The 209,263-nt window shown below is 72.6% G+C and carries 153 protein-coding genes, 1 pseudogene and 1 riboswitch; of the genes and pseudogenes, 99 read left to right on the top strand and 55 right to left on the bottom strand.

Annotation, left to right across the window (positions count from 1 at the left end; translation table 11 throughout):
• The first annotated feature begins 103 nt into the window (after positions 1-103).
• The 13 genes from AC0680_RS08500 to nusB all read left to right on the top strand — a co-directional run bounded on the left by AC0680_RS08500 (position 104) and on the right by nusB (position 12,977).
• On the top strand, positions 104-448 hold the full coding sequence (locus AC0680_RS08500) for a DUF6167 family protein (protein ID WP_384429054.1): 345 nt from the start codon (positions 104-106) through the stop codon (positions 446-448).
• Positions 448-3,117, top strand: a complete 2,670-nt coding sequence (gene alaS, locus AC0680_RS08495; RefSeq protein ID WP_478626036.1) for an alanine--tRNA ligase — start codon at positions 448-450, stop codon at positions 3,115-3,117. The genes AC0680_RS08500 and alaS overlap by 1 nt, the downstream gene beginning before the upstream one ends.
• Positions 3,118-3,131: 14 nt before the next feature.
• On the top strand, positions 3,132-3,596 hold the full coding sequence (gene ruvX, locus AC0680_RS08490; RefSeq protein WP_478626231.1) for a Holliday junction resolvase RuvX: 465 nt from the start codon (positions 3,132-3,134) through the stop codon (positions 3,594-3,596).
• A gap of 128 nt (positions 3,597-3,724) precedes the next feature.
• Positions 3,725-5,365: an endolytic transglycosylase MltG gene (mltG, locus tag AC0680_RS08485; protein WP_478626034.1), complete on the top strand. Its 1,641-nt coding sequence runs from the start codon at positions 3,725-3,727 to the stop codon at positions 5,363-5,365.
• A complete protein-coding gene (locus tag AC0680_RS08480; RefSeq protein ID WP_478626032.1) occupies positions 5,362-6,189 on the top strand; it encodes a shikimate dehydrogenase in 828 nt (275 codons plus the stop codon). The genes mltG and AC0680_RS08480 overlap by 4 nt, the downstream gene beginning before the upstream one ends.
• A 127-nt stretch (positions 6,190-6,316) precedes the next feature.
• Positions 6,317-7,501: a chorismate synthase gene (gene aroC, locus AC0680_RS08475; RefSeq protein WP_478626030.1), complete on the top strand. Its 1,185-nt coding sequence runs from the start codon at positions 6,317-6,319 to the stop codon at positions 7,499-7,501.
• Positions 7,498-8,055: a shikimate kinase gene (locus AC0680_RS08470; RefSeq protein ID WP_478626028.1), complete on the top strand. Its 558-nt coding sequence runs from the start codon at positions 7,498-7,500 to the stop codon at positions 8,053-8,055. Before aroC ends, AC0680_RS08470 begins: the two co-directional genes overlap by 4 nt.
• Positions 8,052-9,143 carry a 3-dehydroquinate synthase gene (gene aroB, locus AC0680_RS08465; protein ID WP_478626026.1) on the top strand — a complete coding sequence of 364 codons (1,092 nt, stop codon included), beginning with the start codon at positions 8,052-8,054 and terminating at the stop codon, positions 9,141-9,143. The genes AC0680_RS08470 and aroB overlap by 4 nt, the downstream gene beginning before the upstream one ends.
• A complete protein-coding gene (aroQ, locus tag AC0680_RS08460; RefSeq protein ID WP_478626024.1) occupies positions 9,140-9,589 on the top strand; it encodes a type II 3-dehydroquinate dehydratase in 450 nt (149 codons plus the stop codon). The genes aroB and aroQ overlap by 4 nt, the downstream gene beginning before the upstream one ends.
• 283 nt (positions 9,590-9,872) lie before the next feature.
• Positions 9,873-10,733, top strand: a complete 861-nt coding sequence (locus AC0680_RS08455; RefSeq protein WP_478626022.1) for a Pro-rich N-terminal domain-containing protein — start codon at positions 9,873-9,875, stop codon at positions 10,731-10,733.
• A 67-nt stretch (positions 10,734-10,800) separates the two neighbouring features.
• Positions 10,801-11,907 (top strand): aminopeptidase P family protein, encoded by a 1,107-nt coding sequence (locus AC0680_RS08450; RefSeq protein WP_478626020.1) that lies wholly within the window; start codon positions 10,801-10,803, stop codon positions 11,905-11,907.
• Positions 11,908-11,973: 66 nt separating this feature from the next.
• Positions 11,974-12,540: an elongation factor P gene (gene efp, locus AC0680_RS08445; protein ID WP_393487940.1), complete on the top strand. Its 567-nt coding sequence runs from the start codon at positions 11,974-11,976 to the stop codon at positions 12,538-12,540.
• A gap of 2 nt (positions 12,541-12,542) precedes the next feature.
• A complete protein-coding gene (nusB, locus tag AC0680_RS08440; protein WP_478626018.1) occupies positions 12,543-12,977 on the top strand; it encodes a transcription antitermination factor NusB in 435 nt (144 codons plus the stop codon).
• Positions 12,978-13,261: 284 nt separating this feature from the next.
• On the opposite strand, the gene bldD is transcribed toward nusB, so the two are convergent.
• Complete coding sequence (gene bldD / locus AC0680_RS08435; protein WP_384429091.1) at positions 13,262-13,762, bottom strand: transcriptional regulator BldD; 501 nt, start codon at positions 13,760-13,762, stop codon at positions 13,262-13,264.
• 220 nt (positions 13,763-13,982) lie between these two features.
• Here bldD and pyrR point away from each other — a divergent pair, with 220 nt between their 5' ends.
• The 14 genes from pyrR (at position 13,983) to AC0680_RS08365 (ending at position 30,662) form a co-directional block, all read left to right on the top strand.
• Positions 13,983-14,573 (top strand): bifunctional pyr operon transcriptional regulator/uracil phosphoribosyltransferase PyrR, encoded by a 591-nt coding sequence (gene pyrR / locus AC0680_RS08430; RefSeq protein WP_384429094.1) that lies wholly within the window; start codon positions 13,983-13,985, stop codon positions 14,571-14,573.
• Between the two features lie 93 nt (positions 14,574-14,666).
• Entirely contained in the window at positions 14,667-15,644 is a 978-nt protein-coding gene (locus AC0680_RS08425) for an aspartate carbamoyltransferase catalytic subunit (protein WP_468976874.1), read from the top strand.
• A gap of 5 nt (positions 15,645-15,649) precedes the next feature.
• Positions 15,650-16,936, top strand: coding sequence for a dihydroorotase (locus AC0680_RS08420; protein ID WP_478626014.1), 1,287 nt, complete (start codon positions 15,650-15,652; stop codon positions 16,934-16,936).
• The gene (locus AC0680_RS08415) at positions 16,933-17,511 is read left to right on the top strand and encodes a PH-like domain-containing protein (protein WP_478626012.1); all 579 of its coding nucleotides are present in this window, start codon (positions 16,933-16,935) and stop codon (positions 17,509-17,511) included. The genes AC0680_RS08420 and AC0680_RS08415 overlap by 4 nt, the downstream gene beginning before the upstream one ends.
• Positions 17,508-18,650, top strand: coding sequence for a glutamine-hydrolyzing carbamoyl-phosphate synthase small subunit (gene carA / locus AC0680_RS08410; protein WP_478626010.1), 1,143 nt, complete (start codon positions 17,508-17,510; stop codon positions 18,648-18,650). The genes AC0680_RS08415 and carA overlap by 4 nt, the downstream gene beginning before the upstream one ends.
• Positions 18,643-21,954: a carbamoyl-phosphate synthase large subunit gene (carB, locus tag AC0680_RS08405; RefSeq protein WP_478626008.1), complete on the top strand. Its 3,312-nt coding sequence runs from the start codon at positions 18,643-18,645 to the stop codon at positions 21,952-21,954. The genes carA and carB overlap by 8 nt, the downstream gene beginning before the upstream one ends.
• An 84-nt stretch (positions 21,955-22,038) precedes the next feature.
• The gene (locus AC0680_RS08400) at positions 22,039-23,148 is read left to right on the top strand and encodes a quinone-dependent dihydroorotate dehydrogenase (RefSeq protein WP_478626229.1); all 1,110 of its coding nucleotides are present in this window, start codon (positions 22,039-22,041) and stop codon (positions 23,146-23,148) included.
• Positions 23,145-23,981: an orotidine-5'-phosphate decarboxylase gene (gene pyrF, locus AC0680_RS08395; RefSeq protein WP_478626006.1), complete on the top strand. Its 837-nt coding sequence runs from the start codon at positions 23,145-23,147 to the stop codon at positions 23,979-23,981. The genes AC0680_RS08400 and pyrF overlap by 4 nt, the downstream gene beginning before the upstream one ends.
• Positions 23,982-24,196: 215 nt before the next feature.
• On the top strand, positions 24,197-24,520 hold the full coding sequence (locus AC0680_RS08390) for an integration host factor (RefSeq protein ID WP_006607450.1): 324 nt from the start codon (positions 24,197-24,199) through the stop codon (positions 24,518-24,520).
• Between the two features lie 38 nt (positions 24,521-24,558).
• A complete protein-coding gene (gene gmk, locus AC0680_RS08385; protein ID WP_478626005.1) occupies positions 24,559-25,179 on the top strand; it encodes a guanylate kinase in 621 nt (206 codons plus the stop codon).
• A 105-nt stretch (positions 25,180-25,284) separates the two neighbouring features.
• Positions 25,285-25,557: a DNA-directed RNA polymerase subunit omega gene (rpoZ, locus tag AC0680_RS08380; protein ID WP_005319902.1), complete on the top strand. Its 273-nt coding sequence runs from the start codon at positions 25,285-25,287 to the stop codon at positions 25,555-25,557.
• Between the two features lie 133 nt (positions 25,558-25,690).
• A complete protein-coding gene (gene coaBC, locus AC0680_RS08375) occupies positions 25,691-26,917 on the top strand; it encodes a bifunctional phosphopantothenoylcysteine decarboxylase/phosphopantothenate--cysteine ligase CoaBC (RefSeq protein ID WP_478626003.1) in 1,227 nt (408 codons plus the stop codon).
• A 275-nt stretch (positions 26,918-27,192) separates the two neighbouring features.
• Positions 27,193-28,401 (top strand): methionine adenosyltransferase, encoded by a 1,209-nt coding sequence (gene metK / locus AC0680_RS08370; RefSeq protein ID WP_384485054.1) that lies wholly within the window; start codon positions 27,193-27,195, stop codon positions 28,399-28,401.
• Positions 28,402-28,523: 122 nt separating this feature from the next.
• Positions 28,524-30,662, top strand: a complete 2,139-nt coding sequence (locus AC0680_RS08365) for a primosomal protein N' (RefSeq protein ID WP_478626001.1) — start codon at positions 28,524-28,526, stop codon at positions 30,660-30,662.
• 247 nt (positions 30,663-30,909) lie between these two features.
• On the opposite strand, the gene AC0680_RS08360 is transcribed toward AC0680_RS08365, so the two are convergent.
• Complete coding sequence (locus tag AC0680_RS08360) at positions 30,910-31,464, bottom strand: hypothetical protein (RefSeq protein WP_478626000.1); 555 nt, start codon at positions 31,462-31,464, stop codon at positions 30,910-30,912.
• A 250-nt stretch (positions 31,465-31,714) separates the two neighbouring features.
• Here AC0680_RS08360 and fmt point away from each other — a divergent pair, with 250 nt between their 5' ends.
• From fmt to AC0680_RS08315, 9 genes are all read left to right on the top strand, one after another.
• Entirely contained in the window at positions 31,715-32,659 is a 945-nt protein-coding gene (fmt, locus tag AC0680_RS08355) for a methionyl-tRNA formyltransferase (RefSeq protein WP_478625998.1), read from the top strand.
• 568 nt (positions 32,660-33,227) lie between these two features.
• Positions 33,228-34,661: an RsmB/NOP family class I SAM-dependent RNA methyltransferase gene (locus AC0680_RS08350; protein WP_478625996.1), complete on the top strand. Its 1,434-nt coding sequence runs from the start codon at positions 33,228-33,230 to the stop codon at positions 34,659-34,661.
• A 131-nt stretch (positions 34,662-34,792) separates the two neighbouring features.
• Complete coding sequence (rpe, locus tag AC0680_RS08345) at positions 34,793-35,476, top strand: ribulose-phosphate 3-epimerase (RefSeq protein WP_407285839.1); 684 nt, start codon at positions 34,793-34,795, stop codon at positions 35,474-35,476.
• Between the two features lie 216 nt (positions 35,477-35,692).
• Positions 35,693-36,709, top strand: a complete 1,017-nt coding sequence (locus tag AC0680_RS08340) for a sugar-binding transcriptional regulator (protein WP_384443093.1) — start codon at positions 35,693-35,695, stop codon at positions 36,707-36,709.
• Positions 36,710-36,820: 111 nt separating this feature from the next.
• Positions 36,821-37,288: a guanyl-specific ribonuclease gene (locus tag AC0680_RS08335; protein ID WP_478626228.1), complete on the top strand. Its 468-nt coding sequence runs from the start codon at positions 36,821-36,823 to the stop codon at positions 37,286-37,288.
• 19 nt (positions 37,289-37,307) lie between these two features.
• On the top strand, positions 37,308-37,751 hold the full coding sequence (locus tag AC0680_RS08330) for a barstar family protein (RefSeq protein ID WP_478625994.1): 444 nt from the start codon (positions 37,308-37,310) through the stop codon (positions 37,749-37,751).
• Between the two features lie 119 nt (positions 37,752-37,870).
• Entirely contained in the window at positions 37,871-39,334 is a 1,464-nt protein-coding gene (locus AC0680_RS08325) for a GuaB1 family IMP dehydrogenase-related protein (protein ID WP_478625993.1), read from the top strand.
• A gap of 403 nt (positions 39,335-39,737) precedes the next feature.
• Positions 39,738-41,210 carry an amino acid permease gene (locus tag AC0680_RS08320; RefSeq protein ID WP_478625991.1) on the top strand — a complete coding sequence of 491 codons (1,473 nt, stop codon included), beginning with the start codon at positions 39,738-39,740 and terminating at the stop codon, positions 41,208-41,210.
• Between the two features lie 10 nt (positions 41,211-41,220).
• The gene (locus AC0680_RS08315; RefSeq protein ID WP_393487901.1) at positions 41,221-41,676 is read left to right on the top strand and encodes an Lrp/AsnC family transcriptional regulator; all 456 of its coding nucleotides are present in this window, start codon (positions 41,221-41,223) and stop codon (positions 41,674-41,676) included.
• 95 nt (positions 41,677-41,771) lie between these two features.
• Here AC0680_RS08315 and AC0680_RS08310 read toward each other — a convergent pair whose 3' ends face one another.
• The gene (locus AC0680_RS08310; protein ID WP_478625989.1) at positions 41,772-42,353 is read right to left on the bottom strand and encodes an SMI1/KNR4 family protein; all 582 of its coding nucleotides are present in this window, start codon (positions 42,351-42,353) and stop codon (positions 41,772-41,774) included.
• Positions 42,354-42,537: 184 nt separating this feature from the next.
• On the opposite strand from AC0680_RS08310, the gene AC0680_RS08305 reads away from it, so the two are divergent.
• The 3 genes from AC0680_RS08305 to AC0680_RS08295 all read left to right on the top strand — a co-directional run bounded on the left by AC0680_RS08305 (position 42,538) and on the right by AC0680_RS08295 (position 46,347).
• Positions 42,538-43,476, top strand: coding sequence for a LysR family transcriptional regulator (locus AC0680_RS08305; protein WP_478625988.1), 939 nt, complete (start codon positions 42,538-42,540; stop codon positions 43,474-43,476).
• 208 nt (positions 43,477-43,684) lie between these two features.
• The gene (locus tag AC0680_RS08300; RefSeq protein WP_478625987.1) at positions 43,685-44,500 is read left to right on the top strand and encodes a carbon-nitrogen hydrolase family protein; all 816 of its coding nucleotides are present in this window, start codon (positions 43,685-43,687) and stop codon (positions 44,498-44,500) included.
• Between the two features lie 146 nt (positions 44,501-44,646).
• Positions 44,647-46,347 carry a flavin monoamine oxidase family protein gene (locus tag AC0680_RS08295; protein WP_478625985.1) on the top strand — a complete coding sequence of 567 codons (1,701 nt, stop codon included), beginning with the start codon at positions 44,647-44,649 and terminating at the stop codon, positions 46,345-46,347.
• 59 nt (positions 46,348-46,406) lie between these two features.
• Here AC0680_RS08295 and AC0680_RS08290 read toward each other — a convergent pair whose 3' ends face one another.
• Positions 46,407-47,336 (bottom strand): LLM class F420-dependent oxidoreductase, encoded by a 930-nt coding sequence (locus AC0680_RS08290; protein WP_478625984.1) that lies wholly within the window; start codon positions 47,334-47,336, stop codon positions 46,407-46,409.
• A gap of 153 nt (positions 47,337-47,489) precedes the next feature.
• Entirely contained in the window at positions 47,490-48,209 is a 720-nt protein-coding gene (locus AC0680_RS08285) for a DUF5995 family protein (protein ID WP_478625982.1), read from the bottom strand.
• Positions 48,210-48,503: 294 nt separating this feature from the next.
• Here AC0680_RS08285 and AC0680_RS08280 point away from each other — a divergent pair, with 294 nt between their 5' ends.
• Entirely contained in the window at positions 48,504-49,892 is a 1,389-nt protein-coding gene (locus AC0680_RS08280; RefSeq protein ID WP_478625980.1) for a uracil-xanthine permease family protein, read from the top strand.
• A gap of 86 nt (positions 49,893-49,978) precedes the next feature.
• A complete protein-coding gene (locus AC0680_RS08275) occupies positions 49,979-50,464 on the top strand; it encodes an acyl-CoA thioesterase (RefSeq protein ID WP_478625978.1) in 486 nt (161 codons plus the stop codon).
• Between the two features lie 43 nt (positions 50,465-50,507).
• Here AC0680_RS08275 and AC0680_RS08270 read toward each other — a convergent pair whose 3' ends face one another.
• The gene (locus tag AC0680_RS08270; RefSeq protein WP_478625977.1) at positions 50,508-51,734 is read right to left on the bottom strand and encodes an MFS transporter; all 1,227 of its coding nucleotides are present in this window, start codon (positions 51,732-51,734) and stop codon (positions 50,508-50,510) included.
• Between the two features lie 65 nt (positions 51,735-51,799).
• Here AC0680_RS08270 and AC0680_RS08265 point away from each other — a divergent pair, with 65 nt between their 5' ends.
• Positions 51,800-53,074, top strand: coding sequence for an ROK family transcriptional regulator (locus AC0680_RS08265; RefSeq protein ID WP_478625975.1), 1,275 nt, complete (start codon positions 51,800-51,802; stop codon positions 53,072-53,074).
• A gap of 17 nt (positions 53,075-53,091) precedes the next feature.
• On the opposite strand, the gene AC0680_RS08260 is transcribed toward AC0680_RS08265, so the two are convergent.
• On the bottom strand, positions 53,092-53,856 hold the full coding sequence (locus AC0680_RS08260; protein ID WP_478625973.1) for an SDR family oxidoreductase: 765 nt from the start codon (positions 53,854-53,856) through the stop codon (positions 53,092-53,094).
• A 195-nt stretch (positions 53,857-54,051) separates the two neighbouring features.
• Positions 54,052-54,182: riboswitch (FMN riboswitch) on the top strand.
• Between the two features lie 152 nt (positions 54,183-54,334).
• Here AC0680_RS08260 and ribD point away from each other — a divergent pair.
• The 11 genes from ribD to AC0680_RS08205 all read left to right on the top strand — a co-directional run bounded on the left by ribD (position 54,335) and on the right by AC0680_RS08205 (position 63,194).
• Positions 54,335-55,462 (top strand): bifunctional diaminohydroxyphosphoribosylaminopyrimidine deaminase/5-amino-6-(5-phosphoribosylamino)uracil reductase RibD, encoded by a 1,128-nt coding sequence (ribD, locus tag AC0680_RS08255; RefSeq protein WP_478625971.1) that lies wholly within the window; start codon positions 54,335-54,337, stop codon positions 55,460-55,462.
• A 1-nt stretch (position 55,463) separates the two neighbouring features.
• Positions 55,464-56,108, top strand: coding sequence for a riboflavin synthase (locus AC0680_RS08250; RefSeq protein WP_478625970.1), 645 nt, complete (start codon positions 55,464-55,466; stop codon positions 56,106-56,108).
• Positions 56,105-56,758, top strand: a complete 654-nt coding sequence (locus AC0680_RS08245) for a nicotinamide mononucleotide transporter family protein (protein ID WP_478625969.1) — start codon at positions 56,105-56,107, stop codon at positions 56,756-56,758. Before AC0680_RS08250 ends, AC0680_RS08245 begins: the two co-directional genes overlap by 4 nt.
• Positions 56,755-56,886, top strand: coding sequence for a hypothetical protein (locus tag AC0680_RS08240; RefSeq protein WP_478625967.1), 132 nt, complete (start codon positions 56,755-56,757; stop codon positions 56,884-56,886). The genes AC0680_RS08245 and AC0680_RS08240 overlap by 4 nt, the downstream gene beginning before the upstream one ends.
• Positions 56,883-58,214 (top strand): bifunctional 3,4-dihydroxy-2-butanone-4-phosphate synthase/GTP cyclohydrolase II, encoded by a 1,332-nt coding sequence (locus AC0680_RS08235; protein ID WP_478625965.1) that lies wholly within the window; start codon positions 56,883-56,885, stop codon positions 58,212-58,214. The genes AC0680_RS08240 and AC0680_RS08235 overlap by 4 nt, the downstream gene beginning before the upstream one ends.
• 78 nt (positions 58,215-58,292) lie before the next feature.
• Positions 58,293-58,778 (top strand): 6,7-dimethyl-8-ribityllumazine synthase, encoded by a 486-nt coding sequence (gene ribH / locus AC0680_RS08230; RefSeq protein ID WP_468976943.1) that lies wholly within the window; start codon positions 58,293-58,295, stop codon positions 58,776-58,778.
• Between the two features lie 34 nt (positions 58,779-58,812).
• Complete coding sequence (locus AC0680_RS08225; protein ID WP_248867486.1) at positions 58,813-59,085, top strand: phosphoribosyl-ATP diphosphatase; 273 nt, start codon at positions 58,813-58,815, stop codon at positions 59,083-59,085.
• Between the two features lie 54 nt (positions 59,086-59,139).
• Complete coding sequence (gene hisG, locus AC0680_RS08220; RefSeq protein WP_384485028.1) at positions 59,140-59,988, top strand: ATP phosphoribosyltransferase; 849 nt, start codon at positions 59,140-59,142, stop codon at positions 59,986-59,988.
• Positions 59,989-60,045: 57 nt separating this feature from the next.
• On the top strand, positions 60,046-60,510 hold the full coding sequence (locus tag AC0680_RS08215; protein WP_478625963.1) for a PH domain-containing protein: 465 nt from the start codon (positions 60,046-60,048) through the stop codon (positions 60,508-60,510).
• 174 nt (positions 60,511-60,684) lie between these two features.
• A complete protein-coding gene (locus AC0680_RS08210) occupies positions 60,685-62,052 on the top strand; it encodes a hemolysin family protein (RefSeq protein ID WP_478625961.1) in 1,368 nt (455 codons plus the stop codon).
• The gene (locus tag AC0680_RS08205) at positions 62,049-63,194 is read left to right on the top strand and encodes a hemolysin family protein (RefSeq protein ID WP_478625959.1); all 1,146 of its coding nucleotides are present in this window, start codon (positions 62,049-62,051) and stop codon (positions 63,192-63,194) included. The genes AC0680_RS08210 and AC0680_RS08205 overlap by 4 nt, the downstream gene beginning before the upstream one ends.
• 52 nt (positions 63,195-63,246) lie before the next feature.
• Here the strand turns inward: AC0680_RS08205 and AC0680_RS08200 are convergent, their stop codons facing one another.
• Both AC0680_RS08200 and AC0680_RS08195 read right to left on the bottom strand, forming a co-directional pair.
• Positions 63,247-65,133 (bottom strand): AAA family ATPase, encoded by a 1,887-nt coding sequence (locus tag AC0680_RS08200; protein WP_478625958.1) that lies wholly within the window; start codon positions 65,131-65,133, stop codon positions 63,247-63,249.
• Between the two features lie 476 nt (positions 65,134-65,609).
• Entirely contained in the window at positions 65,610-66,194 is a 585-nt protein-coding gene (locus tag AC0680_RS08195; protein ID WP_478625956.1) for a uridine kinase family protein, read from the bottom strand.
• A gap of 249 nt (positions 66,195-66,443) precedes the next feature.
• Between AC0680_RS08195 and AC0680_RS08190 the strand changes: the two genes are divergently transcribed.
• The 4 genes from AC0680_RS08190 to AC0680_RS08175 all read left to right on the top strand — a co-directional run bounded on the left by AC0680_RS08190 (position 66,444) and on the right by AC0680_RS08175 (position 72,153).
• Complete coding sequence (locus AC0680_RS08190; RefSeq protein ID WP_478625954.1) at positions 66,444-67,847, top strand: peptidase C39 family protein; 1,404 nt, start codon at positions 66,444-66,446, stop codon at positions 67,845-67,847.
• A 270-nt stretch (positions 67,848-68,117) separates the two neighbouring features.
• On the top strand, positions 68,118-70,274 hold the full coding sequence (locus tag AC0680_RS08185; protein ID WP_478625952.1) for an ATP-binding protein: 2,157 nt from the start codon (positions 68,118-68,120) through the stop codon (positions 70,272-70,274).
• Between the two features lie 174 nt (positions 70,275-70,448).
• The gene (locus AC0680_RS08180) at positions 70,449-71,768 is read left to right on the top strand and encodes an SUKH-4 family immunity protein (protein ID WP_478625950.1); all 1,320 of its coding nucleotides are present in this window, start codon (positions 70,449-70,451) and stop codon (positions 71,766-71,768) included.
• A 31-nt stretch (positions 71,769-71,799) separates the two neighbouring features.
• Positions 71,800-72,153: a hypothetical protein gene (locus tag AC0680_RS08175; RefSeq protein WP_478625948.1), complete on the top strand. Its 354-nt coding sequence runs from the start codon at positions 71,800-71,802 to the stop codon at positions 72,151-72,153.
• A 59-nt stretch (positions 72,154-72,212) separates the two neighbouring features.
• Here the strand turns inward: AC0680_RS08175 and AC0680_RS08170 are convergent, their stop codons facing one another.
• The 18 genes from AC0680_RS08170 to AC0680_RS08085 all read right to left on the bottom strand — a co-directional run bounded on the left by AC0680_RS08170 (position 72,213) and on the right by AC0680_RS08085 (position 96,985).
• Positions 72,213-74,438 carry an SUKH-4 family immunity protein gene (locus AC0680_RS08170; protein WP_478625946.1) on the bottom strand — a complete coding sequence of 742 codons (2,226 nt, stop codon included), beginning with the start codon at positions 74,436-74,438 and terminating at the stop codon, positions 72,213-72,215.
• A gap of 58 nt (positions 74,439-74,496) precedes the next feature.
• Entirely contained in the window at positions 74,497-74,769 is a 273-nt protein-coding gene (locus tag AC0680_RS08165) for a DUF6406 domain-containing protein (RefSeq protein WP_478625945.1), read from the bottom strand.
• On the bottom strand, positions 74,766-82,430 hold the full coding sequence (locus AC0680_RS08160; protein WP_478626226.1) for a toxin glutamine deamidase domain-containing protein: 7,665 nt from the start codon (positions 82,428-82,430) through the stop codon (positions 74,766-74,768). The genes AC0680_RS08165 and AC0680_RS08160 overlap by 4 nt, the downstream gene beginning before the upstream one ends.
• A 288-nt stretch (positions 82,431-82,718) precedes the next feature.
• Positions 82,719-83,030, bottom strand: a complete 312-nt coding sequence (locus AC0680_RS08155) for a hypothetical protein (RefSeq protein ID WP_478625943.1) — start codon at positions 83,028-83,030, stop codon at positions 82,719-82,721.
• Positions 83,031-83,126: 96 nt separating this feature from the next.
• Positions 83,127-83,597 carry a hypothetical protein gene (locus tag AC0680_RS08150; RefSeq protein ID WP_478625941.1) on the bottom strand — a complete coding sequence of 157 codons (471 nt, stop codon included), beginning with the start codon at positions 83,595-83,597 and terminating at the stop codon, positions 83,127-83,129.
• 583 nt (positions 83,598-84,180) lie between these two features.
• A complete protein-coding gene (locus AC0680_RS08145; RefSeq protein WP_478625940.1) occupies positions 84,181-84,477 on the bottom strand; it encodes a putative quinol monooxygenase in 297 nt (98 codons plus the stop codon).
• A 29-nt stretch (positions 84,478-84,506) separates the two neighbouring features.
• The gene (locus AC0680_RS08140) at positions 84,507-85,445 is read right to left on the bottom strand and encodes an NAD-dependent epimerase/dehydratase family protein (RefSeq protein WP_478625938.1); all 939 of its coding nucleotides are present in this window, start codon (positions 85,443-85,445) and stop codon (positions 84,507-84,509) included.
• Positions 85,438-86,685 carry an MFS transporter gene (locus tag AC0680_RS08135; protein ID WP_478625937.1) on the bottom strand — a complete coding sequence of 416 codons (1,248 nt, stop codon included), beginning with the start codon at positions 86,683-86,685 and terminating at the stop codon, positions 85,438-85,440. Before AC0680_RS08135 ends, AC0680_RS08140 begins: the two co-directional genes overlap by 8 nt.
• Positions 86,682-87,977: an amidohydrolase family protein gene (locus AC0680_RS08130; RefSeq protein ID WP_478625935.1), complete on the bottom strand. Its 1,296-nt coding sequence runs from the start codon at positions 87,975-87,977 to the stop codon at positions 86,682-86,684. The genes AC0680_RS08135 and AC0680_RS08130 overlap by 4 nt, the downstream gene beginning before the upstream one ends.
• Positions 87,974-89,236, bottom strand: a complete 1,263-nt coding sequence (locus AC0680_RS08125) for an ATP-grasp domain-containing protein (protein ID WP_478625934.1) — start codon at positions 89,234-89,236, stop codon at positions 87,974-87,976. Before AC0680_RS08125 ends, AC0680_RS08130 begins: the two co-directional genes overlap by 4 nt.
• A 56-nt stretch (positions 89,237-89,292) precedes the next feature.
• Entirely contained in the window at positions 89,293-90,240 is a 948-nt protein-coding gene (locus AC0680_RS08120; RefSeq protein WP_478625932.1) for a transketolase family protein, read from the bottom strand.
• Positions 90,237-91,055: a thiamine pyrophosphate-dependent enzyme gene (locus AC0680_RS08115; RefSeq protein WP_478625930.1), complete on the bottom strand. Its 819-nt coding sequence runs from the start codon at positions 91,053-91,055 to the stop codon at positions 90,237-90,239. Before AC0680_RS08115 ends, AC0680_RS08120 begins: the two co-directional genes overlap by 4 nt.
• Positions 91,052-92,908: a M20/M25/M40 family metallo-hydrolase gene (locus tag AC0680_RS08110; RefSeq protein WP_478625928.1), complete on the bottom strand. Its 1,857-nt coding sequence runs from the start codon at positions 92,906-92,908 to the stop codon at positions 91,052-91,054. The genes AC0680_RS08115 and AC0680_RS08110 overlap by 4 nt, the downstream gene beginning before the upstream one ends.
• On the bottom strand, positions 92,905-93,972 hold the full coding sequence (argC, locus tag AC0680_RS08105) for an N-acetyl-gamma-glutamyl-phosphate reductase (RefSeq protein WP_478625927.1): 1,068 nt from the start codon (positions 93,970-93,972) through the stop codon (positions 92,905-92,907). Before argC ends, AC0680_RS08110 begins: the two co-directional genes overlap by 4 nt.
• On the bottom strand, positions 93,965-95,284 hold the full coding sequence (locus AC0680_RS08100) for a DegT/DnrJ/EryC1/StrS aminotransferase family protein (RefSeq protein WP_478625926.1): 1,320 nt from the start codon (positions 95,282-95,284) through the stop codon (positions 93,965-93,967). The genes argC and AC0680_RS08100 overlap by 8 nt, the downstream gene beginning before the upstream one ends.
• Positions 95,281-95,910 carry a DegT/DnrJ/EryC1/StrS family aminotransferase gene (locus AC0680_RS08095; RefSeq protein WP_478625925.1) on the bottom strand — a complete coding sequence of 210 codons (630 nt, stop codon included), beginning with the start codon at positions 95,908-95,910 and terminating at the stop codon, positions 95,281-95,283. Before AC0680_RS08095 ends, AC0680_RS08100 begins: the two co-directional genes overlap by 4 nt.
• 14 nt (positions 95,911-95,924) lie before the next feature.
• Positions 95,925-96,794 carry a RimK family alpha-L-glutamate ligase gene (locus tag AC0680_RS08090; protein WP_478625924.1) on the bottom strand — a complete coding sequence of 290 codons (870 nt, stop codon included), beginning with the start codon at positions 96,792-96,794 and terminating at the stop codon, positions 95,925-95,927.
• A complete protein-coding gene (locus tag AC0680_RS08085) occupies positions 96,791-96,985 on the bottom strand; it encodes a lysine biosynthesis protein LysW (RefSeq protein WP_478625923.1) in 195 nt (64 codons plus the stop codon). Before AC0680_RS08085 ends, AC0680_RS08090 begins: the two co-directional genes overlap by 4 nt.
• A 254-nt stretch (positions 96,986-97,239) precedes the next feature.
• Between AC0680_RS08085 and AC0680_RS08080 the strand changes: the two genes are divergently transcribed.
• Positions 97,240-100,323 (top strand): AfsR/SARP family transcriptional regulator, encoded by a 3,084-nt coding sequence (locus AC0680_RS08080; protein ID WP_478625922.1) that lies wholly within the window; start codon positions 97,240-97,242, stop codon positions 100,321-100,323.
• Positions 100,324-100,348: 25 nt separating this feature from the next.
• On the opposite strand, the gene AC0680_RS08075 is transcribed toward AC0680_RS08080, so the two are convergent.
• From AC0680_RS08075 to AC0680_RS08065, 3 genes are all read right to left on the bottom strand, one after another.
• A complete protein-coding gene (locus tag AC0680_RS08075) occupies positions 100,349-100,501 on the bottom strand; it encodes a hypothetical protein (protein ID WP_478625920.1) in 153 nt (50 codons plus the stop codon).
• Between the two features lie 117 nt (positions 100,502-100,618).
• The gene (locus tag AC0680_RS08070; protein WP_478625919.1) at positions 100,619-101,557 is read right to left on the bottom strand and encodes a hypothetical protein; all 939 of its coding nucleotides are present in this window, start codon (positions 101,555-101,557) and stop codon (positions 100,619-100,621) included.
• Positions 101,558-101,677: 120 nt separating this feature from the next.
• A complete protein-coding gene (locus tag AC0680_RS08065; protein WP_478625918.1) occupies positions 101,678-102,658 on the bottom strand; it encodes a helix-turn-helix transcriptional regulator in 981 nt (326 codons plus the stop codon).
• Between the two features lie 130 nt (positions 102,659-102,788).
• Here AC0680_RS08065 and AC0680_RS08060 point away from each other — a divergent pair, with 130 nt between their 5' ends.
• Positions 102,789-103,529 carry an NIPSNAP family protein gene (locus AC0680_RS08060; protein WP_478625916.1) on the top strand — a complete coding sequence of 247 codons (741 nt, stop codon included), beginning with the start codon at positions 102,789-102,791 and terminating at the stop codon, positions 103,527-103,529.
• On the opposite strand, the gene AC0680_RS08055 is transcribed toward AC0680_RS08060, so the two are convergent.
• Complete coding sequence (locus tag AC0680_RS08055) at positions 103,416-104,423, bottom strand: helix-turn-helix transcriptional regulator (RefSeq protein WP_478625915.1); 1,008 nt, start codon at positions 104,421-104,423, stop codon at positions 103,416-103,418. The two genes, AC0680_RS08060 and AC0680_RS08055, sit on opposite strands and share 114 nt — an antisense overlap.
• Before the next feature lie 103 nt (positions 104,424-104,526).
• Here AC0680_RS08055 and AC0680_RS08050 point away from each other — a divergent pair, with 103 nt between their 5' ends.
• Both AC0680_RS08050 and AC0680_RS08045 read left to right on the top strand, forming a co-directional pair.
• Positions 104,527-106,029 (top strand): MFS transporter, encoded by a 1,503-nt coding sequence (locus tag AC0680_RS08050; protein WP_478625914.1) that lies wholly within the window; start codon positions 104,527-104,529, stop codon positions 106,027-106,029.
• Between the two features lie 123 nt (positions 106,030-106,152).
• A pseudogene (locus AC0680_RS08045) lies at positions 106,153-106,361 on the top strand (IS5/IS1182 family transposase); the annotation flags it as partial.
• Between the two features lie 34 nt (positions 106,362-106,395).
• Here the strand turns inward: AC0680_RS08045 and AC0680_RS08040 are convergent.
• The 8 genes from AC0680_RS08040 to AC0680_RS08005 form a co-directional block, all read right to left on the bottom strand.
• On the bottom strand, positions 106,396-106,779 hold the full coding sequence (locus tag AC0680_RS08040) for a hypothetical protein (protein WP_478625912.1): 384 nt from the start codon (positions 106,777-106,779) through the stop codon (positions 106,396-106,398).
• Between the two features lie 108 nt (positions 106,780-106,887).
• Positions 106,888-108,321 carry an aminobutyraldehyde dehydrogenase gene (locus AC0680_RS08035; protein WP_478625911.1) on the bottom strand — a complete coding sequence of 478 codons (1,434 nt, stop codon included), beginning with the start codon at positions 108,319-108,321 and terminating at the stop codon, positions 106,888-106,890.
• The gene (locus tag AC0680_RS08030; RefSeq protein ID WP_478625909.1) at positions 108,314-109,627 is read right to left on the bottom strand and encodes a flavin monoamine oxidase family protein; all 1,314 of its coding nucleotides are present in this window, start codon (positions 109,625-109,627) and stop codon (positions 108,314-108,316) included. Before AC0680_RS08030 ends, AC0680_RS08035 begins: the two co-directional genes overlap by 8 nt.
• Before the next feature lie 50 nt (positions 109,628-109,677).
• Positions 109,678-110,787 (bottom strand): ABC transporter ATP-binding protein, encoded by a 1,110-nt coding sequence (locus AC0680_RS08025; protein ID WP_478625907.1) that lies wholly within the window; start codon positions 110,785-110,787, stop codon positions 109,678-109,680.
• 3 nt (positions 110,788-110,790) lie between these two features.
• Positions 110,791-111,633 (bottom strand): ABC transporter permease, encoded by an 843-nt coding sequence (locus tag AC0680_RS08020; RefSeq protein ID WP_478625905.1) that lies wholly within the window; start codon positions 111,631-111,633, stop codon positions 110,791-110,793.
• Positions 111,630-112,430, bottom strand: coding sequence for an ABC transporter permease (locus AC0680_RS08015; protein ID WP_478625903.1), 801 nt, complete (start codon positions 112,428-112,430; stop codon positions 111,630-111,632). The genes AC0680_RS08020 and AC0680_RS08015 overlap by 4 nt, the downstream gene beginning before the upstream one ends.
• 103 nt (positions 112,431-112,533) lie before the next feature.
• On the bottom strand, positions 112,534-113,667 hold the full coding sequence (locus AC0680_RS08010) for a polyamine ABC transporter substrate-binding protein (protein WP_478625902.1): 1,134 nt from the start codon (positions 113,665-113,667) through the stop codon (positions 112,534-112,536).
• 146 nt (positions 113,668-113,813) lie between these two features.
• Entirely contained in the window at positions 113,814-114,965 is a 1,152-nt protein-coding gene (locus AC0680_RS08005; RefSeq protein ID WP_478625900.1) for an aromatic ring-hydroxylating oxygenase subunit alpha, read from the bottom strand.
• A gap of 364 nt (positions 114,966-115,329) precedes the next feature.
• Here AC0680_RS08005 and AC0680_RS08000 point away from each other — a divergent pair, with 364 nt between their 5' ends.
• The 9 genes from AC0680_RS08000 to AC0680_RS07960 all read left to right on the top strand — a co-directional run bounded on the left by AC0680_RS08000 (position 115,330) and on the right by AC0680_RS07960 (position 124,183).
• Positions 115,330-115,740 (top strand): hypothetical protein, encoded by a 411-nt coding sequence (locus AC0680_RS08000; protein WP_478625898.1) that lies wholly within the window; start codon positions 115,330-115,332, stop codon positions 115,738-115,740.
• Positions 115,737-117,026: an NADH-ubiquinone oxidoreductase-F iron-sulfur binding region domain-containing protein gene (locus AC0680_RS07995; protein WP_478625896.1), complete on the top strand. Its 1,290-nt coding sequence runs from the start codon at positions 115,737-115,739 to the stop codon at positions 117,024-117,026. The genes AC0680_RS08000 and AC0680_RS07995 overlap by 4 nt, the downstream gene beginning before the upstream one ends.
• Complete coding sequence (locus AC0680_RS07990) at positions 117,023-117,214, top strand: ferredoxin (RefSeq protein ID WP_478625894.1); 192 nt, start codon at positions 117,023-117,025, stop codon at positions 117,212-117,214. The genes AC0680_RS07995 and AC0680_RS07990 overlap by 4 nt, the downstream gene beginning before the upstream one ends.
• A 2-nt stretch (positions 117,215-117,216) precedes the next feature.
• Positions 117,217-119,304, top strand: a complete 2,088-nt coding sequence (locus tag AC0680_RS07985; RefSeq protein ID WP_478625893.1) for an acetate--CoA ligase family protein — start codon at positions 117,217-117,219, stop codon at positions 119,302-119,304.
• 40 nt (positions 119,305-119,344) lie between these two features.
• Positions 119,345-120,517, top strand: a complete 1,173-nt coding sequence (locus AC0680_RS07980; protein WP_478625892.1) for an acyl-CoA dehydrogenase family protein — start codon at positions 119,345-119,347, stop codon at positions 120,515-120,517.
• Between the two features lie 55 nt (positions 120,518-120,572).
• Positions 120,573-121,745: an acyl-CoA dehydrogenase family protein gene (locus AC0680_RS07975; RefSeq protein ID WP_478625891.1), complete on the top strand. Its 1,173-nt coding sequence runs from the start codon at positions 120,573-120,575 to the stop codon at positions 121,743-121,745.
• Between the two features lie 260 nt (positions 121,746-122,005).
• Positions 122,006-122,857, top strand: coding sequence for a 3-hydroxybutyryl-CoA dehydrogenase (locus AC0680_RS07970; protein ID WP_478626225.1), 852 nt, complete (start codon positions 122,006-122,008; stop codon positions 122,855-122,857).
• 93 nt (positions 122,858-122,950) lie between these two features.
• On the top strand, positions 122,951-123,562 hold the full coding sequence (locus AC0680_RS07965; RefSeq protein ID WP_478625890.1) for a TetR/AcrR family transcriptional regulator: 612 nt from the start codon (positions 122,951-122,953) through the stop codon (positions 123,560-123,562).
• 147 nt (positions 123,563-123,709) lie between these two features.
• Entirely contained in the window at positions 123,710-124,183 is a 474-nt protein-coding gene (locus AC0680_RS07960) for a carboxymuconolactone decarboxylase family protein (protein ID WP_478625888.1), read from the top strand.
• Positions 124,184-124,291: 108 nt separating this feature from the next.
• Here the strand turns inward: AC0680_RS07960 and AC0680_RS07955 are convergent, their stop codons facing one another.
• On the bottom strand, positions 124,292-125,791 hold the full coding sequence (locus tag AC0680_RS07955) for a hypothetical protein (RefSeq protein ID WP_478625887.1): 1,500 nt from the start codon (positions 125,789-125,791) through the stop codon (positions 124,292-124,294).
• A 114-nt stretch (positions 125,792-125,905) separates the two neighbouring features.
• Complete coding sequence (locus AC0680_RS07950; RefSeq protein ID WP_478625886.1) at positions 125,906-129,463, bottom strand: BTAD domain-containing putative transcriptional regulator; 3,558 nt, start codon at positions 129,461-129,463, stop codon at positions 125,906-125,908.
• A gap of 465 nt (positions 129,464-129,928) precedes the next feature.
• Here AC0680_RS07950 and fabD (AC0680_RS07945) point away from each other — a divergent pair, with 465 nt between their 5' ends.
• From fabD (AC0680_RS07945) to AC0680_RS07880, 14 genes are all read left to right on the top strand, one after another.
• Complete coding sequence (gene fabD, locus AC0680_RS07945; RefSeq protein ID WP_478625884.1) at positions 129,929-131,482, top strand: ACP S-malonyltransferase; 1,554 nt, start codon at positions 129,929-129,931, stop codon at positions 131,480-131,482.
• 83 nt (positions 131,483-131,565) lie between these two features.
• The gene (locus AC0680_RS07940; protein WP_478625883.1) at positions 131,566-131,817 is read left to right on the top strand and encodes an acyl carrier protein; all 252 of its coding nucleotides are present in this window, start codon (positions 131,566-131,568) and stop codon (positions 131,815-131,817) included.
• Between the two features lie 4 nt (positions 131,818-131,821).
• Positions 131,822-133,795 (top strand): asparagine synthase (glutamine-hydrolyzing), encoded by a 1,974-nt coding sequence (asnB, locus tag AC0680_RS07935; protein WP_478625881.1) that lies wholly within the window; start codon positions 131,822-131,824, stop codon positions 133,793-133,795.
• A 16-nt stretch (positions 133,796-133,811) separates the two neighbouring features.
• Entirely contained in the window at positions 133,812-143,405 is a 9,594-nt protein-coding gene (locus tag AC0680_RS07930; protein WP_478625880.1) for an SDR family NAD(P)-dependent oxidoreductase, read from the top strand.
• A 69-nt stretch (positions 143,406-143,474) separates the two neighbouring features.
• Positions 143,475-167,681 (top strand): SDR family NAD(P)-dependent oxidoreductase, encoded by a 24,207-nt coding sequence (locus tag AC0680_RS07925; protein ID WP_478625879.1) that lies wholly within the window; start codon positions 143,475-143,477, stop codon positions 167,679-167,681.
• Positions 167,678-173,629, top strand: a complete 5,952-nt coding sequence (locus tag AC0680_RS07920) for an SDR family NAD(P)-dependent oxidoreductase (RefSeq protein ID WP_478625878.1) — start codon at positions 167,678-167,680, stop codon at positions 173,627-173,629. Before AC0680_RS07925 ends, AC0680_RS07920 begins: the two co-directional genes overlap by 4 nt.
• A 1-nt stretch (position 173,630) precedes the next feature.
• A complete protein-coding gene (gene fabD / locus AC0680_RS07915) occupies positions 173,631-175,943 on the top strand; it encodes an ACP S-malonyltransferase (RefSeq protein WP_478625877.1) in 2,313 nt (770 codons plus the stop codon).
• Positions 175,944-175,974: 31 nt separating this feature from the next.
• Positions 175,975-176,991 (top strand): NADP-dependent oxidoreductase, encoded by a 1,017-nt coding sequence (locus AC0680_RS07910; protein ID WP_478625875.1) that lies wholly within the window; start codon positions 175,975-175,977, stop codon positions 176,989-176,991.
• A 301-nt stretch (positions 176,992-177,292) separates the two neighbouring features.
• Positions 177,293-178,138, top strand: a complete 846-nt coding sequence (locus tag AC0680_RS07905) for an SAM-dependent methyltransferase (protein WP_478625874.1) — start codon at positions 177,293-177,295, stop codon at positions 178,136-178,138.
• 112 nt (positions 178,139-178,250) lie between these two features.
• On the top strand, positions 178,251-179,462 hold the full coding sequence (locus AC0680_RS07900) for a cytochrome P450 (protein WP_478625873.1): 1,212 nt from the start codon (positions 178,251-178,253) through the stop codon (positions 179,460-179,462).
• A 176-nt stretch (positions 179,463-179,638) separates the two neighbouring features.
• Entirely contained in the window at positions 179,639-180,010 is a 372-nt protein-coding gene (locus AC0680_RS07895; protein WP_478625871.1) for a hypothetical protein, read from the top strand.
• Positions 180,011-180,146: 136 nt separating this feature from the next.
• A complete protein-coding gene (locus AC0680_RS07890; RefSeq protein WP_478625870.1) occupies positions 180,147-180,701 on the top strand; it encodes an EF-hand domain-containing protein in 555 nt (184 codons plus the stop codon).
• 130 nt (positions 180,702-180,831) lie between these two features.
• Positions 180,832-181,557, top strand: coding sequence for a nucleotidyltransferase domain-containing protein (locus AC0680_RS07885; RefSeq protein WP_478625869.1), 726 nt, complete (start codon positions 180,832-180,834; stop codon positions 181,555-181,557).
• 191 nt (positions 181,558-181,748) lie between these two features.
• A complete protein-coding gene (locus AC0680_RS07880) occupies positions 181,749-182,042 on the top strand; it encodes a hypothetical protein (RefSeq protein ID WP_384428364.1) in 294 nt (97 codons plus the stop codon).
• A 227-nt stretch (positions 182,043-182,269) separates the two neighbouring features.
• Here AC0680_RS07880 and AC0680_RS07875 read toward each other — a convergent pair whose 3' ends face one another.
• The gene (locus AC0680_RS07875; protein WP_478625867.1) at positions 182,270-183,346 is read right to left on the bottom strand and encodes a S1 family peptidase; all 1,077 of its coding nucleotides are present in this window, start codon (positions 183,344-183,346) and stop codon (positions 182,270-182,272) included.
• Positions 183,347-183,737: 391 nt separating this feature from the next.
• Between AC0680_RS07875 and AC0680_RS07870 the strand changes: the two genes are divergently transcribed.
• The 3 genes from AC0680_RS07870 (at position 183,738) to AC0680_RS07860 (ending at position 185,825) form a co-directional block, all read left to right on the top strand.
• On the top strand, positions 183,738-184,856 hold the full coding sequence (locus AC0680_RS07870; protein ID WP_478625866.1) for an amidinotransferase: 1,119 nt from the start codon (positions 183,738-183,740) through the stop codon (positions 184,854-184,856).
• 140 nt (positions 184,857-184,996) lie between these two features.
• The gene (locus AC0680_RS07865; RefSeq protein WP_478625865.1) at positions 184,997-185,221 is read left to right on the top strand and encodes a hypothetical protein; all 225 of its coding nucleotides are present in this window, start codon (positions 184,997-184,999) and stop codon (positions 185,219-185,221) included.
• Positions 185,222-185,264: 43 nt separating this feature from the next.
• Positions 185,265-185,825, top strand: coding sequence for a hypothetical protein (locus AC0680_RS07860; RefSeq protein WP_478625863.1), 561 nt, complete (start codon positions 185,265-185,267; stop codon positions 185,823-185,825).
• A 65-nt stretch (positions 185,826-185,890) separates the two neighbouring features.
• On the opposite strand, the gene AC0680_RS07855 is transcribed toward AC0680_RS07860, so the two are convergent.
• On the bottom strand, positions 185,891-186,670 hold the full coding sequence (locus tag AC0680_RS07855; protein WP_478625862.1) for an SDR family NAD(P)-dependent oxidoreductase: 780 nt from the start codon (positions 186,668-186,670) through the stop codon (positions 185,891-185,893).
• A gap of 315 nt (positions 186,671-186,985) precedes the next feature.
• Here AC0680_RS07855 and AC0680_RS07850 point away from each other — a divergent pair, with 315 nt between their 5' ends.
• Together AC0680_RS07850 and AC0680_RS07845 are read left to right on the top strand one after the other, a co-directional pair.
• Positions 186,986-189,205, top strand: coding sequence for an NADP-dependent isocitrate dehydrogenase (locus AC0680_RS07850; protein ID WP_478625861.1), 2,220 nt, complete (start codon positions 186,986-186,988; stop codon positions 189,203-189,205).
• A gap of 140 nt (positions 189,206-189,345) precedes the next feature.
• Positions 189,346-189,888, top strand: coding sequence for an HAD domain-containing protein (locus AC0680_RS07845; RefSeq protein WP_478625860.1), 543 nt, complete (start codon positions 189,346-189,348; stop codon positions 189,886-189,888).
• A gap of 15 nt (positions 189,889-189,903) precedes the next feature.
• Here AC0680_RS07845 and AC0680_RS07840 read toward each other — a convergent pair whose 3' ends face one another.
• The 5 genes from AC0680_RS07840 to AC0680_RS07820 all read right to left on the bottom strand — a co-directional run bounded on the left by AC0680_RS07840 (position 189,904) and on the right by AC0680_RS07820 (position 193,471).
• Complete coding sequence (locus AC0680_RS07840) at positions 189,904-190,602, bottom strand: HAD family hydrolase (protein WP_478625859.1); 699 nt, start codon at positions 190,600-190,602, stop codon at positions 189,904-189,906.
• Positions 190,603-190,607: 5 nt separating this feature from the next.
• Positions 190,608-191,273 carry a phosphatase PAP2 family protein gene (locus tag AC0680_RS07835; protein ID WP_478625858.1) on the bottom strand — a complete coding sequence of 222 codons (666 nt, stop codon included), beginning with the start codon at positions 191,271-191,273 and terminating at the stop codon, positions 190,608-190,610.
• Positions 191,274-191,282: 9 nt separating this feature from the next.
• Positions 191,283-192,218, bottom strand: coding sequence for a M56 family metallopeptidase (locus tag AC0680_RS07830; RefSeq protein ID WP_478625857.1), 936 nt, complete (start codon positions 192,216-192,218; stop codon positions 191,283-191,285).
• A 137-nt stretch (positions 192,219-192,355) separates the two neighbouring features.
• Complete coding sequence (locus tag AC0680_RS07825; protein WP_478625856.1) at positions 192,356-192,940, bottom strand: DUF5134 domain-containing protein; 585 nt, start codon at positions 192,938-192,940, stop codon at positions 192,356-192,358.
• Between the two features lie 144 nt (positions 192,941-193,084).
• Positions 193,085-193,471 carry a VOC family protein gene (locus AC0680_RS07820; protein WP_478625854.1) on the bottom strand — a complete coding sequence of 129 codons (387 nt, stop codon included), beginning with the start codon at positions 193,469-193,471 and terminating at the stop codon, positions 193,085-193,087.
• 151 nt (positions 193,472-193,622) lie between these two features.
• On the opposite strand from AC0680_RS07820, the gene AC0680_RS07815 reads away from it, so the two are divergent.
• Positions 193,623-194,156, top strand: coding sequence for a GNAT family N-acetyltransferase (locus AC0680_RS07815; RefSeq protein WP_478625853.1), 534 nt, complete (start codon positions 193,623-193,625; stop codon positions 194,154-194,156).
• Positions 194,157-194,184: 28 nt separating this feature from the next.
• On the opposite strand, the gene AC0680_RS07810 is transcribed toward AC0680_RS07815, so the two are convergent.
• The 4 genes from AC0680_RS07810 to AC0680_RS07795 all read right to left on the bottom strand — a co-directional run bounded on the left by AC0680_RS07810 (position 194,185) and on the right by AC0680_RS07795 (position 197,601).
• Positions 194,185-195,024 carry an amino acid ABC transporter ATP-binding protein gene (locus tag AC0680_RS07810; RefSeq protein ID WP_478625852.1) on the bottom strand — a complete coding sequence of 280 codons (840 nt, stop codon included), beginning with the start codon at positions 195,022-195,024 and terminating at the stop codon, positions 194,185-194,187.
• Positions 195,021-195,926, bottom strand: coding sequence for an amino acid ABC transporter permease (locus AC0680_RS07805; protein ID WP_478625851.1), 906 nt, complete (start codon positions 195,924-195,926; stop codon positions 195,021-195,023). Before AC0680_RS07805 ends, AC0680_RS07810 begins: the two co-directional genes overlap by 4 nt.
• On the bottom strand, positions 195,923-196,804 hold the full coding sequence (locus AC0680_RS07800) for an ABC transporter substrate-binding protein (protein WP_478625849.1): 882 nt from the start codon (positions 196,802-196,804) through the stop codon (positions 195,923-195,925). Before AC0680_RS07800 ends, AC0680_RS07805 begins: the two co-directional genes overlap by 4 nt.
• Before the next feature lie 113 nt (positions 196,805-196,917).
• Positions 196,918-197,601: a glycerophosphodiester phosphodiesterase gene (locus tag AC0680_RS07795; RefSeq protein ID WP_478625848.1), complete on the bottom strand. Its 684-nt coding sequence runs from the start codon at positions 197,599-197,601 to the stop codon at positions 196,918-196,920.
• A 465-nt stretch (positions 197,602-198,066) separates the two neighbouring features.
• Between AC0680_RS07795 and AC0680_RS07790 the strand changes: the two genes are divergently transcribed.
• From AC0680_RS07790 to AC0680_RS07775, 4 genes are all read left to right on the top strand, one after another.
• On the top strand, positions 198,067-199,464 hold the full coding sequence (locus tag AC0680_RS07790) for a DUF6421 family protein (protein WP_478625847.1): 1,398 nt from the start codon (positions 198,067-198,069) through the stop codon (positions 199,462-199,464).
• A 59-nt stretch (positions 199,465-199,523) separates the two neighbouring features.
• Positions 199,524-200,285: an SDR family NAD(P)-dependent oxidoreductase gene (locus tag AC0680_RS07785; RefSeq protein WP_478626223.1), complete on the top strand. Its 762-nt coding sequence runs from the start codon at positions 199,524-199,526 to the stop codon at positions 200,283-200,285.
• A complete protein-coding gene (locus AC0680_RS07780) occupies positions 200,282-201,352 on the top strand; it encodes a threonine aldolase family protein (RefSeq protein ID WP_478625846.1) in 1,071 nt (356 codons plus the stop codon). Before AC0680_RS07785 ends, AC0680_RS07780 begins: the two co-directional genes overlap by 4 nt.
• A 224-nt stretch (positions 201,353-201,576) precedes the next feature.
• Entirely contained in the window at positions 201,577-202,281 is a 705-nt protein-coding gene (locus AC0680_RS07775) for a B3/B4 domain-containing protein (protein WP_478625844.1), read from the top strand.
• A 75-nt stretch (positions 202,282-202,356) separates the two neighbouring features.
• On the opposite strand, the gene AC0680_RS07770 is transcribed toward AC0680_RS07775, so the two are convergent.
• Together AC0680_RS07770 and AC0680_RS07765 are read right to left on the bottom strand one after the other, a co-directional pair.
• On the bottom strand, positions 202,357-203,064 hold the full coding sequence (locus AC0680_RS07770; protein ID WP_384428406.1) for a lysophospholipid acyltransferase family protein: 708 nt from the start codon (positions 203,062-203,064) through the stop codon (positions 202,357-202,359).
• Positions 203,065-203,230: 166 nt separating this feature from the next.
• Positions 203,231-203,647: a DUF4395 domain-containing protein gene (locus AC0680_RS07765; protein ID WP_478625842.1), complete on the bottom strand. Its 417-nt coding sequence runs from the start codon at positions 203,645-203,647 to the stop codon at positions 203,231-203,233.
• A 75-nt stretch (positions 203,648-203,722) separates the two neighbouring features.
• Here AC0680_RS07765 and AC0680_RS07760 point away from each other — a divergent pair, with 75 nt between their 5' ends.
• The 4 genes from AC0680_RS07760 (at position 203,723) to AC0680_RS07745 (ending at position 206,894) form a co-directional block, all read left to right on the top strand.
• On the top strand, positions 203,723-204,151 hold the full coding sequence (locus AC0680_RS07760) for a TlpA family protein disulfide reductase (protein WP_478625841.1): 429 nt from the start codon (positions 203,723-203,725) through the stop codon (positions 204,149-204,151).
• Between the two features lie 225 nt (positions 204,152-204,376).
• Complete coding sequence (locus AC0680_RS07755; protein ID WP_478626221.1) at positions 204,377-204,883, top strand: flavin reductase family protein; 507 nt, start codon at positions 204,377-204,379, stop codon at positions 204,881-204,883.
• A 212-nt stretch (positions 204,884-205,095) separates the two neighbouring features.
• Positions 205,096-205,881, top strand: a complete 786-nt coding sequence (locus tag AC0680_RS07750; protein ID WP_384428412.1) for an electron transfer flavoprotein subunit beta/FixA family protein — start codon at positions 205,096-205,098, stop codon at positions 205,879-205,881.
• A 50-nt stretch (positions 205,882-205,931) separates the two neighbouring features.
• On the top strand, positions 205,932-206,894 hold the full coding sequence (locus AC0680_RS07745) for an electron transfer flavoprotein subunit alpha/FixB family protein (protein WP_384492287.1): 963 nt from the start codon (positions 205,932-205,934) through the stop codon (positions 206,892-206,894).
• A 95-nt stretch (positions 206,895-206,989) separates the two neighbouring features.
• Here AC0680_RS07745 and AC0680_RS07740 read toward each other — a convergent pair whose 3' ends face one another.
• Complete coding sequence (locus tag AC0680_RS07740) at positions 206,990-207,508, bottom strand: DinB family protein (protein ID WP_478625838.1); 519 nt, start codon at positions 207,506-207,508, stop codon at positions 206,990-206,992.
• Between the two features lie 202 nt (positions 207,509-207,710).
• Between AC0680_RS07740 and AC0680_RS07735 the strand changes: the two genes are divergently transcribed.
• Complete coding sequence (locus tag AC0680_RS07735; RefSeq protein WP_478625837.1) at positions 207,711-208,982, top strand: DUF6986 family protein; 1,272 nt, start codon at positions 207,711-207,713, stop codon at positions 208,980-208,982.
• The last annotated feature ends 281 nt before the right edge of the window (positions 208,983-209,263 follow it).

Genomic DNA, 209,263 nt, shown 5'->3' with positions numbered 1-209,263 from the left:
ACGCCACTCCCCCCCCCCCCCCCCCCCCCCCCCCCCCCCCCCCCCCCCCCCCCCCCCCCCCCCCCGCCCCCCGCAACCGTCGCTCCAAGGACTGATCACAGCGATGTTCCGCCGCGCATTCTGGTTCACCACCGGCGCCGCCGCCGGGGTGTGGGCCACGAACAAGGTCCACCAAAAGCTGCGCAAGCTGCAGCCCGACAGCCTTGCCGCCCAGGCGGCGGAGAAGGCCGTCGAGACCGGAAACCGGTTGCGCCAATTTGCATTGGACGTACGGACCGGAATGGCGGACCGTGAAGAGCAGTTGCACGACGCCCTCGGCCTGAGCGAGCCGGCCGAGGTGCGCGAGCTGCCCGCACCGCGCCGCGCGGTGCTCGAACCGCACCACAGAACCACCAAAGCAACCGGACCGAACGGTCTGACCGGACCGACTGGAAAAGAGGACCACTGATGGAGTCGGCTGAAATCCGCCGCCGCTGGCTGCGCTTCTTCGAGGAGCGCGGGCACACCGTCGTGCCGTCGGCGTCGCTCATCGCGGACGACCCGACGCTGCTGCTCGTCAACGCGGGCATGGTCCCCTTCAAGCCGTACTTCCTCGGCGAGGTCAAGCCGCCCGCCCCGCGCGCCACCAGCGTCCAGAAGTGCGTCCGCACGCCGGACATCGAAGAGGTCGGCAAGACCACCCGGCACGGCACGTTCTTCCAGATGTGCGGCAACTTCTCCTTCGGCGACTACTTCAAGGAAGGCGCCATCAAGTACGCCTGGGAGCTGCTGACCAGCTCGCAGGCCGACGGCGGCTACGGCCTCGACCCCGAGCGCCTGTGGATCACCGTCTACCTCGACGACGACGAGGCCGAGCGCATCTGGCACGAGGTCGTCGGCGTGCCCAAGGAGCGCATCCAGCGGCTGGGCAAGAAGGAGAACTACTGGTCCATGGGCGTCCCGGGCCCCTGCGGCCCGTGCTCCGAGATCAACTACGACCGCGGTCCCGAGTTCGGCGTCGAGGGCGGCCCGGCCGTCAACGACGAGCGGTACGTGGAGATCTGGAACCTGGTCTTCATGCAGTACGAGCGCGGCGCGGGCACCGGCAAGGAGGACTTCGAGATCCTCGGCGAGCTGCCCAGCAAGAACATCGACACCGGTCTCGGCCTCGAGCGCCTGGCGATGATCCTGCAGGACGTCCCCAACATGTACGAGACGGACACCCTGCGCGTCGTCATCGACAAGGCCACCGAGCTCACCGGCGTCCGCTACGGCCACTCGCACGACTCCGACGTCTCGCTGCGCGTGGTCGCCGACCACCTGCGCACGTCCACGATGCTCATCGGCGACGGCGTCACGCCCGGCAACGAGGGCCGCGGCTACGTCCTGCGCCGCATCATGCGCCGCGCCATCCGCAACATGCGCCTGCTGGGCGCCAAGGACCTGGTCGTCGGCGAGCTGCTGGACGTCGTCATCACGACCATGGGCCAGCAGTACCCGGAGCTGATCGAGGACCGCCGCCGCATCGAGACGGTCGCCCTCGCCGAGGAGGCCGCCTTCGTCAAGACGCTCAAGGCCGGCACCAACATCCTCGACACCGCCGTCACGGACACCAAGGCCGCCGGCGGCACGGTCCTCGCCGGCGACAAGGCCTTCCTGCTCCACGACACCTGGGGCTTCCCGATCGACCTCACCCTCGAGATGGCCGCCGAGCAGGGCCTCTCGGTGGACGAGGACGGCTTCCGCCGCCTGATGAAGGAGCAGCGGGAGCGCGCCAAGGCCGACGCCCAGGCCAAGAAGCACGGCCACGCCGACCTGTCCGCCTACCGTGAGGTCGCCGACAAGTCCGGCTCCACGGAGTTCACCGGCTACAGCGCCACCGAGGGCGAGTCCACCGTCGTCGGCCTGCTGGTCAACGGTGCCCCGGCCCCCGCCGCCCACGAAGGCGACGAGGTCGAGGTCGTCCTGGACCGCACCCCGTTCTACGCCGAGGGCGGCGGTCAGCTCGCCGACACCGGCCGGATCAAGCTGGACTCCGGCGCCGTCGTCGAGGTCCGCGACGTCCAGCAGCCGGTGCCCGGCGTCACCGTCCACAAGGGCGCCGTCCAGGTCGGCGAGGTGGTGCTCGGCGCGTCCGCGTACGCCGCCATCGACGTCACCCGCCGCCGCGCCATCGCCCGCGCCCACAGCGCCACCCACCTCACCCACCAGGCGCTGCGCGACGCCCTGGGCCCGACGGCCGCCCAGGCCGGCTCGGAGAACTCCCCGGGCCGCTTCCGCTTCGACTTCGGCTCGCCCACCGCGGTGCCCGGCTCGGTCCTCACGGACGTCGAGCAGAAGATCAACGACGTACTGGCCCGTGAGCTCGACGTGCACGCCGAGGTCATGAGCATGGAGGACGCCAAGAAGCAGGGCGCCATCGCCGAGTTCGGCGAGAAGTACGGCGACCGGGTCCGCGTGGTCACCATCGGCGACTTCTCCAAGGAGCTGTGCGGCGGCACGCACGTCCACAACACCGCCCAGCTGGGTCTGGTGAAGCTGCTGGGCGAGTCCTCCATCGGCTCCGGCGTACGCCGCGTCGAGGCCCTGGTCGGCGTGGACGCCTACCGGTTCCTGGCCCGTGAGCACACCGTCGTCTCCCAGCTCACCGAGCTGGTCAAGGGACGCCCGGAGGAGCTGCCGGAGAAGATCTCCGGTGTCCTGGCCAAGCTCAAGGACGCCGAGAAGGAGATCGAGAAGTTCCGCGCCGAGAAGGTGCTGCAGGCCGCCGCGGGGCTGGCCGAGGGCGCCAAGGACGTCCGCGGGGTGGCGCTGGCCGCCGCCCAGGTCCCGGACGGCACCTCCGCCGACGACCTGCGCAAGCTCGTGCTGGACGTCCGCGGCCGGATCCAGGGCGACCGCGCCGTCGTCGTGGCGCTGTTCACGGTCGCCAACGGCCGTCCGGTGACCGTCGTCGCCACCAACGAGGCCGCCCGTGAGCGCGGCATCAAGGCCGGTGACCTGGTCCGTACGGCCGCCAAGACGCTCGGTGGCGGTGGCGGCGGCAAGCCGGACGTCGCCCAGGGCGGCGGCCAGAACGCCGCCGCGGTGCCCGAGGCCATCGAGGCCGTCGAGCGCCTCGTGGCCGAGGCGGCCTGACGCGCGTGAGTGAGATGCGACGCGGCCGGCGCCTCGCAGTGGATGTCGGGGACGCCCGCATCGGGGTCGCCTCGTGCGACCCCGACGGGGTCCTCGCCACTCCCGTCGAGACCGTGCCGGGACGGGACGTCCCCTCGGCGCACCGTCGGCTCAAGGCGATCGTCGAGGAGTACGAGCCGCTCGAAGTCGTGGTCGGCCTGCCCCGCTCCCTCAGTGGGGGAGAGGGGCCAGCCGCGGCCAAGGTCCGGGCCTTCGCCCAGGAGCTGGCGAGGAACATCGCACCCGTAGGGGTCCGGCTGGTCGACGAGCGGATGTCGACGGTCACCGCGACCCAGGGCCTGCGGGCCTCCGGAGTGCGCAGCAAGAAGGGCCGCTCGGTGGTCGACCAGGCGGCCGCGGTGGTCATCCTGCAGAGCGCGCTGGAGACCGAGCGGGTCTCCGGGGAGCCTCCGGGCGAGAGCGTCGAAGTGGTCATCTGATCGCGATACGGTAACGTGCCGCGCGATGTGGCGGTGGTTCGAACAGCCGCACGTGCAAGTAGAGGCGGATCGATACAGCAAGCGCGCTGCCGGACCGGAGCGCACCGCCTCTCGGCTCTAGGGGATCGATGACCGAGTATGGCCGGGGCTACGGCTCCGAACCGTGGCATCCCGAGGACCCGCTCTACGGAGACCAGGGTTCCTACGGAGGCCAGGCGCAGCAGCCTCAGTGGGGCGGGCAGCAGCCCGCCCCGCAGCAGTACACGGGCCCCCAGCAGCAGCACCCACAACAGCCCTACGACGGGGGCTGGGACGGCTCCCAGACGGGGCAACTGCCGTACGACCCCTACGGGCAGCACCCGCCGGCCGACCCGTACGCCGGTGCCGGCCAGAGCCCCTACGGCCACCAGGACGCCTACCAGCAGCATCCGCAGCAGGCGCCGGCACACCACCAGCAGCACTACCCCCCTCAGCAGTACGACCAGCCGGCGGCGGCCCCCTACGAGGACGCCGCCGCCGACGACTGGCGGGCGGAGCCGGAGCCGCCGCGCGAACCGGAGCCCGAGCACCCGTTCTTCGCCGACGGCGCGGACGGCCCGTACGGGGACGACCGCGACGACCGGGACGACTACGACGACGAGCCGCGCGAGGGGCGCTCCGGCCGTGAGCGCCGCGGCAAGAAGAACAAGAAGAACAAACGCCGCAGCGGCACCGCCTGCCTGGTCGTCACCCTGGTCTTCGCCGGCGCGGTGGGCGCCGTCGGCTACTTCGGCTACGACTTCTTCATGAGCCACTTCGGCCCGGCCCCGGACTACGAGGGCGAGGGCTCGGGCGAGATCCAGGTCGACATCCCGGACGGTTCGCCGATCTCGGAGATGGGGCAGATCCTCACGAAGAACGGCGTGGTCAAGAGCGCGGCCGCCTTCAGCGAGGCGGCCGGTAACAAGACTCTGCAGCCGGGCACGTACACCCTCCGCAAGCAGATGTCGGCCGCCTCGGCCGTCGAGCTGATGCTGGACCCCAAGAGCCGCAACGGCCTCACGATCCGCGAGGGGCTGCGGGCGGGCGAGGTCTACAAACTCATCGACAAGAAGCTCAAACTCAAGGCGGGCACGACCAAGGACGTCGCCAAGAGCGAGGTCAAGAACCTTGGCCTGCCCTCGTGGGCCAACGACTCGGCCAAGATAAAGGACCCGCTCGAGGGCTTCCTCTACCCGTCCACCTACAGCGTGGGGGAGAACGCGAAGCCGTCGGCGGTCCTGAAGCAGATGGTGGCGCGGGCCAATCAGGTCTACGAGAGGCTGGACCTCGCGGGCAGCGCGCGCAAGCTCCAGCTGGACTCGCCGATGCAGCTGCTCACGGTCGCCAGCCTCACGCAGGCCGAGGGCAAGTACAAGCACGACTTCCTCAAGGTCGCGCGCGTCGTCTACAACCGCCTCGAGCCGGACAACACCGAGACCTACGGTCTGCTCGACTTCGACTCGACGGTGAACTACGCGAGGTCCCAGAGCACCCTGGACACCGGTTCCGTCGACAACCTGCGGAACTTCAACGACCCGTACAACACCTACAAGTTCAAGGGTCTGCCGCCGGGGCCGATCGGCAACCCGGGCGAGGTCGCGCTCAAGTCCGCCATCAGCCCGGCCAAGGGCAACTGGTACTACTTCGTCTCGATCAACCCCGAAAAGACGCTGTTCGCCGAGACGAACGAAGAGCACGAGCGAAACCGCCGCATCTACGAAAAGGAACGCGAGAAAGCCAAGCAATGAGCCCCACACGTCGTGCTGCGGTACTCGGCTCCCCGATCGCCCACTCCCTCTCCCCGGTGCTGCACCGTGCCGCCTACGCGGAACTGGGCCTGGCGGACTGGACGTACGACCGTTTCGAGGTCGACGAGGCGGCACTGCCCGGATTCGTCGGGACACTCGGCCCCGAATGGGCGGGGCTCTCCCTGACCATGCCGCTCAAGCGCGCGGTGATCCCGCTGCTCGACGAGATCACCGCCACCGCGGCCTCCGTCGAGGCGGTGAACACCGTCGTGTGCACGCCCGACGGGCGCCGCCTGGGCGACAACACCGACATCCCGGGCATGCTCGCCGCGCTGCGCGAGCGCGGGGTGCGGCAGGTCGAGCGGGCCGCCGTCCTGGGCGCCGGAGCCACCGCCTCCTCGGCGCTCGCCGCGCTGTCCCGGATCTGCACCGGCGAGGTCACCGCGTACGTGCGCAGCGACGCCCGCGCCGAGGAGATGCGCGGCTGGGGCGAGCGGCTAGGTGTCACGGTCCGGACCGCCCCGTGGGCGGAGGCGGCCGAGGCCTTCGCGGCCCCGCTGACCATCGCCACCACCCCGGCGGGCACCACCGACGCGCTCGCCGCGGCCGTCCCCGACCGGCCCGGCACGCTCTTCGACGTCCTCTACGAGCCCTGGCCGACGGCCCTGGCCACCGCCTGGGCCGACCGCGGTGGTGCGGTGGTCGGCGGGCTCGACCTGCTGGTCCACCAGGCCGTGCTCCAGGTGGAGCAGATGACCGGCCGCTCTCCGGCGCCGCTGGCCGCGATGCGCCAGGCGGGTGAGGCGGCCCTGGCCGCCCGCTGATCCGCCGGCCGGCTCCCGGCACCTGCGGCGCCCGGTCCGTTCTCTGGACTGGGCGCCGCCCCTCGCGCGCGACGTGGGAGGATCAGGGGAAGACCGTACGCGGACGAGCAGTACATGAGGAGCACCGTTGAGCAGGTTGCGCTGGCTGACGGCGGGGGAGTCGCACGGCCCCGCACTCGTGGCGACGCTGGAGGGCCTTCCGGCCGGGGTCCCGATCACCACGGAGTTGGTGGCGGACGCGCTGGCGCGGCGCCGGCTGGGCTACGGCCGCGGTGCCCGGATGAAGTTCGAGCAGGACGAGATCACGTTCCTGGGCGGGGTGCGGCACGGCCTGTCGCTGGGCTCGCCGGTGGCCGTCATGGTCGGCAACACCGAGTGGCCCAAGTGGGAGCAGGTGATGGCGGCCGATCCGGTGGACGCGGACGAGCTGGCGGCGCTGGCGCGCAACGCCCCGCTGACCCGCCCCCGCCCCGGACACGCCGACCTCGCCGGCATGCAGAAGTACGGCTTCGACGAGGCCCGCCCGATCCTGGAGCGCGCCTCGGCCCGCGAGACCGCCGCCCGGGTGGCGCTCGGCGCGGTGGCCCGCTCGTTCCTGAAGGAGACGGCCGGGATCGAGATCGTCTCGCACGTGGTCGAGCTGGCCGCGGCCAAGGCCCCGTACGGTGTGTACCCCAAGCCCTCCGACGTGGCGAAGCTGGACGCGGACCCGGTGCGCTGCCTGGACGCGGACGCGTCGAAGGCGATGGTCGCGGAGATCGACCAGGCGCACAAGGACGGCGACACCCTGGGCGGTGTGGTCGAGGTGCTGGCGTACGGCGTGCCGGTGGGCCTCGGCTCGCACGTCCACTGGGACCGGCGACTGGACGCCCGGCTGGCCGCCGCCCTGATGGGCATTCAGGCGATCAAGGGCGTCGAGGTCGGCGACGGCTTCGACCTGGCGCGGGTGCCGGGCTCGAAGGCGCACGACGAGATCGTGGCCACCGAGGGCGGGATCAAGCGCAGCACGGGCCGCTCCGGTGGCACCGAGGGCGGTCTGACGACCGGCGAGCTGCTGCGGGTGCGCGCCGCGATGAAGCCGATCGCCACCGTCCCGCGCGCCCTGGCCACCGTGGACGTCTCCACCGGTGAGGCGGCCAAGGCGCACCACCAGCGCTCGGACGTCTGCGCCGTCCCGGCCGCGGGCATCGTCGCCGAGGCCATGGTCGCCCTCGTCCTGGCCGACGCCGTCGTGGAGAAGTTCGGCGGCGACAGCGTGGCCGAGACCCGCCGCAACGTGCGCGGCTTCCTCGACAACCTGGCGATCAAATGACGTCCCCGGTCGTCGTGCTGGTCGGCCCGCCCGGTGCCGGTAAGTCCACGGTGGGCGCGCTGCTCGCCGAGCGGCTGGGCGTCGGCTATCGGGACACCGACGCCGACGTCGTCGCCACCGCCGGCCGGCCGATCGCCGAGATCTTCTTCGACGAGGGCGAACCGCGCTTCCGTGAGCTGGAGCGCGAGGCGGTACGCGTCGCGCTCGACGAGCACCCGGGCGTGCTCTCGCTCGGCGGCGGCGCGATCCTGGACGAGGGCACCCGCAAGCTGCTGACCGGCCTGCCGGTGATCTTCCTCGACGTCCAACTCGCCGACGCCGTCAAGCGGGTGGGCCTGGACGCCCCCCGCCCGCTGCTGGCGGTCAACCCGCGCAAGCAGTGGCGTGAGCTGATGGAGCGGCGCCGCCCGCTGTACACCGAGGTCGCGCGCGCCGTGATCGGCACGGAGGAGCGCACCCCCGGCCAGGTCGCCGAGGCGATCCTGGACGCATTGGAGCTACGGCCGGCCGCGGGAGACGCCCCGCCGGCGGGCCACAGGGAGGAACAGGCATGACGGAGCAGGCCACCCGTATCCAGGTCGGCGGTACGGCGGGCACCGACCCGTACGAGGTGCTCGTCGGGCGGCAGCTGCTCGGCGAGCTCCCGGGCCTGATCGGCGACGGCGTCAAGCGCGTCGCGGTACTGCACCCGGAGGCGCTGGCCGCCACCGGCGAGGCGCTGCGCGAGGACCTGGCCTCCCAGGGCTACGAGGCGATCGCCATCCAGCTGCCGAACGCCGAGGAGTCCAAGACCGCCGAGGTCGCGGCGTACTGCTGGAAGGCGCTCGGGCAGTCCGGCTTCACCCGCAGCGATGTGATCGTCGGCGTCGGCGGCGGCGCCACCACCGACCTGGCCGGTTTCGTCGCCGCGACCTGGCTGCGCGGGGTGCGCTGGATCGCCGTCCCCACCACCGTCCTGGGCATGGTCGACGCCGCGGTAGGCGGCAAGACCGGCATCAACACCGCCGAGGGCAAGAACCTCGTCGGGGCCTTCCACCCGCCGGCCGGTGTCCTGTGCGACCTCGCCGCGCTCGACTCGCTGCCGGTGCACGACTACGTCTCCGGCCTGGCCGAGGTCATCAAGGCCGGTTTCATCGCCGACCCGGCGATCCTCGATCTGATCGAGTCCGACCCCGAGGCCGCCAAGCGCCCGGACGGTGCGCACACCGCCGAGCTGATCGAGCGCGCCATCCGGGTCAAGGCCGAGGTGGTCTCCGCCGACCTCAAGGAGTCGGGCCTGCGCGAGATCCTCAACTACGGCCACACCCTGGCCCACGCCATCGAGAAGAATGAGCGCTACAACTGGCGGCACGGCGCCGCGGTCTCCGTCGGCATGGTCTTCGCCGCCGAACTCGGCCGGATCGCCGGCCGCCTGGACGACGCCACCGCCGACCGGCACCGCACCGTCCTCGCCTCCGTCGGACTGCCGCTGACCTACCGCGGTGACCAGTGGCCCAAGCTGCTGGAGACGATGAAGGTCGACAAGAAGTCCCGCGGTGACCGGCTGCGCTTCATCGTCCTGGACGGCCTCGCCAAGCCGACCGTTTTGGAAGGCCCGGACCCGGCCATGCTGCTCGCCGCGCACGCGGAGATCGCGGCATGACCGGCAAGGTGCGGCGGGTACTCGTCCTCAACGGCCCCAACCTCGGCCGCCTGGGCTCCCGTGAGCCCGACGTCTACGGCGCCACCTCCTACGCCGGACTCGTCGAGGAGTGCACCCGGCTCGGCAAGGAGCTGGGTTTCGAGGCCGAGGTCCGGGAGACCAACGACGAGGGCGAGATGATCCGCTGGCTGCACGAGGCCGCCGACGGATCGATTCCGGTCGTCATCAACCCCGGCGCCTTCACGCACTACTCGTACGGGATGCGGGACGCGGCCGCCCAGCGCACCGCCCCGCTCATCGAGGTGCACATCTCGAACCCGTACGCGCGCGAGGAGTTCCGCCACAATTCGGTCATCGCGGCCGTCGCCAGCGGTACGGTCGCCGGCTTCGGCATCGGCTCCTACCGCCTCGCGCTCCGTGCGCTGGCCGAGGAACTCGGCAACTGACGTACCACCAAGGGCACTTCGGCCCCGCCCCCGGCCGTTCACTTGGCGCGCGCCGGGGGTAGGAGCCTTCCCGGCCGCGGCCGGGAGGGTACCGTTCGCAGCGGTACCACCCCTGCCGGCGGCCGTGGGCACGACGGCCCCTGGGGCCGGTGGAACCGCCGCACCGCACCGGGCACCGGCCCGGCCGCCCGGGGCCCCCTCGGTCACCGCCGAGGGCACCCCACCCGGCGTCAGCCGGGGGAGCACCGCACCACGTCGACCGCACGAGACGGAGAGCCACCGGATGCAGTACGCAGTGGGGGCTCCGCTGCCGCCCCACGGGCAGGCATCAGGACCCGGGGCCGCCATGCACTGGACGCCCGACCCCGGACGGCCCGCACCACCCACCGCACCGCCGGCCCCCGCGGCCCCGCCCCCGCCCGCCCAGCAGCCCGCCCCGCAGCAGGGCTGGCACGGGCCCGCGCCCCAGCAGGCCCCGCCCACCGGCCACAGCACCACCGACCTCACGGGCCATGTCCCGCTGCCTCCGGGCGCCCCGGTGCCGCTGCCCAGCCCGCCCACCGACGCCGCCGCGCCGGACGCCAGCCAGGCAGCCGTCGCGGTGCTGCTCATCGGCCCGGCCGGAGCCGGCAAGACCAGCGTCGCGCGCCACTGGGCCGACACCCGCCGGGTGCCGACCGCGCACATCAGCCTCGACGACGTCCGCGAATGGGTCCGCTCGGGCTTCGCCGACCCGCAGTCCGGCTGGAACGACCACTCCGAGGCGCAGTACCGGCTCGCCCGCCGCACATGCGGCTTCGCGGCCCGCAACTTCCTCGCCAACGGCATCTCCTGCATCCTCGACGACGCCGTCTTCCCCGACCGGCCGGTCGTCGGCCTCGGAGGCTGGAAGCGGCACGTGGGCCCCGGGCTGCTGCCGATCGTGCTGCTGCCCGGCCTGGAGATAGTCCTGGAGCGCAACGCCCGGCGCTCCGGCAACCGCCGTCTGTCCGACGAGGAGGTCGCCAGGATCCACGGCCGGATGGCCGGCTGGTACGGCTCCGGGCTGCCGATCATCGACAACTCCCAGCACGATGTCGCCACGACGGCCCGCATGCTGGGCGACGTCGTCGCCCGCTCCATCGCCAGCCCGCCGAGCTGGTGAGCGGGCGGCTCCCCCGGGCGGCCGCGCTCGACCGGCCGCCTCGGGGGAGTCGCCGTACGCTCGTGATATGTCCGAGTTGTACGCGGCCCGACGCACGCGGCTGCGCGACCGCTGCGTCGCAACCGGAAGTGCCGCCGCACTGATCTCGCGCCCCGCGAACGTCCGCTACCTCACCGGCTGCGCGCCGCCCGGCGCCGCCCTGCTGCTGGGCCCGGGCGATGATGTGCTGCTGTGCGGCAGACCGCTCAGCGGCGACCCGTCCGAGGGGCGTCCGGTCGACGACGTGCGGGTGTCGGTGCTGCCCACCCGCGACGGCGACCCGGTCGTGGCCGGCGCCGATCTGGCGGCGACGGCCGGCGCGGACACCCTGGCCGTCGAGGAGCACCACCTCACCGTCTCCCGGCACCGGGCGCTCTCCCAGGTCGCGCCCCGGCTGCGGCTGACCGACATGGCGTGCGCGGTCGAGGCCCAGCGGCTGGTCAAGGACGACGATGAGATCGCCTGTCTGCGGATCGCCGCCGAGATCGCCGACCAGGCGCTGGGCGAGCTGCTCGAATCGATCCTGGTCGGCCGCACCGAACGGCATCTCGCGCTCGAGCTGGAGCGCCGCCTGGTCGACCACGGCGCGGACGGCCCGGCCTTCGCCACATCCGTGGCGACCGGCCCGAACTCCGGCCGCGCCCGGCATCTGCCCACCGACCGGCGCGTCGAGGAGGGTGACTTCCTCAGCGTCGGCCTGGGCGCGAACTACCGCGGCTACCGCTGCGAGATCGGCCGGACCTTCGTCATCGGCACCTCGCCCTCGGACTGGCAGATCGAGCTGTACGATCTCGTTTTCGCAGCCCAGCGGGCCGGACGCGAGGCACTCGCGCCGGGGGTGGAGTGCCGCGAGGTGGACCGGGTGACCCGGCACGTACTGGACGCCGCGGGCTACGCCGAGCGGCTCGGGCCGTGGACCGGGCACGGCGTGGGACTCGAAATCGACGAGGACCCTCAGTTGTCCCCGGCCGCCATGGGTAAACTGGACGCTTGCGTGCCGGTCACCGTCGAGCCGGGGGTTCACATCCCGGGCCGTGGGGGTGTCCGGATCGACGACACACTCGTCGTCCGCCCCGAGGCGGACGGCGGGCCCGAGCTACTCACGATCACGACCAAGGAGCTGCTCGCACTGTGAGCCGCAGCGGCTCACTGGGTGCTGCTCCCGGGTCCCACCACCCGCAGTCCAGGAGATTCCGCAACCGTGGCATCCACGAACGACCTCAAGAACGGCATGGTGCTCAAGCTCGAAGGCGGCCAGCTCTGGTCCGTCGTCGAGTTCCAGCACGTCAAGCCCGGCAAGGGCCCGGCCTTCGTCCGCACCAAGCTCAAGAACGTGCTGTCCGGCAAGGTGGTGGACAAGACCTTCAACGCCGGCGTGAAGGTCGAGACGGCCACCGTCGACAAGCGCGGGATGCAGTTCTCGTACATGGACGGCGACTACTTCGTCTTCATGGACATGGACACCTACGACCAGATCCACGTCGACCGCAAGGCCGTCGGCGACGCCGCGAACTTCCTCCTGGAGGGCTTCGAGGCCGTTGTCGCGCAGCACGAGGGCGAGGTGCTCTACGTCGAGCTGCCGGCCGCCGTCGAGCTGGTCATCAAGGAGACCGAGCCGGGCGTCCAGGGCGACCGCTCCACCGGCGGCACCAAGCCCGCCACGCTGGAGACCGGCTACGAGATCCAGGTCCCGCTCTTCATCACGACCGGTGAGAAGATCAAGGTCGACACCCGCTCGGGCGACTACCTCGGCCGGGTGAACAGCTAACCGTGGCTGCCCGCAGCAAGGCCCGCAAGCGCGCCTTCCAGATCCTCTTCGAGGCCGATCAGCGCGGCGCCGACGTGCAGTCCGTGCTCGCGGACTGGATGCGTCACGCCCGGACCGACCCCCGGCAGCCGCCGGTCAACGAATACACCCTGCAGTTGGTCGAGGGGTACGCGGACCACGTCGCCCGAATCGACGAGCTGATCTCCACCTACGCGGTCGACTGGGACCTGGACCGGATGCCGGCGGCCGACCGCTCGATCCTCCGGCTCGGTGCCTTCGAGCTGCTCTGGGTGGACGACACGCCGGACGCGGTGGCGATCGACGAAGCCGTGCAGCTCGCCAAGGAGTTCTCCACGGACGACTCCCCGGCCTTCGTCAACGGCCTCCTCGGCCGGCTCAAGGAGCTGAAGCCGAGCCTGCGGCGCGAGGCGCAGTAGGCGGTCGGCAGAGCGTGTGAACGGGCCCGGAGCGGGGGATACCGCTCCGGGCCCGTCGCATGCCCGCAGAAGCGCCCTGTGGCGTCCTCCGTGCCGTGCCGAGCGCCGCCGTGCCTCCGCAGCGCCGGGCGCCCCGCGTCCGCCCCGCCCCGCCCAGAGGGCGTATCGCGCCTGCCGCCGGGCGCCGGTCGCCGGCCCGCGCGATCCCGGCTATGGGCCGGCAGACGAAAACCGCCGCCCCGGAAGTCCGGGGCGGCGGTACGTTTCTTCAGAGGCGCGCGAGGTCAGATCTCCTCGTGCGTCACGGCGCGGCGGGCGTCGGAATCCAGCACGCCCCAGCTGATCAGCTGCTCGGTCAGCACCGAGGGCGACTGGTCGTAGATGACGGCCAGGGTGCGCAGGTCGTCCTGGCGGATCGAGAGCACCTTGCCGTTGTAGTCGCCGCGCTGGCTCTGGATCGTGGCGGCGTAGCGCTGCAGCGGGCCGGCCTTCTCCTGCGGGACATGGGCGAGGCGCTCAAGGTCGAGCACCAGCTTCGGCGGCGGCTCGGCCGCGCCACCCGGTGTCGTGCCCGGCAGGAGTTCCTGGACCGGGACGCCGTAGAAGTCCGCCAGCTCGGCGAGGCGCTGCACGGTCACGGCACGGTCGCCGCGCTCGTACGAACCCACTACCACGGCCTTCCAGCGGCCCTGGGACTTCTCCTCGACACCGTGGAGGGAGAGGCCCTGCTGGGTGCGGATGGCGCGGAGCTTGGCCCCGAGCTGTTTGGCGTATTCGCTGGACATAAGGCTCCCCAGACGGCTGTATCGACATGCGGCTCCGCCGCGCGGTGGTAACTCACTGTGAGGTTACGCAGCGTAATCTGACTTCGTCAAGCGGAATGGGTCAGACCATCACCCGTCAGGGGTGCGGGCGGGTCCTGGAGGGGCTCCTGCTAACCTGACTGCGTTATTCCGACGTCCTTTAAGGTCCGTCCCGTGAGGCGGAGAAGGAGGTCCGTTTCGTATGGACGCAAACAGTTCCGACGCGGGGGCCCGGCTCCCGGCGCGGCCGGTGCTCGAAGGCCCGGACATCACGCGCATGCTCACCCGCATCGCCCACGAGATCGTCGAGCGCGCCAAGGGCGCGGACGACGTGGTGCTGCTGGGAATCCCCACCCGTGGTGTCTTCCTCGCCCGGCGGCTGGCCGCCAAGCTGGCGGAGATCACCGGCCGCACGATCCCGGTGGGCTCGCTCGACATCACGATGTACCGCGACGACCTGCGCCTGGGCCCCGCCCGCACGCTCGCCCGCACGGACATCCCCGGTGACGGCATCGAGGGGCGGCTCGTCCTGCTCGTCGACGACGTCCTGTTCTCCGGCCGCACGATCCGCGCCGCGCTCGACGCCCTGGGCGACATCGGCCGCCCGCGCGCCGTCCAGCTCGCGGTCCTCGTCGACCGCGGTCACCGCGAACTGCCGATCCGCGCCGACTACGTGGGCAAGAACCTCCCCACGTCGCTGCGGGAGACGGTCAAGGTCCAGCTCACCGAGGAGGACGGCCGGGACGCCGTGCTGCTCGGCGTCAAGGAAACCGCCCCGGCCGGCGAGCGATAGCCCACCGCGTACGGACCCGGTGACCCCGGGCCCGCAGGCATGCCCGCTCAACGGACATTCCCGTACACCTCCTTCACTCACGGAGAAAACCGGATGAAGCGTCACCTCATCTCGGCCGCCGACCTCACGCGCGACGATGCCGTACTGATCCTCGACACCGCCGAGGAGATGGCCCGGGTCGCCGACCGGCCGATCAAGAAGCTTCCCACCCTGCGCGGACGCACGGTCTGCAACCTCTTCTTCGAGGACTCCACCCGGACCCGGATCTCCTTCGAGGCCGCCGAGAAGCGGCTCTCCGCGGACGTCATCAACTTCGCCGCCAAGGGGTCCAGCGTCTCCAAGGGCGAGTCCCTCAAGGACACCGCCCAGACCCTGGAGGCGATGGGCGTCGACGCCGTCGTCATACGGCACAGCGCCTCCGGCGCCCCCTACCGGCTCGCCACCTCCGGTTGGATCGACGCTCCCGTCATCAACGCCGGCGACGGCACCCACCAGCACCCCACCCAGGCCCTGCTCGACGCCTTCACCATGCGGCGCCGGCTCATCGGCCCGGACGCCGGGCTCGGCCAGGACCTGAGCGGGCGGCGCATCACCCTCGTCGGCGACGTGCTGCACAGCCGCGTCGCGCGCTCGAACGTCGACCTCCTGCACACCCTCGGCGCCGAGGTCACCCTCGTCGCCCCGCCCACCCTGGTGCCGGTCGGCGTCGAGACCTGGCCGTGCGAGGTGTCCTACGACCTCGACCGCGTGCTGCCGAAGTCCGACGCCGTGATGATGCTGCGGGTGCAGCGCGAGCGGATGAACGCCGCCTTCTTCCCGACCGAGCGCGAGTACTCGCGCCGCTACGGCCTGGACGGCGACCGGATGGCGCGGATGCCCGAGCACGCCATCGTGATGCACCCCGGCCCGATGGTCCGCGGCATGGAGATCACCGCCGAGGTCGCCGACTCCGACCGCTGCACGGTCGTCGAGCAGGTGGCCAACGGCGTCTCCATCCGCATGGCCGTCCTGTACCTGCTGCTAGGCGGCAACGAGCCCGCCGTCACCCACACCCGTACCGAGGAGAAGTAAGACCCATGAGCAAGATCCTTATCCGTGGTGCGAAGGTGCTCGGCGGCGAGGCCCAGGACGTCCTGATCGACGGCGAGACCATCGAGGCCGTCGGCACCGGGCTGTCCGCCGAGGGCGCCGACGTCGTCGAGGCCGAGGGCAAGGTCCTCCTGCCGGGCCTCGTCGACCTGCACACCCACCTGCGCGAGCCGGGCCGTGAGGACTCCGAGACCGTTCTGACCGGGACCCGGGCGGCCGCCTCCGGCGGCTACACCGCCGTGTTCGCCATGGCCAACACCTTCCCCGTCGCCGACACCGCCGGCGTCGTCGAGCAGGTCTACCGGCTCGGCCAGGAGCACGGCTACTGCGATGTGCAGCCCATCGGCGCCGTCACCGTCGGCCTGGAGGGCAGCAAGCTCGCCGAGCTGGGCGCCATGCACGAGTCCGCCGCCGGGGTCACCGTCTTCTCCGACGACGGCAAGTGCGTGCACGACGCCGTGATCATGCGCCGGGCCCTGGAGTACGTGAAGGCCTTCGGCGGCGTCGTCGCCCAGCACGCCCAGGAGCCGCGGCTCACCGAGGGCGCCCAGATGAACGAGGGCATCGTCTCGGCGGAGCTGGGACTCGGCGGCTGGCCCGCGGTGGCCGAAGAATCGATCATCGCCCGGGATGTCCTGCTCGCCGAGCACGTCGGCTCCCGTGTGCACATCTGCCACCTGTCGACCGCCGGGTCCGTCGAGATCGTCCGCTGGGCCAAGTCCCGCGGGATCGACGTGACCGCCGAGGTCACACCGCACCACCTGCTCCTCACCGACGAGATGGTGCGCACGTACAACCCCGTCTACAAGGTCAACCCGCCGCTGCGCACCGAGCGCGACGTGATGGCCCTGCGCGAGGCCCTCGCCGACGGCACGATCGACATCGTCGCCACCGACCACGCCCCGCACCCGCACGAGGACAAGGACTGCGAGTGGGCCGCGGCCGCCATGGGCATGGTGGGCCTGGAGACCGCGCTGTCGGTCGTGCAGCAGACGATGGTCGAGACCGGCCTGCTGACCTGGGCGGACGTCGCGGACCGGATGTCCCACGCACCGGCGCGGATCGGGCAGGCCGAGGGCCACGGCCGCCCCATCTCGGCTGGTGAGCCGGCCAACCTCACCCTGGTCGATTCCGCTTACCGTGGAGAGGTGGACCCCGCGGGCTTCGCCTCGCGCAGCCGCAACACCCCCTACGAGGGCCGTGAGCTGCCGGGACGTATCACCCACACCTTCCTGCGGGGCCGCGCAACGGTCGTCGACGGGAAGCTGGCGTGACTCCTCCACTCATCCGACTGGCCCAAGCGCAGCAGTCCGCGCCGGTCACCGACTGGGCCGCACGGATCGGCTGGGTCATCGGCCTGCTGGTCTTCGTGGTCTTCGTCTACTGGCTGATGCGACAGGGCTGGAAGTGGCGCGGCACGCTCCAGGGCGACCTGCCCGAGCTGCCCGGCACCCCCGACGAGCCCGGAGAACCGCGCCTGACGCTCAGCGGCCGCTACCACGCGTCCACCACGGCCGGGCAGTGGCTCGACCGGATCGTCGCGCGCGGCCTGGGCACCCGTAGCCGCGTCGAGCTGACCCTGACCGACCAGGGCCTGGACGTCGTACGGCCGGGTGCCGCGGACTTCTTCGTCCCGGCCGCCGCGCTGCGCGGCGCCCGCCTCGACAAGGGCATCGCCGGCAAGGTCCTCACCGAGGGCGGACTGCTGATCGTCACCTGGCAGCACGGCGACCGGCTGATCGACTCCGGTTTCCGCTCCGACCGGGCGGGCGAGCACCCCGCCTGGGTCGAGGCCATCAACGCACTGAGCACCACCACCGAGCACACCGAAACGGAAGGCGCACGATGACGACCTCCACCAGGGGGACCGCCAAGATCCCCGCCGTACTCGTCCTGGAGGACGGCCGCACCTTCCGCGGCCGTGCCTACGGGGCCGTGGGGGAGACCTTCGGCGAAGCGGTGTTCTCCACCGGCATGACCGGCTATCAGGAGACGCTGACCGACCCCTCGTACCACCGCCAGGTCGTCGTCATGACCGCCCCGCACATCGGCAACACCGGTGTGAACGACGAGGACCCCGAGTCGCAGCGGATCTGGGTCTCCGGCTACGTCGTCCGCGACCCCGCCCGCATCCCGTCCAACTGGCGCTCGGTGCGCTCCCTGGACGACGAGCTGGTCGCCCAGGGCGTCGTCGGCATCAGCGGCATCGACACCCGCGCGCTCACCCGCCATCTGCGCGAGCGCGGTGCGATGCGGGTCGGCATCTTCTCCGGCGAGGCGCTGCCCGACGCGGGCGTCATGCTGGCCAAGGTGCGCCAGGCCCCCGAGATGCAGGGCGCCGACCTGTCCACGCAGGTCGCCACCAAGGAGGCGTACGTCGTCCCGGCGATCGGGACGAAGAAGTTCACCGTCGCCGCCATCGACCTGGGCATCAAGGGCATGACCCCGCACCGCATGGCCGAGCGCGGCATCGAGGTGCACGTCCTGCCCGCCACCGCCACCGTCGAGGACGTCTACGCGGTCGCACCGGACGGCGTGTTCTTCTCCAACGGCCCCGGCGACCCGGCGACCGCCGACCACCCCGTCTCCGTCATGCGCGGAGTGCTGGAGCGCAGGACGCCGCTGTTCGGCATCTGCTTCGGCAACCAGATCCTCGGCCGCGCGCTGGGGTTCGGCACCTACAAGCTCAAGTACGGGCACCGCGGCATCAACCAGCCGGTGCAGGACCGTACGACCGGCAAGGTCGAGGTCACCGCGCACAACCACGGATTCGCCGTCGACGCCCCGCTCGACAAGGTTTCCGACACCCCCTTCGGCCGCGCCGAGGTCTCCCACGTCTGTCTCAATGACAACGTGGTGGAGGGCCTCCAGCTGCTCGACCAGCCGGCCTTCAGTGTCCAGTACCACCCCGAAGCCGCCGCGGGTCCGCACGACGCCGCGTACCTCTTCGACCGCTTCGTATCCCTGATGGAGGGCCAGCGTGCCTAAGCGCACCGATATCCAGTCCGTCCTGGTCATCGGCTCCGGCCCGATCGTCATCGGCCAGGCCGCCGAGTTCGACTACTCCGGTACCCAGGCCTGCCGGGTCCTCAAGTCCGAGGGCCTGCGCGTCATCCTGGTGAACTCCAACCCGGCGACGATCATGACCGACCCGGAGATCGCCGACGCGACCTACGTCGAGCCGATCACCCCGGACTTCGTCGAGAAGATCATCGCCAAGGAGCGCCCCGACGCGCTCCTGCCCACCCTCGGCGGCCAGACCGCGCTGAACACGGCCATCTCGCTGCACGAGGCCGGCACCCTCGACAAGTACGGCGTCGAGCTGATCGGCGCCAACGTCGAGGCGATCAACAAGGGCGAGGACCGCGACCTGTTCAAGGAGGTCGTCGAGGCCGTCAACGTCAAGATCGGCCACGGCGAGTCCGCCCGCTCGGTCATCTGCCACTCCATGGACGACGTCCTTCAGGGCGTCGACGAACTCGGCGGCTACCCGGTCGTCGTCCGCCCCTCCTTCACCATGGGCGGCGCCGGCTCCGGCTTCGCCCACGACGAGGAGGAGCTGCGCCGGATCGCCGGGCAGGGCCTGACGCTCTCTCCCACCACCGAGGTGCTCCTGGAGGAGTCCATCCTCGGCTGGAAGGAGTACGAGCTGGAGCTGATGCGCGACAAGAACGACAACGTCGTGGTCGTCTGCTCCATCGAGAACTTCGACCCGATGGGCGTGCACACCGGCGACTCGATCACCGTCGCGCCGGCGATGACGCTCACCGACCGCGAGTACCAGATCCTGCGGGACATCGGCATCGCGGTCATCCGCGAGGTCGGTGTGGACACCGGCGGCTGCAACATCCAGTTCGCGGTCAACCCCGAGGACGGCCGGGTCATCGTCATCGAGATGAACCCGCGCGTCTCGCGCTCCTCGGCGCTGGCCTCCAAGGCCACCGGCTTCCCGATCGCGAAGATCGCCGCCCGGCTCGCCGTCGGCTACACCCTCGACGAGATCCCCAACGACATCACCGAGAAGACCCCGGCGTCCTTCGAGCCGACGCTCGACTACGTCGTCGTCAAGGTGCCGCGCTTCGCCTTCGAGAAGTTCCCGGCCGCCGACGCCACGCTGACCACGACCATGAAGTCGGTCGGCGAGGCGATGGCGATCGGCCGCAACTTCCCCGAGGCGCTGCAGAAGGCGCTGCGCTCCCTGGAGAAGAAGGGCAGCCAGTTCGACTTCGTGTCCGCCCCGGGCGCGAAGGCGGAGCTGCTGGAGCTCGCCCAGGTCCCGACCGACGGCCGGATCAACACCGTCATGGCCGCGATCCGGGCCGGCGCCACCCCGCAGGAGGTCTTCGACGCCACGAAGATCGACCCCTGGTTCGTCGACCAGCTCTTCCTGGTCAAGGAGATCGCCGACGAGATCGCCGGCGCCGACAAGCTCGAACCCGAGATCCTTGCGGACGCAAAGCGCCACGGCTTCTCCGACGCCCAGATCGCGGACATCCGCGGGCTGCGCGAGGACGTCGTGCGCGAGGTCCGCCACGCCCTCGGCGTCCGCCCCGTCTACAAGACCGTCGACACCTGCGCCGCCGAGTTCGCCGCGAAGACCCCCTACTTCTACTCGTCCTACGACGAGGAGACCGAGGTCGCCCCGCGCGAGAAGCCGGCCGTGATCATCCTCGGCTCCGGCCCCAACCGCATCGGCCAGGGCATCGAGTTCGACTACTCCTGCGTCCACGCCTCCTTCGCGCTCAGCGACGCCGGCTACGAGACCGTGATGGTCAACTGCAACCCGGAGACCGTCTCCACCGACTACGACACCTCCGACCGCCTGTACTTCGAGCCGCTGACGCTCGAGGACGTCCTGGAGATCGTGCACGCCGAGACCCAGGCCGGCCCGGTCGCCGGCGTCGTCGTCCAGCTCGGCGGGCAGACCCCGCTGGGCCTGGCACAGGCGCTCAAGGACAACGGCGTGCCGATCGTCGGCACCTCGCCCGAGGCGATCGACCTCGCCGAGGAGCGCGGCGCCTTCGGCCGGGTGCTGACCGAGGCCGGTCTGCCCGCGCCCAAGTACGGCACCGCCTTCTCCTTCGACGAGGCCAAGCAGATCGCCGCCGAGATCGGCTACCCGGTCATGGTCCGCCCGTCCTACGTGCTGGGCGGCCGCGGCATGGAGATCGTCTACGACGAGCCGTCGCTCGGCGAGTACCTGGAGCGGCACGCGGGGCTGATCTCCGAGCACCCGGTCCTCATCGACCGGTTCCTCGACGACGCCATAGAGATCGACGTGGACGCGCTCTACGACGGCCACGAGCTCTACCTCGGCGGCGTCATGGAGCACATCGAGGAGGCCGGCATCCACTCCGGCGACTCCGCCTGCGCGCTGCCCCCGATCACCCTCGGCGGCTTCGACATCAAGCGGCTGCGGGCGTCGACGGAGGCGATCGCCAAGGGCGTGGGCGTCCGCGGCCTGATCAACATCCAGTTCGCGATGGCCGGCGACATCCTGTACGTCCTGGAGGCCAACCCGCGCGCCTCGCGCACCGTGCCCTTCACCTCGAAGGCCACCGCGGTACCGCTGGCCAAGGCCGCCGCCCGCATCTCGCTCGGCGCCACCATCGCCGAACTGCGGGCCGAGGGCATGCTGCCCAAGAACGGCGACGGCGGCACCCTGCCGCTGGACGCGCCGATCTCGGTCAAGGAAGCCGTCATGCCCTGGTCGCGGTTCCGCGACGCCTCGGGCCGCGGCGTGGACACCGTCCTCGGCCCCGAGATGCGCTCCACCGGCGAGGTCATGGGCATCGACTCGGTCTTCGGCACGGCGTACGCCAAGTCCCAGGCCGGCGCCTACGGTGCGCTGCCCACCAAGGGCCGGGCCTTCGTGTCCGTCGCCAACCGCGACAAGCGCTCGATGATCTTCCCGGCCCGTGAGCTGGTCGCGCACGGCTTCGAGCTGCTCGCCACCTCCGGCACCGCCGAGGTGCTGCGCCGCAACGGCATCAACGCCACCGTGGTGCGCAAGCAGTCCGAGGGCGAGGGCCCCGACGGCGAGAAGACCATCGTCCAGCTGATCCACGACGGCCAGGTCGACCTGATCGTCAACACCCCCTACGGCACCGGCGGCCGGCTCGACGGCTACGACATCCGTACCGCCTCCGTCGCCCGCGGCGTCCCCTGCCTGACCACGGTCCAGGCGCTGGCCGCCGCCGTCCAGGGCATCGAAGCGATGGCCCGCGGCGATGTGGGCGTGCGTTCCCTCCAGGAACACGCCGAACATCTCATCGCGGCCCGCGAGGAGTAGGGCCCACGAGGGGGACACCGAAGCGGTGTCCCCCTCGTCATGAGCCCCCCGACCGACCCTCACCGCGAAAAGGCCCGCCGAACGATGTACCGCCTCTTCTTCCGACTGATCTTCCAGCGCATGGACCCCGAGAAGGCCCACTACCTGGCCTTCCGCTGGATCCGCTGCGCCGCGCGCACCCCCGTGCTGCGCACCTTCCTCGCCGCCGCCCTGGCGCCCCGCTACAAGGAGCTGCGCACCGAGGCGCTGGGCCGCCGGATGCACGGCCCCTTCGGCCTGGCCGCCGGCTTCGACAAGAACGCCGTCGCCGTCGACGGGATGGCCATGCTCGGCTTCGACCACGTCGAGATCGGCACCGTCACCGCCCAGCCGCAGCCCGGAAACCCCAAGAAGCGCCTCTTCCGGCTCGTGCCGGACCGCGCGCTGATCAACCGCATGGGCTTCAACAACGACGGCTCCGCCTCCGTCGCGGCGCGCCTGGCGGCCCGCAACCCGGTCTTCGCGACCACCCTCGGCGTCAACATCGGCAAGACCAAGATCGTCCCGGAGTCCGAGGCGATCGGCGACTACGTCACCTCCACCGAGCGCCTCGCCCCGCACGCCGACTACCTGGTCGTCAACGTCTCCTCCCCGAACACCCCGGGCCTGCGCAACCTCCAGGCCGTCGAGCACCTGCGCCCGCTGCTGACCGCCGTACGCGAGGCCGCCGACCGCACGGTCACCGACCGCCGGGTCCCGCTGCTGGTCAAGATCGCCCCGGACCTCGCCGACGCGGACGTCGACGCGGTCGCCGACCTCGCCGTCGAGCTGGGCCTGGACGGGATCATCGCCACCAACACCACCATCGCCCGCGAGGGCCTCGGACTGACCTCCGACCCGAAGGTGATCGCCGAGACCGGCGGCCTGTCCGGCGCGCCCGTCAAGGAGCGCTCCCTGGAGGTGCTGCGCCGCCTCTACGCCCGGGTCGGCGACCGGGTCACCCTCATCGGCGTCGGCGGCATCGAGACCGCCGAGGACGCCTGGCAGCGCATCCTGGCCGGCGCCACGCTGATCCAGGGCTACAGCGCCTTCATCTACCAGGGCCCGTTCTGGTGCCGCGCGATCCACAAGGGACTCGCCGCGCGGCTGCGCAACAGCCCCTACGCCACCCTCGCCGACGCGGTCGGCGCCGAGCACAAGAAGGTGACCGGATGACCCTGGATCCCTTTGGGACGCGCCTGCGCCGCGCCATGGACGAGCGCGGCCCGCTGTGCGTCGGCATCGACCCGCACGCCTCACTGCTGGCCGACTGGGGCCTGAACGACGATGTCGCGGGCCTGGCCCGCTTCACCCGCACCGTCGTCGAGGCGCTCGGCGAGCAGGTCGCGGTCTTCAAACCGCAGGCGGCGTTCTTCGAGCGCTTCGGCTCGCGCGGCCTCGCCGTCCTGGAGACCGCCGTCGTCGAGGCGCGCGAGCGCGGCGCCCTGGTCCTGATGGACGCCAAGCGCGGCGACATCGGCTCGACCATGGCGGCGTACGCCGAGACCTTCCTGCGCCCGGACTCGCCGCTGTTCTCGGACGCCCTGACGGTCTCCCCGTACCTCGGCTACGGCTCGCTGAAGCCGGCCGTCGACCTGGCGCGGGAGAACGGCTGCGGGCTCTTCGTCCTCGCCCTCACCTCCAACCCGGAGGGCGCGGAGGTCCAGCGGGCGGTGCGCGAGGACGGCCGCACCATCGCCGCGACCGTGCTCGGCCACCTCGCCGCCGAGAACGCCGGCGCCGAGCCGATGGGCTCCTTCGGCGCGGTGGTCGGCGCCACGCTCGGCGATCTCTCCTCGTTCGATCTGGCGATCAACGGCCCGCTGCTGGCTCCGGGCATCGGCGCCCAGGGCGCCACCCCCGCCGACCTCCCGACCGTCTTCGGCGACGCGGTGCGCCACGTCGTCCCGAGCGTCAGCCGGGGGGTCCTGCGGCACGGCCCGGACGCCGCGGCACTGCGCGCGGCGGCGGACCGATTCGCCGGCGAAGTGCGCAGCGCGCTCGATTAGGGAGCTTCCAGCGGGGACTTTGGTCCCGAATTGTCCTGGTCAGCAGAGTCTGACCAGGACTTTTCGTCTGTTCTCGCTGACTCTGACGCGATCGGCCGCTAGTCTCCGACGAGAGCAGTGCACGTAAGCGCGTTGCTCGTTGCTCCGCAGTTGTGGGGCGACTAGGTTCCACACCGGTCCGTATCCGACAGTTCGACATCCGAGGTGACGTAGGCGTGGCTCTTCCGCCCCTTACCCCTGAACAGCGCGCAGCCGCGCTCGAGAAGGCCGCCGCGGCTCGCCGGGAGCGCGCCGAGGTCAAGAATCGGCTCAAGCACTCCGGTGCATCCCTCCATGAGGTCATCAAGCAGGGCCAGGAGAACGACGTCATCGGCAAGATGAAGGTCTCCGCCCTGCTGGAGTCCCTGCCGGGCGTCGGCAAGGTCCGCGCCAAGCAGATCATGGAGCGACTCGGGATCTCCGAGAGCCGCCGTGTCCGGGGTCTTGGCTCCAACCAGATCGCGTCGCTGGAGCGCGAGTTCGGCAGCACCGCTTCCTGAATTTTCCGGCATCACCGGGAAGCTGGAATAATCGCTGCATGAGTTCTGCAGTCTCCGGGGGGACGACCCCCGCGCCCCCGGCCAGACAACCGCGACTGACCGTGCTCTCCGGCCCCTCCGGGGTCGGCAAGAGCACGGTCGTCGCGCATATGCGCAAGGTCCACCCCGAGGTCTGGCTCTCGGTCTCGGCCACCACCCGCAAGCCGCGACCCGGGGAGCGGCACGGTGTCCAGTACTTCTTCGTCGACGACGAGGAATTCGACAAGCTGGTCGCCAACGGCGAACTGCTCGAATGGGCCGAGTTCGCGGGCAACCGCTACGGCACCCCGCGCAAGGCGGTGCTGGACCGCCTGGAGGCCGGCGAGCCGGTCCTGCTGGAGATCGATCTGCAGGGCGCCCGCCAGGTCCGTGAGTCCATGGCGGAGGCCCACCTGGTCTTCCTGGCCCCGCCGAGCTGGGACGAGCTGGTTCGCCGGCTCACCGGCCGGGGCACCGAGGCGCCCGAGGTCATCGAGCGCCGGCTGGAGGTCGCCAGGGTCGAGCTGGCCGCGGAGAAGGAGTTCGACGCGACGCTCGTCAACACCTCCGTCGAGGACGTGAGCCGTGAGCTGCTAGCCTTGATGCTGCATCGATCCGAGGAGCCCAACGCCGGCGGCTGACGCCGCGGAGCTGCACCGGCCCCCGGACCGGCCGAGATTTTGCGCCGTGCCGTATGGCACAAGGCGCGTGACACCCAGGCTTCATCCCCTTTCGGAAGGTAGAGAGTGTCCTCTTCCATCACCGCACCCGAGGGCATCATCAACCCGCCCATTGATGAGCTTCTCGAGGCCACCGACTCGAAGTACAGCCTCGTGATCTACGCCGCCAAGCGCGCGCGCCAGATCAACGCGTACTACTCCCAGCTCGGCGAGGGCCTGCTCGAGTACGTCGGCCCGCTGGTCGACACGCACGTCCACGAGAAGCCCCTCTCGATCGCGCTCCGCGAGATCAACGCGGGTCTGCTGACCTCCGAGGCCATCGAGGGCCCCGCTCAGTAAGCAGCAGTACTTCACCAAGGGCCCGGCAAGGGGGCACCGCCCGGCGACTGGCCGGGGGAGCGACCGCCGGGCCCTTGGTGTGTCATAGGGGCGTACAGACCTACGGACCTTCAGCTCGGGGAGCGGCGAAGCGATGGACAAGCGGGAGCGGGAGCGGCCCAGGGTCGTCCTGGGTGTCAGCGGCGGCATCGCCGCGTACAAGGCGTGTGAGCTGCTGCGGCGGCTCGCCGAGTCCGGGCACGACGTACGGGTGGTGCCCACCGCCTCGGCGCTGCACTTCGTCGGTGAGGCCACCTGGTCGGCGCTGTCCGGCAACCCGGCCACCACCGAGGTCTGGGAGTCCGTCCACGAGGTCCCGCACGTCCGCATCGGCCAGGCCGCCGACCTCGTCGTGGTCGCCCCCGCCACCGCCGACATGCTGGCCAAGGCCGCCCACGGCCTCGCCGACGACCTGCTGACCAACACCCTGCTCACCGCGCGCTGCCCGGTGGTCTTCGCCCCGGCGATGCACACCGAGATGTGGGAGAACCCCGCCACGCAGGAGAACGTCGCCACACTGCGCCGGCGCGGCGCGATCGTCGTCGAACCCGCCGTCGGCCGGCTGACCGGCGTCGACACGGGCAAGGGCCGCTTCCCCGACCCGGTCGAGATCTTCGAACTCTGTCGCCGGGTCCTGGCCCGCGGCGCACAGGGCGCCTCGGTCCAGGACCTGGCCGGCCGCCATGTGGTCGTCACCGCCGGCGGCACCCGTGAACCGCTGGACCCCGTCCGCTACCTGGGCAACCGCTCCTCCGGCAAGCAGGGCTACGCGCTCGCCGCGACCGCGGCCGCCCGCGGCGCCCGGGTCACGCTGGTCGCGGGAAACACCGAGCTGCCCGACCCCGCCGGGGTGGACGTGCTGCCCATAGGCACCGCCCGCCAGCTCCGGGAGGCCGTCCTGAAGGCCGCGGCGGATGCCGACGCGGTCGTGATGGCCGCGGCCGTCGCCGATTTCCGTCCCGCCGTCTACGCCACCGGCAAGATCAAGAAGGTCGAGGGGCAGGAGCCGGAACCAGTCACCCTGGTCCGGAATCCGGACATCCTTGCCGAGCTCTCCGCCGACCGCGCCCGCCCCGGGCAGATCGTCGTGGGCTTCGCCGCGGAGACCGACGACGTGCTGGCCAACGGTCGTGCCAAGCTCGCCCGCAAGGGCTGTGACCTGCTGGTCGTCAATGAGGTCGGCGAGCACAAGGCCTTCGGCTCGGCCGAGAACGAGGCGGTGATCCTGGCTGCCGACGGCACCGAGACCCCGGTCCCGTACGGACCCAAGGAAGCCCTGGCAGACACCGTCTGGGACCTGGTGGCCCCGCGCCTTCCCTAGTCCCGGGCCTGCTCCCGCCCGTACGGCCGAATCTCGCCCATCGGTCACCTCAACGGCCTCACGAAAACCGGCGTGTTCCCTTGACCCGACCCATACTCAAGGTGATCGTCCTACCGTGAGGCGTGGTGTTGCAGGTCACGAGGGGTCCATAAATCGAGACCGCGTGCCCGAACGCCACATACGACCGATAAACTGGCGAGTGGATCGGGCCGAGCGCAGCTCTCGGCCCTTCCGCCAATGATCAGCCAGCAGCCGCTGCAACCCCAGGGAGCGATGTGTCCCGCCGCCTGTTCACCTCGGAGTCCGTGACCGAGGGCCACCCCGACAAGATCGCTGACCAGATCAGCGACACCATCCTCGACGCGCTCCTCAAGGAGGACCCGACCTCCCGGGTCGCCGTCGAGACGCTGATCACCACCGGCCTGGTCCATGTGGCCGGCGAGGTGACGACCAAGGCGTACGCCGACATCCCCAACCTCGTCCGCAACAAGATCCTGGACATCGGCTACGACTCGTCCAAGAAGGGCTTCGACGGCGCCTCCTGCGGCGTCTCGGTCTCCATCGGCGCGCAGTCCCCGGACATCGCCCAGGGTGTCGACACCGCGTACGAGAACCGCGTCGAGGGCGATGACGACGAGCTGGACCGGCAGGGCGCGGGCGACCAGGGCCTGATGTTCGGCTACGCCTGCGACGAGACGCCCGAGCTGATGCCGCTCCCGATCAACCTGGCGCACCGGCTCTCCCGCCGCCTGTCCGAGGTGCGCAAGAACGGGACCATCCCCTACCTGCGCCCCGACGGCAAGACCCAGGTGACCATCGAGTACGACGGCAACAAGGCCGTCCGCCTCGACACCGTCGTGGTCTCCTCGCAGCACGCCAGCGACATCGACCTCGACTCGCTGCTCGCACCCGACATCCGCGAGTTCGTCGTCGAGCACGTCCTCAACCAGCTCGTCGAGGACGGCATCAAGCTGGACACCGACGGTTACCGCCTCCTGGTCAACCCGACCGGTCGCTTCGAGATCGGCGGCCCGATGGGTGACGCGGGCCTGACCGGCCGCAAGATCATCATCGACACCTACGGCGGTATGGCCCGCCACGGCGGCGGTGCCTTCTCCGGCAAGGACCCGTCCAAGGTCGACCGCTCGGCCGCCTACGCCATGCGCTGGGTCGCCAAGAACGTCGTCGCCGCCGGCCTCGCGGCCCGCTGCGAGGTCCAGGTCGCCTACGCCATCGGCAAGGCCGAGCCGGTCGGTCTCTTCGTCGAGACCTTCGGCACCGCCACCGTGGACACCGACAAGATCGAGCAGGCCATCGCCGAGGTCTTCGACCTCCGCCCGGCCGCGATCATCCGGGACCTCGACCTGCTGCGCCCGATCTACTCCCAGACCGCCGCCTACGGCCACTTCGGCCGTGAGCTGGAGGACTTCACCTGGGAGCGCACGGACCGCGTGGAGGCCCTGCAGAAGGCCGCCGGGCTGTAAGCAAGCCCCTTCGCCGACGCAGCCCACGGCCCCGGACCGCCCAGCGGTCCGGGGCCGTGGGCTGTCCGCCGGGCGCTGCTCGCCTCCGCTCTCTGTCAGTGCCGTCTGCTAAGACTGAAGCTGTGAGCAGGCAGAACGGGCGAGCGGAGGAGGGGGCGTCGGAAGTGGGGGAGCAGCTGGCGCTGATCCGGGAGGCCGTGCGGGAGACCAAGGCCGAGCGGGCCAAGCCGCGGACCTGGCGGGGGGCCGAGCTGGCCGCGGAGCTGCCGGTGGCGCGCGTGCTGGTCGACAAGGGGCTGGTGCACCTCGACCGGTACTTCGACTATGCCGTGCCGGCGGCGATGGACGCCGAGGCGCAGCCCGGCGTGCGGGTGCGGGTGCGGTTCGGGGCGGGCGAGAAGGGCGGCCGCCGGGAGGGCGGCAAGCTCGTCAGCGGGTTCATCGTGGAGCGGGTGGCGCACAGCGAGTATCGGGGGGTGCTCGCGCCGATCGCCCAGGTGCTGTCGGCGGAGCGGGTGCTGAGCCCCCGGTTGCTGGCACTGTGCCGCGCCGTGGCGGACCGGTATGCGGGGACGCTGGCCGATGTGGTGCAGCTGGCGGTGCCGCCCCGACGGGCGCGCGCGGAGGCCAAGCCGTCGCCCGCGCCGCTGCCGCCCAACGCACCGCCCGATCCGGGGAGTTGGGGGCGGTATGCGGCGGGGCCCGGGTTCCTGGCGGCGCTCGCGCGGGGGGATGCGCCGCGTGCGGTGTGGACGGCGCTGCCGGGGGCGACCTGGCCTCAGGAGCTGGCGCGGGCGGCGGCCGCGGCACTGGCCGGCGGGCGCGGGGCCCTGGTGGTGGTGCCCGACGGGCGGGCCGCGGCGCGGGTGGACGCGGCCCTCGGCGAGCTGATCGGGGCGGGGCGGCATGTGCTGCTGACCGCCGATGCGGGGCCCGAGGAGCGGTATCGGCGCTGGCTCGCGGTCAGCCGGGGCTCGGTGCGTGCCGTCGTCGGGACCCGGGCGGCGATGTTCGCGCCGGTCGCCGATCTGGGGCTGGTGGCGCTGTGGGACGACGGGGACGCCAGCCACAGCGATCCGCATGCGCCGCAGCCGCATGCGCGCGAGGTGCTCGTCCAGCGGTCGGTGAGCGAGCGGGCCGGCTTCCTGCTGGGCGGACTGAGCTGCACGGTCGAGGCGGCACAGCTGGTCGGGACCGGCTGGGCGCGGCCGCTGGCGGCGGAGCGCGAGCAGGTGCGGACCGCCGCGCCGCTGGTGCGTACGGTCGGGGACGGCGACGAGGCGCGCGATGCCGCGGCGCGGGCGGCCCGGCTGCCGACGATGGCGTGGCAGGTGGTGCGGGAGGGGCTCAAGCGCGGCCCGGTGCTGGTGCAGGTGCCGCGCCGCGGATATGCGCCCCGGCTGGCGTGCGAGCGCTGTCGTACCCCGGCGCGGTGCCGGGCCTGCGCCGGCCCACTGGAGGCACAGGCGGCGGGGGAGCTGGGCTGCGCCTGGTGCGGACGCCCGGAGCCGGACTGGCACTGCGCCGAGTGCGGCGGCGCCCGGCTGCGGGCCCAGATCGTGGGGGCGCGGCGGACGGCGGAGGAGCTGGGCCGGGCCTTCCCGGCGGTCCCGGTGCGGACGTCCGGGCGCGACCATGTGCTGGCCTCGGTCCCCGAAGTGCCCGCGCTCGTGGTGAGCACTCCGGGCGCGGAGCCGGTGGCCGAGGGCGGCGGCTACGCGGCCGCGCTGCTGCTGGACGGCTGGGCGCTGCTCGGGCGACCGGATCTGAGGGCCGGGGAGGAGGCGCTGCGCCGCTGGCTGGGCGCCGCGGCGCTGGTCCGTGGCCAGGCCGAGGGCGGCACGGTCGCGGTGATCGCGGAGCCCACGCTGCGGCCCGTGCAGGCGCTGGTGCGCTGGGATCCGGTCGGCCATGCGGTCCGCGAGCTGAGCGAGCGGGCCGAGCTGGGGTTCCCCCCGGTGTCCCGGATGGCCTCGGTGGCCGGTCGTCCCGAGGACGTCGTCGAGCTGCTGAGAGCCGCCGAACTCCCCGAGGGCGCCGAGGTGTTGGGGCCGGTCCCGTTGCCGGTTCTGGACCCCGGGCGGCCGCGCCGGCCGGGCGACCCGCCCGCCGGTGAGGAGTGGCAGCGCGCGCTCGTACGGGTCCGTCCCGGCCAGGGGACGGCGCTCGCCGCGGCGCTCAAGGCGGCCCGGGCGGCGCGGCTGGTCAAACGGGAGGGAGAGGCGGTACGAGTACGGATCGACCCGCCGGACCTGGGATGAACAGCGACGGCCGGGGGCCGTGACCGTCGGCTCCGCTCCTCACGGCTGCCACGGTCCGCCCGCTCCACACCGGCGCCGCTCTGCCGCCGCGGCACCGTGGACGAAGGACCGCGGATGGCTCATGGCCCTCGCACCGTGGACACGGAGCCGCGGACATGGCGCCGCCCCGGGGCCGTGGCCGGCGCTCGATCCCGGGGCGTTGGCGAGCGTGCGAAGGGCCGCGCCCGGTGTGGCCGGTGAAACGGAGTCAGCCGTTGCGGGGGCCGGGGAAGGCGCCCGGCCGGGTCGCCTCGTCGCGGGCGGCGGGCCCGGAGGGCTGTGCGGGCAGGGAGCGGGAGCCGGGCACGGTCGGTGCGCTCGGGAGTCCGGTGGCCATGGTCACCGCGCGGGCCGGGGAGGACTCGGGCGAACGCACCGCCGGTTCGCCGCCGCTGTCGGCCGCGGGCTGGGCGGCGGCCCTGCGGGCTCCGTAACGGCGGTGCACGGCTTGCTTGGTGACGCCGAGCGCCGAGCCCACCGCGTCCCACGAGAAGCCCAGCGAACGGTCGAAGTCGACCGCGGCCGTGACGAGTGTCTCGACACTGTCCCGCAACTCCTGGGCGAGGCGGACGGTCGGCGCGGGCGCGCGTCCGTAGACGACGAAGCCGGCGGAGGGTCCGGTACGCCGCGGCCGGTAGACGTTGCCGAGCTGAGCGGTCAGCGTGCGCAGTGCGTCCACCTGCCGGCGGACCCGCTCGATGTCCCGCACCAGGAGATGCAGGCTGGCGCGCGCCTGGGCGTCGTGGGTTGCGTGGTCGGCCATGAGCAAGCCTCTCGAACCGGCGTGGAAAAGGAAGGGTTAATGCGATCGGGCCGCCAAGGCGGCCCGGTCGTGGGTCAATGCTGTTTGACCAACGCGACAGCAGCGGCTCTGGTCACGGTATGGGGGCGTACGAGCTTCCGTGCGAGGCGCGGGAAATGTCGTACGCCCCCTGGATCCACCGCTGTGAAGCGGACCAAGCCCCATAGACTGGTGCGTCGTTCCGCTGCGTGTGAGAGGTAGATCGCCACCTATGAGGCTTGTCTTCGCCGGTACCCCCGAGGTCGCCGTACCCGCCCTCGATGCCCTGATCGCCTCGGACCGGCACGACGTCGTGGCCGTCGTGACCAGGCCCGACGCGCCCGCCGGCCGCGGACGGAGGCTGGTGGCCAGCCCCGTCGCGGAGCGCGCGCAGGAGGCCGGCATCGAGGTCCTCAAGCCCCTCAAGCCGCGCGACGAGGACTTCCTGGCCCGGCTGCGGGAGATCGCGCCGGACTGCTGCCCGGTGGTCGCCTACGGTGCGCTGCTGCCGAAGGTCGCACTCGACATCCCCGCCCAGGGGTGGGTCAATCTGCACTTCTCGCTGCTGCCCGCGTGGCGGGGCGCGGCACCCGTCCAGCACGCGGTGCTCGCGGGCGACGAGGTGACCGGCGCCTCGACCTTCCTGATCGAGCAGGGGCTGGACTCCGGCCCGGTCTACGGGGTGCTGACCGAGGAGGTCCGTCCGACGGACACCAGCGGCGATCTGCTCACCCGGCTGGCGTTCGCCGGTGCCGGACTGCTCGTCGCGACGATGGACGGCATCGAGGACGGCACGCTCCAGGCCGTACCGCAGCCGTCCGAGGGCATCACGCTCGCGCCGAAGATCGAGGTCGAGGACGCCAGGGTGGACTGGACGACGCCGGCGCTCCGCGTCGACCGGGTGATCCGCGGCTGTGCGCCCGCGCCGGGGGCCTGGACGGTCTTCCGCGGCGAGCGCCTCAAGCTGATGTCGGCCGCCTCCGCCGCCGGGCACGCCGAACTCGGCCTCGCGCCCGGCGAACTGGCCGTCACGAAGAAGGCCGTGTACGTCGGCACCGGCAGCCACCCCGTCGAACTGGTCTGGGTCCAGCCGCAGGGCAAGAAGCCGATGAAGGCGGCGGACTGGGCGCGCGGCGTACGCATCGAGAAGGGCGAGCGAGTGGGGGACATGCCCTAAGAGGCTGCCGGGGCGGGGGCCTTAGGGGGCGGGCGAACAGATCCCGTAGGGGGTGCGGGCGCCCCTTGCGAGCCACAACGTGGTGGGGGCGGAGGGTATTCCAGCGGGTGGGGCCGGGAGATGCTGTTCCAAGCGGCGGGTCCGGGAGATGCCGCTCCGAGTGGTGGGGCCGGGAGATGCTCCCAGCGGTGGGGCCGGGCGGAGTCTCCGGCGGTGTCCGGGCGTGGCCTCCAGCGGTGGGTCCGGGAGGAGCTGCTCCGAGCGGTGGGGACGGGAGACGCCGCACCGAGGGGGGCCGGGAGATGCTCCCAGCGATGGGTCCGGGCGGGGTCTCCAGCGGTGGGTCCGGGCGGCGCCCCCCCCGGGCCACGGTCGGTCGTCGCCTCCAGGCCACCGCCGCTCGTCGCCCCCCAGGCCACCGTCGGTCGTCCCTGCGGGCCACCGCCGGTCGTTCTCCTAGGCGCCGCCGCCGGTCGTCCCTGGGGGCTGCTGCCGGGCGGGCCGCGTAGGCTGGGACGGGCCCCTTATGTGGGCGGAACCCCTATCCCGTATCCGGAGCACCTTTTCTGTGAGTGAGCAGCCCCGCCGTCGCCCCAGCAAGCCCTATCGCCGCCCGAAGAAGGACCCGGTCAGGATCCTCGCGTTCGAGGCGTTGCGGGCCGTCGACGAGCGGGACGCGTACGCCAACCTCGTCATGCCGCCGCTGCTGCGCAAGGCCCGTGAGAGCGGTGGTTTCGACAGCCGGGACGCGGCGCTGGCGACCGAGCTGGTCTACGGGTCGCTGCGGCGCCAGGGGACGTACGACGCGATCATCGCGCAGTGCGTGGACCGGCCGCTGCGGGAGGTGGACCCGCCGGTCCTGGACGTGCTGACGCTCGGCGCGCATCAGCTGCTCGGCACCCGGATCCCCACCCACGCCGCGGTCAGCGCCACCGTCGAGCTGGCGCGGGTGGTGCTCGGCGACGGGCGGGCGAAGTTCGTCAACGCGGTGCTGCGCAAGGTCGCCGCCCATGATCTGGACGGCTGGCTGGAGCGGGTCGCCCCGGAGTACGACGAGGACCCCGAGGACCACCTCGGCGTCGTGCACGCCCACCCCCGCTGGATCGTCTCGGCGCTGTGGGACGCCCTCGGCGGCGGCCGCGCCGGTATCGAGGACCTGCTGGAGGCGGACAACGAGCGTCCCGAGGTGACGCTGGTGGCGCGGCCGGGCCGGGCCACCACCGAGGAGCTGACGGCGGCCGCCGGCGAGGAGGGCGCACTGCCCGGGCGCTGGTCGCCGTACGCGGTCCGGCTCGCGGAGGGCGGTGAGCCCGGCGCGCTGGACGCGGTACGCGAGGGACGCGCCGGTGTGCAGGACGAGGGCAGCCAGCTGGTCGCCCTGGCGCTGGCCAACGCGCCGGTCGAGGGGGCCGACCGCGCCTGGCTCGACGGCTGCGCGGGCCCCGGCGGCAAGGCGGCGCTGCTGGCCGCCCTCGCCGCGGAGCGCGGTGCGGCCCTGCTGGCGTCGGAGAAGCAGCCGCACCGTGCGCGGCTGGTGGCCCGTGCGCTGGAGGGCAACCCCGGCCCGTACACGGTGATCGCCGCCGACGGCACCCGCCCGGCCTGGCGGCCCGGCGCCTTCGACCGGGTCCTGATGGACGTGCCGTGCACCGGCCTGGGGGCGCTGCGTCGGCGGCCGGAGGCCCGCTGGCGGCGCCGCCCGGAGGACCTGGACGGCTTCGCCCCGCTGCAGCGCGAGCTGCTGCGGCAGGCGCTCGCGGCGGTGCGGGTCGGCGGCGTCGTCGGCTATGCGACGTGTTCGCCGCACCCGGCCGAGACCCGGGCCGTGGTGGACGACGTCATCAAGGGCCGCGGCGGGGCGCCGGTACAGGTGGAGTGGGTCGACGCACGGCCGCTGATGCCGGGCGTACCGGCGCTCGGCGACGGCCCCGACGTGCAGCTGTGGCCCCACCTGCACGGCACCGACGCGATGTATCTGGCGCTGCTGCGCCGGACGGGCTGAGCAAGCGCGGCGGGCCGAGGAAGAGGCAGGGGAAGGGCTGAGGAGCGGTCGGGTGGCGGCCTGGTGGGCGAGGCGGCCGCCCGGGCGGTCCCGGCTCCGGCCCCGCCCGGCCGGGACGCCATACTGGTCCCATGGCCTTGATCAACCCCAGCATCCTGTCCGCAGACTTCGCCCGGCTCGCCGAGGAGGCGAAGGCCGTCGAGGGCGCCGACTGGCTGCACGTCGACGTCATGGACAACCACTTCGTCCCGAACCTCACCCTCGGCGTGCCGGTCGTCGAGTCGCTGAGCAAGGCGACGGACACCCCGCTCGATCTGCATCTGATGATCGAGGACCCGGACCGCTGGGCGCCGCAGTACATCGAGGCCGGGGCCGGGTCGGTGACCTTCCACGCGGAGGCGGCCGCCGCGCCGGTGCGGCTGGCGCGGGAGATCCGGGCCAAGGGCGCGCGGGCGTCGATGGCGCTCAAGCCGGCCACGCCCATCGAGCCGTACGAGGATCTGCTCCCCGAGCTGGACATGCTGCTGATCATGACCGTGGAGCCTGGCTTCGGCGGTCAGGCGTTCCTGGACATCATGCTGCCGAAGATCCGCCGCACCCGTGAGCTGATCTCCCGGCACGGGCTCCAGCTGTGGCTCCAGGTGGACGGCGGGGTCTCCGCCTCGACGATCGAGCGCTGCGCGGAGGCCGGGGCCGATGTGTTCGTGGCCGGTTCGGCGGTCTACGGCGCGGACGATCCGGCCAAGGCGGTGCGGGACCTGCGGGAGAAGGCCGAGGCGGCGACCGCGGCGGCGGGCTGGGGCTGCGCGCACTGAATTCGGGACGCGGGGCCGGCGGCCCGGCCGGTGCGCCACGGAGATGCCCTCGTGGCCCGGCCGCGCCGCCAGTTGTCCGTTGCGCAATCGAGCGTTCACGACGGTCGAGGCGCCGATGGTCCCCGTTGGCCTCGGGTTTCTGAAAGGATGAGCAAAGACTCGATCAGATGCGCAAAAGGGGAGAATTTCGTGGTAGCCAGCCGCCCACAGTCCGGAATGGGCCCTGCCGAGCTGGTGCAGGCTGCGGCCATGGCCCGCCGTTTCTATCTTGAGGGAAAGTCGAAGATCCAGATCGCGGAGGAGTTCGGCGTCAGCCGCTTCAAGGTCGCGCGGGTGCTGGAGACGGCACTGGAGCGCGATCTCGTACGGATCGAGATCCGGGTGCCCTCCGAACTGGACGCCGAACGCTCCGACGCCCTGCGGGCCCGCTACGGCCTGCGGCACGCGGTGGTCGTCGAGTCGCCCGCGGACGCTCCCCCCGCCTTCGGCGGCCAGACCCCGCCCGACGACGCCGCCGACCCCGAGAACCTCGGTGAGGTCGCCGCCGACCTGCTCGGCGAGCTCGTCAACGAGGGCGATGTGCTCGGGCTCGCCTGGGGCCGTTCGACCATTCACATGGCGGCCGCGCTGCACCGGCTCCCGCCGTGCACCGTCGTGCAGTTGACCGGGGTCTACGACGCGGGCACCGCCGACCGGGGCTCGGTCGAGGCGGTGCGCCGCGCGGCCGACGTCTCCGGGGGCGAGGCGCACCCGATCTACGCGCCGATGCTGCTGCCCGACTCGGCGACCGCCGAGGCGCTGCGCCGCCAGACCGGCATCGCCCGGGCCTTCGAGTACTTCGACAAGGTCACCGTCGCCTGCGTCTCCATCGGCTCCTGGGAGCCGGGCGTCTCGACCGTCTACGACATGCTGAGCGAGCAGGAGCGGGAGCACTACGCCTCGCTGGGCGCGGCCGCCGAGATGTCCGCGCACCTCTTCGACGCCGAGGGCCGCCGGATCGGCCGGGACCTGGGCGAGCGGTGCATCACGGTCGAGGCGGACCGGCTGCGCCGTATCCCGGAGGTCGTCGCCATCGCGGGCGGCCGGCGCAAGGCCGCGGCGATCGGCGCGGTGCTGCGCTCGGGGCTGGTGACGAGCCTGGTCACCGACACCGCCGCCGCCGATCACCTGCTGCTGGAGACCGGCCCCGGGCCGCGACCGGCGCTGGACCGGGCGGACCCCGACGGGCGGTGATGCCCGCCGGGTGGCCGCGGAGCCCGGCCACCCCCGGTGCGCTCGCCGCCGGCCACCCCTGACGCGCCCATCGGCGAGCGGCTCGCGCACGCCTGTGACAGCATCGGCGCCATGGAGATCCACTCCGCCCCGCGCCGAGCCGCCGCCGTCCTCGGCGCGCTGCTCGCCGGCCTGCTCCTCGTCCTCACCGGATGCGCCACCGGCGGTGGCGACAACGGGAGTTCACCCGGATCGCCGCGGGCCGCGGCCACCGTCGCCACCCCCGCGCCGGGCGCCTCCGCCGTACCCGACTGGGCGCGCGGCATGCCGGTCGTCCCGGTCGGCGCCCTGCCCTCCCAGGCGCGGGACACCCTGGCGCTCATCGACGCCGGCGGGCCCTTCCCCTACCGGCAGGACGGGACCGTCTTCGGCAACCGCGAGGGCCTGCTGCCCCGTCAGAAGCGCGGCTACTACCACGAGTACACGGTCCCCACGCCCGCCTCTCCGGACCGCGGCGCCCGCCGCCTGGTCACCGGCCGGGGCCACGAGACGTACTACACCGACGACCACTACCGAAGCTTCAAGGCGGTGCTGCGATGACCGGCAAGGCGGTACGGCGATGACGGGCACGGTGCCGCGGCCGCTCAAGGCGGTGCTCGACGGCAGTACGCCCCCCGGGGTGCTGACCTGGCCCGCCGAGCGCCCGGTGGCCGACGCCCTGGCGGCCGCCCGGGACGCCGGCTGGACCGGGGCGTCGCTGGAGCTGGACGGGGCCCGGGACAAGGCCGCCTTCATGGAGCGGTGCGCCGGTGCGCTGCGGCTGCCGGCCTGGTTCGGCCACAACTGGGACGCGCTCGCCGACTGCCTCACCGACCTGTCGTGGTGCCCGGCCGACCGCGGCCGGCTGCTGGTCGTCACCGACTGGCAGGGCTACGCGGCCGCCGCGCCCGACGACTGGAGCATCGTGGAGTCCGTGCTCGCGGACGCGGTGGGCTACTGGCGTGACACGGACACCGGACTGGCCGTGATCATGGCCCGTGGGCGGGGCCGTCAGGGGGCGTAGCGGCCTGACCAGGGGCGGCCCGGGAGGAAGCCGCGGGCGGCGTTGGGGGATCGCACACACGGCCCGGCGGCAGCTCGGACAATCGTATGAGCCCTGGTCAGGGCCCGTATCCTGGCCATATGCGATTCCTGAATCCGAAGAACGGCGCGCTCGAAGAGAGTTCTTCGGTGCCCTACGACCTGACCTACGACGATGTGTTCATGGTGCCCGGCCGCTCCGCCGTGGGCTCCCGCCAGGGTGTCGACCTGTCCTCGCCCGACGGCAGCGGTACCACCATTCCGCTCGTGGTCGCCAACATGACGGCGATCGCCGGCCGCCGGATGGCCGAGACCGTCGCCCGCCGCGGTGGCCTGGTCGTCATCCCGCAGGACATCCCGCTCGACGTCGTCACCGACGTGGTCACCTGGGTCAAGCGCCGCCATCTGGTGCTGGACACCCCGATCGTGCTCTCCCCGGTCGCGACCGTCGCCGACGCGCTGGCGCTGCTGCCCAAGCGGGCGCACGGCGCGGGCATCGTCGTCGAGGGCGGCCGTCCGGTCGGTGTCGTCACCGAGCACGACCTGGCCGGCGTGGACCGCTTCACCCAGGTCGCCGAGGTCATGTCCAAGGACCTGCTGGTCCTGGACGCCGACATCGACCCGCGCGAGGCCTTCAACCGCCTCGACGCCGCCAACCGCAAGCTCGCGCCCGCGGTCGACGCGGACGGCAGGCTGGTCGGCATCCTGACCCGCAAGGGCGCCCTGCGCGCCACCCTGTACACCCCCGCCACGGACGCCGACGGCAAGCTGCGGATCGCCGCCGCCGTCGGCATCAACGGCGATGTGGCCGGCAAGGCCAAGGCGCTGCTGGACGCCGGCGTGGACACGCTCGTCGTGGACACCGCGCACGGCCACCAGGAGACGATGATCAGCGCGATCAAGGCCGTCCGGGCGCTGGATCCGCAGGTCCCGATCGTGGCGGGCAACATCGTCGCCGCCGAGGGCGTCCGCGACCTGATCGAGGCCGGCGCGGACATCATCAAGGTCGGCGTCGGACCGGGCGCGATGTGCACCACCCGCATGATGACCGGTGTCGGCCGGCCGCAGTTCTCCGCGGTGCTGGAGTGCGCCGCCGAGGCCAGGAAGTACGGCAAGCACGTCTGGGCCGACGGCGGTGTGCGCCACCCCCGCGACGTCGCCATGGCGCTGGCCGCGGGCGCGTCCAACGTCATGATCGGCTCCTGGTTCGCCGGCACGCTCGAGTCGCCCGGCGACCTCCAGCACACCGCCGACGGCCGCCCGTACAAGGAGAGCTTCGGCATGGCCTCCGCGCGTGCGGTGCAGCGGCGGACGAGCGAGGAGTCGGCCTACGACCGGGCCCGCAAGGGGCTCTTCGAGGAGGGCATCTCGCACTCCCGGATGTTCATCGACCAGGCCCGCCCCGGCGTCGAGGACCTGATCGACTCGATCATCGCGGGCGTCCGCAGCTCCTGCACCTACGCGGGCGCGGCCTCCCTGGCCGAGTTCGCCGAGAAGGCCGTGGTCGGCGTGCAGAGCGCCGCCGGCTACGCCGAGGGCAAGCCGCTCCACGACAGCTGGAGCTGATCCGCCACGGGGCCGCTCAGCGGCTCCGCCGGCACGGCTCACCGGCCCCGCACCCCATGGGTGCGGGGCCGCTCGCGTATCCGGGCCCCGCCGGATGCGTGTCCCCGCCACGGATGTCCACCCCTTGGACACCCCGTCGGCGGGCCCGGCGTTCGGACCCTGGCGCGCAACGAACGACCGCCCGCCGCGCCCGTGCGCAACGATCGTCCGCGGTTGCGCAAGGAACCCGCATTACGGCAGGTCAACAGCGGCCCGTAAGGTCATGCGCTGTACGTGGAGTGGCGGAGACCGTCTGCTCGGCGGTCTCCTGCTGCAGGTGGCTCAGGCATGCCTGCAATCTGGCCGCTGCCGGTCGCCGCCCTCCGAACCCGCCTTGACCGGCAGCGATGAAGGAGCCACCCGAGTGTTGGAGCACGGCGCAGCCCCACCCGCAGGGGACCGCGACACCCAGCCACCCGCCCCCGGAGGCCTCGGCACCCGGCTGATGCGGCGCAAACCGGTCGAGCGGCTGGTCGCCGAGGGCGGCAAGGGGGAGGGCGGTTCGCTCCGCCGCTCCATGGGCGTATGGCAGCTGACCATGATCAGCATCGGCGCCACGCTCGGCACCGGGATCTTCGTGGTCCTCGGCGAGGCCGTGCCGGACGCCGGGCCCGCGGTCGTCATCTCCTTCATCATCGCCGGCATCACCGCGCTGTTCTCGGCGCTGTCGTACGCGGAGCTGGCCGGCACCATCCCGGTCTCCGGATCGTCCTACTCCTACGCCTACGCCACCCTCGGCGAGCTGGTCGCCTGGGTCTGCGGCTGGTGTCTGGTCCTGGAGTACGGCGTCTCGGTCGCGGCCGTCGCGGTGGGCTGGGGCGAGTACCTGAACGAGCTGCTCAACGGCGTCTTCGGCTTCACCATCCCGGACGCGCTGTCCGCGCCGCCCGGCGACGGCGGCATCTTCAACCTGCCGGCGCTGCTGGTGGTGCTGCTGGCGATGGCGTTCCTGCTGGGCGGGGCCAAGGAGAGCGCCCGGGCCAACACCGTCATGGTGCTCGTCAAGATCGTCGCGCTGCTGCTGTTCTGCGGTGTCGCCGTCCAGGGCGTGCGGTCCGGCAACTACGCGAACTTCATGCCGATGGGCATGGCGGGCGTCAGCGCCGCGGGCGCGACCCTGTTCTTCTCGTACATCGGCTTCGACGCCGCCTCCACGGCCGGCGAGGAGGCCAAGAACCCGCAGCGCGACCTGCCGCGCGCGATCATGCTCTCGCTGGTGATCGTCACCGCGCTGTACTGCCTGGTCGCGGCGATCGCCGTGGGCGCGATGCCGTGGCAGAAGTTCGAGGGCTCCGAGGCCGCGCTGGCCGGGATCATGAAGGCGGTCACCGGGCAGAGCTGGTGGGCCGTGCTGCTCGCGTTCGGCGCGGTCATCGCCATCGCCAGCGTCGTGCTGACCGTGCTCTACGGCCAGACCCGCATCCTCTTCGCGATGTCCCGCGACGGCCTGGTGCCGAAGGCGTTCTCCAAGGTGCACGCCAAGAGCGGTGTACCGCGGGTCAACACGGTGATCGTGTCGCTGTTCTGCGGCGTGCTGGCCGCGGCGGTGCCGCTGGGCCAGCTGGCCGACGCCACCAGCATCGGCACCCTGTTCGCCTTCGCGCTGGTCAACGTGGCCGTCATCGTGCTGCGCCGGACGCGTCCCGACATGCCGCGTACCTTCCGTACGCCGCTCTCCCCGCTCTTCCCGGCGATCGGCTTCCTGCTGTGCGTCTACATGATGGGCAGCCTCGGCACCGTGACCTGGGTGGTCTTCGGTGTCTGGATGGCCGTGGGCCTTGTGGTCTACTTCGGATACGGCTTGCGCCGCTCCCGATTGGCCACGTCAGAGAAGTGATCCACCCGCAGTGCGACTGAACGATCTCGACGAACGCATCGTCCACGCCCTCGCCGAGGACGCCCGCCGCAGCTATGCCGACATCGGCCAGGAGGTCGGGCTGTCCGCCCCGGCCGTCAAGCGCCGGGTGGACCGGCTGCGGGCCGACGGGGCGATCACCGGCTTCACCGTACGGGTGGACCCGGCCGCGCTCGGCTGGGAGACCGAGGGCTACATCGAGATCTACTGCCGCCGCAACACCTCGCCCGAGGCGATCCACCGCGGCCTGTCGCGCTACCCGGAAGTGGCGTCCGCCTCCACCGTCACCGGTGAGGCGGACGCCATCGTCCAGGTCTTCGCCTCGGACATGCGCCACTTCGAGCGGGTGCTGGAACGGATCGCGGGCGAGCCGTTCGTGGAGCGGACGAAGTCGGTGCTGGTGCTGTCGCCGCTGCTGCGGCGCTACAGCTCGGGCGCGCCGGGCTGAACACCGCCGCCGTACGCCGCCGACCGCCTGGCCGCCGCACCGGTTCCGTGACCGGCCTGCGGCACCTCATGACGGCCCTCCGGCCGCGCTCGCGCTCAGGACCCGCTCCCGCCCTCCGGCTCGCGGAGCCTGCGGAACGAGGCGTACTGGTCGTGCATCAGGTCGTGGAAGGAGTCGAAGCGCTCCGGCCCCATCCCTGACCACGAGGCGAGCCAGTATCCGGCCCATTCGCCGCGCTCGTCGACGTCCTTGGGGTCGAGGAGCATGACCGCGGCGTCTCCGTCGAGAGAGAGCCGCAGACAACGGGCGAGGATCGCGCCCTCGGGCTCTTCGTCCTCGTCGGCGAACTCGGTGTCGCTGTAGGCGTCGATCCAGCCGGAGTCGTCGTCGGTGTCGGCCAGCCAGGCGAGCTCGGCGGCGCCCGCGAGCCGGTAGATGAAGTTCCCGGCGTCCCGCCACCCGTCGGTGGTCAGCAGGAACTCACGGAGCGAGGGCGGCAGCGTCCGGCCGAGGCGGGCCTCGGCCGCCGCGACCTCGTCCGCACCGGCCGGGTCGAAACCGAGCCAGCCGTTCCGCACCACGTCGTCATCCAGGGGACCGTCCCGCTCGGGATCGTGCCCGGCGATCCACTGCTCGCTCCAGCGCTTCAGGAACGGCCGCCACTGCTCGCGGTTCATGCGCTTCCCTCCCACGTCGACCGTCGTCGAACGTCACCGCGTCAACGACACCACACGGGTCTGACATTCAGCTCCCACCGCGTACCGCCCCGCCCGGCGCCCGGCGGGTGCGCTCTCGCGCCGGCCGCGCCGCGCACCGCACTAAAGTCCGGTGGATTGACCCCCACCGCAAGGTATGGACTCCATGACTGCGCGAAACGCATCCGTCGACCTGAACCTGCTGACGGCCCTGGACGCCCTGCTGGAGGAGGAGAGCGTGACCGCGGCCGCCGACCGGCTCGGGCTCTCCGGGCCCGCCATGAGCCGCACCCTCGGCCGGATCCGCCGTACGATCGGCGACCCCGTCCTCGTCCGCGCCGGGCGCACGATGGTGCCGACCCCGCGCGCCCTGGAGATCAGGGCCGAGGTGCGCCGGCTGGTGGAGGCGGCTCACGGCGTGCTCGCGCCGTCCGCGCCCGCCGACCCGGCCCGGCTCGCCCGGATCTTCACCATCAACGCCAACGACCTCCTGGTCACCGCCCTCGGCCCCCGCCTGGTCGCCCTCGCCGCCGAGGAGGCCCCGCAGGTCGTGCTGCGCTTCCTCGGGGAGAGCTACATCGACCTGCCGCTGCTGCGCGACGGCGCCGCGGACCTGGAGGTGGGCGTCATCGACAGCCGCGAGCCGGAGATCCGTACGGAGGAGCTGTTCACCGATCGCGCGGTCGCCGTGGTGCGCGACGGGCACCCGCTGACCACCGTCGCGCTCACCCCCCGCCGCTACGCCGACGCCCCGCACCTCAACTTCACCCGCCGCGGCCGGCTCACCGGCCCCGTCGACGCCGCGCTCGCCGGACTCGGGCTGCGCCGCAAGGTGATCGCCACCGTGCCCACCTTCGCCGCCTCCCTGATGATGCTCCGCGACAGCGACGCGGTCGGCCTGGCCGGCGAACTGACCGCGGCGTCGACGGTCCGCGGGCTGGGGCTGCGCACCCTGCCCATCCCGCTCGACCTGCCGGCGATGACCATGGAGATGGCCTGGCACCCGCGCCAGGAGGCCGACGCGGGGCACATCTGGCTGCGCGGACTCACCCGCCGCGCCGTCGCGCAGGCGATCGGTGCCGCACCCGCCACGGCGCGACGGTGACGCCGCCGCCCCACGGGCCCCGGCCGTCCCGCGGCGACCCGGGCACGCCGGTCCGACCTGCGCGAACGCCGGGCGCAACGAATCGCCGGGGTCTCGCTTGAACGCGCAATGAATCGTCCGTCGGCACGCAACGGTGGCGCCTTGTCCGGAATCGTCGCCGCCCCGTACCGTCAATGCGTCCCGCCCGAACCGTCCGCCGAGGGGTCCCATGACGTCGCTGCACACCGCCCTGCTCCAGAGTTCGGGCCGGCCCGGCGATGTCGCGCACAATCTGCGGGTGCTCGGTGACGCGGCCCGCTCGGCGGCCGCGACCGGCGCCGGACTGCTGGTCTGCCCCGAGCTGTTCCTGACCGGCTACGCGATCGGCGGCGACGTGCACCGCCTCGCCGAGCCCGCCGACGGCGACAGCGCCCGGGCCATCGGCGAGATCGCCGCCGAGCACGGCATCGCGGTGCTCTACGGCTACCCCGAGCGCGCCGGCCACGACGACCCCGACAGCGCCGCGGTCTACAACTCCGCGCAGCTCATCGGCCCCGACGGCGCGCGCCTGGTGAACTACCGCAAGACCCACCTCTTCGGCTGCTTCGAGCGCCAGTGGTTCACCCCGGGCGAGCGGGCGGTCGTCCAGGCCGAGCTGGCCGGCGTCCGCATCGGCGTGCTGATCTGCTACGACGTGGAGTTCCCGGAGAACGTCCGGGCGCATGCGCTGGCCGGCACCGATCTGCTGCTGGTGCCCACCGCGCAGATGCACCCCTTCCAGTTCGTCGCCGAATCCGTCATCCCGGTCCGCGCCTTCGAAAGCCAGATGTACATCGCGTACGTCAACCGGGTCGGCCAGGAGGGCGAGTTCGAGTTCGTCGGCCTGAGCTGCCTGGCCGGCCCGGACGGTGTCGTACGCACCCGTGCCGGCCGCGGCGAGCAGCTGGTGCGGGCCGACGTGGACGCCGTCTTCCTGAAGGAGTCCCGGGCGGAGAACCCGTATCTGGACGACCGGCGGCCCGAGCTGTACGGCCCGCTGACGTGACCTGACCCGCCCACCCCGGCCCGACCCCCGTCCCACCCCTGTCCGCCGCAGGCCGGCCCGCGCCGCCCTGCCCGCTCGGCCCTGCCCGCGCCGGGCATCCCGCCCTGCCTGCTCAACCCTGCCCTGCCTGCGAGGAGTCCGCCCCGATGACGTCCACGGTGCCCACCGCCGCCCACCACGCGGATGCCCAGCCGCCGATCACCATGTTCGGCCCGGACTTCCCGTACGCCTACGACGACTTCCTCGCCCACCCCGCGGGCCTGGGCCAGATCCCCGCGGTCGAGCACGGCAAGGAGGTCGCGGTCATCGGCGGCGGCCTCTCCGGCATCATCACCGCCTACGAGCTGATGAAGATGGGCCTCAAGCCCGTCGTCTACGAGGCCGACCAGATAGGCGGCCGGCTGCGCACCGTCGGCTTCGAGGGCACCGGGGCCGAGGGGGCGGGCCTGACCGCCGAGATGGGCGCCATGCGCTTCCCGCCGTCCTCGACGGCGCTGCAGTACTACATCGACCTGGTGGGCCTTCGGACCACGCCGTTCCCCAACCCGCTGGCGCCGGACACCCCCTCGACCGTCGTCGACCTCAAGGGCGAGTCGCACTACGCCGTCACGGTCGAGGACCTCCCGCAGGTCTACCGCGACGTCATGAACGCGTGGAACGCCTGCCTGGAGGAGGGCGCCGACTTCTCCGACATGAACCAGGCGATGCGCGAGCGCGATGTGCCGCGCATCCGGGAGATCTGGGCGCAGCTCGTCGAGAAGCTCGACAACCAGACCTTCTACGGGTTCCTCTGCGAGTCGGAGGCGTTCAAGTCCTTCCGGCACCGCGAGATCTTCGGCCAGGTCGGTTTCGGCACCGGCGGCTGGGACACCGACTTCCCCAACTCCATCCTGGAGATCCTGCGGGTCGTCTACACCGAGGCCGACGACCACCACCGCGGCATCGTCGGCGGCAGCCAGCAGCTGCCGCTGCGCCTGTGGGAGCGCGAGCCGGCGAAGATCGTGCACTGGGCGCCCGGCACCTCGCTGTCGTCGCTGCACGACGGCACGCCGCGTCCCGCCGTGACCCGGCTGCACCGCACCGCCGGCAACGGCATCACGGTGACCGACGCCGACGGCGACATCCGCACCTACGAGGCCGCCGTCTTCACCGCGCAGTCCTGGATGCTGCTGAGCAAGATCGCGTGCGACGACTCGCTGTTCCCCATCGACCACTGGACGGCGATGGAGCGCACCCACTACATGGAGTCGTCGAAGCTCTTCGTGCCGGTGGACCGGCCGTTCTGGCTGGACAAGGACGAGGAGACGGGGCGGGACGTCATGTCGATGACGCTCACCGACCGGATGACCCGCGGCACCTACCTCCTCGACGACGGGCCGGACAAGCCCGCCGTCATCTGCCTGTCGTACACCTGGTGCGACGACAGCCTGAAGTGGCTGCCGCTGGACGCGAACGAGCGGATGGAGGTCATGCTGAAGTCGTTGTCGGAGATCTATCCGAAGGTCGACATCCGCAAGCACATCATCGGCAACCCGGTCACCGTCTCCTGGGAGAACGAGCCCTACTTCATGGGCGCGTTCAAGGCCAACCTGCCCGGCCACTACCGCTACCAGCGGCGGCTGTTCACCCACTTCATGCAGGACCGCCTCCCCGAGGACAAGCGCGGGATCTTCCTCGCCGGTGACGACATCTCCTGGACGGCGGGCTGGGCCGAGGGCGCGGTGCAGACCGCGCTGAACGCGGTGTGGGGCGTGATGCACCACTTCGGTGGCAGCACCGATGCCACCAACCCCGGACCGGGCGACCTGTACGACCAGATCGCGCCGATCGAACTGCCGGAGGACTGAGGACAACCGGAGGTCCAAGGACCCATGGGGCCCGGCACACCGCCGGGCCCTTCGTGTCCTCAGACCCCGGCCGCCCGCGCCGCCGCGTACACCTGCGCCGCGAGGTCCTTGAGCTCCTGCGCGTCGCGGGCGCCGCCCTGGAGGTCGATGAGGATCTCCTCCACGCCCACCGCGGCGTGTGCCACCAGATCCTCGGTGATCTGCTCGACGCTGCCCTGGAAGGGCTTGCGGTCCGGGCCGTCGTACGCCTTGGTGGTGTGCAGGGTGTTCACCCGCAGCACGCTGCGCACCGGCTCCCGGCGTCCCCGCTCGGCCGCCAGCTCCTGCACCCGCCGCCACTGCTCGGCCAGCTTCCCCGCGCCCATGCCGACGGGCATCCAGCCGTCCGCCCGGTCGACCAGCCGGCGCAGCGCGCGCGGGCTGTTGGCGGGCAGCAGGATCGGGATCGGCCGCTTCGGCTTGGGCCCGACGACCGACGGCGCGATGGTGGTCAGCGGCCCCTCGTACGCCACCGGGTCCGGGCCCCACACGGCGTGGCAGACGTCGATCAGCTCGTCGAGCACTTTGCCGCGCCGGCCGAACGGGGCGACGGCGGCGGCCGCGTACTCGTCCAGCGACCAGCCGGTGCCCAGGCCCGCGACCACCCGGCCGCCGCTCGCCGCGTCCAGCGACGCCAGGCTGCGGGCCAGCTGGAAGGGCACGTGAAGCGGGGCCACCAGCACGCTGGTGCCGAGCCGGGCCCGCTCCGTGGCGGCCGCCGCCAGCGTGAGCGTCACCAGCGGGTCGGCCACCGAGCGGTACTGGTCGGGCCAGGGCAGGCCCGGGATGCCGTACAGCCCCTGGGTGGCGGGCTCGGGGAACAGGATCCGCTCGAAGACCCACAGGCTGTCGTATCCGGTGTGCTCCGCCGCCCGCGCCACGTCGGGAACGTCGTGTCCGATGTCGTACTGCCGCATCTGCGGAAGGCTCAGACCGAGTCGGATGCCCATGCACGCACTCCTTCGTCTCAGGTGTTCCCCAGGGGCTGTCCCCGTGCCCTGCGGCCAACGTAGTGCCGCCCCAGGGAGGTCCGAGGTGGAAACACGTCGAGGTGGCGGACCGGGGGGCCGGGGAGGAGGGCGGGCGGCGGACGCCGGGGCGGGTCAGCCGGGCAGCGGGGTCAGCAGCATCCGTCCCACCAGGCCCACCCCGGCGTCCAGCCGCTCGGTGAACTCCGCCGCCACCTGGGGCAGCCCGCGTACGCCCCACAATGCCCGGGCCGCGACCCAGGCGCCGTCCCTGGCCTTGTCCAGGCTCCACGACCCGATCAGATGCGTCAGCGGGTCGGCGATGTCCAGTACGTCGGGGCCGGGCATCAGCCGCTCACGGATCCGCTCCTCCAGGCTCGCCAGCACCCCGCCCACCCGGTCGAAGTCGCCCTCCAGCACCTGTGGTTCGCACTCGAGCGCCCGGCAGGTGTCCAGCACCGCGAGCGCCAGATCGTGGCCGATGTGGGCGTTGATCCCGGCCAGCGCGAACTGCAGCGGACGCACGCCCGGGTGGCGGCGCAGTTGGAGCAGCGGCCGCCAGCAGGCCGGCGGCCGCAGCCCGGCGGCCGCCGCGTCCACCGCGTCGAAGTAGCGCCGCGCGAAGCGGAGGTCCAGCTCGCCGGCGGCCCGGGGATCGTCGAACCCGCCGTGGCCCAGGCGCTGGGCCACCGCTTCGGTGACGGTCAGATAGACCCCGTTGAAGACGGCCACCCCGTCCTCGGGGGGCAGCGCGGCGTCCAGCTCCCGCATCCGCGCCAGCACCTTCGCCACCCCGGTGGCGGTCGCGGTCCTCGGCGGGTCGTGTTCGTCGCCGCGTTCCTGAGTCGTCGTCATCCCTTCAGCGTGACAGCCGCGTTACGGCTGCCGGCGCCGCCCGATTGTCGATGCCCGGAACGGGGTAACGACCGGCGCGCCCTCTTGTGACTCCGCGCTGCCCCGGTGGCCGGAACGCCGGGCAGGAGCCCGGCCCGGACGTACGGCCGGGCCGTCACGAGCCCCGGCCGTCGAGGCGGGCGACGAAGGGCGGCGCGGCCCGGGCGGCCCGCGGTTTTGTCCGGCGGGAACCGTTCGGCTATTAATCACCTCGGCTCTGTGAGGTGCAGGGCGTCGCAACAGTGGAGTGTGATCATGGCGGGCTTCGGGTGGAAGCTGCACGGAGATGGCAAGCACCTGCAGCCCGGTGAGGTGGTCAGGCCCGGGGAGCGCCTGAGCTGGGGGCGGACCATCGGGCTCGGCGCCCAGCACGTCGTCTCCATGATCGGCGCTTGCTTCGTCGCCCCGGTGCTCATGGGCCTGGATCCCAGCCTCGCCCTGATGGCGTCCGGGGTGGCGACCGTGCTGTTCCTGGTGATGACCCGCGGCCGCATCCCCAGCTACCTGGGATCGTCGCTGTCCTTCGTGGGCGTGTCCGCGGTGATCGCGGGCCAGGGCGGCGACGCCGGGACCCTGACCGGCGCGATGCTCGTCGTGGGCGCCTGCCTGGCCGGCTGCGGTATCGCCATCCACGTCCTGGGCGCCCGGGTGATCCACGCCGTGCTCCCGCCCACGGTGACCGGTGCGGTGGTCATGCTCATCGGCTTCAACCTCGCCCCCGTGACCGCCTCCGTCTACTGGCCCCAGGACCAGTGGACGGCCCTGGCCACGATGCTCTTCACCGGCCTCGCGCTGGTCGTGCTGCGGGGCTTCTGGTCGCGCATCGCGATCTTCCTGGGGCTGGTCTTCGGCTACGCGCTCTCCTGGATCCTGGACCGCACCGCGGGGAAGATTCACTCGGTCGACGGCTCGGGCAAGCTCACCGACCACTGGCGCATCGACTTCTCCGGGGTCGCCGAGGCCGACTGGATCGGCGTCCCCACCTTCCACGCGCCGAACTTCTCGGCCTCCGCGATCCTGGTCGCGCTGCCCGTCCTGGTGGCGCTGGTCGCGGAGAACGCGGGCCACGTCAAGGCCGTCGGCGAGATGACCGGCGATCCGCTGGACGACAAGATGGGCATGGCCATCGTCGCGGACGGCACCGCGACGATGCTCTCGACCGCGGTCGGCGGCCCGGCCACCACGACGTACGCCGAGAACATCGGGGTGATGGCCGCGACCCGCGTCTACTCGACGGCCGCCTACACCGCGGCCGCGGCCTTCGCGGTGCTCTTCGGCCTGTGCCCGAAGTTCGGCGCGGTGGTGGCCGCGATCCCCGGCGGCGTGCTGGGCGGCATCACCGTCATCCTGTACGGCATGATCGGCCTGCTCGGCGCCCAGATCTGGGTGCGGAACAAGGTGGACTTCACCGTCCCGCTGAACCTCATCCCCGCCGCGGCCGGCATCGTGATCGCCATCGGCGGGGTCTCGCTGAAGTTCACCGAGCACTTCGAACTGAGCGGCATCGCCCTGGGCACCCTCGTCGTGCTCACCGGCTACCACTCCCTGCGCTGGCTCTCCCGGGCGACGGCGGCCCCGCGGCAGGGCTCGCTCCTGGACGGCGGGACCACCGACTACGACGGCAGCGCCGGCACGTCCGACTGAGGCCGGACCGGTGGGTAAAGCGTTCTAAGCGGCCGCTTACGATGGCTCCGCACACCGAAACCGAAGAACCCCTGGAGCAGTTCCCCGTGAACGTCGAACCCCTGCAGGCCGCCGACCCTGTCCCGTACGGGCAGCTGGTCCCCGTCACCGTCCACTTCGACGACCTCGACGCGCTCGGCATGCTCCACAACTCCCGATACCCGCTGCTGGCCGAACGTGCCTGGTCGGAGTACTGGCACGGGCGGGGCTTCCGGTTCGACGGCGACTGGGCGGCCGCCGGGGACATGTGCAACGTCATCAAGGAGATGCGGGTCTCCTACGAGCGGCCGATCACCAGCCCGGGCCGCCACGCCGCACACCTGTGGGTCGAACGCCTCGGCCGTACCGGTCTGACCTACGGCTTCCGGCTCTGCTCGGCCGACGGCGCGACGACCTACGCCCAGGGCCACCGGGTGCTCGTCCGGGTCGACCCCCAGACGCTGCGGCCCACCCCGTGGTCGGACCGGGCCCGCGCGATCGCGTCGGAGCTGCTCCGGCCGGAGGCGGACGAGCGGCCGGCGGACGCGGCCTGAGGCGCCGGGGAGCCGCCCTCGCCGGTCCAGGGCCGTCGTGGGGTCACGACCGTTCCAGATCGCCCGTCACCGCAGGGGCGCCCCGCGCCGTACGCCCCGGGACCCGCAGCACCCGCGCGCCCACGACCAGGCCGAACGCCAGCGCGGTGACCAGGGCGAACGACACCGTCAGCGAGGTCGCCTGGGCGATCCCGCCGATGGCGGACGGGGCGATGAGCCCGGAGGTGTAGGTGATCGTGGCGACGCCCGCGATGGCCTGGCTGGGGGCCGGGCCGCTGCGGCCGGCGGCCGCGAAGGCCAGCGGCACCACGACCGCGATGCCCAGGCCCATGAGGCCGAAGCCGGCCATGGCCGTCGCCGGGTGCCGCGCGGTGACGATCAGCAGGCCGCCGGCCGCCGCCAGCGCACCGCCGGTGCGTACCGTGCGCACCGCGCCGAAGCGGGCCACCACCTTGTCGCCGGCCAGGCGCGCCACGGCCATGGTGCAGGCGAAGGCGGTGGTCGAGGCGGCGGCCAGGCCCGCGTCGGTGCCCAGCCGGTCGCGGAGGTAGACCGCCGACCAGTCCAGGGCGGCGCCCTCGGCGAAGACCGCGCAGAACCCTGTCGCTCCGATGACCAGTGCCGACTTCGGCGGCAGCGCGAAGCGCGGCGGCGGATGCTCCTCGGGGGCGCTGCGCAGGTCCAGTACGCCCTGGCAGGCGAGCGCGCCGAGCAGGGTCAGGACGAGTGCGGCACCGGCCAGGTGCAGCCGGGCGTCCCATCCGGCGTGTGCGGCGACGGTGCCGGCCGCCGAGCCGAGCAGCGCGCCGGCGCTCCACATGCCGTGCAGCCCCGACATGATCGGCCGGCCGAGCCGGTCCTCGGTCTGAACACCCAGCGCGTTCATCGCCACATCCGACATCCCGGAGGCCGCCCCGTAGGCCAGCAGCGCCGGACACAGCGCGTACAGGCCGGGGGAGAGGGCGGGCAGGACCAGGGACAGGGTCCACAGCGCGAGCAGGCCGCGCAGCGCGGCGCGGGCGCCGAAGCGGTGGCTGATCCGGCCGGCCAGCGGCATCGCCAGGGACGCGCCGATCGCCGGGAAGGCGAGGGCCAGGCCGAGCTGGCCCGGGGAGATGCCGGTGTGGTCCTGGATCCAGGGGATGCGGGTGGCGAGGTTGCCGGTGACGGAGCCGTGGACGAGGAAGACCAGGGCGACGGCCCAGCGTGCGCGGCGCAGTCCGTCGCGGGGGAGGGGGGTGGCGTCGTCGGGGACGCCGTTGCCAGCCATGGGCGGTAAACTATCAGGAACCCTGCCTGATAATAAGGGTGCCGGCCGGATGAAAGGATCCCGTCATGCATCCACCGCGCGCGGCGACCGCCGGCCGCACCGCCTCCCCGACCACCGCCCGGCTGATCAACGATCGGCTGGCGCTGCAACTCCTGCAGTCCGAGGGGCCGCTGACGGCAGGTCAGCTCAAGACGCTGACCGGTCTGTCCCGGCCGACGGTGGCGGACCTCGTCGAGCGCCTCCAGACGGCCGGGCTGATCGCCGTCGTGGGGGAGAGCGGGGCGCAGCGCCGCGGGCCCAACGCCCGGCTCTACGGGATCGTCGCCGACCGGGCCCACCTCGTCGGCCTCGATCTGCGCACGCACAGCGTCACCGCCGCGGTCGCCGACCTGCTGGGCCGGGTACGCGCCGAGCGCACCGCCCCCATCGGCCCGGACGACGCCCCCGACGCGGCCGTCGCCACCGCCCTCGCCGTGCTGGACAAGGCCCTGGCCGCGGCCGGGGCCGAGTCGCCGCACACCCTCGCCGTCGGCGCCCCCGGCCTGGTCGACCCCGCGACCGGGCGGCTCGGCGGCACCGACTGGAACTCGTCCTGGCACGCCGCCCTGGTCGGCGCGCTGCGCGAGCGGACGGCGGCACCGGTCCTGCTGGAGAACGAGGTCAACCTCGCCGCCATCGCGGAGCGCCGCGACGGCGCGGCCCGCGACCGCGACACCTTCGTCCTGCTCTGGCTGGGCCATGGCACCGGCGCCGCGGTCGTCCTGGACGGCACACTGCGGCGCGGCGCCTCCGGGGGCGCCGGCGAGATCGGCTTTCTGCCCGTCCCCGGCACCGCGGCGCTGCCCTCCGCGAGCGGCTGCGACGGCGGCTTCCACTCCCTGGCGGGCTCCGCCGCGATCTGCGCACTCGCGGCGGAGCACGGCATCCGCCCCCTGGTGGACGAGGAGGCGGACCGCGGTCCTCTCGCGGACTCGCCGCCCGCCGAGGCCCTGGTCCGCGCCGCGGTGGCCGGCGGTGCCGCCGGTGCCGGCTTCCTCGACGCGCTGGCCGCGCGGATCGCCCTCGGCGCGGCCGCCGTCTGCGCGGTGCTCGACCCCGGCTGCGTGGTGCTCGGCGGCGAGATCGGCCGGGCCGGCGGCGAGGCGCTCGCCGGCCGGGTCGCGGACCGTCTGGCCCGCCTCTCCCCGCTGCGTACCGACGTACGGGCGGGGGCCGTCGGCGGGCGCGCGGTACTGCTCGGCGCGGTGCTCGCCGCCCGCGACGCCGCCCAGAACGACCTGTTCGGTCCGGCGGCGGGCGGCTGGGGCCGGTCCGACGGGCCGCGATCGGACAGCCCCTAGGGGCCGCCCCCGGGCGGCTACCCCGCCCGCTCCGCCAGGAACTCGGCGTAGGTGCGCCGCCCGTCGGCGTGCTCCGGGGTGAGGTTCCCGCCGCGGCGCAGCGCGGCGGCGGCCGCGCCCGGCAGCCACACCGGCAGCAGCAGCCGGCGCCGCCCGCCCGCCGTCAGCGTGGCCCGGACGAGATCCCGGGCCGTGCACACCTCGGGGCCGCCCATGTCCGGTACCCGCCCGGCCGGTCCGCCGGCCGCCAACGCGGCCAGCCGGTCGGCCACTTCGCGCACCTCGACCGGCTGCACCCGCACGCCCGCCGGCACCGGCAGCACCGGCGAGCGGGCGCCCGCCTTGACCAGCCGGAGCACCAGATCGTGGAGCTGCGTCGTCCGCAGCACCGTCCAGCCGATGCCGGAGTCCGCGATCAGCCGCTCCACCGCGAGCTTGGTGCGGTAGTAGCGCAGCGGTACCCGGTCCACGCCGACGATCGAGATGTAGAGCAGATGCCCGACGCCCGCCCTCCGCGCCGCGTCGAGCAGCCGCCCGGCGGCCTCCGCGTCGCCGCCGGCCGGCGCCGTCGCGCAGTGCACGACCGTGTCCACGCCCGCCAGTGCCTCGGCCAGACCGGTTCCGTCGCGCAGATCGACCGCGTACGACCGCAGACGGGGCCGCTCGGCACCGGTGTGCGGGCGCCGGCTCAGCGAGCGGACGTCATGACCCTCCTCGAGCAGCCGGTCGATCAGGGGCCGCCCGAGCGTGCCCGTGCCGCCGGTCACCAGAATTGTCGCCATCAGGGATCAGTCCTCGGGGTGTGCGGGGATGCGTACGTACGGAGGACGGGCGTGTGCCGTCCCCGCTATGACGGACCAGCCGGACCGGCCGTGACACCCGCGACGCGCCGGGAGCTGTGAGGCAGCCCACAGGGCTTCGCTCGCATGGGCGAGGATCGGCCGTGGCAGACTGAAGCTGTACTGACATAAGAGCAGCAGCGCACTCCGGGGTCGGTGTAATTCCGAACCGGCGGTTATAGTCCGCGACCCGTCCGCAGCCAGCGGCCGGTTGAGCAGGTGAAATTCCTGCACCGACGGTGAAAGTCCGGATGGGAGGCAGTGCGCGGCGGGCGAGCATCGGTACACCGCCGTCGGCGGCGCGTCCGGGTCGTTTCCCGGGCGAGCCCTCTTTTCCGGCCTCGGTGTCCCTGTTGCGCGTTTCCGCTTCTGTCGTCCTGACAGCCCCGGAGTCCGTGCCTGAAAGAGGCAGGAGGACCCGGTGGCCACCGCAGCCCCCGTCGAGACCGCGGCGATGCGCCGAGCCATCGAGCTCGCCGCACGCGGCCTCGGGCACACCAGCCCCAACCCCGTGGTGGGCTGTGTCGTCCTGGACTCCGCGGGCCGTACGGTCGGCGAGGGCTGGCACCAGCGGGCCGGCGGGCCGCACGCCGAGGTCCACGCCCTGCGCGCCGCCGGTGAGCGGGCCCGCGGCGGCACCGCACTGGTCACCCTCGAACCCTGCAACCACACCGGTCGCACCGGCCCCTGCGCCCAGGCGCTGATCGACGCCGGCATCGCCCGGGTCGTCTACGCCGTCTCCGACCCCAACCCCGCCGCCACCGGCGGCGCCGTCACCCTGGCCGAGGCCGGCGTCGACGTCGAGGGCGGGCTGCTCGCCGACGAGGCCGCGGCCGGCAACGAGGCCTGGCTGACCGCCGTGCTGCGCCACCGCCCCTTCGTGCTGTGGAAGTACGCCGCCACCCTCGACGGCCGGATCGCCGCCGCCGACGGCACCAGCCGCTGGATCTCCTCGCCCCAGTCGCGCGCCGACGTGCACCGGCTGCGGGCCGCCGCGGACGCCGTGATCGTCGGCTCCGGCACCGCCCGCGCCGACGATCCGCAGCTCGGCGCCCGGATCAGCGGCCTGTCCGACGACGAGATCAGCCAGCCGCTGCGGGTCGTCGTCGACTCCGGCGCCACCGCCGTCAAGGCCGGCGCCCGCGTCCTGGACGGCACCGCGCCCACCCTGATCGCGGTCGCCGAGGACGCCGACGCCGCCCACCTCGAAGGCCTCGCCCCGCTCGTCCGGCTGCCGCGTGCCGCCGACGGTCGCGGGCTGTCCATCCCCGCACTGCTCAAGGCCCTGTACGCGCGCGATGTCCGCTCCGTACTGCTCGAAGGCGGGCCCACGCTCGCCGGGGCCTTCCTCGCCGCCCAGGCCGTCGACAAGGTCGTCGGCTATCTCGCGCCGGTGCTGCTCGGCGCCGGACCGGCCGCCGTCGGTGACGCCGGAATCACCACCATCGCCCAGGCGTTGCGCCTCGACGTGACCGACACCGAACGGCTCGGCCCCGATCTGCGCATCACCGCCACGCCCATCCGCCACACCCTCCACGAGGAGAACTGAAGTGTTCACCGGAATCGTCGAAGAACTGGGTGAGGTCGTCGCCATCGAGGACCTCGGCGACAGCTCCCGCTTCCGACTGCGCGGCCCCGTCGTCACCGAAGACGCCAAGCACGGCGACTCGATCGCCGTCAACGGCGTCTGTCTGACCGTCGTGGACACCGCCGACGGTGAATTCACCGCCGATGTGATGGCCGAGACCCTGAGCCGCTCCAGCCTCGGCGCGCTGAGCGCCGGCTCGCGGGTGAACCTGGAGCGCCCGATGGCGCTCGGCGGCCGGCTGGGCGGGCACCTCGTCCAGGGGCATGTGGACGGCACCGGCACCATCGTCGAGCGCACCCCCGCCGAGCACTGGGAGATCGTCAAGATCGCGCTGCCGGCCGCACTGGCCCGCTACGTCGTCGAGAAGGGCTCCATCACTGTCGACGGTGTCAGTCTCACCGTCGTCGACGCCGCCGACGACTACTTCACCATCAGCCTCATCCCCACCACCCTCGCCCTGACCACCCTGGGCATCAAGAAGCCCGGCGACCCGGTCAACCTGGAGGTCGACGTCCTGGCGAAGTACGTCGAGCGGCTGCTCACCCGGGGCACGCCGCAGGGCGCGGACCTGACGGACGTCGAGGAGATCAAGGAGATGGACCGGTGAGCGTCCTCGACCCGCTGAACGGTGTGGCCTTCACCGCCTTCGGCCAGCACGTCATCTGGTCGGACATGATCGGCAACACCATCGGTCTGGCCGCCCTGGCCCTCGGCTGGCGGCGCTCGATCTGGACCTGGCCCGCCCAGTTCCTCTCCGGCCTCATCCTCGTCGCCGCCTACGCCTCCGCCCACCTCAGCGGCGGCGTCGGCAAGCAACTCCTCGTCATCGGCGTGGCCTTGTGGGGCTGGCGGCAGTGGCAGCGCGGCCGGCGGCAGGCGCAGGACGGCTCCATCGCCGTACGTTTCGCGAGCTGGCGCGAGCGGGCCGTGCTGCTGGCCGGCACGGCGCTGGGCACCGCGGCCGTCGGCACGCTCTTCACCCTGATCCCGCAGCTGTCCTGGAACCCCTGGCCGGACGCCTACATCTTCGTCGGCACGCTCGCCGCGATGGTCGCCCAGGCCCGTGGGCTGGTGGAGTTCTGGTTCGCCTGGCTGCTGGTCGACGTGGTCGGCGTCCCGCTGGCCTTCAGCAGCGGCCTGGCCTTCTCCGGCCTGGTCTACGTCGTCTATCTCGCCCTCGTCGTGTGGGGCATGCGCGACTGGTGGCTGCGCTCGCGCGCCGAAAGCCGCCCCGTCCTGGAAGGAGCACTCTCGTGAGCGACGCACGCGCGGCCGCCGGGCCGCAGACAGCACTGAAAGCCGCACCTCTGCGCCGCGTGGGCGGAGATGGGGGCACCGCCCAGGCCGTACAGGCACTGGGGGAGAACAAGGGGGCACGAGCATGACCGCACTGCAGAGCTGGTACGACGCCGAAGCCGACGGCTCACTGGCGCTCGATCCCGTCGAGCAGGCCATCGCCGACATCGCCGCCGGCCGCCCGGTCGTCGTCGTGGACGACGAGAACCGCGAGAACGAGGGCGACCTCGTCATCGCCGCGGAGAAGGCCACTCCCGAGATCGTCGCCTTCATGATGAGCGAGTGCCGCGGACTGATCTGCGCGCCCATGGAGGGCCCGGAGCTGGACCGGCTGGAACTCCCGCAGATGGTCGAGCACAACACCGAGTCGATGCGGACCGCCTTCACCGTCTCCGTCGACGCCACCGCCGCGCACGGTGTGTCCACCGGCATCTCCGCTGCCGACCGCGCCACCACCCTGCGGCTGCTCGCCTCCGGGGAGTCGCAGGCCGGCGACTTCGTGCGGCCCGGCCACATCTTCCCGCTGCGCGCCCGGCCCGGCGGCGTACTCGTCCGCAACGGCCACACCGAGGCCGGTGTCGACCTCGCCCGGCTGGCCGGACTGCGCCCGGCCGCCGCCATCGTGGAGATCGCCGGCGAGGACGGCACCATGCTGCGGCTGCCCGAGCTGGTGCCGTTCGCCCGCAAGCACGGCCTGTCGATCATCTCCATCGAGGACCTGATCGCCTACCGGCGGTCGTCCGAGCCGACCGTCCGCCGCGAGGCCGCCACCCGGCTGCCCACCGCGCACGGCGAGTTCACCGCCTACGGATACCGCTCCACGGCCGACGGAGTGGAGCACATCGCGCTGGTCGCCGGCGAGCTCGGCGACGGCGAGGACGTCTTGGTCAGGGTCCACTCCGAGTGCCTGACCGGCGATGTCTTCCACTCGCTGCGCTGCGACTGCGGACCCCAGCTGGAGGCCTCGCTGCAGAAGATCGCCGAGGCCGGCCGCGGTGTGGTGATCTACCTCCGCGGCCACGAGGGACGCGGCATCGGGCTGCTGTCCAAGCTGCGCGCCTACGAACTCCAGGAGCGCGGCCGCGACACCCTGGACGCCAACCTCGAACTGGGGCTGCCCGCCGACTCCCGCGACTACGCCGCGGGGGCGCAGATGCTCCAGGACCTCGGCGTGCGCTCGCTGCGGCTGATGACCAACAACCCCGACAAGACCGCGGCCCTGGTGCGGCACGGCCTGAAGGTCACCGGCCGCGAGCCGATGGCCGTCCAGGCCGGCGAGCACAACCTGCGGTATCTGCGCACCAAGCGGGACCGGATGGGCCACGACCTGCCCTGGCTTCCCGGCGCGGGCGCCGCCTCCACCGGCGCGGCCGACGCCACACCCCCCGCTGACGCGACGACCTGCGACAACCAGTAGCCCCCGCCCCCGGCGGCTACGTCCCCCGACACCCCCACGTCACCACCACCGACCCCCATCACCCGTACGAGGAGAACCGTGAGCGGCAAGGGCGCACCCGAACTGACCGTGAAGAACTGTGGCGACCTGCGGGTGGCCGTCATCGCGGCGCAATGGCACGAACAGGTGATGGACGGCCTCGTCGACGGTGCCCTGCGCGCGCTGAACGAGCTGGGCATCAGCGAGCCCACGCTGCTGCGGGTGCCCGGCGCCTTCGAGCTGCCGGTCGTCGCCAAGGTCCTGGCGGGCCGCGGCTATGACGCGGTGGTCGCGCTCGGCGTGGTCATCAAGGGCGGCACCCCGCACTTCGACTACGTCTGCCAGGGCGTCACCCAGGGCCTGACCCAGGTCTCCGTCGACACCGGCGTCCCCGTCGGCTTCGGCGTGCTGACCTGCGACACCGAGCAGCAGGCGCTGGACCGCGCGGGCCTGGAAGGTTCCACCGAGGACAAGGGGCACGAAGCGGTCACCGCCGCGGTCGCCACCGCCGCGACGCTGCGCACCGTGTCAGAACCCTGGCGCTGAGGGGAGGGGCCGACCGCGTAGGGTGGTGACCATCATGTCCAAGAAGACGTTCGAGGAGCTGTTCTCCGAGCTCCAGCAGAAGGCCGCCACCGGCGACCCCGCCACCTCCCGTACCGCCGAGCTGGTGCAGGCCGGTGTCCATACGATCGGCAAGAAGGTCGTCGAGGAGGCCGCCGAAGTCTGGATGGCCGCCGAGTACGAATCCCATGAGGCGGCCGCCGAGGAGATCTCCCAGCTCCTCTACCACCTCCAGGTCATGATGGTCGCCAAGGGCATCTCCCTCGACGACGTCTACGCCCACCTCTGATCCCCCTTCCCGGCACCCGCACAACTCCCTTCAGCTGCAAAGGAACTCTCTCTCATGCTGCGCATCGCTGTCCCCAACAAGGGTTCACTGTCCGAGCCTGCGTCGGCGATGCTCCATGAGGCCGGCTACCGCCAGCGCAAGGACCGCAGGGAACTGGTCCTGGTCGACGCCGAGAACGAGGTCGAGTTCTTCTTCCTGCGCCCGCGCGACATCGCGGTCTACGTCGGCTCCGGCAAGCTCGACATCGGCATCACCGGCCGTGACCTGCTGCTGGACTCCGGAGCCGACGCCGAGGAGATCCTCCAGCTCGGCTTCGCGGGCTCGACGTTCCGCTACGCCACCCGCCCGGGTACCGCCAAGGACGTCAGCGAGTTCGGCGGCATGACGATCGCCACCTCCTTCGCCGGCCTGGTCACCCAGCACCTCGCCGACAACGGCGTGGACGCCTCCGTCGTCCACCTCGACGGCGCGGTGGAGACCGCCATCCAGCTCGGGGTCGCCCAGATCATCGCGGACGTGGTGGAGACCGGCACCACCCTGCGCAACGCCGGTCTGGAGATCATCGGCGAGCCGATCCTGAAGTCCGAGGCCGTGGTCATCCGCGGCACCGGCGCTCCGGACGACGACCCGAAGGTCCGCCAGTTCCTCCGCCGCATGCAGGGCGTCCTGGTGGCCCGCCGCTACGTGATGATGGACTACGACATCCGCGTCGAGCACGTCGAGAAGGCCGTCGCCCTCACGCCCGGTCTGGAGTCGCCGACCGTCTCCCCGCTGCACCACGAAGGCTGGGTCGCGGTCCGCTCGATGGTCCCCTCCAAGGACGCCCAGCGGATCATGGACGAGCTCTACGACCTCGGCGCCCGCGCCATCCTGACCACCGGCATCCACGCCTGCCGGCTGTGACCCGCCCGGCCTGACCACCCGTACGCACCGACCCGCCCCCGACGGAAGACCGACGACGTGTCCGCGGCACCTCAGCCTTCTCTGCCCAGCCTCCCGGTGACCTTCCGGCCGACCCGCACCCGGATCGTCCTGTACACCGTCGCCCTCGCCCAGTTCGTGGCCCTCACGGCCATCGCGCTGGCGCTGCCGAAGCTGAGCGGCGGCGAGCGGTTCAGCTTCGTGGCCACCGGAGCGCTGGTGGGGGCCGTCCTCCTGCTGCTCAGCCGCCCCAAGGTGGTCGCGCGGCAGGAGGGCGTCACGGTCGTCAACCTCACCACCAGGCGCGAGCTGGCCTGGGCGCAGATCGTGCGTGTCAACCTCCGGTTGGGCGACCCCTGGGTCCACCTCGACCTCGCCGACGGCACCAGCCTGCCCGCGATGGGAATCCAGCCCGGCATCGCCAGGGACCAGGCCATCCGTGACGCCCGGGCGCTGCGCGACCTCACCGAGAAGCATGGTGCGCTCGACCACACGGCCGGGTGAGCCTGCCCTAATCCGGGTCCCGCTGTTTACTCTGTTCCCCGGGGTGCACACTGCACCCTGCCCCCCAGTGGGCCCGATGCGACCCGAGGAGTGACTCCCTCCGGCAATGGACGGATCGTCCTGTAGTACCTGCGCCGCCCCTCCCCAACCCCCGCATACCACGGAGGCGGCGGCATGACCGGCCCCCTGCCGCTGCTCGCGGCGGCCCTCGTCCTGATCCTGGCCAACGGATTCTTCGTCGCCGCCGAGTTCGGCCTCGTCACCGTCGAGAAGGCGGACGCCGAACGCGCCGCGGCCGACGGCGACCCCCGCGCCCGCACCGTCGTCTCCGCACTGCGGGAACTCTCCTTCCAGCTGTCCGGCACCCAACTCGGCATCACGATCACCTCCTTGGTGGTCGGCATGCTCGCCGAGCCGGCGCTCGCCGACCTGCTGTCCGGCCCGCTGCTCGCGCTCGGCCTGCCCAAGGGCGCGGTCCCCGGCGTCGCCGTCGTCATCGGGATGCTGCTGGCCTCCGCCGTCCAGATGGTCGTCGGCGAGCTGGTGCCCAAGAACTGGGCGGTCTCCAAGCCGCTGCAGGTCGCCCGCTTCGTGGCCGGACCCCAGCGGGCCTTCTCCCGCTTCTTCCGTCCGGTGATCACGCTGCTGAACACCGTCGCCAACCGCCTGGTGCGCGCCCTCGGCGTGGAGCCCACCGACGAGCTGGCCTCCGCCCGCACCCCCGGTGAACTGGTCTCGCTGGCCCGGCACTCCGCCCGCGCCGGCGCCATCGAGCAGGACACCGCGGACCTCTTCGTGCGCACCCTCTCGCTGGGCGACCTGACCGCGGAGAACGTCATGACGCCGCGCGTACGGGTCAGCGCCCTGCAGGCGACCGCGACCGCCGAGGACGTGGTCAACCTCACCCGCGCCACCGGCCTGTCCCGCTTCCCCGTCTACCACACCCGCCTCGACGAGGTCGTCGGCATGGTGCACCTCAAGGACGCACTGGCCGTCCCGGCACACGACCGGCTGCGCACGCCGGCGGGCCGGATCGCGGTGCCGCCGCTGCTGGTTCCCGAGACGCTGCCGGTGCAGCCGCTGCTGGAGCGGCTGCGCAGCGAACAGCCGATAGCGGTGGTCGTCGACGAGTACGGCGGCACGGCCGGTGTGGTCACGCTGGAGGACATCATCGAGGAGCTGGTCGGCGAGGTCCGCGACGAGCACGACGGGGTGGACCTGCCCGAACTGGGGCAGGCCCCGCCCGAGGAGGGCCGCCCCGCCTGGGACGCCGACGGCGGCTGCCGGGTGGACACCCTGCGGCGGATCGGCCTGGAGGCCCCGGAAGGCCCGTACGAGACGGTGGCAGGACTCGTGGCACACATACTCGGCCGGATCCCGGCCCCCGGCGACACCGCGGAGCTGGACGGCTGGCGGCTGCGGGTGCGGCTGGTGTCGCACCACCGCGCCGAGCGGATAAGGCTGGTGCAGACCGCCTCGGCCGTGCCCGCCGCGCCCGCCTCCCGCGAGCCCGCCGCGGTCGGTGCGGAGGTGGCCCGATGACGCTGGCCCAGCTGCTCTTCGCGGTGCTGCTCGTGCTCGCCAACGGGTTCTTCGTCGGTGCCGAGTTCGCCCTGGTCTCGGTCCGCCGCTCCCAGATCGAACCGCTGGCCACGGAAGGCTCCAAGCGAGCCCGGCAGGTGCTGCACGGGCTGGAGAACCTCCCGCAGATGATGGCCGCCGCCCAGTTCGGCATCACCGTCTGCTCCCTGACCCTCGGCGCGGTCGCCGAACCGACCGTCGCCCACCTCCTGGAACCGCTCTTCGAGGCGGTCCACCTCCCCGCCCCGCTGATCCACCCGCTCGGCTACGTCATCGCCCTGGCGCTGGTGGTCTTCCTCCACCTCGTCATCGGCGAGATGGTGCCCAAGAACCTGGCGATGGCGGCGCCCGAGAAGACCGCCCTGTGGTTCAGCCCCGGGCTGGTCGCCTTCGCCCGGCTGTGCCGCCCGGTGACGGCCTTCCTCGGCGCCTGCGCCCACGGTGTGCTGCGGCTCTTCCGCGTCGAGCCGAAGGACGAGGTCGAGGCGGTCTTCACCAGCGAGCAGCTGACCCACCTCGTCGAGGACTCCGGCCAGGCGGGCCTGCTCGAACCGGCCGAACAGGAACGCCTCTCCGACGTCCTGGAGCTGGGCAGCCGCCCCGTCACCGACGTCCTCCTCGACCGGGCCGGCCTGGTCACGGTCGATCCGACGGTGACGCCCCGCCAGGTGGAGGAGCTGACCGTCCGGACCGGCTACTCCCGCTTCCCGGTCTGTGCGCCCGGCGGCGCGTACATGGGCTATCTGCACGTCAAGGACGTCCTCGACCTGGAGGAACGCGACCGCGCGGTGCCCCAGCGGATCTGGCACCCGATGACCACGCTGCGCGCCGAGCTCCCCCTCGACGACGCCCTGACGGCGATGCGCCGCGCCGCCTCCCATCTGGCGGCGGTCGCCGACCCGGCCGGCCGGGTCCTCGGCCTGGTCGCCTTGGAGGACGTGCTGGAGATGCTGGTCGGCGAGGTCCGCGACCCCTCGCACCGCCAGGCACCCGCGTCCCGGGGACGAGGCGACGCGGCGGCCGGGCGCGAGGGGCCGAGCCGCGTCACCGAGCCCCGCGAGGAGGCCGCGCTGCCGGCGCAGGACCGGGCGCTGGCCGGCTGAGCCGGCGGACCGCGGCGCCGTCGCGGTGGCAGCCCTGCCGCCGCGACGGCGCTCACCGGCCCGGTGTGTCCGGTCCCCGCCCCGACAGGACCTCGCCGTACGCCTGCATCAGATCCGGCAGCCGCAGGGTCGCCAGGTCGTCCCGGGTGGGCGTGCCGCGCCATGTGGACAGCCGCAGATCGCGGTAGGCGCAGCTCTTCTCGTAGAGGGTGCGCAGGAAGCGGCCGTTGCCCAGCTCGTCGATCCAGCCCTGGTCGACGACGTGGCCGCTGATGCTGCACAGCTCGTCGCGGGCCTCCTCGTCCCAGCGGTCGCCGTTCTCGGCGGCCAGCACCTCGCCGATGGCGGTCAGCTCCAGCGGCCGGTAGCTCGGGAAGTCGACGCGGCTGGTGAAGCGGGAGGACAGCCCCGGGTTGGCGGCCAGCAGCCGGTCCATGCCCTCCGGGTAGCCCGCCAGGATCACCACGAGCCGGTCGCGGTTGTCCTCGGCGCGCTTGAGCAGCACCTGCAGCGCCTCGTCGCCGTACGCGTCGCCCTTGCTGTAGCCGGAGTTGGACAGGCTGTACGCCTCGTCGACGAACAGCACCCCGCCCAGCGCCGAGTCGATCAGCTCATTGGCCTTGACGGCCGTCTGGCCGAGGAACTCACCGACCAGATCGGACCGTTGGGCCTCCACGAGATGGTCGCCGCCGAGCAGCCCCAGCGCGTAGAAGACCCGCCCGAGTATCCGGGCCACGGTGGTCTTGCCGGTGCCGGAGGGACCGGAGAAGACGAAGTGCCGCTTCGGTGGCTGCACCGGCAGTCCCTGGCTCGCGCGCAGCCGCGCCATCCGCAACTGGGCCGACAGCGCGCGTACATGCCGCTTGACCGGCTCCATGCCGACCATCCGCTCCAGCTCGGCCAGCGCCTTCTCCAGGAGCACCGGGTCGGCGGGGCCGGCGGGCAGGCGCTCGGCGCCGCGCGGGCCGGGCGCTGCCGCCTTGACCCGGGCGGCCGCGTCGTTGCCCGCCGGCGCGCCACCGACCAGCTCGTCGTCCGGTCCCTCCGGCTCGCCGGTCGCCAGCAGCTCCCGGCCGTCCACCGGATCGAGCGGCGCCAGCGGGTCCAGATCGCCGCCGGCCTCCTGCCCGAGCCCGGACGCGGGGACCGTCGCGAGGTCCGTGCCCTCGTCCAGGCCGTCCACCTCGGCGATCGCGGCGAGCCGCGCCGCGGTGTCCATGAAGGCCGGGTCGACGCGGTGCACCGCCCGGTAGAGGGGGAGCGCCGCCGCGCTGCGGCCGGTGCCCTCGTGGGCCCGGGCGAGCCAGTAGCGCAGCTCCTTGCGCTGCGGCTGCTCGCTGCGGCAGCGCATCAGCGCGGCGGACAGCAGCGGCTCGGCCTGCCCGTACATCTCCAGCCGCACCCGCGCCATCCCGCCGAAGAGACCGGCCTCGATGCCCAGCACCGGATCGCCCAGCAGCGGCTCGGTGTGCCGTACGAGCTGGTCCCAGTCCTTGACGAGGTAGGCCCGGCAGGCGTGCAGAAAGCGCACCTGGGGATCGGTGTCCACCGGCGGGCAGCCGGCCAGCGCCTGGTCCAGCTCGGCGACATGGCGGCCGTCGAGCCAGTGCGAGGCGTGGGCGAGCAGCAGATCGCGCGGGGTCTCCAGTACGGGCTGCACCCACCAGCCGAGCCAGTACCAGGAGTTGAGGGTGCGTCGGTGGCGGCCGCGCATCTCACCGAACCGGTCTCTGTGCCGATGCATCCTCAGCAGCGCGATGGAGGTGTCGGCGCGCAGCGCGTGCAGGCCGAGCCAGGCGTCGGCCATCGCGGGATCGAGCCGTACCGCGGCCCGGAACTCCTCCTCCGCCTGCGGGTATGCGCCCACGGTGTAGGCGTCGACCGCGCGCAGCCAGGCGAGCTCGGCCGGGGCGGGCGAACCCTGAGTTCCGAATTCCATCCGTCCCCCCACAAAACGTCCCCCGTGTGTGCCGCCGGGCGAGTGCCCACCGCCGACGTCCGAACCGGCGTGCGGACACCGGGAGTTGACCGCCCTGGCGCACTTCGGTCCCGTGGCCTGCGGTGGCACGGACTCGCATCGTACCTGCGGGATCGGTGCAGTCCGTAGAGGGCGGTACGGGGCAAGAGCGGACGACTTGACGTGACTTGACGGCGCGAAGAATGCGGTGACCCAGGGTGAGGGAGAGGGGGGTGCGCACTGTCGGCGAGAGGTGATTCAAGGCAGAACGAAGCCCCCGATCACGGGGGAACAACCGGGGGCTTCGCATCTGCGGGCGGTCCGTAGAACCGCACATTGAGAACGTAAGTCCTGTACGCCCCCCAGGTCAAGCCGAGTTGGGGCACTCGGCGGGACCCTGTCGGCGTGTTCCGGCGCGTCGGGCAGGGTCTGCTACGGAGCGTGAACTGCGGGGCTGATCACTGCGTCGCAGAAGGCCCCACACGCACCTCGTACCCCAACTCACCCTGGTGCACCAGAAAATCGGCGTAGGGGCGCGAAGGGTCCGCCGCGAAGTGCGCGCGCTCCGCCGGAATCCAGCCACTCCAGAACGCGGAGAGGTCCGGTCCGTCCCGGAGCCGGCCCCTTTCCCACGAGTGCTCGCTCGCCAGTTCCATCCACAGCAGGCAGGCCAGCTGCGGCCGCAGCGCCCGCCGGCCCGCGCCGACGCCCTCGATCAGCACCACCGGCGCGGGTGCCAGCGCGCGCTCCTCGGTGAACTCCCCGCGCACCCAGTCGTACACCCCGTACCGCGCCGTCTCGCCCCGGGACAGCGGGTCCAGCAGCTGCGTCCGGAACCGCTCGCTCCAGGCGAACAGCTCCTCATGGGTGGCGAGGTCGTCGGTGTGCACCACCGGCGCATCGTCCAGCGCCGCCGCCAGCCGGCCGGCGAAGGTGCTCTTGCCCGACCCCGCGTGCCCGTCCACCGCGATCAGCCGCACCGGCCCGCAGGAGGGCGGCAGGGCCCGCAGTCGGGCGGCGAACGGGGCCAGGTCGCGTTCCATCGCGCCAGAGTACGCCGCGGGCCCGCGCTGCCCGCACGTCAGTGGTCCACACCAATATTCATGGCGCGACGCGCGCCGCACCCGCTTCCGAAGCCCGGCCGGAACGGCAATAGTTGAGCCACTGTCGATCCTTCCCCGAGCTCGCCCCTCTGTTCGGGCAGGGGAGACCCATTGCCCGCCCGCCCCGCCCGCCGTCCCGGCCCGACCCCTCGCACCCGTTCGCACGCATCCGACTGGGGGACCTCCACCATGACCAGCTCCGCGCCCCGGCGCACCGTCCTGGCCGCCGCGCTCGCCGCCGCGGCGGGCATCGCCGCCCCCCTGGCGCAGGCCGCCGACGAACCGCACAAGGCCGCCGGGGACACGGCGGAACCGCCCGCCGCCACCCCGGACGCCGAGGAGCGCCGACCGAAGAGCCCCGTGGACTATCGCGCCTGGACCACCACGACCGACTGGAACGGGGGCACCGGCAAGGGCACCCGCGTCGAGCACGGCGCCCGCCCCGGCGTCCGCATCGCCCGTCCCGCCGGCACCGCCGACTACAAGGACCCGCACACCGGCAGGACCGCCGCCTGGGAGTACGCCACCTGGACCTCCCCGGTCCACACCCTCGCCGTCCCGGCCACCGAGGTCGTCGCGTCCTGGAACGCCCACACCCCGCCCGGCACCTGGATCACCGTCGAACTGCGCGGCACGTACTCGGACGGCGGCCACACCCCCTGGTACGTCATGGGCCACTGGACCGCCGGCGACACCGACGCCGACATCCGCCGTACCTCCGTCGACGACCAGAAGGACGGCAGGAGCAGCATCTCCACCGACACCTTCGCCGTCGACGACCCCGCCGGCGGCCTCCGCCTGGCCTCCTACCGGCTCCGCCTCACCCTCCACCGCAAGCCCGGGACCACCCTCACCCCCACCGTCTGGCGGCTGGGTGCCATGGGATCGGACCTGCCCGACCGCTTCGAGGTGCCGGCGTCCGAGCCCGCCCAGGTGGGCCGCGAGCTGGCCGTACCCCGCTACTCCCAGGAGATCCACAAGGGCCAGTACCCGGAGTACGACAACGGCGGCGAGGCCTGGTGCAGCCCCACCTCCTCCCAGATGATCATCGAATACTGGGGCCGCAAGCCCACCCAGCAGCAACTCTCCTGGGTCGACCCCGCCTACGCCGACCCCCAGGTCTGCCACGCCGCCCGCTACACCTTCGACTACCAGTACGACGGCTGCGGCAACTGGCCCTTCAACGCCGCCTACGCCGCCACCTACCGGGACCTCCAGAGCCTGGTCACCCGCCTGACCTCCCTCACCGACGTCGAACGCCTCATCCACGTCGGCATCCCCGTCATCACCTCCCAGTCCTTCCTCAAGACCGAACTCGACGGCGCCGGCTACGGCACCGCCGGCCACCTGATGACCGTCATCGGCTTCACCAAGGACGGCGACGTCATCGCCAACGACCCGAACTCCCCCGACGACAAGGCGGTCCGGCACGTCTACAAGCGACGCCAGTTCGAGAACATCTGGCTGCGGACCAAGCGCAAGAACGCCGAGGGCAAGGTGGTCGGCGCCACTGGCGGGGTCTGCTACCTCTACTTCCCGGCCAAGCCGTCGCCGACTCAGCGGCGGGTGCTGGCGGGGCTGGGGATCCGTTGAGGCGGTGCGCCCCGGCGGTGGCCTCGACGACCTGACGGCAGCGCTTGCTGCCGTCGAGGGCGAGGTGGCCGTACCGGTCCAGCGTGATCTTGATCGAGCTGTGGCCCATCCATCGCGATACCTGGTGGATGGGCCCACCGTTGCTCCGCCAAACCGCCGGACACCATCACCGCCGGGGAGAGTCGTCCGGCTTCGGGATCGCCCCTAGGATGAACGGCGTACGGTCAACACGGCTTGACGGTGCCGGACGGACAGGACAACGGGGAGACAATGACCAGCCCGACCCAGGCCCCAGAACAGACCACGGCCCATGAGCCGCACCCCTACATAGGGGGGCGCAATGCCGCGCTGCGCGCGCTCACCGGGTGGCGGACGGAGTGGCCGGGCGCGCCTCGGGTCGTCATCCTGACCGGAAGCCCGGGCACCGGGTGTTCGCGGCTGCTCACGGGGTTCCTGATGCTCTGCGACCCGGAGTACCGCAAGGGGCTCGAGCTGGACGCGCTCGATCCGGCGACCGTTCCTGCGGACCTGCCCGCACCCGCCGTGCCGAGCGTCGCCGGGCTGACGGCGGCGCAGATCCTGTGGCTGCTCGCCGATCACTACGAGTTGTCCGCGACCCGTACCGCCGACATCTTCCCCGAGCTCGGTCAACTCCCGTTGTCCGGGCGGCCGGTGACGATCGTGGTGCCGGATGTGGATCGGGCCGGTCCGGTGCGGGGGACGGGTGAGCCCGCGCGCGTGGTGCGGGACGTGCTGAAGCCCCTCGCCGCCGTCGAGTCCATACGCCTTCTCGCCGACGTGCCCCGGGAGTTCGCCGTCGAGCTCGTCGAGGGCCTGCCGCCCGGCGTGGCCCAGATCATCGACCTCGACGCACCCGAGTGGGCCGACCCCGAAGGGCTCGTGCTGCAGGCGGAGACGCTGCTCGATCCCCGATTCGGCGCCCCGGAGCTGCCGTTCACGACCGAGCCCGGCGCTCGTCGCGCGCTCGCCGAGGCGATCGCCCGGCACGCGGGAGACGGTGCGGGCAGCCGCCTGACCGCGCATCTCGCCGTGCAGTCGATCCTGATGCAACCGGAGGGGTTCGACCCGTCGGATGCGAGCCAACTGCCCGGCAGCGTCGGCGAAGTGCTCGATCTGCACGCCCAGCGACTCGACACCCACCCCCGCGTCCTGCGGCAGATCCTCGCGCCCCTCGCCCTCGCCGAGGGCGACGGCCTGCCCGTGCACCTGCTGACCCCGCTCGCCTCCGCCGTCGCCGAGCGGGACATGAGCGAGGACCTGGCGCGGGGCATGCTGCTCGCCGCCCCCTTCATCCGCCGCATCGAGAGGGCCGGCGAAGGCATCCCCGAGGACGAGCGGACGCTCCTCGGACTGCGGCACCCGGGCATCGGCGAGGCCGTTCGAGCGGGTATTCCGAATGTTCCGGGCGCTCAGGCGCGTATCGCCATGGAGTTGCTGGAGGCCGTGCCCGACCAGGACTGGGCGAAGGCAGGGGCGTACGTTCGCGATCACATCGCGGGACACACCCTGGAGGCCGGTCTGCTGCCCCGGCTCCTCACCGACCCCGGCCTGTTCGCCCACGCCGAGCCGGTGCGGTTGCGCGCCGCGGTGGAGGCCGTACCCCCGGAGCAGCTGGACGCACCGGCGCGCACCTATCTGCGTACGGCCCCGCTGCTCACCCGCACCCAGGCATCCGCCGTCCATCGAGCGGCGCTCCTGGAGACCGCGTTCGTCGAAGACGGACTGCCGGAGTACGCGGCGGTGTTGCGCCGTATAGTGCCCGAGCTTCCCTGGCACACGCTGTGGAGCGTACCGGTCGCCGGGGCCGACGCCGTGACCGTCGGCAAACTGCCCCCCTCCGCGGCCGCGCCGGACAGCGCCGCGGAGGCTCCGGCCGGGCAGCAGCCTCCGGAGTCGACCCCGCTCGCCGTCGCCGTGAGCGTGGTGCCTCAAGGCACCCCGGGTTCCCGCCCGTTGAAGGCCGAGGATCCCCAGGCGCCCGCCGTGCTGGTGCAGGACCTCGCCACCGGCTCCGTCATCGACGCCGACCCGACCCGGATACTGCGCCCCTCGGATGACGAGCGTGCCACGGGACCGCTCGGGTTCAGCCGCGGCTCCGACTATGTACGCGTCTGGCGTCGCGGCGAGCAGCAGGGCGACGAGAAGATCGTCACGGCCCTGATCTCCGCCACGCCCTTCACGGGAACCGACCTCTCTCCCGACGGCATCCTCCTGGTCGCCACGGAAAGCGGTGTGAAGGCGCTGCAGATCCGCCCGGCGCAGCCCTATGCCACGACCGCTCGGCGCTCCGTACCCGACCCCAGGGCAGCCGGGCCCGAGGCCGTACGGGCCCCCGAGCCCGAGCCCGAGCCGGAAGCCGCGCAGGCTCCACAAGCCCCCGGGCCCGAGGCCCACCCGACCGCCTGACATCCACCCACCGCATATCGTTGGCCTCGAAGCCTCAATGGCCCGAAGCCTCTCGAAGGCGCCCGTATCAGACCGCCTGCACCCAGGCCCACTCGGACGGGGGCCGCGGAGCGCGCCCGGCACCGACCCCGGCCGCACCGGCCCCGTCCGCCCGAAGACTCGAAGGGAGTTCCCGTGATCAGCCAGGAGCAGGCGCTCGCGACCGCCGAGGGGTGGCTCAACCCCGAGGGACAGGAGCGCCGTGAGGTGCGGATGCAGGAATTCGATCTGGGCTGGGTGGTGTGGGCCGCGGCCCCGCCGTTCGAGCGTGACCCGGTCACGGGCAAGCGCCGGCCGCCGGCCACGATCGGCCACTCCTGCGGTGTCGTCGACCGCCGCACCGGCGAGCTGAGCACCTGGCCGTCCGTGCCGGTCGAGGAGGTCGTGCGGATGTATCAGGAAAAGCACGGCGGCGGCCAGGAGACCGCGCCGCCCGCGCAGCCGCCGGTCACCGGCCCCGGCAACACCACGGTCATCACCTACGTCGACCCGGGCACCGGCGAGGAGACGAGCCTCTTCAAGAACTCCGCCCCCGGTCTGCCGCACTCCGAGTTCCAGGCCATGGCGGAGATCCAGAGCCTCGGCGTCCCCGAGCAGAACGTGGTCGCGATCCACACCGACCTCAGCTCCAGCCTGCTCCCCGGCGGGTACCCGGGCCGGCTGATCGGCCGGGTCTACCCCAACGCACGGTTCTCCTGCACGCAGGAGTACGGCCTGCGGGGCGAGGAGCGCGCCGAGGCGATCGCCGGGCTGCTCCAGCACGTCGAGATGATGCACCAGATCGCGGGACAGCAGCCGCCGCCACGGCCTCACCGCGCGCCGGTGTCGGCCGACGTCGAGCCGGCCGAGCCGCTCCGCGATGTCGCCCTGGGCCGTGAGCTGACGGAGGCCTTCGGCGCTGACGGCGTACGTCGCTACGACGCCGACGACGTGGCGGGCACCCCGCTCCCCGAGGCCACCAGGGCCACGCTGACCTGGGCCGGGCTTCCGACCGACATCCCGTTCTTCTTCACGGCCGACAGCCCCGAGGCGGAGCTTCCGGCCGGCCTGTTCGGCAATGCCGCCGCGCATCTGCGCGAGGTCGGCTCCGAGGCGAGCGTCGACTCCCTCGCGTTCCTGGAGGGTCACGTCAGGATCGGCACCGACGGGGTCGCTCTGATCACCGTCCAGTGCACGGGTTCCGGTCTGGAGGGTGAGCCGCTCGGCCAGCTCTGGGCCGTCACTCCGGAAAGCGGCGCCGGCCGCCGCGTCAACGCCTCGGTGTCCGCCTTCGCCCGCTCCCTCGCGCTCCTGCACACCACGCGCGAGGAGATGATCGCGCTCGACCCGATCATGGCGGGCAGGGCCGTCGCCGACTTCCAGGATCAGCTCGTCGCCATCGACGCATCGGCCCTGGACGACCCGAGGAACTGGTGGTCGGTGATCGTCGAGCAGATGTGGCACGGGTTGTTCTGACCGACCCCGGTCGCCTTGGAGGTGCGACGCGTTGCCGACGACGCGCCGCGCCTCCACGCGAGGTCGCAGTGATGGACGACTGCTCGCCGACCCCCGCTTCGACCGCGAGCTGCGCGGCGCGCTCGACAGCGAACTCGAGCTGGTGGGGCTACCGGAGGCAGGGATCTCGCACCACCGTCACTACCGCCCGCACCGCGCCGCGGAACACTACGGCTGGCGGAGCACTCCCGGCATCTGCCGCACGCCCCTGGGCCGTGAGGTGCTGCACGCCTGGCTGAACCGCCAACGCGATCGCCTGCGCGCCGGGCACGACCTGAGTGGGCTGGTGCGCGTGCTCGCCCCCTTAGGCGCTTCAGACGGGGGTCAAACTGCCAGGAGGGGCTGAGGCGCCTTGTCGCGCGCCTCTCCGGCTGATGCGCCGACACCGATGCGTCCCTTGTCGTGTCACTCGTTGTGCAGGACGTACGACCACGCGGGCTGCTCGCCGCCCCTCTCATCGGCTTCGGCCAGTTCCCCCAGGACCCAGTAAGTGATCTGCCCCCGCTCGGAGTTGCCTGGAGGAAGGAGGGCACGGGTGCGGAGCCCGGTGACCCACAGCGCGACCATGGTGAGGAAGCTCTCCAGGCTGCGTGCGGCGGGAAGCCCGGCCAGATACTCCTCGTCGGGCCCGGTCGGGACGCGCAGGATGTGTCCGGTGGGCCCGTCGATGACGATTTCGCCCCCCATCCACTTGCCGATCTGGAAGAAAGGCCCGCGTTCCGCCACGGGTTCGACATCATCCGGCCAGCTCACCTCGTCGAAGAGGTCGACTTCCCAATTCCCGTACGGCAGTAGCGCCATGGCGCCCTCGTTCATGTCCGGCAGGCCGAACTCCATGCAGAGCTCGCGAGTCGGCCGATGGGTCAACCCATCGGGGAGTTCCTCGGATTCGGCCTCGTAGATGTCGTCCTCGCCGAAAAGCGCGATCAGGTCCCTGTGGTTCGGGGGCGTGGCATCAAGGGGGCGGCTTGGGCCCGCGTCCGCGTAATCCCAGGACAGGGGCTGTTGCCGGGAGCCGAAGGTGTCCGAGGGGACCACGCCGTCCGCTGACTGGATGGCGATCAGCCCCAGGTTGCCCCCGAACACGACGACATTGCCCACGGTCAGTGAGGTGCAGGGAAGCAGGAACGCGCTCTTGCTTCGAGGAGGGGACGACGAGTCGAACAACTCGCGGAGGTGGGTGGGATGCCTGGAACTCTCGCCGGCCTGTCCGGCCGATGGGGCCGGTGTCGTAGTCGCCGGGGGAAGGGCCAGGTCCGTGCGGTGTTCCTGCGGAATCTCATCCTGCTCCCAGGGACCTGCGACGAGCTCACCCGTCTCCAAGTCCCGGACGGAGACATACGGTTGCGGCGATCCGTCTACCGTGCGCTGCTGCAACCCGGCAATGGCGGACCGTCCCTGCCGGCGCACTTCCGCCAGCCTGACGAACCTGCCCGCTTCGAGGAAACGCGCATGGTATCCACCCGGCGGCCGCCAGTGGGCCCACTTCGTACGCCAGGGAAGTGAGACACCGGACGAAGCCACGGACGACGCGAATTCTAGATCGTCGCGCGACCAGGCCATCAAATGCAGCCAGGAAGCCCACTCACTCTGACTTTGCGGTACAACTCCCCACCGCCACAAATGAATTGCATCGGCGGCGGGACTGTTTCCGGGAATGACGAAGCTGCGGCTTCGCGCGGAGTCCATGAGTGCGGTCTGCGGCAGATGGGCCACCGTACGTCCATCGCGCAGGAGTTCTTCGTACGTCCCCGCCTGCACGGCATGCATGGCGAGCCCAGTGGCTGCGTACAGGCCGACGGCGCCGTGCTTGGCCCACCCCTCGGGGTGGCGAAAACCCGGAGCCGAGCGCATTAGCCAGGCAACCACATGCCCATTGACACGGGAGAGTTCGGCGGGTTCGACCTCCCGGCGCAAGGTCTCGACCAGGCCCTCGTCGACGAAGGAAACCCCGAGAGGCCCGAGCCGAAGAATCCCGGACCTTTCCCTCGCGAATTCAGCGAGTTCGTCCTCGGATGCCGCTTCACCGGTCAGCGCGGTGACGAGTTGGGCCCAGACAGGGACGGGTACGAAGCGGGGCTCGGCCAGTGCCAACGCCCGCACGGCAACGGACTCTGTCGCCGCCGGCGGAGACTCGACGGCCGACGCGGACAGCCGAAACACCGCCCTGGGATCAACGTGGGCCGGCAGCAACTCGGGAACCACCTGGACCACCACGGCCAACTTGCCACGCGCCAGCCACGGAAGGGTCCGGGTCACCAACCGCTCGGGCTCGTACGACCGTCGTGTCGGCCCAGCACGATGGGCGTTGACGACCAGCAGCAACCGCTCCTCGGGCCACGAGCCGAGCGCGAAACGCCAGTCGTCCCGCTTGTCCGCGGACAGATCCACTCCGAGCGCCGTGAGGGCCCGCTGCATGACCTGCTCGGCGGTGAGACCGGTGGCGTCGACGGCGACACTGCCGGGCACGTGCTCGTGTGTCTCCCGCATGACGGCCGAGGCGTCATGGGCGTCCGGAGCGACAAGAAAGGCCACCTGGCCGCCGAGCCCACCCTCACGCCACCATGCGCCGACGCGGCCGGCGACCTCTTCCTCGGGGATTCCGGGGGTGTCGGTGGTTGGCTCGGGCATGGTCCTCCTCGGTTGCGCGATGACTCCTCGACCCTACGCGGGGTGGGCGGCGGCGGAATCAGGCCGGGGCAGCCGCGACGCGGCGCAGCACCACAGTCCAGTCGTCCTCGCTCGGCCAACCCGTCAATTCGGCGAGCTGCCACGTCTCGTCGCCCACGGGGAAGGTCTCACCAATGCGGAGGGTGTGAAACTGCTCCTCGGCGGTGACGATCCCGAGCCGAACCCTGACCGAGGCGTCGGACTCCCTGTAGATGTCCATCACCGAGAAGCTCGCGGTCTCGGTATTTCGCTGAATCCCGTGCCAGAGGCCAATCGTGTCGACACTACTCACTTCTCACCCTCCAAAGATGTGTACTGGTTACTGCAGTATTTCATGAATTCCTTGATGGTCAGCGGCTGGGGATGCTTCGAGTTGTGTGGATTGCGCAACTGAATCAGGCCCTTGTCGTCGACCGAGACGATCTCGTACGCGTGTGAACTCAGGAGGTTCTTCTCCATATTGTTCTCCACACCCGTACCCCTCGAGCGGGTGCCGATAATGACCGGCCTACCGCTTTCCGTGAGCTCCCGCAGGTGGGCCAGGAGTTGCTTTTCCGGGCTGCGGCCGTGCATATCGTATTGCGTCGGGAAATCGTGGTTCTCCGCCGTACGTCCCGTGAGCTGGGCGAGCAGCTCGGTACGGTCGCCCGATGTGGAGCCCTGGGTGATACGGGAGTAGCCCGTCAGCAGGTTGCCGTCGAAGTCCTTGTAGCGCGGGTACTGCGACAGGCGCTCGCGCTCCTTGTCGTCCCAGAACTGGTCCAGGCCCGCGATGGCCTTCTCCATGATCGCCGGCCAGGCCACACCCACGTCGTTGGCGTTGGCGTAGACGGTGGTGTTGGGGAAGTCGCTGTACACCGGCACGTCCGGGGTGACGCGCACGGTGAGGATGCGCCCGGTCGGAGCCTGGTTGCCGTACTTGTTGCGCCGCACCTCATGGAAACGGACCTCGTAGTTGCCGTCCTCCGTCTCCCGGATCATGTCCTGGAGGAGATCCGGGTACCGGCTCGCGATGGCTCCCATGGTGGCGATGATGCCGCAGTCGCCGATGGCACCCTGCTTCGTCTGCTCACGCGACGGAGGCCCGTCGAACAGCGGCACGCGCGTCCCGTCGGGACGGTCCAGCGGAGTGCCGTAACGGTCGGGCTGGAACTCCGCCGGCTTCTTGTGGTTGCCGAACCGCGGATGGTCCACCTCGGTGGTGACCTCGGTGGGCTCGGCCGGGCCCGGCTGGGTCAGGGACTGCCAGACCCGCTTGAACCGGCCTCGCTTTTCCGGCTGGTCGTCCGAGGCGGGCGAGCCCTCGCGGGGCTCGTCGGCGGATGGGTTCGCGGCGCCGGCCTGCTCGGCCGTCCCCGCGGCGGCGGCGGCGGTGGTGGTGCGTGGGGTCCCTCCCACGCCCGCGAGTGGGGTCTGCGTCTGCGAAACGTCGCGGTTCGAGCGCTGCGAGTCCGCCGGTGCGGATGTTCCGTTTACCGCAGTCCCGTTGTCCGCAGTCCCGTTGTCCACAGTCCTGTTGTCCGCGGTCCTGTTGTCCGCAGGGGAGTTGGTGCTCGCGGGGTCTGCCGAAGGTGTGCGCCCGCTATCGGTCGGGTTGGTGGTCGGCGTGCCGGCGGAGTCTGCCGGGGGACGGCGGTCTGTGCCTGCGGGGTCGCTGGGGGGACGGCGGTCTGTGCCTGCGGGGTCGCTGGGGGGACGGCGGTCTGTGCCTGCGGGGTCGCTGGGGGGACGGCGGTCCGTGCCTGCCGGGTCCGATGGGGGTGTGCGGTTGGGGTCCGTGGGATGGGACGGGCCCGACTGAGGAGCCTGGGTGGGCGGTGTGTTCTGGTCGTGCGTCGGGGCCGGCGGTGTGTTCAGGGCCGGATTCGCCAGCGTCTGTGTCAATTGATCGACGAAGTTCAGGTGCTGCTGGATCTCCTGGTCCATGAGTTGGCGGTTGGGCGTCTTGTAGCCGTCCAGTTCCTTCTTGATCTCGGCGTCGGTCTTGCCCTGTTCCCGCCGGTCGGCGCGCTCCTGCTCCAGCAACTCCTTGCGCTGAGGGTCGACCCGGTACGTCGTGCTGTAGTACACGGGCACACCGTCCATCGCGTCGGAGTCGCGAATGGTCTTGGAGCAGTCCGCATGCCCGGACATGTCCTTGCGCAGACCACAGGGCTCCCGCTCGGTGTACAGACCGGCGATCTTGTACTTGGGCTTCCCCTCGGCTTCCCTGCTGTTGTTGAGCTGGTCGACCCACTCCAGGATGTGACCTTCCGAGTGCCGTGGACGCACGGCGTCCGAGGCGGCCGGGACCGAGGAGTCGATGATGTAGTGGCTCTCGCCGCGCTCGTCGACGACCTCCACCACCGCGTAGTTCTTGTCGGAGAAGTCCGGGGAGTTGCGCTCCGTCTCGTCCAACAGGTCCCTGAGGTCCTGCGGGGCGTTCTCCTTGGGGCGAGCCGAGGCTTCCCGTCGGGTGGATGCCACGGACTCGTGATGGTCGTGCGCCGGGTCGATCTTCTGACGCTTCTTGGGCGGGGCGTCGGCGTACGGATCGTTGTTGGGCGCGGGTTCCGGGCTCGCGCCCACCGCGTTGTTCGCGTGGAAGGAGTGGCTCATCCGGCCCAGGGTCGCCAGCGCGGCGTACCGGTCACCGTCGTTCATCTGCGACCACGCCGGATCGAGATGGCGGCGCAGATCGCTGTCCGTGAAGTTGGTCGCCGGCATCGAGACGTTGTCCCGGTGCGCCCGCAGCGTCTCCTTGTGTTCCTTCTTCGCCTCCGCCAAGGCGTTCTTGGCGTCGCTCAGCCTCTGCTCGGCAGCCGCCCGCCCCGCCTGATCGGCCTTCTTCAGCGCCCTCTTGGCGCTGTCGGTCTCCTTCTTGGCGTCGTCAAGAGCCTGCTTGGCGTCCCGGACGTGCTGTGCGGACTCTGCATGCTGCTGCCGTCGATCCAGGGACTCCTGCAGCAGATTGTGCAAGGGGGAGGGGGAGGTGGGCGGGTTGCCCTGGAGCTCGGCCCAGGCCCGCATCTGCTGCTGGACCGGCGTCAGATCGATCCGCCGTACCGCGTGCTCCCGCCGGAGATCCTGCTGTGATTGATCCGGAGGGAGGTTCGCATGCTGCTTGTCCGGAGCTTCCGGGTCGGGGAGGCTCTGGTTGCGCTGCTCGCGAGTGGCTTCCGCGCCGGGGTCGTTGGACCCAGGGGTCGCACCGGCCGGGCGCTGGGGCGATGCGTGGTCGGCAGCGACGGGTGTGCTCTGGCTCTGGTTCTGCGTGGTGGGCTGGTTGGTGGTCGCGATGGGGCGACGGTTGGCGTCCAACGGGATCGCGAAGACGCCGTCGTTGCCGCTGTGGAGCGGGGTGGTGCTGTGCCGGCCCGTCTGCGGGTCGGCGTAGACGATCTGGCCGTTGTGGTTGACCACGTTCCAGGCGTGGGCACGGCCGTCGGAGTTCTGGGTGATGATCACGGCCTGTGAGCCATGGCCCTCGTTGAGGAGGGCGGTCTCCAGGTTGTTGTACGCGTCGCGGCCGTCGCCGAAGTCGTCGAACTCGGCGCCCAGGGCGTTCTCGATACGGTCGCGGCCGTTGGGCTCGGGAGTGTCGGCGGGGGTGCCGTCCTCATTCGGGCTGCGGCGGGCGGCGACCGTGGGGTTGCCCGCGTACGACTCGACGAACGCCAGTGCTCCGTCGGGGCAGTTGACGTCGCGACCGGACTCGTCGGGGTTCTGGCCGCGCAGATCGTCGACCCAGGTGCCCTCGCGCGGGTCAGGGGCCTGCTGGAACGAGCCGTCCTCGTCGCGCGGGAATCGCTCCTGCTGCGCGCGGCTGTCGGCGTCGGTGGGGTCGTCGTAGCCGTCCGGCGGACCGGAGGGGCGCGTGGCGGTGGTCGGGAAGACCGGTTCCCTCGACTCCGGTTGCTGGTCGGAGTCGTGAGGGTCCTGGGTCTCCTCGGTTTCCTGGGTGTCGTCGTCGGTGTCCTGGGAATCCTGAGGGGCCTGAGATTCCTGGCTGTCCTGCGTGTCCTGCGTGTCCGGCGTGTCCTGCGCGTTGTCGGGCTGCGGGCTGTCGTGCTCCGTCGCGTCCGAGTCCTGGGGCACTTCGGAGTCCCGGGCCGTGGTGGAGTCGGTGTCCGGGGCGGTCTCGGATCCCTGGTCCGGGTTGGACTCCGGGGTGGTGTTCGTGTCCGGAGAGGTGTCCTCAGAGGTGTTCTCAGAGGTGTTCTCGTTCTGGGGTGATGTCGTCTCCGGGGTCGGCGTCGTCTCCGGCGTCGGCGTCGTTTCGGGGGTCGGCGTCGTCTCCGGCGTTGTGGAGGATTCCGGGGTCGTCGACGGCGGTGCTGTGTCGGTGCTGCCGTCGTTCGCGTTCTGTTCGGCGGTCGAGCCGTCGTTGTCGGAGGTCGTCTCGTCAGTGGACGGCTCAGTGGACGGCTCAGTGGACGGCGCGGTGTTGGAAGGTCCGTCCGACTGGGCGTCGGGAGTCGACTGATCCGTCGACGAATCGGGGCCCGGGCTGCTGTCGGTGTCCGGACTGTTGTGGGTGTCCGGAGTGTTGTCGGTGTCCGGAGTGTTCTGGGTGGACGGTTGAGGCGTCGACGGGGTCAGGAAGTACGGAGTGATCGGATTCCGATTGGCGTCCAGCGGGGTGTAGAAGACCTCTTGGGCGCCCAGGTGAATCGGATTCTCGCTGACGACGCCTGTTTGCGCGTCGACGAACAGGACCTGGCCGTTGTGGTTGACCGCGGCGAAGGCATGGCCGCCACCTCCGGGCCAGTTGACGCCGATCACGGCTGCCGAGCCATGCCCGGCCTGCGACAGCTCGTAGGCGATACGTGCGTACGGGTTGGGGTGGTCCTTGCCCGCATACGTGCTGGGTGCGCCTGCCCACCGCGCCTGGTTGGCGACCGAGTCGCGCTCCGCGGAGAAGGTGTTCAGGCTGCCGTCCGCATTGAGGTCCAAGGTGCGGGGGGCGGACACCGTCGGGCGGCCGAACCATGTCTCGAGGAACGAGCGGGTGCAGTCGGCGCAGTTGTTGGACCGGCCGGGCACCCCCACGCCGCCGTCGTTCTGCAGACCGGCCCAGTTTCCTTGCCGCGGGTCCGCGTACACCTGCGGGGTGCCGTCGGGGTTCCTCGGGTGGGCGTTCTCGAGGTCCTGCTGATGGGCGGGGTCGGGTGTGGTCAGGCCCTCGAACGGGATGTTCAGGTCGTTACGGATGTCCGAAAGGTTGTCTGCCTGGGGCGGAGGCGGAGGTGCCGTGGGTTGCTCGGGCGCGCTGTCGTCAGCGGGGGGCTGGTTCTGATCGGGCGTCTGGTGGGTGGCGTCCGGGTGCTGACCGTCCGGCTGTTGGTTGTGCGGTGCCGGCATCCCCTGGTCGTTCGGCGTGGAAGTGGGGGCGTCGGCCGGTGCCTGCTGGTCCGTCGGACGGTTCGTCGGCTGCTCGCCGCGGGGCGGCGTGGTCGGGCGCCCAGGCGTCTCGGTGCGCGGAGCCTCGGCACGCGGCGTGTCGGTGCGTGGTGGTGTGGTGGGGCGACTGGGCGCTTCGGTACGCGGTGTGTCGGTGCGCGGCTGCGTGGCCGGGCGGCTCGGGGTCTCGCTGCGCGGCGTCCCGGTGCGCGGCGGCGATGCGGGACGGTTCTGCTGGGCGTCCCGCGACGGCGTCGTGGGACTGGCGCTCGGCCGTTCCGTGCGCGGCGTCGTGGCGCTGGGCGTGGTGGCCCGCGGTGTCGTCGTGGGGTTGCCTGCCGCCGGCGCCTGCGTCGGGATGGGGCCGGCCGCCGGTGGTGGCATGGCACCCGGGGCCGACGTGGAGGGCGTTGCGGACGACGGGGCCGCCTGCTGCGGGATGCCCGCCTCGCCGGGCTGCGTACCGGTGGCCGGGGGCGTCGCCGTGGCGACGTCGCCCATGAGGCCCATGTTTTCGTCGTCCGGGTTCTGCCGGGTCGGTGTTGAGGGTGCCGGCGCGTGGCCCTGACCAGGGCTGGGGTTTGCGGTGGGGGTGTGGCCGGGCGTGTGGCCGGCCATGGCGCCGCTCGGCATGGAGCCGCGGCCGCTGCTCTGGTTCTGGTTGTCGTTGTTGTTGCCGTCGTTGGAGTCGCCCGGCGTGGGGCCCTGGGCCGCTGCGGGCATGGTGGTGCCCGAGTCGTGGTCGACCTGGTGCACGCCCGGCTCGGGGCGGGAGTTGTCGGGAGCCGGAGCCGGAGCCGGAGCCGGAGCCGGAGCCGGAGCCGGTGCGGGCTCGGGGCGGTCTGTCTCCGGCGGCGGGGACGGCATGGGCGCGGGCTCGGTGTTGCGCGGGTCCGGGATCGACGCGCCCTGCTCCGGGGTGTGGACGTCGGCGCCTTCCGGGCGGCTCGGGCGAGCGCCGTCCGAAGTGGTGTCCGGCGCCGGGGAGCCATCGACATCCGGCGTGGTGCCCGGGCCCTCGATGGGCGAGGAGTTGGAGGGCGTGGACGGCTCGTTGCCCGGTGCCGTGGTCGGCGGGGCGTCCGGGGTGCTGTCCGGACGGGCGGCGTCAGGGGTGGTGTCGGGGGCCGGTCCGCCCTGGACGTCAGGCCTCGTCGTGGTGGGCGGCGTGGACGAGTCCGGAGACGAGTCGGGGAGGGACGAGTCGTCGCCCGGAGGACGACCGACGCTGTCCTTGTAGGCCTGGGTGCCCACGTCGAATGGGCTGGGCGAGTCGGAGCCGCGGCTCGGTGAGGGCGAGGACGACGAGGGGTTCGACGAGTCCGGGCTGCCGGTGCCGTCCGTGCTGCTGTTGGACGGCGTATTCGAGGAAGAGGAGGGTGAACTCGAAGCCGACGGGCCATCGGACGACGAGTCCGGGCTCGACGAAGAGGACGGGCTCGACGAGGAGCTGTCCGAACCGCTGGGCGGAGACGAGGACGACGGACCGCCGATATCCGGTGCCCTGCGCCCGGAGTCGCCGCTGCTCGAACTCGGCGAGCTGCTGGAACTCGGCGAATTACTGGAGCTCGGGGAGTTGCTCGACGAACTGCCGTCGTTCGATGACGAGCTGGACGAGCTGGACGAGCTCGGCGAATTCGACGAATCGGAGGAGCGGGGGGAGTTCGACGAATCTGTGGAGCTGGGGGAGTTGCTGGATGAACTACTGTCGTTGGATGAACTGCTGTCGTTGGACGACGAGTTGTTGTTCGACGACGAGTCATTGGAGCTCGACGACGAATCGTTGGAGTTCGACGAGCTGTCGTTGCCGGAGTCCGACGAGCCGTCGCCGCCGTCGTTTCCGCTGTTGGTCAGTCCGTGGCGGGCGCCATGCCCCGCGCGGGAGCCGGCGCCGTCGCGCAGGGACTCGCCGAAGGTGGAACCGGAGTTCTTCAGGGCCTCCTTGCCCTCTTCGTAACCCTTCTTGGCGGTGCGGCCCAGGTCGTAGCCCGACTGCTTGCCGAAGTTCTGCTCGACGGTCTGGGCGACCAGGTCGGTGACCATGGCTTCCAGAGCGGAGACAAAGGGTTCCTTGGCGGTCTCCAACACCGCCTGCAATATTTGTTGGGCTATCTCCTTGAGGAGTTTGCGCAGGATCATCCGCGTGGCGGCGGCCGCGCCCATCGCGCCGAGTTCGGACAGACCCAGGGTGAAGGGAGCGGCGGCCTGGGCCGCGGCGATCTCGATCGCCAGGATGACCAGCTGGGCGATCACCGCCACTTTCAGCCCGATGATGAGCATCGCCGCGGCGTCCATGCATATGGCGATCAGCTCGGCGCCCTGGCGGGCGTCGTCGAAGTAGCCCGAGCCGCCGCCGAACTTCTCCCAGGTCTTGTTGAAGCCCTCGATGGAGTCGCCGGCGTTCTCGGCGAGGACGTTGCCGGCGGCGCTCATGCCGCGGGCCTGGAGGGCCTCCACATCAGCGGCGAACTGGCGCCAGGTGTTGGCGCACTCCATCATCTTGTCTTCGTTGCCTGTGGGCCACTCGAAGCCACACATCTCGAGAACCCACTCAAGTGCGTTCGGCAGCATCAAAGCCACGACGAAGACCCCCGTTATCGCCCATGTAGTTCGTGTTGTGCCGGCCCTGTGGGCCGACCGGTCCCTTCCGCCTCACCGCCGGCGGAAGGGCCCCTGCTTGTCTGCTGCTGCCGGAGGCGCCATTCGGAGCCCCGCTGAGTGCTCAACCGGCTTGCGCCGGCGCAGAGCCATGACCATGCCAGAGCCTACCCAACGGTCCTTCAGGCCCCTGAACTCTGGGGTGTCACAGTGCTGTAGCAGACGTCCGGTCCAAAGCCGTTCAGCCCTCGGGCGGCCGCCCTAGTTACTGGTCCGGCGCAGGCTGCGGTACAGCTCGATCGCGGAGTCCGGCGGAAAGTTGGGGACATAGGTGACGGCTCCGTCGCTTTTGGAGATCACCATGTGACTGCCGCCCAACGGCGCCTGAGTGCCGGGCGGCGGTGGGGGCATGACGGCGTGGACGAGGAAGCCGAGGTCGAACTCCGTCACGTACAACGGCGCCGGGTTTCCTTCCAGATCCAGTACTTCGAATCGGGTGCGAGCGGCAGCCAATGCCTCTTCGGCGGTGGTGGGGACGGGCTGTACCGGCTCCGGCGCGTCAGGGTGCGACACGGACTCTCTCCTGTCAGTGAAGGTGCGGCTGTGGGGCAGGCGGGGTCATGCGGTGGGACTCGGGCTTGGTGCGGGGCAGTGGGCGTGCGGGCCGTGTCACTTGCTCACGGACTTCAGGATCCGCACCTCGCCGCCGAACTGGTTCTCCGGCTTCTGCTCCTTGACCAGAGCGTCGTTGAAGTCCTCGTTCTCCTCGTGGTTCTTCGCCATCCGCTCCAACGCCTTGCCGATCTCGTTGAGCTTGGTGGCAAGGTGCTCCATCGAGTCCGTCATGCCGTCGCGCAGGCCTTCGTAGACCACGCCGAACTTCTCGCCGAGCTCGTCGTCACCCCACGGTGGGGTGCCTTCCTTGTCGCTGAAGGTGGTCAGGCCCTTCCAGGCGTCCTGGGCGACACTCGCGAACGTCGTCTCCTTCGGCGCTTGGCCTCCGCCGCCTCCACCGTCACCCTGCGCGGCCAGGCCGTTCTTCAGCCTCGTGGTCGCCTGGTAGAAATCCCTGCCGATATCGGAGAAGTTCTTCCCCTCGGCCTTCAGCGTCTGCGGATCGCTCTTGAACCCGTCGCCCATGACCGTGCCCCCGTTCACCAACCGGCGTCATCGAGATGCCGGTTCACGTCCGTTCCATGTCTGTGCCAGCGTACCCAGAGGCACGGACAAGCCCTCAACCCCCAACCTCGCGCACCCGAAACGGCCTCTGGGGGCGGTCAGGGCCGGTGGTCACCGAAGAAGGGGCGAGCCGTTCGAGGGCCCCTCCCCATCGTGCGCCGGTAGGCGGTGACCCGGCGATACCGCCCGTGCCTCCGTGGACACGGGCCCCTGGTCCGTATCCGGCCCCTCGGACTCCCTTGGCCAATGGGGCACAGAGGTGGGGGAGGCGGGGGCGCCCCCGAGCCGGTGCGCGAAGTGCGGGCAGCGCGGCCGTGCCGCGTTCGGGTGCCAGGCCCGCCGCCTGTGCGGACAAACAGACGTCCTTCGGCGTGGAGTACAGGTAGGCGTCCGCCGCGCCGATCGTGATCGCGGCACCGCCGCCGCGCAGCAGCCACCAGGTCCCTCGTTGAAGCCCCCAGCGTCCTTGCCGATTCGGTGGGGCACACGACGGGGTGCGGAGCCGTCGGCGAAGACGGTCCACACCCCATTGGCCTGTCGTCTGTTACTGCGCGCTGCTCACGGGACTGCTCGGGTGCACCTCGCGTTCGACGCGCGGCATGATCTCCGGGAGGTAGATCTTCTGGATGGCGTCGCCGGAGCCGTGGGCCTCCCAGAGCGCGCGGCTCGCCCAGCGCTCGACGAGGACGAAGCGGTTCTGGTCGTCCTGCGACTGGTACGCCTCCCAGTTGACGCAGCCGTCCTCGGCGAGACACAGGGGGCGCATCCGGGCCAGGGCGTCGGCCACCGGCGCGATGTCGTCGGGCTCGGGGACGTGGACGATGACGATGAGGTCGAACATCACTGCTCCTTGGCGTGCGGGGAGCCGGCTCAGCCGGCGAGGGCGTTACGGGCGACCGTGGGAAGCCACTGGGCGATCGGGGTGAAGTGGTGGCCGAGGGCGGCCGCCCGATCGCTCGACATACCGAAGTCCGACGGGCAGGAGAACGGGGACAGGTCGGGGTCGCCGGAGGGGTCCTCCTTCTCGATCACGTCGGCAGTGAGCCCGGTCGCGCTCTCCACCGCGGCGCAGACGTCATAGACGTCGGCGGTGTCCGGAGAAGCGACGTTGACCGCTCCGGTGGCATCGCAGAAGGCCGCCCGGGCGAGGAAGCCGGCGGCCTCGTCGGCCCGCACCAGTGAGGTCCGACCGGGTGCCGTGTGGGCGACGACGGGCTGCCCGGCCCTGATGCGGTCGAGGTGGAACTGCAGCCGGCCGGTGAAGTCGCCTTCCGCGGCCAGGACATGGGCGACCCTGGCCAGCAGCACCGGCGCCTTCGCGCGGCGGGTCAGCGCGGCTTCGGCCTGGCGCTTTCCCTCGCCGTAGTGGGCGTCCAGGTAGCCGGGTGTGTACCAGGGCAGGCCGGTGTCGAAGTCGTAGTCCGCCGGGTCGAGTTCCTCTTCGCGGGCCCGGGCACTGAGCGGCGGTGCCGGGAACCGCCAGCGGAAGGTGTCCTTGTTGTACACCTCGATGGTGCTGGTCATGACGATCTTCCCGGCCCGTTCGCCGAATGCCTCGCACGCCTCCACGGCGGCGTTCGGCGTGTAGCACATCTGATGGACCACCGCGTCGAACCGCTGCCCCGCCACCGCGGTGGTCAGCTCTCCGGGGACGTTGACGTCGGCGCGCAGCCGACGCACCGCGTCGCCGAAGGAGTCGGGGGTCCGCCCGCGATTGACGAGGGTGACCCGGTGCCCGTCGTCCAGCAGTTGCCGGACCAGCACCTTGCCGAAGTACCGGGTGCCCCCGATGACACAGATGTCAGACATTCTCCGTCACCTTTTCCTCGTTCTCCGTGCCTTCTGCGTCCTCGGTCCCCGGGGTTCCCTCGGCCGCGCCGGAGTTCCGGCCGCTCAGGCAGATGAGTGCGCAGCCCGCCGCCAGCAGGGCCGCGACGTACCAGTTGCCACCCGCCACACCGAGGGAGCGCGACAGGTCGAACAGGACCCCCGCGGCCAGGGAGCCGACCATGTTCCCCGCGCTGCGGAAGAAGTGCATCGCGCCCATGGCCTTGGCCAGCCGGTGCTCGGGAACCCTGCGGGCGATCCAGAGGTCGAACGACGGCACGAAGAGGATCTCCCCGAGCACCACCGTCAGACAGCCGACCACCACCCAGGGGGCGGTGCGACCGGCCCCGAAGGCGACGAACGCGGTGGTCATTCCGGCCAGGCCGACGGCCATCACCGCCCCCGGGCTGAACCGCTTGTTGAACAGCTTGAACAGCGGGTACTGGAGCACCAGGATGCTGAGACCGGTGATCCAGAACGGCGCGGACGGGGCCCACCCCGGGACGTATGCCTCCATGTGCAGGGGGATACCGACGACGAAGCCCAGGGACAGGAACCAGAACGCGGCGGACAGCAGGAAGTAGCGGGTGGCGCCGCGTACCTCGATGCCCTTGAACGCGGTCAGGCTGAACAGCGGAACGCGCCCGCCCGCGGCGTCCGGCGCCCGCTCGAAACCCTCTCGGGGAATCAGTGCCGAGGTGATCAGGCAGAAGCCGATGAAGAACGCGAACACCACCGAGAACAGGGTCCGCAGCTCCACGTGCGCCAGCACCGCGCCCAGCAGCGCGCCACCGAAGAGGCCGACCTGCCCCGCCATCTGGAACGCGGAGAACGCCTTGGGCCGTTCCTCCTCGGGAAAGGAGACCAGGACGTTCTTCAGTCCCGGGAAGGAGACCCCCGAGCCGAAGCCGATGAAGAACGCGAGCACGCTGTACGCGAGCACGCCGTCGGTGAACCCCATGAGCCCGAGGGCCACGGCTTCCAGCGCCGTACCGAGGAACACGCCCCCGCGGACACCGGAGCGAGCCGCGATCCCTTCGTAGCAGAAGGTGGCGAGCAGACGGCCGACGTAGGTCATACACATGACCACGCCCGCCCAGAACCCGCTGTCGGTCCCGCCGAGGGTGGCGACGAGTACGGGGAACCAGATGTAACTCCCCGTATTGGCCAGGAGGATGCCGCCGACCACACCGACGAGTGCGCGCTTGCGTTGCCTGATCAACGCTCCTCCTTCCGGTCCGTCCCCGCGGCACGCAGCTCGACGATGGTGCGCACGACGGCCTGCCGGTCGATCGGCGCGCCCCGCACGACCGTGCTCAGCGGGAGGGCCGACAGCGGCCGGCCCGGAGCGTGCAGGTTGTAGGTGGCGGCCGCGCCGGCGCTCAGCGGATGGTCGCCGTGGGTGCCGCCGCTCAGCTCGTCGAAGTAGCGGCGGCCGCCGATCGTCGCCTGGCGCCGCAACGGCCCCTCGAGCGAGGCGTCGTCGCCGCGCAGCAGGTCGAGTTCGCTCAGGAGGGAGTAGCCGTGGTACGCGCCCGTGTTGCCCGAGTCGGTACCGATCAGCAAGTTGCCCTCGCGGAGGGCGGCCAGGGCGTTGCGGCGCATGTCGGCCAGCGCCGCCGTGCGGGTCTCCTGGCAGCCGTACTCGATGCCGTAGGGCTTCTCGATGGCCTGGGAGAACTCCAGGTTGCGGATGTCCTGGGTCTCGGCGAAGCCCTCGCGCCCGTACTCGGCCCGGAACTCCTCACCCGTCATGATCATGGTGCGCAGGCCGGCCAGGGTGGAGACGAACCGGGCGCCCTCGAACTCCTTCCAGTCGGCCGCCTCGAGCGTCCGGTCCCGCACGGTGTGGGCGAAGAGGCGGAAGCCGCACTCGTAGGCCCAGCGGGTCTCCTGGAGGGTGTTGCAGTCGATGACGGCGGTGATGCCGCGCTCCGCGGCGATCCGGGCGGTGAACTCGAGCACCCGTCGGGACAGCCGGGAGAACTTCACCGGGCTGCCCGGCTGTTCGGTGCCGTCCGTGAACATCACCTTGAGGAAGGTGCCGCCGCGTTCGACGTTGGAACGTATCGCGTGTTCGAGATCGGTCTCGGTGGCGATCATGTGCACCGGGGCCGGGAACTCGACGCCGTGGCCGGTGAGGCCGGCGGCGTTCGTCATCGCGGTGACCGCGTAGCCGCAGTGCACCAGCTCCGGGCAGGGCAGCGCCGATTCCGCGCGGCCCTCCTCCCAGGCCTCCTTGACCAGCGGGAACCCGAACATGTCGACGACGTGTGTGACTCCGCTGTACAGGTACTGCAGCGCGACGATACGGGGGTCTTCCAGCGAGTCGTCGAAGTTGGCGGGAAGGCCCACATGGGCGTGGGTCTCGACGAGGCCCGGCCACAGCTCGGGCGTGGCGAGGTCGTCGGCCGCCCGCTCGGCGACGGGCCGGATACGGGAGAAGTGCCCGTCCTCGACGGTGACGTCGAAGACCGCCGTCGGGTCCAGCTCCGGAATCGCGACGCGCATCATCGGGCGACCTGCACGGAGATGGTGAACTCGATGTCGTCCAGGGCAGCCTGGACGCGCCCGGCCGCCTCGTCCCGGTCCTGGCCGGTGAAGATGAGGTGGCCGAGCCAGTCGAAGTTGCTCTTCGACAGGCGCGACACGCGGCGGCCCGGCTTGGCGTACGCCAGGGCCTCGACGAAGCCCGGAGCGTCCTTGATCCGATCGAAGCCGATGGAGACCAGCTCGCCCTCGACCGGGGAGCCGAACCAGTGGCCGCTGGCGATGACCTCGCCGGGGATCGGCAGCTCGGGACGCTCGCCGAGGGCCTGGCGGATCACCTCCAGGTAGGCGTTGACGCCGCTGGAGAGCTCCATCAGCTGCGGCACGATGCCGCCCGTGAGCCGGCCGTTGACCTCGCACAGCACCGGGCCGTCCGCGGCGAGGAAGTACTCGGCGTGGATGAAACCGAAGTCGATGCCGAGGCCCTTGAGGACCTTCTCGTTCATCGCGTACAGCTCGTCCTGGAGCGGGTGGCCGCGGAAGTAGGTCAGGCCCATCTCGATGAAGTACGGGAAGCCGCTCAGATTGCGGTCCGTGATGCCGAGGTTGACGATCTCGCCGCCCTGGAGCACACAGGCCTCGACGGAGACCAGCTCGCCCTCGACGAACTCCTCGACCACGATGTCCGGGATACGGGTGACTCCGCGCCCGTAGTCGGCGACCGACGCCAGCTCCGCGAGGTACGCGGCGAGCTCCTCCTCGTCGCGGAGCAGCAGTACGTGCAGGCTCGCGGTGCCGTCGGAGGGCTTCACCACGCACGGGAAGCCGATCTCCCGGACCGCGGCCTCCATGGCGTCGCCGGACGTGGGCTCGGCGACGTGCACGAACCGCGGCTGACGCACGTCGGTGTCCCGCAGGGCGAGCCGGGTGCGGTGCTTGTGGCGGGCGTTGAGGGCCGCATCGACGCTCATGCCCGGCAGGCCCAGGGAGCGGGCCACCGACGCCGCGTGCACCGTGTGGTACTCGCTGTAGGTCATGACGCCGTGCACCGGCTTCGCCGCGTGCACCTCCTTGGCGAGCCGCTCCAGCTCGTCGATGGAGAACACCGTCCCGCTCTTGATCACCTCGCACCGGGGGTGCGCGAACGCGGCCTCCGCCAGCGGCGAGGCGCCCAGGTAGAAGTCGGGGTCGGCGGAGACGAAGGTCACGTCGTGCCCGAGCTCCAGGGCGTTGGCGATGCCGGCGATGCCGTTGGGGTTGCATTCGATCATGAGGATATGCATGGGAAGTTCCTTGTCTTCAGGGGGTTTCGGGGTGATTGCAGTAAGACGGGCGGGGATCAGCGGGCGCGGCCGCCCGCGGGTACCGGACCCGGGGCGCCGGTGCGCATCCGGGCCACCGCGGCGCGCACGGCGGGCAGATCGAAGCCGAGGCGGGCCATGACCTCGTGGTGGTCGCCGCCCTCGCAGGGCCAGTCGTGGCCCGCGTTGACACCCGCCACCTCGCATCGGGGCAGCAGCAGCGCGAGCGCTTCGGCCACGCCGCCCTGGCCGCGGTGTTCCTCGACGACGACGAACCGGGTGTGCCGGTCCGCCAGTTCCGCGGCCGCCCCGGCCAGGTGCGCGTGGTCCAGATAGGTCAGGTGTGCGTGCGAGACCCCAGTGGCGGCGCGGGCGGCCAGCGACAGGCGGGTGCCCTCCTCGCCCACCGACACCAGGCAGACATCGTCGGGCTCGGCCTGGAACTCCCAGTTGACCAGGGGCGGTTCGCCGCCGGGCAGGTCGAGCGACTCGTACGCGGCGTTCCGGCCCGTGCGGATGTAGTGCGGCCTGCCGCTGCGCGCCGCGGACCGGACCACCGCACGCATCTCGGCCTCGCCGTAGGGCGCCGCGATGGTCACGCCGGGCACGCTGCGGAGCACCGCGAGGTCCTCCAGGCAGTGGTGGGTGGTGCCGAACCAGGCACCTGACACGCCCGCGTACGGTGCCACGACGGTGACCCCGGCGTCGAGGTAGCCCAGCGTCAGCTTCAGGCTCTCCGCGGCCCGCAGCGCCGCGAAGGGGGCGAAGGTGCTGACGAACGGCTTGTAGCCGCCGGCGGCCAGTCCCGCTGCCATGTCGACCATGGCGCCCTCGGCGATACCCACGTTGAAGAACCGGTCCGGGTGCGCGGTCTGGAAGGGATGGTTCTTGCCGCCCAGGTCCGCTTCCAGGCAGACGAGCGAGGTGTCCTCGGCGGCGAGGGCGGTCAGCTCGGCGCGGTAGGCGTCACGGCCGGAGAGAGTCATCGGATCGCTCGCTTCCACTTCGCGGCGCGCGCGGCGTCGATGGTCACGTAGTGAGAACCCGCCTTGCCTTCCACGGCCGGCACACCCTTGCCCTTGACGGTGTGGGCGACGACGGCGAGCGGGTGGCGGGCGGCCGACCGGTCCTGGGCGAACAGCTCGGTCAGGGCGGCCGGATCGTGCCCGTCGACCTCCGCGACCTCGAACCCGAAGGCGGCGAACCGCTCGGTGAGAGCGGGCAGCGGCGAGATGTCCGCGACGAGCCCGTCGTTCTGCCCGCCGTTGCGGTCCACGACCAGCACGAAGTTGCCCAGTTCCTGTGCCGCGGCCACCTGGCAGGTCTCCCAGACCAGCCCCTCCTGGAGCTCACCGTCACCCGCGACGGCGATGCCCAGGCCGCTGTGTCCGCCGATCCGGCGGGCCAGGGCCCAGCCCGCCGCGTACGGGACGCCGTGACCGAGGCTCCCGGTGGGGAACCGGACGCCGGGCACCTTGGGGCCCGGATGGCCGGTGTAGGGCCGGCCCGCCCGGCCGTACAGCGGCGCGGGGTTCTCCGGCAGCACGCCGCTGACGTGCAGTGCGGCATACAGGCCCGCGGCGGCGTGCCCCTTGCTCAGCACGACCTCCGTGCCGTCCCCGGCCAGGGCCCGGTGCAGGGCGGCGATCAGGATGTCGAGCACCGACAGGCTGCCGCCCAGATGGCAGCCGCGCTCGGACGCCGCCATGTCGACGACCAGCCGCCGGGCCCTGAGGGCTCGTTCGGCCAGGGTCGAGGCGAGTACCTCGGCGCCGGTGGGACCGTCGAGCACGGCAGTCATCGGCCGCTCCCTTCCGGAAGGGCGAACCAGCGGTTCACCGCGTCGGCCAGCAGCGTCCGGGCGGCGCGGTACTCCTCGCCGCCGATCCGCTCCTCGTCGGTGTGGTCGAGGGCGGAGTCGCCCGGCCCGTACGCCACCATCGGCACGTCGTGCCAGGTGGTCGCCAGGGTGTTCATGTCCGACGTCCCCTTCTTCACCACGAAGCGGGGCTTGATCCCGGCCTCGGCGAAGGCTCGGGTGAACGCCTTGGCCAGCGGGCCCGAGCGGCCGCCCTTGTGACCCGGGGTGGCGCGCAGCGCCTCGATGGCGACATCGTCACCGGCGTGCCGGAGCGCGGCGGTGCGCAGCGCCTCGAGATCGGCCCCCGGCGGCACCCGGAAGTTGAGGATTCCGTGCGCCAGGTTGTGCTCCCGGCCGGGCTCGCACCGGATGTCGATGACCGCGCTGAGCGCGTCGGGCGCGTGCTCGAGCACCGACCCGCGGATCTCGGCGAGGGCGCGGGTCAGGCGGTCGGGGGCCGACACCGCGTCCTGGCCGGCCGAGTGGCCGGTGGGCACCGAGGCGGTCACCGCCAGTTTGAAGAGCCCGAAGTAGCCGAGGGTCAGCTTCCCCGAGCCGCTGGGCTCGCCGATGACGACCGCGTCGGCGGGATAGTGGTCCCGTACGTGGAACGCCCCCTTCGAGGAGGAGATCTCCTCCTCGACCGCGCCGACCACGACCAGTTGGCCGTCCTCGGGTATCGCCGCGTCCGTCAGCACCTCCAGGAAGGCGGCGAGGCTGCCCTTGGCGTCGACGCTGCCGCGCCCCCACAGCTCACCGTCGCGCCACTCGGCGGGCCAACGGTGCGGGACCGTGTCGAGGTGGCCCAGGAGCAGCAGCCGGTGCGAACCGGTACCCCGGGACGCGACGAGGTTGCCCGCCGGGTCGATGCGGGCCTCGATGCCCCGCTCGCGGCACCACTCGGCGAGACAGGAGGCGAGTTCCGCCTCGTCGCCGGAGACCGAGGGCACACAGACCGCGCGGGTGAGCAGGGCGAGGTCGTCGGCGGGCTCCCTGGTGCGCCAGAACCGGGTCCATCCGGATGCCTCGCCCATGGTGTGCGGGCCGGTGATGGCCACGTCGGCGCCGCTGTCCTTCAGGGCGATCTCGGCGGCGCGCACTTTCTGGCGCATCCGCCCGCCGGCGTACCGCGCCCCGTCGCCCGGGTAGGCGTCGCGCAGCGTCGAGTCCGGGGCGTCCGGGTCGGTCAGCAGTCCGGCGGTGCCGGTGACCAGCCGGAGGTGGTCGGCGTCCAGGGCGACCGCGAGCACCGCGGCCAGTACGTCGGCGTCCACGTTCAGCGGAGCGCCGCCGTCCCGGTCCGCGACCGGCGGGGACAGGCAGACCACGTCGTACGCGTCGAGCAGGGCGTTCAGCGCCTCGGTGTCGGCATCGGCGGGTACTCCCGCCCGGTGGTCACGGATCACGACGGGGCGGTCTTCGGCCGACAGCGCCTTCAGCGGGCGGTTGGCCCGGCCGGCGACCAGGCCGCCCCGCGCGGCGACGGCCGTGAACACCCTCAGGCCCTGCGCCCGCAGGCCGCGTTCCACGGCCGGCAGGGTGACCCGCTCGTAGGCGTCGACGAGGTGGTCCATCTCCTCGGGAGGGCAGTAGCGCACCACGTCGCCGTTGGCCAGCCGGAGCGTGGGGACCGGGCGGTCGATCGCCGCGTAGTGGCGTTCGATGCCCGTGGCCCCGCCCGCTACCAGGAGCACCCGGGCGCCGCGGGCGGCCACGTCGGCGATCTCCTTGTGGATGGCCTCGCGGTCGAGCGTCGCACTGCCGACCTTGATGACGTACAGCGGTCGGGTCATGGCGACACCGCCGTGATCGGCAGTCCGGCCGCCTCGTCGAAGCCGTGGATGAGGTTCATGGCCTGGATGGCCTGGCCCGCCGCGCCCTTGATCAGGTTGTCGAGGGCGGCCACCGTGACGCACTGACCGTCGCGGACGGCCACCGCCACCTCGGCGACGTTGGAGCCGGTGACGGCCTTGAGCATGGGGAAGTCCTGCGGCGCCTTGGGCGCCGGGCGGACCCGCACGAACTGCTTGCCGACGTACGCCTTGGCGTAGGCGCGCTTGACGTCGAGGGCGGTGACTGAGGACCGCAGCTCGGAGTAGGCGGTCACCATGATGCCGCGCGAGACGTCCATGCTGTGCGTGGAGAACCGCAGATCGACCGCGGCGCCCGTGAAGTCGGCGAGGGCCTGCTGGACCTCCGGCGCGTGCCGGTGGCCGTGCAGTTTGTGCACCCGGAAGTTGCCACTGCGCTCCGCCGGCTGCTCGCCGCTTCCGCGGCCGCCGCCGGTGGACCCGGTCTTGGCGTCGACCACCACCCGGTCGACGACCAGTGGTTCGGCGCCGGCGAACAGCGGGTACAGGGCGTAGACCGTGGTGACGGCCATGCATCCGGGCAGGCTGACGAACCGGCTGTCGGGGATGCCGGGGCTCAACTCCGGTACGTAGTAGGCGAAGTCCTCCAGTGGCGGGTGGGCCGCGGTCCTCGGGTAGTGCCTGCTGACCTCCTTCTCGCCGCGCAGCCGGAAGTCACCGCCGAGGTTCAGTACGCGCTTGGCCCGGTCGGCGACCAGTGGCAGCTGCTCGGGCAGCGCGCCGGTGGGCAGGCAGCCGAAGGCGACATCGACGGTGTCGGTGTCCGCGAGCTCGGCCAGCGGCCGGAACGTGAGGCCGGACGCCTTGGGGTGGTTGCGCAGCCAGGGGTGGCTGCTGCCGACGGCCGTGCCCGCGGCGCGCTCCGCCGAGAGGAACGCGAGTTCCACGTGCGGGTGCTCCAGGAGCAGCCGGATCACCTCGCCGCCGGTGTAGCCGCTGGCGCCTAGGACGGCGACGCGGATCGTCTCGTGCACGGCGTCAGCCAAGGCGGGCCGCCTTGTCGTAGGGACGGCTGTAGTCGCGGGTCTCGACGAGCTTGCGAATGGCGTCGGGGCGGCGGGCGACCTTCCGGAAGGCGTCGGCGTAGCGCAGGATCCGCTCGTACTCCACCGGGGAGCGCAGCTCGCGGCACAGGACGAGGGTGCTGTCGAGCATGCCGAGGGTGACCGGGAAGTCCTCGGGCCGGTGGTCGCGCACGGCGCCGGGGTTGAGGGTGAACGGGTAGCCGTTTCCGAAGCCGTCCCGGTGCTGGAAGGGCAGGTGGCACGGGATCGGGGTGTTCTGCCACTCGCGGGCCGGAACGCCCTCGGCGACCAGGAGTTCGTGCACGGCCTCCTTGACCGCGAACACCGGTATGTCGCCCAGGCCCACGGCCTCGGGGTGCAGGGTGGTGCGGTACATGTTGTACGCGTGGACGTGTCCGCCGGGTACGTGCGGCGGGGTGAACAGGCCGGTCCCGCTCAGGGCCTCGCCGAGCAGCGCGGCGTTGCGTGCCCGGATCTCGTCGTAGTACGGCAGCCGCTTGAGCTGGCTGGCGCCGAAGGCGGCCGCGACCCACGACATGCCGTAGTCGATGCCGTGCCGCTCCAGGTAGGCCAGGGCCCGGTCGTAGCTCTCCTGGGCGGCGAAGAACGCGATGCCGCCCTCGCCGCCGAGCGGGAAGTTCTTGTCGGCCATCAGGCTCTGGCCCGCGGCGTCTCCGATGGAGCCGGCCACCTGCTCACCGACCTTCGCGGAATGGGCGTGCGAGGCGTCCTCGACGAGGGCGATGCCGTGCCGGTCGGCGAGGGTGCGCAGGGCCGACACATCGGCGGGCAGTCCGTGCACGTGCACCGGCATCAGTGCGCGGGTGCGGTCGGTGATCGCGGCGGCCGCGGCCTTGGGGTCCATGCAGTAGGTGACGGGGTCGATGTCGACGAACACGGGGATCGCGTGCGCGGCGACGACGGCCTGCGCGGTCGCGATGAAGGTGAACGCCGGCACGACGACCTCGTCGCCGGGCTGTACGCCGGCGCCCACGAGGGCCATGTGCAGACTGGAGGTGCCACTGGCCGTGGGCAGTGCGTACGCCGCACCGACGTAGGAGCGGTAGGCCTCGGCGAAGTCGGCGACGACCTTCTCGGGCGCCTGCCGCTGGGCGAGCATCAGGTTGAAGACGTCTTCCTTGGTGATGACCGGGAAGAGGGTGCGACGCGACGCCTTGGGAATCAGGGCCTGGCCACCGAGGGCGGCGAGTTCGGTGTCGAGTTCGGCGGGGTCGGGCAGGGGCAGCGGGGCTGCCGGGAAATCAGTGATCATGAGCGTGCTCCGGTGGGAGTGGCGGGACGTGCCGCCTGGGTCAGGGCCATCCGCACGCAGGCGGCCACGAGGGGGCTGAGCCGGTAGTTGAACTGGACCCCGGGCACCAGGGAGGCGTCGGCCTCCTCCTGCGTCCACATCGTGCGCAGGTCGTAGGCGCCGAAGATCTTCAGTCGCTCGGCACGGGCCCAGACCCTCTCGTCGTCGGTGAGGACGGCGGCGGCCGGCCCGAAGCCGAGTCCGGTGAGGTCCACGACGAGGGCGGGGGCGGTGGCGGCCCGGGTGAGCTCGCCCAGCTGATCGGCGTTCGCCGGACCCAGCGACACGTGGTCGTACGCGGTCGGCCCCTGCTCCCCGGCACTGACGCCGAGCCAGCGCAGGAAGCGGCCGGTCGCCGCGTCCGGCTCGGGGACGGCGACGGTGTCGCCGTGCCCGATGCCCTGGCCGGCGAGCGCCGCGTGGATGGCGGCGGTACGGCTGTTGACGAGCACGGCCCGTGCGCGTCCGGTCTGCTTGGTCAGCAGTCGTTCCAGTCCGGGCAGTTCCCGGTCGCTCTTCTCGATGCTCATGACCACGCCCGTGGTGAGGACGCGGGCGAGCACCGTTGCGGTGTCGAACAGTTCCATGGGTCTTCTCCGTGTCACACGGCCGAGGCCGTGAGGGTCTCCGCGACGTAGGCGGCGAGGTGGCCGGCCACGTTCACTCCGTGCTGGGCGGAGGAACGGGCGAATTCGGGATTGGCGTTCACTTCGAGCACGAGCAGTTCGCCCGTGGACCGGTCCTCGACCAGGTCCACCCCGTAGAAGCCGGGGCCGAGGGCGTCGACGGCCTGGCCGCAGAGCTTCTCCATCTCCGCGGTGAGCTCGACGCGCCGGACCTCGGCGCCCAGGTGGGTGTTGGTGCGCCAGTCCTCCGACACCCGCTGGATGGCGACCACCGGGGTCCGCCCGACGACCACCACCCTCAGATCGTGGCCGGGCTTGTCGATGTACTCCTGTACGACGACGGGGAACTGCTTTCCCATGGCATCGGCGGACTCGCGGCCCGCGGCCCACGCCTCCACGCAGTCGGGATGGGTCATCTTGCTGACGCCCCGTCCCCAGGAACCGCTGACGGGCTTGACCACGGCGGGCATGCCCATCTCGGCGACGGTCCGGCGGACCTGATCGAGGCTGAAGGCGTGCCGGGTCTCAGGGTGCGGAATTCCGTGCTGTGCGAAGAGCAGCGACTGCAGGCCCTTGTCGTTGCACGTCTCGATCGCTGCCGCGCGGTTGAGGGTGGGGACTCCGGCGTGTTCCAGGCGGTGGGAGACGCTGATCGCATCCCGGTGGGAGAGGTTCCTGATCAGGGCGAGAGCGGGCGGGCCGGAGTGGCCCGCCACGGTCTCGGCCAGATCCTCCATGAGCAGCGGTCGCGCCGTCAGTCCCTGGTCACGCAGTGCGCTCAGGAGCAGCTTCTCCTCCGGGCGCAGCATCGTGACCGAGAGCAGGACCTGGTCGGAGGTTGTCACTCGCCCCAGTCCTCTTCCACCTCAGGGGCGAGGTCCAGGCGTATGCCCGCCGCGGACTTCTCGACGACCTCGTGCTCCTGGCCGCAGGCCCCGCACTCGGTGATCTCACCCTTTTCCCAGTCCTCGCGCACCTCGAATTCGGTGTCGCATACGAGACAGCTGGCGACAGTGGCCGCAAGTGCCATGGTCATGACTCCTTTGTGGTTCGCGTCGCACGATGCGCCGACGCCGTTACTCGCGCAGGGATTTCGATCCGAGCGCTTTTCCGGATCCGCCGCCTCCGGCACCGGTCGGATGCCTCGGGAGGTGCGGAGGAGCGCCACTTTCGGTGGCTGCGAGGAGCCTGCCTGGCGGTGATACCACTCACCTACCGGTCCGGTACCGCGCGCTGCGGTAGTCACCTCGAACTGGTATTTTCCAGGCAGCACATGGGGGGTGCACTTTGATGACAAGAGAAGATCGCGAATTGCGATTCAACGTTCTCGGATCCCTGGAATGCCTGGCCGACGGGCATCGGATCAAGCTCGGCGGGCCGCTTCAAGAACGCATTCTGACGTGCCTGCTATTGGAGTCCGGGCGGACGGTGCCCATCGAGCGCCTCATCGAGACGGCTTGGGGGGAAGCCGGACCCGATACCGCCAAACAGCAGGTCCGCAAAGCCATTGCCGACCTTCGGCGGCGCATACCCGATGGTCCGGCACTGATCGTGACCGAGGACGCGGGGTACCGCGTGTCCGTGGAGCCGCTCCAGGTCGACCTGCACCTCTTCTCGCGCCACGTCCAAAGGGCCGCATCCGGCCGCTCCGAGGGAGAGCTCGGTGCGGCGGCCGGGGAGCTGCGCAAGGCCCTCGCGCTGTGGCGGGGCCCGGTGCTGAACGGGACGGGTGGGCCGGTCCTCGACGCGGCGTCCACCGTCCTGGAGGAACGGCGGCTGGCCGCGGTGGAGGAGCTCTTCGCGCTCAGACTCCAGCTGGGCGAGGACAGCGACATCGTCAGCGAGATACGCGAGTTCGCCGACGCCTACCCGCTGCGCGAGGGCCTGCGCGCCCAGCTGATGCTCGCCCTGTACCGTGCCGGCCGGCAGGCCGAGGCGCTCCACGAGTACACCGCCGTACGGGACTTGCTGGCGGAGGAGCTCGGGATCAGTCCCTGTCCCGACCTGGCCGGCCTGTTCGAGAAGATCCTTCGGGCCAGCCCCGAACTGGACACGCCCTCACCGGCGCCGTCGGCCCCTTCCCCCCGACCGTCCGACGGAGCGCGCGCCGCCGAGAACGCCCCGTGCACCCTGCCGTACGAATTACCGGACTTCACCGGCCGCCACCTGGAACTCGGATACCTGCTCGACCGGGGAGAGGCGGGCGAAGGGGTGCGGATCGTCGCCGTCGACGGGATGGGCGGCGCCGGCAAGACCACCCTCATCGTGCGTGCGGCCCACCGCCTGGCCGCCTCGTATCCGGACGGGCAGCTCTACATCGATCTGCGCGGCTTCACCCCTGGGGAACACCCCCTCGCGCCCGAGGAGGCCACGCGCATACTGCTGCGCGCCCTGGGCACGTCCGACAGCGCCGTCCCCGATGACACCGAGAGCCGTTTCGCGATGTGGCAGGCCGCCTCGGCCTCGCGGAGACTGCTCCTGGTCCTCGACAACGCGGCCGAGGCCGCCCAGATACGCCCGCTCCTGCCCGTCACGTCCGAATGCCTGGTCCTGGTGGCCAGCCGATGCCGACTGCTCGACCTCGACGGGGCCCACTGGATATCGCTGGGAACGCTGCCGCCGCAGGACAGCGCGGCGCTGCTCGCCCGGACTCTCGGCGAGGAACGCGTGGCCGCCGACCCTGAAGCCGCGAAGTCACTGGCCACCCTCTGCGGGCACCTGCCGCTCGCGCTGCGCATCGCCACGGCCAGGCTCCACAACCGCCCCCGCTGGACGCTGCAGTACTTCGTCGACCGGCTCCGCGAGGAGGACGCCCTGCTCACGGAGCTCCGCTCCACCGAACGCAGCGTCGCCACCACCATCCAGCTCTCCTACGAAGCCCTGGGCGAGGAGCACCGCCGGGCGTTCATGCTCCTGGGAGTACACCCCGGGCCGAACTTCGATCCCCATGCGGCCGCCGCTCTGACGAACATGACGCCCAAAGACGCGGAGCAGATGCTGGAAGACCTGCTCGACTCGCAACTACTGCAGCAGTACGAGGCGGGGCGGTACTCCTTCCACGACCTCATCCGCAGTTTCGCCCGCAGCCTCTGGGACGATTCCGTGCGGCACGAGAAGGACACGGCGGTCGGCCGGCTGCTGAACTACTACCTGGGTGCCACCAACGAGGCCTGCCGGATCCTGTTCCCCGGGCTGCGCCAGTGTGCGTCCGCTCCGACCGGCGACGCGCCGGGGCTGCCCGCGTTCCGCGACGCACAGACCGCCCGCCGGTGGTACGACCGGGAGAGCAGGGGCCTTCAGGCCACCGTCCGGCTGGGACAGAAACACGACTTCCACCGCCTGGCCAGCTACCTGGCCAGAAACACGGTGCTCCACCTGCATGCGCAGGGAGCCATCCAGGACTTCCGGGAGCTGGCCGAGGTCGCGGTGGCCGCGGCCCGCCGGGCGGCGGACACCCAGGCCCTGTGCCTGAGCCTGGCCAACCTGGCCTCGGCCCACCAGATACTCGGAGAGTTCCGGCTGGCCAAGGAGGCCGCGGAGGAAGGTCTGCGGGTGGCCCGGTCGCACGGGGACCCCGTCAGCGAGGCGGCCTTCCTCGACCTGCTCGGCTGGGCACACATCGTGCTCGGCAGCCTCTCCGAGGGATACGACCTCCTGCTGCGGGGAATCGGGCTCCACCGCGAATTCGGAACCCTCAGACGGGAATCCATCGCCCTGTGCAATCTCAGCACCCTGCACCTGTGGCAGGGCCGGACCACGGAAGCGATCGCCGCCGCCGAACGGGCCGTCATGCTCTGCCAGGAAGTCGGGGAGCAGGAGCACGAGGTAGCCGCCCTCAACGACCTGGTCATCGCGCACCTGGACGGAGGCGACGACGCATCGGCACAGAGGTACCTCGAGCGGGCCCTGGCACTCGGAGAGGACTCCGTGATGCCCAGGAACCGCGCCATGTCCCTGGCTCTGCGCGCCGTCCTCCACCAGCGGAGCGGACAGGGCGACGAGGTGATGACGTACATCGAGCAGGCACTCGCACTCGTCGGCCCTCTGGGCACGGTGACCTGGCAGTGCGAGGTCGAGAACATCGCGGGACTGGTCCACCAGCGCGCAGGCGACCACGAGAGGGCACTCGCCCTGCACCGAAGTGCCCATCAGAGGGCACAGAGCATCGGATACCGCATGGGTATGGCGCATGGACTGCACGGCATGGCCAAGGCCGAGCAGTCGCTGGGACGGCAGGAAGTCGCCCGGGAGCACTTGCACAGCGCCGAGGAACTGTTCGCCGTCATGAACATCCCCCGGGCCGTCCTCGGCTCGCCTGGCCGCGCGCCTGTGTGCTGCACTCTCGGCTCCTTCTGCTGCAGCACACAGGCGTAAGGCAGGGGTCAGTGGCCCGGACCCCTCATCGTTGGCCGGAACCCGGCCCCTCGTTGGTGGCCAGAACGTGCACACCCTTCCCGGTCCCGTCGGCCTCGAAGGTGTGCACCGTGGCTCCGGCCCCGAAGGCAACGGCCAAGGCGACAAGACCGATCAGGCCGGCCAGCTTGCTGCGCATGATTCCCCCTAGATATGCATGATCCTCGCGGATGGAACAGATCGTGCTGGAACGACAGTCCGTTTCTGTTCCGTCCGGATACCAGCGCCACGGTCCGGGCGGGGGACGTCGGGGTGTTCACACTTCTCGGCGCAGCCAGGTGTCGCCCGTGCGGAGCCAGAGGGAGCCGTCGCGGCCCTGGCCGCAGCGCATGACGACCCGACCGGGCACCCGAAGCCGGTGGCGGCTGGTCACCGCCCAGGCGGCGCCGTCGAACTCGGCGGATACGAGCTCGACGGACCGCTTGTTGTGGTCCCGGCGGGTCAGCACTGCCCGGTTGCCGCGGACCGCGAACCCGTCCGGTCCGTGGACGGGGCTGCGATGGCTGACCACGTCGCCGGTGGACGGAGTGATCCGGGTCAGGAAGGTGCCGCCCTTGCTGCTGCCGGAGTACCACACGAGCCAGACCCGTTCGTCCTCGGTCGCGGCGGTGCAGCCTTCCAACGGGTGATCGGGCAGCCGTCCCTCGGGAGCCCAGACCGCCCGGCCCCGGGTGTTCCAACCCGCGAGGCCCGCCCCTGACTCGGGGTGGCCGCCGTAGACGCCCTCGTCACCGTAAGCCGTCCAGATGCCGCCGTGGACGTCGGTGACCAGGGCGGGGATGTCGTCGCCGACGCAGAACTCGGCTTCGGGCGTACCCGATGAGGAGAACACCACGGCGTTGGGCGTCCAGCGGCCGTCCGTCCCGTTCCGGAACGTACGGCCGCCGACCAGCACGAATCGGGAATCCGGGAGCAGGGCCAAGTGGCTGGGCCGCATCCGGATGTCCTTCACCAAGATGCGCCGCTCCTCCCGCCCCGTGACGGTGACCAACTCACCGGTGAACGGGACTCTCGGCTTCCACCCGATCCACCCCTTGACGTAGCGGGCGTGATCGAGGTGCCGCCGGTGGACCAACATGACCGCGAGCTCCCCGGCAGGCCCGACGCTCCACCAGAGGGCTCGACGCCCCCGCACGGCATCGGCAGCGGGGAGCCGCCACTCGCGGTGCAGCGCGGCATCGGAACGAGCGGTCATGGAGCGGAGATTCATGGGCAGCCGCCTCTGGGACTCCGGGAGCGCCGGGCCACCCGAAGAGCGCCACCCTACCGGGCCTCGAACCCGGGGCACCGCGAACGCCGGATGTGCCTCCCGGCGTCAGTGGACGTCGTAGGCCCGGGCGAGCACGCCCACGGTGGCGGCCATGGCCTGGCGCAGTTCGGCGGGTGAGACGACCTCGACGTCGATACCGAGCCGCAGCAGCTCCCCGCAGGCGTGGTCGATGCTCTCGATCGGGACGACGGCCTCGACCCAGCCGTCGTCCCCGACGGCTGTCGCGGTGGAGTCGACCGCCCGCACCACCTCCGCGGGGACGTTGTCGGGCAGGCGCCGACGTCCCCGCGGGGAGAGGCGGACGGTGGCGGTGCCCGTGTAGCGGCGGGTCTCGAAGTCGTCGAGGTAGGACGTCCAGTACGCACCCAGGTCGAAGCCCCGCGGCCGGTCGAACCGTTCGTCGCTGAGCACCGCGTCGAGGACCTGGGTGACCCGGTAGGTCGCGATCCGATCCTCCGCGCCGGCGGCCACGAGGTACCAGACACCGGATTTGAGCACCAGACCGTAGGGGCGGAGACGGCGACGCACCTCCCGCGGCGCGCGCCAACGCCGATAGCGCACATCCACCGCACGCCGGGTGAGGGTCGCATCGACCAGCAGGGCCAGCCGCGGCGTCTGTTCGGGTTCCCGATACCAGCCGGGAGCGTCCAGGTGGAACACCGCGGCGGTCCGTGCGGCTTCCTCGCGCAGCCCCGTCGGCAGCGCCGCCAGCAGCTTCAGCCGTGCCGCCGTCACCTCCGCCGCGAGGCCCAGGTCGGCGGCGGGTCCGGGCAGTCCGGCGAAGAACAGCGCCCGGGCCTCGCCTTCGCTCATCCCGGTGAGGCGGGTGCGGTAGCCGTCGAGCAGCTGATAGCCGCCGCCGCGGCCCGGCTCGGCGTAGACCGGGACCCCGGCGGCCTGCAGACGTGCCACGTCACGGTAGGCGGTCCGCACCGACACCCCCAGCTCGTCGGCGATCCCTCGGGCGGACACGCGGCCACGAGCTTGCAGCAACAACAGCAGCGACAGCAGTCGACCGGCGGACATGGCCGCATTCTCCTCGAAAACCCTGACAGCAGGTGGCACACGGGCCCCCTAGCGTCAATCAGCGCCCGGCTTGCGACCGTACGGCCGCAAAGCCCGCGCCCGGAGAAGAACAGCGAAGAGGAGCTGCACCGTGTCCCCCACCGACCCCGTCGACCGCCCCGCCCTGATCGAGCTTCGCCAGTACACACTGCGCCCCGGTCGGCGCGACGAACTCATCGAGCTGTTCGACCGGGAGTTCGTCGAGACGCAGGAGGCGACCGGGATGGTCGTACTCGGCCAGTTCCGGGACCTCGACGACCCCGACCGGTTCGTGTGGTTGCGCGGGTTCGGGGACATGGCGGTACGGCACCGTGCGCTGACGGCCTTCTACGGGGGACCCGTCTGGGCCGAGCACGGCCCCCAGGCCAACGCCACCATGGTCGACTCCGACGACGTCCTGCTGCTGCGGCCCCTGTCGGCCGGGAGCGGCTTCGCCGTCCGCCCGTCCGAGCGGCCCCGGGCCGGTACTCCGGCACCGGAGGCCTTCGTCTCCGCCACCGTCTGGTCCTTCCCTCCCGGACGGCCCGACGGCATCGCACTCGTCCGGGACGGTCTCCTCCCCGTGCTCCACAGGACGGGACCCGCGCCACTCGCCGTCCTGACCACCGAGACGGCGCACAACACGTTCACCAGGCTGCCGGTCCGCACCGGAGAGAACGTCACCGCCGTCTTCACGTCCTACCCCGACGAGCAGGCGTACCGCCGCCACCTTGCCGAGCTACAGGCCCACCCCCTCATACGGGACGAGGTCCTTCCGGGTATCGGGAGAGAGCAGACGGCGGCCCCTCGAACCCTGAGACTGGCACCCACAGGACGCTCGCTCGTCTCCTGACCGTTCGGCCGGCAACTCGGCGGAGGCCGGCCCGGTCCCGCACATGCCGTCGGCGACCTGGCGGGACAGCAGGCGCAGCGCGTCGGCCGAGGCGGTGTCGTTGGGTGTGTAGACCTCCAGCCGGTGGTCGGGGCTGTCGGGCTGGAGCCACACTTGGTAGTCGATGTCGACGTCGCCGACGGTCGGGTGCCGCAGGTGCATGGTGCCCACGGTGCAGTCCGCGACGTCGCCCTCGGCCCAGAGGGCGGCGAAGTCCCGGCTGCGCATGGCGAGTTCGCCGATCAACTCGGCCAGCCGGGCGTCCGTGGGATACCGGCCCGCGGTGAGCCGCAGGTAGGCCACATGGATCCGGGCGAGTGCGTCCCAGTTCCGGTGCAGGTCTCGGGCGAGGGCGTCGAGGAAGAACATCCGCGGGACGGACGGCCGTTGTGCGGGATCGTTCGGCGCCGCGAAGTCGACGTGCTCGGCGACGAGGGCATGTCCGGTGCGGTTCCAGGCCAGCACGTCGCCGCGGCGGCCGAGCACGACGGCCGGCGTGCCGTCCCCCAGGGACGCCAGGAGCGAGAGCACCCGTGGATGCGGCGTTTCCGGGCGGGGGCGGACCAGGCGTGATGTGGTGGGCTGACGGGCGAGGTTGTGCAGGTGGGCCGTTTCGGTCGGATCGAGCCCGAGCACGTCGGCGAGGGCGTTGAGGACCTGCCGGGAGGCGGTACCGGCCTGGTCCTGCTCCAGTCGCGTGTAGTAGCCGACGCTCACGCCGGCGAGCTGGGCGAGCTCCTCGCGGCGCAGGCCCGGTACCCGGCGGGCGGTGCCGTAGGTGCGCAGGCCGACGTCGGCGGGCGTGACCCGGTGGCGGCGGGTCTTGAGATAGGCCCCGAGGCTCTCCAGTTCCATGACGTCGAGCGTAGGCGCCGCGGTCGGTGTCCGGGTGTCCCTGTGAGGTGTACCCATGACGCGGGGATGGTTGCCGGGCGGACGGCCCCGCACCGTCGGAGACATGAATGCACCACGTGTCTCCCCCTCACCCGGCCCGCGGGCATGGCTCGGTCTGCTGGTGGTACTCGGCCCGGTACTGCTGGTCGCGATGGACGGCTCGGTCCTGTTCCTGGCGATGGCCAAGATCTCCGAGGCGCTGTCGCCGAGCGCCGATCAGGCGTTGTGGATCCTGGATGTCTACGGATTCGCCGTCGGGTCCCTGCTCATCGCGTTCGGGAACATCGGCGACCGGTACGGGCGGCTGAAGCTGCTGATGACCGGCACGGCGGTGTTCGGTGCGGCCTCGACGGGCGCGGCGTTCGCCCCTGGGCCGGAACTGCTGATCGCCTTCCGGGCGTTGATGGGTGCGGCCGGTGCCACGCTGCTGCCGTCGGCGCTGGCGGTGCTCGGCGAACTGTTCACCGACCCGCGTCGGCGGGCGCGGGCGATCGGGATCTTCGCAGCCACCTTCGCCGCCGGCTTCGCGATCGGCCCGGTCGTCGGCGGACGGCTGCTGAGCAGCTTGTGGTGGGGCTCGGTCTTCCTGATCAATCTCCCCGTCGTCGTGCTCTTCCTGGTCCTGGCCCCGCTTCTGCTCCGCGAGGTACGTGCCACCCGGGCCGGCCGCGTCGACGTGCCGAGCGTGGTGCTCTCCGCCGCGGGCATCCTGCTGACCGTCTACGCGATCAAGCACATCGCCGCGGAGGGGCTGACGGCGACCCCGGCAGCCACCGGGATCGCCGGCATCGTCACTCTGGGGTGGTTCGCGCGGCGGCAGCTCCGCCTCGACCACCCGCTGATCGACTTCCGTCTCTTCCGCGACCGGGTGTTCACGATCGCGGCCGTCACCGGACTGCTGCCGCTGGCCGCATGGTCGGCGACGGCCTACCTCGGCGGCATCTACCTCCAGTCCGTCCTCGGACTGACGGTGCTTCACGCGGCTGTCGTCGCGCTCCCGGGCGCGGCCGTGCTCACCGTCACCTGCGTCGTCACACCGGCACTGGTCGCGCGTACCGGTACACGGGCAGCGCTCATCAGCTGCCACCTCCTCGTCGCCGCAGGTCTGCTCCTGCTGCTGGTCACCAGCGTCTCCAGCGGTATCGGCTGGTACGTGGCCGCCACCGTCGTCGCCGGCCTCGGCTACGGGATCTCCTTCAGCGTGGTCGCCGACACCGCGGTGGCCGCGGTTCCCGCCGAGCGCGCCGGGTCCGCGGCAGCGATCGCCGAGACCAGCAACGAGATCGGCAACGCCCTCGGCATCGCACTCCTCGGCTCACTGGCCGCCCTGGTCTTCCGCCTCCAGGGACCCGGCATCGCCGGTACCCTCAACGAAACACTGCAGGTCCCCGGCCTCACGGCCGCGGTCATCGGCGATGCGAAGGCGGCCTTCGTCACCGGTCTGCACCTCGTCGCCGTCATCGCCGGCATCCTCCACGCCGCACTCGGCGTCTTCGCCCTGCGGCACCTGCCGAGATCCTGCACCAGCACGGACCAAGACGACACCGGTCCGGACCCGGTGGCCTGAAGGCTCCGCGCCATGGCGGAGGGGCCGACGCGTCGATACGTCGCAGCCCCGTGCCCGCCCGGTCGAGGTGTCCGTCAGGCGGTGATCCGCACGTACATCTCCCGCAGTTCGCGGGTCGCGGTCCCGCAGTTCATCCCGGTCATGGAACGCCTCCGCGTCGGCCGACTCGACGGCGGGGGCGCCCCCGCACCCGGCCCGACCATCTCGGTGGCGACAAGGCGTACTCGTCTCGCCGCAACCGCCGCCACCTGCGTATACGCCAGATCAAGCACACCATCCCCGAGCCGAAGAACCAGCGGGCCAACCGCCAGGCTCGCGGCAGCAGGGGCGGTTGAGGCCCGGTTGCCTTTGATGAGGCGAGCGCGATCAACCTCGTTGACGACGCCGTGCAACGGCGGCGGCAATCGCCATCGCCAAGGTGGTGCTGGCGGCGGTCCAGAACACGAGCTTGGCGTTCGGCCCATTGACCGTCCGCAACTCTCCGTCCGCGTGGAGGCAGAACGAGTCGGGCGGGAAGTACTGCGAGACAGAAGTGGCACTGATGCCGTGGCAGGGCGACGTATCGGGAAACAGGCTCGGCTGCGCACGCTGCGAGAGGCCCCAGCCGACGAACACAGTCAGCCACCCGGCCAGCAAGAACACGACCAGCATCCAGCTGGAGACCCTCAAGCGCCGCCCCAGCAGCCAAACCAGTGAGGTTGGCATTGCAAAAACGACAAACGCAGCGGACAGCAAGATCAGACCCTTCATGGCCTATCACCATACGGATCAAAGATCCCCCCCGGACAGGCCCTAGCACGGGGCACCGACATCTTCGGATCAGCGGTTCCCGGGCCCCGGGGCCCTCAGGCCCCTCGCTCACAGCATCACGTGCTTGACCTGGGTGTAGTCCAGCAGCCCGGCCAGGGACAGATCGCTGCCGTATCCGGAGTGCTTGACGCCGCCGTGCGGCATCTCGGACACGGTGGTGCCGTGGGTGTTCACCCAGACGATCCCGGTGTGCAGCGCCCGCACGGCCCGCATGGCGCGCTCGTGGTCGGCGGTCCACACGCTTGCCGCCAGCCCGAACCGGACCCCGTTCGCCAGCCGCAGGGCCTCGTCCTCGTCGCGGAACGGCTGCACGGTGACGACCGGGCCGAAGATCTCCTCCTGCACGATCTCGTCGTCCTGGCGCGCCCCGGCGACCACGGTGGGGGAGTGGAACCAGCCCGGCCGCGCCGGCGCGGTACCGCCCGTCACCACTTCGGCATGCTGCGGCAGGCGGCTCAACATCCCCTGCACGGCGTCGCGTTGGGCGGCGGTGTTGAGTGGGCCGTAGTCGGCCGACGGGTCGTCGGGCGGGCCGGTGTGCAGCGTGCGGGCACAGGCCGCGAACGCGGCGACGAACGCGTCGTACCGGCGGTGGTGCACCAGCAGCCGGGTGGGGGCGGTGCAGTCCTGGCCCGCGTTGTAGTACGCGACGGCCGCGAGCTCGGCCGCCGTGGCCTCGACGTCCACGTCGTCGTGGACCAGGACCGGCGCGTTGCCGCCCAGCTCCAGGTGGACCCGTTTGAGGTCCTGCGCCGCGGTGGCGGCGATCTCCCGGCCGGCCCGGACGCTGCCGGTCAGGGCGAGCAGGCGGGGCACGGGGTGCGCCGTCAGCGACCGCCCGGTGTCGCGGTCGCCGCAGACCACGTTCAGCACGCCGGGCGGCAGTGCCTCCGCGGCGATCCGGGCCAGCAGCACGGTGGCGGACGGGGTGGTGTCGGCGGGCTTGAGGACGGTGGTGTTGCCCGCCGCGAGCGCCGGGGCGACCTTCCACGCGGCCATCATCAGCGGATAGTTCCACGGGGTGATCTGTGCGCAGACCCCGACCGGTTCCCTGCGCTGCAGCGACGTGCGGCCCTCGGTGTACTCGGCGGCCGCGGCGCCCGGCAGGTTGCGCGCCGCCCCGGCGAAGTAGCGGAAGGTGTCGGCCACCGCGGGCAGTTCGTCGGTGCGGAACCGCTCCGGCGGCTTGCCGGTGTCCCCGACCTCGGCGGCCACCAGGTCGTCGGCGTGCGCGTCGACGGCGTCGGCGATCCGCAGCAGCGCCCGCTGCCGCTCCGCGGGAGTGGTGAGCGACCAGTGCGCGAAGGCGGCCTCGGCCGCACGGCAGGCGGCGTCCACGTCCGAGGGGCCGGAGCGCGGTGCGCTGCGGTGCACCTTCCCGGTTGCGGGGTCGACCAGGTCCGTGGTCGCACCGGAGGCCGCCGGGCGGTCGGCGCCCGCCACATGGTTGAGGAGCGCTCGGGCACTACCGGGCTCAGCCATGGCGCAGCACCTCCCGTGCCGCGGCCCGGCCGGTGCGCACCGCGCCCTCCATGTAGCCGGCCACCCACTGGTCGGATCCGCAGACGTAGAAGGGCGGTTCGTGGGTGCCGTGCAGCGGGCCGACCGCCATCACGTCCCCCGGGTTCCACTGCGTGACATAGCCCTGGGTCCACGGATCGGTGCCCCACATCCGCAGATAGCAGCTGAACGGCTGCAGCGCCTCGGCCCCGTAGAGGCGGGCGACGTCGCCCAGCAGTTCCTGGTCGCGCAGCTCCGCCGGCATCCCCAACAGCACGCCGTAGCGTTCGGGCGGGATCAGCGCGGACAGCACGCCCTCGCTCTGCGGCCAGGTGCTGCCGAGCACGCCCTCGCACTCGGAGAGCCCGTTGAGCTCCAGGCCGCGCCAGAACGGCCGGTCGTAGACCGCCGCGAACTTCGCCGCCACCGCCTGGCGCTGGCGGTGCAGCGAGGCGAGCCGAGCCTCCGAGACACCGGTCACGGCGACCCGGCGCAGCGGGCCGGCCGGCAGGGCACTGACGACGGCGCCCGCGGTGACGCTCTCCCCGCCGGCCAGCCGGACCCGGCAGCCGTCCGCGCGCACCGCCACCTCCTCGACGGGCGCCGAGAGCCGGATCCGCCGGCCGAGCCCGGCGGCCATCCGCAGCGCCACGGTCGCCGAGCCCTCGGTGACCCGGAGCCCCTCCCAGTCCTCGTAGTCGTAGGCGCCGGCTCCGGGGACCGCGGCGTGCTTGCGCAGCGCGGCCAGCAGCGACGTGCGTTCGTACGAGCCGCCGGCGAGGGCGAGCTGGCCGATCTCCCAGAGGCGGACGACGGCCGGGCTCGCGCCTTCGGAGCGCAGCCAGTCGCCGACCGACAGCCGGTCCAGGGCGGCCGCGTGCGGATGGGACCAGGGGTCCTCGGGGTCGACGGTCCCGGCCAGCGCGACGAACGCCTCGGTCACCCGCCGGTGGCCGGCCTCGTCACCGGGGCCGAACCAGTGCGGCGGCTCACCGGCCGAGACACCCTCCGCGGTGGCCCGCGCCATCCGGCCGGGCTCGGCCACATAGCTGGGCACCAGGGTCAGGCCGAGTTCCTCGGCCAGCGCGAGGTAGGCGGTGTGGGCCCGGCCGACGACCTCTCCGCCGAGCTGGACCAGCCGGCCGTCGGGCAGTACGGCCTGCTCGACGCGCCCGCCGACCCGGTCGCGCGCCTCCAGGACGAGCACGTCCGCGCCGGCCGCGCTCAGGTCCCGTGCCGCGGCGAGCCCGGCCAGGCCGGCCCCGAGCACGATGACGTCGTGGTTCATCAGGGTTGTGTTCCTTTGCTGTGGGTGGGGCGGCCGGAGCGGGCGGCCCATCAGTCCAGGACCAGGCAGTGCTCGGGCCGCCAGCCGATCTCCACCCGCTCGCCGCCGTGCCAGCGGTCCTCCATGCGGGAGCGGTCGGTGTTCTGCTCCAGCACGGACACCGTGACGCCGGGGGCCAGTTCGATGAGGTAGGTGGTGGTGGGGCCGGAGTAGACGGTCTCCCGGACCACCCCCTGCACCAGCGCCATGCCCGGTTCGAAGTCGGAGAGCCAGATCTTCTCGGGCCGGATCGACAGGCTGACGCCGCTGCCGTCGGCGATGCCGCCGCGTCTGCCGACCGGCAGCGCGGGGCCGCAGTCCAGGACCACCTGCCCGTCCCGGTAGGTGCCGGGCACCAGGTTGGAGGTCCCCATGAAGGAGGCCACGAAGCGGTTGGCGGGACGCTCGTAGACGTCCTCGGGCGTCCCGCACTGCTCGACCCGGCCCTCGTTCATCACCGCCACCCGGTCCGACATGGTCAGCGCCTCGTCCTGGTCGTGGGTGACGAAGACGAAGGTGATGCCGACCTCGCGCTGGATCTGCTTGAGTTCGACCTGCATCCGCCGTCGCAGCTTGAGGTCGAGCGCGGCCAGCGGCTCGTCGAGCAGCAGGACCTGTGGGCGGTTGACCAGGGCACGGGCCAGCGCCACCCGTTGGCGCTGGCCGCCGGAGAGGGTGCGCGGCTTGCGGTCGCCAAGGCCGCCGAGCTGCACCCGCTCCAGCATGGTGGCGACCCGCTCGCGGATCTCGGACCGGCCGACACCCTTGCGCTTGAGGCCGAAGGCGACGTTGTCGGCCACCGAGAGGTGGTCGAAGAGGGCGTAACTCTGGAAGACCGTATTGACGTCGCGCTTGTCCGGCGGCAGCGCCGTCACGTCCTCGCCGCCGAGCAGGACGGTGCCGGACGTGGGGTCGGTGAAGCCGCCGATCATCCGCAGCGAGGTGGTCTTGCCGCAGCCGGACGGCCCGAGCAGGGCGAAGAACTCGCCGGGGGCGATGTCGAGGGAGAGGTCGCGCACCGCGTAGGAGCCGCCGTAGTTCTTGCTGACGCCGTCGAGTCGGACGGCGGGGACGGTGCCGGGGACGGTCGCGCCGGGGGAGGGGGAGTCGGTGGAGGGCATGGGTCACTTCCCGGAGAGCAGGTCGAGGCCGCCGCGGCGGCCGAACAGCCGCGGAATGGCCAGGGCGAGACCGATCAGGCCGATGGAGCCGGCCAGCATCAGGGTGCCGACCGCGTTGATGGTGGGCTGCACGCCGAAGCGGATGGCCGAGTAGATGCGTACGGACAGCGGCTGGGGGTCCACGCCGGTGGTGAAGTAGGCGAGCACGAAGTCGTCGAAGACCAGGGCGAAGATCAGCACCGCGGCGGCCAGGATGCTGGGGAGCAGGGCGGGCAGGGTGACCAGGCGCAGGGCCTGCAGGCGGGTGGCGCCCAGGTCCATCGCCGCCTCCTCGACCTCCGGGTTGAGGGCGGCGATCCGCGAGCGCAGGATCACCGTCACATAGGAGATGGAGAAGGTGACCTCGGCGAGCATCACGGTGCCGGAGGAGAGGGTGACGCCCACGCCCTTGAAGAGCAGCATCGCGGCGACGCCGGTGACGATCTCGGGGGTGACCAGCGGGACCAGCATGATCAGGCCGGCCAGCGAACCGAGCCGGGTACGGCTGCGCACCAGGCCGAGTGCCAGCGCCACTCCCAGCACCACCGAGCCCGCCATGGCCACCAGGGAGACCCGCAGGCTCATCCCGAGCGATTCGAGCAGCACGTCGTCGTGGAAGAAGGCCGTGTACCACCGCAGGCTGAAGCCCTTGAGGACGGTGAGGGACTTCTGGGCGTTGAAGGAGAACAGGACCACGACGCCGATGGGGAGGTAGAGCAGCAGGAAGAAGGCGGCGGTGACGGCCAGGGCCAGCCGGGGCCTGCGCTCGGTGCCGCGGCGGTTGCGCCGGGGGGTACGGGGCGTCATCGGGCGGCCTCCGCCTCGTCCTTGCGGGTGCGCCGCAGGTAGCCGAGCATCCCGAGGAACAGCACCGCCATCATCAGCATGGTCAGGGCGGATCCCAGCGGCCAGTTCTGGCCCTGGAAGAACTTGTCCTGGATCAGGTTGCCGATCATGATCTGGTCGGGGCCGCCCATCAGCTGCGCGCTGACGAAGTCGCCCATGGCGGGCAGGAAGACCAGCACCGTGCCGGCCGCCGCGCCCTGGCGGGTCGCCGGGAGCGTGACGAAGAGGAACGTCCGCAGGGGGCCTCCGTAGAGGTCCCGACCGGCCTCGATCAGCGACAGGTCCATCCGCTCCAGTGCCGCGTACAGCGGAATGATCATGAAGACGACGAACCCGTAGACCAGGCCGGCGATCACACCGAAGCCGCTCTGCAGGATCTTGGTGTGGGCGTCCGCCAGCCCGACGGCGCGCAGCGCCCTCAGCACCGGGCCGCCGTCGGAGAGCACCACCGACCAGCCGTACATCCGTACCAGGTAGTTGGCGAAGAACGGCACCACGATCGCGGCGATCAGCAGGTTCTTGAATCGTCCGCCGTGCAGCGCGATGACGTAGGCGACCGGGTACGCCACGACCAGGCACACCGCACAGGCGATCAGCGCGAACGCCAGTGAGCGCAGCAGCACGATGCGGTACGCCGGGTCGGCCAGCGCCTTGATGTTGTCGAGGTCGAGCCCGAAGCGGGGGTTGCCGAGCGGGTCGGTGGTCCCCAGGGCCAGGGTGGCCACCAGGATCAGGGAGGCGATGAGGAATCCGGTCATCCAGAGGGTGCCCGGGAGCATGAGCCAGGTCCACAGCCGAGTGCCGGACGCGGAGCGGCCGCGCTGCCCTCGGAGTGCCCCGGAGGGGGTGCGTTGTGCCATGTCAGCCGGCTTTCACGTGGGTCCAGGCGGAGTCGCGGGCCTGCTCGCCCTTCGACGGGGCGTTGCGGAAGAACAGGTCGCCCTTGAGGTCTTCGGGGGAGACCAGGCACTGCGGGAACGGCTTCACCAGGGAGGCGTAGACCTCCTCGCTGCCGTGCACCGGCATGGGGTAGCCGATGTACTCGACGTTCCTGCGGACGTTCGCGGGCCGCAGGAGGTAGTCGATGAAGAGCATCGCGGTGCCGGGGTGGCGGGCGTCGGTGGGGATGGCGTAGCAGTCCGAGTTGATCGGTGCGCCTTCCCGGGCCACCTCGAAGCCGAGGACGGAGGGGTCCTTGGCCTGCCCGAGCATCGCCGCCATGTCCCCGCTCCAGGCCTGGGTCATCGCCGCGTTGCCGTTGAGCAGGTTGTTGTAGCTGTCGCTGGAGAAGCCGCGCAGCCGGGGGCGCAGGCCCTGCAGGGTCCGGGTGATCCGGGCCAGGTCCCGCGGGTCGGACGTGCCGATGTCCAGGCCGAGTTTGAGCGCGGCCATCCCCAGCACCTCGTCGCGGTCGTCGAGCACGAAGACCTGGCCCTTGGCGCGGGGGTGCCACAGGTCGTCCCAGGAGCCGGCCAGATCGTCGCCGAGCCGGTCCTTCCGCCAGCCGATCCCGGTCTTGTACATGGTGAACGGGACGGTGTGCGCGGAGCGGCGGTCGTACCAGGGGTCGGCGAAATACGGGTAGTGGTCGAAGACGGCGGCGGCGTGGGTCAGCCGGGAGTGGTCGATCCGGCGCAGCCGGCCGCCCTGGACCAGGCGCTGCGCCCACTTCGCGCTGGGGAAGATGATGTCGTAGCGGTTGCCGGCGTTGAGCTTGGCGGCCATGCCTTCCATCGAGTCGAAGTTCGACTGGACGACCTTGACGCCGTACTCCTTCTCGAAGCCGTCGAAGACGGCCGGCGCGATGAAGTCCGCCCAGTTGAAGTAGACCAGGTCGCCGTCGACCTTGACGTCGATCGGCCGGTCCGGGTCGCCGAAGGCGTTGCGGCTCTCCGGCAGGAATCCGCAGCCGGCCGGGCCCAGGGTGAGGGCCGCGGCGGCGCCGGCTCGCAGGAACGCGCGCCGGGACGGGGGCGGGGGTGCCTCGGGGGACATCGGTGTCCTCTCCGTAGGGGAAGCGCTGCTTCAGGGCGCGGTCACGGAGGTACGGAGGCCCTGCCCTCCGTACGGGACCGGTCAGCCGTGGCGCGGGCGGCGCGCGTCGTGGGGGACGGCTCGTTCGGCTGCCTCACCGGTGCGGGTCAGCCCACCGCGTCACCGAGGTCGGCGCGCACCCGGTCGGCGAACCAGCCGACCGCGGCCTCGCGGCGGGACAGGGGGCCCGGCTCGAAGCCGGGTGTGCCCAGGCCCCGCTGTACCCGGGCCACCAGCTCGGCGTCCTCGTCATTGGTGATCCAGCCGATGTGGATGTTGAGCCGCCGGGCGAGCCGGGTGCGCGCACTGGTCCCGCGGCGCGTGTAGAAGGCGCCGGGGACGGCCACCCGGTCGACGGCCGTCGGCAGTGCGGTCCAGGCAAGCACATGGTCGGGGTAGAAGTCGATGAGTGTGTTGGGGTAGATCACCGCGTAGCGCCAGATCCGCCGGTCCGCCTCGGTCAGCCCCGGCATGGGGGAGGCCAGTCGCTGGTAGAGCCGCTCGGCCCAGTTGGAGGACGGTTTGTCGCGCAGCGGCGAGGCGAACAGGACGTAGGACTCGGCGATGTCGCAGGTGTAGCCCTGGTAGTCCAGCAGCCGCATCAGGCCGGGGTGGGCGACCGGGACGTGGTAGCCCTCCAGGTAGTTGTCGACGGCGACCTTCCAGTTGGCCTGCTGGACCTCGGCGCCGGCCAGGTCGTGGATCCGGCTGCGCCCCACCGGCACCAGGTCTTCGTCCGCGTAGTGGCCGACGGCCTTCGCCAGCCCGGCGCACTGCTCGGCCAGGGGCACGGCGTCCGGGTCCAGATTGGCGAAGACGAAGCCGAGGAAGGACTCGACCCGGACGGGGAACAGGCCGAGCGACGGCTTGTCCAGGCAGGGGATCTGCCGGGCCTCGGGCGCGCCGACCAGGCGCCCGTCCAGCTTGTACGTCCAGCCGTGGTACGGGCAGCGGATCGCCTTGCCGGACGGTTCGGGGGCGTCGACCAGGCGGGTGCCGCGGTGCCGGCACACGTTGAGGTGCCCGGCCAGCGAGCCGTCCTCGGTGCGCACGACCAGTACCTCGCGGTCGGCGACGGTGGCGGCGAGCCGCGCACCCGGTCCGGGGAGGTCGCTTTCGTGGCACACCAGCTGCCAGGACCGGGCGAAGATGTGCCGGCTCTCGGCGGCGCCGGTGGCCGGATCGGTGTAGTAGCGGGCGGGGAGCGCGGGGGAGGGGGAGTCGTGCCGCGGGGGTGCCGCGGTGGCTTCGGGGTGCATCGGGTAACTCCTCAATGCCGCACGGGCGAGGGGCCGCGGAGGCGGAAGGGCGCGGGGGAGGGGCCCGCTCCGGGATCCCGTGCTGACTAATTGGTCAGTCAGATTGCTGCCGGGTTTCATCTAAGTCAAGACTTGTTTCCTGACTAATTGATTAGTTAGTTTAGTGGAGCCGCCCGGTCCGGCGCTCCCGCCGTTACGGACCGGACCCGGAAACGAGCGGAACGCGCCGCGCCTCGATCCACCGGCCGCATCCCCGGCGGCACCTCTCCACCGCACCCCTTCTCACCCGGCACCGGCCAAGGGCGCCACCCCCGACGCCCTGCCCCGCGCCGTGCCGGCACCCCACCCCTCCCCGGAGGCACGCATGAGCGGTCGTCGGAACCTGGTCTGGCTCGGGCTCACCCCCGAACCGGAGCGGGAGCTGCCCGCCACCGTCGCGGCCCTGCGCGGTGCGCACCACGGTGCCGCGGACCCGCCCGCGGCGGCCGAGCGGGCCGAGCGCAGCCGCGTCGAGCACCTGGTGCTGCACGGCACCCAGCGCGGCTGGCTGCGCTACCTCAGCGAGGTGACCGGCCTGGTCACGGCGGTCGCCGAGGGCAGCCGCCCCGGCGACCGGCGGGCCGCCCTGCTCGCGGCCGAGGTCGTGCTCGACCACCACCGCATGCTGATCGGCCTGCCCGGCCCCGGATACGGCCGCACGGCCGCGGACCGCCAGGCCCTGGAAAGCGCGGTGCGCACCCTGCGCGCCGCCCCACCGGACGGAGACCGAGGATGACCGGGACCGACTTCCTGGCGCGCCCGGGACACCCCACCGTGCTCGGCGCCGCGCCCCGTACGACGGAGAACGCCGAGGCCTACCGGGCCGCCGGCGGCTACCGGGCGGCCACCGCACCGGACGACCTGCTGGAGCAGATCGCCGCCGCCGAACTGCGCGGCCGCGGCGGCGCCGGCTACCCCACCGCCCGGAAGCTGCGTGCGGTGCGGGCCGCAGGGACCCGCCCCGTCGTCGTCGCCAACGGCGAGGAGGGCGAGCCGGGCTCCGTCAAGGACCGCTGGCTGCTGCGCGCCCGGCCGCACCTGGTGCTGGACGGACTGGCCCGCGCCGCGGAGATCACCGGCGCCGAGCGCGGCTACGTCTACCTCGCCGACCCCGTGGCGGGCGAGCGGATCCGCGCCGCCCTCGCCGAACGCCCGCCGCACCTTCCCGTCGACGTCGTCGAGACCCCGCACACCTATGTCGCCGGGGAGGAGACCGCCGCGGTCCGCTGGATCAACGGCGGCCCCGCCCTGCCCACCGCCAAACCGCCCCGCCCCCACGAACAGGGGGTCGGCGGCGCCCCCACCCTCGTCGCCAACGTCGAGACGCTGGCGCGGATCGCACTGATCGACGCCCGGCCGCAGCACCGCCGCCACACCGCCCGCACCACCCTGGTCACGCTCGCCGGCGGCGCCGCCGAACCGGTGCTCGCCGAGGTGCCCTACGGACGCACCCTGCGGGACCTGGCGCGGGCCCAGGGCACCCCCGAGCCGGCCGGCGCCCTCATGGGCGGGCTCTTCGGCGGGCTGATCGGTCCCGGTCACCTCGATCTGCCCCTCGAACCCGACGCCCTCGCGGTCGCCGGCACCGCACTGGGCTGCGGGGCGATCAGGTTCCTGGCACCCGGCGAGTGCCCGGTCCCGCTCGCCGACGCGGCCCTGACCCACCTCGCCGCGCAGAGCGCGCGGCAGTGCGGGGTGTGCGTGGCCGGCACCGGCGCGATCCGTGAGGCCGTCGCCGCCCTGCGCGCCGGAACCGCCGACGCGTCACTCACCGGCCGGCTGCACAGGTGGTCCACCTCGCTGCCCGGCCGCGGAGCCTGCGCACTGCTCGACGCCGCGGCCGGCACCGCCGGCAGCCTGCTGCGCACCTTCCCGCACCTACTCCGCGCCCACCTCGACGCACCCTGCCCGGACTGCGCCGCCGCCACCGGCCGGCTCACCGTCGCCGTGCCCCACGTCGCCGGCCGCACCGCGCCCGCCACGGGACCGCACCCCGCCCCCGCCGAAAGGACCACGCCGTGAAACTCCTCCTCGACTCCACCCGCTGCCAGGGCTACGGCCTGTGCCAGGAGCCCGCGCCCGACCTCGTCGACCTCGACGAGTGGGGCTACGCCGCCGTCGTCGCCGACCCCGCCCCCGGCGACGGCGAGGACGCCGCCCGCGCCGCCGCCGCGGCCTGCCCCAACTCCGCACTCCGGCTGGCGAGGTGACCGTGGCACGTGACCTGTCGGCCCTGTTCGACCCCGAGTCCGTCGCGGTCGTCGGTGCCAGCGACGACCCGGCGAAGTACGGCCACGCGGTCGCCGCCCAGGCACTGCGGGCCCCCGACCGCCGCCCCGTCCACCTCGTCAACCGCCGTGGCGGCACGGTCCTGGGACGCCCCGCCGCGACCTCGCTGGCCGCCATCGGAGAGCCCGTCGACCTCGTCGTCGTCTCCGTGCCCGGCCCGGGCTTCGAGGCCGCCGTCGACGACGCGCTGGCCTGCGGCGCCCGCGCCATCGTCGGCATCACCGCCGGCTTCGCCGAGACCGGACCCGCGGGCCGCGCCCGCCAACAGGCCGTCGCCGAGCGGGTACGCGCCGCCGGCGCCGTCCTGGTCGGCCCCAACTGCCTCGGCATCGCCGACAACACCACCGAGCTGTACCTCGCCTCGGACCGGTTCGCGCCCGGCGGCATCGCCCTGCTGAGCCAGAGCGGCAACCTCGCGCTCGAACTCCAGCTCCGCTGTGCGCCCCACGGCCTGGGCTTCTCCCGCTTCGTCTCGCTGGGCAACCAGGCCGACGTCACACTCGTCGACCTGGTGGCCGACGCCGCCCGGCACGAGGCGACCCGCACCATCGCCGTCTACGCCGAGGACTTCGGCGACGGCCGGGCGTTCGCCGAGGCCGCCGCCGCGGCGGGCAAGCCCGTGGTCCTGCTCACCGCGGGCCGGGGCAGCGCCTCCGCCCGCAGCGCGCAGTCCCACACCGGTGCCCTGACCACCTCCGCCGACGTGGTGGCCGCCGCCTGCCGCGACGCCGGCGTCGAACTGGTCGCCACCCCCCGTGAGATGGCCGTGGTCCTGGCCGCCCTGAACGGCACCCGCCCCCGTGGCGGCCGCCGCGCCGCGGTCTGCACGGACGGCGGCGGCCACGGCGCGATCGCCGCCGACGCCGCCGAGGCCGCCGGACTGGCCGTACCCGAGTTCTCCGCGGGCGCGCAGCGGCGGCTCAGGGAGTCGCTGTGGGAGCAGTCCGCGGTGGGCAACCCGGTCGACCTGGCCGGGATGGGGGAGCAGGACCCGCACTCCTACGGCGACACCGTCGCCGCCCTGCTCGCCCTGGACGAGGTCGACTCGGTCCTGCTGACCGGGTACTTCGGCGGGTACTCGGCGGCGGTCGGCGGCCTGGGCGGCCCGGCCGCCGAGACCGGCACCGCGGGCGGCGGCAACGCGCTCGCCGCGGGCGAACTGGCGACCGCCCGGCGGATCGCGGCACACCGGGCGAAGACCGCCAAACCGCTGGTCGTCCAGTCGATGTTCCCGCAGTCGCCCAGCTGCCGGACCCTGGTCGAGGCGGGCGTCCCGGTCTTCGCCGCCACCGAGGACGCGACCCGGGCGCTGGCGGCCCTGACCGCCCCCGAAGGACGGCGGGCGCCCGGCGTACGTCCGCTGCCGCCGCCCGCCGAGCCGCTGCGGGACTTCGGCTACCACGGCATACGCGCCCTGCTCGGCGCCGCAGGCGTGCCGTTCCCCGAGGCCCGTGAGGTGACGGACGAGGCCGGGCTGCTGGCCGCCGCCGACGCCTTCCCCGGGCCGTACGTCCTCAAGGCCCTCCACCTGCTGCACAAGTCCGACGCCGGCGGCGTCGTCCTGGGCCTGCCGGACCGCGCCGCGCTGCTCGCCGCCCACCGGGAGATGCACGCCCGGCTCGGCGCGGCCTCCTACTCGGTGGAGGCGATGGCGGACCTCACCGACGGCGTCGAGCTGATCGTGGGCGTCGACCGCGACCCCCGCTTCGGCCCGGTCGCCATGGTCGGCCTGGGCGGGGTGCTCACCGAGGCGCTGCACGACGTCGCCTTCGCCCTGGCACCCGTCCCCGCCGCCCGCGCCGAGCGGCTGCTGACCGGACTGCGGACGTCCGCGCTGCTGACGGGGGTCCGCGGCCGGCCCGCGGTCGACGTCGCCGCCGCGGCGGCCGTCGTCGAGCGCCTCACCGCGTTCGCCGCGGCCCACCCCGAGATCGCCGAGATCGAGGTCAATCCGCTGCTGGTGCGCCCCGGCGGCGCCCTCGCACTCGACGCCCGCGCCGTACCGGCCTGACGCCCCGTCATCCCACCGCCCACCGCTTCCGGAGGAGACCATGGACTTCCGCTACACCCCCCGACAGGCCGAGCTCAAGGCACGCGCCGCCGCCTACGCCGAGCGGTTGTACGCCTACGAGGACCAGGCCGAGGAGGCCGGCGGACCGCTGCCGGCCGAGACCGTCCGCGAGCTGGCCCAAGCTGCGATCGACGCCGGCCTCTACGCCCTCAACATGCCCGAGAAGTGGGGCGGGCCGGGCCTCTCCCTGCTCGACCAGGTCATCGTCGAGGAGGAGTTCGGCAAGGTCACCAACTGCCTGTGGGACATCCCCTGGCGGCCGGCCAACGTCCTGGCGTACGGCACCGAGGCCCAACGGGAGAAGTACCTGCTGCCCGTCATCCGGGGGGAGCGCTTCGACGCCTTCGCGGTGACCGAACCCGGCGCCGGGTCCGACCCCGCGTCCGGCACCAGCACCGCCACCCGCACCGACGGCGGCTGGCTGCTCAACGGCGAGAAGTGGTTCGTGACCTGCGGCGACATCGCCGACTTCCTGCTGGTGCAGGCGGACGCGGGCCCGGAGCGGGCGGCCACCCTCTTCTTCGTCGACAAGCAGGCACCGGGTGTGGCGATGACCCGCGTGCCGCGGTTCATGCACTCCGCCGTCAACGGGCACCCGGAGTTCACCTTCACCGATGTCTTCGTCCCCGACGAGGACGTCCTCGGCGGCGTCGGCAACGGGTACGAGCTGACCAAGGAGTGGTTCACCGACGAACGCCTGATGATCGCGGCGCGGACGACCGGCGCCGCGGAGCGGGCGCTGCGACTGGCGCGGGACTGGGCGGTGCAGCGGCGGCAGTTCGGGTCGCCGATCGCGGACTTCCAGCTGGTGCAGGGGATGCTGGCGGACTGCGCGGTGGACATCGCGGTCAACCGCGCCTACACCCATCAGGTCGCCTGGGAGGCCGACCAGCCGGGCACCGACCGCAAGGCGCTGCACGCCAAGGCCTCGACGGCGAAGCTCGCGGCGAGCGAGGCGGCGGGCCGGGTGATCGACCGCTGTGTGCAGATCTTCGGCGGGCGCGGCTACGACCGCTCCTACCCCGTCGAGCGGCTCTACCGGGAGCTGCGGGTGGACCGGATCTGGGAGGGCACCTCGGAGATCCAGCGCCTGATCATCGCCAACGAGCTGATCAAACGCGGCACCCGCGCCCTCGCCCTCCCGCTGCCCTGAACCCTTCCCGCCACCGCACCCCGGCCCACCACGACCACGAACTCCGAGGACTGACATGGACTTCCGTCTCACCCCGCGCCAGGCGGACCTCAAGCGCACCGCGCGCGAGCTCACCGAGACCCTCACCGCGTACGAATCCGACTGCGAGGAGAACAACGGCCTGCCGGCCGAGGCGCACGCCGCCATCCGCGAGGCCGTTCTCGCCAGCGGTCTGCAGGCCGTCAACATGCCCCAAGAGTGGGGCGGCGCCGGCCTGACCATCCTGGAACAGGCCATCGTGCAGGAGGAGTTGGGCCGGCTCACCGGCGCGCTGTGGGACACCGTGTGGCGTCCGGCCAACGCCCTGCGGTTCTGCACCCCCGAGCAGCGGGAGCGCTACCTCGAACCGGTCGTCCGCGGCGAGCGCCGGGACTGCTACGCGGTGACCGAACCCGGCGCCGGCTCCGATCCGCAGAACCTGGCGACCACCGCCACCCGCACCGACGGCGGCTGGCTGCTCAACGGCGAGAAGTGGTTCGTCACCGTCGGCGACCACGCCGATTTCATGATCGTCCTGGCCGCGGCCGGCCCGGACCGCGAACCGACGCTGTTCCTCGTCGACAAGGACACCCCCGGCATCGAGATGACCCGGGTGCCGCGCTTCATGCACACCTTCGTCTACGAGCACCCGGAGTTCACCTTCACCGACGTGCGGGTCCCCGAGGACGCCGTGCTCGGGGGAGTGGGCCGGGGGTACGACATCACCCGGTCCTGGTTCACCGAGGAGCGGCTGATGATCGCGGCGCGGACGACCGGCGCCGCGGAGCGGGCGCTGCGACTGGCGCGGGACTGGGCGGTGGAGCGGCGGCAGTTCGGCTCGCCGATCGCGGACTTCCAGCTGGTGCAGGGGATGCTGGCGGACTGCGCGGTGGACATCGCGGTCAACCGCGCCTACACCCACCAGGTCGCCTGGGAGGTGGACGAGGGCACCGCCGACCGCAAGACGCTGCACGCCAAGGCGGCCATCGCCAAGCTCGCGGCGAGCGAGGCGGCGGGCCGGGTGATCGACCGCTGTGTGCAGATCTTCGGCGGGCGCGGCTACGACCGCTCCTACCCCGTCGAGCGGCTCTACCGGGAGCTGCGGGTGGACCGGATCTGGGAGGGCACCTCGGAGATCCAGCGCCTGATCATCGCCGGCGAACTGGTCAAGCGGGGCACGGGCGTGCTGCGGATGCCCGCCGCCTCCTGACACCCGGCCGGTGTGCCCCGGCCGGTGCGCCGGGGCACACCGGAGGCGGTCCAGGTGGCCGCCCGTTCACGGGCGACGGGCTCGCCCCGGATTCGCTGACGCACAGCCGATTGACCAGGAGGGGAGGACCGTTGTCCGACACCGAGACCAAGAATGACACCGACACCGACACCGACACCGAGACGGAGACGGAGACGGAGACGGAGAAGGAGAAGGAGACCGGGACCGACACCGGGACCCGGACCGGGCCCGACACCGACATCGCACGCGTCGGGGTCGTGGGCTGCGGCCTGATGGGCTCCGGAATCGCCGAGGTCTGCGCCAGGGCGGGCCGCGAGGTGCTCGTCGTCGAGTCGAGCCCCGGCGCGGCGGACGCCGGGCTGGACCGGATCGCCGCTTCCCTCGCCCGCGCCGTGGCCGCCGGGAAGCTCTCCGGCCGCGACCGGGACGCCGCACTCGCCGGGATCACCGTCACGGCGGACCCGGCCGCCCTGGCCGACCGCGACCTGGTCGTCGAGGCGGTCGCCGAGGACGAGGCCGCGAAGCTGGCGGTCTTCGCGCGGCTGGACGCGATCGTCCGGCGGCCGGACGCGATCCTGGCCACCAACACCTCGTCGCTGCCGGTCGCCCGGCTCGCCGCCGCCACCGCGCGCCCCCATCAGGTCGTCGGCCTGCACTTCTTCAACCCCGTACCGGTGCTGCCGCTGGTCGAGCTGGTGCCCTCCCTGCTGACGGGAGCGGACACCACCCGCCGGACCCGGGCCTTCGCCGCCGGGGTGCTGGGCAAGGAGGTGGTGGACGCCGCGGACCGCGCCGGCTTCATCGTCAACGCCCTGCTCGTGCCCTATCTGCTCGACGCGGTCCGCATGGTCGAGTCCGGCGCGGCCTCGGCGGCCGACATCGACCGGGGCATGCGCCTGGGGTGCGCCCATCCGCTCGGGCCGCTCGCCCTGGTGGACCTGATCGGCCTGGACACCGCGCGGTCCATCGCCGAGTCGCTGTACGAGGAGTTCCGGGAGGCGCGCTACGCACCCCCGCCGCTGCTGGCCCGGATGGTCGACGCCGGGCTGCTCGGCCGTAAGTCGGGCCGGGGATTCCACCGCTACCGATAGGGCGCCGTACGGACGAGCGGATGCGCGAAGATGGAACGGGACGGGCCCCGCCGCGCCGGTCCCGCACACGAAGACGACCCGGGGAGCATGCACGTGGCCAAGGCCGAACGGACCGCCGAGACGAGGGAGCGGATCCTCGCCGCCGCGTGCGAAGTGATCGCCGAGGTCGGCTTCGAGAAGATCCGTATGCGCATGGTCGCGGAGCACGCCGGGGTGTCCACGGCCCTGCTGCACTACCACTTCGAAAACCGGGAGCGGCTGTTCGCCGAGGCGATGACCCACTCCTTCGGGCAGACCGGCACCGAACTCGAACGGGACGCCGACACCGTCCCCGCCTCCGTGATACTGGCCCGCATTCTGCACAACATGCTGCCCACGGACCCGGAGCTGCGGCAGGACTGGCGGCTGTGGCAGGAGCTGTGGGTGCGGGCCCTGCGCGACGAGACCGCGCAGAAGCTCGCCGTCGACCTCTACGACCAGCTGCACACCTGGTTGAGTCAGGCGATCCGCCGGGGGATCGACGCGGGCGAGTTCACCGACTGCGATGTCGACGAGGTCAGCACGCTGCTGCTGGCGCTCAGCGACGGCTTCGGCATCCGGCTGATGCTGGACGATCCCAGGATCGACCTCGCCGCCGCCCAGGCGGCCGTCTGGCGGGCCGTCGCGGGGACGCTCGGCGTGCCCGACACCTTCCCCGAGATCTGATCCCGCGCTCATCGCGCTGAGCAGGTCCGCGGCTTCCGAGCGTGACGACGAGCTGGAGGAGACGCTCGTCACACTCGTGCGTGTCACATCGTGCCGGGCCGTTCCGTCATAGGGGTGTAGCCAACGACAACGGCCAAGGAGCACACCATGGAAGCCCGTTTGAACCTCTTCGCCAGCCCGGCCGCGGCCAAGCTGATCAAGCACTTCGGCGCGGCGGGCAAGGTGCTCTCGGACTCGGCACTGCCGGCCGCGACGCAGGAACTGGTGAAGATCCGCGCGAGCCAGATCAACGGCTGCGGATTCTGCCTCGACATGCACACCAAGGAAGCCGCCGCCGCCGGCGAGACCTCGACGCGCCTCAACCTGGTCGCGGCGTGGCGGGAGGCCACGGTCTTCACCGAGGCCGAGCGCGCGGCGCTGGAGCTGGCGGAGCAGGGCACCCGCCTCGCCGACGCGGCCGGCGGGGTGACGGACGAGGCCTGGGCGAACGCCGCCAAGCACTACGACGAGGAGCAGCTCATCGCCCTGGTGTCCCTGATCGGCCTCATCAACGCCTACAACCGGATGAACGTCATCGTCCAGCAGCCCGCCGGCGACTACCAGCCCGGCCAGTTCGGATAACCGGGAGCGTCCGGACAGCGACAGGCGCCTGGCCCGAAAGGCCGCCGCCGGCGGACGCCCCGCGCCACCGGCGGCCCCGCCCTCCGGGCCGCCGTGCGCGGCCGGGCGCTACTCGTCCTCGTCGAGGACGCCGTCCAGTTCCTCCAGTGCCTCCCGGGTCCGCCCGGCGAGGTGGTGCGGGCACAGCCAGACATCGGGGGTGAGGCCGTCGTCGGGTGCGGGCGACTCGTCCGGTGCATGGAGGTGGTCGAGGAGGGACGGCAGCCGGTCGCCGGTGTCGGGGTGGGTCCCGCCGTGCGGGCACTCGGCGTCGGCAGGCGAAGTGTCCACGGCGCGCAGGGCGTCGCGCAGTTCCGTGCCCGCGTTGTAGGGGACGTCGTAGGGGTCTTCCGCGTACCACAGCATCACCAGCAGCAGTACGGCCCGTTCCCGCGGATCGGCACTCTCGTCGCGCAGATAGCGGCGGGCCGCCCACACCGCGAGGTCGTCCACGTCGACGGAGGGGTCATCGTCGTCCAGCAAGCGGGCCAGCCGGTCGAGGGCGAGGCGTCCGTCCGCACCCAGGCACTCCTCGTCGAGGTGGTCGGTGTCCCTGGGGGCGAACAACTCCTCATGCCCCTCGCGCAGTTCGTCGAGCGCCGCGTCGGCGAGGGAGTGCAGGAAGGCGGGGCACAGCCAGCCCCGGAGGTCGCCCCGGCGGTCGCCGGCCCCGGCCAGCTCCGCGCGTCCTCCGGGGCTGCGCAGGTAGAAGCCGAACCGCGCCGCACCCGCGGGGTCGGAGTGCGGCGCGGGGTGCTCGGCGGGGGTATGGGCGCAGGTGCTGCCCGCGAGCTGGGCGAGCACCTTCTCCAGGCCCTCGATCATGTCGTCGAGGGCTTCGGGGGCGGTGATGCGACCCGAGACCGCATACCACTGACTGGCGTACACGGCCGCGACATAGCCGGCCTGGACGCCCTTGGACGGGTGGTCGGGCAGCGAGAGGGCCAGGCGGGACAGGTCCAGCGCGGGGTCGCCGTAGGGGTGGTCGCAGAGGGTGGAGGAGAGCCACCTGAGGGCGTCGGCATGCCGGCGCGGGATGACGGGCGGGATGCCCGCCGTGTCCGTGATGCCCGTCGTACTGAAGGGAGCCAGGACATCGGCGGTGATCCGTGCGCAGGCCGCGACGTTCGTCGGGCACCACCAGGCGTCGTGCTCGGCGTCGGGGCCGGCGCCGGCCGTCTCTTCCCGTCCGGGGGGCGCGAAGTCGCCGAGTTCCGGGACCAGGACGCCGACCCCGTCGTCGTCGATGCGGTCGAGCGCGGTACGGAAGGGGTGCGCCTCATGCGCGCAGTCGCGCCCGCCGAGCGCGCGGTCGGCGGCGAGCAGCGCCTCCACGACGCGGCCCGCCACCCCTTCCCCGGGCTGCCACGCCACGTAGGACGCCATCGACACCAGCCCGAACGTCCACAGCGGCGCCCGTTCCCCACCGGGGTCGGCGGCCAGCCGGCCCGCGCAGTCCACGACGAGCGGGTCCGCGTCGGCGCGCTGGGACCGGGGGCCTACGCCGCCCCAGGCCGCGATCAGTTCGTCGAGCGGGAGCGAGCGGTGGGCTCCGGAGTTGTCGATCATGCTCGTGACGACGACCGGGCGGCCGCGCCAGTTCCCGCGCGGGCGGCGGAGCCTGGGACCTCCGGCGCGCCCGACCGGCCGACCGCGGGGGCCTGCCGGTGCGGGCGTCGTCGTTCACCCCGCTGCGACCGCCTCCGCCGCCCCGCGGCCCAGGAGGTCGTGGAGGAGGCGGGTGGCGGGGAGTTCCGGGTGGAGGTAGACGTGTTCGCCGCGGCGGCCGATGGCTGCGAGGAGGGCGTGGAAGGTGGTCTTCGCGTCCTCCGTTCGTCCGGCCCGGTGCTGGGCCTGGCCGAGGAGGCCCAGGTGGAGGGGGCGGCGCAAGTGGGTTCTGGAGTTGCGGAGTTCGGCGAGGGCGGAGTGCATCAGGGCGAGGCCGTCCTCCCGTCCGGAGCAGGTCAGGCCCCAGCCCTCCAGCATGCCGAGCATCGCCTTCCAGTAGATCAGCCCGTGCTCGTCCGCCACCCGGACTCCCTCGGCGCCGGAGGAGCGGGCCGTCTCGGCGTCGCCTTCCCAGGCCGCCACGACCGCGTCCACGTAGAGGGCGAAGGAGCGGTCGGAGGGCCGGCTGTCGTCCTCGGTGAGGCGCAGCAGCTCGCGGCGGCGGGCCGTGGCGATCTCGCGGTCGCCCATGAGCCAGTGGGTGAAGGTGTTGTAGGAGCGGCAGGAGACGCGTGGGTCGTGCTGGAAGGTGCGGGCCAGCGAGTGGCCCTCGCGGGCGTAGCCGTCCGCCATGGCGACGCCGTGCTCCAGCTCGGCGAGCGCCTGCCGCAGCTGGCCGCGGACGTGCAGGACGATGCCCTCGCCGTAGGCCGCGCCGAGCACCGCCACGGGCTGGCCGTCCCGGTCGGCGAGCTCCCGGAGCAGGCCGGAGTACCGGCGTGAGGTGTCGTAGCGGCCGGTGACGAGGTCCGCCGCGCACAGGGCCCAGAGCACCGAAGGGTCTTCGGGGGAGTGGGTGACCGAGTTGAGGGCCCGTCCGCGGGCGAGGGCCGTCTCGGCCTCGGCGTGGCCGTAGCCCCGGGTGGTGGCCAGCACCTGGCCGAGCTGGATGTGCAGCCGCTGGTCCAGGGACGCGGCCGAGGGATCGTCGGGCGGCAGCAGGCCGACCAGGTGCACCGCGCGGCGCAGCCAGGTCTCCACCTGTTCGTAGGCGAGTTGCTGCTCGGCCTGCTCGGCGGCGCGCAGCAGCAGGGGAAGCGTTTCGGCAGGCGGCATGGCGCTCTTGGCGTGCCAGGCGTGGTGGGCGACCCGCTCGATCTCCTCGTCCGCCACCCTTCCGAGCCTGCGGGTGGATATCCCCCCGGCGACCCTCGCGTGCAGCCGCTGCCGGTCCTCGCGGGTGAGCTCGTCGATGAGCGTCTCCTGGACCAGGGCGTGGGTGAAGTGCAGCCGTTCCGGGTGGTGGGGGTCCTCGCCGAGCAGCCCGGCGCGGATCGCCGACTCCAGGGCCTCGGTGACCGGTTCGTTCTCGGTGGCGGTCAGGTCCAGCAGATCGGTGTCGATCTCGGTGCCGATGACGGCGCACAGCCGCAGCACGCACAGCACCGTCTCGGGCAGGGCGGCGAACCGCTGGTGCAGTGCCTCGCGGACGCCCGTGGGGACGCGGGTCAGCAGCACGTCCACCGCGTCGGGCCGGCGCAGGCTACGCGCGTCACCCAGGAGGGAGAGGAGCTGCATGACGAAGTACGGGTTGCCCTCGCTGCGCCGGTGCAGCACCTCGACGACCTCCGCGTCGACACCGGGGCCGGCCTGGGCGACGACGAGGGCGGCGACGGCGTGCCGGGACAGGCCGCCGAGCCGCAGGGTCTCGGTCCTGGGGCCGCGCAGCACCTCGGAGAGCATCCGGCGCAGCGTCGCGTCGGACTCGACCTCGTACTCGCGGGCGGTCAGGACGATGCCGATGGGGTGGCCCTGGCTGCGGCTGCTCAGCAGTCTGAGCAGGTCCAGCGAGGCGGTGTCGGCCCAGTGGAGGTCCTCCAGGAGCAGGACGAGCGGGCGCTGGGCGGCGAGGGCGAGCAGGACCTCGCAGACCGCGTCGTGGGTGAGGAACCGGGCCTGGCCCCAGTCGGATTCGGGGGCCGGTCCACCGGGCCCGGACGCGCGCTCGGGCATCAGCGGGGCGAGCAGGGCACCGAACGGCTTCGCCGCCTCGCGGAAGGCCTCCGGGCGGGTCGTGGACAGCCGCCTGAGGATCTGGGTCCACAGCCAGTAGGGCGGTACGCCCTCGTCCAGGAAGCAGTGGCTCCAGACCACCTCCAGGTCCGCACCGTCCCGGTCGGTGCCGGACTGGGCGGCGCCGGCCGCTTCCAGGCGGGGGACGAGTTCGAGCAGGAGCCGGGTCTTGCCGACGCCGGCGGGGCCGAGGACGCCCGCGACATGTCCGTGGCCGGCGACCGCGCACGCCGCCGCGGTGGTCAGGCGCTCTAACTCCTCGCTGCGGCCGGTGAACGGCGACGGGGTGCGCGACCCGTCGGGCACGGTCCCCGCGGCCCGCCGGCCCGCGCCGATCTCCGGGGCCCGCGCGTCCGGTGCGCTCGCGGGGGAGTCCTCGGCGGCCGGCGGTGAGGCCGCGGCGGTCGTCGCCGGCCGGTGCGGGTGTGCGGACCCGGTGGTGGCGGGCGTCGCCGAGCCCTCGGTGGCGGAGCTGTCGCCGGCCCCTTGCCGCGCCGCGGTCCCGGCGTCGTTCTGGAGGCCTTCCTCGCGCGCGGCCGCTGTTGCCGTGAAGGGCCCGCCCGGGGCCGCTGCCGTACCGGCGCCGCTACCGGACGTCTCGTTCTCGGCCGGTCGTTGCGGCTCCCGCACCGCGCGGACGGGTGGGTGCGCCTCGGCCCCGCGCGCGGCTTCGCCGCCGTCCGCCTTCGTGGCCGTGGCCGCCGCGGCCACTGGCACGGTCCCGGCGGGATCGGGGCGACCGGGGCGTGGTGACGCGGTGGGCCCGCCCGTCCCCGGCTCCTGGCGCAGGATCGCGGTCCTGACCCGGCGGAGTTCGGCGGCCGTGCCCACCCCGAACTCCTCGTTCAGATGGGCGCGGGTGCGTTCGTACACCTCGAGCGCCTCGGCCTGCCGACCGAGCCGGGACAGCGCCGTCATCAGGTGGCCGACCAGGCGTTCTCGCGCCGGATGGCGACGTGCCTCGCGGTCGAGGCCCGCGGCGACCTCCTGGGCCTCCCCGAGGGCGAGCCGGGCCTCCGCGCAGGACTCCACGGCGGTGAGCCGGACGTGTTCGAGCCGCGAACTCTCGTCGCTGAGCGGGGGATGGCCGTCGAACTCGGCGAAGGGCGAGCCCCGCCACAGCGACAGGGCTGCCGCGAACCGGTCCCGCGCGGCGAGCGGGTCGCGCTGTTCCAGCAGCCGCCGCCCTTCGGCGACCAGGCGCTCGAAGCGGCAGCCGTCGATGTGTTCGGAGCCGAGTTCCAGGACGTAGCCGGGTGCGCGGTGGCGCAGCACCGAGGGGCGGTCGGGCCCGGCGGCCGGCTGCAGTGCGCGGCGCAGGTGGGATACGTGGCTCTGGAGCGTGGCGACGGCCTGCCGCGGCGGCTCCTCGCCCCACAGCTCTTCGATGAGCAGCTCGGTGGGCACCACGCGCCCCAGGCGTATCAGGAGCAGGGCGAGCAGGGCTCTGCGGCGTGGCGGGCCGAGGGGAAGGTCGTGGCCGTCGTGGCGTGCCGACATGGGGCCCAGAACACTCAGCAGGAAGGGGGGCTCGTGCGACCCGACCTCGGAGGCCGGGGTGGTCGGGGCCGGGTTCGGTATGGGGGATGAAGGCATGTCGGTCCCAATCGTTCTCGCACGCGCGATCGTGCTGACAGGCGGGTGGCGCCGTGCGGCCGGTGCCCTCCCAAAAGGGAGCCTTGCATAGCGAACGGGGTGTTCCAAGATCATCTTGGCGGCCTGTAAGCAATTGGCAAGGTCTCTGCAGGAGTCCGGCAAGGATGGCGGAAAACCGCTACAGCGGACGGCAGGAATACGCCAGCGTCCTGACCAGGCCCCCGCAAGGGGGGTGCCGCAGGATGCCCGTCATCGGAGACCACCGCTGAATGGGGAGGCCATGAACCCGACGGACGACTGCCCTGCCATCACCCGCGAACACCGTGCTGCGGGCCCGGCGTGAGGGCTTCAGCAAAGGGAACGCCCGCCGTGCTCTTCCCGGGCCAGGGCTCCCAGACCCGCGGCATGGGAGCCGGTCTCTTCGAGCGGTTCCCCGAACGGACCGCGCTCGCCTGCGACGTGCTCGGCTACGACCTCCCGCGGCTGTGCCTCGCGGACCCGGACGGGCGGCTCGACGACACGCGCTTCACCCAGCCCGCGCTCTACGTCGTCAACGCCCTGGCCTATCAGGACTCGCTGGAGCGCGGCGAGCCCGAGGGCGGGTACCTGCTCGGCCACAGCCTGGGGGAGTACAACGCCCTGCACGCCGCCGGGGCCTTCGACTTCGAGACCGGACTGAAGCTCGTCGTCAAACGGGGCGAGCTGATGGCCCGGGCCACGGACGGGGCGATGCTCGCCGTCGTGGGGCCGGACGCGGACGAGGTGCGGGCCTTCCTCGCCGAGGAGGGCCTGTCGCGGCTCGACGTCGCCAACATCAACACCCCCGTGCAGACCGTGCTGTCCGGGGCCCTGGACGAGATCGAGCGCGCGCACAAGACGCTCGACGCACGCGGGACCCGGGTCGCCCGGCTGAAGGTCTCGGCCGCTTTCCACTCGCGGTTCATGGCCGCCGCCCGCGACGAGTTCGCCGCCTTCCTCAAGGGCTTCCGGTTCGCGCCCCTGCGGGGCACGGTGATCGCCAACCTCACCGCGCGGCCGTACACCGACCAGGACGTCGCCACGACGCTGAGCGAGCAGATCAGCGGATCGGTGCGATGGCTGGACAGCGTCCGCTACCTGCTGGCGCGCACGAGTGCCGACCGCTGCCGTGAGGTGGGCGGGAAAGGAGTCCTCACCCGCATGGTCCGGCAGATCGACACCACCCCCGCCCACCGGACGCCACAACCGCGGCCGCGGCCACGCCTGTTCTGCATCGCCTACGCCGGAGGCGACGAGCGCGCCTACGCGGGACTCGCCGCGTACTGCCCGGACGTCGACGTGGTGACGCTGGAGCGCCCCGGACGCGGCCGGCGCGCCTCCGAGCCGCTGCTGCGGGACCCCGACGCGATCGTCGACGACCTGCTGCGGCAGCTGCCGGACCGGCTCGACGCCCCGTACGCGCTCTACGGCCACAGCCTCGGCGCCCGGCTGGCCTTCCTGCTCTGCCGCCGGCTGCGCGCCGAGCGGCGGCCCGCACCGGCCCACCTGTTCGTCTCCGGGGAGTGCGGACCGGCGATCCCGAGCCGGGAGCGGCACACCTGGGAGCTGCCGACCGACGCCTTCTGGGAGCACCTCAGACAGCTCGGCGGCATCCCGGAGGAGCTGTGGGAGCACCCCGACCTGATGGCGTACTACGAGCCGGTGATGCGGGCCGACTTCACCGCGCTGGGCGCCTACCGGCACGAGCCGGCCCCGCCGCTGGACGTGCCGGTCACCGCCCTGACCGGCGAGGACGAGCACTTCACCGCGGCCGACCTGGAGGGCTGGCAACGGGAGAGCACCCGGCCCCTGACCACACACCGGTTCCCCGGCGGCCACTTCTTCATCCGCTCCCAGTGGCCCGCGCTGGGCCGGCTCGTCACTGCCGGCTTCGCGGCCGCCTGACGCCGCCGCAGCAGGCATGAGTTCACGCGCGCCGGACACCGGCCCGCGTCCCGAATCGACCATCGCGAGAGTGACGGACAGCCATGAAGCAGGAACTCAAGAAGCACATGGAAGAGCAGTTCATGTTCGAGTTCGACTCGGACATCACCGAGGACACCGACCTGTTCAAGGCGGGCATCCTCGACTCGTTCGGCTACCTCTCGCTGATGGGGCACATCGAGGAGAAGTACGCGGTGCCGCTCGGCGACGAGATCCTCGGCAACGTCATGGTCTCGCTCTCCGGCATCGTCGCCTTCGTCGACGCCGCCCGCTCGCGGGCCGCCGGGAGCCGGTGACCCGATGTGCGGCATAGCCGGCTTCTACCAGAGCCCCCTGCCCCCGCAGGAGTACGAGACCCTCATCCACGGCATGCTCGCCCAGATCGAGCACCGCGGCCCCGACGAGGCGGGCTGCCTGCTCGACGACCGGCTGGCCATGGGCACGGTGCGGCTGAGCATCATCGACCTGGCCACCGGCTCGCAGCCGGTCGGCAGCGCCGACGGCCGCTACTGGCTGTGCTACAACGGCGAGCTGTACAACTACCGGGAGCTGCGTGCGCAGCTGACCGCCCGCGGCTTCGCCTTCCGCACCGAGTCCGACACCGAGGTCGTGCTGGCCGCCTGGGTCGCCTGGGGCCTGGACTGCCTGCCCCGCTTCAACGGCGCCTTCGCGTTCGCCCTGTACGACAGCGTCACCGGCGAACTGCACCTGGTGCGCGACCGGTTCGGCAAGCGGCCGCTGTTCGTGGCGCGGCACCGCGGCGCCTGGCTGTTCGCCTCCGAGATGAAGGCGTTCCTGGCCTACCCGGACTTCCAGTTCGCCTTCGACGAGGCGCAGCTGGCGTCGGTCTTCGCCACCTGGACCCCGCTGCCCGGCCAGAGCGGCTACCACGGGATCGAGCAGATCCCCATGGGCGAGTACCTGTCCGTACGCGGCGACGAGGTCCGGCGCGGCCGCTGGGCCACCCTCGACCTGGCCGCGGGCCCGGCCCCGCAGAGCGAGCAGGAGGCCGTCGAACTCGTCCGCGCCGACCTCGAAGCCGCGGTCGACGTGCGGCTGCGCAGCGACGTCGAGGTCGGCGTCTACGCCTCCGGCGGCCTGGACTCCTCGATCATCGCGCACCTCGCCGCGCAGCGGACGAGCCGTCCGCTGCGGACGTTCTCGATCGAGTTCGAGGACGGCGAGTTCGACGAGTCGGCCGAACAGGCCGCGCTGGCCGCGCATCTGGGCACCCGGCACTCCACCGTGCGCGTGACCGACGAGAACGTCGTCGACGCCTTCCCCGAGGCAGTCCGGCACGCCGAGGTGCCCGCCTTCCGCACCGCCTTCGTCCCCATGTACCTGCTGGCGCGCCACGTACGGAGCGAAGGGATCAAGGTGGTGCTCAGCGGCGAGGGCGCCGACGAGGCGTTCCTGGGCTACGGCGTCTTCAAGGACACCCTGCTGCTGTCGACCTGGCACGAGCTGGACGACGACACCCGCCTGCGCCGCATGGGCCGGCTCCACCCGTATCTGCGCCACTTCAGCGGCGAGGACGACGGCCACCGCCGCATGCTCGGCCTCTACCGGCAGTTCACCGAGGAGACCCTGCCCGGCCTCTTCTCCCACCAGATGCGCTTCCAGAACGGCCGCTTCGCCGCACGCCTGCTGAAGAACGCCGGCGACCCCTTCACGGCCCTCGAGGACCTCGTGGCCGGCGAGCCCGGATACGCGCAGCTCACCCCCGTGCAGAAGGCCCAGTGGCTGGAGTTCCGCACCCTGCTGAGCGGCTATCTGCTCTCGACCCAGGGCGAGCGCATGGCGCTGGCCCACGGCGTGGAGAACCGCTGCCCCTTCCTCGACCCCGCCGTGGTCCGTCGCGCCGCATCGGTCAACCTGCGGTTCGGCGACCCCTACGACGAGAAGTACCTGCTCAAGCGCGCCTACGCCGAGGTGCTGCCGGAACGGATCGTCAAGAAGGGGAAGTTCCCCTACCGCGCCCCGGACAGCGCCGCGTTCGTCCGCTCCCGCCCGGACTACCGCGAGCTGCTGACCGACCCCGGCACCCTCGACGAGATCGGGGTCCTCGACGCGCGTTTCGTGCGGCGGTTCACCGACCGCGTCTTCGACAGCCCGCCCGAGCAGATCGGCACCAAGGAGAACCAGGCCTTCGTCTGCCTGGCGTCGACGGTCTGGCTGCACCACTGGTACGTGCGCGGCAACGCCCGCCACCGGGACCCGCTGAGGGTCCCCCTGTACGTCGTCGACCGGCGCAGCGGCGCCCTGTCGGCCTAGGACGAAAGAGCGCGCCATGAACAAGGAGAACGACGTCCTCGCCGACGACCGGGACATCGCCGTCATCGGCCTGTCCCTGCGGCTGCCCGGCTCGCGCACGCCCGAGGAGTTCTGGAGCCACCTGGCCGCGGGCCGCTCGCTCATCAGCGAGGTTCCCGAGCGCCGCTGGCGCAAGGAGGACCACCTCGGCCACCCGCGCCGCGAGTTCAACAAGACCAACAGCGTCTGGGGCGGCTTCGTCGACGACGCCGACTGCTTCGACGCCGACTTCTTCCAGATCTCCCCGCGCGAGGCGCGGTCCATGGACCCCCAGCAGCGAATGGCCCTGGAGCTGAGCTGGCACGCCCTGGAGGACGCCGGCTACCGGGCCGACCGCGTCGCGGGCTCCGCCACCGGCGTCTTCATGGGCGTGTGCCACTGGGACTACGCCGAGCTGATGGAGCAGGAAGTCGAGGAGATCGACGCCTACTACCCGACCGGCGCCGCGTACGCGATCATCGCCAACCGGGTCTCCCACCACTTCGACCTGCGCGGTCCGAGCGTGGTCAACGACACGGCCTGCGCCGGCTCGCTCGTGGCCGTGCAGCAGGCGGTGTCGGCCCTCCAGGCCGGCGACTGCGATCTGGCGCTGGCCGGCGGGGTCAACCTGACCTGGTCGCCGCGGCACTTCATCGCCTTCGCCAAGGCGGGCATGCTCTCGCCCGACGGCCTGTGCCGGGCCTTCGACGCCGGCGCCAACGGCTATGTGCGCGGTGAGGGCGGCGGCATCGTCCTGCTCAAGCGGGCCGCGGACGCCCGCCGCGACGGCGACGCCGTGCACGCCGTGATCAAGGGCATCGGCAGCAACCACGGCGGGCGCACCAGCTCGCTGACCGTCACCAACCCCGCCGCACAGGCCGAACTCATCGCCGGCGTCTACCGCAGGGCCGGCATCGCGCCCGAGACCGTCAGCTACGTGGAGACCCACGGCCCCGGCACACCCGTCGGGGACCCCATCGAGGTCCGCGGACTGAAGCAGGCCTTCGCCGACCTGGCCGCGGACCGGCCCGGCCCGGCCGTGGCCCACCGGTGCGGCATCGGCTCCGTGAAGACCAACATCGGCCACCTGGAAGGGGCCGCCGGCATCGCGGGCATGCTCAAGGTCATCCTCGCCATGCGCCACCGCAAGCTGCCCGCCACGGTCAACTTCCGCAAGCTCAACCCCCTCATCAACCTGGACGGCAGCCCGCTGTACGTCCTCGACCGCCTCACCGACTGGACCGCGGAAGGGTCCGCACCGCTGCGCGCCGGCGTCAGCTCCTTCGGCTTCGGCGGGACCAACGCCCACGCCCTGCTGGAGGCCGTGGAGCCGGTGGCCGCCACCGAGGACACCGGCGAACAGTGGCTGCCGGTGTCCGCCAGGGACGCCGACCGGCTCCGCGAGACCTGCGACCGGCTCGCCCGCTGGGTCCGCACCCGCATCGAGCACGACGACCCCCCGTCCCTGACGGATGTGGCCCGCACGCTGCGCGAGGGCCGGGTGCCGCTGCGCGAGCGCGTGGTGTTCCGGGCGAGCGGCATCGAGGAGTGGGCCGCGCAGCTGGAGAGCGTCGCCGCGGGGGAGGAGCCGGCCGCGGACTGCCCGCGCGGCCGGGCCGGCACCGAAGCCCCCGACGGCCTGGACGCGGACGATCTGACCGCGCTGGCCGAGCGCTGGCTGGAGCAGGAACGATGGGACAAGTTCGCGGCCGCCTGGGCCCAGGGCCTGCCCGTGGACTGGGCGCAGTGGCCCGAGCGCGGCCGCCGGGTACATCTGCCCGGCTATGCGTTCGCCCGTACGCCGCACTGGTTCCAGCCGACCCGTGACGACACGGCCGGACGGCCGGAGCGCGGCGGGGCGGACACCGGGCCGGAGCACGGCGCGACGGACCCCGCCCCCGCCCCGCTCGGCGCGGGCGAGCCGCACGGCGACGGCTGGACCTTCCCCCTGCACCTCGACGCCGCACAGGGATTCGTCCGCGACCACCTCGTCAACGGCGCACGGATCGTTCCGGGCGTACTGGCCCTGGAACTCGTCACCGCGGCGGCCGGCCGGACCGCCGTCGCGGGCACCCGGGCCGGGCTCGCGCCCCGCATCCGCAACGCGGTGTGGATCCGCCCGCTGCTCGTCGGCGACGGCGGGCTCTTCCCGCGGCTCCGCCTGACGCCCGCCGCCGACGGCTACGACTACGCGATCACCGACGGCGACGGCACGCCGTACACCAGCGGCCGGGTCGAGTACGGCGAGGCCGGCGAGGACGAGCGGACGGATCCGGCCGCGCTGCGCGAGCGGTTCCCCCGGCGCGTCGACGTCGCCGAGGGGTACGCCGCGCTGCGCTCCAGCGGCATCGAGCACGGCCACGCGCTGCGCGGCCTGCACGCCCTGCACCGCGGTCCGGACGGCGTGCTGGCCGAGCTGCGGCTGCCCGCGGGCACCCCGGACGGCATGGCGCTGCAGCCCGCGATCCTCGACAGCGCCCTGCTCGCGGCCCTGGCCCTCGGCCCGGCCGACGGCGGCTGGCGCCGGCCCGCCGCCCCGTCGGTGCCGTTCGCGCTGGACCGGCTCACCGTGCACGCGGCGACGACCTCGACGATGTGGGCGTGGCTGCGGCCGGCCGGCGGCGACAAGACGGGCGGGGCGACCGGAGCCGACATCGAGCTGTTCGACGCCGACGGCCGGCTGTGCGTGCGCCTTTCCGGCTACACGTCGAGGGAGCTGCCCGGCACGAAACCGGCGTCGGCGCAGGCCCCGGACGGGGAACTGCTGGAGGTCACCGGCGTCTGGGAGGAGGCCCCCGCCCCGGCCCCCGCGGCCGGGCAGGCCGCCGCGGACCGCCCGGTGACGGTACTCAACGCCGCACTCGACGGCGACCTCGCCGCGGCGAGCGCCGCCCGGCTGGGCCTGGACGTCCGGCAGCTGGCCGTGGCCACCGATGCCGCCGCCACCGACGCCGCCGCCATGAAGACGGCCTTCGCGGCCTGCTATCCGCAGGTCCAGCAACTGCTCGGCCAGGGACGGCAGGTGCTCGTCGTCGCGCCGGGAGCCCCGGACTCGCCGGTCTACGCGCCGCTGGCGGCGCTCCTGAAGACCGCACAGCAGGAGAACCCCTCCTTCAGCGGCCGGCTGGTGCTCCTCGACGCCTGCGACCCCCGCGACGCCGACCGCTTCGAGCGGGTGGTCCGGGCGGAGGCCGGCGCCGCAGACGACACCGAGGTCGCCTACGACGCCCAGGACCGCCGGGTGCGGCACCGCTTCGTGGAACTGCCCCGCGGCGAGGCGGGCGGGACCCTGCTGCGCGACGGCGGCGTCTACTGGATCACCGGCGGCGCCGGCGGACTCGGCCTGCTGCTCGCCGAGCGGCTCTGCGAGCGCCACCGCGCCACCGTCGTCGTCAGCGGCCGCTCGGCGGACAGCCCGGCGACCCTCGCCCTGCGCGCCCGCCTGGCCCACGGCGAGGTGGCCTACCGCAGCATCGACGTCACCGACCCCGACGCCGTGCGGGACGCGGCCGCGGACATCCGCGCGCTGTACGGACGGCTCGACGGGGTGTTCCACGCGGCCGGCGTCCTCGACGACGGCTACCTCGCGAGCAAGCCCCTCGCATCCACCGCCGCCGTCCTCGCGGCCAAGGTGGACGGCGCCACGTACCTCGACGACGCGACGCGCGCCCACGGCCTGGACTTCCTGATGCTGTTCGGCTCCGTGGCGGGCGCCTTCGGCAACGCCGCACAGGGCGACTACGCCGCCGCCAACGCCTTCCTCGACGCGTTCGCCGCACGCCGGCAGGCCGCCGGCCGGGTGACCCGCTCGGTGGACTGGCCGCTGTGGGCCGACGGGGGCATGCGCGTGGACGACGCCAGCCTGGCCTATCTGCGCAAGCGCACCGGTACCGTGCCGCTGCCGAGCGAAACCGGCCTGGACGCGCTGGAGCGCGCACTGCACCCCGACGCGCCGGTGCGCCGCGTGGTGCTCTTCGGTGAGCGCGCCAAGCTGCGCGGATACGCGGGCCTGGACCGCGCCGCGAAGCCCGGGCCGCGCGCGTCCGGGGCGCGGCGCGGTGCGGCCGCGCCGGCCGCCTTGGACGAGGGCGAACTCCTCGCCCGTACGCAGGACCTGCTGCGGAACCTGTTCGCCGAGGTGACCCTCCAGGACCCGGAGCACATCCTGGCCGAGGAGAAGCTGGAGACCTACGGCATCGACTCGATCTCCATCGTCGAGCTGACCAGCAGGCTGGAGGACACCTTCGGGTCGCTGCCCAAGACGCTCTTCTTCGAGTACGTCGATCTGCGGGGCGCGGCCGGCTACTTCGTCGCCGAGCACCGCGCACGGCTGCTGGAGCTCTTCGCCCCCGAAGCACCCGCACCCGAGGAGCCCGCCCCCGCGGTTGCCGCGGTCGAGGAGCCGCCCGCTGCCACGCCCGCCTCCGCGGTTCCCGCCGTGGCGCGGCCGCACACGCCCGCTCCCACGACCGGGCCCGCCCCGGTCCTGCGGTCCGCCGACCCGGACCGCCACGACATCGCGGTGATCGGCATGGCGGGCCGGTACCCGGGCGCCGACACCCTGGAGGAGTTCTGGGAGCTGCTCAGCGAGGGCCGGCACAGCTTCGAACCCGTCCCGAAGGCGCGGTGGCGGCACAGCGACATCTACTTCGACGAGCGGGACGTCGACGGCAAGACCGTCGTCAGGACCGGCACGTTCCTCCGGGACGTCGAGGCCTTCGATCCGCGCTACTTCAACATCTCCCAGCGCGACGCCGAGCTGCTGTCCCCGGAGGTCCGGCTGTTCCTCCAGGCGGGCGTGACGGCCCTGGAGGACGCGGGCTACTCACGCGAGACGCTGCGGCGCCGCTACGACGGAGACGTCGGTGTGCTCGTCGGCTCGATGAACAACAGCTACTCGCTCTACGGCTTCCAGAACATGCTGATGCGCGGCACCGCGACCAGCGGCAGCGAGCTCGGCGTGATGGCGAACATGCTGTCCTACCACTACGGCTTCACCGGGCCGTCGGTGTTCCTCGACACCATGTGCTCCTCGGCGTCGGCCTGTGTCCACCAGGCGGTGCGCATGCTGCGCGGCGGCGAGTGCCGGGTGGCCGTCGTCGGCGGCATCAACCTGATGCTGCACCCGTTCGACCTCATCGCGACCTCGCAGGCGCACTTCACCACCAAGTCGGCCGACGTCGTGCGCAGTTACGGCCTGGGCGCCGACGGCACGATCCTGGGCGAAGGCGTGGGCACGCTCGTGCTCAAGCCGCTGGCCGACGCCGTCGCCGACGGCGACCACGTCTACGGCGTGATCAAGGGCAGCGGCATGACCAACGCCGGGGTCCGCAACGGCTTCACGGTGCCGAGCCCGCAGCAGCAGGCCCGCGCCATCGAGAAGGCGCTCGACGACGCCGGCGTCGACGCCCGCACCATCAGCTACCTGGAGGGCCACGGCTCGGCGACCTCCCTCGGCGACCCCATCGAGATCAAGGGCGCCGCCCTCGCGTTCGGCCGCCACACACCGGACCTGGGGTTCTGCGCGCTGGGCTCGGTCAAGTCCAACGTGGCGCACCTGCTGTCCGGATCCGGCATGGCCGGCCTGACCAAGGTGCTGCTGCAGCTCAAGCACCGCACGCTGGCGCCCTCGCTGCACGCCGAGACGCTCAGCTCGGCCATCGACTTCGACCGCACGCCGTTCGTGGTGCAGCGCCGCCGCGACCCGTGGCGGCGCCCCGTGGTCGGCGGTGAGGAGGTGCCGCGCCGGGCGGGTGTGACGTCCATCGGCGCGGGCGGCATCAACGTGCACCTCGTCGTCGAGGAGTACGACGGGCAGGTCGCCGCCGCACCGGAGCGCGGTCTCCCCCGGCTGCTGGTGTTCTCCGCCATGACGCCGCAGGCCCTGCGGACGGTGCTGGGCGACATCCACGCACACATACGGCGGACCGCACCGGGCCTGGACGCCCTGGCCTACACCCTGCAGACCGGCAAGAACGAACTGCCGTGCCGGCTGGCCTTCGTCGCGGACGACATCGCCGACGCCGAGGCCCGGCTGGCCCAGCTGTCCGCCGTGGACTTCACGGCGCAGTCACCCGTCGTCCCCGCCGGCGTGCACTTCACCGCGAGCACACTGCGGCGCCGGCGCACCGCCGACGCGGCCAGTGTCGAACAGGCCCTGCGCGACGGCGGCCAGGCGGAGCTGGCGCGGCACTGGGCGGACGGCGCGAGCGTCGACTGGGACCGGCTGTGGCCGGCGGGCCACCGCCCGGCCAAGTCGCCGCTGCCCGCCTACCCCTTCGACAAGGTGCGCTGCTGGTACCCCGAGGACGACGACGCGCCCAGCGTGCTGCGGCCGCTGGCGTTCACCCGGCGCGCGCACCCCTGGGTCGGCGTCAACGCCTCCGACCTCACCGGCGTGCGCTACACCCTGCGGCTGCGCGGGGACGAACTCCTCGACTACGTCTACACCGTGGGGCGCAAGCGCCGTTACGCCACGGTGGCGCTGCTGGACGCGGGACTGGCGTTCGCCCGGCTCGCCGGCCTGGCAGGGCCGCTGCGGCTGCGGCACGCGCGGTGGGCCGCGCTCCCCTCGCCCACGGACACCCCCGAGGCGTTCACCTGGCGGCTGGGCACGTCCGACGACGGCGGGCACCGCGTAGAGCTGTGGGACGCCGACGAGGCCACCGTGCACTTCGCCGCCGACGTCGTACCGTCCGCGCCCGCCGAGGACGCCTCGATGCCGCAGGTGCTCTCCGTGCCCGCGACCCTGGACCGGGACGACTTCTACGCCGCGCTCGGCCGCGGGGGTCTCGACGCCCGGCCGTACGCCCGCAGCGTCGAAGGGGTCACCGAACTCGACGGCCACCGGCTGCTCGTCCGGGTCGCCGAACCGGCCATGTGCCAGGACCCCCACAAGCGGCAGGTGCAGCTCCCGGCCTGGGCGCTCGCCGGGCTGGTCCAGGGCGCCTCGCACGCGTTGGGGCGGGTCGAGGCCACCGTGGCGCGGGTCGGATCGGTGCAGGGCGAGCAGTGGGAGCGCACCCGGGCGATCGTGCTGGCGCGGACGTCCGAGACGGTCTTCCATGTGGCCTTCCTCGACGAGGACGGCCGGGTGCTGGGCCGGATCGAGGACGCCGAGTTCACCGTCGGCGACCTCGATCCGGCACTGCCCGCCGAGGCCGGACGGGCACCGGTGGCACTGTCGCCGACACCGCTTCAGCTGCCGCCGGCGCCGGCCGGTACGGCGGAGCGGAACCGGCCGGCGGCCGAGCGGCCGCGGCCCGCGCCGTCCGTGACCGCCGCGGTCGCGGACGCCCCGGCGGCGCTCCTGGCGTCGCTGCGCGAGACCGTCGCCGACCTCCTCAAGTTCGACCTGGCGGAGATCGACCTCGACACGCACTTCCACGCCTACGGCTTCGAGTCCATCGCGCTGGCCAAACTGGCCTCGGAACTCAACGGCCTCCTCGGCACCGACCTCACCCCCGCCGTCTTCTTCGAGTGCCCCGACATCCGCAGCCTCGCCGAGCACCTGCAGGGCCGCTACGGCCCCGAGCTGACCCTCCCCGCGGCCGCCGCCGCACCGGCGCCGGCTGCCGCCGCCGCCCGGCCGTTCCCGCAGCCGCTCCCGGCCCCCGAGCCGCTCCCGGCCCCCGAGCCGGACGACGACGCGGTGGCCATCGTCGGCGCCGCCGGACGGTTCCCCGGCGCGGAGGACCTGGACGCCTTCTGGCAGCGGCTGCGCGCGGGCGAGGACCTGATCACCGACTACCCCGGCGACCGCTTCGACGGCCCCTACGCGGACGTCGTCGCGCGGGCGGACTTCCCGAAGTTCGCCGGCCTGGTCGAGGACGTGGACCGCTTCGACGCGGACTTCTTCCACCTCTCACGGCTCGAAGCGGAGCTGATGGACCCGCAGCACCGACTGGCACTGCAGACCGTGTGGGCCGCGCTGGAGAACGCCGGGTACGCCCCGGCGCGCCTCCCGGCCGACACCGGCGTCTACTTCGGCGTCTCCGGCGGCGACTACCACCATCTGCTCAACGCCAGCGGCGTGGCTCCCGACGGCTTCACCGCCACCGGCAACGCCCACTCGATGCTGGCCAACCGGATCTCCTACGTGCTGGACGTGAACGGGCCGAGCGAACCCGTCGACACGGCCTGCTCCAGCTCGCTCGTGGCGCTGCACCGCGCCGTCGAGAGCATCCGGTCGGGCCGCTGCGCGATGGCCGTCGCGGGCGGGGTGAACCTGCTGCTGAGCGTGGACACCTTCGCCGCGACGCAGATGGCGGGCATGCTCAGCCCGGACGGCCGCTGCAAGACCTTCGCCGCCGGCGCGGACGGATACGTACGGGCCGAGGGCGTCGCCGCGGTGCTGCTCAAGCCGCTCGCCCGGGCGCGGCGGGACGGCGACGCCATCTGGGGCGTGGTCCGCGGCAGCGCCGAGAACCACGGCGGCCGCGCCGGCTCCCTGACCGCCCCCAACGGCACGGCGCAGACCGCGCTGATCCAGGACGCGATGCGCGGCATCGACCCGGACAGCATCGGCTACGTCGAGGCGCACGGCACAGGCACCGGTCTGGGCGACCCGGTCGAGGTCAACGCCCTCGACCGCGCCTACCGCGCGCTGCGCACCGCCGAGGGCAGGTCTCCGCATCCGGCCCGGCCGTGCGCGCTCGGCTCGGTGAAGACCAACATCGGCCATGCGGAGTCGGCCGCGGGCCTGGCCGGAGTGCTGAAGGTGCTGCTCGCCATGCGCCACCGCGAGCTGCCGCCGAGCCTGCACTGCGACCGGCTCAACCCCCAACTGCCGCTCGACGACGGTGGTTTCGAGGTGGTGCGCGAGCTGCGCCGCTGGGAGCCGCGCACCGACGCCACCGGGCGGCCGTGGCCCCTGCGCGCCGGAGTGAGCAGCTTCGGCTTCGGCGGCGCCAACGCCCATGTCGTGATCGAGGCACCCCCCGCGGCGTCCGCACAGGAGGAGCCGGCCCGCCCGGCCGCCTCCCAGGCCATCGTGCTGTCCGCCCGCGACGACGGCCGGCTGCGTGCCGCGGCCGGACGGCTGCGGGACTTCCTCGACCGGGCGCGCCGCGACGGCAACGCCCCGGACCTGGCGGATCTGGCGTTCACCCTCCAGGTCGGCCGGGAGGCCATGGAAGCGCGCCTGGGCTTCGTCGCCGGAAGCCTCGACGACGTGCTCGGCACGCTGGACCGGTTCCTCGAGGGCGACGAGCCCACCGGCTGGCACACCGGCGGCCTGCGGCGGTCGCGCGGCGCCGGCGTGCGGCGCGAACCGGAGCAGGCCCCCGAGGTCACCCGGGCCCTGCACGACGGGCGGCTCGACCACGTCACCGCCCTGTGGTGCGACGGAGCCGCGGTCGACTGGCGGGCAAGCCACCCCGCGGGCGAACGCCGCACCGTGCGGCTGCCGGCCTACCCCTTCGCCCGCGACCGCTACTGGGTGCCCGCGGACGGCCAAGCCCCCGTCCCGCCACCCGCGGCGGCCGTCCCGCCCCCCGTGGCCGAGCCCGCGTTCGAGACCGACGCCCGTGCGGCGCTGCTCGAGGCGGTGCTCGACGGCCGGGCCGGCCCGGACGCCCTGAGCCGGATCTGACGCTTCCCCCCCCTGCCTCCTGACTGGACCGGGCGGCCCCGCCGCCCAGTGACCTGGAACGGAATGAACGTGAGCAGAAACATCCTTCGTGTGCCGGCCTGGCGCGACGAACCGCTGCGAGGGCGCACCGCGACCCCCACGAACCGTCGGCTGGTCGTGCTGTGCGACGTCCCCGACGCGGACGTGACCGCGCTGCGCCGGAAGCTGCCCGGTGTGTCGGTCGCCCGCGTGGAGCGCCGTGCCGACGGGCCCGCCGCCGGCTACGAGCACGCGGCGACCCTGCTGCTCGGCGAACTCCAGCGGCTGCTGAACCAGCCGGCCGGCGGCCCCCGTCGCGTGCAGGTCGTCTGCCGCGAGGGGAGCCCCTACGGCTACGCCGGTCTGATCGGCATGCTGCGCACCGCCGCACTGGAGGACCCGGCGCTGCACGGCCAGCTGATCGAGTTCACCGAGTGGCCGCCGGACGGGGAACTCGCCGAGGTGCTGCGGGCGGAGTACGGGCAGGCGGCGGACCACGTACGCCACACCGACGGCCGCCGCCAGGTGCGCACCTGGGCGGCGGCCCCGGGGCAGACGGCACCCCCGCCGGTGTGGAAGGCCGACGGCGTCTACCTGATCAGCGGGGGCGCGGGCGGCGTCGGCCGGCTGCTCGCCGCCGACATCGCAGCCCACGCCCCCGGTGCCCGGGTCGTGCTGTGCGGACGCTCGCCGGCGGACCTCCTGCCGGGGCGGCCGGGCCCGGGCACCGAGTACCGCCGGGTGGACGTCACCGACGCCGCCGCCGTGGCCGATCTGGTCGACTCCCTTGTGCGCACGTACGGCAGGCTCGACGGGGTCGTGCACGCGGCGGGCCTGATCAGCGACGACTATGTGATCCGCAAGTCCCACCAGGACGCCCAGCGGGTCCTGGCGCCGAAGGCGGCCGGGCTGGTGAACCTCGACGAGGCCACCCGCCGGCTGCCGCTGGACTTCCTCGCGGCGTTCTCCTCCGGCGCCGGGACGCGGGGCAACCCCGGGCAGGCCGACTACGCCGCCGCCAACGGGTTCCTCGACGCCTACCTGACCCACCGCGCCGGCCTGGCCGCCGCGGGCGAGCGCCACGGCACGAGCGTGTCGATCGGCTGGCCGCTGTGGCGGGACGGCGGGATGGGCGTCCCGGCCGAGGACCTGCCCGCGCTCACCGCGCGCTTCGGGCGCCCCCTGGCGACGGACACCGCGCTGCGGGCCCTGCACGGCGCACTGGCGCTCGGCACACCCCACCTACTGGTCATGGACGAGGAGAGCGCAGTGGACGGCGAAGGCCCGCAGGAGGCGGAGACGACGCGGACGACGCGGACGGGACCGGCGCAGCTGCGCGCCCGCGTGCTGCCGCTGCTGAAGGAGCTGATCGCCCAGACGGTGCGGCTGGACACCGCCCGGCTCGACGCCGCCGCCCCGCTCGACGGCTTCGGCATCGACTCGCTGGCCGTGACCCGGCTCAACCGCCACTTCGCGCGGTGGTTCGCCGCCCTGCCCAAGACGGTGCTCTACCAGTACCCGACGCTCGACGACCTGGCCGGCCACCTGGCGGAGCAGCACGCGGACGGCTGCCGCCGCTGGCTGGACGACGCGGCGGGAGCGACCGCCGCGCCGGAGGCGACGGCCACGACCGACGCGCCGGACCCGGAGCGGGCCGCCGGGGCCGCCGCACCGGTGCGCTCCCGGGCCCGCGCGGCGAAGACGCCGCGTCCGGCCGGCGCCGACGAGCCGATCGCCATCATCGGCCTGAGCGGGCGCTACCCGGGTGCGGCGACCCTGGAGGCGTTCTGGGAGAACCTGCGCGCGGGCCGGGAGAGCGTCCGCGAGATCCCCGCCGAGCGCTGGTCGCTGGACGGCTTCTTCGAACCGGACCCGCAGCGGGCCGTGGAGCGGGGCGCCAGCTACGGCAAGTGGGGCGCCTTCCTCGACGACTTCGCCCGCTTCGACGCCGCGTTCTTCGGGATCGCGCCGCGCGACGCGGCCGACATGGACCCGCAGGAACGGCTGTTCGTCGAGACCGCCTGGTCGGTGCTGGAGGACGCCGGCTACACCCGGCGGCGCCTCGCCGAGCAGCACGGCTCGTCGGTCGGCGTCTTCGCCGGGATCACCAAGACCGGCTTCGACCGCCACCGCCCGCCGGCCACCGACGCACCGCCGCCCGCACCGCGCACGTCCTTCGGATCGCTGGCCAACCGGGTGTCGTACCTGCTGGACCTGCACGGCCCCAGCATGCCGATCGACACCATGTGCTCGTCGTCGCTGACCGCGATCCACGAGGCGTGCGAGCACCTGCGCCACGGCGCGTGCGAACTGGCCATCGCCGGCGGCGTCAACCTCTACCTGCACCCCTCCTCCTACGTGGAGCTCAGCCGCTCCCGGATGCTCGCCACCGACGGGCACTGCCGCTCCTTCGGCGCGGGCGGCGACGGGTTCCTGCCCGGCGAGGGCGTCGGCGCGGTGCTGCTGAAGCCGCTGGCCGCGGCCGAGGCCGACGGCGACCCCATCCATGCGGTGATCGTCGGCTCCGCCATCAACCACGGCGGACGCACCAACGGCTACACCGTGCCCAACCCGCGCGCACAGGCCGCGCTGATCCGCGCCGCCCTCGACCGCGCCGGGGTCTCCGCCGCCGGCATCGGCTACGTCGAGGCGCACGGCACCGGCACCCGGCTCGGCGACCCCGTCGAGATCGACGGTCTGACCCAGGCCTTCGCTCCCGACGCCGGGGAGAGCGGGGCCTGCGCCCTCGGCTCGGTGAAGTCGAACATCGGCCACCTGGAGGCCGCCGCCGGCATCGCGGGCCTGACCAAGGCCGTACTGCAGCTGCGGCACGGCGAGTTCGTGCCCACCCTGCACGCCGAGCGGACCAACCCCGACATCGACTTCGCGGCCACTCCGTTCACCCTGCAGACCGGCGGCGCCCCCTGGCCGCGGCCCGCGGACGGCGGCCCGCGGACGGCCGGCATCTCCTCGTTCGGTGCCGGCGGCGCCAACGCCCATGTCATCGTCGCCGAGTACCGGGGCACGACGCCCGTGCCCACCACGCCCGCCCCGTCCGCACGGCCGGTGCTGCTGCCGCTGTCCGCCCGGACCACCGAGGACCTGAGCGCACGGGCCGGCCAGCTCTCCGCCCTGCTGCGCTCCGGGGCCCCGGTGGACCTGCCCGCCGTCGCGGCCACCCTGCAGACCGGCCGCGAGGAGATGGACGAGCGGGTGTGCTTCGTCGCGAGCACACCGCAGGAGTGGCTCGACCAGCTGGCCGCCTTCCTCGCCGACCCCGAGGCCGAGGGCCCGTGGTCCCGCGGCCGCGTCCGGGCCACCCGCGAGACCCTGGCCGCCCTGGCGGAGAAGGACGAACTGCGCGAGCTGGTCGCCCGCTGGACCAGCCGTGGCGACTGGCGGGACCTGGCCGCCTTCTGGGCCAAGGGCATGCCGCTCGACTGGACCCGGCTGTACGCCGGCGCACCGGCGCCCGCACGGGTCCACCTGCCGGCCTACCCCTTCGCCGGACGGCAGTTCTGGTACGGCCCGGCCGGCGGCGAGCACCCGCAGACGGCGCCGGGCGCCGCCCCGACCGGCACGCCGGCGGCCGGGACCGCCGACGTCGAGCGCATCCTGCTCGACGCGCTGGCCGAAGCCCTGCAGATGCCGGCCGCCGAGATCGAGCGCCGCCGCCCCTTCGCCGACTACGGCCTGGACTCCATCCTCGGCGTGAACCTGGTCCACCGGCTCAACTCGGCCCTGGGCACCGCGCTGGAGACCACCGACCTGTTCGACCACGGCACCGTCGAGCGCCTGCACGCGTTCCTCGTCGCCACCCGCGGCGACGCGCCGCCCGCACCGGCCTCCCCGGCGGCCGCCCCCGCGACGCCGGACGACGACGCCGTCGCCGTCGTCGGGATGGCCGCCCGCTACGCCGACGCCGAGGACCCGCGTGCCCTGTGGGACCACCTGACGGCCGGCCACGACCTCGTCGAACCGGTGACCCGCTGGCCGCTCGGCCAGGACGTGGCCTGCCGCGCCGGCGGCTTCGTCCACGGCATCGACCAGTTCGACCCGGTGTTCTTCGCCATCTCCGGCGTCGAGGCCGCCACCATGGACCCCCAGCAGCGGATCTTCCTCGAACAGTGCTGGAACGCCCTGGAGGACGCCGGCTACACCGGCGAACGCCTGACCAACCGCAACTGCGGCGTCTACGTGGGCTGTTACGCCGGCGACTACCACGACCAGCTGGCCGCACGACCGCCGGCCCAGGCCCTGTGGGGCACCATGGGCTCGGTCGTCGCCTCCCGGATCGCCTACCACCTCGACCTCAAGGGCCCCGCCCTCACCACCGACACCTCCTGCTCCAGCTCGCTGGTCTCGCTGCACCTCGCCTGCCGAGACCTGCTCTCCGGCGACGCCGACATGGCCCTCGCGGGCGGGGTGTTCATCCAGACCACGCCGCGGCTGTACGAGTCGGCGACGCGGGCGGGCATGCTCTCGCCCAGCGGCCGCTGCCACAGCTTCGACGCCCGCGCCGACGGCTTCGTCCCGGGCGAGGGCGCGGGCGCGGTCGTCCTCAAGCGGCTCGCCGACGCCCGCCGCGACGGCGACCACATCTACGGCATCGTCCGCGGCTCGGGCATCAACCAGGACGGCACCACCAACGGCATCACCGCCCCCAGTGCCGCCTCGCAGGAACAGCTCCTGCGCGAGGTCCACACCGCCTGCGGCATCGAGCCCGGCGGCATCCAGCTCGTCGAGGCCCACGGCACGGGCACCCAGCTCGGCGACCCGATCGAATTCCGCGCGCTGACCCGCGCGTTCGAGGGCGCCCCGGCCGGCAGCGCCGTCCTGGGATCGATCAAGACCAACATCGGGCACACACAGTTCGCCGCCGGCATCGCGGGCGTCATCAAGGCGCTGCTGGCCCTGCAGAACCGGCAGATCCCGCCGTCGCTCCACTTCCACGAGGCCAACCGGGCCGTCGTGCTCGACGGCAGCCCGTTCACCGTCACCACCACCGCGCAGCCCTGGGCGGCGCCCGCCCGCGGCCCGCGCCGGGCGGCCGTCAGCTCCTTCGGGGCCAGCGGCACCAACGCGCACGTCGTACTGGAGGAGCACCCGGTCCCCCAGGCCACCGGCGCGGGCGGGGAACACGCCTTCCTGCTGTCGGCCCGCACCCCGGCCGCGCTGCGAGCCGTCGCCGAACGGCTGCTCGCCCACCTCGACCGCGAACCCGGTCTGCCCGCCGACGCCGTGGCCTACAGCCTGGCCGCGGGGCGCAGCCACTTCGCGCACCGGCTGGCCGTCGTCGCCGCCGGGCTGCCCGACCTGGCGGCACGCCTGCGCCGCTGGCTGTCCGGCACCGTCGGCGACACGGTGCTGCAGGGGGAGACCGCCGCGGACCCCCGCCCGGTCGGCGGGGTGCGCGCCCTGGCCCCGGCCGCGCTGGCCACGGCGTACGTACGGGGTGAGGCCGACCGGTTCGCCGACAGCTTCCCGCCCGCCTCGCGCCGCCAGGTGCCGCTGCCGACCTACCCGTTCGAGCGACAGCGCTACTGGACCGACACCACCGACACCACCGACACCACCGACAGCGCCGACAGCGCCGACGCCACCGGCACCCGGGAAGGCCGGGCGCCTGAAGGAGCCGTTGACGCCGCGTACCGCCTCCGGCTCGGCGGCGAGGAGTTCTTCCTGGCCGACCACCACGTGGGCGGCCGGGCCGTGCTGCCCGGCGTGCTCGCGCTGGAGGCCGCCCGCCGGGCCGTGACCGGCGGTTCCTTCGCGCCGGTCGGCCTGCGCGACGTGGTGTGGCCCGAGCCGTTCCCCGTCGGGGACGGCGGCGCCGAACTGCGCGTCGAGCGGGACGGTGACGCCTTCCGCGTCCTGCGCGACGACTCCGCGGTACACGCCCAGGGCCGGATCGCCACCCCCGGCTCGCCCCGGCCCGCGCGACTGGACGCCCTGCGGGCCCGCTGCGACCGCCGCACCCTGACACGGAGCCAGGTACGGGCGGCCCTCGACGCCGTCGGCATCCGCCACGGAGCACGCCTGCGCGCCATCGACACCCTGGCCGTCGGCGACGGCGAGGTGCTGGCCCGGCTCGTACTGCCCGACGGCGCCCGCGACGGCGCGTTCGCGCTGCACCCCGCGATGCTCGACAGCGCCGTCCAGGCCGTCGTCGGCCTCTACGGCGACGCCACCGGCACCCTCGACGAACAACGCGGCGCGCCCGCGCTGCCGTTCGCCCTGGACGCCGCCGACCTCTTCGCCCCCACCACCGAGCGGATGTGGGCCCACCTGCGCCACACCGAGGGCTACGCCCCCGCCGCCGGCCAGGACGTGTCCAAAGCCGACATCGACGTCTACGACGACGACGGACGGCTCTGCGCGAGCCTGCGCGGCTACGCGTTCCGCCGGATGACCGCCCCGTCCGGCAACGCCCCGCACGCGACGCTGCTGGCACCGGTGTGGGACGCCCTGCCCGCCGCGCCCGCCGCGCCGTGGCCCCACCCGCAGGCCCGCGTCGTGCTGCTCGGCGGCACCGCCGGGGAACAGGACCGACTGCGCCGCCGCTACCCGGACGCCACCGTCCTGGACGTCCGTGCCGACGAGCCGGCCGACGGGCTGGCCGCGCGGCTGCCCGCCGGCGCCGAGCACGTCTTCTGGCTCGCTCCGGCCGGCCCCGCCGGCGACCCGGCCACGGCGCGGTACGACTCCCCCCTCGCCGTCTTCCGCCTGGTCAAGGCGCTCCTGGCCGACGGCGCCGACGCCCGCGAACTGGGTCTGACCCTGGTCACCCGGCAGGCGCGCCGACTTCCGGGCGACACCGGCTGCGACCCCGCCCACGCCGGTGTGCACGGCCTCGCCGGCACCCTGGCCAAGGAGTACCCGCACTGGCACCTCCGCGTCGCCGACGTCGGGGCGGACGCCCCGGTGCCCTGGCCGGCGCTGCTGGAACTGCCCGCCGACCCCCGCGGCGAGACCCTGGCCCACCGGCACGGCGAGTGGTACCGCCCGCGCCTGCTGGAGACCTACGAGCCCGGCACCGCGGCCGCCCCGCCCGAGCCCGGCGGCGTGCTCGTGGCCATCGGCGGCGCCGGCGGCATCGGCACCGTGTGGACCGAGCACATGATGCGCCGGCACGGCGCCCGGGTCGTGTGGATCGGCCGCCGCCCCCTGGACGCCGAGATCGCCGCCCGGCAGGAAGCGCTGGCGGCGTACGGCCCCGCACCGGACTACCTCCAGGCCGACGCGACCGATCCCGACGCCCTGCGCCGCGCCCGCGACGAGATCGTGCGGCGGCACGGACCCGTGCGCGGCGTCCTGCACACCGCGATCGTCCTCGGCGACCAGACCCTCGCCCGGATGGACGAGGACCGGTTCCGCACGACCTACGCCGCCAAGGCCGACATCGCGGTGAACCTCGCCGACGTCTTCGCCGGCCAGCCCCTTGCGTTCGTCGCGTTCTTCTCCTCCATGCAGGCCTTCTTCAAGGCCCCCGGCCAGGCCAACTACGCGGCGGGCTGCACCTTCGCCGACGCCTACGCCGAGCATCTGGCCACCCGGCTCGACTGCCCGGTCAAGGTCATGAACTGGGGATACTGGGCCGGCGTCGGCGTGGTCACCGCCGACGGCTACCGCCGGCGCATGGCACAGCTGGGCCTGGGCTCGATCGACCCGGACGAGGGCATGGCCGCCTTCGACGCCCTGCTGGCCTCCCCGTACCCGCAGTTGGCGCTGCTCAAGGCCACCGACACCCGCAGCATCGAAGGCCTCCACGACGACGACGCCCTCACCCACCCGGCCGCCACCCTCCCGTCCCTGATCGGCGCGCTGGGCGAGCACCGCCCCGACCGCCGGGCCGAGATCGCGCGGCTGCGCGAGCAGGCGGGCGGGCACGCCGGCGCCATGCAGGACGCACTCGTCGACATCACCTGGGCGCTGCTCGCGTCCCTGGGCCTGTTCCGCGACGGCCGCGCGGCCACCGCCGCCCAGTGGCGCGCCGTCGGCGGCATCGAGGACCGCTACCAGCGCTGGACCGAGCACACCCTCGCCGTCCTCGCCGACGCGGGCCGCCTGCGCCGCACGGGCGAGGACGCCTACGCCGCCCTCGACACCCGCACCGGATCCCTCGACGAGGCCTGGGCCGACTGGGACCGGGCGCGGCAGCCGTGGCTGGCCGACGACGCCAAACGCCCCCAGGCCGTCCTCGTCGACACCACGCTGCGCTCGCTGACCGCAATCCTCACCGGCCGCCGCCGGGCCACCGACGTGATGTTCCCCCACGCCTCGCTCGAACTCGTCGAGGGCGTCTACAAGAACAACCCGGTCGCCGACTACTTCAACGACGTGCTCGCCGACACCCTCGTCGACTACCTCGAACGCCGGCTGGCCGAAGACCCCGATGCCCGCCTGCGCATCCTGGAGATCGGTGCCGGCACCGGCGGCACCAGCGCCACCGTGTTCCGCAGGCTGCGGCCGTGGGCCGGGCACATCGACACCTACAGTTACACCGACATCTCCAAGGCGTTCCTGCTGCACGCGCAGCGGGAGTACGGCGAGCTCGCCCCGTACCTCGACGCCCGGCTCTTCAACGCCGAGAAGCCCCTGGCGGGCCAGGAGGTGGCCCCCGCCGCGTACGACGTGGTGATCGCCACCAACGTGCTGCACGCGACCCGCAACATCCGCGCGACGCTGCGCAACGCCAAGGCCGCCGCGCGCCCCCACGCCCTGCTGCTGCTCAACGAGCTGAGCGACAACATCCTCTTCAGCCACCTCACGTTCGGCCTGCTGGACGGCTGGTGGCTCTACGACGACCCGGCGCCGCGGATCGCCGGCTCTCCGGGCCTGGCGCCGGAGAGCTGGCGGCGGGTGCTCGGCGAGGTCGGCTTCCGCGCGGCGTTCGTCGCCGCCGAGGGCGCCGACGACCTCGGCCAGCAGGTGATCGTCGCCGAGAGCGACGGGGCGGTCCGCCAGCCGCGCCCGGACGGGGAGTCGGCCTTCCGCGGCACCCTCACCCCGGCGCGGCCCCGGCCCGCCGAGCCGCAACCGCCCGCCCCCACGCCGACGCCGGCCGCCGCCGACGGCGTACGCGACGACGAGCGGCTGGCGGAGCTGGCCCGCGAGCACTTCCGCGCCCTGGTCGCGGACACCCTGCGACTGCCGGTCTCCGACATCCGGGCCGATGTGTCCTTCGACCGCTACGGCATCGACTCCATCCTGGTCGTCCAGCTGACCGAGGCGGTCCGCAAGGGGCTCGACAACGTCGGCAGCACGCTGTTCTTCGAGGTGCGGACGGTCGACGGCCTCGTACGGCACTTCCTGCGCACCCAGCCCGACGCGCTGGCGGCGCTGGTCGGACCGGCGGACGAGGGCTCCGCGCCCCCGTCGACCGGGCCCCTGCCCGCTGAGCCCTCCGCCACCGCGCCCGAGCCGAACGGCGCCCCGGAGCGCCCGGCCGGGACCCCCGCCCCCGCCCTCGCCGCCATCCCGGCGGCCGAGCCGGCCGAGCCGCCCCGCGACGGGCAGCAGATGCCCATCGCCGTCGTCGGCATGGCCGGCCGCTACCCCGGCGCACCCGACCTGGACACCTACTGGGAGAACCTGCTCGCCGGCCGGGACAGCGTCACCGAGATCCCCGCCGGACGCTGGGACCACAGCCGCTACTACGACCCCCGCCCCGGCGTGCCCGGCAGGACGTACAGCAAGTGGGGCGGCTTCCTCGACGGGATCGACGAGTTCGACCCGCTGTTCTTCGGGATCTCGCCGAAGGCGGCGTCCACGATGGACCCCCAGGAGCGGCTGTTCCTGCAGTGCGCCCACACCACCCTGGAGGACGCCGGCTACACGCGCGACGCCCTGCGCGCCGCGGCCCGCGCCCGGGTGGCCGAGGACGCCGGTGACATCGGGGTGTTCGTCGGTGCGATGTACTCCGAGTACCAGCTCCACGGTGCCGAGTACAGCGTGCGCGGCGAGCCGGTCGTCGTCCCGGGCAGCCTGGCCTCCATCGCCAACCGCGTCTCGTACTTCCTCGACGCGAGCGGCCCCAGCGCCACCGTCGACACCATGTGCGCCTCGGCGCTGTCCGCGATCCACCTCGCCTGCGCCGCCCTCCAGCGCGGGGAGTGCGGTGCCGCCCTGGCCGGCGGGGTCAACCTGTCGGTGCACCCGGGCAAGTACCTGATGATCGGCGAGGGCCGGTTCGCCTCCAGCGACGGCCGCTGCCGCAGCTTCGGCGAGGGCGGCGACGGCTATGTGCCCGGCGAGGGCGTCGGCGCGGTGCTGCTGCGCCCGCTCGCCGACGCCGTCGCCGACGGCGACCGCATCCTCGGCGTGATCCGCGGCACCGCCGTCAACCACGGCGGCCGCACCCACGGATTCACCGTGCCGAACCCGCTCGCGCAGGCGGCGGTGGTCCGCAGCGCCTGGCGCCGGGCCGGCGTGGACCCGCGGGACATCGGCTGCATCGAGGCGCACGGCACCGGCACCGCGCTGGGCGACCCGATCGAGATCGCCGGGCTGAACGCGGCCTTCGCCGAGTTCACCGACGACCGGAACTTCTGCGCCATCGGCTCGGCGAAGTCGAACATCGGCCACCTGGAGTCCGCGGCCGGTATCGCGGGCCTGGCCAAGCTGCTGCTGCAGATGCGGCACGGCACGCTCGTACCGTCGCTGCACGCCGCACGCGTCAACCCCGAAATCGACTTCGCCGACAGCCCCTTCGTCCTGCAGCGCGAGGCCGCGCCCTGGCCGCGGACCGGCGCCCGCCCGCGCCTGGGCGGCCTCTCCTCGTTCGGCGCGGGCGGCTCCAACGCCCATGTCGTGGTCGAGGAGTACGCCCCGCGCCCCGCCGGCACGGACCGCGCACCCGACGCGCCCGCGCACCGCGGCGCACCCGTCGTCGTGGTGCTGTCCGCCTTCGACGAGGAGCGGCTGCGCGAGTCGGCCGGCCGGCTGCGCGACGCGCTGCGCACCGAGCGGTGGAGCGCCGCGGACCTGCCCGACATCGCCTACACGCTGCAGGTCGGCCGCGAGGCGATGACCGCACGGTTCGCCGTGGTCGTCGACACGCTGCCCGCCCTGGTCGACGCGCTGGACGCCTGCGCGCTCGGCGGCGGCCTGCCCACGGGCGCGTACCTCGACGCGGGCGGCGAACGGGGCGGCGCGACCCGGGACTTCCTCACCGACGAGGACTTCCAGGAGACGGTCGTGCGCTGGGCCCGGCGCGGCAAACTGGCGCCGCTGGCCGAGGCCTGGACCAGCGGCCTGACCGTCGACTGGGCCCGCCTCCACACCGAGGGAGCCACCCGGCACAAGGTCGCACTGCCCGGCTACCCGTTCGCCCGGGAGCGCTACTGGTACACCGACGGACTGCCGGAACTCGCGGACGCCCCCGCCGCGTCGGGCGACGCCGCGCGGCAGCCGGCCGCCCCGCGCCCCGTCGCGACGGCCGCGCCCGCGACGACGCCCGCCGCGACGGCCCCGCCCGCCCAGCCGGTCCACTCCTACGAGCTGCCCGCGGGCGACCTCACCCTGCACCCCGTCTGGGAGCCCGCCCGGCTGCTGCGCGGCAGCCCCTACCCGTCCGCGGCCTCCCGGGTGGTGGCGATCGGCCTCGAACCGGACGTCCTCGCGGAGCTGACCGCCCGCCGCCCGGAGACCCTGGTGCTGGACACCACCGGCGCGTCGTCCGCCGAGGAGGTGCGGGACGCACTCGCCCGCCTGGGCGACGACTTCGACCACCTCGTCCTGCAGTTCCCGACCGCGGCCGCCGCCGACGGCGCCCAGGCGCAGATCGGCGCCCAACGCGCGGTGATCCGGCGGATGTTCCGCGTGCTGAAGGCACTGGCCCTCACCCGGGACCAGCAGCGGCTCGGACTGACCCTCGTGACCCGCGACGCGTTCGACGCGGGCGGCTCCCGGGCCGCCGACCCCGCCCAGGCGAGCCTGCACGGCCTGATCGGCGGTCTGGCCAAGGAGCAGCCGCACTGGCGCATCCGCGCGGTCGACCTGGCCGACGGCGAACCGTTCGTCGCCGACGAGGTCTTCGCGCTGCCCGCCGACCGCCGCGCCCACCCGCTCGCCCGCCGCGGCGGCCAGTGGCTGCGCCGCCAGCTCCTGCCGGTGGACGCCACCGAGCCGCCCGCCGAGCCCGTGCTGCGCCGCAACGGCGTCTATGTGCTCATCGGCGGCGCCGGCGACCTCGGCCTGCTGCTCAGCGAGTACCTCGTACGGCAGCACGACGCACACGTCGTATGGGTCGGCCGCCGCGCCGAGGACGAGGACATCCGGGCCAAGGCGGCCCGGGTCGGGGCGGGCGGGCGCAGCCCGGTCTACCTCTCCGCCGACGCCTCCGACCCCGGCGCGCTCGCCCGCATGCGGGACGAGGTGGTCCGCCGCCACGGCCGGATCGACGGCGTGGTGCACCTGGCGATGGTGTTCAGCCACACCCCGCTCGCCCGGATGACCGAGCAGGAGCTGGAGGCCACCCTCGCCGCCAAGGTCGACCCGTGCGTGCACTTCGCAGACGTCTTCGCCGGCCACGGCCTGGACTTCGTCCTTTTGATCTCCTCGCTGGTCAGCTTCATCCGCAACTCCCACCAGGCGCACTACTCGGCGGCCTGCGCCTACGAGGACGCCCGCGCCGACGCCCTGCGCGCGGCGCTGGACTGCCGGGTCAAGGTCGTCAACTGGGGCTACTGGGGCAACGTCCCCGACGAGCTGCTGCGCGAGGTGACCTCCATGGGGCTGGACCCGATCGACCCCGCAACGGCGATGGGCGCACTGGAGCGCCTCCTGGCCGGCCCGCTGCACCAGATCGGCTTCATGCGGCTGGGCCGCCCGCTGCCCGTCGAAGGGGTGCTCACCGCGGAGACGCTGACCCCGCAGGCGCACGGTGCGGCGGCCCGCGGCGGCGCCGCGGCCCTCGCCCCGCCCACCGACCTGGCCGCGTACCACGCGGGCCCGGTCCCGGGCGAGATCGACGCCTGCCTGCTCCGCCGCCTCGCCGCCGAGCTGCGCCGGGCGGGCCTTGCGGACCCGCGCCACGGCCTGGCCGAGTGGAAGGAGCGGCAGGGCGTGGCCGCGCGGTTCGACGGCTGGCTCTCGGCCACCCTGCGCGTGCTCGCCGAGCACGAGGTCATCGACGCCGAGGGCCGCTGGAGCACCGGCGGCCCGACCGCCCAGGACGCCGACGCCTGCCGCGCCGACTGGGTCGCGCGCACGCCCCGGTGGGCCGCCGCCAACCCCGATCTGCGGGCACCGCTGAACCTGCTGGACCAGACCCTGCCCGCGCTCGCCGACATCCTGTGCGGCCGGGTGCGCGCCACCGACGTGCTGTTCCCCCGAGGGGCGTTCTCCCTGGTCGAAGGCGTCTACCGGGACAACCGCGTGGCCGGGCACTTCAACGCCGTCCTCGCCGAACACGTGGCGGCCTTCCTGCGCGCGCGCCGGGACGCCGATCCGGGGGCCCGCCTGCGGGTGCTGGAGATCGGCGCGGGCACCGGCGGAACCACCGGCCCCGTGCTCGACCGCCTCGCCCGCGAAGGGCTGGACCTGACCGAGTACTGCTTCACCGACCTGTCCCAGGCGTTCCTGCAAAGCGCCCAGGACACCTTCGGGCCGGGCCGCGACCACCTCACGTACCGCGTCTTCGACGCGGCCAGGCCGCCGCACGCCCAGGGGCTCGACACCGGTGCCTTCGATGTCGTCATCGCGGCCAACGTGCTGCACGCCACCGACAACATCCGCCCGGCCCTGCGGCACGCCAAGGCGCTGCTGCGCGGCAACGGTCTGCTGGCCCTCAACGAGATCAGCGGCTTCTACCTCGTCAACCACCTCACCTTCGGCCTGCTGGACGGCTGGTGGCTCTACGACGACGCCGAACTGCGCGTGCCCGGCAGCCCCGCGCTGTCGCCGGAGGCCTGGCAGCTCGTACTGGAGCAGGAGGGCTTCACCGGCATCGGCCACCCGGCGCGGGACGCGCTGGCGCTCGGGCAGCAGGTCGTCGTGGCCCACAGCGACGGTCTCGCCCGCAGCCCGCGCCCGACCTCCGAGGCGCCCGAGGCGAGCGGCGCTTCGGCCCGGCCCCCGGCGGACACCGCCGCACCGGCCCCCGGCACCGCCCCGGCTCCGTCCCCCGCCCCCGCCGTGGCCCGGACGGTCACGGACGTGGTCCTGGCCGAGCTCGCCGACGCGCTGCGGATGCCCGCCGACCGGATCAGCCCGGACCAGGCGTTCGCCGACTACGGCCTCGACTCCATCGTCGGCGCCCGGTTCGTCCAGCGTCTCAACGAGGAGCTGGGGACCGACCTGCTGACCACGGTCATCTTCGACCACCGCAGCGTGGCGCAGCTCGCCGCCCACATCGCCGACAGCCACCGGCCGCAACTGCCGGCCCCCGCCGCACCGACCCCCACCACGCCGGCACCGGTGCCCGCACCGGACACCACCGGAGCCGCACACCGCCCCGAAGGGCGCGAGCCCATCGCCATCGTCGGGATCAGCGGCCGCTTCGCGCAGTCGGACGACACCGACGCCCTCTGGCAGCACCTCGCCGCCGGCCGCGACCTCGTCGGCCCGGTCGAACGGTGGGACCTGTCCGGCTACGGCCGGGACGAACTGCCCTGCCGCACGGGCAGCTTCCTCGACGGCATCGACCGCTTCGACGCCCGCTTCTTCCACCTGACCGGCCTCGAAGCCACCTACACCGACCCCCAGCAGCGGCTGTTCCTCGAACAGGCGTGGGCGGCCATCGAGGACGCCGGCTACGCGGGCTCCTCGCTGGACGGCCGCCGGTGCGGCGTCTACGCCGGCTGCACCGGGGGCGACTACCCGCAGTGGTTCGAGGGCACGCCGCCCGCCCAGGCGGCATGGGGCAACGCGCCCTCGGTCGTACCGGCGCGCATCGCCTACCACCTGAACCTCCAAGGCCCCGCCGTCGCGGTCGACACCGCCTGCTCCAGCTCACTGGTCGCCGTCCACCTCGCCTGCCAGGGCCTGTGGACCGGCGAGACCGACATGGCCCTCGCGGGCGGCGTCAGCGTCCAGACCACCCCGGACACCTACCTGGCGGCCGGCCGCGGCGGGATGCTCTCGCCCACCGGCAAGTGCCACACCTTCGACGCCGCCGCCGACGGATTCGTCCCCGGCGAGGGCGTGGGCGTGGTGGTGCTGCGCCGGCTGTCCGACGCGCTGGCCGACGGCGACCACATCCACGCCGTGATCCGCGGCTCCGCCGTCAACCAGGACGGGGCCACCAACGGCATCACCGCCCCCAGCGCCCTGTCGCAGGAGCGCCTCATCCGCCGGGTGCACACCGAATTCGGCATCGACCCGGCCGAGATCGGCATGGTCGAGGCGCACGGCACCGGCACCCAACTCGGCGACCCCATCGAATGCCAGGCCCTGGTCGGCGCGTTCGGCACCGCCGGCGGCCGCGACACCTGCGCACTCGGCTCGATCAAGACGAACCTCGGTCACACCACCTCCGCCGCGGGCGTGGCGAGCCTGCTCAAGGTCGTGCTCTCGCTGCGCCACGGCCAGATCCCGCCCTCCCTCCACTATCACGACCCCAACCCCGCGATCCGACTCACCGAAAGCCCCTTCCACGTGAACACCACGCTGCGGCCGTGGCAGCCCAACGGCCAGGGAAAGCGCGTCGCGGCCCTGAGCGCGTTCGGCTTCAGCGGCACCAACGGCCATATGGTCGTGGAGAACGCCCCGGACCGTGACGAGCGCCGACCCGCCCCGGGCGAGCTGCTGTTCGTCCTGTCCGGTCAGCAGCCCGAGGCGCTGCACCGCCGCGCCGAGGACCTCCTGGCCCACCTGCGCCGCGCCCCGGACACCCCCCTGGGCGACGTCAGCTACACACTGGCGGTCGGCCGGGACCACTTCACCCACCGCGCGGCCTTCGTCGCCGCCGACCGTGAGGCGCTGGCACATCAGCTGGCGGCCTGGCTGGCCGGCGGGCGCGGCGACGCCGCCGGCCGGCGCGGCGACAGCGCGCCGGAGCGCGCCCGCGACCGCTACCTCAGTGGCGAAGCGGTCGACTTCGCACCGCTGTTCGCGGGCCTCGACGTGCGCCGCACGCCGCTGCCCACCTACCCGTTCCAGCGCAAGAGCTACTGGCCGGCGGCCGGCGCTCCGAGCCGGCGCCACCGGGCCCCGGAGGCCGCGGACGGCCCGGTCGCGGCGCCGTCGCCCGAAGCCGCCCCGTCGTCCGAGGCCACCCGGACGGCTCCCGCGCAGCGGACGCCGGACACGGACGAGGCGACCGTGCGGTACCAGGCCGGCGAGCTGCTGCTGGCCGAGCTGTCCCGCGTGCTGATGATGGAGCCCGACGAGATCGACCCGCAGGCGTCGTTCTCCGACTACGGCGTGGACTCGATCCTCAGCGTCAAGCTCGTCGCCGCGGTCAACCACGCCTTCGCCGTCGATCTGCCGAGCACCGCACTGTTCGAACACAGCTCGCTCGACCGGCTGACGGACCACCTGGTCACCCGGTACGGGCCGCAGTTGCGGTACTCGGCCGTCGAGGCGCCGTCGGCAGCCGCCCCCGCCGCGGCGCCGGCCGCCCCGGCTTCCGTCCCTTCCGCTCCTGAGGCCTCCGCGGCCTCCGCGTACGCCCCGGACACCCGGGACACCCCGGACGACGACGGCATCGCCGTGGTGGGCATCGCCGCCCGGTTCGCGCAGTCGCCCGACGCCGCCGCCCTGTGGGCACACCTCGCCGCGGGCGACGACCTGGTCGGCGAGGTCACCCGCTGGGACCTGGCCAAGGAGCTGGGCGCGGGCGCCGAGCGCCAGTACGGAAGCTTCGTCGACGACATCGAGCGCTTCGACGCCTGGTTCTTCCGGATGTCCGGCAAGGAGGCCACCCACACCGACCCGCAGCAGCGCATCTTCCTGGAGGAGTGCTGGCACGCCCTGGAGGACGCGGGCTACGCCGGTGAACGGCTCGACGGCCGCGGCTGCGGCGTCTACGTCGGCGGCTCGCCCAGCGACTACCAGCAGCTGATCGGCGACGACGCGCCACCGCAGACACTGTGGGGCAACATCTCCTCCGTCATCGCCTCGCGGATCTCCTACTTCCTCGACCTGCAGGGGGCCGCGCTGTCGGTCGACACCGCCTGCTCCAGTTCGCTGGTGGCCGTGCACCAGGCCTGCCAGGACCTCCGCCTGGGCAACACGTCGATGGCGCTGGCGGGCGGGGTCTTCGTCCAGTCCACGCCGATCTTCTACCGGTCCGCCGTGCGGGCGAACATGCTGTCCGCGCGCGGCCGCTGCCACACCTTCGACGAGCGCGCCGACGGCTTCGTGCCGGGGGAGGGCGCCGGCGTCGTCGTGCTCAAGCGGCTCGCCGACGCGCTGCGCGACGGCGACCAGGTCTACGGAGTGATCCGCGGCTCCGGCATGAACCAGGACGGCACCACCAACGGGCTCACCGCCCCCAGCGCCGGATCGCAGGAACGCCTCCTGCGCAGCGTCCACGAGCGTGCCGGCGTCGACCCCGCCGGGATCCAGCTGATCGAGGCGCACGGGACCGGCACACCGCTGGGCGACCCCATCGAGTTCGAGGCGCTGCGCGCCGCGTTCGGCGACGCGCCCGAGGGCGGCTGCGCCCTGGGGTCGGTCAAGACCAACCTGGGGCACACCCAGTTCGCCGCGGGCGTGGCCGGCCTCATCAAGGTGCTCCTCGCGCTCAGGAACGAGCAGTTGCCCCCGTCGCTGCACTTCCGCCGGCCCAACCCGGCGATCACGCTGGCGGGCAGCCCCTTCTACGTCAACACCGAACTGCGCCCGTGGCCCGCACCCGCCGACGGTCCGCGCCGGGCCGGCGTCAGCTCGTTCGGCGCCGCGGGCACCAACGCGCACGCGCTGATCGAACAGGCCCCCGCCGTGCGGACCGCCGGGCACGCCCCCCGGCAGGCCTGGTTGATCGTCCTGTCGGCTCAGGACGACGCCGGCCGCCGCGCCCAGGCCGAGCGCCTGCTGGAGCACGTCCTCGCCCACGAGGACCTGGACCTGGGCGACACCGCCTACACCCTGGCGACCGGGCGCCGCCACTGCAGCCACCGCTGGGCGGGCGTGGTCACCGACCGCGAGCAGCTCGCCGCCGTCCTGCGCAGCTGGCTGCGCGACGGCCGGGCCGAGCACGTGGTCACCGGTGAGGCGCCCGACGGACACCGCCGCCAGGACCCCGCGGCAGCCGCCCGCGCCGCCCGCCTGATGGCCGGGCCCGAGGACCACGACGGCCTCACCGAACTGGCCGGGCTCTTCGCACAGGGCCAGGATCTGCGCTTCGCCCCGCTCTTCGGCGCCGGCGGCTTCCGGATCGTGTCCCTGCCGGCCTATCCGTTCGCCGGCGAGCGCTACTGGGTCGGGTCGCGTCCGGCGGCAGCCGCCGCGCCCCCGGCACCCACCCCGGCCGGCGCCCCGGATCCGGTCGCGGCCCCCTCGCCGCTGGCCGGCCGCCGGCTGGACCGCGCTCCCGGCTCGCCGTCCTTCGCCGTCGAGCTGACGGGCCGTGAGTTCTTCCTCGACGACCACCGGGTGCGCGACGTGCCGGTACTCCCCGGCGTGGCGTATCTGGAGCTGGCGTACGCGGCGGCCCGGGCCGAGGGCATCGACCCCGCCCGAGCCCGCCTGCGCAACGTCGTCTGGTCGCGCCCCGCGACGGTGACCGGCCCGACCCCGCTCGAGATCGCGCTGCGGCCGGGCGGCGACGGCGCCCTCGCCTACGAGATCACCACGGCGGCCGGCGGCGGAGCGCCCGTCGTCCACGGGCAGGGACGCATCGAGCGCTGCGCGCCGCCGTCACCCGCGCGCCTGGACATCGCCGCGCTGCGCGCCCGGTGCGAGGTGCGCACGGTGGAACACGACGACTGCTACCGGCTCTTCGACCGCATGGGCATCGGCTACGGCCCGGCCATGCGCGGCATCCGGCGGATCCACGTCGGCGCCGGGCTCGCCGTCGCACGCCTGAGCCTGCCGCCGGCCGCCGGGGACGGCGCCGGCTGGGACCTGCACCCGTCGCTGCTCGACGCCGCCGTGCAGGCCACCCTGGGCCTGTCACTGGCCGAGGACACCGACACCGATGCCGACACCGCGGCGGCACTGCCGTTCGTCGTGGAGGAGGTGCAGCTGCTCGCCCCCGGCCCGGCCGACGGATGGGCCGTGGTGCGACCCGCGGCGGGCGACGGCGGCGGAGCCGTCCGCCGCATCGACATCGAACTCTGCGACGACGAGGGCGCGGTGTGCGTCCGCCTGCTCGGGTTCACCGCACGCGTGCTGCCCGCCGGCGACGACCCCGCCGCCGGCCAGGACTCCGCGGGCGGCGACACCGGGGGCGACGACACTGGGAACGCCACGCTCACCCTGATGCGCGCCGGCTGGCGCCCGGCCGAGCCCGCCCGTGCGGCGCGTCTGCCGGAGCGGCACGAGGTGCTGCTCGGCTCGCTCACCGGGACCGACCCCGAAGCGGTCCGCGACGCGCTCGGCGTGCCGTGCACCGCGCTGCCCGCCGACGGCGACCTGGCCCGGCGCTTCACCCGCCAGGCCGAGACGGTGCTGTCCCGCCTCCAGCAGCTCGTCCCGGCGACCCGCGACGGGCAGGTCCTGCTGCAGGTCGTCGTGCCCGCCGACGGCGACGACCGGGTCCTCGCGGGCCTGGGCGGCCTGCTGCGCACGGCCCGTATGGAGCACCCCAGGCTGCTGACCCAGCTCGTCGAGGTGGAGACACCGCTCGACGCCGCGACGCTGTGCGAGCGCCTGCGCCAGGACGCGGCGAGCCCCGACGACGAGGCCGTGCGGTACTCCGGCGGGCGGCGCCGGGTGCCGCAGTGGAGCGCCGTCGAGGACGCCCGGCCGGTCCGCCCGTGGAAGGCCGGCGGCGTCTACCTCCTCACCGGGGGAGCCGGCGGACTCGGCGCCCTGTTCGCCCGCGAGATCGCCCGGCAGGCGCCCGGCGCCGTCCTGGTGCTCTGCGGGCGCTCGCCGGAAGGCCCCGATCAGCGTGAACTCCTGCGCGAACTGCACGCCTTGGGGGCGTCGGCCGCCTACCGGGAGCTGGACGTCGCCCGACGCGACGCCGTGACCGCCTGCGTGCGGGGCGTCGTCGCCGAGCACGGTCGCCTCGACGGCGTCGTCCACACCGCCGGTGTGGTGCGCGACGGCTACCTGGCCCGCAAGAGCGCCGATGAGCTGCGGGCGGTCCTCGCCGCCAAGGTCGCCGGCTTCGTCCACCTCGACGAGGCCACCGCCGCCCTCGACCTGGACTGCTTCATCGGGTTCTCCTCGCTGTCGGCGTACGGCAACCAGGGCCAGGGCGACTACGCGGCGGCCAACGCCTTCATGGACGCCTACGCCGGCCTCCGCCACGAGCGGGTGGCCAGGGGCGAGCGCCGCGGCCGCACCCTGGTCGTCGGCTGGCCCCTGTGGGCCGACGGCGGCATGCGGGTCGACGCCGCCACCGAACGCCGCCTGCACGACAGCGTCGGCATGGTGCCGATGCGCGCCCCGCACGGCGTGAACGCGCTGGAACGCGCCTTCGGCACCGGCGACCCGCACGTCCTGGCCGTCTTCGGCGACCGCGCCCGCATCGACGCCACCCTCCTGGCGGCCCCGCGGTCCGCGGGCGCCGCACCGGCGGTGACCGCACCCGACCGCGCCGCCCTGCGCGCGGTGGTCCTCGGCCGCGCCCTCGGCCACGCCGCCGCGGTGCTCGGCGTGCCGTCGCAGGAGCTCGACGGCGCGGTGGGCTTGAGCGAGTACGGGTTCGACCCGGTCTCGCTCACCGCGTTCGCCGCCCGCCTCACCACGGAGTTCGGGCTCCCGCCCGTGCCCAAGCCCTTCGCCGCACACCTGACCCTGGGAGAGGTCGTGGACCATCTGCTCGACAACCACCCGGACCGCTTCGGGACACTCCCGCCGGCTCCCGCGCCCGAGCGCGCCCCCGGGCCCGCAGGCGCCGCCGCGCCCGCCGCGCCCGCCGCGACGGCAGGCCGGGAGCAGCAGCACAAGGCGCTGCTGAAGCGGCTGATCGCCCGCGTGTCCGGCCTGCTGGACGTGCCCGCCGAACGGATCACCGGTGCGGCGGAGATGACCCGCTACGGCTTCGACTCCCTGTCGTTCATCGGCTTCGCCAACGAGCTCAACGCCGAGTTCGGGCTCTCGCTGGCCCCCACCCTGTTCTTCGAGAACCCCACCCTGGACGGGGTGGTCGACCACCTCCTCGACCACCACGCCGACCGCGTCGCCGCCACCGCGGCACCGCAGTCACCCCCGCGCGCGGCGGCCCCCGCCGCCCCGGAGGCCGCCACGGCCGTCACCACCACGTCCGCCGCACAGGCGCCCGGCGACGAGCCGATCGCCGTCATCGGCATCAGCGGCCGCTTCCCGATGGCCGACGACCTCGACGCGTTCTGGGAGAACCTCAGCGCGGGCCGCGACTGCACCCGCGAGGTCCCCGCCGACCGCTGGGACTGGCGAGCCCACTACGGCGACCCCCTCAGGGAGCCCAACACCTCCCACGTGACGTCCGGCGGTTTCATGGACGGCGTCGGCGACTTCGACCCGCTGTTCTTCGACATCTCCCCCAAGGAAGCGGAGCTGATGGACCCGCAGCAGCGGCTCCTGATGCTGTACGTGTGGAAGGCACTGGAGGACGCCGGATACTCGGCGGGCGCCCTCGCCGGCTCGAACACGGCCCTCATCGCCGGCACCACCAGCACCGGCTACAGCACCCTGGTCACCCGGTACTCGCCGGTGATCGAGGGGTACGACATCACCGGCGCGGCCCCCTCGATGGGCCCCAACCGGATGAGCTACTTCCTGGACCTGCACGGCCCCAGCGAGCCCGTCGACACGGCCTGTTCGAGCGCGCTGGTGGCCCTGCACCGGGCCGTCCAGGTCCTCCGCGACGGCCAGTCGGACCTGGCCATCGCCGGCGGCGTCAACACGATGGTCAGCGTCGACGGGCACATCAGCATCTCCAAGGCGGGGATGCTGAGCCCGGAGGGCCGCTGCAAGACCTTCTCCGACCGCGCCGACGGCTATGCGCGGGGTGAGGGCGTGGGGATGCTGGTGCTCAAGCGCCTGTCGGCGGCCGAGCGCGACGGCGACCACGTCTACGGCCTGATCCGCTCGACGGCCGAGAACCACGGCGGCCGGGGCAGCTCCCTGACCGCGCCCAACCCCAAGGCCCAGGCCGCCCTCCTGAAGGAGGCGTACGGGAAGGCCGGCATCGACCCGCGGACGGTCGGCTACATCGAGGCGCACGGCACCGGCACCAAGCTCGGCGACCCGGTCGAGATCAACGGGCTGAAGGCGGCCTTCCGTGAGATGTACGAGGAGCAGGGCGCGGTGGTGGAGCAGGCCCACTGCGGTGTCGGTTCGGTGAAGACCAACATCGGTCATCTCGAACTCGCCGCGGGTGTCGCCGGCGTGATCAAGGTGCTGCTGCAGATGCGGCACCGCACGCTTGCCAAGAGCCTGCACTGCGACACCGTCAACCCCTATATCGACCTCGACGGCAGCCCGTTCCACCTCGTGCGCGAGCAGCAGCCCTGGCCGGCGCCGCGCGACGCGGAGGGCCGTGAGCTGCCGCGCCGGGCGGGAGTCAGCTCCTTCGGCTTCGGCGGCGTCAACGCCCATGTCGTCCTCGAGGAGTACCTGCCGCGCACGGCAGACGAGCCGGACCGGACGCCCACCGCACCCGTCCCCGTCGTCCTGTCGGCGAGCCACCCCGACGTGCTGTGCGCACTCGCCGAGCGCTGGGTGGACGCGCTGCGCCGCGGCGACTACGACGACACCGACCTGGCGTCGATCGCCTACACCGCGCAGACCGGACGCACCCCCATGACCGAGCGCCTGGCCTGCCTGGCCCGCACCACCGGCGAACTGAGGGAGGCACTGGAGTCCTGGCTGCGCGGCGAGCCCGTGGCCGGCGTCTTCCGCGGCACGGTCCCGCGCGGCGTCGACCTGCCGGACGCACCGGCCGGGTTCGGCCCGCACGACGACCGCTCGGCCACGGTCCGGCCCGACTGGGCCCGCCTGCTCCAGGCTTGGGCCGACGGCGCCCCCGTCGACTGGGACCGCCTGCACACCGGGCGCCGCCCGCGCCGGATCGCCCTGCCGACCTACCCGTTCCGCCTCCGGCGCTACTGGGTCGACACCACGCGCCCCGCGAACGGCACCCAGCCGGCGACGTTGCACCCGCTGGTGCACACCAACACCTCCGACCTGAACGGGACCCGCTACACCTCGCACTTCACCGGCCGCGAGTTCTTCCTCGCCGACCACCGCGTCCAGGCCCGGGTGATGGACACGGTCTCCACCTGGCGGCCCGGCGGCCGGCCCACCGCCTCCGACGGCCCCGTGGCCGCCGTACCGGTGCTGCCGGCGGTGGCCTACCTGGAGATGGCGCGCGCCGCCGCCGCCTCGGCGGCCGGCGGCGACGCACACGCCTGGTCGCTGAAGCTGGCCTCCTGGCTGCGCCCGCTCACCGTGGAGCGGCCGACCGACGTGCACACCACGCTGACCACCCGGACCGGCGGCGGACTGGGCTACGAGGTGTACGCGCTGGGCGAGGACGGCGAACGCGTCGTCTTCGGCCGCGGCCAGCTGCGCAGCGCGCCCGCCGCGCCCGCCGAGCGGCTCGACCTCGCCGCCCTGCGCGCGCAGTGCGACGGCCCCGTGCTCGACGCCGAGGCCTGCTACGCGCGCTTCACCGGCATCGGCATGGCCTACGGCCCGGCACTGCGCGGCATCGAGCGCCTGCACACCGGCTCGCGGCAGTCGATGGCGCGGCTGCGGCTGCCCGCCGCCGCGTCCCGCGAGAGCGGCCACGTACTCAACCCGGCCATGCTCGACGCCGCCCTGCAGGCCACGGTCGGCCTCTTCGTCGACGACCCCGGCACGCCGCGCACGGCACTGCCGTTCGCCCTGGCCGAGCTCGAGGTGCCCAGGGCGGTCCCGGACACCGGCTGGGTGGTCGTCCGCTTCGCCGAGGACGACCACGTGGGCGCGGTGCGCCGTCTCGACCTCGACCTGTGCGACGACGACGGCGAAGTGTGCGTACGGCTGCGCGGCTTCAGCGTCCGCACGCTCGGCGGCGGCGAGCCCACCGCTGACGGCGGGCCCGCCCGGCTCGCCGAACCGGCATCCGAGCCGCCGTCCGATTCCGACGACGCCCACCTGCTGGACCTGATCGAAGCCATTGGCCGGCGCGAGATGAGCGCGGACGAATTCAAGAGGAGCCTGGCATGAGCACCACCCACATCGCATCCCTGGACGACCTGCACCGGCTCATACGCGAGGGACAGGTGGGACAGGACGAAGCGCTCCGCCTGATCCGCGACTGGAAGCAGGCGCAGCAGCAGGCACCGACGCCGGCCGCCCGGCCCGCCGAGGCCGCCGACACCGAGGCCCTGACGGAGCGGGTCTGCGCCGTCGTGGTGGAGAAGGTCTGCGAGCTGCTGAAGGTCACCCCCGACGACCTGGACGTCAACGTCGACCTCAGCGAGTACGGGCTCGACTCCCTCGTCATCACCCAGCTGGTGAACATGGTCAACGACGCCCTGGGCCTGGAGCTGGTGCCCACCGTGCTGTTCGAGCACGCCACGATCCAGGCCTTCGGCGCCCACCTGGCCGACGAGTACGGCCCGGCGCTCGCCGCCCGCCTGGGGCTGCGGCCCCCCGGCGCCGCCGTGGAGCCGCCGGCCGCGGAGCCCGCCGCCATGGAGCCCGTCGGCCCGCCCGTGCCGGCCGCGGCCCTCCCCGCACGGGCCGTACCCGTCCCCGCGCCCGCCGACCGGCCGGACGACCCGATCGCGGTCGTCGGCATGAGCGGCCGGTTCCCCCAGGCCGAGGACCTCGACGCGTTCTGGCGGAACCTGCGCGAGGGCCGCGACTGCATCGCCGAGGTCCCCGCCGACCGGTGGGACTGGCGTGCCCTGTTCGGCGACCCCTTGCAGGAGCCGGGCCGCACCAACGTCAAGTGGGGCGGCTTCATGGACGGCGTCGCCGACTTCGATCCGCTGTTCTTCGGCATCGCCCCGAGGGACGCCGTCCACATGGACCCCCAGCAGCGCCTGCTGATGCTGTACGTGTGGAAGGCGCTGGAGGACGCCGGCTACGCCGCCGACGCCCTGGCCGGGAGCAGCCTCGGCCTGTTCGTCGGCACCAGCGACACCGGCTACGGCCTGCTCTCCGACCGCAGCAGCGGCCGGGGCGACAGCGTCACGCCCACGGGCAGCGTGCCCTCCGTCGGCCCGAACCGGATGAGCTACTTCCTGGACGTGCACGGGCCGAGCGAGCCGATCGAGACCGCCTGTTCGAGTTCCCTGGTCGCCATGCACCGCGGCGTCGTCTCGATCGAACGGGGCGAGTGCGACATGGCCGTCGTCGGCGGCATCAACACCATGGTGATCCCCGACGGCCACGTCAGCTTCGGCAAGTCCGGGATGCTGAGCCCGGGGGGCCGCTGCAAGACCTTCTCCGACCAGGCCGACGGCTATGCGCGGGGTGAGGGCGTGGGGATGCTGGTGCTCAAGCGCCTGTCGGCGGCCGAGCGCGACGGCGACCACGTCTACGGCCTGATCCGCTCGACGGCCGAGAACCACGGCGGCCGCTCCAACTCCCTGACCGCGCCCAACCCCAAGGCCCAGGCCGCACTGATCCGGCGCGCCTACCGCGCCGCCGGCATCGACCCGCGGACGGTCGGCTACATCGAGGCGCACGGCACCGGCACCAAGCTCGGCGATCCGATCGAGATCAACGGGCTGAAGGCGGCCTTCCGTGAGATGTACGAGGAGCAGGGCGCGGTGGTCGAGGAGGCCCACTGCGGTGTCGGTTCGGTGAAGACCAACATCGGTCATCTCGAACTCGCCGCGGGTGTCGCCGGCGTGATCAAGGTGCTGCTGCAGATGCGGCACCGCACGCTTGCCAAGAGCCTGCACTGCGACACCGTCAACCCCTATATCGACCTCGACGGCAGCCCGTTCCACCTCGTGCGCGAGCAGCAGCCCTGGCCGGCGCCGCGCGACGCGGAGGGCCGTGAGCTGCCGCGCCGGGCGGGAGTCAGCTCCTTCGGCTTCGGCGGCGTCAACGCCCATGTCGTCCTCGAGGAGTACCTGCCGCGCCCCGCGCCGGCGGTGAGCACGCCGGACCCCGTGGCCGTCGTCCTGTCCGCCCCGGAGCCCGAGACGCTGCGCGCCAGGGCCCGGCAGCTGGCCGACTGGATCGACGCGGGCCGGCTCGGCGAACCCGACCTGCCGGACCTCGCCTACACGCTGCAGGTGGGCCGGGTCGCGATGGACGAGCGACTCGCCTTCCTGACCCCCTCGCTCGCCGACCTGCGCGAGCGGCTGGGCGGCTTCCTCGACCGCGGCACCGCACAGGGCCTGCACACCGGCCGGGCACAGCGCCAGGGGCCGTGGAACGAGCTCGCCGGCGACGACGACATCGCCCTCGCCATCGACAGCTGGATAGCCAAGGGCAAGCTCGGGCGCCTGCTCAAACTCTGGGTCACCGGCTTCGACGTGGACTGGCAACGCCTGTACGCCGGCCGGCCGATGCGGCGCCTCCCGCTGCCCGTCTACCCGTTCCAGCTGCGGCGCTACTGGATCGCCGACGCCCAGCGCGCCACGCCGAGCACACCGCCCCCGGCACCGGTGGCCGCGGCGCCGGCCGCACCACCGGCGCCCTACCGCAGCGAACTGACCGGGCACGAGTTCTACCTGCGCGACCACCGCGTGACGGACACGCCCGTCCTGCCCGGCGCCGCCTACCTGGAGTTCGTCCGCGACGCGCTGGTCCGGGCCGCGGACCACGGCACCGCCACGGGCGTGCGCCTGCGCGACGTCACCTGGCTGCGCCCCCTGGAGGTGACGGCGCCGCGCACCCTCACCGTCGAAGTGCCCCCGGCCGGCGGGGCGTTCGAGGTGTACGCCCAGGGCGACGGCGACCGCGTCCTGCACGCGACCGGCACCGCACACACCGACCCCGCCCTCCTCGCCGCCGACCACACCCACGACATCGACGCACTGCGGGCGAGCCTCCCCTCCCGGCACGAAGGCGCCGAGTGCTACGCGCTGTTCGCACGGATGGGCCTGGAGTACGGCCGCGCGTTCCGGGGCGTGCAGGAGCTGTACCACGGTGCGGACACCGCCCTTGCGCGCCTGCGCCTCCCCGAGGAGGCGGCGGCCCCGTCGACGCTCAACCCGGGCATGCTCGACGCCGCCCTGCAGGCGACCCTGGGACTGTCGCTCGGCGAGCACGGCGACGCCCCGGAGGGGACGGCGCTGCCGTTCACCGTGCGCGAGGTGCAGGTCCTGGCGCCCACTCCGGTCGAGGGCTGGGCGCTGGTGAGCCGGGCCGCGGACGACCGCCGCGACTCCGGCGTACGCCGCCTGGACATCGACCTGTGCGACGCACGGGGCAACGTCTGCGTACGGCTGCTGGGCTTCAGCACACGGATGAGGCCCGCCCCGGAGCCCCGTGCCGCCGAGCCGGTCACCGAGCCCGCCCTGCTGATCCAGGCGGACTGGCGCGACAGCGCGGCACCGCGGCACCACGGCGACGACGTCGAGCGGCACGTCGTGCTGTGCGAACTCCCGGCGACGGACGCCGCCGCGCTCGCCGCGGCGCTGGGCGGCGCCACCTGTGAAACCTGGCAGGCCCGCGGCGAGATCCCGGCCCGCTACACCGAGTACGCCGAGCGGTTGCTGGAGCTGCTGCGCGACACGGCGACCACCCGTGCGCCGCGCCTCATCCAGGTCGTCACCCCCGCGCACGCGCCCTGGCTGGGCGGGCTGAGCGGCATGCTGCGCACGGCCCGCATGGAGCACCCCAAGCTGCTGACGCAGTGGATCGAACTGGACGGTGACGGCGAGCTGTCCCCGGCGCAGCTGGCCGGACGGCTGCGCGGCGACGGTGCCGACCCGGCCGAGGAGGCCGTGCGCTACCGCGCCGGACGCCGGCAGGTGTCCCACTGGCGCGAAGTGGCACCGGCCGCCCCCGAACTGCCCTGGCGCGACGGCGGCGTCTACCTGCTGACCGGCGGCGCCGGAGGTCTCGGGGCCCTGTTCGCGCAGGACATCGCCCGGCGCGTCTCCTCGCCCGCCCTGGTCCTGTGCGGCCGCGGCCCGGCCGGCCCGGCACAGCGGGAACTGCTCACCACCCTGCGTGCCCTGGGCGCCCGCGCCGACTACCGGGTGCTCGATGTCGCCGACCGTGCCGCCGTGACCCGGGCCGTACGCGAGGTCCAGGCCGAGTACGGCGCGCTGCACGGCATCGTGCACGCCGCCGGAGTGCTGCGCGACGGCTTCGTGGCCAGGAAGACCGCGGACGACCTCCGCGCGGTGTTCGCGGCCAAGGTGGCCGGGCTGTACCACCTCGACGAGGCGACCGCCGCCGTCCCGCTCGACTGCTTCATCGGCTTCTCCTCCATGGCCGCCTTCGGCAACGTCGGTCAGGCCGACTACGCCGCCGCCAACGCCTTCATGGACGGATACGCCGCCCACCGCGCCCTGCTGGTGGACCGGGGCAGCCGGTCGGGCCGCACCCTGATGGTGAACTGGCCGCTGTGGGAGAAGGGCGGCATGGGCGCCGACCCGTCGACCGTCGACCTCCTTCAGGCCGTGGGCATGCGGCCGATGCGGGCATCCGTGGGCGTCGAGGCCCTGGACCGCGTCTGGGCGGCCGGCCTGCCCGGCGCCATCGCCCTCGACGGCGACCACGCCCGGATGCGGGAGCGCTTCCTGGCGGCGCGACCCGAGCCGGAGGCCGCTGCCGAACCCGCGCCGGCCCCCGAGCCGACGCCGACCGTCGCAGCGGCCCCCGAGCCGACGCCGACCGTCGAACCGACGCCGACCGCCGCACCGGCCGACGAGCCGGCCGAGCCGCAGGCCGTGGGAGACCTCGTCGCGGAGCTCATGGCGACGCTGCTGGAGGTCGACGTGGCGACCCTGCGGTGGGACAGGTCCCTGGGCGACTACGGCTTCGACTCCATCTTCATGATGCAGTTCCTCACCCAGGCGCAGACCCACCTCGACGCCTCCCTCACCCTCGACGTCATCGCCGGCTGCCAAACGCTGCAGGAGGTCGTCGACGCGATCACCGGCACGGCCGCGGCCCCGGAGCCGGCTGCGGTTGCCGAGGCCGAACCGGCTCCGGCCGGGCCCGCCCCCGCGCCCGTCGCGCCGGCCGAGGCCCCGGCACGGCGCGCCGAGCCCGCATCGCCGGGCGACTTCCCCGAACTGGTCCGCATGAACGGGGTCACCTCCGGCCGGCCGGTGTTCTGGATCCACCACGGCAACGGCGGCGTGGAGTCCTACGCCCCGCTGGCCGCACGCTGCCCGCGCCCCTTCTACGGCATCCAGCCCAAGGGCTGGATCGACTCCACCGACATCCTCACCGGCCAGTACGCCATGGCCGAGCACTACGCCTCCCTCATCCTCGCCGTACAGCCGGAAGGCCCCTACGACATCGGCGGGTTCTCCCTGGGCGGCCTGTTCGCGTACGAGACCGTGCGCCAGCTCCAGCTGAAGGGCGCCGACGTGCGCACGCTGGTCATGCTGGACACGCTGGACGCGGCCTCCACCAACAAGGCCAACGCCCTCATCGTCGGCGGGAACTTCGACGCCGACGTGGTCACCAAGGTGAGCGACTTCCGCGCCGTCAACCTGATCCTCGGCAACAACCGCTTCGACTCGCACGGCGGCGCCAGCCCCATCCTGCGCCGCGACGAGGTCGACACCACCCTGGACACCAAGGCGTTCCTCGACTCCCTGATCGCCGCCGCCCTCGACCGCGGCGTCAGCAAGACCGAGGCGCAGCTGCGCTCCCGCGTCCGTCAGCTGTCCCGCTACTTCGAGGCCACACAGGGCGAGAAGTACACGGTGGACCCGCTGCCGCGGCGCGACGGACTGCGCTGCTACTACCTGCGCAACCGGGGCGGCAAGTTCTTCGGCGCCTTCGAGGAGCACATGGTGCTCTTCCCGAACCCCGACCTGCCCACCGTGGACGGCATCGCGTACTGGCAGGAGTGGGCCGACCAGATCGACGACTTCTTCACCATCGACGTCGACACCTCGATGCACGCCGAGGTCATGACGGCCCCGCGGTCGCTCGACAAGCTGATGCGCCTCGGCGACCGGCTCTACGCCGCCGAGGACGCCACCGTCCCGGCGACCGACGCGCAGGGAGGCCGCTGACATGAAGGCAGTGGTCTTTCCCGGCCAGGGCGCCCAGCGGCGCGGCATGGGGCGGGAGCTGTTCGACGCATATCCCGAACTCGCCGACGAGGCCTCCGAGATCCTCGGCTACTCCCTGCGCACGCTGTGCCTGGACGATCCGGACCGGCAACTGGGCCGCACCGAGTACACCCAGCCCGCGCTGTTCGTGGTCGGCGCGCTCGCCCACCGGCAGTGGCGCGAGCGCACCGGCGGCGAGCCGGACTTCCTCGCCGGGCACAGCCTGGGGGAGTACTGCGCCCTGCACGCCGCCGGGGCCTTCGACTTCGCGACCGGACTGCGCCTGGTCCAGCGGCGCGGCGCACTGATGGCCCAGGCGCGGGGCGGCGGCATGGCGGCCGTGGTCGGGCTCGACGCGGCAGCGCTGGGCGAACTCCTCGACGAGGGCGGCTTCTCGGGCCGGCTGACCGTCGCCAACGACAACGCACCGCGGCAGCAGGTCGTGTCCGGCGACACCGAGACCGTCGACGCGCTGGTGGCCCACCTCGACGCGCGCGACGTCCGCTGTGTGCGACTGAACGTCTCCGGCGCCTTCCACTCGCCGCTGATGCGCCGGGCGCAGCAGGACTTCGCGCGCTTCGTCGACGACTTCGCCCTCGGGAACCCGGCGACGCCGGTGATCGCCAACGCCACGGCGCGCCCGTACGTCCCCGGCCGGACCGCGCACACTCTCGTCGACCAGATCGTGCGGCCGGTGCGCTGGACCGAGAGCGTCCACCACCTCCTCGACCAGGGCGTCACCGACTTCGTCGAACTCGGCGGCCGGGTACTGGGCAAGCTGGTCGACCAGATCCGCTCCGCCCCGCGGCCGGCCGCCCGCCCCGAGGCACCGGCCGCCCCGCGCGAAGAGCCGGCCGCCTCCCTCGATACGGCGGCCGACACACGGGGCGCGCAGCCCGGCACACCCGCCGCCGCGCTCGGCAGCCCCGTGTTCCGCCGGCGGATGGGCGTGCGCCACGCCTACGCCGTGGGCGGCATGTACCGGGGCATCGCCTCGGCCGAGATGGTCACAAGGCTCGGCCGGAACCACATGCTCGGCTTCCTGGGCACCGGTGGTCTGCCGCTCCCGGAGATCGAGCAGCGGGTGAAGGAGGTCCAGCACGGCCTGGCCGAAGGACAGCCCTACGGCGTCAACGTCCTGGCCGACCACGACGACCCCGCGGCCGAGCGCGCACTGGTCGACCTGCTGATGCGCCAAGGGGTCCCCGTCATCGAGGCGTCGGCCTTCATGCAGATGACCCCCGCGCTCGTCCTCTACCGGGCACGGGGACTGCGCCGCGGCGCCGACGGCCGCACCGTGTGCGACCACCGCATCATGGCCAAGGTCTCCCGGCCGGAGGTCGCCGAGCAGTTCATGGCCCCCGCCCCCGGCCCCGTCCTGGACAGGCTCCACCGGGACAACGCCCTCACCGACGAACAGGTCCAGCTCGCCCGGACGGTGCCGATGAGCCACGACATCACGGTCGAGGCGGACTCCGGCGGGCACACGGACGGCGGAGTCGCCACGGTGCTGATGCCCGCCATGCTGGGGCTGCGGCAGCGGGCCCAGGACCGGTACGGCTACCAGGAGCCGATCTGCCTGGGCCTCGCCGGCGGCCTCGGCACCCCCGCGGCGCTCGCGGCGGCCTTCATGCTGGGCGCCGACTACGTACTCACCGGATCCATCAACCAGTGCACGGTGGAGTCCGGCATGAGCACCGACGTCAAGGACATGCTGCAGGACGCCGGCATCGCCGACACCGGCTACGCCCCCGCGGGCGACATGTTCGAGTTCGGCGCCAAGGTGCAGGTGCTCCGCAAGGGCGTCTTCTTCCCCACCCGCGCCAACAAACTGTTCTCCCTGTACTCCCACTACGACGGCCTCGACGAAATACCGGAGAAGACCCGTTCCCTGCTGGAGCGGACCTATTTCGGAAAGAGCGTCGAAGAGGTCTGGGACGAGGTGTGCGGCTATCTTCGGTCGCAGGGACGCGACACCGAAATCGACCGGGCCGACGCCGAACCCAAACAGAAAATGGCCCTGGTGTTTCGCTGGTACTTCTTCCACTCCACGCGCCTGGCAATGAACGGCGACGGCTCGGGAAGAGTGAACTACCAGATCCAGACCGGACCGGCGCTGGGTGCCTTCAACCAGTGGGTCGAAGGCACCGAACTCGCCTCATGGCGGCACCGCCACGTCGACCGGATCGGCCTGAAGCTGCTCGACGGCGCCGCCGAACACATCGCCACCGCATGCCGCCACTGGCGCGACACCCTCGGAGCGCCCCGTGCGTGACGGACACCCCACCGCAGTCGAGGAGAACGTGATGACCGTTCCGTCCACGGGCACCGAAGTCCGGCTCGCCGCCCGCCCCGAGGGGTGGCCGACCACCGCGGACTTCTCGGTCGTGCGGGCGGAACTGCCCGCCGTCAGGACCGGCCAGGTGCTGATCCGCAACCTGGTGATGAGCGTCGACCCGTATATGCGCGGGCGGATGAACAACACCAGGTCCTACGTCCCGCCGTTCACCGTCGGCAAGGCGCTCGACGGGGGCGCCGTCGGCGAGGTCGTCGTCTCGAAGTCGCCGCGGCTGGCCGTCGGCGACCTGGTCCTGCACGGCCTCGGCTGGCGGGAGTACGCCGTCGTGGGCGCCGCCGGCGTGGTCCGGGTCGACCCGGCGCTCGCGCCGCCCGGCGCGTACCTCGGCGTGCTCGGCATGCCCGGGCACGCCGCCTACACGGGGTTGCTCAAGGCCGCCGAATTCCGTGCCGGCGACACCGTGTTCGTCTCCGGGGCCGCGGGCGCGGTGGGCTCCCTCGTCGGGCAGATCGCCCGCCTCTGCGGTGCCGAACGGGTGATCGGATCGGCGGGTGGTCCCGAGAAGGTCGCCTATCTGACCGAGGAGCTGGGCTTCGACGCGGCGTTCGACTACAAGGACGGACCGGTCCTCGAACAGCTGGCGCAGGCCGCACCGGCGGGCATCGACGTCTACTTCGACAACGTGGGCGGCGACCATCTGGACGCGGCCCTGATGGTGGCCAGGCTGGGCGCGCGGTTCGCCCTCTGCGGCAGCACGCCGCAGGCCGACGACAAGACCGGCCCGGCCGGCCCACGGAACCTGGCGCAGGCCATCGCCAAGGGCATCACCCTGCGCGGCTTCCTCGTCTGGGGCCACGGCGACCTCGGCGACGAGTTCACCGCCCGTATGGGCGGTTGGCTGGCATCCGGGAGGATCTCCTACCGGGAGACCGTCGTCGAAGGTCTGCAGAACGCGCCCACCGCGTTCCTCGACCTGCTGCGCGGCGCCCACACCGGAAAAATGCTCGTGCGGATCGCCGAATGAAGCCGTCGTGCCGCGCGGCGGATAACGGTGAACTCCAGGAATTTCCCGGACTCCCCGGAAATTCCCGGGCACATGTTCCGCAAATGCCTTCCGGTCGGTATCGTGATCTCCAGGCGCATACGCCACGCAGCCGGCGAGCAGACGGCGAACTTCACGCCTCGCGCACGGAATTCCCCACCGGCCCTGTATTTCCCGGTCGTGAGGACTGCGGCGAGTCGGCACTTTCCGGCCGACCGGACCCACGCACCCGCCGTACAGGCGCCACCTTCTGATTCACCAGAAAAGAAATCGGAGAACTCTCATGTCCAGCACGTCCACGTCCCCGGCCGAGTCCACCCTCACGGCCACCCCCGTCCCCGAAGAGGTCGGACGCCTCTACGACCGCCTCACCGCACTGGACACCGAAGCGGTCGGCGGCAGCCTCCACCTCGGCTACTGGGACGTCGACGACGACGACACCCCGCTGGTGGAGGCGGCCGACCGGCTCACCGACGAGATGACCGACCGCCTGCGGATCGTCGAGGGCCGGCGGGTCCTCGACGTCGGCTGCGGAGTCGGCCAGCCGGCCATGCGGATCGCCCGGCGCACCGGCGCCCATGTCACGGGCATCGCGATCAGCAAGGACCAGATCGCCCGCGCGACCGCCCTCGCCGAGGCCGCCGGCCTGGGCGACCGGGTGGAGTTCCGGCACGCCGACGCCATGGAACTGCCCTTCCCCGACGACTCCTTCGACGCCGCCGTCGCCATCGAGTCGATCTTCCACATGCCCGATCGCGGACGGGTCCTCAGCGAGATCCGCCGCGTCCTGCGCCCCGGCGGCCGCCTGGTCCTCACCGACTTCTTCGAGCGCGGCCCCATCCCCGCGGAGAAGCAGCCCGCCGTGGACCGGCTGCTCCGCGACTTCATCATGACGCTGGCCCGGCCCGAGGACTACGTGCCCATGCTGCGCGACGCGGGCCTCCGCTTCGTCGAGCTGCTCGACATCACCGAGCAGAGCGTGCGCCAGACCTTCGAGCAGATGAGCCGGGGCTCCCAGGAGATGCAGACCGTCTTCGACGACGAGGCGGAGGAGAAGTTCAGCCCCGCCTCCATGATCGACGTCGACGAGTTCGGGTCCGTGCTGCTGACCGCCCAAAAGCCCCTCTGACCGGGGACGTTCGCACGCGGTGGCGCCGCGGAGCGCGTCCCTGCCGCCGGGCGACGACGCGACGCACCTCCGGCGCCACCGCACACCCACCACCGACCAGGAGCGACCTGCCATGACCGAACCGACCGACGGCGGCACCCCGCCCGCCTTCCCCTTCCCCCGCACCTGCCCCTACCGGCTGCCCGCCGAGTACCACGGCCTCCGCGAGACCGGGCCCGTGTCGAAGGTGGTGCTGCCGACCGGCAGGCCGGCGTGGATCCTGACCCGCCACGACGATGTGCGCAAGGCGCTGCTCGACCCGCGCCTGAGCTCCGACCGCGCCGATCCGAACTTCCCGATGCTGGTCGAGATGGCCCGGAGCGACAAGGATTCCACGCTGTCCCTGGCGGGCATGGACGCGCCCGAGCACACCCGGGCACGGCGCGCCGTGGTCGGCGAGTTCACCTTCCGCCGGATGGAGGCCCTGCGGCCGCGCATCCAGGAGATCGTCGACGAGTGCGTCGACGCGATGCTCGCCGGCCCCAACCCGGCCGACCTGGTCAAGGCGATGTCCTTCCCGGTGCCGTCCCTGGTCATCTGCGAGTTGCTCGGCGTGTCCGTCGACGACCGCGACTTCTTCGAGGACCGCACCTCCCGCATGCTCAGCATGGCCCTCCCGCCGCTGACCCGGCAGCAGGCGTTCTTCGACCTGCAGGCCTACCTGGACGAACTCGTGACGACCAAGGAGCAGGTCCCGGGGGAGGACCTGCTCAGCCGTCAGATCGCCAAGGGCCGCAAGGACGCCGTCTACGATCACGACGCACTCGTCGACCTGGCGTTCCTGCTGCTGACCGCCGGACACGACACGACCGGGAACATGATCTCGCTGGGCATGCTCGCCCTGATGGAGACGCCCGAGCTGCGGGCGCGCATCACCGGCGACCCCGGCAGCACGCCGCAGGTCGTCGAGGAACTGCTGCGCTACTTCACCATCACCGACATCATCACCACCCGCGTGGCCAAGGAGGACGTCGAGATCGGCGGGCAGACCATCCGCACCGGCGAAGGCGTCTTCGCGCTCGGCGGTTCGGCCAACCACGACCCGGACGTCTACGAGAACCCCGGGAAGCTGGACGTCGACCGCGGCGCACGCCAGCACCTCGCCTTCGGCCACGGCCCGCACCAGTGCCTCGGGCAGAGCCTCGCCCGCATGGAACTGGAGATCGTCTACGACACCCTGCTCCGCCGCATCCCCGAACTCCGCCCGGCCGGCCCCGTCGAGGCGCTCCCGCTGAAGAACGACGCGGCCATCTTCGGCCTGCACGAGCTGCCGGTCACCTGGTAGATCGAGACGAGCGGGCGCGGCTCCGGACCCCTGCGGTCAGGGGATACGGCGCGTCACCCAGCGGCTGCGTGGTATTTCGCATTAGCCTTCAGTAACTGTATGAATTCGGTCGATTACCGACCGAATTCATTCGATCTACCGGAGATGATATGCAAAAGCTTCGCAAGGCTGCCGTCGTGACAGTCGTCCTCGCCAGTGTCGGCCTCGCCGGCGCCGGCACCGCCCACGCCGGCGGGACGGGCGGCGGCACCCCCAGCCGCACCCAGGCGACCCGCGTCGAGGCCCCTCAGCAGCAGACGGTCCGTCAGGTCGTCAGCCGGCAGCAGTGGGGCGGCGACCACCACCACCGCCGCAAGGCGCACAGCCGCAAGGTCGAGATCCGCCAGCACACCTCCTGCCGGACGCACGAGGCGAACGTCGACGTACTCGGCAACGTAGGCATCCTCAACGGCCTGTTGGCCAACGCCGGTGGCGGCGAGGGCAGCTCGGGCACGCAGTCCACCAGGATCGGCACGCACCTGGCGTGCAACAACGTCATCCGCAAGTAACGGAAACGGGCCCCGGCCCGAGCCGCGGGCGCGGCGCCGGGCCCACGCGAAGAGGACTCGCGTGGGCCCGGCCCATGGCGGGCCGGCCGCGCTCCAAGCCCCCGATCTGCGACCCTCCGCGCTCCTGGGACAGGAAATGCCCGAACACATTCTCCGCGAGAAGATGCGCAAGCTGTTCGACGTCTATGACACCGACGGCAACGGATACATCGAGCGCGGCGACTTCGAAGCCCTCGCGCAACGCATCAACGAAAGCTTCGCGGACACCGGTTCGCCACGTGCGGCCGAGGTGACCGCCGTGCTCCACGACACCTGGGAGGACCTGGCCTCCCGCATGGACGTCGATTCCGACGAGCGCATCTCCCTGGAGGAGTTCCTCGCCGACAAGCTCGACACGGCGCGAGGCGGGGCGGCCGCCTCGCGCAGGAAGACGCGACAGGAACGGCGGCGTCTGCTCTTCGGGATCATGGACCGCGACGGCGACGGAAACATCGGCCTGGACGAGCACCGGCGCTTCTACCGGGCCTTCGGAGTCTCGGCCGCGGACGCCGAAGAATCCTTCGCGGTGCTCGACGTGGACAGCGACGGCCTGCTGTCCGTCGACGAGATGGTCCAGGCGTCCCTGGAGTACAGCACCAGCGCCGACCCGAACGCCCGCAGCAACGACCTGCTCGGCCCGCTGACGCCGTAGGACCCCACCGGCCGGGAACGCCGCACCTGGGTCCGGCCGCCGGGAAGTCCCGCGCCACGTGGCCCGTCCTGCGACGCGCTTCGCCGGACGGGTGGAGGACGCAGACGGGGGGCTGGCACGATCAACGGCCATGAATGATCAGGAAACCGCCGCGGCCCAAGCTCTGCGCCTGGTGACGGACCGCTTCCCGCACGCGCTGGGGGCCCTGCTCGGCGGCTCGGCCGCCCATGGCCGCGCCACCTCGACGAGTGATCTGGACGTGGCCGTCCTCGTACCGGACTCGGACCGCAGCCGCCGGGAGGTCGTCCGCCACGACGGCCGCCTGGCCGAGTTGTTCGTCAACACCATCACGGACGTACCCGAGTTCTTCGAGTGGGACCAGGCCCGTCGCCGCGGCACCGTGCTGTTCGTCTACGCCGACGGCCTGCCCCTGTACGACCCGCACGGGCATCTGGCGCGCACCCGCGATCAGGCGCGAGCGGTGCTCGCGGCCGGCCCTCCCCGGCTCAGCCCGACGGAGTGGGAACACGGCCGGTACGTCCTCACCTGTTACCTGGACGATCTGGTCGACACCGCGCCCGCCGGCCGGTACGAGCAGCTGGCCCTCGCCGACCACGCCCTGCGCGAGGCGGCGCACCTGATCACCGCCCACCACCGGGCGTGGACGGGGATCGGCAAATGGCTGCCGCGCAGGCTGCTGAGCGCGGATCCGGAACGGGGCAGGGCCCTGCTGGAGGGCCATCGGGCGGTGGCCGAACGCGCCGACCCCGTCCCGTTGGCGGCCGCGGTCGAGCAGGTACTCGACCTGCTCGGAGGACCGCTGCGGGAAGGGTACGCCCGCCCCTGGCGCGCCTGAGCCCGCCGGGCAGGCCACCGAGCGCGCCGCCGGGAACGGCTGTCGACGGGCCGGTGCGACCGCGACACGACACCGTCAAGTGATCGGCGCGTCGTTCAAGTGGTTGTGGGATATGTCGTATTAGCCTTCAGTAACTGTACGAAGTCGATCAGTCACAGATCGCATCCGTCCAACTTACCGGAGATGAATCAATGCGCAAGCTTCACAAGGCTGCCGTGGTGGTTGCCGCACTCGGCAGTGTCGCCTTCCTCGGCGCCGGCACCGCTCAGGCCCACGACGGCAAGGGAGGCGGCGACACCTGGGTCGTCAAGTCGGGCAGCTCCTGCCGGTCCCACGACCTGAACGTCGACGTGCTCGGCGAGGTCGGGATCCTCAACGGCGTACTGGGCAACGCGCTCAACGGCGAGGGCCCGGCAGGCGCGCAGTCCACCCCGATCGGCTCGAGCATGGGCTGCAACAACCTGGTCGGCGGCGGCGGCAAGTAAGCACACCGGGCCCGGTGTTCAGGCGCGAGCCTGGCACCGGGCCCTTTTGCGTCTTGGGGACGCCGGTCGATTCGGTCTGGGGACGCCGGCCGGTTCGTGTCTTGGGGAGGCCGACCGGTCGCCGTTCCCGCGGCATGCGTTCGGCGGAGCGCCGTCCCGGTGACTGCTCCGGGACGGCGCTCCGCCTTCCGCCTGAACCAAGGTGCCCGCGCAGGGCGCGGGCGGGCTCAGCCGAGTTGGGATCCGGTCTTCTCCAGGGCCTCGCGCACCGGCTGGTAGAAGGTCTGGCCTCCGAGGGTGCAGTCGCCGCGGCCGCCCGAGGTCAGGCCGAGTGCGTGGTCGCCGTCGAAGAGCGGACCGCCGCTGTCGCCGGGCTCCGCGCAGACGGTGGTCTGGATCAGGCCGTCGACCGCGCCCTGCTGGTAGTTGACGGTCACATCGAGCGCCATGACCAGACCACTGCGGACATGGGTGGTGCTGCCGCTGCGCTGCACCTGCTGGCCCACGATCGGCTCGGCCGCCTTGGAGATGGTCTGCATCTTGCCGTTGTAGAGACTCACCGCGCTGGGGTGCACCACGTCGGCCGCGGTGTACCGGGCGATCGCGAAGTCGTCGCCGGGGAAGGTGGCGTCCTCCGTCGCCGCGGCCTCCGTGCCGCCCATCGTCGCGGACCAGCTCCGCACCGCGTCGCCGCAGTGGCCGGCGGTCAGGAAGTACGGCTGGCCGCCCTTGACGACGTTGAAGCCGAGCGAGCAACGGGCGGTGCTGCCCCAGATCGCTTCGCCGCCGGCGAGCAGCGGCCGCAGTTCCGCCGACGAGCGGGTGAGGCTGGCCCGGTCGCCGAGCGCCGAGGCGGCCGCCTTGAGCTGGTCGAAGTCCTTGCCCTTGACCGTGGGGTCGGCGACGATGACCACCTTGTTGAGGCGGGGATCCATCGCCCAGGACGTCCCGGGAATCCGCACCTGCTCCTTGAGGTTGGCGCGGGCGGTGTCCAGCGTGGCGAGGGAGTGCTTGACGATCTTCGGCTGGGCGCCCGCCGCACGGACCTTGGCGGCGGCCGCCTCACTGGTCACGTTCACGATGAGCGCGCGGTTCTCGGCGTCGTAGTAGGAGCCCGCCCCCTCGCCGCCGAGACTGGAGCTGATCTCCTTGGCGCGCTGTGCGGCGGTGGTCGCCGTCGGTGGGTCGGAGGGCGGGCCGGGAGCGGCATCGGCGCTCGGCTGGGTGAGTACGGCAGTGATCAGGGCCAGGGCCCCGGCACCGGCGACGAGGGTGCGAGGCTTCGATACTCTCGTGCTCTTCAATTCAGGACCTCTGTGGAGTTCGGGCCGGTAGCGGATGTCCGGCCCCGGAGGGGGCGGGGGCGTTCCCCGGTGACCAAATCTCTCCCCTGCCCCTGCTGGGTACTACACCCGCACAGGCCACAGCTGAGGCGGAATCACCTGTACGGCCGGTGTCGGGCGGGGGCTTGCTCCACCGGGGTGAGGCCGATGCCCTGGCGGGCTCACTGCCGGTACCGGCCCTGGCGTGTGCCGACCCACCGGCCGTAGGGGCGTATTCCTGATCGAGGCACCGGGTTCCGGCCAACCTGGTGGGGGAAGTTGCCCGTTCAGTTGTTCGACACGTTCAATCGACCTTGATCGCGGGAGCACGGATCTCGGTCGCCGTGCGCCGCCTGAACGAGGAGCAGCTTGCGTGAACGCCGATACCCCCCACATCGACCCGGGTGACTCCTACACCTCGTCCGGCCGGACGGAGAGCCCCGTGCGTTCCTACACGGAGTGGGACCCGCTGGAGGAAGTGATCGTCGGCATCGTCGACGAGGCGAGTTTCCCGACCTGGCACATGGCCCTGCCGCCCGTGCTTCCCGGCAACCAGCACGCGACCTTCCGCCGTAACGCGGGGCGGCCGTTCCCGCCCGAGCAAGTCGCCGCCGCCCGCGCCGAGCTGGAGGAGCTGGTGCGCATCCTGGAGGGGGAGGGGGTGACGGTCCGACGGCCGGAAATCATTCCTCAGCGGACGCCGTACACCACCCTCGACTGGACCAGCACCGGGATGTACGCGGCGATGCCCCGGGACGCGATTCTCGTGGTCGGCGACGACATCATCGAATGCCCCATGGCCTGGCGGTCGCGCTATTACGAGAACCTCGCCTACCGGCCGCTGCTGAAGGAGTACTTCCACGGCGGCGCGAAATGGACCGCGGCGCCGAAGCCGGAGCTGACGGACGACCAGTTCGACCAGGACTGGACCGACCCCGGTGAGGACGGCTCGCAGCGGCTGGTGGTGACCGAATTCGAGCCGACCTTCGACGCGGCCGACTTCACCCGCTGCGGTCGGGACATCATCGCCCAGAAGAGCAATGTCACCAATGACTTCGGCATCGAGTGGCTGCGCCGGCACCTCGGCGACGAATACCGTATCCATGTCTTCGAGTTCAACGACTCGCACCCGATGCACATCGACGCCACGCTCGTGCCGATGGCGCCGGGCAAGCTGCTCATTCACCCCGAGCGGGTGCCCGAGGTGCCGCGGCTCTTCAAGGGCTGGGATGTGATGGCCGCACCCGCTCCGGTCATTCCCGACACGCACCCGCTGTACATGACCAGCAAGTGGATCAACATGAACATCCTGATGCTGGACGAGGAGCGGGTGATCGTCGAAGCGCAGGACGAACCGATGATCGCGGCGATGAAGAAGTTCGGCTTCCGGCCGATCCCCTGCAATTTCCGCAATTTCAACACCTTCGGCGGCTCGTTCCACTGCGCCACGGTCGACGTCCGGCGCCGGGGAACCCTGCAGTCGTACTTCTGAGGCGGCGGACGGGGCCGGGGCGCCGGCCGGAGCGTCGGCGCGGACAAGGAACTCGCAGACCGCAGGCGTCACGTGATGTGCTGAAGTCCCCCGGTGCCTTCGTACCGGGGGACTTCAGCACAAGAAGACAAGGAATCACCGTGTCCTCCACAGCAAGCGGGCCGAAGAAGCCGGAGATGCCGAACCTGCCCACCTGGGTCACCGTCCCCGTCGGCTTCGTCGTCTCCTTCGTCCTCGGCGAGCGCTACGGCTTCCCGTGGTACCTGCGCCTCGCGGTCATGGTCGCCGTCAGCCTCGTCCTCGAAGCGGTCAACCAGGCGGTACGGCGGGTGGCACGCAGCGGTACGGATGCGGGCAGGGCGTGAACCGCGGAACCGCGATCGGGCACACGGCATCGAGGAACAGCAGTTGACCCCGTACTCCCTGGCGTTCTACATGGACGTCGTCACCACCGGCACCGTGCTCGGCGTGCGTCCCACGGACTCTCCCGACCGGGTCGCCGAGGTCCTGGGGCCGGACTTCGGTGAGAACAGGTTCGGCGACACCGGCCTGTGCCGTGACTACGGCCTGGCCGAGTTCCACTGGGACCGCGCCGGCGCCGAATCCCCCTGGTCGGGCCACCATTTCACCCTGCATGTGCACAGGCTCGGACACCGCGGCCACACCAGGGCGCTGGTCGGCGACACGCTCCGCGCCCGGTACGGGCGGTTCACTCCCCGGCTTCGGTTCCCGAAACTGCAGCGCCTACTGGAGCGGCGCGGCATCCCCCTGCTGGAGATCCCGGAATACCCGGCGAACGCGCCGTACTACCGGAAGTTCTGGCAGCCGGATTCCCGCGTGGCGGTCTCCGTCATCGGCACCTACGGCAAGTACAGCACCCCGGACGATCTGCGGGTCGGCGATGTGTACAGCCTCCAGGCACCGGTGTCCGCCGACGAAGTGGCGTGGCGCAGGGGGAGGGCGGGGTAGCGCCGGGCCGGTGGGTGGGGTGCGGGGGCATGCCGCGGTCGCGTACGGCGAGTGAGGTGCGCCCCTCACGTCACGGAGAAGCCGCCGTCCACGAACACCGTCTGCCCCGTCACATACGCCGCGCCCGGACCGGCCAGGAACACCGCGGCGCCCACGAAGTCGTCCGGTTCGCCGTTGCGCCCGGCCATCGTCCGGCTCGCCATCGCCGCGGGGCGGTCGGGGTCGGTGAACAGCTCCTCGGTCAGCGGGGTGCGGACGAAGCCGGGCGCGATCGCGTTGACGCTGACGCCGTGCCGCGACCAGGCCTCCGCCTGGGAGCGGGTCAGGGCGGAGATTCCGGCCTTGGACACCCCGTAGGCCCCGCTGTTGCCGAACGCGCGGATCGACTGCTGCGAGGCGAGATGGATGATCCGCCCCCAGCCGCGGTCCGCCATGCCGGGCCCGAAGCGCTGCCCGAGCAGGAACGGCGCATCGAGGTTGACGGCCATGGTGCGATCCCATTCGGAGGCGGTCAGCTCGCCCAGCGGGGGACGGGGGTTGACACCGGCGGCATTGACCAGGATGTCCGGTTCGCCGTGCTGCCGCGCCATCTCCTCCGCGCCCTCGCGGACGGCCTCCCGGTCGCGCAGATCGGCGGCTATCCAGTCCGCCGCGCAGCCCGCCGCACGCAGCCGAGCGGTGGCGGCGCGCAGCGGCTCCTCGCGCCGGGCCAGCACCACCACCTCGGCCCCGGCGCGCCCGAACGCCTCCGCGATGGCCAGGCCGATGCCCGAACTTCCGCCGGTGACCAGGGCGGTGCGGCCGGCGAGTGAGAAGAGCGCGTCGAGGTAGGCGGTGGTCGTCATGGTCTGCGGTGCCTCCTGCTGAGGTGCGGCCGTACGGAAGTGATCCGGCGGTTCGTGTACCGGTACCGGGACGATCTTGCCGGAGGCGTACGGCGCCGCGTCATCCGCCCTCCCGTGGCCCGCTCCCCGGTCGCCCGCGGTGCGGTCCGGAGCGGGCACTCCGTGCGAGGGGCGCTCCGGCGACCGGTTTGCGACGGTTCGAGGGGATCGGAACTACCTCCTCCGGTTTCGCCCGGGCGGGGTCCTGTCGAGTGGGAGGCGATCACGAGATATCTTGATGTCGAGCAATGTTGCAGACGTGGAGCGGAGCACCCGGTGACTGACTCGACCATCATCTACACCCACACTGACGAGGCCCCGGCCCTGGCGACGTATTCGTTCTTGCCTGTGATCCAGGCGTACGCGTCGACGGCGGGCGTCAATGTGGAGACCCGTGACATCTCTCTGGCCGGGCGCATCATCGCGAGCTTCCCCGAGCGTCTGGAGGAGGGGCAGCGCATCGAGGACGCCCTCGCCGAGCTCGGTCAGCTGGCCAAGACGCCCGAGGCCAACATCATCAAGCTGCCCAACATCTCGGCCTCGATCCCGCAGCTCAAGGCCGCGATCGCCGAGCTGCAGGAGCAGGGCTACGCGCTGCCGGCCTACCCGGACGACCCCAAGACCGACGAGGAGCGCGACATCCGCGCCCGCTACGACAAGGTCAAGGGCAGCGCCGTCAACCCGGTCCTGCGTGAGGGCAACTCCGACCGCCGGGCGCCGGCGTCGGTGAAGAACTACGCCAAGGCCCACCCGCACCGCATGGGCGAGTGGACCGCCGGCTCCAAGACCAATGTCGCGCACATGACCAACGACGACTTCCGCTCCACCGAGAAGTCCGCCGTGATCGCCGAGGCCGGTTCGCTGCGCATCGAGCTGTCGGGCGACGACGGCTCGACCACGGTCCTGCGCGAGTCGGTCCCCGTCCTCGCCGGTGAGGTCGTCGACGCCTCCGTGATGCGGGTCGCCGCGCTGCGCGAGTTCCTCGCCGCGCAGGTCGCCCGCGCCAAGGCCGAGGGCGTGCTGTTCTCCGTCCACCTCAAGGCCACGATGATGAAGGTCTCCGACCCGATCATCTTCGGCCACGTGGTCCGGGCGTTCTTCCCGAAGACCTTCGCCAAGTACGGCGAGGCGCTCGCCGTGGCCGGCCTGACCCCGAACGACGGCCTCGGGGGCATCTTCAAGGGCCTGGAGCTGCTGCCGGAGGGTGCCGAGATCAAGGCGTCCTTCGACGCCGAGCTGGCCGACGGCCCCGAGCTGGCGATGGTCGACTCCGACCGCGGCATCACCAACCTCCACGTACCGAGCGACGTCATCGTCGACGCCTCCATGCCGGCCATGATCCGCACCTCCGGTCACATGTGGGGCCCGGACGGCCAGGAGGCCGACACCCTCGCGGTGCTGCCCGACAGCAGCTACGCCGGCATCTACCAGGTCGTCGTCGACGACTGCCGCGCACACGGCGCCTACGACCCGTCGACCATGGGCTCGGTGCCCAACGTCGGCCTGATGGCGCAGAAGGCCGAGGAGTACGGCAGCCACGACAAGACCTTCGAGATCCCCACCACGGGCACCGTCCGGGTCGTCGACGCGGCCGGCAACACCGTGCTGGAGCAGGTCGTCGGCGCCGGCGACATCTTCCGGATGTGCCAGACCAAGGACCTGCCGATCCGCGACTGGGTCAAGCTGGCCGTCACCCGCGCCCGGGCGACCGGCAACCCGGCCGTGTTCTGGCTCGACGAGGACCGCGCGCACGACGCGCAGCTGATCCAGAAGGTCAAGGCCTACCTCGCCGACCACGACACCGACGGTCTGCAGATCGAGATCATGGCTCCGGTCCACGCGATCAAGTTCTCCCTCGACCGCATCCGCCGCGGCGAGGACACGATCTCGGTCACCGGCAACGTGCTGCGCGACTACCTGACCGACCTGTTCCCGATCCTGGAGCTCGGCACCAGCGCCAAGATGCTCTCGGTCGTCCCGCTGATGAACGGCGGCGGCCTGTTCGAGACCGGTGCCGGCGGCTCCGCGCCCAAGCACGTCCAGCAGCTCGTCAAGGAGAACTACCTCCGCTGGGACAGCCTGGGCGAGTTCCTCGCGCTCGCGGTCAGCTTCGAGCACCTCGCCCAGAAGACGGGCAACGCGCGCGCCCAGGTGCTCGCCGACACCCTCGACCGGGCGACCGGCGGCTTCCTCAACGAGAACAAGTCGCCGAGCCGCCGGCTGGGTGGCATCGACAACCGCGGCAGCCACTTCTACCTGGCCCTGTACTGGGCCCAGGAGCTGGCCAAGCAGACCGACGACGCCCAGCTCGCGCAGGCGTTCGCCGGCCTCGCCAAGACCCTCGGCGAGCAGGAGCAGACCATCGTCGACGAGCTGATCGCGGTGCAGGGCTCGCCGGCCGACATCGGCGGCTACTACCAGCCCGACCCGGCGAAGGCCGCCGCCGTCATGCGTCCGTCGGCGACCTTCAACCAGGCGATCGCGGCCCTTTCCTGACGCGAGCGCCGCACACGGTCCACCCCGCCCCGGCCGGCACCGCGCCCGGCCGGGGCGGCCCCGTTTGAACGGGTGTGCCGGATCGCCGAACCGCCCCCTGGAAGCGATTGCTCCGGCCCCGTACGCGGCATCATCACGCCGTGGACTCCACCCAGCCGCTCCTCTTCCTCGACGTCGACGGCCCCCTCAACCCCTGGCTGGCCAAGCCGCATCGCCGCCCCAAGGGCTACACCACGCTGCGGATGCGCCCCACGGGCTGGGAGCCGCCGCGCCCGGCCCTGCGGGTATGGCTCAACCCCGACCACGGCCCGCTCCTGATGGGCCTGGGCTTCCGGCTCATCTGGGCGACGACCTGGAAGACGGAGGCCAACACCTGGATCGCCCCCGTACTCGGCCTGCCCGAGCTGCCCGCGCTGGACTGGCCGCGGATGCACCATCAGGAACCGGACGGCGTCCACTGGAAGACCCGTCACCTCGTCGCCGCCGCCGGGGGCCGCCCCTTCGCCTGGGTGGACGACGAGATCAGCGCCCGCGACCACGCCTGGATCGCCCGCCACCACAAGGGGCACGCCCTCCCGCACCGCGTCGACCCCACCAAGGGACTCCTCCCGGACGACTTCGCGACGCTCCGGGCCTGGGCGGCCGGAAAGTCCGGCGCCGGGAGCGGGACGGCGGGGAGGTAGCGCCCGCCGCCGGCCTCAGCCCACGAGGTCCAGTACGGGCCGCAGCCCGTCCGGGCGGCGGTCCACCGGCAGCGGGTCCACCGGCAGGAACCCGCATCCGATCGCCGTCGCGCCGCCGTCCGCCCGGCGGTCGTCGCCCACCATCAGCACGGCGGACGGGGCGAGCCCCAACTGACGGCAGGCCAGGGCGAAGAGCCGCGGGTCGGGCTTCTGGATGCCCTGCTCGAAGGAGAGCACACAGTCGTCCACGTACTGCTCCAGGCCATGGGCGCGCAGCACGGGTCGCAGATCCCAGCCGATGTTGCTCAGTACGCCGACGCGGACGCCGCGCCGGTGCAGCTCGGCCAGCACCTCGGCGGCGTCCGGGTACGGCCGCCAGGCGTCCGCCGTCTTATGGCGCTCGTAGAGCGCCTCGTACAACTCCGGGCGGGGGAGCGGTACTCGGCGCGCCAGGCCGGTGTACACCGCGCGGTGGTTCTGGGCGTCGCGGTCGCGGAGCTCCCACAGCCCGGCCAGCTCGGCGGGCAGTTCGGCGGGCGGGGAGCCGCCGGGCAGCGCGCCCGCCCGCTCCAGCTCGGCCGCCCGGCGGGCGAGCTCGGCGTCGTCCAAGGCCGTACCGGACGCGGTCAGCGCGGCGCGCAGCCAGGACTCGGCGGGCTCGATCCGCAGCAGGGTTCCGGAGAAGTCGAAGAGCACACCCTTGATCGTGGTCATGGGTCTCATCCTGGCCCGTGCGCGGCCCCGGGCCCAGACCGCGCCCCGGGCGCGCGGGCGGTGTACGCCGCGGCTGCCCCGGCCACCAGGGCGCCGCCCAGCAGCCAGCCGCCGAGGACGTCCGACGGCCAGTGCACGCCCAGGTACACCCGGGTGACGCCGACACCGACGACGGACACGGCGACCACCGTCCGGGCGGTCCACCGCCAGACCGGCCGCACGCCGTGCTCACGCAGCAGCCACAGCAGCAAGGCCCCCGCGACCAGCGCGGACAGCGCATGCCCCGAGGGGAACGCCGCGTAGTGCGCCGTGTCCACCGGATCCGGCCAGACCGGGCGCGGCCTGCCGATCAGCGCCTTCAGGGCCTGTTGGAGGGCCGCACCGGCGAGCGCGGTGACCGCCACCCAGGCCCCGAGCAGCCGCGCACCGCGCCGTACGAGCAGGCAGACCGCCACCGCGAGCCCCGCCCGCATCGTCCAGGGGTCCCACACCCAGTCGCTGAGCAACCGGTTCAGGCGGGTCCAGCCGGGCGAGGCCACGGCCGTGGGGTGCAGCGCGCCGGTGACGGCGGCGTCCAGGGACATCAGCGGCCCCCAGCGCAGCACCACCAGAGTGAGCAGCACCGTGAACAGGACGGTGCAGACCAGGGCGGGGCGGGTCCCACGGGGCATACCCGGACCCTACGTCAGCGCACTGAGCCCCGGGACGAACGTCACCAGCAGCGGCACGGCGGGCACCAGCGCCGCGACCGCCGTCATCCGCAGCCGGCGGCCGGGGGTGAAGCGGGGCGCGGGGGCGAGCAGCCGGTCCACCCGCTGCGGCACCTGGGCGAGCTGAGTCGGGCAGGGGCCGAACACCCCGCGGTCCTCGTTGAGTTCGACCAGCGCCAGGGCTATCGTCAGCCGGCCGAAGCGGCGCGAGGCCGAGTCGTCGGCGGCCAGTTCGACCAGCCGGTGCACCTGGTCGCGGAACGCGGCGAAGACCGGGATCTGCGGGAAGCCGGCCGCGAGCGCCGAGGCGCAGTACAGCAGCAGATCGTGCCGGGCCCGCGCATGGCCCTGCTCGTGGGCGATCAGCGCATCGAGCTGACGCCCCTTCAGCCGCCGCAACGCCGAGGTGGTGATGACCAGTTGGGGCGACGAGTGGGCCAGCCACCAGGCCTCCGGGCGGTCGCCCTCCAGGACGACCAGCCGCTCCCCGAAGGGCTTCTCGCCGGGCAGCAGGGGGGCGCGCCGCAGGAGGTCGGCCCGGCGCTGCCGGCGGCGGTGTCGTACCGCCCGCACCTCGCGGGTCAGCGCGACGGCTGTCCACGCGCCGCCGCCCGCCAGGAGCAGCGCCAGCACGCCGGCCCACGGCCCGTACCCCTTGAGCGCGTATGCCTCGACGACCACCCGGGGCGCGAACCCGAACACCGGGCTGCGCACGGACTCCCAGGCCGCGGCCGCGCTCAGCGACATCGCCAGCACACAGCACAGCAGCACGGCGGCCACCACGCACTGCCACACCCACAACGCGAGCACCGGCTCGCGGTCGGGCCAGTCGGAACGGGCCATCAGCCGAGGCGCCATCGCCGCGGCCAGCGCGCCGAGAACCATCAGCGCGATCGGGACCATCATGCCGTCACCTTATGAGCGCGCGGATACTCGTTGGTACGGTCACGCATCGGAAGTGACGTATGCCACGCCTGCCACAGGTGTGCCTTCCGGGGGCGCGCATCACCCCGGACGGCGACCCCGCGGGGGTCCGGCGCGGCTCACAGCGCCAGCAGCATCGCCAGCATGGCGATGCCCATCGTCAGCCGGCAGGCCCGCAGCACCCCGGCCGGCCCGGCGGCCGTCGCCACCACCGGCCCGTCCGCCACCGGCCCCCCGGCCACCGCACCGGAAGCCGGCACCAGCCGGAGCCCCGCGGCCAGGACGTACACCGTGTAGTAGGCGAGCAGCAGCCCGGTCAGCAAGGGCACCCCGCCGGGCGCCGCGTGGGTCATCGTCATGGCGCCCATCGGCCCGCCGTGGTGCATCCCTCCGGCGGGCACCGCCATCGCCAGCGCCATGTACACCATCGCCCACGCCCCCACCGCGTGATGCAGATGCCGATGCGTCAGCGCCCACAGGCCCGCGGCCCCGAACGCCGCGGTGAACAGCCAGGGCGACCACGCCGGCGGCGGCACCGCGGATGCCGGCAGCCCCATCACCGCCATCCCCAGCGCCATCAGCCCCTCACCGCGCGCGGCCACCCGCTGTGCGGCCGGTCCGCGGTGCGCCCGGACCAGGCAGTACGCGCCGGTGCCGGCGCACAGCAGCACCAGCAGCCAGCCGACCAACGGTGGTTGGTGCACGAAGCGCCTCCCCAGGGCCCCTGGTACCCGTACGCGTCGGCTGCTAGATGCCCGGCAGGTGCCCGGCACACGGGAGCGCACGGGCGCACAAGAGGGGAGCGCGGGCCGTGCGCCGGGACCGCGAAGGGGAGAAGCGGCGGCCCTTCAGGGCCGGTAGCGCAGCGGATGGTCCACCGGGACCTCCGTCAGCACGATGCGGTGGCCGTCCGGGTCGGCGATCCACATCTCGACGAGCCCCCAGGGCTCGCGCACGGGGGGCCGCAGCACCTCCACCCCGTGTGCCAGCAACTCCTTGTGCGCCGCCGCCGCGTCCGCCACCTGGAGCCACAGCTGAAGGGTCTGGGTGCCGGGCGCGGCGGCGCGGCCGGAGACCTCCAGGAAGCCGCCGCCGAGGAAGTACACCGTGCCGCGCTCGGGGCCGGTGCCGAACTCCCGGTAGATCTCCAGCCCCAGTGCCTCGCCGTAGAACGCCCGGGACCGCTCGGGGTCGGACGGCCGCAACAACACCCTGCTGCTCAGTACGTGCACCATGCCAGGACCCTACGCCGCCGGCCGGCGGGGCCCGCCGAACGACCCGGCGAACGGCACTGACATGACGCACACGGCTCTTGTTAGCCTCGTTTCCGTCGTTTCCGCCCTGTCGCCGGCCGCATCTCCCGGGCCTGAGAGGACTCCGCAGACCATGCCCACCAGCGAGCTGACCTTTCGCACCGCCCTCGAAGCCGACATCCCCGGGCTCGTCGAGCTGATCGAGTCGGCATACCGAGGGGACGCGAGCCGGGTCGGCTGGACGACGGAGGCGGATCTGCTGGAGGGCCAGCGCACCGATCCCGAGGGCGTCGCCGCCGTGGTCCGCAACGAGACCGGCCGGCTGCTGATCGCCGAGCGGGACGGCGAGCTGATCGCCTGCTGCCAGCTCGAACACCGCGGGGACCACGCGTACTTCGGAATGTTCGCGGTGCGCCCGGAGCTCCAGGGCGGCGGCCTCGGCAAGATCATCATCGCGGAGGCCGAGCGGACCGCCCGGGAGACCTGGGGCTCCCGCGAGATGCAGATGACGGTCATCCGGCAGCGCGAGGACCTGATCGCCTGGTACGAGCGCCGCGGCTACCAGCGCACCGGGAAGCTCAGCCCGTTCCCGTACGGCGACGAGCGGTTCGGCATCCCGCGACGCGCCGACCTGGAGTTCGAGCTGCTGGTCAAGCCGCTGGCCTGAGCGCTGCGCGGAGCTCTGGGTGCGGGCCCTACAGCCGCCCCGCCTGGACGATGCGCTGCAGGAACCGCCGGGTGCGGTCCTGGACCGGATCGCCGAAGACCTGCTCGGGGGTGCCGCGCTCCAGCACCACCCCGCCGTCCAGGAAGCACACCTGGTCGGCGACCTCCCGGGCGAAGCCCATCTCGTGGGTGGCGAGGACCATGGTCATGCCCTCCTCCTTGAGGTCGCGGACCACCCCGAGCACCTCGCCGACCAGCTCGGGGTCGAGTGCCGCGGTGATCTCGTCGAGCAGCAGCAGCCGGGGCCGCCCGGCCAGTGCGCGCACGATCGCGACCCGCTGCTGCTGGCCGCCGCTGAGCCGGTCGGGGTAGTCGCCGGCCCGCCCGCCGAGCCCCAGCCGCTCCAGCAGCTCGTGGGCGCGGGCCTCCGCCTCGGCGCGCGGTACGCCGTGCACCCGGCGCGGCGCCAGCGTGATGTTGTCCAGCACCGTCATGTGCGGGAAGAGGTTGTAGGCCTGGAAGACCACGCCGATCCGGCGGCGCACCGCGTCGGCGTCGGCCCGCGGGTCGGTGATCTCCTCGCCGTCCAGGAAGATCGCGCCGTCGTCGATCTCCTCCAGCAGGTTCGCGCAGCGCAGCAGCGTGGACTTGCCCGAACCGGACGCGCCGATCAGCGCGGTCACGGTGTGCGGGGGGACCTCCAGGTCGACGTCCCGCAGCACGACCGTGCCCCGCCCGTACGTCTTGCGCACGGACTCCAGCCGCAGCACCGGGCCGCCGTCCGGGGCGCCCTTGGTGAGGTCCGCGGCGGTCCCGGTCCGCCCGGCCTTCCCGGCGCCCGGTGCCGGCGTGTCCTCCGTCGTGCTCATACCAGGCCTCCCTGGGCGCGCCTGCGGTCCATCCGTGCCGTGACCCAGTCCGTGAAGCGTGTCATCGGGATCGTCAGCGCGACGAAGACCAGCCCGGCCACCACGTACGGCGTGAAGTTGAAGTCCTTGCCGGCGATGATCTGCGCCGCGTACACCGCGTCCACCGCGCCGGCGATGGAGACCAGACCGGTGTCCTTCTGCAGCGACACCAGATCGTTCAGCAGCGGCGGCACCACCCGGCGCACCGCCTGCGGCAGGACGACGAACCGCAGCGCCTGGCCGCCGGAGAGCCCCAGCGACCGGGCCGCCGCGCGCTGCGAGGGGTGCACCGACTCGATGCCGGCCCGGAACACCTCGGCCACGTACGCCGAGTACGTCAGCACCAGCGCGGAGCCGCCGAGCACCACCGGATCGGTGGTCACGCCCTGCAGCCGCAGCGCCGGGACGCCGAAGACCACCATCAGCAGACAGATGATCAGCGGCAGTCCGCGGAAGAAGTCGGTGTAGGCGGTGGCCAGCGCGCGCAGCGGGAAGAACACCGGGCCGCGCAGCGTCCTGGCCACCGCCAGCAGCAGCCCGAGCACCAGCACCGCCGCCCCGCACACCACCAGCAGCCGCAGATTCAGCAGCAGCCCCTCCAGCACCTCCGGCAGCGCCTTGCGGGCGTACTCGGCGCTGAAGAAGGTCTCGCGGGTGCGCGGCCAGCCGGGGGAGTTGGTGATCACGAGGAAGAGCACGACGGCGGTGACCAGTGTGCTCAGCGCGGCGACGGCGGTGGCCCGCCGGGCCCTGGCCCGCTTGACCCGCTCCCGCTCGATCCGCCGCGGCGAGGGCACATACCCGTCGCCGCCCGGCTCCAGGACCTCGCCGCTCTTCTTCAACACCCCCTCCGCGCCGCTCACTTGAGCACCGGAGCGTCGACGGCCTCGCTCAGCCACTTCTTCTCCAGCGCGGCGAGCGTGCCGTCCTTGCGCAGCGCGTCGACCGCCGCCGTCACACATCCGGTGATCCGGCTCTCCTTGTCCAGGACCAGCCCGAACTGCTCCTTCGCGGCACCGGAGACCGGGAACTGGCCGACCACCTCGGCGTCCGTCACCTCCGCCGAGGTGATGTAGAAGGCCGTCGGCAGATCGGTGACGATCGCGTCCACCTGCCCGTTCCTCAGGGCGGACTTGGCGAGGTCGTTCTTCTGGAAGACCGCGGCGGGGCGGGTCGGGCGGATGGTGTCGTTGACGACGTCCAGGCTGGTGGTGCCGACCTGCGCGCCGAGCTTGACGTCCTTGAGGTCGGCGACGCTCTTGGCCCGCGCGGCCTTGGAGCCCTTGAGCGCGACGACCGCCTGGCGCACGTCGTAGTAGCCGGAGGAGAAGGCGACGGCGCGCTTGCGCTCGGCGCTGATGGAGATCTGGTTGATGTCGAAGTCGAACTTCTTCGCACCGGGCGCGAAGGCGTTGTTGAACGGCACGGTCCGCCAGTCCACGGCCCCCTTGCCGTAGCCCAGCCGCTGGGCGACGGCGTAGGCGACCGCCGACTCGAAACCCTTGCCGCCGGCCGGGTCGTCGTCGACGAACCAGGGGGCGTACGCGGGCTTGTCGGTGCCGATGGTGAGCCTGCCGGCCGCCACGGTGGCCAGCTTGCCGCGGTCACAGCTCTGTTTGCCCTGCCCGGTGGCCCGCGGGCCACCGGGGGACTCGTCCTGCGGGGCACAGCCGACGGCCGCGGCGAGCAGCACGGCGGTGGCACAAGCGGCAAGGCGAAGAGGGCGGTTGACGAGACGCATGCCCGGAGAGTGGCAGCGCACGACGTCGTCTGTCGAGATCATTGGGGAAAACGTCCGCATGCTGGAAGCCCGTTGCGCGCCTGTGAACTGCGGATTTCCCCGGTGGGGGGCCGCTACGCGGTGAAGCGCACCGCCCGCCGGATCTCCGGCATGTCCGTCACCACGCCGTCCAGGCCCAGGCCGCGCGCCAGCCGGAGCTGATCGTGGGTGTTGACCGTCCAGCCCAGCACCTTCAGATGCGCGGCGTGCGCCCGCTCGACGAGTTCGAGGGTGAGCCGGCGGATGTTCAGCGAGAGCATCGACGCGCCGACGGCCTGTGCGCGGTCGACGACGTCCGCGCCGTAGCGGCTGCCGACCAGTGCGGTGCGCACCCCCGGCAGCAGGGTGCGGATCGCGGCCAGCGCCTCGTCGTGGAAGGAGATGACCTCCACCCGGCCGGTCAGGTCGCGCGACCTCATCACCTCGGCCAGTGCCTGCGCGGCCGCGACGTCCTTGATCTCGGCCTGCAGCGGCGCCCTGACCGCCTCCAGGACCTCCTCGAAGACGGGGATCCGCTCGCCCTGCCCGGCGTCCAGCTCGCGCAGCTCGGCGAGGGTGCGCTCGGCGATCGGCCCGGCGCCGTCCGTGGTGCGGTCCACGTCCGCGTCGTGCATCACCACGAGCGCGCCGTCCTTGCTCAGATGCAGATCCAGTTCGATGACATCGAGGCCTTCGTGCTCGGCGCGTACGAAGGAGCGCAGGGTGTTCTCCGGCTCCACGCCCATGATCCCGCGGTGTCCGATGGTGAGAAAGGACAAGGCTGCCTCGCTTCTGTCGGCTCGGTACTGCTGTCGGCTCTTCGTCAGTGTCGACCGTCGACCGTCGGCAACGGCGTTCCGAAATGGCGTTCAGCCTAACGGGGACAAGTGCAGATGAACCGGTTGCGGACGCAACCACGGTGTGTCCAGTACGGGTACCCGCCATATCCGGCCTTCAGACCGCCTCCCGCCGGCGTGGGCGCGTCCCGCCCAGGGCCCGACGGCGGCCGTGTGGCATATGCCATAGGGTCGTCCGGTCGTGTCCGCACGACGTGCGCAGACCGGGAGGAAGCCCGGAATCCCTTGGCGCTACAGGCAGGAAGTCCCGCCGATAGCACGACCCACAGGAAAAAGGGGCGCGACGGCCGGGTGTCGGCAGAAAAATTTTCAGCTGGCCCACTTGAGTGAGCGAACCTCGCCTGGTTACCGTGTGCTGACAAGACGATCTACCGCCGGAGGGCAGTCATGACGGAAATTCTTTCGCCTGTGGGTGTCCGGGGAGGCACTCCGACCGCAGAGCGTGTCGTGGAGCACCCGGCGTGGCCTGTCCTGAAGGACGCGGTCGAGACCATCCGGCCCTGGCAGTCCAAGGACGGATCGATCGATCTGACGGCGGAGGGCGCGCCGAAGGCCGAGGCCGTCCGCGCCGAGGTCGAGCGGGTCGCCGCGGCCGTCACGGAGCTGGGCGCGCTGCTGCCGCACAACGCCGCCTACCACCAGGCGCTCGTCACCGACCTGCGCCGCTGGGCCGACGACGGCTTCGGCGTGCCGGACTTCCTGGACTCGCTGCTCGCCTTCCAGCCCGCGCAAGCGCGTGCCGACGGCCTCCAGCACCTCGTGCTGTTCCCCATGTACACCCAGAACGGCAACCCGAACCGCAACTTCGAGGCCGTCGTCCTGCGTATGGTCTGGCCCGAGTGGCTCTCGGAGCTGGAGCGCACCCGCTACGACAACCCCCTGTTCCTCGGCATCACCTTCGAGGACTTCACGGCCGGCTACGACACCCACTCCGCCGTGCTCTTCCCCGAGACCATCGCGGTGCGCGAGGCCCCCGAGCGGTTCAGCTGGGGCGGTATCTTCTGCGACCGCGAGGCCGCCCGCTTCCGCCGGGTCAGCCACGCCGCCGTCGAGACGCTGGGCCTGGAACTCCCGCAGGACATCCGCGAGATGCTCGACGACCAGGAGCGCTGCCAGGAGGCGTTCGTGCTGTGGGACATGGTGCACGACCGCACCCACAGCCACGGCGACCTGCCGTTCGACCCGTTCATGATCAAGCAGCGCCAGCCGTTCTGGATGTACGGCCTGGAGGAGCTGCGCTGCGACCTCACCGCCTTCAAGGAGGCCGTGAAGCTGGAGGCCGAGGGGTATTCCCAGGCCCGCGACGTGCAGTTCGCGGTGATCTTCGACCGGATGTTCCGGTTCCCCGTGAGCGGCGACCGGATCCGCAACTACGACGGCCTCGGCGGCCAGCTGCTCTTCGCGTACCTGCACAAGCACGACGTCGTACGCTGGACGGACAACACACTGCACATCGACTGGGAGCGGGCGCCCAAGGTCACCAACCAGCTGTGCGGCGAGATCGAGAAGCTCTACCGCGACGGCATCGACCGGCCCAAGCTGGTCCACTGGTTCGCCGCGTACGACCTCGTCTCGACCTACCTGGCACCGCACCCGGGTTCGGTCTGGGCCAAGGGCCCCGACGCCCTCGACCTGGACCAGCCGCCGCGCAAACTCGTGGACGACGTGCTGCCCGACGAGTTCCCGCTGAGCATGTTCTACGAGGCGCTCGCCAAGAAGCTGCGCGCTGTGATCACCTCTACCAAGGGCATCACGGCCCACAGCGACGTGCTGGCGGCGGCATGAACAACGACCGGAACACCCGGCCACAGGCCGTCCAGGAGCAGGACGAGGAGGCGACGGAGATGGTTACTTCGACGGGCGGCCAGGGGCCGCTGGAGGGTGCGGTCATCGCGGTGGCGGGAGCGGCCGGCCCGGCCGGCCGCGCCACCCTGCTGCGGCTGGCCGAAGCGGGGGCCGTGGTCGTCGGCTCGGACTCCAACCCCGAGCGGCTGGCGGAGGCCGTGGACGCGGCCCGCTACGCGCACGGCGGCGCCACGGTCATAGGGGACACCGTCGACCTCCTTGACCCGGACCAGACCCGCGAGTGGGCGGCCCGTACGGAGAAGGAATTCGGCCGGATCGACGGCCTGGTGCACCTCGTCGGCGGCTGGCGCGGCTCGTCGACGTTCGCGGAGACCGACCTGGCGGACTGGGACCTCCTGCACAAGCTGCTGATCCGCACGGTTCAGCACACCTCCCTCGCCTTCCAGGAGCCCCTGGAGCGGAGCGGCAACGGCCGTTTCCTGCTGATCAGCGCGGCCGGCGCCTCGAAGCCCACCGGCGGCAACGCCGCCTACGCGGCCTCCAAGGCCGCCGCCGAGGCCTGGACGCTGGCCATGGCGGACGGTTTCCGCAAGTCGGGGGGCGAGGAGGGGCCGCGCGCCGCGGCTGCCATCCTGGTCGTCAAGGCGCTCGTCAACGACCAGATGCGCGCCGAGCGACCGAATGCGAAGTTCGCGGGCTTCACGGATGTCACGGAGCTGGCCGAGGCCATCGCCGGCGTCTGGAGCCGGCCCGCCCAGGAAGTGAATGGACAGCGTCTGTGGTTGACCCCCGAGCCGTGACCGGAGCGAAGACTGACGCCCGGCAGCACCACGACCCCCAGGTACGCGGCTTCGCCAGCGACAACTACGCGGGCGCCCACCCCGAGGTCCTGGCCGCGCTCGCCCTCGCCAACGGCGGCCACCAGGTCGCCTACGGCGAGGACGACTACACCGCGCACCTCCAGCGGGTCTTCCGCAGCCACTTCGGGCAGCGCGCCGAGGCGTTCCCGGTGTTCAACGGCACCGGCGCCAACGTCGTCGCCCTCCAGGCCGTGACCGACCGCTGGGGCGCGGTGGTGGCCGCCGAGACCGCACACATCAACGTCGACGAGTGCGGTGCGCCGGAGCGGGTCGGCGGGCTCAAGCTGCTGACCGTACCCACCGAGGACGGCAAGCTCACCCCCGAGCTGATCGACCGCCAGGCCTGGGGCTGGGAGGACGAGCACCGTGCGATGCCGCAGGTCGTCTCGATCACCCAGAGCACGGAGCTGGGCACGGTCTACACGCCCGACGAGATCCGGGCGATCTGCGAACACGCCCATGAGCGCGGCATGGTGGTGCATCTGGACGGGTCGCGGATAGCCAACGCCGCGGCGACCCTCGACGTCCCGATGCGGGCCTTCACCAACGCGGTGGGCGTCGACATCCTCTCGTACGGCGGTACGAAGAACGGCGCGGTCTTCGGCGAGGCCGTGGTCGTGCTCAACCCCGACCGGGTGCGCGCGATGAAGCATCTGCGCAAGATGTCCATGCAGCTCGCCTCCAAGATGCGCTTCGTCTCGGTCCAGCTGGAGGCGCTGCTCGCCAAGGACCTGTGGCTGCGCAACGCCCGGCACGCCAACACCATGGCGCAGCGGCTGGCGGCCGGAGTGCGGGCGATCGACGGGGTGGAGATCCTCTATCCGGTCCAGTCCAACGCGGTCTTCGCGCGGCTGCCGCACGATGTCAGCGAGCGGCTGCAGAAGCGCTATCGCTTCTACTTCTGGGACGAGCAGGCCGGCGATGTGCGCTGGATGTGCGCCTTCGACACCAAGGTGGAGGACGTCGACGGCTTCGTTGAGGCGCTGCGGGAGGAGATCGCTCGGTAGGGCCTGTCCGCGGGGCCTGTCCGGTGGTCATGACCGGGCGCGAGGCGCCGTCGGGCCGACCGTGAAGGTGGCAAGCGAGTCCAGCGCAGTGGAGAGTTCACTGTGCTGGACTCCTTGGTGCAGTTTGCTGAACCGTGCCTCGTCATGCTCCAATGCCTTCAGGAGGCCGGACATCGACGGGTCCCGGCTTGCCGCCACTCCCACCGATCTTCGAGGAACGGCCCATGCCCAGCCCGACCTGCCCCCTGCACGTCTCCGACGAGGTGCGCGCCCTGGCGCCCGGCTTCGGCTACCTCGCCGTCGAAGCGCACGGTCTGACCAACGGGCCCAGCGACGAGCTGACCTCCGGGCTCCTGGACGAGGCCACCCGCCGGCTGGCCGGCCGTCTCGACGGCCGTGCGCCGCAGGACGACCCGCACATCGCCGCCTGGCGCGCCGCCTACAGTGCCTTCGGCAGCAAGCCGTCGCGCACCCGGAACTCCGCCGAGGCGCTGGCCAAGCGTGCGCTCGCGGACGGGCTGCCGCGCATCAACCGGCTCGTCGACCTCTACAACGCCATCAGCGTCGCCCACCTCATCCCGGTGGGCGGCGAGGACCTCGACCGGATCCAGGGCGGGATGCGCCTGATCCGGGCCGTCGGCGACGAGCCGTTCGCGACGGCGGCCGGCGGCGCCGGGGCCGTCGAGCACCCCGATGCGGGCGAGGTCGTCTGGTGCGACGACGAGGGCGTCACCTGCCGCCGCTGGAACTGGCGCCAGGGCGTCCGCACCCGCCTCACCGAGGACTCCGTCAGCGCTCTCTTCCTGCTGGAGCGGATGGCCCCGATGACGCTCGACGAGCTGACGTCCGCGGGCGCCGAGCTGGCCGAGGCGCTGCAGAAGTCCTGCCCCGGCGCCGGGATCGAGATCGGTGACGTCTGGTCCGGGTGACCGGGGCCGGACGTCGATCAGCCGCCGAAGGCGAACCCTTCGGCGGCTGACGTCGTGGTGGGGCGCCGGCCGAGGCTAGGCGCCGGGCGCCGGTGCGGTGCCGCCCAGGTGCGCCGGGATCCACCAGGTGTCCTCGGGGCCCTTGGGGCGCACGGGGTAGGCGCGCTGGGCCGCCTCCAGCAGGTCCTGCACCCGGGACCGCACCCGGTCGGTGATCTTCTCCGCCTGCTCGGCGGGATCGGCCTCCAGCGGCTCGCCGACCCGAATGGTTATCGGGAAGTGGTTGCGGCCCAAATTGCGCTTGTGGCCCTTGGTCCACAGGCGCTGGGTGCCCCACAGCGCCACCGGCAGCAGCGGCACCCCGGCCTCCTGGGCCAGCCGGGCCGCACCGGACTTGAAGTTCTTCAGGGTGAAGGACTCGGAGATCGTCGCCTCGGGGAAGACCCCGATGATCTCGCCCGAACGCAGTGCGGACAGCGCGTGCTTGTAGGCGTGCATTCCCTGCGCGCGGTCCACCGGAATGTGCTTCATCGCGCGCATCAGCGGCCCCGACACCTTGTGCCGGAACACCGACTCCTTCGCCATGAAGCGCACCAGCCGCTTGGCCGGCCTGGCCGTCAGCCCCGCGAAGACGAAGTCGAGATACCCGATGTGATTGCTCACCAGCACCGCCCCGCCGCGGCGCGGAATGTTCTCCGTCCCGGCGATGTCGAATTTGAGATCGAGCGCCTTGAAGAGCGTGCGTGCGGCGCCGATCACCGGCGGATAGACGAGCTCTGCCATTGTCCGGAGGACCCCTTTTTCCCTTTTCCATGCCTGGGGAGGGTTCTCCCGGCGGAAACCTACGCAGGCGTAACTGCGGCTTTCGGGAGATCGTGCCCGATCGAGGCCGCGGCGGCCAGCGTGCCGGGCGCCGCGGACGGGAGATTCTCGTCACGTGCGGACCGGATCAGCCCACCGCTCGCCGCAGCACAAGGTACATCTCGCACCCCAGGCAGTACCCGAAAGCGGCGTTGAGGAAGGCCGCCGCCAGCGCGCACCCGGTGGCCGCGAGCCCCAGCCACTGCGGGCCCGCGAAGTAGCCGACCAGCCCCACCAGTGCGAAGAACAGCCCCACGCTCTGGGCGAAGCGCGGCGGGGCGGCGTCCTCGAAATGGGTCGGCGCGGACAGCCGGGGACGCACCGCCACCTTGAACACCCAGGCGTAGGGGGAGCGCTGGACACCGGCCGCCGCCCCGACGGCGAAGACCAGCGCCTGCAGGGCCAGCAGCCAGCCGCTCCCGCTGATCAGCACGGCCGCCAGCACCGCCGTCGTCAGCGCCGCCCCGAACCTCGGACCGCGTACGTCAATCCTCTCGACACTCATGCCCCCACCCTCCCGCAGACCGGGCCGCTCGTGGCACCGGGAATTCTTTCGGTCTGGTGAACGCTGCATCCCACGATGACTGGACTCATGGTGTGCATCGCGGTGCTCGCGGCGGCGAGCGTCTTCGGCGTGTGGCACCGGCGCCGCAATGGGAGGCTGACGGTGCGAAAGCGGGACGAACGGGACGGGGTGCCGCGGCTCGGCGCCGCGGCGATCGGCCGGGAGCTGGGGGAGCGGGCCACTCTGCTGCAGTTCTCCAGTGCCTTCTGCCAGCCCTGCCGCGCCACCCGCCGCACGCTCGCCGAGGTCGCCGGCATGGTCGAGGGGGTGGCCCATGTGGAGATCGACGCCGAGGCCCGTCTCGACCTCGTGCGGGAGCTGAACGTGCTGCGGACCCCCACCGTTCTGGTCCTCGACGCGGACGGCGCGATCGTGCGCCGCGCCTCGGGGCAGCCCCGCAAGGCCGACGTCATAGCGGCGCTGGGAGAGGCCGTCCGTGATTGATCTCCCAGATGCCGGGCGGCCCTTGACGCTCCGGGTCACCCGTCGTCAGTCTGACGTGATGCGGCCAGGAACCCTTCTCTACGGACGCGCCCACGTCGACCTTCTGCGGACTGCCAGCGCCCGCTGTCCGGGCGTGTGAGCGACGACGACACCTCCGCCGTCGGCGGCCGCGCGGTTGCCGGCGGCTCCGCCCGGGCCCGTACACCACAGCAGAAGGACAACTCCATGACGGCCTCGCCCGATCTCGGTACGACTCGCGCCGCCTCCCCCGAACTCCTGCGCTCCGTCTTCCGCCGGCACGCCGCCGGTGTCGCGGTGATCACCGCACAGGGTTGCGGCCCGGTCGGCTTCACCGCCACCTCCCTCACCTCCGTCGCCGCCGATCCGCCGCTGCTGTCGTTCGGCATCGGCACCGGCGCCTCCAGCTGGCCGGCCGTCTCCGAGGCCGAGCACATAGGCGTCCACATACTCGGCGAGCACCAGCGCGAGCTGGCCGCCACCTTCGCGCGCAGCGGCGCCGACCGCTTCGGCCCCGCCACCTCCTGGCGCACCGGCCCCGAAGGCGTGCCCCTGCTCGACGGCGTACTGGCCTGGCTGGTGTGCGAGGTCGTGGCCCGTGTCCCGGCCGGCGACCACCGCATCGTGCTCGCCCGGCCCGTCGTCGGCGACCCCGCGGGGTCCGGCCGTCCGCTGCTGTACCACCAAGGTCGCTTCAACGCGCTGAGGGACTGACGGGTTCCCGCTCCGCTTCGTCGTCCCCCGATCAGGGCCGTTGGCAAGGTCACATTTCGACAGCCTTGATTCGGGGCACGAGACTGGATGTACTGGTGGGTAACATGACGGTCGGCGCGGGGATCCGCAACCAACCGGGAGCCGCCCCAACAGGCGCCTATGCTGCCAGCACAAGGCAGTTCTGAAGAGACGAAGCAGGTAGGAGAGCCGGCGTGAGCTTGAGGATCGTTGTCTGTGTGAAGTACGTGCCCGACGCCACCGGCGACCGGCACTTCGCCGAGGACCTGACCGTCGACCGTGACGACGTGGACGGTCTGCTCTCGGAGCTCGACGAGTACGCCGTCGAGCAGGCCCTGCAGATCAAGGAAGCCGCCGACGACGCGGAGATCACGGTCGTGACCGTCGGTCCCGAGGACGCCAACGACGCGCTGCGCAAGGCCCTGTCGATGGGCGCCGACAAGGCCGTCCACGTCGAGGACGACGACCTGCACGGCACCGACGCGCTCGGCACCTCGCTCGTGCTGGCCAAGGCCATCGAGAAGACCGGCTACGACCTGGTCGTCTGCGGTATGGCCTCCACCGACGGCACGATGGGTGTGCTGCCGGCGCTGCTCGCCGAGCGGCTGAACGTCCCTCAGGTCACCCAGCTCTCCGAGGTCTCCGTAGCCGACGGCAAGGTCACCGGCCGCCGGGACGGCGACTCCGCCAGCGAGCAGCTGGAGGCCGCGCTGCCGGCCGTCGTGTCGGTCACCGACCAGTCGGGTGAGGCGCGCTACCCCTCCTTCAAGGGCATCATGGCCGCCAAGAAGAAGCCGGTGGAGTCCCTGGACCTGGACGACCTGGGGATCGACGCGGACGAGGTCGGCCTGGAGGGCGCCTGGACCAAGGTCGAGGACGCGACCGAGCGCCCGGCGCGCACGGCGGGCACGATCGTCAAGGACGAGGGCGAGGGCGGCAAGCAGCTCGCCGAGTTCCTCGCGGGCCAGAAGTTCATCTGAGCCCGTCCGCACCTCAACCGCCCTCATTCTTCCCGCAGGAGACCAATCCCATGGCTGAAGTCCTTGTCTACGTCGACCACGTCGACGGTGCCGTCCGCAAGCCCACCCTCGAGCTGCTCACCCTCGCCCGCCGCATCGGCGAGCCGGTGGCCGTTCACCTCGGCCCGAACGCCGAGGAGGCCGCCAAGGTCCTCGGCGAGCACGGTGCCGTGAAGGTGCTGGCCGCCGACGCCCCCGAGTTCACCGAGTACCTCGTCGCCCCCAAGGTCGACGCGCTGCAGGCCGCCTACGACGCGGTCTCCCCGGCCGCCGTGCTGCTGCCGTCCTCCGCGGAGGGCAAGGAGATCGGCGCCCGCCTCGCGGTCCGCATCGGCTCCGGCATCATCACCGACGCGGTCGACCTGGAGGCCGGCGACGAGGGCCCGGTGGCCACGCAGTCCGTCTTCGCGGCCTCGTACACCACCAAGTCCCGCGTCTCCAAGGGCACCCCGGTCATCACCGTCAAGCCCAACTCCGCCGCCCCGGAGGCCGCCCCGGCCGCCGGCACGGTCGAGCAGCTCGCGGTGACCGTCGCCGACTCCTCCAAGGGCACCAAGGTCGTCTCGCGCACCCCGCGCGAGTCGACCGGCCGCCCGGAGCTGACCGAGGCCGCGATCGTGGTCTCCGGTGGCCGCGGCGTCAACGGCGCCGAGAACTTCCCCGTCATCGAGGCGCTCGCCGACTCGCTCGGCGCGGCCGTCGGCGCCTCGCGCGCCGCGGTGGACGCCGGCTGGTACCCGCACACCAACCAGGTCGGCCAGACCGGTAAGTCGGTCTCCCCGCAGCTGTACATCGCGGCGGGCATCTCCGGCGCGATCCAGCACCGTGCCGGTATGCAGACCTCGAAGACCATCGTCGCCATCAACAAGGACGCCGAGGCGCCGATCTTCGAGCTGGTCGACTACGGCGTGGTCGGCGACCTGTTCGACGTCGTCCCGGCGCTCACCGAAGAGGTCAAGTCCCGCAAGGGCTGAGCCCGTCGGGCCGTCGGGCCCGCTTCGGCAACCGCACGAGGCCCCGTACGCGCGGTGCGTACGGGGCCTCGTGCTGCCGTGGTCCGGGCGGGATCTCAGTCGCCGGTCGCGCCGTCGATCCGCTCGCGCAGCAGGTCCGCGTGGCCGTTGTGGCGCGCGTACTCCTCGATCATGTGGACGTAGATCCAGCGCAGGCTCAGCGTGCGACCGCGGCGCGCCGTGAAGGTCTCGTCCAGCCCGCGGTCGGCCACCGCCTTGTCGCAGGCCTCGATCTCGGCGCGGAGGGCGGCGACGTTCGCCTCGGCGGCGGCCGGGTCCAGATCGTCGAAGTCGGCGTCGGGGTTCTCGTCGGTGAAGTGGTGGTGGCCGATCCGTTCGCCGGCGAAGCGTATGCGGAACCACACGCGTTCGACGTCCGCCATGTGGCGTACCAGGCCGAGCAGCGTGAGGTTGGACGGCGGGCTGCTCTGCTCGGCGAGCTGGTCGGCCGTGAGCCCGGCGCACTTGGCGAGCAGGGTGTCGCGGTGGAAGTCGAGCCAGCCCTGCAGCATCTCCCGTTCGCCGGCCACGGTCGGGAGTTCTCTGCGCTGGACGGAGGGTGCGATCCATGTCATGAGGGCGAGTCTGGCCGGGTCCGGCGGGGCGCGCCACGGATTTGCGGAGGGCGGTCGCGCGCCCGTGACCTGCGCCGCCTCACAGGGGAGGGTGTTGACCTCGTCAACCGACACAGTTAACTTCGCTCTACGGATTGTTGATTCCGTTAAGCGGAAAACGCTCGTGCGGTGGCGCCGGGCGTAAGCACCGGGAGGGTATCGAATGGGGCAGCAGGAGACCGTGGCGACGAGCCTCGCGGACACCGTACGCGAGGGAATCGGAGCCGCCCTCGCCGAGGTGGACGCGGATCTGGCCCGGCGCTACCCCGGTGATCCCGGTACCCGCCAGCCGGTGCACACGGTCTACGTACCCGGCGACGTCTTCACCGCCGGCACCCTGCGCTCCTGGGGCGACCAGGCGCTCGCCGCCCTCGACGAGCACGCCCCCGACGCCGAAGCGCTCGCCGCCGTCCTGGGCATCCCCGCCGAGCTCGCCGCCGACGTCCACGACCGCGTCCGCGCCAAGCTGACCCGCGAGCCCGTCGAGGACCTGCGGATCGACTTCGAGGACGGCTACGGCCCCCGCCCCGACGCCGAGGAGGACGAGGCCGCGGCGCGCGCCGCGGCCCTGGTCGCCGCCGCCTACCGCGACGGCACCGCGGCCCCCTACATGGGCATCCGGATGAAGTGCATGGAGGCCGCCGTCCGCGACCGGGGCATCCGCACCCTCGACATCTTCCTCACCGGCCTGATGGAGGCCGGCGGCCTGCCGGACGGCCTGGTCCTCACGCTCCCCAAGGTGACCTACGCCGAGCAGGTCACCGCCATGGTCCGGCTGCTGGAGGCCTTCGAGAAGGCGCGCGGCCTGGAGAGCGGCCGGATCGGCTTCGAGATCCAGATCGAGACCACCCAGTCCATCCTGGGCGCCGACGGCCGCGCCACCGTCGCCCGCATGATCGAGGCCGCCGAGGGACGCGCCACCTCGCTGCACTACGGCACCTTCGACTACAGCGCCTCCTGCGGCGTCAGCGCCGCCCACCAGTCCCTGGACCACCCGGTGGCCGACCATGCCAAGGCCGTCATGCAGGTGGCCGCCGCGGGCACGGGGGTGCGGCTGTCCGACGGCTCGACGAACGTCCTGCCCGTCGGCCCCACCGCCCAGGTCCACGACGCCTGGCGGCTGCACCACGGCCTCGTCCGCCGTTCGCTGGCCCGCGCCTACTACCAGGGCTGGGACATGCACCCGGCCCATCTGCCGACCCGCTACGCGGCGGTCTACGCCTTCTACCGGGAGGGCCTCGAACAGGCCGCGGCCCGCCTCGCGGCCTACGTGGCCAAGGCCGGCGGCGACGTCATGGACGAGCCCGCCACCGCCAAGGCCCTCAGCGGCTATCTCCTGCGCGGCCTGGACTGCGGTGCGGTCGATGTGTCCGAGGTCGCCCGCCTGACGGGGCTGACGCGAGCGGACCTCGACGCGTTGGCGGGACGCGGTTAGCTGCGCTGGGCTGCCCGCCCACGTTTTCGGCTTTCCCGCCGTGGGGGTTTCGCTGGGTTCGCCTGCGGCGGGCCTCTCCGCTGCGCTTTGCTGCGGCCCACGTTGTCGGCTGTCCCGCCGTGGGGGTTCGCGTGGTTCGCCTGCGGCGGGCTGGTTGCCGCTGCGCGGGGCTGTTCGGCTGCCGGTGTCGGTCCTGGGGGGGGGGGGGGGGGGGGGGGGGGGGGGGGGGGGGGGGGGGGCGGTGGGGGGGGGGGGGGGAGGAAAGGAGGACAAACGGCGGG

It is taken from the genome of Streptomyces sp. NPDC043738 (assembly GCF_056436545.1).
The sequence above is the reverse complement of the archived record's forward strand: the minus strand, read 5'-3'. Positions and strand labels throughout refer to the sequence as shown.

Bases quoted from the DNA above. Each gene is read 5' to 3' on its own strand.
- AC0680_RS07900 (WP_478625873.1), top strand. From the start codon at position 178,251: ATGACCGAACCGACCGACGGCGGCACCCCGCCCGCCTTCCCCTTCCCC.
- AC0680_RS08195 (WP_478625956.1), bottom strand. From the start codon at position 66,194: ATGGAACGCGACCTGGCCCCGTTCGCCGCCCGACTGCGGGCCCTGCCG.
- AC0680_RS08130 (WP_478625935.1), bottom strand. From the start codon at position 87,977: ATGATGCGCGTCGCGATTCCGGAGCTGGACCCGACGGCGGTCTTCGAC.
- AC0680_RS08400 (WP_478626229.1), top strand. From the start codon at position 22,039: ATGTACCGCCTCTTCTTCCGACTGATCTTCCAGCGCATGGACCCCGAG.
- AC0680_RS08210 (WP_478625961.1), top strand. From the start codon at position 60,685: ATGACCGGCCCCCTGCCGCTGCTCGCGGCGGCCCTCGTCCTGATCCTG.
- AC0680_RS07890 (WP_478625870.1), top strand. From the start codon at position 180,147: ATGCCCGAACACATTCTCCGCGAGAAGATGCGCAAGCTGTTCGACGTC.
- AC0680_RS08270 (WP_478625977.1), bottom strand. From the start codon at position 51,734: ATGGCTGGCAACGGCGTCCCCGACGACGCCACCCCCCTCCCCCGCGAC.
- AC0680_RS07830 (WP_478625857.1), bottom strand. From the start codon at position 192,218: ATGATGGTCCCGATCGCGCTGATGGTTCTCGGCGCGCTGGCCGCGGCG.
- AC0680_RS08300 (WP_478625987.1), top strand. From the start codon at position 43,685: ATGACGTCGCTGCACACCGCCCTGCTCCAGAGTTCGGGCCGGCCCGGC.
- AC0680_RS08265 (WP_478625975.1), top strand. From the start codon at position 51,800: ATGCATCCACCGCGCGCGGCGACCGCCGGCCGCACCGCCTCCCCGACC.
- AC0680_RS07950 (WP_478625886.1), bottom strand. From the start codon at position 129,463: ATGTCGGCACGCCACGACGGCCACGACCTTCCCCTCGGCCCGCCACGC.
- AC0680_RS08235 (WP_478625965.1), top strand. From the start codon at position 56,883: ATGACCGCACTGCAGAGCTGGTACGACGCCGAAGCCGACGGCTCACTG.
- AC0680_RS07855 (WP_478625862.1), bottom strand. From the start codon at position 186,670: ATGACGACCACCGCCTACCTCGACGCGCTCTTCTCACTCGCCGGCCGC.
- AC0680_RS07960 (WP_478625888.1), top strand. From the start codon at position 123,710: ATGGAAGCCCGTTTGAACCTCTTCGCCAGCCCGGCCGCGGCCAAGCTG.
- AC0680_RS08085 (WP_478625923.1), bottom strand. From the start codon at position 96,985: ATGACCATGGCACTTGCGGCCACTGTCGCCAGCTGTCTCGTATGCGAC.
- AC0680_RS08285 (WP_478625982.1), bottom strand. From the start codon at position 48,209: ATGACGACGACTCAGGAACGCGGCGACGAACACGACCCGCCGAGGACC.
- AC0680_RS07815 (WP_478625853.1), top strand. From the start codon at position 193,623: ATGCCCACCAGCGAGCTGACCTTTCGCACCGCCCTCGAAGCCGACATC.
- aroQ (WP_478626024.1), top strand. From the start codon at position 9,140: ATGACCGGCAAGGTGCGGCGGGTACTCGTCCTCAACGGCCCCAACCTC.
- AC0680_RS08095 (WP_478625925.1), bottom strand. From the start codon at position 95,910: ATGGAACTGTTCGACACCGCAACGGTGCTCGCCCGCGTCCTCACCACG.
- AC0680_RS08075 (WP_478625920.1), bottom strand. From the start codon at position 100,501: ATGCGCAGCAAGCTGGCCGGCCTGATCGGTCTTGTCGCCTTGGCCGTT.
- rpe (WP_407285839.1), top strand. From the start codon at position 34,793: ATGGCCTTGATCAACCCCAGCATCCTGTCCGCAGACTTCGCCCGGCTC.
- AC0680_RS08450 (WP_478626020.1), top strand. From the start codon at position 10,801: ATGTCCGAGTTGTACGCGGCCCGACGCACGCGGCTGCGCGACCGCTGC.
- AC0680_RS07940 (WP_478625883.1), top strand. From the start codon at position 131,566: ATGAAGCAGGAACTCAAGAAGCACATGGAAGAGCAGTTCATGTTCGAG.
- AC0680_RS07880 (WP_384428364.1), top strand. From the start codon at position 181,749: ATGCGCAAGCTTCACAAGGCTGCCGTGGTGGTTGCCGCACTCGGCAGT.
- AC0680_RS08160 (WP_478626226.1), bottom strand. From the start codon at position 82,430: ATGCTGCCGAACGCACTTGAGTGGGTTCTCGAGATGTGTGGCTTCGAG.
- AC0680_RS08305 (WP_478625988.1), top strand. From the start codon at position 42,538: ATGACTGCGCGAAACGCATCCGTCGACCTGAACCTGCTGACGGCCCTG.
- aroB (WP_478626026.1), top strand. From the start codon at position 8,052: ATGACGGAGCAGGCCACCCGTATCCAGGTCGGCGGTACGGCGGGCACC.
- AC0680_RS08480 (WP_478626032.1), top strand. From the start codon at position 5,362: ATGAGCCCCACACGTCGTGCTGCGGTACTCGGCTCCCCGATCGCCCAC.
- ruvX (WP_478626231.1), top strand. From the start codon at position 3,132: ATGCGACGCGGCCGGCGCCTCGCAGTGGATGTCGGGGACGCCCGCATC.
- AC0680_RS08205 (WP_478625959.1), top strand. From the start codon at position 62,049: ATGACGCTGGCCCAGCTGCTCTTCGCGGTGCTGCTCGTGCTCGCCAAC.
- AC0680_RS08030 (WP_478625909.1), bottom strand. From the start codon at position 109,627: ATGAACCACGACGTCATCGTGCTCGGGGCCGGCCTGGCCGGGCTCGCC.
- AC0680_RS07835 (WP_478625858.1), bottom strand. From the start codon at position 191,273: ATGCCCCGTGGGACCCGCCCCGCCCTGGTCTGCACCGTCCTGTTCACG.
- AC0680_RS08325 (WP_478625993.1), top strand. From the start codon at position 37,871: ATGCGATTCCTGAATCCGAAGAACGGCGCGCTCGAAGAGAGTTCTTCG.
- AC0680_RS08010 (WP_478625902.1), bottom strand. From the start codon at position 113,667: ATGTCCCCCGAGGCACCCCCGCCCCCGTCCCGGCGCGCGTTCCTGCGA.
- AC0680_RS08310 (WP_478625989.1), bottom strand. From the start codon at position 42,353: ATGAACCGCGAGCAGTGGCGGCCGTTCCTGAAGCGCTGGAGCGAGCAG.
- AC0680_RS08070 (WP_478625919.1), bottom strand. From the start codon at position 101,557: ATGACCGCTCGTTCCGATGCCGCGCTGCACCGCGAGTGGCGGCTCCCC.
- coaBC (WP_478626003.1), top strand. From the start codon at position 25,691: ATGGACAAGCGGGAGCGGGAGCGGCCCAGGGTCGTCCTGGGTGTCAGC.
- AC0680_RS08280 (WP_478625980.1), top strand. From the start codon at position 48,504: ATGGCGGGCTTCGGGTGGAAGCTGCACGGAGATGGCAAGCACCTGCAG.
- AC0680_RS08455 (WP_478626022.1), top strand. From the start codon at position 9,873: ATGCAGTACGCAGTGGGGGCTCCGCTGCCGCCCCACGGGCAGGCATCA.
- AC0680_RS07770 (WP_384428406.1), bottom strand. From the start codon at position 203,064: ATGGCAGAGCTCGTCTATCCGCCGGTGATCGGCGCCGCACGCACGCTC.
- AC0680_RS07910 (WP_478625875.1), top strand. From the start codon at position 175,975: ATGACCGTTCCGTCCACGGGCACCGAAGTCCGGCTCGCCGCCCGCCCC.
- gmk (WP_478626005.1), top strand. From the start codon at position 24,559: ATGAGTTCTGCAGTCTCCGGGGGGACGACCCCCGCGCCCCCGGCCAGA.
- AC0680_RS07755 (WP_478626221.1), top strand. From the start codon at position 204,377: ATGACGGCCTCGCCCGATCTCGGTACGACTCGCGCCGCCTCCCCCGAA.
- AC0680_RS07955 (WP_478625887.1), bottom strand. From the start codon at position 125,791: ATGATCGACAACTCCGGAGCCCACCGCTCGCTCCCGCTCGACGAACTG.
- AC0680_RS08420 (WP_478626014.1), top strand. From the start codon at position 15,650: ATGAGCAAGATCCTTATCCGTGGTGCGAAGGTGCTCGGCGGCGAGGCC.
- AC0680_RS07800 (WP_478625849.1), bottom strand. From the start codon at position 196,804: ATGCGTCTCGTCAACCGCCCTCTTCGCCTTGCCGCTTGTGCCACCGCC.
- AC0680_RS08120 (WP_478625932.1), bottom strand. From the start codon at position 90,240: ATGACTCTCTCCGGCCGTGACGCCTACCGCGCCGAGCTGACCGCCCTC.
- AC0680_RS08035 (WP_478625911.1), bottom strand. From the start codon at position 108,321: ATGGCTGAGCCCGGTAGTGCCCGAGCGCTCCTCAACCATGTGGCGGGC.
- pyrF (WP_478626006.1), top strand. From the start codon at position 23,145: ATGACCCTGGATCCCTTTGGGACGCGCCTGCGCCGCGCCATGGACGAG.
- AC0680_RS07765 (WP_478625842.1), bottom strand. From the start codon at position 203,647: ATGAGTGTCGAGAGGATTGACGTACGCGGTCCGAGGTTCGGGGCGGCG.
- AC0680_RS08140 (WP_478625938.1), bottom strand. From the start codon at position 85,445: ATGTCTGACATCTGTGTCATCGGGGGCACCCGGTACTTCGGCAAGGTG.
- AC0680_RS08055 (WP_478625915.1), bottom strand. From the start codon at position 104,423: ATGGAACTGGAGAGCCTCGGGGCCTATCTCAAGACCCGCCGCCACCGG.
- AC0680_RS08260 (WP_478625973.1), bottom strand. From the start codon at position 53,856: ATGGCGACAATTCTGGTGACCGGCGGCACGGGCACGCTCGGGCGGCCC.
- carA (WP_478626010.1), top strand. From the start codon at position 17,508: ATGACGACCTCCACCAGGGGGACCGCCAAGATCCCCGCCGTACTCGTC.
- AC0680_RS08470 (WP_478626028.1), top strand. From the start codon at position 7,498: ATGACGTCCCCGGTCGTCGTGCTGGTCGGCCCGCCCGGTGCCGGTAAG.
- AC0680_RS08005 (WP_478625900.1), bottom strand. From the start codon at position 114,965: ATGCACCCCGAAGCCACCGCGGCACCCCCGCGGCACGACTCCCCCTCC.
- AC0680_RS07740 (WP_478625838.1), bottom strand. From the start codon at position 207,508: ATGACATGGATCGCACCCTCCGTCCAGCGCAGAGAACTCCCGACCGTG.
- AC0680_RS08115 (WP_478625930.1), bottom strand. From the start codon at position 91,055: ATGACTGCCGTGCTCGACGGTCCCACCGGCGCCGAGGTACTCGCCTCG.
- AC0680_RS07735 (WP_478625837.1), top strand. From the start codon at position 207,711: ATGGGGCAGCAGGAGACCGTGGCGACGAGCCTCGCGGACACCGTACGC.
- AC0680_RS08170 (WP_478625946.1), bottom strand. From the start codon at position 74,438: ATGCCCGAGCCAACCACCGACACCCCCGGAATCCCCGAGGAAGAGGTC.
- AC0680_RS07820 (WP_478625854.1), bottom strand. From the start codon at position 193,471: ATGGTGCACGTACTGAGCAGCAGGGTGTTGTTGCGGCCGTCCGACCCC.
- AC0680_RS08200 (WP_478625958.1), bottom strand. From the start codon at position 65,133: ATGGAATTCGGAACTCAGGGTTCGCCCGCCCCGGCCGAGCTCGCCTGG.
- AC0680_RS07785 (WP_478626223.1), top strand. From the start codon at position 199,524: ATGGTTACTTCGACGGGCGGCCAGGGGCCGCTGGAGGGTGCGGTCATC.
- AC0680_RS08110 (WP_478625928.1), bottom strand. From the start codon at position 92,908: ATGACCCGACCGCTGTACGTCATCAAGGTCGGCAGTGCGACGCTCGAC.
- fabD (WP_478625877.1), top strand. From the start codon at position 173,631: ATGAAGGCAGTGGTCTTTCCCGGCCAGGGCGCCCAGCGGCGCGGCATG.
- AC0680_RS08185 (WP_478625952.1), top strand. From the start codon at position 68,118: ATGACCAGCCCGACCCAGGCCCCAGAACAGACCACGGCCCATGAGCCG.
- AC0680_RS08015 (WP_478625903.1), bottom strand. From the start codon at position 112,430: ATGACCGGATTCCTCATCGCCTCCCTGATCCTGGTGGCCACCCTGGCC.
- asnB (WP_478625881.1), top strand. From the start codon at position 131,822: ATGTGCGGCATAGCCGGCTTCTACCAGAGCCCCCTGCCCCCGCAGGAG.
- AC0680_RS08025 (WP_478625907.1), bottom strand. From the start codon at position 110,787: ATGCCCTCCACCGACTCCCCCTCCCCCGGCGCGACCGTCCCCGGCACC.
- fmt (WP_478625998.1), top strand. From the start codon at position 31,715: ATGAGGCTTGTCTTCGCCGGTACCCCCGAGGTCGCCGTACCCGCCCTC.
- AC0680_RS08340 (WP_384443093.1), top strand. From the start codon at position 35,693: ATGGGCCCTGCCGAGCTGGTGCAGGCTGCGGCCATGGCCCGCCGTTTC.
- AC0680_RS08125 (WP_478625934.1), bottom strand. From the start codon at position 89,236: ATGCATATCCTCATGATCGAATGCAACCCCAACGGCATCGCCGGCATC.
- AC0680_RS08335 (WP_478626228.1), top strand. From the start codon at position 36,821: ATGGAGATCCACTCCGCCCCGCGCCGAGCCGCCGCCGTCCTCGGCGCG.
- AC0680_RS08080 (WP_478625922.1), top strand. From the start codon at position 97,240: ATGACAAGAGAAGATCGCGAATTGCGATTCAACGTTCTCGGATCCCTG.
- AC0680_RS08020 (WP_478625905.1), bottom strand. From the start codon at position 111,633: ATGACGCCCCGTACCCCCCGGCGCAACCGCCGCGGCACCGAGCGCAGG.
- AC0680_RS08050 (WP_478625914.1), top strand. From the start codon at position 104,527: ATGAATGCACCACGTGTCTCCCCCTCACCCGGCCCGCGGGCATGGCTC.
- AC0680_RS07920 (WP_478625878.1), top strand. From the start codon at position 167,678: ATGAGCACCACCCACATCGCATCCCTGGACGACCTGCACCGGCTCATA.
- AC0680_RS08500 (WP_384429054.1), top strand. From the start codon at position 104: ATGTTCCGCCGCGCATTCTGGTTCACCACCGGCGCCGCCGCCGGGGTG.
- AC0680_RS07760 (WP_478625841.1), top strand. From the start codon at position 203,723: ATGACTGGACTCATGGTGTGCATCGCGGTGCTCGCGGCGGCGAGCGTC.
- alaS (WP_478626036.1), top strand. From the start codon at position 448: ATGGAGTCGGCTGAAATCCGCCGCCGCTGGCTGCGCTTCTTCGAGGAG.
- AC0680_RS07810 (WP_478625852.1), bottom strand. From the start codon at position 195,024: ATGAGCACGACGGAGGACACGCCGGCACCGGGCGCCGGGAAGGCCGGG.
- AC0680_RS07975 (WP_478625891.1), top strand. From the start codon at position 120,573: ATGGACTTCCGTCTCACCCCGCGCCAGGCGGACCTCAAGCGCACCGCG.
- AC0680_RS07905 (WP_478625874.1), top strand. From the start codon at position 177,293: ATGTCCAGCACGTCCACGTCCCCGGCCGAGTCCACCCTCACGGCCACC.
- AC0680_RS07995 (WP_478625896.1), top strand. From the start codon at position 115,737: ATGACCGGGACCGACTTCCTGGCGCGCCCGGGACACCCCACCGTGCTC.
- AC0680_RS07745 (WP_384492287.1), top strand. From the start codon at position 205,932: ATGGCTGAAGTCCTTGTCTACGTCGACCACGTCGACGGTGCCGTCCGC.
- AC0680_RS08295 (WP_478625985.1), top strand. From the start codon at position 44,647: ATGACGTCCACGGTGCCCACCGCCGCCCACCACGCGGATGCCCAGCCG.
- AC0680_RS07930 (WP_478625880.1), top strand. From the start codon at position 133,812: ATGAACAAGGAGAACGACGTCCTCGCCGACGACCGGGACATCGCCGTC.
- AC0680_RS07980 (WP_478625892.1), top strand. From the start codon at position 119,345: ATGGACTTCCGCTACACCCCCCGACAGGCCGAGCTCAAGGCACGCGCC.
- AC0680_RS07885 (WP_478625869.1), top strand. From the start codon at position 180,832: ATGAATGATCAGGAAACCGCCGCGGCCCAAGCTCTGCGCCTGGTGACG.
- AC0680_RS08100 (WP_478625926.1), bottom strand. From the start codon at position 95,284: ATGATCACTGATTTCCCGGCAGCCCCGCTGCCCCTGCCCGACCCCGCC.
- AC0680_RS08360 (WP_478626000.1), bottom strand. From the start codon at position 31,464: ATGGCCGACCACGCAACCCACGACGCCCAGGCGCGCGCCAGCCTGCAT.
- pyrR (WP_384429094.1), top strand. From the start codon at position 13,983: ATGGACGCAAACAGTTCCGACGCGGGGGCCCGGCTCCCGGCGCGGCCG.
- AC0680_RS08330 (WP_478625994.1), top strand. From the start codon at position 37,308: ATGACGGGCACGGTGCCGCGGCCGCTCAAGGCGGTGCTCGACGGCAGT.
- hisG (WP_384485028.1), top strand. From the start codon at position 59,140: ATGCTGCGCATCGCTGTCCCCAACAAGGGTTCACTGTCCGAGCCTGCG.
- AC0680_RS08190 (WP_478625954.1), top strand. From the start codon at position 66,444: ATGACCAGCTCCGCGCCCCGGCGCACCGTCCTGGCCGCCGCGCTCGCC.
- mltG (WP_478626034.1), top strand. From the start codon at position 3,725: ATGACCGAGTATGGCCGGGGCTACGGCTCCGAACCGTGGCATCCCGAG.
- bldD (WP_384429091.1), bottom strand. From the start codon at position 13,762: ATGTCCAGCGAATACGCCAAACAGCTCGGGGCCAAGCTCCGCGCCATC.
- AC0680_RS08065 (WP_478625918.1), bottom strand. From the start codon at position 102,658: ATGTCCGCCGGTCGACTGCTGTCGCTGCTGTTGTTGCTGCAAGCTCGT.
- AC0680_RS07775 (WP_478625844.1), top strand. From the start codon at position 201,577: ATGCCCAGCCCGACCTGCCCCCTGCACGTCTCCGACGAGGTGCGCGCC.
- AC0680_RS08425 (WP_468976874.1), top strand. From the start codon at position 14,667: ATGAAGCGTCACCTCATCTCGGCCGCCGACCTCACGCGCGACGATGCC.
- AC0680_RS07840 (WP_478625859.1), bottom strand. From the start codon at position 190,602: ATGACCACGATCAAGGGTGTGCTCTTCGACTTCTCCGGAACCCTGCTG.
- AC0680_RS08225 (WP_248867486.1), top strand. From the start codon at position 58,813: ATGTCCAAGAAGACGTTCGAGGAGCTGTTCTCCGAGCTCCAGCAGAAG.
- AC0680_RS08040 (WP_478625912.1), bottom strand. From the start codon at position 106,779: ATGAAGGGTCTGATCTTGCTGTCCGCTGCGTTTGTCGTTTTTGCAATG.
- AC0680_RS08000 (WP_478625898.1), top strand. From the start codon at position 115,330: ATGAGCGGTCGTCGGAACCTGGTCTGGCTCGGGCTCACCCCCGAACCG.
- AC0680_RS08145 (WP_478625940.1), bottom strand. From the start codon at position 84,477: ATGTTCGACCTCATCGTCATCGTCCACGTCCCCGAGCCCGACGACATC.
- AC0680_RS07790 (WP_478625847.1), top strand. From the start codon at position 198,067: ATGACGGAAATTCTTTCGCCTGTGGGTGTCCGGGGAGGCACTCCGACC.
- AC0680_RS08150 (WP_478625941.1), bottom strand. From the start codon at position 83,597: ATGGGCGACGGGTTCAAGAGCGATCCGCAGACGCTGAAGGCCGAGGGG.
- AC0680_RS08290 (WP_478625984.1), bottom strand. From the start codon at position 47,336: ATGGGCATCCGACTCGGTCTGAGCCTTCCGCAGATGCGGCAGTACGAC.